The sequence below is a fragment of the Pseudomonas putida genome, from assembly GCF_028682635.1.
GTDB classification, from domain to species: domain Bacteria; phylum Pseudomonadota; class Gammaproteobacteria; order Pseudomonadales; family Pseudomonadaceae; genus Aquipseudomonas; species Aquipseudomonas putida_AE.
The window spans coordinates 1-222776 of record NZ_JANHLK010000012.1; the positions used below are offsets into that span (position 1 = coordinate 1).

General features: G+C 61.0%; 200 protein-coding genes, 4 pseudogenes and 1 riboswitch. Of the genes and pseudogenes, 101 read left to right on the forward strand and 103 right to left on the reverse strand.

Translation table 11 applies throughout. The features are described 5' to 3' along the window. On the forward strand, positions 1-1808 hold a 1808-nt coding region (locus tag NPS56_RS16205), incomplete at its 5' end, for a S9 family peptidase (RefSeq protein WP_274075524.1). Positions 1809-1813: 5 nt separating this feature from the next. Here the strand turns inward: NPS56_RS16205 and NPS56_RS16210 are convergent. Next, complete coding sequence (locus tag NPS56_RS16210) at positions 1814-1972, reverse strand: YqaE/Pmp3 family membrane protein (RefSeq protein WP_003228885.1); 159 nt, start codon at positions 1970-1972, stop codon at positions 1814-1816. Between the two features lie 211 nt (positions 1973-2183). Further along, positions 2184-3467 (reverse strand): aspartate aminotransferase family protein, encoded by a 1284-nt coding sequence (locus NPS56_RS16215; RefSeq protein WP_274075525.1) that lies wholly within the window; start codon positions 3465-3467, stop codon positions 2184-2186. Between the two features lie 169 nt (positions 3468-3636). Here NPS56_RS16215 and NPS56_RS16220 point away from each other — a divergent pair, with 169 nt between their 5' ends. Beyond that, positions 3637-4566: a LysR family transcriptional regulator gene (locus NPS56_RS16220; protein ID WP_274075526.1), complete on the forward strand. Its 930-nt coding sequence runs from the start codon at positions 3637-3639 to the stop codon at positions 4564-4566. A 227-nt stretch (positions 4567-4793) separates the two neighbouring features. On the opposite strand, the gene NPS56_RS16225 is transcribed toward NPS56_RS16220, so the two are convergent. The 10 genes from NPS56_RS16225 to bioB form a co-directional block, all read right to left on the reverse strand. Beyond that, positions 4794-6572, reverse strand: coding sequence for an acyl-CoA dehydrogenase C-terminal domain-containing protein (locus NPS56_RS16225; RefSeq protein ID WP_274075527.1), 1779 nt, complete (start codon positions 6570-6572; stop codon positions 4794-4796). A 191-nt stretch (positions 6573-6763) separates the two neighbouring features. Further along, positions 6764-8560 carry an acyl-CoA dehydrogenase C-terminal domain-containing protein gene (locus tag NPS56_RS16230; protein WP_274075528.1) on the reverse strand — a complete coding sequence of 599 codons (1797 nt, stop codon included), beginning with the start codon at positions 8558-8560 and terminating at the stop codon, positions 6764-6766. 87 nt (positions 8561-8647) lie between these two features. After that, on the reverse strand, positions 8648-9940 hold the full coding sequence (locus tag NPS56_RS16235) for a GGDEF domain-containing protein (protein ID WP_274075529.1): 1293 nt from the start codon (positions 9938-9940) through the stop codon (positions 8648-8650). A gap of 173 nt (positions 9941-10113) precedes the next feature. Continuing rightward, positions 10114-11919, reverse strand: coding sequence for a phenylacyl-CoA dehydrogenase (locus NPS56_RS16240; protein ID WP_274075530.1), 1806 nt, complete (start codon positions 11917-11919; stop codon positions 10114-10116). Positions 11920-12172: 253 nt separating this feature from the next. Beyond that, on the reverse strand, positions 12173-12469 hold the full coding sequence (locus tag NPS56_RS16245) for a pyrroloquinoline quinone biosynthesis protein PqqE (protein ID WP_274075531.1): 297 nt from the start codon (positions 12467-12469) through the stop codon (positions 12173-12175). Positions 12470-12575: 106 nt separating this feature from the next. Beyond that, positions 12576-13256 (reverse strand): dethiobiotin synthase, encoded by a 681-nt coding sequence (gene bioD, locus NPS56_RS16250; RefSeq protein ID WP_274075532.1) that lies wholly within the window; start codon positions 13254-13256, stop codon positions 12576-12578. Continuing rightward, complete coding sequence (gene bioC / locus NPS56_RS16255; RefSeq protein ID WP_274075533.1) at positions 13253-14065, reverse strand: malonyl-ACP O-methyltransferase BioC; 813 nt, start codon at positions 14063-14065, stop codon at positions 13253-13255. The genes bioD and bioC overlap by 4 nt, the downstream gene beginning before the upstream one ends. Further along, on the reverse strand, positions 14058-14789 hold the full coding sequence (locus NPS56_RS16260; protein WP_274075534.1) for an alpha/beta fold hydrolase: 732 nt from the start codon (positions 14787-14789) through the stop codon (positions 14058-14060). The genes bioC and NPS56_RS16260 overlap by 8 nt, the downstream gene beginning before the upstream one ends. Next, positions 14782-15960, reverse strand: a complete 1179-nt coding sequence (bioF, locus tag NPS56_RS16265) for an 8-amino-7-oxononanoate synthase (protein WP_274075535.1) — start codon at positions 15958-15960, stop codon at positions 14782-14784. Before bioF ends, NPS56_RS16260 begins: the two co-directional genes overlap by 8 nt. A 167-nt stretch (positions 15961-16127) precedes the next feature. Next, positions 16128-17183, reverse strand: a complete 1056-nt coding sequence (gene bioB, locus NPS56_RS16270; protein WP_020796035.1) for a biotin synthase BioB — start codon at positions 17181-17183, stop codon at positions 16128-16130. Positions 17184-17277: 94 nt separating this feature from the next. Here bioB and NPS56_RS16275 point away from each other — a divergent pair, with 94 nt between their 5' ends. The 5 genes from NPS56_RS16275 (at position 17278) to rarD (ending at position 23059) form a co-directional block, all read left to right on the forward strand. Further along, positions 17278-18018 carry a ComF family protein gene (locus tag NPS56_RS16275; protein WP_274075536.1) on the forward strand — a complete coding sequence of 247 codons (741 nt, stop codon included), beginning with the start codon at positions 17278-17280 and terminating at the stop codon, positions 18016-18018. 63 nt (positions 18019-18081) lie between these two features. Beyond that, the gene (locus NPS56_RS16280) at positions 18082-18846 is read left to right on the forward strand and encodes a TOBE domain-containing protein (protein ID WP_274075537.1); all 765 of its coding nucleotides are present in this window, start codon (positions 18082-18084) and stop codon (positions 18844-18846) included. A 67-nt stretch (positions 18847-18913) separates the two neighbouring features. After that, complete coding sequence (locus tag NPS56_RS16285) at positions 18914-20815, forward strand: PhoX family protein (protein WP_274075538.1); 1902 nt, start codon at positions 18914-18916, stop codon at positions 20813-20815. A gap of 175 nt (positions 20816-20990) precedes the next feature. Beyond that, on the forward strand, positions 20991-21965 hold the full coding sequence (locus tag NPS56_RS16290) for a serine/threonine protein kinase (protein ID WP_274075539.1): 975 nt from the start codon (positions 20991-20993) through the stop codon (positions 21963-21965). Between the two features lie 206 nt (positions 21966-22171). Next, positions 22172-23059 (forward strand): EamA family transporter RarD, encoded by an 888-nt coding sequence (rarD, locus tag NPS56_RS16295; RefSeq protein ID WP_274075540.1) that lies wholly within the window; start codon positions 22172-22174, stop codon positions 23057-23059. A 215-nt stretch (positions 23060-23274) separates the two neighbouring features. Here the strand turns inward: rarD and NPS56_RS16300 are convergent, their stop codons facing one another. Continuing rightward, positions 23275-23793, reverse strand: coding sequence for a glycine cleavage system protein R (locus tag NPS56_RS16300; protein ID WP_274075541.1), 519 nt, complete (start codon positions 23791-23793; stop codon positions 23275-23277). A gap of 500 nt (positions 23794-24293) precedes the next feature. On the opposite strand from NPS56_RS16300, the gene NPS56_RS16305 reads away from it, so the two are divergent. Further along, positions 24294-26471 carry a malate synthase G gene (locus NPS56_RS16305; RefSeq protein WP_274075542.1) on the forward strand — a complete coding sequence of 726 codons (2178 nt, stop codon included), beginning with the start codon at positions 24294-24296 and terminating at the stop codon, positions 26469-26471. Positions 26472-26533: 62 nt separating this feature from the next. Here NPS56_RS16305 and NPS56_RS16310 read toward each other — a convergent pair whose 3' ends face one another. Both NPS56_RS16310 and NPS56_RS16315 read right to left on the reverse strand, forming a co-directional pair. Then, entirely contained in the window at positions 26534-27442 is a 909-nt protein-coding gene (locus tag NPS56_RS16310; RefSeq protein ID WP_274075543.1) for an EamA family transporter, read from the reverse strand. Between the two features lie 374 nt (positions 27443-27816). Beyond that, positions 27817-28260 (reverse strand): response regulator, encoded by a 444-nt coding sequence (locus tag NPS56_RS16315; protein ID WP_274075544.1) that lies wholly within the window; start codon positions 28258-28260, stop codon positions 27817-27819. Positions 28261-28514: 254 nt separating this feature from the next. On the opposite strand from NPS56_RS16315, the gene NPS56_RS16320 reads away from it, so the two are divergent. From NPS56_RS16320 to NPS56_RS16365, 10 genes and pseudogenes are all read left to right on the forward strand, one after another. Next, complete coding sequence (locus tag NPS56_RS16320; RefSeq protein ID WP_274075545.1) at positions 28515-30455, forward strand: putative nucleotidyltransferase substrate binding domain-containing protein; 1941 nt, start codon at positions 28515-28517, stop codon at positions 30453-30455. Beyond that, on the forward strand, positions 30452-31159 hold the full coding sequence (locus NPS56_RS16325; RefSeq protein WP_274075546.1) for a 3'-5' exonuclease: 708 nt from the start codon (positions 30452-30454) through the stop codon (positions 31157-31159). Before NPS56_RS16320 ends, NPS56_RS16325 begins: the two co-directional genes overlap by 4 nt. 226 nt (positions 31160-31385) lie before the next feature. Next, positions 31386-31904 carry an RNA polymerase sigma factor gene (locus NPS56_RS16330; RefSeq protein ID WP_032831242.1) on the forward strand — a complete coding sequence of 173 codons (519 nt, stop codon included), beginning with the start codon at positions 31386-31388 and terminating at the stop codon, positions 31902-31904. Beyond that, complete coding sequence (locus NPS56_RS16335; RefSeq protein WP_274075547.1) at positions 31901-32863, forward strand: FecR domain-containing protein; 963 nt, start codon at positions 31901-31903, stop codon at positions 32861-32863. The genes NPS56_RS16330 and NPS56_RS16335 overlap by 4 nt, the downstream gene beginning before the upstream one ends. A gap of 121 nt (positions 32864-32984) precedes the next feature. Next, positions 32985-35414, forward strand: coding sequence for a TonB-dependent siderophore receptor (locus NPS56_RS16340; protein ID WP_274075548.1), 2430 nt, complete (start codon positions 32985-32987; stop codon positions 35412-35414). A 72-nt stretch (positions 35415-35486) separates the two neighbouring features. Then, positions 35487-36617, forward strand: a complete 1131-nt coding sequence (locus NPS56_RS16345) for a PepSY-associated TM helix domain-containing protein (RefSeq protein WP_274075549.1) — start codon at positions 35487-35489, stop codon at positions 36615-36617. Next, a complete protein-coding gene (locus tag NPS56_RS16350; protein WP_274075550.1) occupies positions 36614-36793 on the forward strand; it encodes a hypothetical protein in 180 nt (59 codons plus the stop codon). The genes NPS56_RS16345 and NPS56_RS16350 overlap by 4 nt, the downstream gene beginning before the upstream one ends. Before the next feature lie 276 nt (positions 36794-37069). Further along, positions 37070-38371, forward strand: a complete 1302-nt coding sequence (locus NPS56_RS16355; protein WP_274075551.1) for an MFS transporter — start codon at positions 37070-37072, stop codon at positions 38369-38371. A 168-nt stretch (positions 38372-38539) separates the two neighbouring features. Next, on the forward strand, positions 38540-39169 hold the full coding sequence (locus NPS56_RS16360; RefSeq protein WP_274075552.1) for a glutathione S-transferase: 630 nt from the start codon (positions 38540-38542) through the stop codon (positions 39167-39169). Between the two features lie 147 nt (positions 39170-39316). Next, positions 39317-39634 (forward strand): annotated as a pseudogene (locus NPS56_RS16365) (RHS repeat-associated core domain-containing protein); the annotation flags it as partial. Between the two features lie 424 nt (positions 39635-40058). On the opposite strand, the gene NPS56_RS16370 reads toward NPS56_RS16365, so the two are convergent. From NPS56_RS16370 to NPS56_RS16390, 5 genes are all read right to left on the reverse strand, one after another. Continuing rightward, complete coding sequence (locus NPS56_RS16370) at positions 40059-40283, reverse strand: hypothetical protein (RefSeq protein WP_274075553.1); 225 nt, start codon at positions 40281-40283, stop codon at positions 40059-40061. After that, entirely contained in the window at positions 40280-41650 is a 1371-nt protein-coding gene (gene creD, locus NPS56_RS16375) for a cell envelope integrity protein CreD (protein WP_274075554.1), read from the reverse strand. Before creD ends, NPS56_RS16370 begins: the two co-directional genes overlap by 4 nt. Before the next feature lie 72 nt (positions 41651-41722). Next, positions 41723-43165, reverse strand: a complete 1443-nt coding sequence (creC, locus tag NPS56_RS16380; RefSeq protein ID WP_274075555.1) for a two-component system sensor histidine kinase CreC — start codon at positions 43163-43165, stop codon at positions 41723-41725. Further along, positions 43165-43845, reverse strand: coding sequence for a two-component system response regulator CreB (gene creB, locus NPS56_RS16385; protein ID WP_274075556.1), 681 nt, complete (start codon positions 43843-43845; stop codon positions 43165-43167). The genes creC and creB overlap by 1 nt, the downstream gene beginning before the upstream one ends. A gap of 59 nt (positions 43846-43904) precedes the next feature. Beyond that, positions 43905-44408 (reverse strand): ATP-dependent zinc protease family protein, encoded by a 504-nt coding sequence (locus tag NPS56_RS16390; RefSeq protein WP_274075557.1) that lies wholly within the window; start codon positions 44406-44408, stop codon positions 43905-43907. 165 nt (positions 44409-44573) lie between these two features. Here NPS56_RS16390 and NPS56_RS16395 point away from each other — a divergent pair, with 165 nt between their 5' ends. Further along, positions 44574-45461, forward strand: a complete 888-nt coding sequence (locus NPS56_RS16395) for an acyltransferase (protein WP_274075558.1) — start codon at positions 44574-44576, stop codon at positions 45459-45461. Position 45462: 1 nt separating this feature from the next. Here the strand turns inward: NPS56_RS16395 and NPS56_RS16400 are convergent, their stop codons facing one another. Continuing rightward, positions 45463-46035 carry a DUF2780 domain-containing protein gene (locus NPS56_RS16400; RefSeq protein WP_274075559.1) on the reverse strand — a complete coding sequence of 191 codons (573 nt, stop codon included), beginning with the start codon at positions 46033-46035 and terminating at the stop codon, positions 45463-45465. Positions 46036-46286: 251 nt separating this feature from the next. On the opposite strand from NPS56_RS16400, the pseudogene NPS56_RS16405 reads away from it, so the two are divergent. Then, positions 46287-46646 (forward strand): annotated as a pseudogene (locus tag NPS56_RS16405) (RHS repeat-associated core domain-containing protein); the annotation flags it as partial. Positions 46647-47157: 511 nt separating this feature from the next. On the opposite strand, the gene fdhA reads toward NPS56_RS16405, so the two are convergent. From fdhA to NPS56_RS16445, 8 genes are all read right to left on the reverse strand, one after another. Next, positions 47158-48357, reverse strand: a complete 1200-nt coding sequence (gene fdhA / locus NPS56_RS16410) for a formaldehyde dehydrogenase, glutathione-independent (RefSeq protein WP_046818240.1) — start codon at positions 48355-48357, stop codon at positions 47158-47160. A gap of 145 nt (positions 48358-48502) precedes the next feature. Then, on the reverse strand, positions 48503-49360 hold the full coding sequence (gene purU / locus NPS56_RS16415; protein ID WP_046818241.1) for a formyltetrahydrofolate deformylase: 858 nt from the start codon (positions 49358-49360) through the stop codon (positions 48503-48505). A gap of 147 nt (positions 49361-49507) precedes the next feature. After that, a complete protein-coding gene (locus tag NPS56_RS16420) occupies positions 49508-50140 on the reverse strand; it encodes a sarcosine oxidase subunit gamma (RefSeq protein ID WP_274075560.1) in 633 nt (210 codons plus the stop codon). A gap of 136 nt (positions 50141-50276) precedes the next feature. Beyond that, complete coding sequence (locus NPS56_RS16425) at positions 50277-53294, reverse strand: sarcosine oxidase subunit alpha (RefSeq protein WP_274075561.1); 3018 nt, start codon at positions 53292-53294, stop codon at positions 50277-50279. After that, positions 53291-53620: a sarcosine oxidase subunit delta gene (locus NPS56_RS16430; protein WP_274075562.1), complete on the reverse strand. Its 330-nt coding sequence runs from the start codon at positions 53618-53620 to the stop codon at positions 53291-53293. The genes NPS56_RS16425 and NPS56_RS16430 overlap by 4 nt, the downstream gene beginning before the upstream one ends. 14 nt (positions 53621-53634) lie before the next feature. Continuing rightward, on the reverse strand, positions 53635-54885 hold the full coding sequence (locus NPS56_RS16435) for a sarcosine oxidase subunit beta (RefSeq protein ID WP_008057117.1): 1251 nt from the start codon (positions 54883-54885) through the stop codon (positions 53635-53637). A gap of 23 nt (positions 54886-54908) precedes the next feature. Further along, the gene (gene glyA, locus NPS56_RS16440; protein ID WP_274075563.1) at positions 54909-56162 is read right to left on the reverse strand and encodes a serine hydroxymethyltransferase; all 1254 of its coding nucleotides are present in this window, start codon (positions 56160-56162) and stop codon (positions 54909-54911) included. Positions 56163-56447: 285 nt separating this feature from the next. Further along, the gene (locus NPS56_RS16445) at positions 56448-57176 is read right to left on the reverse strand and encodes a TraX family protein (protein ID WP_274075694.1); all 729 of its coding nucleotides are present in this window, start codon (positions 57174-57176) and stop codon (positions 56448-56450) included. 131 nt (positions 57177-57307) lie between these two features. Between NPS56_RS16445 and NPS56_RS16450 the strand changes: the two genes are divergently transcribed. Beyond that, the gene (locus tag NPS56_RS16450) at positions 57308-58348 is read left to right on the forward strand and encodes a low specificity L-threonine aldolase (RefSeq protein ID WP_274075564.1); all 1041 of its coding nucleotides are present in this window, start codon (positions 57308-57310) and stop codon (positions 58346-58348) included. Positions 58349-58547: 199 nt separating this feature from the next. Further along, entirely contained in the window at positions 58548-59372 is an 825-nt protein-coding gene (locus NPS56_RS16455) for an SDR family oxidoreductase (protein ID WP_274075565.1), read from the forward strand. Between the two features lie 118 nt (positions 59373-59490). Here NPS56_RS16455 and gbcB read toward each other — a convergent pair whose 3' ends face one another. Next, entirely contained in the window at positions 59491-60591 is a 1101-nt protein-coding gene (gene gbcB, locus NPS56_RS16460) for a glycine-betaine demethylase subunit GbcB (protein WP_046818719.1), read from the reverse strand. A 283-nt stretch (positions 60592-60874) separates the two neighbouring features. On the opposite strand from gbcB, the gene gbcA reads away from it, so the two are divergent. Further along, positions 60875-62170: a glycine-betaine demethylase subunit GbcA gene (gbcA, locus tag NPS56_RS16465; RefSeq protein WP_274075566.1), complete on the forward strand. Its 1296-nt coding sequence runs from the start codon at positions 60875-60877 to the stop codon at positions 62168-62170. An 807-nt stretch (positions 62171-62977) separates the two neighbouring features. Here gbcA and NPS56_RS16470 read toward each other — a convergent pair. From NPS56_RS16470 to NPS56_RS16500, 7 genes are all read right to left on the reverse strand, one after another. After that, positions 62978-64162, reverse strand: a complete 1185-nt coding sequence (locus tag NPS56_RS16470) for a retropepsin-like aspartic protease (RefSeq protein WP_274075567.1) — start codon at positions 64160-64162, stop codon at positions 62978-62980. A 126-nt stretch (positions 64163-64288) separates the two neighbouring features. Then, positions 64289-65059: an electron transfer flavoprotein subunit beta gene (locus NPS56_RS16475; protein ID WP_274075568.1), complete on the reverse strand. Its 771-nt coding sequence runs from the start codon at positions 65057-65059 to the stop codon at positions 64289-64291. A 15-nt stretch (positions 65060-65074) separates the two neighbouring features. Beyond that, entirely contained in the window at positions 65075-66295 is a 1221-nt protein-coding gene (locus NPS56_RS16480) for an electron transfer flavoprotein subunit alpha/FixB family protein (RefSeq protein WP_274075569.1), read from the reverse strand. Further along, positions 66295-68244, reverse strand: coding sequence for a dimethylglycine demethylation protein DgcB (dgcB, locus tag NPS56_RS16485; RefSeq protein WP_274075570.1), 1950 nt, complete (start codon positions 68242-68244; stop codon positions 66295-66297). Before dgcB ends, NPS56_RS16480 begins: the two co-directional genes overlap by 1 nt. 137 nt (positions 68245-68381) lie before the next feature. Beyond that, positions 68382-70442, reverse strand: coding sequence for a dimethylglycine demethylation protein DgcA (gene dgcA, locus NPS56_RS16490; protein ID WP_274075571.1), 2061 nt, complete (start codon positions 70440-70442; stop codon positions 68382-68384). Positions 70443-70457: 15 nt separating this feature from the next. Beyond that, positions 70458-70988: a DUF5943 domain-containing protein gene (locus NPS56_RS16495; protein WP_075946228.1), complete on the reverse strand. Its 531-nt coding sequence runs from the start codon at positions 70986-70988 to the stop codon at positions 70458-70460. Positions 70989-71066: 78 nt separating this feature from the next. Beyond that, entirely contained in the window at positions 71067-72044 is a 978-nt protein-coding gene (locus tag NPS56_RS16500; RefSeq protein ID WP_008033250.1) for a dipeptidase, read from the reverse strand. 236 nt (positions 72045-72280) lie between these two features. Here NPS56_RS16500 and NPS56_RS16505 point away from each other — a divergent pair, with 236 nt between their 5' ends. From NPS56_RS16505 to NPS56_RS16515, 3 genes and pseudogenes are all read left to right on the forward strand, one after another. Beyond that, positions 72281-72682, forward strand: coding sequence for a lysozyme inhibitor LprI family protein (locus NPS56_RS16505; RefSeq protein ID WP_274075572.1), 402 nt, complete (start codon positions 72281-72283; stop codon positions 72680-72682). A 17-nt stretch (positions 72683-72699) separates the two neighbouring features. Further along, positions 72700-72921, forward strand: a pseudogene (locus tag NPS56_RS16510) (helix-turn-helix domain-containing protein); the annotation flags it as partial. A gap of 33 nt (positions 72922-72954) precedes the next feature. Beyond that, on the forward strand, positions 72955-73371 hold the full coding sequence (locus NPS56_RS16515; RefSeq protein WP_274075573.1) for a DUF3010 family protein: 417 nt from the start codon (positions 72955-72957) through the stop codon (positions 73369-73371). Between the two features lie 119 nt (positions 73372-73490). Here the strand turns inward: NPS56_RS16515 and NPS56_RS16520 are convergent, their stop codons facing one another. After that, on the reverse strand, positions 73491-74450 hold the full coding sequence (locus tag NPS56_RS16520) for a GlxA family transcriptional regulator (protein ID WP_274075574.1): 960 nt from the start codon (positions 74448-74450) through the stop codon (positions 73491-73493). A 209-nt stretch (positions 74451-74659) separates the two neighbouring features. On the opposite strand from NPS56_RS16520, the gene choX reads away from it, so the two are divergent. The 6 genes from choX (at position 74660) to NPS56_RS16550 (ending at position 80053) form a co-directional block, all read left to right on the forward strand. Beyond that, on the forward strand, positions 74660-75604 hold the full coding sequence (choX, locus tag NPS56_RS16525; protein WP_274075575.1) for a choline ABC transporter substrate-binding protein: 945 nt from the start codon (positions 74660-74662) through the stop codon (positions 75602-75604). A gap of 76 nt (positions 75605-75680) precedes the next feature. Then, positions 75681-76568 carry a 3-keto-5-aminohexanoate cleavage protein gene (locus NPS56_RS16530; RefSeq protein ID WP_274075576.1) on the forward strand — a complete coding sequence of 296 codons (888 nt, stop codon included), beginning with the start codon at positions 75681-75683 and terminating at the stop codon, positions 76566-76568. A gap of 142 nt (positions 76569-76710) precedes the next feature. Beyond that, positions 76711-77676 (forward strand): L-carnitine dehydrogenase, encoded by a 966-nt coding sequence (locus NPS56_RS16535; RefSeq protein WP_274075577.1) that lies wholly within the window; start codon positions 76711-76713, stop codon positions 77674-77676. A gap of 124 nt (positions 77677-77800) precedes the next feature. After that, complete coding sequence (locus NPS56_RS16540; protein WP_274075578.1) at positions 77801-78277, forward strand: thioesterase family protein; 477 nt, start codon at positions 77801-77803, stop codon at positions 78275-78277. A gap of 12 nt (positions 78278-78289) precedes the next feature. Next, positions 78290-79453, forward strand: coding sequence for a gamma-butyrobetaine dioxygenase (locus NPS56_RS16545; protein WP_274075579.1), 1164 nt, complete (start codon positions 78290-78292; stop codon positions 79451-79453). A 333-nt stretch (positions 79454-79786) separates the two neighbouring features. After that, complete coding sequence (locus NPS56_RS16550; RefSeq protein ID WP_274075580.1) at positions 79787-80053, forward strand: hypothetical protein; 267 nt, start codon at positions 79787-79789, stop codon at positions 80051-80053. A gap of 103 nt (positions 80054-80156) precedes the next feature. On the opposite strand, the gene NPS56_RS16555 is transcribed toward NPS56_RS16550, so the two are convergent. Then, positions 80157-81260: a GlxA family transcriptional regulator gene (locus NPS56_RS16555; protein ID WP_007975492.1), complete on the reverse strand. Its 1104-nt coding sequence runs from the start codon at positions 81258-81260 to the stop codon at positions 80157-80159. A 522-nt stretch (positions 81261-81782) separates the two neighbouring features. Continuing rightward, positions 81783-83159 (reverse strand): L-serine ammonia-lyase, encoded by a 1377-nt coding sequence (locus NPS56_RS16560; RefSeq protein ID WP_060542351.1) that lies wholly within the window; start codon positions 83157-83159, stop codon positions 81783-81785. Between the two features lie 438 nt (positions 83160-83597). Here NPS56_RS16560 and NPS56_RS16565 point away from each other — a divergent pair, with 438 nt between their 5' ends. The 3 genes from NPS56_RS16565 to choV all read left to right on the forward strand — a co-directional run bounded on the left by NPS56_RS16565 (position 83598) and on the right by choV (position 86632). After that, entirely contained in the window at positions 83598-84545 is a 948-nt protein-coding gene (locus NPS56_RS16565; RefSeq protein ID WP_274075581.1) for a choline ABC transporter substrate-binding protein, read from the forward strand. Between the two features lie 66 nt (positions 84546-84611). Continuing rightward, positions 84612-85457, forward strand: a complete 846-nt coding sequence (gene choW / locus NPS56_RS16570; RefSeq protein ID WP_274075582.1) for a choline ABC transporter permease subunit — start codon at positions 84612-84614, stop codon at positions 85455-85457. Further along, the gene (gene choV / locus NPS56_RS16575; protein WP_274075583.1) at positions 85454-86632 is read left to right on the forward strand and encodes a choline ABC transporter ATP-binding protein; all 1179 of its coding nucleotides are present in this window, start codon (positions 85454-85456) and stop codon (positions 86630-86632) included. Before choW ends, choV begins: the two co-directional genes overlap by 4 nt. Before the next feature lie 212 nt (positions 86633-86844). Here the strand turns inward: choV and NPS56_RS16580 are convergent, their stop codons facing one another. Beyond that, positions 86845-88785, reverse strand: coding sequence for a BCCT family transporter (locus NPS56_RS16580; protein WP_274075695.1), 1941 nt, complete (start codon positions 88783-88785; stop codon positions 86845-86847). A gap of 380 nt (positions 88786-89165) precedes the next feature. On the opposite strand from NPS56_RS16580, the gene betI reads away from it, so the two are divergent. The 11 genes from betI to yccS all read left to right on the forward strand — a co-directional run bounded on the left by betI (position 89166) and on the right by yccS (position 104282). Then, positions 89166-89759, forward strand: a complete 594-nt coding sequence (gene betI, locus NPS56_RS16585; protein WP_274075584.1) for a transcriptional regulator BetI — start codon at positions 89166-89168, stop codon at positions 89757-89759. 62 nt (positions 89760-89821) lie between these two features. Then, positions 89822-91294, forward strand: coding sequence for a betaine-aldehyde dehydrogenase (gene betB, locus NPS56_RS16590; RefSeq protein WP_274075585.1), 1473 nt, complete (start codon positions 89822-89824; stop codon positions 91292-91294). A 151-nt stretch (positions 91295-91445) separates the two neighbouring features. Further along, positions 91446-93146 carry a choline dehydrogenase gene (gene betA / locus NPS56_RS16595; protein ID WP_274075586.1) on the forward strand — a complete coding sequence of 567 codons (1701 nt, stop codon included), beginning with the start codon at positions 91446-91448 and terminating at the stop codon, positions 93144-93146. 295 nt (positions 93147-93441) lie between these two features. Then, positions 93442-94167, forward strand: coding sequence for an AzlC family ABC transporter permease (locus NPS56_RS16600; protein WP_274075587.1), 726 nt, complete (start codon positions 93442-93444; stop codon positions 94165-94167). Then, positions 94164-94508 carry an AzlD domain-containing protein gene (locus NPS56_RS16605; protein WP_274075588.1) on the forward strand — a complete coding sequence of 115 codons (345 nt, stop codon included), beginning with the start codon at positions 94164-94166 and terminating at the stop codon, positions 94506-94508. The genes NPS56_RS16600 and NPS56_RS16605 overlap by 4 nt, the downstream gene beginning before the upstream one ends. A gap of 228 nt (positions 94509-94736) precedes the next feature. Further along, on the forward strand, positions 94737-96179 hold the full coding sequence (locus tag NPS56_RS16610) for a TldD/PmbA family protein (protein WP_274075589.1): 1443 nt from the start codon (positions 94737-94739) through the stop codon (positions 96177-96179). Beyond that, complete coding sequence (locus NPS56_RS16615) at positions 96179-97516, forward strand: TldD/PmbA family protein (protein WP_274075590.1); 1338 nt, start codon at positions 96179-96181, stop codon at positions 97514-97516. Before NPS56_RS16610 ends, NPS56_RS16615 begins: the two co-directional genes overlap by 1 nt. A 135-nt stretch (positions 97517-97651) precedes the next feature. Next, positions 97652-99079 (forward strand): multidrug transporter subunit MdtD, encoded by a 1428-nt coding sequence (gene mdtD / locus NPS56_RS16620; protein ID WP_274075591.1) that lies wholly within the window; start codon positions 97652-97654, stop codon positions 99077-99079. 105 nt (positions 99080-99184) lie between these two features. Next, complete coding sequence (gene dbpA, locus NPS56_RS16625; RefSeq protein WP_425313632.1) at positions 99185-100522, forward strand: ATP-dependent RNA helicase DbpA; 1338 nt, start codon at positions 99185-99187, stop codon at positions 100520-100522. Positions 100523-100676: 154 nt separating this feature from the next. After that, the gene (locus tag NPS56_RS16630) at positions 100677-101855 is read left to right on the forward strand and encodes an NAD(P)/FAD-dependent oxidoreductase (protein ID WP_274075593.1); all 1179 of its coding nucleotides are present in this window, start codon (positions 100677-100679) and stop codon (positions 101853-101855) included. A 243-nt stretch (positions 101856-102098) separates the two neighbouring features. Continuing rightward, positions 102099-104282, forward strand: coding sequence for a YccS family putative transporter (yccS, locus tag NPS56_RS16635; protein WP_274075594.1), 2184 nt, complete (start codon positions 102099-102101; stop codon positions 104280-104282). A 15-nt stretch (positions 104283-104297) separates the two neighbouring features. Here the strand turns inward: yccS and NPS56_RS16640 are convergent, their stop codons facing one another. After that, positions 104298-105035: a substrate-binding periplasmic protein gene (locus NPS56_RS16640; protein WP_274075595.1), complete on the reverse strand. Its 738-nt coding sequence runs from the start codon at positions 105033-105035 to the stop codon at positions 104298-104300. Positions 105036-105290: 255 nt separating this feature from the next. On the opposite strand from NPS56_RS16640, the gene NPS56_RS16645 reads away from it, so the two are divergent. Then, positions 105291-105743, forward strand: coding sequence for a GNAT family N-acetyltransferase (locus tag NPS56_RS16645; RefSeq protein ID WP_274075596.1), 453 nt, complete (start codon positions 105291-105293; stop codon positions 105741-105743). Between the two features lie 98 nt (positions 105744-105841). Here NPS56_RS16645 and NPS56_RS16650 read toward each other — a convergent pair whose 3' ends face one another. From NPS56_RS16650 to NPS56_RS16660, 3 genes are read right to left on the reverse strand one after another with little or no spacing between them, the layout of a single operon-like run. Then, positions 105842-106138 (reverse strand): winged helix-turn-helix domain-containing protein, encoded by a 297-nt coding sequence (locus tag NPS56_RS16650; protein WP_274075597.1) that lies wholly within the window; start codon positions 106136-106138, stop codon positions 105842-105844. 28 nt (positions 106139-106166) lie between these two features. Further along, on the reverse strand, positions 106167-106658 hold the full coding sequence (locus NPS56_RS16655; RefSeq protein WP_274075598.1) for a M48 family metallopeptidase: 492 nt from the start codon (positions 106656-106658) through the stop codon (positions 106167-106169). Between the two features lie 45 nt (positions 106659-106703). After that, the gene (locus NPS56_RS16660; protein WP_274075599.1) at positions 106704-108827 is read right to left on the reverse strand and encodes a putative bifunctional diguanylate cyclase/phosphodiesterase; all 2124 of its coding nucleotides are present in this window, start codon (positions 108825-108827) and stop codon (positions 106704-106706) included. 321 nt (positions 108828-109148) lie between these two features. On the opposite strand from NPS56_RS16660, the gene NPS56_RS16665 reads away from it, so the two are divergent. Continuing rightward, complete coding sequence (locus tag NPS56_RS16665; protein WP_274075600.1) at positions 109149-109817, forward strand: polysaccharide lyase family 7 protein; 669 nt, start codon at positions 109149-109151, stop codon at positions 109815-109817. A gap of 215 nt (positions 109818-110032) precedes the next feature. Then, entirely contained in the window at positions 110033-110416 is a 384-nt protein-coding gene (locus NPS56_RS16670; protein ID WP_274075601.1) for a hypothetical protein, read from the forward strand. 42 nt (positions 110417-110458) lie between these two features. On the opposite strand, the gene fba is transcribed toward NPS56_RS16670, so the two are convergent. The 6 genes from fba to tkt all read right to left on the reverse strand — a co-directional run bounded on the left by fba (position 110459) and on the right by tkt (position 116738). Then, positions 110459-111523 carry a class II fructose-bisphosphate aldolase gene (fba, locus tag NPS56_RS16675; protein ID WP_019694035.1) on the reverse strand — a complete coding sequence of 355 codons (1065 nt, stop codon included), beginning with the start codon at positions 111521-111523 and terminating at the stop codon, positions 110459-110461. Positions 111524-111656: 133 nt separating this feature from the next. Then, positions 111657-111989 (reverse strand): MliC family protein, encoded by a 333-nt coding sequence (locus NPS56_RS16680; RefSeq protein ID WP_274075602.1) that lies wholly within the window; start codon positions 111987-111989, stop codon positions 111657-111659. A 56-nt stretch (positions 111990-112045) separates the two neighbouring features. Next, positions 112046-112267: a hypothetical protein gene (locus NPS56_RS16685; RefSeq protein ID WP_274075603.1), complete on the reverse strand. Its 222-nt coding sequence runs from the start codon at positions 112265-112267 to the stop codon at positions 112046-112048. Between the two features lie 35 nt (positions 112268-112302). Continuing rightward, positions 112303-113466 (reverse strand): phosphoglycerate kinase, encoded by a 1164-nt coding sequence (locus tag NPS56_RS16690; protein ID WP_274075604.1) that lies wholly within the window; start codon positions 113464-113466, stop codon positions 112303-112305. A gap of 26 nt (positions 113467-113492) precedes the next feature. Beyond that, entirely contained in the window at positions 113493-114548 is a 1056-nt protein-coding gene (gene epd / locus NPS56_RS16695; protein WP_274075605.1) for an erythrose-4-phosphate dehydrogenase, read from the reverse strand. 192 nt (positions 114549-114740) lie between these two features. Further along, positions 114741-116738 carry a transketolase gene (gene tkt, locus NPS56_RS16700; protein ID WP_274075606.1) on the reverse strand — a complete coding sequence of 666 codons (1998 nt, stop codon included), beginning with the start codon at positions 116736-116738 and terminating at the stop codon, positions 114741-114743. Between the two features lie 258 nt (positions 116739-116996). Here tkt and NPS56_RS16705 point away from each other — a divergent pair, with 258 nt between their 5' ends. The 4 genes from NPS56_RS16705 (at position 116997) to NPS56_RS16720 (ending at position 121508) form a co-directional block, all read left to right on the forward strand. Next, positions 116997-117992: an ArsR/SmtB family transcription factor gene (locus NPS56_RS16705; protein ID WP_274075607.1), complete on the forward strand. Its 996-nt coding sequence runs from the start codon at positions 116997-116999 to the stop codon at positions 117990-117992. Positions 117993-118010: 18 nt separating this feature from the next. After that, positions 118011-119201, forward strand: coding sequence for a methionine adenosyltransferase (gene metK, locus NPS56_RS16710; protein ID WP_274075608.1), 1191 nt, complete (start codon positions 118011-118013; stop codon positions 119199-119201). 134 nt (positions 119202-119335) lie between these two features. Then, positions 119336-121009, forward strand: coding sequence for an NAD-dependent DNA ligase LigB (ligB, locus tag NPS56_RS16715; RefSeq protein ID WP_274075609.1), 1674 nt, complete (start codon positions 119336-119338; stop codon positions 121007-121009). A 103-nt stretch (positions 121010-121112) separates the two neighbouring features. Next, positions 121113-121508: a DUF1090 domain-containing protein gene (locus tag NPS56_RS16720; RefSeq protein ID WP_274075610.1), complete on the forward strand. Its 396-nt coding sequence runs from the start codon at positions 121113-121115 to the stop codon at positions 121506-121508. A 49-nt stretch (positions 121509-121557) separates the two neighbouring features. Here NPS56_RS16720 and NPS56_RS16725 read toward each other — a convergent pair whose 3' ends face one another. Beyond that, a complete protein-coding gene (locus NPS56_RS16725) occupies positions 121558-122007 on the reverse strand; it encodes a c-type cytochrome (protein WP_274075611.1) in 450 nt (149 codons plus the stop codon). A gap of 128 nt (positions 122008-122135) precedes the next feature. Here NPS56_RS16725 and mltA point away from each other — a divergent pair, with 128 nt between their 5' ends. Further along, positions 122136-123320 carry a murein transglycosylase A gene (mltA, locus tag NPS56_RS16730; RefSeq protein ID WP_274075612.1) on the forward strand — a complete coding sequence of 395 codons (1185 nt, stop codon included), beginning with the start codon at positions 122136-122138 and terminating at the stop codon, positions 123318-123320. 141 nt (positions 123321-123461) lie between these two features. On the opposite strand, the gene NPS56_RS16735 is transcribed toward mltA, so the two are convergent. Together NPS56_RS16735 and NPS56_RS16740 are read right to left on the reverse strand one after the other, a co-directional pair. Further along, positions 123462-123845, reverse strand: coding sequence for an MAPEG family protein (locus tag NPS56_RS16735; protein ID WP_274075613.1), 384 nt, complete (start codon positions 123843-123845; stop codon positions 123462-123464). A gap of 31 nt (positions 123846-123876) precedes the next feature. Then, positions 123877-124710 (reverse strand): EamA family transporter, encoded by an 834-nt coding sequence (locus NPS56_RS16740; protein WP_274075614.1) that lies wholly within the window; start codon positions 124708-124710, stop codon positions 123877-123879. Positions 124711-124978: 268 nt separating this feature from the next. Here NPS56_RS16740 and NPS56_RS16745 point away from each other — a divergent pair, with 268 nt between their 5' ends. Next, complete coding sequence (locus tag NPS56_RS16745) at positions 124979-126148, forward strand: MFS transporter (RefSeq protein WP_274075615.1); 1170 nt, start codon at positions 124979-124981, stop codon at positions 126146-126148. On the opposite strand, the gene NPS56_RS16750 is transcribed toward NPS56_RS16745, so the two are convergent. Beyond that, positions 126149-127036, reverse strand: coding sequence for a formate/nitrite transporter family protein (locus NPS56_RS16750; RefSeq protein WP_274075616.1), 888 nt, complete (start codon positions 127034-127036; stop codon positions 126149-126151). A gap of 71 nt (positions 127037-127107) precedes the next feature. Continuing rightward, on the reverse strand, positions 127108-127512 hold the full coding sequence (locus NPS56_RS16755) for an acyl-CoA thioesterase (RefSeq protein ID WP_008057039.1): 405 nt from the start codon (positions 127510-127512) through the stop codon (positions 127108-127110). Between the two features lie 198 nt (positions 127513-127710). Next, positions 127711-127813, forward strand: a riboswitch (S-adenosyl-L-homocysteine riboswitch). Positions 127814-127836: 23 nt separating this feature from the next. On the opposite strand from NPS56_RS16755, the gene ahcY reads away from it, so the two are divergent. The 4 genes from ahcY to NPS56_RS16775 all read left to right on the forward strand — a co-directional run bounded on the left by ahcY (position 127837) and on the right by NPS56_RS16775 (position 133360). Then, entirely contained in the window at positions 127837-129246 is a 1410-nt protein-coding gene (gene ahcY, locus NPS56_RS16760) for an adenosylhomocysteinase (RefSeq protein ID WP_274075617.1), read from the forward strand. 162 nt (positions 129247-129408) lie between these two features. Next, a complete protein-coding gene (gene metF / locus NPS56_RS16765) occupies positions 129409-130254 on the forward strand; it encodes a methylenetetrahydrofolate reductase [NAD(P)H] (protein ID WP_274075618.1) in 846 nt (281 codons plus the stop codon). 190 nt (positions 130255-130444) lie between these two features. Further along, positions 130445-131260, forward strand: coding sequence for a substrate-binding periplasmic protein (locus NPS56_RS16770; protein ID WP_274075619.1), 816 nt, complete (start codon positions 130445-130447; stop codon positions 131258-131260). 225 nt (positions 131261-131485) lie between these two features. Further along, complete coding sequence (locus NPS56_RS16775) at positions 131486-133360, forward strand: DEAD/DEAH box helicase (protein ID WP_274075620.1); 1875 nt, start codon at positions 131486-131488, stop codon at positions 133358-133360. Between the two features lie 228 nt (positions 133361-133588). Here the strand turns inward: NPS56_RS16775 and NPS56_RS16780 are convergent, their stop codons facing one another. From NPS56_RS16780 to NPS56_RS16790, 3 genes are all read right to left on the reverse strand, one after another. After that, the gene (locus tag NPS56_RS16780) at positions 133589-134176 is read right to left on the reverse strand and encodes a YceI family protein (protein WP_154947410.1); all 588 of its coding nucleotides are present in this window, start codon (positions 134174-134176) and stop codon (positions 133589-133591) included. A gap of 32 nt (positions 134177-134208) precedes the next feature. After that, a complete protein-coding gene (locus tag NPS56_RS16785) occupies positions 134209-134760 on the reverse strand; it encodes a cytochrome b (protein WP_274075621.1) in 552 nt (183 codons plus the stop codon). Positions 134761-135400: 640 nt separating this feature from the next. After that, complete coding sequence (locus NPS56_RS16790) at positions 135401-137134, reverse strand: flavin monoamine oxidase family protein (RefSeq protein WP_274075622.1); 1734 nt, start codon at positions 137132-137134, stop codon at positions 135401-135403. A gap of 221 nt (positions 137135-137355) precedes the next feature. Between NPS56_RS16790 and NPS56_RS16795 the strand changes: the two genes are divergently transcribed. Both NPS56_RS16795 and NPS56_RS16800 read left to right on the forward strand, forming a co-directional pair. After that, entirely contained in the window at positions 137356-138762 is a 1407-nt protein-coding gene (locus tag NPS56_RS16795; RefSeq protein WP_274075623.1) for an adenosylmethionine--8-amino-7-oxononanoate transaminase, read from the forward strand. 179 nt (positions 138763-138941) lie between these two features. Continuing rightward, positions 138942-139661: a 16S rRNA (uracil(1498)-N(3))-methyltransferase gene (locus NPS56_RS16800; RefSeq protein WP_274075624.1), complete on the forward strand. Its 720-nt coding sequence runs from the start codon at positions 138942-138944 to the stop codon at positions 139659-139661. A gap of 112 nt (positions 139662-139773) precedes the next feature. Here the strand turns inward: NPS56_RS16800 and trhA are convergent, their stop codons facing one another. Next, positions 139774-140391 (reverse strand): PAQR family membrane homeostasis protein TrhA, encoded by a 618-nt coding sequence (gene trhA, locus NPS56_RS16805; RefSeq protein WP_274075625.1) that lies wholly within the window; start codon positions 140389-140391, stop codon positions 139774-139776. Positions 140392-140483: 92 nt separating this feature from the next. Here trhA and NPS56_RS16810 point away from each other — a divergent pair, with 92 nt between their 5' ends. Next, positions 140484-141398: a LysR family transcriptional regulator gene (locus tag NPS56_RS16810; protein ID WP_274075626.1), complete on the forward strand. Its 915-nt coding sequence runs from the start codon at positions 140484-140486 to the stop codon at positions 141396-141398. A gap of 119 nt (positions 141399-141517) precedes the next feature. Here NPS56_RS16810 and madM read toward each other — a convergent pair whose 3' ends face one another. The 12 genes and pseudogenes from madM to NPS56_RS16870 form a co-directional block, all read right to left on the reverse strand. Next, positions 141518-142282 (reverse strand): malonate transporter subunit MadM, encoded by a 765-nt coding sequence (gene madM, locus NPS56_RS16815; protein WP_020797401.1) that lies wholly within the window; start codon positions 142280-142282, stop codon positions 141518-141520. Between the two features lies 1 nt (position 142283). After that, positions 142284-142700, reverse strand: a complete 417-nt coding sequence (gene madL / locus NPS56_RS16820; RefSeq protein ID WP_274075627.1) for a malonate transporter subunit MadL — start codon at positions 142698-142700, stop codon at positions 142284-142286. 61 nt (positions 142701-142761) lie between these two features. Next, positions 142762-143673 carry a malonate decarboxylase subunit epsilon gene (gene mdcH, locus NPS56_RS16825; RefSeq protein WP_274075628.1) on the reverse strand — a complete coding sequence of 304 codons (912 nt, stop codon included), beginning with the start codon at positions 143671-143673 and terminating at the stop codon, positions 142762-142764. Further along, positions 143670-144290, reverse strand: coding sequence for a malonate decarboxylase holo-ACP synthase (locus tag NPS56_RS16830; RefSeq protein WP_274075629.1), 621 nt, complete (start codon positions 144288-144290; stop codon positions 143670-143672). Before NPS56_RS16830 ends, mdcH begins: the two co-directional genes overlap by 4 nt. Further along, positions 144284-145087: a biotin-independent malonate decarboxylase subunit gamma gene (gene mdcE / locus NPS56_RS16835; protein ID WP_274075630.1), complete on the reverse strand. Its 804-nt coding sequence runs from the start codon at positions 145085-145087 to the stop codon at positions 144284-144286. The genes NPS56_RS16830 and mdcE overlap by 7 nt, the downstream gene beginning before the upstream one ends. Then, positions 145084-145935: a biotin-independent malonate decarboxylase subunit beta gene (locus tag NPS56_RS16840; protein WP_274075631.1), complete on the reverse strand. Its 852-nt coding sequence runs from the start codon at positions 145933-145935 to the stop codon at positions 145084-145086. Before NPS56_RS16840 ends, mdcE begins: the two co-directional genes overlap by 4 nt. Further along, complete coding sequence (locus NPS56_RS16845; RefSeq protein ID WP_274075632.1) at positions 145928-146227, reverse strand: malonate decarboxylase subunit delta; 300 nt, start codon at positions 146225-146227, stop codon at positions 145928-145930. Before NPS56_RS16845 ends, NPS56_RS16840 begins: the two co-directional genes overlap by 8 nt. Continuing rightward, entirely contained in the window at positions 146227-147102 is an 876-nt protein-coding gene (locus NPS56_RS16850) for a triphosphoribosyl-dephospho-CoA synthase (RefSeq protein ID WP_274075633.1), read from the reverse strand. Before NPS56_RS16850 ends, NPS56_RS16845 begins: the two co-directional genes overlap by 1 nt. Beyond that, a complete protein-coding gene (gene mdcA, locus NPS56_RS16855; protein ID WP_274075634.1) occupies positions 147102-148772 on the reverse strand; it encodes a malonate decarboxylase subunit alpha in 1671 nt (556 codons plus the stop codon). The genes NPS56_RS16850 and mdcA overlap by 1 nt, the downstream gene beginning before the upstream one ends. Before the next feature lie 135 nt (positions 148773-148907). Further along, positions 148908-149990, reverse strand: a complete 1083-nt coding sequence (locus tag NPS56_RS16860) for an RHS repeat-associated core domain-containing protein (protein ID WP_274075635.1) — start codon at positions 149988-149990, stop codon at positions 148908-148910. 363 nt (positions 149991-150353) lie between these two features. Then, a complete protein-coding gene (locus NPS56_RS16865; protein ID WP_274075698.1) occupies positions 150354-150551 on the reverse strand; it encodes a hypothetical protein in 198 nt (65 codons plus the stop codon). Then, a pseudogene (locus NPS56_RS16870) lies at positions 150514-150717 on the reverse strand (transcriptional regulator); the annotation flags it as partial. The pseudogene NPS56_RS16870 and the gene NPS56_RS16865, both read right to left, overlap by 38 nt. Positions 150718-151111: 394 nt before the next feature. On the opposite strand from NPS56_RS16870, the gene NPS56_RS16875 reads away from it, so the two are divergent. Then, positions 151112-151474 (forward strand): DUF6124 family protein, encoded by a 363-nt coding sequence (locus tag NPS56_RS16875; RefSeq protein ID WP_274075636.1) that lies wholly within the window; start codon positions 151112-151114, stop codon positions 151472-151474. 112 nt (positions 151475-151586) lie between these two features. On the opposite strand, the gene NPS56_RS16880 is transcribed toward NPS56_RS16875, so the two are convergent. The 6 genes from NPS56_RS16880 to pilG all read right to left on the reverse strand — a co-directional run bounded on the left by NPS56_RS16880 (position 151587) and on the right by pilG (position 161688). Then, positions 151587-152054 carry a chemotaxis protein CheW gene (locus NPS56_RS16880; protein WP_274075637.1) on the reverse strand — a complete coding sequence of 156 codons (468 nt, stop codon included), beginning with the start codon at positions 152052-152054 and terminating at the stop codon, positions 151587-151589. Continuing rightward, positions 152047-158052, reverse strand: coding sequence for an Hpt domain-containing protein (locus tag NPS56_RS16885; protein WP_274075638.1), 6006 nt, complete (start codon positions 158050-158052; stop codon positions 152047-152049). Before NPS56_RS16885 ends, NPS56_RS16880 begins: the two co-directional genes overlap by 8 nt. Before the next feature lie 49 nt (positions 158053-158101). Then, positions 158102-160162 (reverse strand): methyl-accepting chemotaxis protein, encoded by a 2061-nt coding sequence (locus NPS56_RS16890; RefSeq protein ID WP_406591758.1) that lies wholly within the window; start codon positions 160160-160162, stop codon positions 158102-158104. Between the two features lie 154 nt (positions 160163-160316). Continuing rightward, a complete protein-coding gene (locus NPS56_RS16895; RefSeq protein WP_274075639.1) occupies positions 160317-160850 on the reverse strand; it encodes a chemotaxis protein CheW in 534 nt (177 codons plus the stop codon). A 10-nt stretch (positions 160851-160860) separates the two neighbouring features. Next, complete coding sequence (gene pilH, locus NPS56_RS16900) at positions 160861-161226, reverse strand: twitching motility response regulator PilH (protein WP_085716385.1); 366 nt, start codon at positions 161224-161226, stop codon at positions 160861-160863. A gap of 57 nt (positions 161227-161283) precedes the next feature. Continuing rightward, positions 161284-161688, reverse strand: coding sequence for a twitching motility response regulator PilG (gene pilG / locus NPS56_RS16905; RefSeq protein WP_046818327.1), 405 nt, complete (start codon positions 161686-161688; stop codon positions 161284-161286). Positions 161689-162035: 347 nt separating this feature from the next. Between pilG and gshB the strand changes: the two genes are divergently transcribed. The 7 genes from gshB to NPS56_RS16940 all read left to right on the forward strand — a co-directional run bounded on the left by gshB (position 162036) and on the right by NPS56_RS16940 (position 168048). Next, positions 162036-163007 carry a glutathione synthase gene (gene gshB / locus NPS56_RS16910; protein WP_274075640.1) on the forward strand — a complete coding sequence of 324 codons (972 nt, stop codon included), beginning with the start codon at positions 162036-162038 and terminating at the stop codon, positions 163005-163007. 106 nt (positions 163008-163113) lie between these two features. Then, positions 163114-164013, forward strand: a complete 900-nt coding sequence (locus NPS56_RS16915) for an energy transducer TonB (RefSeq protein ID WP_274075641.1) — start codon at positions 163114-163116, stop codon at positions 164011-164013. 135 nt (positions 164014-164148) lie between these two features. Then, positions 164149-164721: a YqgE/AlgH family protein gene (locus tag NPS56_RS16920; RefSeq protein WP_274075642.1), complete on the forward strand. Its 573-nt coding sequence runs from the start codon at positions 164149-164151 to the stop codon at positions 164719-164721. Beyond that, positions 164721-165158 (forward strand): Holliday junction resolvase RuvX, encoded by a 438-nt coding sequence (gene ruvX / locus NPS56_RS16925; protein ID WP_034147546.1) that lies wholly within the window; start codon positions 164721-164723, stop codon positions 165156-165158. Before NPS56_RS16920 ends, ruvX begins: the two co-directional genes overlap by 1 nt. A gap of 86 nt (positions 165159-165244) precedes the next feature. After that, positions 165245-165748, forward strand: a complete 504-nt coding sequence (gene pyrR, locus NPS56_RS16930) for a bifunctional pyr operon transcriptional regulator/uracil phosphoribosyltransferase PyrR (RefSeq protein ID WP_274075643.1) — start codon at positions 165245-165247, stop codon at positions 165746-165748. Positions 165749-165775: 27 nt separating this feature from the next. Beyond that, complete coding sequence (locus NPS56_RS16935) at positions 165776-166780, forward strand: aspartate carbamoyltransferase catalytic subunit (protein WP_046818333.1); 1005 nt, start codon at positions 165776-165778, stop codon at positions 166778-166780. Next, positions 166777-168048: a dihydroorotase gene (locus NPS56_RS16940; protein WP_274075644.1), complete on the forward strand. Its 1272-nt coding sequence runs from the start codon at positions 166777-166779 to the stop codon at positions 168046-168048. Before NPS56_RS16935 ends, NPS56_RS16940 begins: the two co-directional genes overlap by 4 nt. A gap of 92 nt (positions 168049-168140) precedes the next feature. Here the strand turns inward: NPS56_RS16940 and NPS56_RS16945 are convergent, their stop codons facing one another. Continuing rightward, complete coding sequence (locus NPS56_RS16945) at positions 168141-168572, reverse strand: NINE protein (RefSeq protein ID WP_274075645.1); 432 nt, start codon at positions 168570-168572, stop codon at positions 168141-168143. Between the two features lie 249 nt (positions 168573-168821). Here NPS56_RS16945 and NPS56_RS16950 point away from each other — a divergent pair, with 249 nt between their 5' ends. Continuing rightward, positions 168822-169439, forward strand: a complete 618-nt coding sequence (locus tag NPS56_RS16950; RefSeq protein ID WP_274075646.1) for a C40 family peptidase — start codon at positions 168822-168824, stop codon at positions 169437-169439. Between the two features lie 105 nt (positions 169440-169544). On the opposite strand, the gene NPS56_RS16955 is transcribed toward NPS56_RS16950, so the two are convergent. Continuing rightward, positions 169545-170579 carry a type IV pilus twitching motility protein PilT gene (locus NPS56_RS16955; RefSeq protein ID WP_274075647.1) on the reverse strand — a complete coding sequence of 345 codons (1035 nt, stop codon included), beginning with the start codon at positions 170577-170579 and terminating at the stop codon, positions 169545-169547. A gap of 56 nt (positions 170580-170635) precedes the next feature. Between NPS56_RS16955 and NPS56_RS16960 the strand changes: the two genes are divergently transcribed. The 9 genes from NPS56_RS16960 to NPS56_RS17000 all read left to right on the forward strand — a co-directional run bounded on the left by NPS56_RS16960 (position 170636) and on the right by NPS56_RS17000 (position 177328). Next, positions 170636-171322, forward strand: a complete 687-nt coding sequence (locus tag NPS56_RS16960) for a YggS family pyridoxal phosphate-dependent enzyme (protein WP_274075649.1) — start codon at positions 170636-170638, stop codon at positions 171320-171322. A gap of 22 nt (positions 171323-171344) precedes the next feature. Continuing rightward, positions 171345-172163 (forward strand): pyrroline-5-carboxylate reductase, encoded by an 819-nt coding sequence (gene proC / locus NPS56_RS16965; protein ID WP_274075650.1) that lies wholly within the window; start codon positions 171345-171347, stop codon positions 172161-172163. A 24-nt stretch (positions 172164-172187) separates the two neighbouring features. Further along, the gene (locus NPS56_RS16970) at positions 172188-172775 is read left to right on the forward strand and encodes a YggT family protein (RefSeq protein WP_274075651.1); all 588 of its coding nucleotides are present in this window, start codon (positions 172188-172190) and stop codon (positions 172773-172775) included. A 183-nt stretch (positions 172776-172958) separates the two neighbouring features. Beyond that, positions 172959-174098: a homoserine O-succinyltransferase MetX gene (metX, locus tag NPS56_RS16975; protein WP_274075652.1), complete on the forward strand. Its 1140-nt coding sequence runs from the start codon at positions 172959-172961 to the stop codon at positions 174096-174098. Between the two features lie 7 nt (positions 174099-174105). Further along, a complete protein-coding gene (metW, locus tag NPS56_RS16980; RefSeq protein WP_274075653.1) occupies positions 174106-174726 on the forward strand; it encodes a methionine biosynthesis protein MetW in 621 nt (206 codons plus the stop codon). A 26-nt stretch (positions 174727-174752) separates the two neighbouring features. Continuing rightward, on the forward strand, positions 174753-175187 hold the full coding sequence (locus NPS56_RS16985) for a DUF4426 domain-containing protein (protein ID WP_274075654.1): 435 nt from the start codon (positions 174753-174755) through the stop codon (positions 175185-175187). Beyond that, a complete protein-coding gene (rdgB, locus tag NPS56_RS16990) occupies positions 175184-175780 on the forward strand; it encodes an RdgB/HAM1 family non-canonical purine NTP pyrophosphatase (protein WP_274075655.1) in 597 nt (198 codons plus the stop codon). The genes NPS56_RS16985 and rdgB overlap by 4 nt, the downstream gene beginning before the upstream one ends. Then, the gene (gene hemW, locus NPS56_RS16995) at positions 175777-176982 is read left to right on the forward strand and encodes a radical SAM family heme chaperone HemW (RefSeq protein ID WP_274075656.1); all 1206 of its coding nucleotides are present in this window, start codon (positions 175777-175779) and stop codon (positions 176980-176982) included. The genes rdgB and hemW overlap by 4 nt, the downstream gene beginning before the upstream one ends. A gap of 22 nt (positions 176983-177004) precedes the next feature. Next, complete coding sequence (locus tag NPS56_RS17000) at positions 177005-177328, forward strand: DUF3392 domain-containing protein (RefSeq protein WP_008063519.1); 324 nt, start codon at positions 177005-177007, stop codon at positions 177326-177328. Here the strand turns inward: NPS56_RS17000 and NPS56_RS17005 are convergent. Further along, positions 177325-177777: an Lrp/AsnC family transcriptional regulator gene (locus NPS56_RS17005; RefSeq protein WP_274075657.1), complete on the reverse strand. Its 453-nt coding sequence runs from the start codon at positions 177775-177777 to the stop codon at positions 177325-177327. The genes NPS56_RS17000 and NPS56_RS17005 overlap by 4 nt on opposite strands. A 269-nt stretch (positions 177778-178046) precedes the next feature. Here NPS56_RS17005 and NPS56_RS17010 point away from each other — a divergent pair, with 269 nt between their 5' ends. Both NPS56_RS17010 and NPS56_RS17015 read left to right on the forward strand, forming a co-directional pair. Next, positions 178047-178430 carry a hypothetical protein gene (locus NPS56_RS17010; RefSeq protein ID WP_274075658.1) on the forward strand — a complete coding sequence of 128 codons (384 nt, stop codon included), beginning with the start codon at positions 178047-178049 and terminating at the stop codon, positions 178428-178430. A 22-nt stretch (positions 178431-178452) separates the two neighbouring features. After that, positions 178453-179052, forward strand: a complete 600-nt coding sequence (locus NPS56_RS17015; RefSeq protein ID WP_274075659.1) for a LysE family translocator — start codon at positions 178453-178455, stop codon at positions 179050-179052. 40 nt (positions 179053-179092) lie between these two features. Here the strand turns inward: NPS56_RS17015 and trmB are convergent, their stop codons facing one another. The 4 genes from trmB to NPS56_RS17035 all read right to left on the reverse strand — a co-directional run bounded on the left by trmB (position 179093) and on the right by NPS56_RS17035 (position 181335). After that, the gene (trmB, locus tag NPS56_RS17020; RefSeq protein WP_274075660.1) at positions 179093-179818 is read right to left on the reverse strand and encodes a tRNA (guanosine(46)-N7)-methyltransferase TrmB; all 726 of its coding nucleotides are present in this window, start codon (positions 179816-179818) and stop codon (positions 179093-179095) included. 9 nt (positions 179819-179827) lie between these two features. Next, entirely contained in the window at positions 179828-180622 is a 795-nt protein-coding gene (locus NPS56_RS17025; RefSeq protein WP_274075661.1) for a thiazole synthase, read from the reverse strand. A gap of 60 nt (positions 180623-180682) precedes the next feature. Then, complete coding sequence (thiS, locus tag NPS56_RS17030; protein WP_046818722.1) at positions 180683-180883, reverse strand: sulfur carrier protein ThiS; 201 nt, start codon at positions 180881-180883, stop codon at positions 180683-180685. Between the two features lie 71 nt (positions 180884-180954). Continuing rightward, positions 180955-181335 (reverse strand): DUF423 domain-containing protein, encoded by a 381-nt coding sequence (locus tag NPS56_RS17035; protein WP_274075662.1) that lies wholly within the window; start codon positions 181333-181335, stop codon positions 180955-180957. Between the two features lie 74 nt (positions 181336-181409). Between NPS56_RS17035 and mtgA the strand changes: the two genes are divergently transcribed. Then, positions 181410-182132, forward strand: coding sequence for a monofunctional biosynthetic peptidoglycan transglycosylase (gene mtgA / locus NPS56_RS17040; protein ID WP_274075663.1), 723 nt, complete (start codon positions 181410-181412; stop codon positions 182130-182132). 191 nt (positions 182133-182323) lie between these two features. Here mtgA and rpoH read toward each other — a convergent pair whose 3' ends face one another. From rpoH to ftsY, 4 genes are all read right to left on the reverse strand, one after another. Continuing rightward, the gene (gene rpoH, locus NPS56_RS17045; protein ID WP_008065085.1) at positions 182324-183178 is read right to left on the reverse strand and encodes an RNA polymerase sigma factor RpoH; all 855 of its coding nucleotides are present in this window, start codon (positions 183176-183178) and stop codon (positions 182324-182326) included. A gap of 113 nt (positions 183179-183291) precedes the next feature. Further along, positions 183292-184314: a permease-like cell division protein FtsX gene (gene ftsX, locus NPS56_RS17050; protein ID WP_274075664.1), complete on the reverse strand. Its 1023-nt coding sequence runs from the start codon at positions 184312-184314 to the stop codon at positions 183292-183294. Next, a complete protein-coding gene (ftsE, locus tag NPS56_RS17055) occupies positions 184311-184982 on the reverse strand; it encodes a cell division ATP-binding protein FtsE (RefSeq protein ID WP_008065082.1) in 672 nt (223 codons plus the stop codon). The genes ftsX and ftsE overlap by 4 nt, the downstream gene beginning before the upstream one ends. Continuing rightward, positions 184979-186487, reverse strand: a complete 1509-nt coding sequence (ftsY, locus tag NPS56_RS17060; RefSeq protein ID WP_274075665.1) for a signal recognition particle-docking protein FtsY — start codon at positions 186485-186487, stop codon at positions 184979-184981. The genes ftsE and ftsY overlap by 4 nt, the downstream gene beginning before the upstream one ends. Positions 186488-186830: 343 nt before the next feature. On the opposite strand from ftsY, the gene NPS56_RS17065 reads away from it, so the two are divergent. From NPS56_RS17065 to NPS56_RS17085, 5 genes are all read left to right on the forward strand, one after another. After that, positions 186831-188186 (forward strand): M16 family metallopeptidase, encoded by a 1356-nt coding sequence (locus tag NPS56_RS17065; protein ID WP_274075666.1) that lies wholly within the window; start codon positions 186831-186833, stop codon positions 188184-188186. After that, positions 188179-189669 carry a M16 family metallopeptidase gene (locus NPS56_RS17070; protein ID WP_274075667.1) on the forward strand — a complete coding sequence of 497 codons (1491 nt, stop codon included), beginning with the start codon at positions 188179-188181 and terminating at the stop codon, positions 189667-189669. The genes NPS56_RS17065 and NPS56_RS17070 overlap by 8 nt, the downstream gene beginning before the upstream one ends. Further along, complete coding sequence (rsmD, locus tag NPS56_RS17075; RefSeq protein WP_274075668.1) at positions 189669-190283, forward strand: 16S rRNA (guanine(966)-N(2))-methyltransferase RsmD; 615 nt, start codon at positions 189669-189671, stop codon at positions 190281-190283. The genes NPS56_RS17070 and rsmD overlap by 1 nt, the downstream gene beginning before the upstream one ends. A 63-nt stretch (positions 190284-190346) precedes the next feature. Then, on the forward strand, positions 190347-191345 hold the full coding sequence (locus tag NPS56_RS17080) for a hydrolase (protein WP_274075669.1): 999 nt from the start codon (positions 190347-190349) through the stop codon (positions 191343-191345). Positions 191346-191348: 3 nt separating this feature from the next. After that, positions 191349-192176: an AraC family transcriptional regulator gene (locus NPS56_RS17085; protein WP_274075670.1), complete on the forward strand. Its 828-nt coding sequence runs from the start codon at positions 191349-191351 to the stop codon at positions 192174-192176. A gap of 79 nt (positions 192177-192255) precedes the next feature. Here the strand turns inward: NPS56_RS17085 and NPS56_RS17090 are convergent, their stop codons facing one another. Both NPS56_RS17090 and NPS56_RS17095 read right to left on the reverse strand, forming a co-directional pair. Beyond that, on the reverse strand, positions 192256-193110 hold the full coding sequence (locus NPS56_RS17090) for a sulfurtransferase (protein WP_274075671.1): 855 nt from the start codon (positions 193108-193110) through the stop codon (positions 192256-192258). Between the two features lie 47 nt (positions 193111-193157). Beyond that, positions 193158-193826 (reverse strand): TetR/AcrR family transcriptional regulator, encoded by a 669-nt coding sequence (locus tag NPS56_RS17095; RefSeq protein WP_274075672.1) that lies wholly within the window; start codon positions 193824-193826, stop codon positions 193158-193160. A gap of 147 nt (positions 193827-193973) precedes the next feature. On the opposite strand from NPS56_RS17095, the gene NPS56_RS17100 reads away from it, so the two are divergent. The 5 genes from NPS56_RS17100 to NPS56_RS17120 all read left to right on the forward strand — a co-directional run bounded on the left by NPS56_RS17100 (position 193974) and on the right by NPS56_RS17120 (position 198763). Next, positions 193974-195404 carry a coniferyl aldehyde dehydrogenase gene (locus NPS56_RS17100; RefSeq protein ID WP_274075673.1) on the forward strand — a complete coding sequence of 477 codons (1431 nt, stop codon included), beginning with the start codon at positions 193974-193976 and terminating at the stop codon, positions 195402-195404. A 28-nt stretch (positions 195405-195432) separates the two neighbouring features. After that, positions 195433-195978, forward strand: coding sequence for a twin-arginine translocation pathway signal protein (locus NPS56_RS17105; RefSeq protein WP_274075674.1), 546 nt, complete (start codon positions 195433-195435; stop codon positions 195976-195978). 158 nt (positions 195979-196136) lie between these two features. Continuing rightward, positions 196137-197732: a GMC family oxidoreductase gene (locus NPS56_RS17110; RefSeq protein ID WP_274075675.1), complete on the forward strand. Its 1596-nt coding sequence runs from the start codon at positions 196137-196139 to the stop codon at positions 197730-197732. 115 nt (positions 197733-197847) lie between these two features. After that, complete coding sequence (gene coaD / locus NPS56_RS17115) at positions 197848-198327, forward strand: pantetheine-phosphate adenylyltransferase (protein ID WP_274075676.1); 480 nt, start codon at positions 197848-197850, stop codon at positions 198325-198327. Positions 198328-198511: 184 nt separating this feature from the next. Continuing rightward, on the forward strand, positions 198512-198763 hold the full coding sequence (locus NPS56_RS17120; protein ID WP_003195146.1) for a YfhL family 4Fe-4S dicluster ferredoxin: 252 nt from the start codon (positions 198512-198514) through the stop codon (positions 198761-198763). A gap of 78 nt (positions 198764-198841) precedes the next feature. Here the strand turns inward: NPS56_RS17120 and mutM are convergent, their stop codons facing one another. Next, complete coding sequence (gene mutM, locus NPS56_RS17125) at positions 198842-199654, reverse strand: bifunctional DNA-formamidopyrimidine glycosylase/DNA-(apurinic or apyrimidinic site) lyase (protein WP_274075677.1); 813 nt, start codon at positions 199652-199654, stop codon at positions 198842-198844. 42 nt (positions 199655-199696) lie between these two features. Continuing rightward, positions 199697-200512, reverse strand: a complete 816-nt coding sequence (locus NPS56_RS17130) for an HDOD domain-containing protein (protein WP_274075697.1) — start codon at positions 200510-200512, stop codon at positions 199697-199699. A 207-nt stretch (positions 200513-200719) separates the two neighbouring features. Between NPS56_RS17130 and NPS56_RS17135 the strand changes: the two genes are divergently transcribed. The 4 genes from NPS56_RS17135 to ilvD all read left to right on the forward strand — a co-directional run bounded on the left by NPS56_RS17135 (position 200720) and on the right by ilvD (position 206047). Then, positions 200720-201259, forward strand: a complete 540-nt coding sequence (locus NPS56_RS17135) for a type 1 glutamine amidotransferase domain-containing protein (protein ID WP_274075678.1) — start codon at positions 200720-200722, stop codon at positions 201257-201259. 162 nt (positions 201260-201421) lie between these two features. Further along, the gene (locus NPS56_RS17140; RefSeq protein WP_046818366.1) at positions 201422-202618 is read left to right on the forward strand and encodes a class I SAM-dependent rRNA methyltransferase; all 1197 of its coding nucleotides are present in this window, start codon (positions 201422-201424) and stop codon (positions 202616-202618) included. A 137-nt stretch (positions 202619-202755) separates the two neighbouring features. Then, positions 202756-203964, forward strand: a complete 1209-nt coding sequence (locus tag NPS56_RS17145; protein ID WP_274075679.1) for an MFS transporter — start codon at positions 202756-202758, stop codon at positions 203962-203964. Positions 203965-204205: 241 nt separating this feature from the next. Further along, complete coding sequence (gene ilvD, locus NPS56_RS17150) at positions 204206-206047, forward strand: dihydroxy-acid dehydratase (RefSeq protein WP_046818369.1); 1842 nt, start codon at positions 204206-204208, stop codon at positions 206045-206047. A gap of 57 nt (positions 206048-206104) precedes the next feature. On the opposite strand, the gene NPS56_RS17155 is transcribed toward ilvD, so the two are convergent. Together NPS56_RS17155 and NPS56_RS17160 are read right to left on the reverse strand one after the other, a co-directional pair. Beyond that, complete coding sequence (locus NPS56_RS17155) at positions 206105-206392, reverse strand: DUF6124 family protein (protein WP_274075680.1); 288 nt, start codon at positions 206390-206392, stop codon at positions 206105-206107. Positions 206393-206945: 553 nt separating this feature from the next. Beyond that, complete coding sequence (locus NPS56_RS17160; RefSeq protein WP_274075681.1) at positions 206946-208001, reverse strand: haloacid dehalogenase-like hydrolase; 1056 nt, start codon at positions 207999-208001, stop codon at positions 206946-206948. A gap of 241 nt (positions 208002-208242) precedes the next feature. Here NPS56_RS17160 and NPS56_RS17165 point away from each other — a divergent pair, with 241 nt between their 5' ends. Further along, positions 208243-209634: an L-cystine transporter gene (locus tag NPS56_RS17165; protein WP_274075682.1), complete on the forward strand. Its 1392-nt coding sequence runs from the start codon at positions 208243-208245 to the stop codon at positions 209632-209634. A 104-nt stretch (positions 209635-209738) separates the two neighbouring features. On the opposite strand, the gene NPS56_RS17170 is transcribed toward NPS56_RS17165, so the two are convergent. Beyond that, a complete protein-coding gene (locus NPS56_RS17170) occupies positions 209739-210251 on the reverse strand; it encodes a dihydrofolate reductase (RefSeq protein ID WP_274075683.1) in 513 nt (170 codons plus the stop codon). An 85-nt stretch (positions 210252-210336) separates the two neighbouring features. On the opposite strand from NPS56_RS17170, the gene NPS56_RS17175 reads away from it, so the two are divergent. Next, positions 210337-211707 (forward strand): DUF2868 domain-containing protein, encoded by a 1371-nt coding sequence (locus tag NPS56_RS17175; protein WP_274075684.1) that lies wholly within the window; start codon positions 210337-210339, stop codon positions 211705-211707. Beyond that, positions 211700-213076, forward strand: coding sequence for a GTPase/DUF3482 domain-containing protein (locus NPS56_RS17180; protein ID WP_274075685.1), 1377 nt, complete (start codon positions 211700-211702; stop codon positions 213074-213076). Before NPS56_RS17175 ends, NPS56_RS17180 begins: the two co-directional genes overlap by 8 nt. A gap of 115 nt (positions 213077-213191) precedes the next feature. Here NPS56_RS17180 and NPS56_RS17185 read toward each other — a convergent pair whose 3' ends face one another. From NPS56_RS17185 to NPS56_RS17215, 7 genes are all read right to left on the reverse strand, one after another. Beyond that, on the reverse strand, positions 213192-213749 hold the full coding sequence (locus NPS56_RS17185; protein ID WP_274075686.1) for a phosphonate degradation HD-domain oxygenase: 558 nt from the start codon (positions 213747-213749) through the stop codon (positions 213192-213194). After that, positions 213749-214882: a TIGR03364 family FAD-dependent oxidoreductase gene (locus tag NPS56_RS17190; protein WP_274075687.1), complete on the reverse strand. Its 1134-nt coding sequence runs from the start codon at positions 214880-214882 to the stop codon at positions 213749-213751. The genes NPS56_RS17185 and NPS56_RS17190 overlap by 1 nt, the downstream gene beginning before the upstream one ends. Positions 214883-215000: 118 nt before the next feature. Then, positions 215001-216026 (reverse strand): putative 2-aminoethylphosphonate ABC transporter substrate-binding protein, encoded by a 1026-nt coding sequence (locus NPS56_RS17195; protein WP_274075688.1) that lies wholly within the window; start codon positions 216024-216026, stop codon positions 215001-215003. Between the two features lie 33 nt (positions 216027-216059). Then, a complete protein-coding gene (locus tag NPS56_RS17200; RefSeq protein ID WP_274075689.1) occupies positions 216060-217784 on the reverse strand; it encodes a putative 2-aminoethylphosphonate ABC transporter permease subunit in 1725 nt (574 codons plus the stop codon). Further along, positions 217784-218860, reverse strand: coding sequence for a putative 2-aminoethylphosphonate ABC transporter ATP-binding protein (locus NPS56_RS17205; protein ID WP_274075690.1), 1077 nt, complete (start codon positions 218858-218860; stop codon positions 217784-217786). Before NPS56_RS17205 ends, NPS56_RS17200 begins: the two co-directional genes overlap by 1 nt. A gap of 197 nt (positions 218861-219057) precedes the next feature. Further along, a complete protein-coding gene (locus NPS56_RS17210; RefSeq protein ID WP_274075691.1) occupies positions 219058-219921 on the reverse strand; it encodes a LysR family transcriptional regulator in 864 nt (287 codons plus the stop codon). 16 nt (positions 219922-219937) lie between these two features. Then, positions 219938-222196, reverse strand: a complete 2259-nt coding sequence (locus NPS56_RS17215) for a heavy metal translocating P-type ATPase (RefSeq protein WP_274075692.1) — start codon at positions 222194-222196, stop codon at positions 219938-219940. An 85-nt stretch (positions 222197-222281) separates the two neighbouring features. Between NPS56_RS17215 and cadR the strand changes: the two genes are divergently transcribed. Then, positions 222282-222731, forward strand: coding sequence for a Cd(II)/Pb(II)-responsive transcriptional regulator (gene cadR, locus NPS56_RS17220; RefSeq protein ID WP_274075693.1), 450 nt, complete (start codon positions 222282-222284; stop codon positions 222729-222731). Positions 222732-222776 lie beyond the last annotated feature (45 nt).

A 222776-nucleotide genomic window follows, 5' to 3' on the forward strand; every position in this document is an offset into this window, starting at 1 on the left:
CATCGCCAAAAGCTGAACCCTTCAGCGCCGCCAACGCCGTCGCGGCCGGTATCGACTTTGCCGAACTGCAGGTCGGCGCCCAGGGTTTGTTCTGGAACGAGTACCGCCCGGAGGATGCCGCGTGCCGGATCTGGCACTGGCGCGATGGCGTGGCCCACTGCCTGACGCCAGCGCCGTTCAGCGTGCGCAGTCGGGTGTACGAATATGGCGGGGGCGCGTTTTGCCTGACCGGTGACGGCGTGGTGTTCGTCAATGAGGCCGATCAGCAACTGTATCGCCAATCGTTGCAAGGTGAGACGCCCGAGTTGCTGACGTCTGGCGTGTGTCGATACGGCGATCTGCAGTTCGCCAATGGCCAAGTGCTGGCGGTCGAGGAAAACCGCAATGAACACCGCCTGGTGGCGATCGACCTGGCGGATGGCACGCGGCATTTGCTGGCCGAAGGCGCGGACTTTTACGCCGCACCGACCTTGAGTCCCGACGGGCAACGACTGGCCTGGATCGAGTGGAGTCGCCCGGACCAGCCGTGGACCGCGACCCGCTTGATGGTCGCCCATCGCCAGGCTGATGGCAGCTACGCCAGCCCCTGCTGCGTGGCTGGCGACCAATCCCAGGAGTCGCTGCAACAACCGCGCTTCGACAGTAACGGCCACTTATACTGCCTGACCGATCGCGCTGGATACTGGCAGCCTTGGGTGGAATCGGCCGATGGCCTGAAGCCGTTGCCCAGCGCCGCCGCCGACCACGGCCCGGCGCCCTGGCAACTGGGCGGCTGCACCTGGCTGCCACTGGGCGAAGGCAGCTACCTGGCCAGCTGGACAGAAGGCGGTTTCGGCCGACTGGGGCTTTGCGCTACCGGGTGCGACGACTTTACCGGCGACTACAGTCGCTTCCGCCATCTTGCCCTGGATAAGCAGTTCATCTACTGCATCGCGGCGTCCCCCGTCAGTTCAGCGGCGGTGATCGCCATCGATCGCCAGACCCGCCAGGTGAAGGTCCTCGCAGGCGGCATTACACCGCTACCCGCCGAGCAAATCAGTCGCCCACAAACCCTGCGCTACCCAAGCGGCTCGAGTGAAGCCCACGGCTTTTTCTACCCGGCCATGACCAGCGACGCCAAGCCGCCACTGGTGGTGTTCATCCATGGCGGCCCGACTTCGGCGTGTAATCCGATGCTCGATCCGCGCATCCAGTACTGGGCACAGCGCGGTTTCGCCGTGGCCGATCTCAACTATCGCGGCAGCAGCGGTTACGGCCGTGCCTATCGCCAGGCCTTGCATTTACGCTGGGGTGAAGTGGATGTCGAAGACGCTTGCGCGGTGGTCAGCCATCTCGCTGATCGTGGCATGATCGACGGCGACAAAGCCTTCATTCGCGGCGGTAGCGCCGGAGGCTACACCGCGCTTTGCGCGCTGGCGTTCCACCAGGTGTTTCGTGCCGGCGCCAGTCTTTATGGGGTCAGCGACCCTGTGGCGCTGGGCCGGGCCACGCACAAGTTCGAAGGCGATTACCTGGACTGGCTGATCGGTGATCCGCAACAGGATGCCGAACGTTACGCCGCCCGCACGCCGTTACTGCATGCCAGCAACATTCACGTGCCGGTGATCTTCTTTCAAGGCGAGCTGGATGCCGTGGTGGTGCCGCAGCAGACCCGCGACATGGTCGAGGCCTTGCAGCACAACGGCATTCTGGTCGAAGCCCATTACTACGCGGATGAGCGCCACGGCTTTCGCAAAGCCGCCAACCAGGCCCACGCGCTGGAGCAGGAATGGTTGTTCTATCGACGGGTTATTGCGTCAGCAAATTGAATGGCTCAGCGCTTGGCGATGATGTACACCGCATGCACGATCCCGGGAATGTAGCCGCACAGCGTCAGCAGAATGTTCAGCCAGAACGCTCCGCCGAAGCCCACTTGCAGAAACACGCCCAGGGGTGGCAACAGAATGGCGATGATGATGCGGATAAAGTCCATGCGAGCAGCTCCTGATTGAAGGGGGCTCACGCGAGCCCATAACCAATCGACCTGTACCGTTGGTCAGGGTTCAGCCCGATTTGCCCGGCCAGTGTATCCAGGCCATGTTTCTGAACGACGCAGCTGCCACAAAAAAACGCCCCACGCCAAAAGAATCAGGCGTGGGGCGTGCGTTATACCGCGAGACGGTTCGGGAATTCTTGGGGCCTGCCTAGACGGCGATCCCTTTGCGACATTGCAACTGCGCGGTGCGCACGCGGGAGAAAGCGCGGGCCAGGCGCAGCAGCATTTCATCGATGTTGGCTTTGCTCACCGTCAGCGCCGGGGTGAAACGCAGGCAATCGGCTTGCGGCGCATCGAGCAACAGCCCTTCGTACAGCGCGGCCTTGACCACGGCGTCGGCCGAGTCGTCGGACAGGGTGAGCCCCCAGAGCAGCCCTTGTCCGCGCAGTTCGCCGTGGCCATAACGTTGGGACAAGCGCTGCAGGCCTTCGCGCAGGTGCTGGGCCATTTCCCCGACATGCTCGAGAAAACCCTTGTCCTGCACACTGTCGAGCACCGCCAGGCCGGCCGCGGTCAGCAGCGCATTGCCATGATGGGTGCCACTCATTTCGCCCGCCTCGATGCAGCAGGCGTTGCCCCGCGCCAACAGCGCCGCCACCGGCACACCACCGCCAAGCCCTTTGCCGAGCACGACGATATCTGCGCGCACGCCGTAGGACTGTTCAGCCAGCAGGCTGCCACAGCGACCGACACCGGTTTGCACTTCGTCGAAGATCAGCAGGATGCCCAGCTCGCGACACAGGCGCTCGACCCCTTTGAGGTAATGCGCAGTGGCCGCAATCACCCCGGCTTCGCTCTGGATCGGCTCGAGCATGATCGCCACGGTCCGTTCATCCACCGCCGCGTGAAGCGCCGCGAGATCATTGAAGGGAACGCGGCTGAAGCCCGGAAGCTGCGGCTCGAAACGGTTGATCAGGGTCGAGCTGTCCGACGCCGAAATCGTCCCCAGGCTACGACCATGGCAAGCCTGGTTGGCCACGATGATCCGCGAAGCGCCGCCGCGGTGCCGCTGCCCCCATTTGCGCGCCAGCTTGATCGCCGCTTCGCACGCCTCGCTGCCGCTGTTGAGCAGGTACGCCTGATCGCTTCCAGTGTTGTCACACAGGCGCTGGGCGAGATTGAGCATGCCGCGGTTATGCAGACCGAAACCGGGATTGATCAGCGCTTGCGCCTGCGCGGTAATGGCACTGACCAGTGCCTTGGGGCTGTGGCCGAGGCTGTTGGCGCCGCCGCCCTGGGAGAAATCCAGGTACGCACGGTCCTCGCTGTCCCACAACCAGGAACCCTGGCCACGGACAAAAACCTGTTTGGGCCGATCGACACTGGGCATCAGGTACTCGCTGCAAAGATTGTCGTCCCTGGACGGGGCGCAATGGTCCGCCAGCAAATCATCGAGACTGGGCGATTGCCGACGCAGGCTGAACAGATTCATGAGTTCAACCCTCGCAGAAGGTTTTTTGCGTTACCTATGCAAATGCCATCGAAGCAAAGGATATTCATCGCGTTCCGGGGCCCTGTAAGCCTTGTGAATGCGGTTAGACTAGGCCCAGGCAAGGCGTTGAGCCATTTCGATTTAGCAGCATTTTTGATAAGCATTACTTATGGATTTCAAGCAACTGCGTTATTTCGTCGCTGTGTATGAAGAGGGCCATGTCGGCCGGGCTGCCGAGCGCCTGTCGATTTCACAGCCGGCGCTGTCCCAACAGATCCGCCACCTCGAACAATCCCTGGATGTGAGCCTGTTCGAACGCAGCAGCAAACGCCTGTTGCCGACCCTGGCGGCCCATACGCTGTACAACCATGCCCTGCCCTTGCTCGATGGCTTGCAACGGGCACGGGAAGCACTGGGCAACTTCAAGGGGCATGCGCTGCGCACCCTGGCCATAGGTGTGCTGCAAACCGTCCACACCAGCCTGGTGCCACAAATGCTCGAGCGGGTGCGCAAGGCGCAGCCCCATCTGGTGGTGCAGATCTATGAACTGACCGGGCTGGAAATCGAGCGACGACTGCTCAATGGCTCCCTGGACATCGGCATCGGCTACTTGCCGCCTCGCCAGCCGGGATTGCACGGGGTGATGTTGTACGAAGATGAACTGACGCTGGTCATCCCGGCCGACCATCCTTTGCGCGAATTCAAGAAAGTCTCCATGAGCCAGGCCGCCGAATTGCCGATGCTGCTGCTGGGCGAAGAATTTCAGATACGGCAGATCTGGCAGGCGCAACTGGCCAGCCTGGGACGACGCCCGCAGGTACAGGCCGAGCTGAACAACATGGCCGGCATTCTCGACAGCCTGCCGCACACGCGGTTGGCGACGGTGCTGCCCGGACGCTCGCAGAAAACCCACGGCAACCGGCAATTGTTGTGGAAACCCCTGAGCGAGCCGCGGGTGCCGCTGAAAGTCGGGTTGGTCTGTCGCGATGTGCAACGGCAACAGGCCTCGCTGGCCTTGCTGCGCACGTTACTGGAGGAGGTGATCAATCGGCCGGATGAGCGTTTGAACAGCCCGTCGATACTGGATGACCTGGGCTAAACACTTTTCTCAAGGCCAAAGAAAACCCCGCCGAAGCGGGGCTTTGCAGACTGTTTCCCTGACATCCTTTTCACTCCGCCGTCCTGGCAGAATCCTACGTGTCCGTGTTGTTACTTTGCGCTTCCTGCGCTACGTCCATGAGAAGTAGATTAGCTGTGGATCCAATTTCCGACTATGGGAGAACAGCAGCACGTCATGTAAGAGAATGCTTACATTAGGTTACATCATCAGAATTGCCCGGCATCCAGCAGGAACAACGATTCGCTACCGGCCTTCACCGACGCGCTCAACGAGTGAATACGCGGCAGCAAGCGGGCGAAATAGAAGCGTGCGGTGCCCAGTTTGCTGGCGTAGAAATCGTCCTGGGTTTCTTTGCCCAGGGCGGCCTTGGCCATCAACGCCCACATGTAGGCATAGGCCACGTAACCGAAAGTCTGCAAGTACTCGACCGACGCCGCGCCGATTTCATTCGGGTTGTTCTTCGCCCGATCCAGCAGCCACGAGGTCAGTTCGTCGAGGGTGGTCACCGCATCGTTCAGTGGCTTGGTGAATTCCGCCAGGTCCGCACTGGCGGTGGCGGTGAAGTGACGAATCTCGTCGCCGAACAGGTTGTAGAACGCACCGCCCGTGCCGACGATCTTGCGCCCGACCAGGTCCAGCGCCTGGATGCCGTTGGTGCCTTCGTAGATCTGGGTGATGCGTACATCGCGCACCAGTTGCTCCTGGCCCCACTCGCGGATGTAACCGTGGCCGCCGAACACCTGCTGGCCGTGAACCGTGGTCTCCAGACCGAGATCGGTGAGGAACGCCTTGGCCACCGGGGTCAGCAAGGCCACCAGGTCTTCCGCGCGTTTGCGGGTGGTGGCGTCTTCGCTGAACTTGGCGGTGTCCAGTTGCATGGCCACGTAAGTCGAGAAGGCGCGGCCGCCTTCGTTCGCGGCTTTCATGGTCAGCAGCATGCGACGCACGTCCGGGTGGACGATGATCGGATCAGCCACTTTGTCCTTGTTCTGCGCGCCGGTTGGCGAACGGCTCTGCAGACGATCACGGGCGTACTCGACGGCGTTCTGGTACGAGCGCTCGCCGGTGGCCAGGCCCTGGATGCCGACGCCCAAACGCTCGTAGTTCATCATGGTGAACATCGCCGCCAGGCCCTTGTTCGGCTCGCCGACCAGGTAACCCACGGCTTCGTCGAAGTTCATCACGCAGGTCGCGGAGGCCTGGATGCCCATCTTGTGTTCGATCGAGCCGCAGTTGGCCGGATTGCGCGCGCCCAGGCTGCCGTCGGCATTGACCATGAACTTGGGCACCAGGAACAGCGAAATGCCTTTCGGTCCGGCCGGTGCGTCCGGCAGTTTGGCCAACACCAGGTGGATGATGTTTTCGGTCAGGTCGTGTTCGCCGCCGGTGATGAAGATCTTGGTGCCGCTGACCTTGTAGGAACCGTCGGCCTGAGGCTCGGCCTTGGTGCGGATGATCCCAAGATCAGTGCCGGCATGCGGTTCGGTCAGGCACATGGAACCGGCCCAGACGCCGGCGTACATGTTCGGCAGGTAGGCGGCCTTCAGCTCTTCACTGGCGTGGGCGTTGATCGACAGGCAGGCACCCGCAGTCAGCATCGGGTACAGACCGAACGACAGGCTGGCCGAGTTGACCATTTCTTCGACCTGGGCCGAAACGGCCTTGGGCATGCCCATGCCGCCGTAGGTCGGATCGCCACCGACACCGACCCAACCGCCTTCAGCGTAGGTCTGGTAAGCCTGTGGGAAACCTGCCGGCGTGGTGACGGCACCGTCCGCCCAGTGGCAACCTTCTTCGTCAGCGGCACGGCTCAGGGGTGCGATGCTTTTGCTGGTGACCTTGCCGGCTTCTTCGAGAATGGCTTCGACCGTCTGCGCATCAACGGTCTCGGCCAGCGCTGGCAGCTCGGCCCAGAGTTTGGCGACCTCGAATACTTCATTGAGGACGAAGCGCATATCGCGCAGGGGCGCTTTGTAGTCAGCCATGACAAACCTCGCAAGATCTAAACAGGTGAATCGTAGGAGTTGTGTTTTTCGTTGGTTCCGAGTGTAACCCAACAACTTTTGCGACACATAGGGTCGATCTATGACCGTTTTGTAATGTTTAGTCACCGACTATTCAGTCATAAAAAAGCCCGCAATTCAGCGGGCTTTCCTTTGTGATTCATTTTAAAAGATTAAAGCGCGAATATTTCCGCTGGCAGCTTCATCAGGCAATCACTGCCTGCCTCGATGGCTGCCCGATGAGCGGCAGTACGCGGCAGCAATCGCTTGAAGTAAAACTCGTTGGTGGCGAGCTTGCCCTGGCAATAATCGGCATCACCGCTGCCCGAATCCAGCTGCGCCTGAGCCACCAGCGCCATGCGCAGCCACAAGTAGCCGAGGATGATGTATCCGCTGTACATCAGGTAATCCACCGACGCGGCGCCGACTTCATCCGGGTTTTTCATCGCGGCCATGCCGACCTGGGTGGTCAGTTCGCCCCACTGCTGATTGAGCGCGTTGAGTTGCGCCACATAACCGGCCAACTGCTGATGCCCGGCGTTCGCCGCACAGAACTTGTGGACGATCTTGGTGAAGCCGCGCAGCAGCTTGCCCTGGCTGCCGAGGACTTTACGCCCGAGCAGGTCCAGCGCCTGGATGCCGTTGGTGCCTTCATAGATCGGCGCGATGCGGCAGTCACGAACCAGCTGTTCCATGCCCCATTCACGAATGAAGCCATGACCACCGAACACCTGCATGCCATGGTTGGTCACCTCCAGCCCGGTCTCGGTCATGAAGGCTTTGCAGATCGGTGTCAGGAAGGCCAACAGGTCTTCGGCGTCCTGGCGCGCCGTTGCATCCGCGCTCAGGTGCGCCACGTCGAGCAATTGCGCAGTGAAGTAAGTCAGTGCCCGGTTGCCTTCGTTGAAGGCTTTCATGGTCAGCAACATCCGGCGCACGTCCGGATGCACGATGATCGGGTCAGCGGCTTTTTCCGGAGCCTTGGGGCCCGTCAGCGCGCGCATCTGCAAACGGTCGTTGGCGTATTTGATCGCGCCCTGGAAACTCGCTTCGCCCAGACACAAACCCTGCATGCCAGTGCCCAGCCGCGCGTGGTTCATCATGGTGAACATGCAGTTGAGGCCCTTGTTCGCTTCCCCGATCAAAAAGCCCTTGGCCCCGTCGAAGTTCAGCACGCAGGTGGCCGAGGCCTTGATCCCCATCTTGTGCTCGATGGAGCCGCAGGAAACGCCATTGCGTTCGCCCGCTTCACCCTCGGCATCGGGCAGGAACTTGGGCACGATGAACAGCGAGATGCCTTTGGTCCCGGCCGGCGCATCCGGCAGTTTCGCCAGGACCAGGTGAATGATGTTGGCGCTCATGTCGTGCTCGCCGGCGGAGATGAAGATCTTGCTGCCGGAGATCGCGTAGCTGCCGTCGGCTTGAGGCACGGCGCGGGTCTTGATGATGCCCAGGTCAGTGCCGCAATGGGCCTCGGTCAGGCACATGGTGCCGGTCCATTGGCCGGCGGTGAGTTTGCTCAGGTAGGTGTGTTTCTGCTCTTGCGTGCCATGGGCGTGGATCGCCGACATGGCGCCGTGCGTCAGGCCGGGGTACATGCCCCAGGACGTGTTGCTGGAACCGACCATTTCGCTGATGACCAGCCCCAGTGAACTGGGCAGCCCCTGGCCGCCATACGCCGGATCAGCCGCCAGGCCATGCCAGCCACCCTCGACGTATTGGGCGAAAGCCTGCTTGAAACCTGCGGGCGTGGTGACCACGCCGTTGTCGAAATGGCAGCCCTCTTCGTCGCCGCTACGGTTGAGCGGCGCCAGCACGTTTTCACAGAACCGTGCGCCCTCTTCGAGGATCGCATTGATCATGTCCGGGCTGGCATCGCTGGCGCCGAGGGCGGCGTAGTTGCTGTGAAAATCGAAAACGTGGTCGATCAGAAAGCGCATATCGCGCAAGGGGGCCTTGTAGTCGGGCATGGTCATTTCTCCGGCAGCAGATGAATGCAACCTACTGCCGCCGACCCGCCCTTCACAATCACAGTCCAGACGCTGAATGCGCCGTCATCACTCAACCGTAGCGGCGTCCATGCGCACCGCGCCCCGCCGGCTCTGCCCGAACGCCATCACGCAGTTACGCCCGGCGCCCTTGGCGCTGTAGAGCGCCTCGTCCGCGGACTTGAGCACTTTCTCGGGGGTGCGTTGCTCCACGCGTTCGGCAACGCCGATACTCACCGTCACCGACACGCTCGAGGCACTGGCGCCCGCGCGACGCTGCCGGCCCTGATTGTCATCCTGTGGACGGCTGTCCTGATTGCGCAGATGAATGTTGTAGGTGGCGATGGACTCGCGAATGACCTCCAGGTGCGGCATGCACTCTTCGAGGGTCTTGCCTGCAAACACCAGGGCGAATTCTTCACCGCCATAGCGATAGGCCTTACCGCCCCCGCCGATTTTCGACAACTTGCTGGCGACCAGTCTCAACACCTGGTCCCCCACGTCGTGCCCGTGGGTGTCGTTGAATTTCTTGAAGTGGTCGACGTCACTCATGGCCAGCACATAGTTGCGCCCCAGGCGCTGCATGCGCTCATTCAACGCCCGGCGCCCCGGCAGCCCGGTGAGTTCGTCACGGAAGGCCATCTGATAGGCCTCATGGGCCACGGCGGCGGCGATCATCAGCATCACCTGGCTGCACATGATGTTCAGCGTAAAGGGCAGGATGAAGGTTTTCGGCAACATCCAGAATAGCCCGAGCAACCCCACCAGCTGGGCGGCATGCAGGGGCCTTGGGTGACGCCAGTACTGCCAGGCCAGCAGCAGGAACACGGCGATGAACACAGGATAGGACAGCTGGATCAGGCTCATCCAGGCGCCGTGCAAGACAGGCCAGCGAATCTCCGCCAGCCACGCCAGCAGCGTCTGCGGATAACTTTGCTCAAGGGCCAGGGCCACGCTACCCACGGCCAGCAACACGGCGAAACGGGCGACCATGTCCTGGAACAGATGAGTACGCTCCTGCCACGCGGCGAACACGCCGAACAGCAACGGCAACAGCAGGCAACACAAATGAAAAACCACCGCGGCGTCCTCACGCACCTTGCCGTGGTCGCGGTAGTAATCGGTCTGGGTGTCGAGCAGGAAGTAGGCGATGTACACCGTGACCATCAGGAACAGTTCACGCTGGCGTCGATAGACTGCGCAGTAGGCACCGCCAAGCAACAGCACCAGGGTGGGAAGCACCTGGAACAGCGACGTGAAGAAGACGTTCAGGTCCTTGATATAGGCAGCCGCGAGCCCCGCCAGCAACAGCAGCAATGAAGGCAAAAAGTGACTTACACGCATAGGGGAAGAACGCGGCAAAGGTATGGCTCCGACCCGTCATATCAGTGATGGCAATGTGCCCATAACTGTAACGGCAGGAACCCGGACTTGCTTAGCCCATTACCGAGGTATTTTCATGACAGTGCCTGCGCAGGCACAAAAAAGCCGCTGCTCCGGAAGGAACAGCGGCTTTTCAAGAAGCGCGTTAGGACTTAGTAGCCCAGCGCGAAATCTTCTTCTTTCATGTCCATCAGGTTGTTGGCGCCCGACAGCATGGTTGCAACGTGAGAGCGGGTACGTGGCAGGATGCGCTGGAAGTAGAAGCGCGCGGTCTGCAGCTTGGCGGTGTAGAACGCCTCTTCGGATGTGCCGGCAGCCAGTTTCTCGGCAGCCAGGCGCGCCATGTCAGCCCAGAAGTAGGCCAGGCAGGCGTAACCGGAGTACATCAGGTAGTCCACGGAGGCCGCGCCGACTTCTTCGCGATCTTTCATGGCGGCCATGCCGACCTTCATGGTCAGCTCGCCCCATTCCTTGTTCAGTGCAGCCAGCGGTGCAACGAATTCCTTGACCGCTTCGTTGCCTTCGTTGGTCTGGCAGAACTTGTGGACGATCTTGGTGAAGCCTTTGAGGGCTTCGCCTTGGGTCATCAGCACTTTACGGCCCAGCAGGTCGAGTGCCTGGATACCGGTGGTGCCTTCGTACAGCATCGAAATACGGCTGTCGCGAACGTTCTGTTCCATGCCCCACTCGGCGATGAAGCCGTGGCCGCCGTAGATCTGCACGCCGTGGTTGGCGGATTCGAAACCGACTTCGGTCATGAAGGCCTTGGCAATTGGCGTCATGAACGCCAGCAGTGCGTCGGCTTTTTTCTTCTCTTCCTCGTCCACGCCGTACTTGACGATGTCGACTTGCTTGGCGGTGAAGTAGACCATCGCGCGGTTGCCTTCGGCGAACGCTTTCATGGTCAGCAGCATGCGACGCACATCCGGGTGCACGATGATCGGGTCAGCGGCTTTGTCCGGCGCTTTCGGGCCAGTCAGCGAACGCATTTGCAGGCGATCACGAGCGTATTTCAGGCCGCCCTGGAAGCCGATTTCGGCGTGGGCCAGGCCTTGCAGGGCGGTACCCAGGCGTGCGGTGTTCATGAAGGTGAACATGCAGTTCAGGCCTTTGTTCGCCGGGCCGATCAGGTAACCGGTGGCCGCGTCGAAGTTCATCACGCAGGTGGCGTTGCCGTGGATGCCCATCTTGTGTTCCAGGGAACCACAGGACACGGCGTTACGCGCGCCAACCGAACCATCGGCGTTCGGCATGAACTTCGGCACGATGAACAGCGAGATGCCTTTGGTGCCAGCCGGTGCATCCGGCAGGCGGGCCAGCACGATGTGGACGATGTTGTCGGCCATGTCGTGTTCACCGGCCGAGATGAAGATCTTGGTGCCGGAGACTTTGTAGGAACCGTCGGCCTGAGGCTCGGCCTTGGTGCGCAGCATGCCCAGGTCGGTGCCGCAGTGCGGTTCGGTCAGGCACATGGTGCCGGTCCATTCGCCGGACACCAGCTTGGTCAGGTATGCCTCTTGTTGCTCAGGCGTGCCGTGCTCGGAAATGGTGTTCATCGCGCCATGGGACAGGCCCGGGTACATGCCCCACGACCAGTTGGCTTCGCCGACCATTTCGCTGACCGCCAGACCCAGGGACTCCGGCAGGCCCTGGCCGCCGTGCTCCACGTCGTGGGCCAGGCTTGGCCAGCCGCCTTCGACGAATTGCTTGTAGGCCTCTTTGAAGCCAGTCGGGGTCTTAACACCGGACTCGCTCCAGGTGCAGCCTTCGATGTCGCCCACACGGTTCAGCGGAGCCAGCACCTGCTCACAAAACTTGGCGCCTTCTTCAAGAATGGCGCTAACCATGTCTGGAGTTGCGTCTGCACAAGCCGGAAGGCTCTGATAGTGCGCCTCGTAGCCGAGCAGTTCGTCACGAACGAAGCGAATATCACGCAAGGGGGCCTTGTAGTCAGGCATAGCGATAAACCTCTGCTGATGTAACCGGGAATGAGCGACCGTTGTCGAAACGATCAAACAGTTGTTTGAAACATACGTTTACGCCCAAATCTTGTCAAGCACCGATCTTTTGCCATTCGTCATCCGACGACCAATTAGCGCGCACGCGGGCCTGACGCTGTTGGCCTGAGCAACGCGCAGCGTGAGAAAGATAGTGGATAGCAGGACTCACGCTGAAAGCGTACCCGTCAGACGGTGCGCTTTCAGCGTGAGTTCAGGCGTAGGTGTCGATCAGGGTGCCAAGCATTTCGTCGGAAGCCTTGGCGACTTTGGCGCCCAGCTCCACCTGAAACCTGCCTTCGGCCATGGCGATATTGCTGCTCACGAGGTCAGACTGCTGACTGCGGTCGACTGAACGCAGGCGATCGGCCTGAGCTTCGGAAGATTGGCTGGTCAACGAACGCTCGATCGTTGTATTGGCGATTTGTCCGGCGGCTTGATCGACACGGTTCTGCCCCGCCTGGACAGTGCTCAGGCCAGCATAAAAAGCGGTATTACCCGAAATTTCCATGGAAGAACTCGTCCTTGCAAAGAGTCGTCAATACCCATTGAAGCAGACATACCGGAAAATGGCCCGTCAAAAACACCAATAGCACAGTGCCTCCATCGCCAATACCTTAGTCCAGCAGGTCCAGTTGCAGGTGCTCCGCCACCGCCTCGGCCGTGACCATCTTGAGTTTCGGCACCCGTCCCAGGCACGGCGCCGGGAGGCGTTCGGCGAGGGTTGCGAGGTTTTCTTCCAGGCGTGCGGTCTTCGGATCAATGATGTTCGCCACCCATCCCGCCAGCTGCAGGCCATCCCGGGCAATCGCCTCGGCCGTCAGCAACGCGTGGTTGATGCAGCCTAGGCGTATACCGACCACGAGGATAACCGGCAGGTTGAGCGCCATTGCCAGGTCCGACAGGTTGTCCTGGTCCGCCAATGGCACGCGCCAGCCGCCAGCGCCCTCGATCAGGGTGAAATCGGCCTGCATGTCGAGAATCTCGCGCATCGGCGTCAACAGCGATTGCACGGTCAACGCGATGCCGGCCTCGCGCGCGGCCAGGTGCGGCGCAATCGCCGGCTCCAGCGCCAGCGGATTGACCTGAGCGTAGGTCAGGGGCAGCGAACACTCCGCCAGCAGCGCCAGCGCGTCGGCATTGCGCAGGCCCTTGGGCGTCACCGTGCAGCCAGAGGCCACCGGCTTGCCCGCGGCCGTGCTTAACCCGGCTGATCGCGCGGCATACAGCAGGCCGGCGGCAATCGTGGTCTTGCCGACATCGGTGTCGGTACCGGTGACGAAATACGCGGAGCTCATAAGGGTTTCTCCAAAACGGCATACACCACTTGATAAGTCGCCGGCAGGCCCTGGGCCTGACGAAACTGCTCATAAGCCTCGACCAGGCCGAGAATCCGCGCCCGACCGGTCAAGCCCCCCGGTCGCCCGGGGTTCAGGTTGTGCGCCCCCAAGGCCTTGAGCTCATGGGTCAGGCTGCGCACGTCCGGGTAATGCAGCACATGCGCCTGGTTTTCCAGGCTGATCGCCCGCAAACCGCTGGCCGCGCACAGCTGCTGATAAACGCCAAACTCGCGGAAGCGGTTGACGTGCACCATGCCATCCACCTGACGCCAGCTGTCACGCAGTTCGAACAACGTGCCCACACATAGACTAGCAAATGCGAAAACGCCCCCGGGTTTCAGTACTCGATGGGCCTCGCTGAGTACCGAAGTGAAGTCCGCGCACCACTGCACCGCCAGGCTGGAGAAAATCAGGTCGCACGTTGCATCGCGCAACGGCATGCGCTCGGCGTCGCCGGCGATGAAGTGCGTGGCGCCGCCCAAGGGCCGGGCGTGGTTGAGCATGCCTTCGGCGATGTCCAGCGCCACACCTTGGCTGACGGGAAACCGCTCACCCAGCGCACGACTGAAATGGCCGGTGCCGCACCCAAGGTCGAGCCAGCGCTGCGGCACGAACGCCTGGGGCAAACGGTTGAGCAACTGACTGCCGACATCACGTTGCAACTCAGCCACGCTGTCGTAGCTCGACGCCGCACGGGAAAACGACGCGGCTACCTGGCGCTTGTCGGGCAAAGCGCCGGGCAATTGGGGAAAAGATAAATCAGTCATCGCCGCACTCATGCAAAAAGGTCTGGATCGCCCCCGCCACACCGTGGGGATTTTCCAGGAGGAACGCGTGGCCGGCCTGTTCGATCAGACCGATTTCAACATCCGGCAGCAGCGCCAGTAACGCCTCGGCGGCTTCGGCCGGCACCAGCCCGTCGAGGCCGGCATACAGATGCAATTGCAGACCGCGGAACGTCTGCAGGGCCTGGCGGGTGTCCAGTTGCGCAAGCAACTCCAGGCCACTCATCAGCACCGCCGGCGAGGAGTGTGGCGCGCCCCCGAGCAACAGCCTCGACAAGCCGCGCGGGTCTTCGGCACCTTGGGCACAGAGCAGTGAAAAGCGCTTCAACGTCGTGCGCGGATCGGTAGCGCAACCCGCCAGGAAGGCATCGAAGGTTTCCCCGGGCATTGCGGTTGGCCATTGTTCATGGCTGACAAAACAAGGGTTGCTCGCCAGGGTCAGCAGGCCACAGCAACGGTCGCCACGACGCGCCGCCAACTCGGACGCAAGCATGCCTCCCAGCGACCATCCACCTAGCCAGGCGTCCTGTGGCACGCTGGCGTCGAGTTCATCGAGCCAATGTTCGAGATGGCTCGAGTCGAGCTCTGGCAGCGGCTCGATTTCCACGCGCAGATGTTCGTCCAGCCCCTGCAAGGCAGCGGCCAATGGCTCCAGCGGCGAAATCCCGAGACCCCAGCCGGGCAGCAGAATCAGTCGATCACGCATGGCCAGGCTCCGGTCCCAGTCGTTCATGACAATCGGCCAGTCCCTCTAACAATAGCTGCACTTGCGCCTCGCTATGGGAAGCGGTCAGGGTCACGCGCAGTCGGGCGCTGCCAGCCGGCACGGTTGGCGGGCGGATGGCGCTTACCATCAATCCGCGTTCGCGCAGCATCTGCGACAAACGCACCGCGCGCCCGGCGTCACCGATCATGATCGGCTGGATCGGCGTGAAGCTGTCCATCAGCTCCAGGCCGATCTGCTCGGCGCCTTGGCGGAACTGGCGAATCAGCGCCTGCAAATGCTCGCGACGCCAATGCTCGCTGCGCAGCAGTTCCAGGCTTTTGAGGGTCGCGCAGGCCAGGGCCGGGGGTTGGCTGGTGGTGTAGATGTAGGGGCGGGCGAACTGGATCAGGCTCTCGATCAACTCTTCGCTGCCGGCGACAAAAGCACCCGCCGTTCCGAACGCCTTGCCGAGCGTGCCGACCAATACCGGCACGTCTTCCTGGCTCAGGCCGAAATGCTCGACGCTGCCGCCACCCTGGGCCCCCAGGGGACCGAAACCGTGCGCGTCATCGACCATCAGCCATGCACCCTTGGCCCTGGTTTCCCGGGCCAGCGCTGGCAGATCGGCAATGTCGCCGTCCATGCTGAACACGCCGTCGGTGACGACCAGCGTATTGCCGGTGGCTTTTTCCAGGCGCTTGGCCAGGCTCGTGGAGTCGTTGTGCAGATAGCGATTGAAACGTGCGCCAGACAACAGCCCCGCATCCAGCAACGAAGCGTGATTGAGCCGGTCTTCGAGCACCGTATCGCCCTGCCCCACCAGCGCCGTGACCGCACCGAGGTTGGCCATGTAGCCGGTGGTGAACAGCAGGGCACGCGGGCGACCGGTGAGGTCGGCCAAGGCTTCTTCCAGGGCGTGATGCGGGGTGCTGTGGCCGATGACCAGATGCGAAGCCCCGCCACCCACGCCCCACTTCGCAGCCCCGGCGCGCCAGGCTTCGATCACTTGCGGGTGATTGGCCAGGCCCAGGTAATCGTTGTTACAGAACGCCAGCAACGGCTGGCCGTCGACCACTACTTGCGGGCCCTGCGGGCTTTGCAGCAATGGACGTTGGCGGTAGAGGTTTTCAGCACGACGGGCAGCCAGGCGTGCGGCGAGATCGAAAGACATGCAGGCCTCGGTGTCAGATCGCAGAGTGCAAAAGTTGCACGATCCCCTGTGGGAGCCAGCCTGCTGGCGATGACGGACTGTCACTCAACATTGACGTCGATTGACCTGACACCATCGCCAGCAGGCTGGCTCCCACAGGTTTTGCATTTCTTCAGAAGGATCGGAGGTCAAACAGCCGCGTTATAGAACTGCTCGCTGCTCTTCTGCTCCACCAACGCCTGTTCGATGGCGGCCTGATGCACTTCGTCGGCGTGTTCTTCGCGGGCTTCCGGCAGGATCCCCAAACGCCCGAACAGTTGCATGTCCTTGTCGGCCTGTGGGTTGGCAGTGGTCAACAGTTTTTCGCCGTAGAAAATCGAGTTGGCGCCGGCAAAGAACGCCAGGGCCTGCATCTGCTCGTTCATGGCTTCGCGGCCAGCGGACAGGCGCACGTGGGATTTTGGCATCAGGATCCGCGCGACCGCGAGCATGCGGATGAAGTCGAACGGATCGACGTCGTCGGCATTTTCCAGCGGCGTACCGGCGACTTTCACCAGCATGTTGATCGGCACAGACTCCGGATGCTCCGGCAGGTTGGCCAGCTGGATCAGCAGGTTGGCGCGGTCATCGAGGGACTCGCCCATGCCGAGGATGCCGCCGGAGCAGATCTTCATCCCCGACTCACGTACGTAGGCCAGGGTTTGCAGGCGCTCGCTGTAGGTACGGGTGGTGATGATGCTGCCGTAGAACTCCGGCGAGGTGTCGAGGTTGTGGTTGTAGTAATCGAGGCCGGCCTTGGCCAGCGCTTCGGTCTGGTCCTGATCGAGGCGACCGAGGGTCATGCAGGTTTCCAGACCAAGGGCTTTGACGCCTTCGACCATTTTCAGCACGTAAGGCATGTCTTTGGCCGATGGATGTTTCCACGCCGCGCCCATGCAGAAACGGGTCGAACCGATGGCCTTGGCACGCGCAGCCTCTTCGAGGACCTTCTGCACTTCCATCAGCTTTTCTTTTTCCAGGCCGGTGTTGTAGTGACCGGACTGCGGACAATATTTGCAATCTTCCGGGCAGGCACCGGTCTTGATCGACAGCAGGGTCGATACCTGGACGCGGTTGGCGTCGAAATGCGCGCGGTGCACCGTCTGCGCCTGGAACAACAGGTCATTGAATGGCTGAACGAAGAGTGCTTTGACTTCGGCCAAAGACCAGTCATGACGCAAAGTTGCAGAGGTGCTGGCGCTCATGGGCGATTCCTTTGTTTTATGCTTTGGCAGGCGACCGGGAAAGGGAATTTCCACCGGCGCATCACAGGTGTTTCGGCATATTTAAGGAAGAGCCATGAGCTGTCAACCACGATACGACAAGCAGGTTTACATCTGGTTAAAAAACAAACAGCACTGTTTGCTGTGTGATGAAGCGGCTGATGGCTCCACGCCCATTTGCATGGCTTGCGAAACCGAACTGCCCTGGCTCGGCGAGCACTGCCAAACCTGCGCCCTGCCCTTGCCCGCTGCCGGCCTGACGTGCGGCCAGTGCCTCAAGCAGCCTCCGGCGTTTGAACGAGTGGTTGCGCCCTGGACTTACAACTTCCCGATCGACAGCCTGATCACCCGCTTCAAGCACAGCGCGCAATGGCCGTTGGGCCACCTGCTCGGCGAACTTCTCGCTCAATCCCTGCAACATCGCTTCGACGATGACTTGCCGCGACCCGATGCGCTGGTCCCCGTGCCGATGGCTGCCCGGCGCCTGCGCCAACGAGGCTTCAATCAGGCTGCAATGCTGGCGCGTTGGCTCAGCGAACGCCTCGATGTGCCTTCCGATGAACGGTTGCTATCGAGAACCCAAGACACCAACGCCCAACAAGACCTCAACGCCGCGGCCCGCAAAAAGAACTTGCAACACGCCTTCGCCCTGGCACCCGACGTATCGGTGAAGAGTCGCCATCTGGCGCTGGTGGACGACGTACTGACCACGGGTGCCACCGCGCAAGCACTGGCTTGCCTGCTGATGGACGCAGGCGCCACACGGGTCGACGTCTATTGCCTGGCACGTACACCCAAACCTGGCGAGTCGCCGTGACTTGACTCCCGGGCCCCGAGCCGCCAACGTCCTCTCCATCGTCATTGCCCAAAGCGTCTTGCCATGTCCTTGCCTACGCTGTTGTCCCAGCACATTGTCCGCCGACCGCAACGCATTGCCCTGCTGCAACACATCGCCGAGCAGGGCTCGATCACCCGCGCGGCGAAAAGCGCGGGCCTGAGCTACAAGGCCGCCTGGGATGCCATCGATGAACTCAACAACCTTGCGCAGAAACCGTTGGTGGAGCGCAGTGTCGGCGGCAAAGGCGGTGGCGGCGCGAAACTGTCCACCGAGGGCGAGCGTGTGCTACGCCTCTATCAAAAGCTGCAGGTGTTGCAGGCCCAGGTCCTGGAGGCTGCCGAAGACGCCAGCGACCTCGACTTGCTCGGTCGCCTGATGCTCAGGACCAGCGCACGCAACCAGTTGCACGGCAAGGTGGTGGCCATTGAAACCCAGGGCCACAACGACCGGGTCCGCCTTGAACTGGCCGAAGGCTTGAGCATCGCTGCGCAGATCACCCACGACAGCACCGTGCGCCTGGACCTGCAAACCGGCACCGAAGTGGTCGCCCTGATCAAGGCCGGTTGGCTCGATGTGCTGGGCAGCGGCGACGAGGCAACACCCGGACACAATTGCCTCGAAGGCGTCATCGAGGAAATCCTCGACGCCGAAGACGGCCCCTGCGAAGTGCGTATCGGCCTGCCCAACGGCCAGACGCTCTGCGCCCTGGCCGAGCCCTGGCATTTGCAATCGCGCAAGCTGACCAGCGGCAAACCGGTGCGCGCGCAGTTCTCCCCGTCCAACGTATTGCTCGGCACGCCGCTTTAAATACACCTGCAACAAAAGCGTCATCGTCCGCCATTAAGGTGACTGCAAAAATCGCAGGGAGCCTGATGTGAGCCTATTAGAAGACAACCAACCCACCGACCTCGAACAGATGGTCGGCCTCAGCCGCCGTGGCTTTATCAGCGCAGGCGCCTTGTGCGGTGCCGCCATGTTCCTCGGCGGCAACCTGCTGAGCCGCAGCGCACTGGCCGCCAGTGTCAGCGCCGGCACCAGCCGGTTGCTGGGTTTCGAGAGCATCCCCGCCGCGACCAGCGACGCGATCAGCCTGCCACCCGGCTACAAGTCTTCGGTACTGATCAGCTGGGGTCAGCCCCTGCAGAACAACGGCCCGGCCTTCGACGCGAGTGGCAACGGCAGCGCCGAGCATCAGGAAGTCCAGTTCGGCGACAACAACGACGGCATGAGCCTGTTCGCCTTCCCCGATGACAACAACCGGGCGCTGATGGCGATCAACAACGAATACACCAACTACCGCTACCTCTACCCCCATGGGGGCATGCCGCAGTCGGCGCAGGAAGTGCACAAGGCCCTGGCCTGCGAAGGCGTGTCGGTGATCGAGGTGCAGCGCAAGGGCGGTCATTGGCAGTTCGTCCAGGGCTCGCCCTACAACCGGCGCATCCACGGCAATTCGCCGATCAGCCTGAGCGGCCCGGCTGCCGGTCACGCACTGCTGAAAACCAGTGCCGATGCGCAAGGCAAGACCGTCCTCGGCACGTTCCAGAACTGCGCCAACGGCAAGACGCCGTGGGGCACCTACCTGACCTGTGAAGAGAACTTCACCGATTGCTTTGGCAGTACCAATGCCGAGCTGAAGTTCGACGCCGCGCAGAAACGCTACGGCGTGGTGGCGACCAGCAAAGACATCAACTGGCATCAACACGATCCGCGCTTCGACCTGGCGAACAATCCCAACGAACTCAACCGCCACGGCTGGGTGGTCGAGATCGACCCGTTCGACCCGAAATCGACCCCGGTCAAGCGCACCGCACTGGGCCGTTTCAAACACGAAAACGCCGCCCTGGCTGAAACCAAAGACGGCCACGCCGTGGTGTACATGGGCGACGACGAGCGCGGCGAGTTCATCTACAAGTTCGTCAGCCGCGACAAGATCAACCACAAGAACCCCAAGGCCAACCGCGACCTGCTGGACCACGGCACCCTGTACGTGGCCCGTTTCGATGCAGGCGACGGCAATGCCGATCACCCCAAAGGCCAGGGTGAATGGATCGAACTGACCCACGGCAAAAACGGCATCGACGCCAGCAGCGGTTTTGCCGACCAAGGCGAGGTGTTGATTCATGCCCGTCTGGCGGCCAGCGTGGTGAAAGCCACGCGCATGGACCGTCCGGAATGGATCGTCGTCAGCCCCACGGACGGTCAGGTTTACTGCACCCTGACCAACAACGCCAAACGCGGCGAAGAGGGGCAATCGGTGGGCGGGCCGAACCCGCGCGAAAAGAATGTCTACGGGCAGATCCTGCGCTGGCGCACCGACCGCGATGACCACGCCTCGAACACCTTTGCCTGGGATCTGTTCGTGGTCGCCGGCAACCCGCAAGTGCATGCCGGCACGCCGAAGGGCGGTTCGTCGAACATCACCCCGCAGAACATGTTCAACAGCCCGGATGGGTTGGCGTTCGATAAGGCCGGTCGGCTGTGGATACAAACCGATGGCGATTCGAGCAATGCCGGTGATTTCGCCGGCATGGGCAACAACCAGATGCTCTGCGCCGACCCTGCGACCGGGGAAATTCGTCGGTTCATGGTCGGGCCGATTGGCTGCGAAGTGACTGGCATCAGTTTTTCGCCGGACCAGAAGACGTTGTTTGTCGGGATCCAGCATCCGGGGGAGAACGGTGGTTCAACCTTCCCTGAGCACCTGCCAAACGGCAAGCCGCGGTCTTCGGTGATGGTGATTACCCGGGAGGATGGCGGGATAGTCGGCGCCTGACAGGGCCTCTTCGCTGGCAAGCCAGCTACAAAGTCATGCGCGATTTCAAAAATGGCGCATGACCTGTAGGAGCTGGCTTGCCAGCGAAGGCGTCAGCACAGTCACAACCTATCCATGTCTGTCTGCGCTACCATGCCTGGCCGGACGCAGCAGCCTGCTGCGCGCAGGAGTCAGCATGGCCCACCCGTTTGAAACGCTCACCCCAGACCTCGTGCTCGATGCCGTCGAAAGCATCGGTTTTCTCAGCGATGCTCGCATTCTGGCGCTCAACAGCTACGAAAACCGTGTCTACCAGGTCGGCATCGAAGACGCCGAGCCGCTGATCGCCAAGTTCTACCGCCCGCAGCGCTGGACCAACGAAGCGATCCTTGAAGAACACCAGTTCACCTTTGAACTCGCCGGGGTCGACGTGCCGGTCGTCGCGCCGATGATCCACAACGGTGAAACCCTGCACGAACACAATGGCTTCCGTTTCACCCTGTTCCCCCGCCGCGGCGGCCGCGCGCCGGAACCCGGCAACCTCGATCAGCTGTATCGCCTGGGACAACTGCTCGGCCGCCTGCATGCGGTGGGCTCGACCAAGCCGTTCGAGCACCGTGAGGCGCTGGCGGTGAAAAACTTCGGCCATGACTCGCTGACGACCTTGCTCGAAGGCAATTTCATCCCCCGCAGCCTGCTGCCGGCCTACGAGTCCGTGGCCCGCGATCTGCTCAAGCGTGTGGAAGATGCCTACAGCAATACGCCGCACCAGAACATCCGCATGCACGGCGACTGCCACCCCGGCAACATGATGTGCCGCGACGAGATGTTCCACATCGTCGACCTGGACGACTGCCGCATGGGACCGGCGGTGCAGGACATCTGGATGATGCTGGCCGGCGATCGTCAGGACTGCCTGGGTCAGTTGTCAGAACTGATGGACGGCTACAACGAATTCCACGACTTCAATCCCCGGGAACTGGCGCTGATCGAACCCCTGCGCGCATTGCGCCTCATGCACTACAGCGCCTGGCTCGCACGGCGTTGGGACGACCCGGCGTTTCCGCGCAGTTTTCCGTGGTTTGGCACGGAGCGGTATTGGGGAGATCAGGTGTTGGCGTTACGCGAGCAGCTGGCGGCGCTCAATGAAGAGCCACTGAAACTCTTCTGAGAAACACAAATTCACTGTGGGAGCGGGCTTGCTCGCGAATGCGGTGTGTCAGTCGACATCAAGTTTGCTGACACTGTGCATTCGCGAGCAAGCCCGCTCCCACATTTATTCTGTGTTCACAATTGCCCAACCTATTCAGGCAGGACATTCGTAGACAAATCTCCTTACAATCCCCTCTTTGTTAGCTGCCTAAGCAAGGATTCTGCATGCAAGCCGCCAACCCGCGTCGCGGGTACATCCTGGGCCTGAGTGCCTACATCATCTGGGGACTTTTCCCGCTCTATTTCAAAGCCATCGCCAGCGTGCCCGCCGTGGAAATCATCATCCATCGCGTGCTCTGGTCGGCGCTGTTCGGTGCCTTGCTGCTGATGGTCTGGAAACACCCGGGCTGGTGGCGCGAGCTGCGGGAGAATCCGCGCCGGCTGGCGATCCTGGCCCTGAGCGGCACGCTGATCGCCGCCAACTGGCTCACCTATGTGTGGTCGGTGAACAACGGGCGCATGCTGGAGGCCAGCCTCGGCTACTACATCAACCCCTTGGTGAACGTACTGTTGGGGATGCTGATCCTCGGCGAACGGCTGCGCCGCATGCAATGGATTGCTGTGGGACTGGCGGCGGTTGGCGTGGCGCAACAGGTCTGGCAAGTCGGCAGCCTGCCCTGGGTGTCGCTGGTGCTGGCATTGACCTTCGGTTTCTATGGGCTGATTCGCAAGCAGGCGCCGGTCAAGGCGCTCCCGGGGTTGGTGGTCGAAACCTGGATGCTGGTGCCGATCGCGCTGGCCTGGTTGTTGCTCAATCCAACCGCCAGCAGCGCCCAGGCTGAATTCTGGACCACCTCCGAAGCCTGGTGGCTGGTGGCTGCCGGCCCGGTGACGCTGGTGCCGTTGGTCTGTTTCAACGCCGCCGCGCGGCATCTGCCCTACACGACACTTGGATTCCTCCAATACCTGGCGCCGACCCTGGTGCTGCTGCAAGCCGTCCTGCTGTTTGGCGAGCACTTGTCGTCCAGTACGCTGGTGGCGTTCATCTTCATCTGGACCGGCCTGGCGGTTTACAGCATCGATGCCTGGTTCAGCCTGCGTCGGCGCAGCTGATCAAAAAACGCACAAACCTCTGCAGGCCACGTTCTCCGTGGCCTGCACCGATCCTTCCCAAGGTTATCCACAGCGTGATCCCCGCCGTTTGTGCGCAAGTCACTGAAACTGCTGGTTTTTTGATCAATCTTTGATAAGCCACGTCCGGCGTGGCCTGGCGGGCTGTCTCTACAGGTTATCCACAGGCAGGTGCACGTTTAATCTGGATAACCCGATCAAGGTTCACTGCGCAGGACCAATTCCACCATCAGATCGTCCGCCAGGGTTTCCAGGCGCGATTGCAGCACGTCCAGGGACAGCGTCAACGGCACCGCCAGTATCGCTTCGGCGTGGAATAGCGGCTCGCTGCTCATGGGCGCCGGACGTACTTCGGTCACCAGTCGTTCCAGGTTGACCCCCTGTTCACTGAGCAAGCGCGTGATGTCGCGCACGATCCCCGGCCGGTCATTGCCCACCAGTTCCATGGCGATCGGTTTCCAGGTGCACGACTGTTCGATGCCGCTTTCGGCGATCAATACGCGAATGCCGTGGGCCGACAGCCCTTGCAAGGCATCGACCAGTGAATCGTAGGCTTCCGCAGGCACCCCGACCCGAAGAATCCCGGCGAATTGCCCAGCCATGCGTGACATGCGGCTTTCCAGCCAGTTGCCGCCCTGCTCGGCGATGCATTGGGCAATGCGCTCGACCTGCCCAGGCTTGTCCGGTGCAAAAACAGTGAGTACGAGGTGGTCCATGGCGCAGCCCTCTTTTGTTATTGAAAGAGAAGTATAGGCAAGGGTGGTTGCTGTGCTGAATCGACTGACGCCATCGCCTGCAGGAGCTGGCTTGCCAGCGAAGCGATGCACCACCGATCTGAGCGAACAATAAATCGTGTACAACTTTTTATATTTAACTGGAACAATCTCATGGTTTTTTGAGAACATCCCGATCCGCGACGTGACTGCAATGCGTCATGGGGTCGCAGAACGACGTAATTAGTCTAATTTTCACAACCGCAACTCATCATGTAGTATGCCGCTGCGCGCACTACATAACGTTGGATCGATGTCCGCCACAGGCGCAGTCGCATCCCTGAAAGCCCTGTCAGCAAGGCCCTAAAGCCGTTGATTGGTCCCCACCCAGCCGTCAGAAATGGCATGTACTGGTCGCAGGGTTTGTGGTTTAAATGGTCAGAGGCTTCATTGTTAAATTGAAGAGCTGAAAAGCGAAATAGCTGAGCAGAGTGAGGCAAGCAATGACTGAACACGTTCAAGTCGGTGGCCTGCAGGTCGCCAAAGTCCTGTTCGACTTCGTGAACAACGAAGCCATTCCCGGTACCGGCCTCACCGCCGATAAGTTCTGGGCCGGTGCCGACAAGGTCATTCATGACCTGGCGCCGAAGAACAAAGCCCTACTCGCCAAACGCGATGATTTCCAGGCTCGTATCGATTCCTGGCACCAGGAACGCGCCGGCCAGGCGCACGATGCCGTGGCTTATAAAGCCTTCCTGCAAGACATCGGTTATCTGCTGCCAGAAGCGGCCGATTTCCAGGTAACGACGCAAAACGTCGATGAAGAAATCGCCCGCATGGCCGGTCCACAACTCGTGGTGCCGGTGATGAATGCCCGCTTCGCGCTCAACGCCTCGAACGCCCGCTGGGGTTCGCTGTATGACGCGCTCTACGGCACCGACGCCATCAGCGAAGGTGACGGCGCGGAGAAAGGCAAAGGCTACAACAAGGTTCGCGGCGACAAGGTCATCGCCTTCGCCCGCGCCTTCCTCGACGAAGCGGCGCCCTTGGCAGCCGGCTCCCACGTCGATTCCACGCACTACAACATCGTTGACGGCAAACTGGTGGTCGCCCTCAAAGGCGGCAGCAACAGCGGCCTGCGCAACGATGCCCAGCTGATCGGTTTCCAGGGCGATGCCTCGGCACCCACCGCGATCCTGCTGAAAAACAACGGCCTGCACTTCGAAATCCAGGTTGATGCCAGTACCCCGGTCGGCCAGACCGACGCAGCGGGTGTCAAAGACATCCTGATGGAAGCCGCGCTGACCACCATCATGGACTGCGAAGACTCGGTCGCCGCCGTCGACGCCGATGACAAGGTGGTGATCTACCGCAACTGGCTCGGCCTGATGAAGGGCGACCTGTCGGAAGAAGTCGCCAAGGGCGGCAAGACGTTTACCCGTACCATGAACGCCGACCGCACCTACACCGGTGTCGACGGTAACGCGGTGAACCTGCACGGTCGTTCGTTGTTGTTCGTGCGCAACGTCGGTCACCTGATGACCATCGACGCGATCCTCGATAAAGACGGCAACGAAGTGCCTGAGGGCATCCTCGATGGCCTGGTGACTTGCCTGGCGGCGATGCACAACCTCAACGGAAACACTTCGCGCAAAAACACCCGCACCGGCTCCATCTACATTGTGAAGCCGAAGATGCACGGTCCTGAAGAAGCGGCGTTCACCAACGAGCTGTTCGGGCGCATCGAAGACGTGCTGGGCTTGGCGCGCAACACCCTGAAAGTCGGCATCATGGACGAGGAACGCCGTACCACGGTCAACCTCAAGGCCTGCATCAAGGCCGCCAGCGAGCGCGTGGTATTCATCAATACCGGTTTCCTTGACCGCACGGGCGATGAAATCCACACCTCCATGGAAGCCGGCCCGATGGTGCGCAAGGCTGACATGAAGGCGGAAAAATGGATCGGCGCCTACGAGAACTCCAACGTCGATATCGGCTTGAGCACTGGCCTGCAAGGTCGCGCGCAGATCGGTAAAGGCATGTGGGCCATGCCGGACTTGATGGCAGCGATGCTGGAACAGAAAATCGCTCACCCATTGGCCGGTGCCAACACCGCATGGGTACCTTCGCCGACCGCCGCTGCGCTGCACGCGCTGCACTACCACAAGGTCGACGTGTTCGCCCGTCAGGCCGAACTGGCCAAGCGTGCCCATGCGTCGGTGGACGACATCCTGACCATCCCGCTGGCCGTGAACCCGCAGTGGACCGCCGAACAGATCCAGAACGAACTGGACAACAACAGCCAGGGCATCCTGGGTTATGTGGTGCGCTGGATCGACCAGGGTGTTGGTTGCTCGAAGGTGCCGGACATCAATGACGTCGGCCTGATGGAAGACCGTGCCACGCTGCGTATTTCCAGCCAGCACATCGCCAACTGGCTGCGCCATGGCATCGTCACCGAAGAGCAAGTGATGGAAAGCCTCAAGCGCATGGCGCCGGTGGTGGATCGTCAGAACGCCGGTGATGCGCTGTACCGTCCGCTGGCACCGAACTTCGACAGCAACATCGCCTTCCAGGCGGCGGTCGAACTGGTGGTGGAAGGTACCAAGCAGCCGAACGGCTATACCGAGCCGGTTCTGCACCGTCGTCGTCGCGAGTTCAAGGCCAGGAACGTGCTGTAAAATATAGTTGCTCGACAACAATCCCCCGGCCTGACGACCGGGGGATTATTGTTTTTGCCCCGTTATTTCCTGAGCCGTAAGGCGCTTTCAGCGATGTAGTTCGCAATTCTTGGTGCAAACATGAATATGGCAATACCCAGGACCGTAAGCACGAGGGCAAATAGTTTTACGCCTTCAATGGGTTCATCGAGCACATACCATGAAGTCAGGATACCGGATACCGGAACGATGACAGACAACGGGGCAACCTGGCTCGCCGGATACTTCCTGATCAAGCGGTTCCACGCCCAATAACCGAAAATGGTCGCCACGTACGCCTGGAACAGGATGGACAACAACACCGACGTATTCAAGTCCGTCAACAACGCCTCAAAGGGCTCAGCCCCCTTCACCCAATAAGTCATCAGGTACAGCGGAGCAATTGCATACAGACTCGACCAGACGACGAAGGAAAAGATGTCGACGACCTTGCTTTTCTTGATCAGTACATTGCAAAGACTCCAGCAAAAGGCTGCCAGTAGTATCAGGAACAGACCTTGGCTCTGGTCATGCGATTCGGTCATATGAATGATGAACATCAGCCCGACCAATGCCAGGAGAATACCTGCTACCTGAATGGCCGACATTTTTTCGCCGAATAACATCACTCCCCATATGACCGTAAAAAAGGCACTGAATTGCAGGAGCAAAGAAGTCACACCAGCACTGACCCCGAGAAACATTCCGTAGTTCATCAACCAACACATTCCGACCCCGAACAACAAACCGTATAGCGCGAGGGTTGAAGCACTGATGTTTTTCGGCTTAGGAACGAAAAACACCAACGGAAATGCACAAAAAGTGAAACGCAAGGCAGTCAGCATAAACGGGTCTATTCCATCGAGGCTGATATCAATGACCGAATAGTTGCTACCCCACATGACTGTTACTACGAGAATCAAAAGCAAGTCGCGCCAATCCATTTTTATCATGTTGTTCCCTTATAACCATTCACACGCACACACCTGAAAACTCTAACTTCCAGGTCAAAAATGGAATCACTCAGCAAAATGAGAACACGCTTGTTCAATAGCGCCACTCAATGAGTCGCTTCCGGGCTAAGAAATCGGCATGTAATGATTAATTATTATTTTTCTGAGTTGATTGAAAAACGGATTCAACAAAAGTCATCCGAACTTCAATCTTTGGGAAGATATCTGAAAACTTGGGCAACAACCGCCAGCTATTTATGAGCAGACTTGTCTCAACTCAAGGAGAAAAATTTAATTACACCCAGGAGAACGCAAACTCCACTCAAACACGGTTGAAAGGAGATACGAGGCAACTATCACTTACAAATGTTTGGTTACTGAATTCCTAGTTCTTGCTTGACCAGCGCTAACAATTTTTCGGCATCGATCGGCTTGAGCAGGAAGTCCACTACGCTCAGGTGCATCGCGGCAATCGCGTCTTTTACGTCGGCGTCGCCGGAGACGATGATGATCGGCATCGCCGCCCGCACAGACTCCCGCACCTGGCGAATCAGGTCCAGGCCATCGATATGGCCCATGCGCAGGTCGGTGATCACCAGGCCAATCGAGGGTTTCTCTTCCAACATCTTGAGTGCGGTTTCGCCACTGGCTGCCGTCATGCAACGAATGCCGTCCAATGCCAGGATCTCCGACAACAACTCTCGGGCGTCCTTGTCGTCGTCGACGATCAGCACCCGTTGTGGCGGCAGGTCGGGTTCCAGCATGACGTCACTGAGCGCCTGGCGCTCGGCGTCACTCAAAATATCGTGGTCGGACATGGCATTCTCTACATGTTCAATTCAATTCCCTAGCACAGTGGTGAGACATCGCTAAGCACACCATCAATGTGCACTCCGTCGGAAAAATTTCCAATAGGGCAAAGGTGAGGTTTTTCTCACGTTTGGGTAGGTTCTTTCCGAATCTGCATCACGTTTGCGGCCTACCTAGACTTACGTCCAATGGGCACCCCGACCGTAGGGGTCGACCATGGGTGAGTCATCCGACAACAACAATTCAAAAAAAGACTGCGGTAATGGTTATGAGTAAAGCGGACGCCTTCACACAGGCAGGGAAAACCGCGGTGTTGCAGAACATCCAGGGCACTTTGCAGTTCCTTCAGCGCTTCCCGCCCTTCAACCAGATGGAACACGCGCACCTGGCGTACCTGGTCGAGCAATGTCAGCTGCGTTTTTATGCCCCCGGCGAGAGCATCATCAAGCCCGCGGACGGCCCGGTTGAGCACTTTTACATCGTCAAGCAGGGTCGGGTCGTCGGCGAACGGCCGCACACGGCCAAGGGCGGCACCGAAACCACTTTCGAAATCACCACCGGCGAGTGTTTCCCCCTCGCTGCGTTGCTGGGGGAGCGTGCGACCCGTACCGAACATCTCGCCGCCGAAGACACCTTTTGCCTGCAGCTGAACAAACTTGCATTCATCAAGTTGTTCGCCATTTCCGGCACCTTCCGCGATTTTGCCCTGCGTGGTGTGAGCAGCCTGCTGGACCAGGTCAATCAGCAGGTCCAGCAAAAAGCCGTGGAAACCCTGGGCACCCAATATTCTCTCAACACCCGCCTGGGTGAATTGGCCATGCGCCATCCAGTGATGTGCAGCCCAATCACACCCCTGCGTGAGGCCGTGACCCAGATGCACGAGCAGCAGGTCGGCAGCATTGTGATCGTCAATGAACATAAGGCGCCGCTGGGGATTTTCACCCTGCGTGATCTGCGTCATGTGGTGGCCAACGGCACCGGCGACTTCAGCGAGGCGATCGAGCGGCATATGACCCGGTCGCCGTTTTTCCTGTCTCCGGACCACAGCGCCTTCGATGCCGCGATTGCAATGACCGAGCGGCATATCGCCCACGTCTGCCTGGTCAAGGATCAGCGCCTGTGCGGCGTGGTCTCCGAACGCGATCTGTTTTCCCTGCAACGGGTCGACCTGGTGCACCTGGCGCGCACCATTCGCAGCGCCCAGCGTGTGGAAAACCTGGTGCTGCTGCGGGGCGAGATCGGTCAACTGGTGGAGCGCATGCTGGCCCACGGCGCGTCTTCGACCCAGATCACCCACATCATTACTCTGCTCAACGACCACACCGTATGCCGGGTGATCGAGCTGACCCTGGCCGAGAAAGGCGACCCGGGTATCCCGTTCAGCTGGCTGTGTTTCGGCAGCGAAGGTCGCCGCGAACAGACGCTGCACACCGACCAGGACAACGGCATTCTGTTCGAAGCACAGGACGCCGCCCACGCCGCCGAGATTCGCGGAAAACTGCTGCCCATCGCCCATCAGATCAACCAGAGCCTGGCGCTCTGCGGTTTCACCCTGTGCAAAGGCAACATCATGGCCGGCAATCCCGAGCTGTGCCTGTCCCGGGCCGAATGGGCGCGACGCTTTGCGGCGTTTATCCGAGAGGCCACGCCAGAGAACCTGTTGGGTTCAAGTATTTACTTCGATTTGCGCGTGGTCTGGGGCAGCGAGCAAGGCTGCGAACAGTTGCGTCGGGGGATTCTCGACCAGGTGGCCGACAACCGCCTGTTCCAGCGCATGATGGCGGAAAACGCACTGCGCAATCGTCCTCCCGTAGGACGTTTCCGTGAGTTCGTGCTGGCGCGCAAAAATGGTGAGAAGGCCACTCTGGACCTGAAGATCCAGGGCCTGACCCCCTTCGTCGACGGCGCGCGCTTACTTGCCCTGGCCCACGGCATCGAAGCGAACAATACCCTGGAGCGCTTCCGCCAGCTGGTGGCCAAGGAGGTCATCGAGCCACTGGACGGCGCGGCGTACGAAGAGGCTTATCACTTCATCCAGCAAACCCGCATGCAACAACATCAGCTGCAGACCCGGGAAAATTTGCCCTACTCCAACCGGGTCGATCCCGACAGCCTCAATCATCTGGATCGACGCATCCTGCGTGAATCCCTGCGCCAGGCTCAACGCCTGCAAAGCAGCCTGACCCTGCGGTACCAACTATGAGCCTGTTTTCATGGCTGCGCCCCGCAGGCCCAAGCTTGTCCGTAGAGCTGCAGCAGCGCCTTCAATGCCTGCCAACGGTGGGCGGATTGAATGAATGCAGCCTGCGCGAGCAGCGCTGGGTCGTGCTCGACCTGGAAACCACCGGGCTGAACATGAACAAGGACCGAGTACTGTCCATAGGCGCCGTGGTCATCGAGGATGGCGCAATCGACTTCAGTCGCCAGTTCGAGCGCACGTTGCAATGCGACGAACTCAAACTCGGCCCCAGTGTGCTGATTCACGGCCTGGGACCCAGCGCCATTGCCGCCGGCAGCGATCCGGCCGAAGCGTTACTGGAGTTCATGGAGTTTGTCGGCGACAGCCCGGTGCTGGCCTTTCATGCGCCGTTCGACCAGCACATGCTGGGACGCGCATTGAAAGATCACCTGGGCTACAAGTTGCAGCATGCTTTCCTGGATGTGGCGGATATCGCCCCTTTGCTGTGTCCCCAGGCCAACATCCGCGAAGCCGGTCTGGACGAGTGGATCGACTGGTTCAAGCTGGAAGTCTTCGAGCGTCACAACGCCAGCGCCGACGCCCTGGCGACCGCCGAACTGGCGCTGATCCTGTTCAGCCGCGCGCGTCAGCAGCATATCCATAGCCCGTTGAACTTGCAGCAGCGGTTGAATCAGTGGAAGCGGCGGCAGCAAACCCATTCCTTTTGACACCCCCCCCTGTAGGAGCGAGCTTGCTCGCGAAAAAACATCAGGCGCATCGGTCCTACCGGCAAAACGCGTCATCGTTGACGTTTTTCGCGAGCAAGCTCGCTCCTACAAGGTCTTACGACAAACCCTACCCCTACCCGACCGGTGTCAATTGCTTACCTTCCTCGCCTCTGACAGAATCGCGAACAATTCTCGTTAGTTAACACTTCCCAATCGGTGATGCTGCGTGTCGTCAGTCCCAAGCCCGCAAAGTGAGCTCGTTGGTGCGCTATATCGCGACCACCGCGGTTGGCTATTGGCCTGGCTACGGCGCAATGTCGCCTGCCCGCAACGGGCCGAGGACCTGAGCCAGGACACCTTCGTTCGCCTGCTCGGACGTGAGGAACTCAAAGAGCCGCGCGAGCCGCGGGCGTTCCTGGTGGCGATTGCCAAGGGCCTGCTGTTCGACTACTTCCGCCGCGCCGCGCTGGAACAGGCTTACCTCACCGAGCTGATGCTGATTCCAGAAGCCGAACAACCGTCGGTGGAAGAACAGCAAATGATCCTCGAAGACCTGAAAAACATCGATCGTCTGCTGGGCAAGCTGTCGAGCAAGGCCCGTGCGGCGTTTCTCTACAATCGTCTCGACGGCCTGGGCCACGCGGAAATTGCCGAGCGCCTCGGGGTGTCGGTGCCGCGGGTGCGCCAATACCTGGCCCAGGGCATCCGTCAGTGCTACATCGCCTTGTACGGTGAGCCAACATGAGCCCGGTCAACTCCAAGCCGGTGTCGGCGCAGGTGCTCGATGCCGCTATCGCCTGGCAACTGTCCCTGGACTCCGGCAACCCGGTGGAACGCGAAGAGTTCGCCAAATGGCACGCCGCCCACGAAGAACACGCCCGCGCCTGGCGTCAACTGGGCATGCTCGACCAGCGTTTCAGCGTCGCCAGCGGCCCGGCCCGCACCGCCCTGCTGCAATCGCGCGAAGGCATTCGCCGGCGGGTGCGCAAGCTTGGCAGCGGCCTGGCCAGCGTCGTTGCAGTGCTGGGGTTGGCGCTGTTTGCCGGTGAGCGTTACCTGCCAATCGACTATTGGCTGGCCGACCAGCGCACCGCCACCGGGGAGCAACGCACCATTCGCCTGGATGATGGCACCCTGATCAACCTCAACACCCACAGTGCGGTGGACGTGCGTTTCGATGAGAAGCAGCGACTGGTCGTCCTGCAGGAAGGCGAAATCCTGATCGAAACCGCTCACGGCGATGCCCGGCCGTTTATCGTTGAAACCCGCGAAGGCAGCATGCGCGCCCTGGGAACGCGGTTCCTGGTCAAGCGTGAAGAGCAAGGCACGCGTCTGAGCGTGCTGCAATCGGCGGTGGCCGCCCATCCGCAATCCAGTCCCGAAGAGCAGATTCTGCGCGAAGGCCAGCAAATGCTGATTCGCAACGACGGCCTGGGCCCGATTGCCGCGCTCAACCTCGGCGCCGATGCCTGGACCCGCGGCATGCTGGTGGTGGACAACGCGCGGCTGGAGGATCTGGTGCGTGAAATCGGTCGCTATCGCCCGGGTCACCTGGGTGTGGCGCCGGAAGTGGCTGATCTGCGGATCACCGGTAGCTTCCCACTCAAGGATACCAACCTGGCCCTGAACGCGTTGTTGCCGACCCTGCCGGTGCAGATCGAACAGCACACGCCATGGTGGGTGACGGTGGCGGCCAAGCCCTGACAGGTGGTGCAGGACGCCGTGCAAATGATGAATCGAAATTATTTTCATCCAGCCCTATCACTTTTTGATTTTCGTCCGGCACCTAGGCAATTGAGAAGTATTCACTTTCAGGAGCCGCTGTATGTCCCGTTCGCTAGACACCTTGTTGCGCCCCGGTTTGCTGGCGCTTGCCATTGCCCTTTGCACCCCTTTGGCCAGCAGCCAACTGATCGCCGCTGAACAGGCGTCCAGCGTTCGCGCTTACAACCTGCCGGCCGCCCCCCTGGCCAGCACCCTGAACCATATCGCCAGCCAGGCCGGCCTGGCGCTGTCGTTGAACCCGTCGCTGGCCGCCGGCAAGACGTCGGCCCCGGTCCAGGGCCAGTTCGACGCGGCCGGCGCCCTGCGCGAAGCCCTGCGCGGCACCGGTCTGCAACTGGAACAAAGCGGCGGCACCTACACCCTGGTGGCGGTGCCCGAGGGCGTGATGGCGCTGCCGGCGACCAGCGTCATCGGCGTGGAAGCAGATACTGAAAACGCCTGGGGTCCGGTGCAAGGGTATCTGGCCAAGCGCACGGCCGCCGGGACCAAGACCGACACCGCGCTGGTCGAGGTGCCGCGTTCGATTTCGATTGCAACGCGCGACCAGATGGACGACCGCAACGTGCACAGCCTCGACGACGCCGTGCGCTACATGCCCGGCATCACCGCCAGCAGCTACGGCAGCGATACCCGCGCCGACTGGTTGCGCGTGCGCGGCTTCGAGCCGACCCAGTTCCTCGATGGCCTGCCACTGCCTAAAGGCGTGTACGCCAACCCGAAACAGGAGACCTGGAACCTCGATCGCCTGGCCCTGCTGCGTGGCCCGGCTTCGTCGATCTACGGCCAGACCCCGCCGGGCGGCCTGCTGGACATGGTCAGCCGCCGTCCCAGCGCTGAATCGAGCAACGAGATCCAGGTGCAATACGGTAGCGACAATCATCGCCAGATCAACTTCGCCAGTACTGGCAAGATCGACGATGAAGGACAATTCCTCTACGGCCTGAGCGGTGTGGTCCGCGACAGCGGGACGCAGATCGACCACGTCGACAACAAGCGCTACAACATTGCGCCCAGCCTGACCTGGAACATCGACGAAGACACCACCTTCACTCTGCTCTCGCAGTTCACTCGTGACGATACCGGGATCACCAGCCAGTTCCTGCCGATCCAGGGCACCAGGATCCATTCACCGCTCGGCGATATTTCCCACCACAAAAACCTGGGCGACCCGGACTGGGAATACTACGACCGCACCTACTACGCACTGGGTTACGCCTTTGAACATCGTTTGAACGATGTCTGGCAGTTCCGCCAGAACCTGCGCTACACCAAGTCGGACCTGTCCTTCCAGGCGCTCACCGTCGGCGCCTATCCGTTCACTCAGGTCGATGCCGACGGCAACGTGGGCCGAACCAGTACCTCGACCGACGAGGACATCAGCCAGTTCGCCGTGGATAACAACTTCCAGGCCGACTTCGCCACCGGCGATGTCCAGCACACCTTGTTGCTCGGCCTCGATCACCAGCGCAGCAACACCAACTACACCTCGATCTTCGGCGATGGCCTGACCACCAACGTCAACAACCCGATTTATGGCCAGCCGATTGTGCGTCCACCACGCTCCGACGCGTTTTATGACTACGACCAGAAGACCTATCAGACCGGCCTCTACATCCAGGATCAGCTGGCCCTCGACCAATGGCGCCTGACCCTGGGCGGCCGCGAAGACTGGGTCCACACCGGCACCAAGTTCTTCAACAAGGGCGATGCCACCAACACCGAACGCGATACCAACTTCAGCGGCAACGCGGCGATCAGCTACGTGTTCGACAACGGCATCGTGCCGTACCTGTCGTACGCCGAATCGTTCCAGCCAACCAGCAACGCCACCGCATCGCCGACCGATTCGTTCAAGCCGACTGAAGGCGAACAATGGGAACTGGGCATCAAGTACCAGCCACCGGGCAGCGATACCTTGCTGAGCGCGGCGATCTACGACTTGACCCAGAAAAACGTTTCGGTCACCACGACCAATTCGGCCGGCGTCAATATCACCAGCCAGACCGGTGAAGTGAAGGTCAAGGGCCTGGAGCTGGAAGCCGTTTCCGACGTGACCGAAAACCTCAAGGTGATCGCGGCCTACACCCTGGCCAAGTCCGAAGTGCAGGATGGCACTTTCAAAGGCAACCGCCTGCAGCTGATGCCTAATCAACAGGCTTCGCTGTGGACCGACTACACCTGGCACAACGGCGTGATGGACGGGTTCGGCGTGGGCGGCGGCGTTCGCTACACCGGCAATACCTACGGCGACCAGGCCAACACCGAGCTGGGCAAGGCTGACGCCTACACAGTGTTCGACGCTGCCGTTCATTACGACCTCGGTCGCCTGGACAACAGCCTCAAAGGTGCCTCGCTGGCGCTGAACGCGACCAACCTGTTCGACAAGGACTACATCTCGACTTGCGACAGTTTCTACTGCTACTACGGCGACCAACGCAGTGTCGTCGCCAGTGCCACCTACAAGTGGTAACGGCTTGACCCGACAGGCCCAACGACCCGGCCGTCCTTCGTGGGCGGCTTAGGTTTTTCTGAAGGCTATGAAATGAAAAGTAAAACAATTCGCCGCTGGTCCTTCGTCCACACCTGGACCAGCCTGATCTGCACCGTGTTTCTGCTGATGCTGGCACTGACCGGCCTGCCGTTGATCTTCCACCACGAGATCGACCATCTGCTGGGCGATGCCGCCGAGTTGAAGCAGATGCCGCCGGACACCCCGCAGCTGAATTTGCAGCAGTTGGTGCAGGCGGCTGAAAAACATCGTCCCGGCGAAGTCATGCAGTACTTCGGTTTCGACGAGGACGAACCCAATGGCGCGATCGCGATCATGGCGGCCACCGCCGGCACCGAGCCGAACTCGTCCCACACCTTCATGCTCGACGCCCGCACCGGCGAAGCGCTGGAGATGCCGTCGGCCAATGGCGGCTTCATGATGGTCATGCTGCGCCTGCACGTGGACATGTTCGCCGGGCTGCCGGGCAAGTTGCTGCTGGCGTTCATGGGGTTGCTGTTCGTCGTCGCGATCGTGTCCGGCACCGTGTTGTACCTGCCGTTCATGCGCCGCTTGAAATTCGCCACCGTGCGCCAGGACAAGTCCACCCGCCTGCGCTGGCTTGACCTGCACAACCTGATCGGCGTAGTGACTTTGACCTGGGCGCTGGTGGTGGGTGTAACCGGTGTGATCAGTGCCTGCGCCGACCTGCTCATCGCCGCGTGGCGCAACGACAGCCTGAGCGCGATGGTCGCGCCGTATCGCGATGCGCCGCCATTGACGCAACTGGCGCCGGCCACGCGTTTGCTCGACATCGCCAAGGAAGTCGCACCCGGCATGCAGCCGGATTTCATTGCCTTCCCCGGCACGCGGTTCTCCAGCGAGCACCATTACGCGGTGTTCATGAAAGGCAGCACGCACCTGACCTCGCACTTGCTGACGCCGGTACTGATCGACGCCAGCACCCTGCAAGTCACCGCCGTGGCCGAACGGCCCTGGTACATGGACGCCATGGGCATGTCACAGCCGTTGCACTTCGGTGACTACGGCGGCATGCCGATGCAGATTCTCTGGGCGACCCTGGATGTGCTGACGATCATTGTGCTCGGCAGCGGCGTCTACCTGTGGGTGGTGCGGCGCAAGGCTGCGAAACCCGTGCTGGAAAAAGCGGAGAGCGTGGCATGAGGCCCCGGCAGTCGAATTTCTGGAAGGTGTTCGCCACCCCCACCGTCATCGCCTTGTTCAGCGCGGCGGGGTTGTTCGCCGCGCTGCTGGGCGATGGGATCTGGGATGCCTTGAGCTGGCTTGGCCTGGGTATTCCAGCCGCCCTCGCCCTGCGCGGCCTCCTCCAACGCCGATAATGCGCCCCCCTCTGTAGGAGCGAGCTTGCTCGCGATAAACCTGAGAACGCCTCGGGGAGCCAGGCTTCCAGCGTCATATTGAAGGCCATCGCGAGCAAGCTTGCTCCTACAAGTCATACGACGACAATGCCCTCCCGCCCGTCGCCTCACTCAGCGTAATCCCTGACATATTTGTTGACACATTCACCCTTGCGCTTCTATAAAGGCGCATGTTGTACGACAACCTACAACAAATGCGACACCCACAATAAATCCAAGAAAAATGACGGTGATGTGATGAAAGTCAAAGGCATCCGCTGGTGGATGGTCGGTCTGGTAACTGCCGGTCTGATCGTCAACTACCTCGCTCGCAATACCCTGTCAGTGGCCGCCCCGACCCTGATGAGCGAAATGAACATTACCACCGAGCAGTACTCACACATCGTGGTCGCCTGGCAGGTCTGCTATGCGCTGATGCAACCGGTAGCCGGCTACATCATCGATGCCATCGGCACCAAAATGGGCTTCGCGATCTTTGCCTTCGCCTGGTCGATTGCCTGCGCGCTGGCTGCATTGGCGAGTGGCTGGCAGGGCCTGGCATTCGTTCGTGGCCTGCTCGGGCTGACGGAAGCGGCAGGCTTGCCGGCGGCCGTGAAAGCCACCACCGAATGGTTTCCGGCCAAGGAGCGTTCGGTAGCCATTGGCTGGTTCAACATCGGTTCATCGATCGGCGCACTGCTGGCGCCGCCCTTGGTGGTCTGGGCGATCCTGCACAGTGGCTGGGAACTGGCGTTCCTGATCGTCGGGGGCCTGGGCGTACTCTGGAGCTTGCTGTGGGTGCTCCTCTACAAACATCCCCGGGACCAGAAACGCCTGGGCGATGAAGAGCGCGCCTACATCCTCAGCGGCCAGGAAGACCACTTCAAGGAACCGGCGACGAAAAAGGGCAGTTGGAAGAAAATCATCGGCAGCCGTAACTTCTACGCCATCGCCAGCGCGCGGATCCTTTCCGAGCCGGCCTGGCAGACTTTCAATGCTTGGATTCCGTTGTACCTGATGACCGAACGGCACATGAACATCAAGGAGATCGCGATGTTCGCCTGGCTGCCGTTCCTCGCCGCCGACCTGGGCTGCGTGCTCGGTGGCTACCTGAGCCCGTTCTTCCACAAGCACTGCAAAGTGTCGCTGTTCACCTCGCGCAAAATGGTCCTGCTGTTCGGTGCCTCGTGCATGATCGGCCCGGCGTGCATCGGCCTGGTCGCCAGCCCGTACACGGCGATTGCGCTGCTGTGCATCGGCGGTTTCGCCCACCAGACCTTGTCAGGTGCGTTGTACGCGATCACCTCTGACTCGTTCGGCAAAAACGAAGTGGCCACGGCCACAGGCATGGGCGGCATGTTCGGCTACCTCGGCGCGGCCGCTTTCACTCTGGTGTTCGGCGTGATGGTGACCAAGATCGGCTACAACCCGCTGTTCGTGACTTTGGCGATTTTCGACATCGTCGCGGCGTTCATCGTCTGGACCGTTGCCCGGGAACTCAAGCCTCAGCAGGCAGCTCCGGGCCCTGAAGCCGGTCAGACGCTGCAACCGGCCAGCTAAAACGCAAAACCTGTGGGAGCGGGCTTGCTCGCGAATGCGATATGTCATCTGATTAATTGTTGACTGACACGACGCCTTCGCGAGCAAGCCCGCTCCCACATGGCTCATCTTGAACCCACGCATCAACGCGCTATGCTGCCCGACACCTCCTCTGACCGAGACGTCGCCATGTCCACCCCGAGCATGACCCTCTACTACAACCCCCTCTCCCCCTTCGTGCGCAAAGTCATGGTGCTCCTGCACGAAACCGGTCAACAGGACCGCGTTGCCCTGCAGAACTGCGTACTCACGCCGGTCGACCCGGACCAGACCCTGATCGACGACAACCCCCTGAGCAAGATCCCCGCCCTGCGCCTGGCCGACGGCAGCGTCATCCACGACAGCCGGGTGATCCTCGATTACCTGGACCACCAGCACGTCGGCAACCCGCTGATCCCCCGCGAAGGCTCGGCCCGCTGGCGGCGCCTGACCCTCGCCTCCATGGCCGACGGGATCATGGACGCCGCGGTACTCGTACGCTACGAAGTCGCCCTGCGCGCCCCGGAAAAACACTGGGACCAATGGCTCGACGGCCAGCGCGACAAAATTCGCCGTACTTTAGCTTTGCTGGAGAAGGATGCGATTGCCGAGCTGACCAGCCATTTCGACGTAGCGGCGATCAGCGTGGCGTGTGCGTTGGGTTATGTGGATCTGCGCCATCCCGACCTGGAGTGGCGTGAAGCGAATCCGCAGTTGGCGGCGTGGTATTTCGAGGTGAGTCAGCGGCCTTCGATGCTGGCGACGATGCCCAAGGTTTAGCACTTCGCTGGTTGAAGTGACGTTTGATGCTGCGCAACGACCCTATCAGTTCTGCTAGTAGGCAAAAAATGAAAAAAATCCGATGCTGAAGGTCCGACTTTATGAACCGTACCTGGAGCTCGGTCAATGCCTATACATTCCAGTAAAACAGTCCTGCTCGCGACCGATCAACAGCGCTCGGTCCTAAATGCCCTCGACGCGAATAGGCCTCACCCCATCGCCTACTCACCCTACGGCCATCGGCCGGCAAAAAAAGGCTTGCTCAGTTTGCTCGGGTTCAACGGCGAACGTCCTGACCCGCTGACCGGGCACTATCATTTGGGCAATGGGTATCGGCTGTTCAATACGGTGTTGATGCGGTTTAACAAACCGGACAGTTCGAGTCCATTTGAAGAAGGAGGAGTGAATGCCTACTCGTATTGCGAGGGTAACCCGATAGGCCGGTGCGACCCGACTGGACATTCATTTTTGTCGATGATCAGGAAAATGGTCACGTTTGTGACACCTGCCCATCCGGCTGCAACGCTCAAGCTCACGGCATCAACCGCTGCGGCGGTAGTAGGCGCCGCCGGGTTTATGGTAGAGGCTGACGATGAAACGGCAAACACCGCACTTCTACTTGGGTCAAGTTTTCTTTTAGGCGCTGGATTAGGAGGGATGTACCGATTCCGTCCTTCCAGGACTCCTCGACTGGCATCGACACCTAATACCGTTACCAGGGGAAATGTTGAGATGGGTCCTCTGAGAAGCTCTCCTGCCGATCCCCCCACGATCCAGCAGTTCATTCCTCGCGCTAGAATCCCTGGAATTGGCAGCCCCACCAACGCCGCCAACCTAAATATAAGAACCACCTGAACAAGTAAAAAGGGAAAAAAGGGCACAGATTTATTTAAAAAGGAATGTGCCCTCCAACCGAGACGTCGCCCTGTCCGACGGGATCATGGACGCAGCGGCGTTGATCCGTTACAAAGTCTGGTTTTTGGCCGACCGGACCGGGCTTTCCACGAGCAAGTCGAACGCACCACACCGGATCAACCGGAAACAACCCGAAAATCAGCGTCGCCAGCACCTCCCCTTCCCGCTGATCTTCCCGCAACCCCAGCGACCGACTCATTCCATCGCTCCAATATCGAACGCCAACGGCTTGGCCGCTTTCTGTCCGACCCCATACCAATCCAGTTTGCGGGTCAGCACCATGAACACCCCGAGCAAGCCGAACAGCAACAACGACCCCATCAACAGCGCGTAATCCTCGGCACTCAACAAGCCATAAAGCAGGCCGTACAAAGCCGCCAGCCCCACCGAAAAACTCAAGCCGTGACGCACGCTGCGCAGCACGTGGCAGACATAAAAACCAATCAACAATACACATCCGCTGGCCGACAATAGATACGCCAAGGCAAAGCCAATGTGTTCGGACAGCGACAACAAAAGCAGATAAAAGAACGCTAGCGCCACGCCCACCAAAGCGTATTGCACCGGGTGCACCGCCAGGCTTTTAAGCACTTCAAAAAGGAAGAAACCGGCGAACGTCAGGACGATGAACAACAGTGCGTATTTGATCGCGCGGTCGCTTTTCAGGTATTGGTCCACCGGGTCGACGAAGCTCACGCCAAAGCTGCGACCGGACAACGCCTCGCAAGCACCACGGGGCACGCAGCTGTTGAGGATCTCTTGCAGATTGGTGGAAAAAAACGAAGTCTGCCAATTGGCGGTGAAGCCTTGATCGGTGATTTCGCGCTGGGCTGGCAGGTAGTTGCCGATGAAACTGGGATGCGGCCAGTTGGCGCTCAGCGAGACCTTGCTGGTCTTGCCCACCGGCAGGACCTGAAACTGGCCGGTGCCTTGCAGCTTCAGGTCGAAACCGAAGGCCAGCTCTGTGTTTTGCCTCGCGTCCAACGCCGGCAACATCACATGGACGCCCTCCCCCAGCCAGCCGACCTGACTACCCGGAACGAAGTCCAGACGCTGGCCGTTGAGCTCGAGTTTCAAGGCATTCTCGATGCCGCGAATGTCGCTGATGCCGACCGCCAGGAATGGCCGATCGAACTGGTAATCAGCGAAATCTTCCTGGATACCCAGCTGCGCCGGCAGTGAAAAATGGCCGCTGATGCGGTTGTCGGCATGGAACAGCCGCGCCTGGTAAATGCCTCGGGAACGCAGTTCGGTCTGGACCTGGCCGTCGAGTTCGAAGCGCTCCGGGAGGAAGTACAAACGACCGCGCTCTTCACCAATGTCCTGATAGCGATCGTTGGTTTTTTCGTGGGTCTTCCAGGTGCGCACGACTTTGCGATAGGGCACCACCAACAACGGCCCGCTCAATTGCTGGCTGTAACTGGCGCTGCGGGCGATGTCTTCAAGCACGCCGTCGCGCAGTTGCTGGCGGTCCTGGATGACGCCGTTGATCATCAGCAACGGGATCAGCAATAACACAATCAGCAGGGCAATCGCCCCGAGTTTCAAGGTCAGGCTTCGGTTCATGGGACTCTCCCTGTTTTGATAAGGCAGAGTCTGGACGGGCTGTGTGGGGGCTTTATGGGGGGAATGTGGAGATTATGTGGAGACTGCGACTTGGTCTAAAGGCAGGAGCAAACTGACTTCAACGCCAGCCTCAACGTTGCCGATGCTCATCACCCCACCATGCAACTTCACCACTTCTTCCACGAAATTCAGCCCAAGCCCGGTGCTTTTTCGCCCGGTATCCGGTCGTGGCAGCGAGTAGAAACGCTCGTTCAGGCGCGGCAATGCATAGTCCGGAATCGCTTCGCCCTGGTTGAAGAGCTTGAATTCGATCTGCTCGCCCATTCGCTCGGCGGTGAATCGCATCACGCCCTGAGCAGGGGTGAAATCCAGCGCATTTTCCAGCAGGTTGCCCAGCGCCTGCCGCAACAAAAACGGCTCCCCCCTTAGCATCAGGTCCGCCGCAATCATCTGTGACACGCGCAACTGCCTGCCTTCGATCCGCGCAGACTGGGCATCAATCAGTTCGACCACCAACGCCGCCAGTGGCACCTCGACACGCGCCTCAAGCCCCTGACGCTGTTCAACTTGCGCCAGGTTCAACAGCCGCTCGATCAACTGTTGCATGCGCGTACTTTCACTGTCGATGTTGCCGACAAAACGCTGCCGTTGAGCCAATGGCATCTCGCCCTGCAGCAGTTCCGCCGCGCCGCGAATCGCCGCCAGCGGGCTCTTCAATTCGTGGGTCAATGTGTGCACGTAACGCTCGACGTAGGCCCGGCCCTCGAGCTGCGTGCGCATCTGTTCTACGGCCGTCGCCAATTGCTCCAGCTCGCCACCGCGATAGTGGGGCACCTCGATCCGCCGGCCTTCGCTCACTGCTTGCGCATAAGCGGTCAAGCGCCGCAGCGACCGACTCAACCACCAGGACAACAGCGCACCGAACAGCAGGCCGAGGCCGATCAGGCCGGCGCCATAACCCAGCAATCGTCGCTCGGTGCGATCCACATAAGGCTGCAACGAGCTGTTGGGCTTTGCCACAGTGACCACGCCGATGATCCGGCCGTTATCGCGAATCGGCGCGCCGACGTGCATCACCGACGAGCTCGCATCATTGGGGTCACTGCGGGTCGAGCGGGCGCCATATTCGCCGCGCAGGATCAGGTAAACGTCGTTCCAGCGCGAGTAATCCTGACCGACCGCTGTGCCGCTGGAATCCAGTACCACGATGCCGTTGGCGTCAGTGACGTAGATGCGGTGGTTGACCTGGTTTTTTGGCAAACCCCAGATGTTCGCCGCCGGTTGCCGCTCGCCGTAGGCCTTGAGCAGTTCCGGCCAGCGGCTCTGGTTGAGGGTGCCGGCCTTGAAGTCATCGCGCAGGATTTCCGCCATCAGGTTGGCGGTGTCGACCAGGGTTTCTTCCGTGGACTGGCGCACCCCGGGACGAATTTCTTCCATCACGGTGTTGAGCACGAAGTAGCCGGTCAAGCCGACGAACAGCACATAGACCAGGAAAATCCGTAACCCCAATGGCATCAGCTGTGTCCCGGGCTGTAGCTGTATCCGAGGCCGCGATGGGTCTGAATCGGCTCTGCATCGGCCTTAATCGATCGCAACTTGGCGCGCACGCTCTTGATGTGGCTGTCGATGCTGCGCTCGTAGCCGGCATCGGCGGCCACGCCCAAGGCATCGAGCAATAGCTCGCGGCTGAACACGCGCTCGGGTTGCTCCAGCAGGCATTGCAGCAAACGGAATTCGTGTCGGGTCAGGCTCAGTGGCTGACCGCGATAACTGATCTGTATACGCTCGTAATCGATGCGGAACAGTGTTGGCGCGATTTCAGTCAGGTTTTTGGGTGCCATGCGCTTGAGAATCGCCCGGACCCGCGCCGCCACTTCACGGGGGCTGAACGGCTTGACCACGTAATCGTCGGCACCAATCTCCAGGCCTACGACACGGTCGATTTCGCTGTCGCGGGCGCTGAGAAACATCACCGGTACATCGCTGAAACGTCGCAACGCCTTGCAGGTTTCGAAGCCGCTGATGTCCGGCAGACCGATGTCGAGGATGATCAGGTCCGCCGGGGTCTGCCGCTGATGCTCAAGCGCCGCCGCGCCAAGTGTCAGCCACGTGGTGGTGAACCCCTCGCCCTGCAAGGCGAAAATCAGGGTGTCGGCAATCGCCGCTTCGTCTTCGACAATCAGGATATGGGGCATGGCGTCCGAGCCTGGCGGTTGAGTGGTCGAACGGTGCCCCAAGCCTTACACCCCGTCAATCAGCAATCGGGCTTGTCCGCCGTAAACCGTCGCGCCGGATTCACGGCCGCACCAAACTCTCGCAAGGCCTTGGCACCAATCAACAGCGGGTAATTGAAACTGCTACGGTCGGTGAGGTTAACCTCGACCGTTCGCTTGACGTTGCCCAGGCACAACTCCAAATCCACCACCGGACGCTTGGTCGGCGCGGCCACATCTTCATCCTCGTCCTCTTCTGAACGGGTCTTGATCTTGCTGATGCGCGCGACCTTATGTTCATAGACCTTGTTGCTCGCACCCTTGGTCGCCAGGCGGAATCGCACCCAGTCTTCACCATCACGAGTGAAGGTCTCGATGTCCTTGGCCGAAAGCGATGCGGTCAGTGCGCCGGTGTCCATTTTAGCCTTGAGCACTTCACCACCGATTTCCGGCAGCGAGATGTATTCGTAGCGCCCGTACAGAGTCGGCTCGGCGGCCATGACCGGCAGTGCGAGGAGTGAAAGCAATGCAAGAAGGGATTTCACGTACTGGGAGTCCTTGAGGAGTTGGCAGCGCAATTTTAGACCGTTGTTGAGCTGATCGTTCCCACAAGGGTAACGGTCCGGAGGTGAAACATTCGTCAGCGCCGATTTGGCCTGTCGTCCGAAGCTGCTTATCATGGCGCGCCCTAACGCTTCCAAGAGTCATTTATGCGCCGCCTGCTCACCGGCTGTTTCGTCACATTGCTGCTGTTGCTCAACACGCTGGTCCTGATCGGACCTTTGATGGTGTTCGCCTTGCTCAAACTGGTCCTGCCCGGGCGTTTTCGCGATTACGCGTCCTCGGTGGTGATGTGGATTGCCGAGACCTGGTCGGAAATCGACAAGCTGATCTTTCGCCTGTGCATCCCCACCCAATGGGATATTCGCGGCGGTGACGATCTGCGTCGCGACACTTCCTATCTGGTGATCAGCAATCACCAGTCCTGGGTCGATATCCCGGCGCTGATCCAGACGCTGAATCGACGCACGCCGTTCTTCAAGTTCTTCCTCAAGAAAGAACTGATCTGGGTGCCGTTCCTGGGCCTGGCCTGGTGGGCGCTGGATTACCCGTTCATGAAGCGCTACAGCAAGGCGTTCCTGGCGAAGAACCCGGAGTTGGCCGGCAAGGATCTGGAGATCACCCGACAAGCCTGCGAGCTGTTCAAGCGGCAACCGGTGACCGTGGTCAATTATCTGGAAGGCACGCGTTTTACCGCCGCCAAAAGTGCCCATCAGCAGTCGCCCTTCACCCACCTGCTCAAGCCCAAGGCCGGTGGCGTGGCGTTTGTACTGGCGGCGATGGGTGAACAGCTGGATGCGATTCTCGACGTGACCGTGGTGTATCCGCAGCCGGCCATTCCGGGGTTCTGGGACTTGATCAGCGGCAACGTGCCGCGGGTGATCATCGACATCAAGACCCGCGAGCTCGACCCGGCGTTGTGGCAGGGCGATTACGAAAACGATCCGCTGTTTCGTGAGAAGGTCCAGAACTGGGTCAACCAGCTCTGGATCGAGAAGGACCGGCGTATCGACGAGTTGCGCGCCGAAAGCCGCTGAATCAGCTGCCGATTCCGGTGCCGGTGCCGGTGCCGGCACCCCAAATGCCACCCAGGCTTTGCAGCAGCGAACCGCCGACACCCTGCTGACCGAAGTATTGCAGGATCACCGGCGCAAACACGCCGATCATGCCAGTGTCCATGCCCAGGGCGCTGAAGGCGTTGTTCAGGTCGTTGGTGTCCTTGACGTTGCCCAGGGCGTTATCCAGCCCTGCGGATTTACCGGTCGCCCCCAACAAGCCGGCGAGCGCGCCCAGTTCACCGCCGCCCGACAGTGTGTCGATTCCAGGTACGCTTTTGGCCAGCTCCGAATAGTCGGTCGAACTCAATTGATTCTTCGCCAGCCCGAGCATCGCCCCGGCACCGCCGACTGCTTGTTGTGGCGTCACATTCAGTTGGCTGAGCGCACCCAGCAGGTCCGCAGTCTCCGAAGTCGGCGCGGCCTCTGTGGCCGCGTTGCCGCCCTTCATCCCCGCAATGGCATTGGCCGCATCGCCCAGGCTGAACTGTGCGAAGACCGGGCTGGCCACGAATGTCATCAGGGAAGCCAGTACTAAACCGCGTGAAATCTTCATCCAGACATCCTCTTGTGCCATGAAACGCCCGGCCAACGGGCGCAGAGCTGCCGGTTTGACCAGCTATGAGCGGGCATGTTCCTCAGGCACGCATCCATTTTCAACCCGCTCGTCGCAATACGGGACTGAGGGTTAAGAACCTATCAGATCTGCTAGTGGGCAAAAGCTGCAATCGGAACGATGCTGAAAGAACTGATTTCTTAGTCATGCCCGGAGCCCAGTCGATGCCTACGCAGTTACACAACGTAATCCTAGTGGCAACTGATCTACAGCGCTCGGTGTTGAACATCGTCAACGAACATCTTCCTCATCCCATCGCCTACACATCCTATGGCCACCGTCCACGGGAAAACGGCTTGCTCACTCTGCTGGGATATAACGGCGAACTGTCGGACCCGCTAACCGGGCATTATTTGTTGGGTAATGGCTATCGGGCATTTAACCCGGTGTTGATGCGGTTCAACAGTCCAGACAGTTGGAGTCCGTTTGGGAAAGGTGGATTGAATGGGTACGCGTATTGCTCGGGGGATCCGGTGAATCGTGTAGATCCGACTGGCCATGTAAACTTCTTTAAGGGTATTCAAAACCTGCTAGGGTTGCGCACGCCAAGCAGGGCTCGAGCCGGTCAGACTAACGTAGCTGCTTCACAGGGTTCAATAGTCACGCTGGCTTCATCAGCCGTTCCCACAACGCCTGTCCTGCCAAACTATACGCAAAGGCAAGGGTCGCTAGCTGGCTTCGAACGCCCGCCACCCTATTCCCCAAGGCGCAATGTAACTTCGTTACCTCACTCCCAAAGTGAACCCAGCTTGGGCCCACCACCGCTGTATCCCAGTGACCAGCCCTCAGAAATCAGTGCGCATCATCGAGCTCGCGCGCAACATAAAATTAATAAAGCCTCAGCCCATCTGCAACGAATAGAGGAGAACACTCAAAACGTTAATTTAATTCCACCTGCCATCCTAGATACTATTAACACACTGACTGATGAAATTAATGCCCACCGTAGCACACTCGGAAAACTACCGCTTTATCAGGAAAACCGAAATATAAGAGACGCACAATAAATTGATTACAAACTAAACAGGGCGACATTAAGTCGCCCCTTTTTATCTGAAAAACTTACGCCGCACTAAACAACTTATGCGGATCAATCACAAACTTCTTCGGCACGCCCGCATCGAACTCGCCGTAACCTTCCGGCGCCTGATCCAGGCTGATGACCTGCACGCCGACCACTTCAGCGATGTTGATGCGGTCCCACATGATTGCCTGCATCAGCTGGCGGTTGTACTTCATGACCGGGGTCTGGCCGGTGTGGAAGCTGTGGGACTTGGCCCAGCCGAGACCGAAGCGGATGCTCAGGCTGCCCATTTTTGCGGCGGCATCCACAGCACCTGGATCTTCGGTGACGTAGAGGCCAGGGATGCCGATCTTGCCGGCCACGCGTACCACGCCCATCAGGGAGTTGAGCACGGTGGCCGGGGCTTCGTGTTTGACGCCGTCATGGCCGTGACCGCGGGCTTCGAAGCCTACGGCGTCGATGGCGCAGTCCACTTCCGGTTCGCCCAGCAGCGCAGCGATCTGTTCGTGCAGCGGGGTGTCGGAAGACAGGTCGGCGATTTCGAAACCCTGGGCCTTGGCGTGGGCCAGGCGGATGGTATTGACGTCACCGACGATGACCACCGCCGCGCCCAGCAGGCGAGCGGAAGCGGCGGCGGCTAGACCCACTGGGCCGGCACCGGCGATGTAGACGGTGCTGCCTGGGCCAACGCCGGCGGTCACGGCACCGTGATAGCCGGTCGGCAGGATGTCGGAGAGGCAGGTCAGGTCACGGATTTTCTCCATGGCCCGGTCGCGATCCGGCAGTTTCAGCAGGTTGAAGTCGGCGTACGGCACCATGGCGTATTCGGCCTGGCCACCGGTCCAGTCGCCCATGTCGACGTAACCGTAGGCACCGCCCGGACGGGCCGGGTTGACGCTCAGGCACACGCCGGTGTGCATTTCCTTGCAGGAACGGCAGCGCCCGCAAGCCACGTTGAACGGTACGGACACCAGGTCGCCGATCTGCAGGTTCTCGACGTCGCTGCCCTTCTCGATCACTTCACCGGTGATCTCGTGCCCCAGCACCAGGCCGGTTTGTGCAGTGGTACGGCCGCGCACCATGTGCTGGTCGGAACCACAGATGTTTGTGGAAACCACACGCAGGATGACGGCGTGGTTGATCTTCCTGCCGCGCGGGTCCTGCATTTTCGGATAGTCGATTTTCTGTACTTCGACCTTGCCAGCGCCGAGATACACCACACCACGATTGCCAGACATGCTTTCACCTCGCTGTTGTTTTTATGTAGCGGTCGCGTCGCCTGGGATCGGCGGCGCGTTGATTGCTCGGGTTATTGCCTGTGTGTCTTGCGTTGTTTGTTGCGGCCCCTTCGCTGGCAAGCCAGCTCCTACAGGGGGAGGCGATCTAGAGAACGACTGTTCTGTTCGCGTTCAAAAACACTCTTCTCTCAATGTGATACCCGACGGCCCGGGCCAGGGTCAGCCCTTCGATGTCCCGCCCCTTGGCGATCAGGTCTTCCGGGTAATGGCTGTGATCCACCACCTCCACGCCTTGGGCAATGATCGGCCCTTCGTCGAGGTCGTTGTTGATGTAGTGCGCCGTGGCGCCGACCAGTTTCACACCCTTGTTGTAGGCCTGGTGATAGGGCTTGGCACCCTTGAACCCGGGCAGCAGGGAGTGGTGGATATTGATCGCCTTGCCATCGAGCTTGCGGCACAGCTCCGGCGACAACACCTGCATGTAGCGGGCAAGGATCACCAGTTCGGCACCGCACTCTTCGATCACCTGCAACACCTGACGCTCCTGAGACGGCTTGTCGTTCGGGTCCAGGGGGAAATGGTAGTACGGAATCTGGTGCCAGTCGGCCAGCGGCTTGAGATCGGGATGGTTGGAGACCACGGCGGCCACGTCCATCGACAGCTGGCCGATGCGTTGGCGGTAGAGCAAGTCGTTGAGACAGTGATCGGCCTTGGAGACCATGATCACCACTTTCGGCCGGTAATGCGGCGGGGTCAGTTCGAAGATCATGCCGAAGGATTCACCACGTTCGGCCAAGCCTGCGCGGAAGGACTGCTCGTCGAAGCCATCGGGCTGACGGAATTCCACGCGAATGAAGAAGCGGCCCGAGAGCCGGTCGTCGAAGGAATGGTGCTCGGTGACGTAGCAGCCCTGCTCGAACAGAAAGCGCGTCACCGCGTCCACGGTGCCGAGCACGCTGGGGCAGTCGGCGGTCAGAATCCATGTGTCTGGGGCGCGGCTCATAGTGCGGTGACTCCTGAGAAATCGGTAAACCTGCCTGTAGGAGCGAGCTTGCTCGCGATGGACGTCAACGATAACGCGTGCATCCTGATGCAATGCGTCGCCCTCTGGTCCTTCGCGAGCAAGCTCGCTCCTACAGGTGATCGATGGTCAAGCCTGAACGCTAAGGCCATATTCGGCAGAAGCATCCTGCAACCACAACCACCAGTAATCCGAGAAGCTGCGGCGAATCAGCAGTTCCCAGGTGTCTTCGGCGGTGTGACGGATCACCAGTTGCGACTTGGCGAACACCGTGCCGACCGCCTTGCCCACCGGAAAGTTGTTGGGGTGCACGTCGTAGCTGGTGGACTTCATCAGCACCTGGCGCACGTTCGGGCCGCTCAGTTCGAGGATCTGCTGCCCACCGCTGACGTTGACGATCTGGATATGCAGGTCGCCCAGCGCTTCACGCAGCCTTTGCTCGGCGGCGAATTCTTCGCCGGTCGGCACGATCAGCAGCCATTCATCCGGCCCCATCCATTGCAGGCTGGTTTCACCTTTGACGGTGACGGTCAGCGCACCTGGCAGTTCGATCCCGAGCGCCTTCTGCACACCGGCGGCGAACGCGGCATCGTGGCCGTCGCCACGGATGGTCAGGTGGCCGAGGAGTTTTTTCTCGCGCACGGTCACGCCGGCGCTCTTGCGACCCTTGCCCACCAGGCTGGCGAGGTCGGCATGATGCAGCGACGACTCGGCCTTGGCCCCGGTGGTTGGGCGTTGTTGGTAAACATTGGCTGCGGTCATAAAGCACCTTTCCTGAATTCTGTTGGTTCTTGTGGTGGCTGCACTGCCGTCATCGCCAGCAGGGCTAGCTCCCACATTCAACTGTGGGAGCTAGCCCTGCTGGCGATTGGCAGCCCGCCCACAGATCTCGAGGTCGTTAAACGTTCTGGCGTTCGCCCTTCGGATCGAAGAACACCGAAGAAACGATTTCCGCCTCGATCACGCTGCCGTCCGCCAGTGGCGCGAACACACGCTCACCCATGCGGTTCAGGCCGCCCTTGACCACGCCCATGGCAAACGAATAGCCCAGGGAGTTGTGCGCGTAGCTGGAGGTCACGTGGCCGACCATGGTCATCGGGATCGCCTGCTTGGTGTTGAACACCAATTGCGCGCCTTCCGGCAGCCATTTGTTCGGATCGATCGGCTTCAGGCCCACCAGCTGCTTGCGCTGGTCACGCACGCAGTCTTCGCGATTCATCCCACGCTGGCCGATCCACGAGAACGGTTTGGTGCGACCGACGCACCAGCCCATGTTCAAGTCGTCCGGGGTCATCGAGCCGTCAGTGTCCTGGCCGACGATGATGAAGCCCTTCTCGGCGCGCAGTACGTGCATGGTTTCGGTGCCGTACGGCGTCAGGTTGTACTTCTTGCCGGCGTCGACGATTTTTTCCAGCACGCCCATGGCGTAGTCGGCTTGCACGTTGACTTCGTACGACAGCTCACCGGTAAACGAAATCCGGAACACCCGCGCCGGCACACCGCCCACCAGGCCCTCTTTCCAGGTCATGAACGGGAAGGCTTCGTTGCTCAGGTCGATGTCGGTGACTTCAGCGAGCAGCTTGCGGCTGTTCGGCCCGGACAGGGTCATGGTCGCCCAGTGATCGGTCACGGAAGTGAAGTACACCTTCAGGTCCGGCCATTCGGTCTGGTGGTAGATTTCCAGCCATTGCAGCACGCGTGCAGCGCCGCCGGTGGTGGTGGTCATCACGAAGTGGTTGTCGGCGAGGCACGCGGTCACGCCGTCGTCGAACACCATGCCGTCTTCTTTGCACATCAGGCCGTAACGCGCCTTGCCCACGTCAAGCTTGGTCCAGGCGTTGGTGTAGATGCGGTTGAGGAACTCGCGTGAATCCGGGCCCTGGATGTCGATCTTGCCCAGGGTCGAGGCGTCCAGCAGGCCGACGCTGTCGCGCACGGCTTTGCATTCGCGCTTCACGGCAGCATGCATGTCTTCACCGGATTTCGGGAAGTACCAGGGACGTTTCCACTGACCGACGTCTTCGAACTCGGCGCCGTTTTTCAGGTGCCAGTGATGCAGTGCGGTGAAACGCACCGGCTCGAAAATGTGCCCACAGTGACGACCGGCCACCGCACCGAAAGTCACCGGCGTGTAGTTCGGACGGAACATGGTGGTGCCCATCTGCGGGATGGTCACGTTCAGCGAACGGGCGGCGATGGCCAGGCCGTTGACGTTGCCGAGCTTGCCCTGGTCGGTGCCAAAGCCCAGCGCGGTGTAGCGCTTGACGTGCTCGACCGACTCAAAGCCTTCGCGAGTCGCCAATTCGATACCGGCCGCGGTGACGTCGTTTTGCAGATCGACGAATTGCTTCGGCGCACGAGCAGTGACTTTCTCGTAAGGCACTTGAAACAATGCCAGCGTCGGTTCTTCCTGGCGGACCAGGGCTTTTGGCAACTTGGCTTCGACCGGACCGAAGCCGGCTTCGCTGGCGGCGCGCACGCCCCCTTCAAAACCGTCGGCCAGGGAATCGCCGAGGCCGTAGACACCGTTGATGCCACCGACGCATACGCGTTTCTGCGGCGCCTCACCCGGTACAAAACCGAGGATGTCTTCGCGCCAGATCGGCTTGCCACCCAGGTGCGAAGCCAGGTGGACCACCGGGCTGTAGCCGCCGGAACTGGCGACCAGGTCGCATTCGAGCCATTCGCCCGGGCTGGTGACCTTGTGTCCTTTGACATCGATCGCCGCCACGCGCGCAGCGGTCACGCGCTTGCTGCCACGGGCTTCGATCACAGCGCTACCGGTGAGGATGCGGATGCCTTTGGCGCGCGCCTCTTCCACCAGCGCACCACGCGGGTTGCTGCGGGCGTCGGCGACGGCCACCACTTGCAGACCGGCATCGAGCCAATCCAGCGCAACGCGGTAGGCATGATCGTTGTTGGTCGACAGCACCAGCTTCTTGCCCGGTGCCACGCCGTAGCGGCGAACGTAAGTCGAGACAGCGCCAGCGAGCATGTTGCCCGGCACGTCGTTGTTGCCGTAGACCAGTGGACGCTCGTGAGTGCCGGTCGCCAGCACCACACGCTTGGCACGAACCCGGTGGATGCGCTGACGCACCTGGCCAATCGGTGCGCGGTCGCCGAGGTGATCGGTGAGGCGCTCGTGGATGGTCAGGAAGTTATGGTCGTGGTAACCGTTGACCGTGGCGCGCGGCAACAGCAGCACGTCCGGGGTGTCCTTCAATTCGGCGATGACGCTGGCGACCCACTCGGTCGCAGGCTTGCCGTCGAGGCTTTCGCGGGAGTCGAGCAGGCTGCCGCCGAACTCTTCCTGCTCGTCAGCCAGGATCACACGGGCACCGCTGCGTGCAGCCGCCAGTGCAGCGGCCAGGCCTGCAGGGCCGGCGCCGACGATCAGCACGTCGCAGTGCTGGTTCATGTAGTCGTAGGTGTCCGGATCGTTCTCGGTCGGCGAGCGGCCAAGACCGGCGGCCTTGCGGATGTACTTCTCGTAGGTCATCCAGAACGATTGCGGGTACATGAAGGTTTTGTAGTAGAAGCCCGGTGGCATCAGCTTGCCGCCGACCTTGCCGAGAATCCCCATCATGTCGTTGTTGACGTTCGGCCAGCCGTTGGTGCTGGTGGCGACCAGGCCCTGGTACAGCGCTTGTTGCGTGGCGCGTACGTTGGGGATTTGCGTGGCTTCGGTGGCGCCGATCTGCAGCACCGCGTTCGGCTCTTCGGCACCGGCGGCATAGATGCCGCGCGGGCGGGAATACTTGAAGCTGCGACCGATGATGTCGACGCCGTTGGCCAGCAATGCAGCGGCCAGCGAATCGCCCTCGAAGCCTTTGTAGCTCTGGCCGTTGAAGGTGAAGGTCAGGACTTTGTTGCGGTCGATCCGTCCGCCGTTGGACAGGCGATTGGTCTGGCTCATACCTTCTCTCCCAGAGCCGTGGTGGCCGCTTTCGGGCTATCGGTCTTGTCGGTGAATTGTGGCTTGGCACCGATCTTGTAGGTTTCGAGAATCTCGTAGGTCACGGTGTCACGGGTGGCGTTGAAGTACTGACGGCAACCGGCGACGTGGTCCCACAGCTCGTGATGCAGACCACGAGGGTTGTCGCGGAAGAACATGTAGTCGCCCCACTCCTCGTCGGTGCAGCTGTTCGGGTCCAGTGGGCGCGGGATGTGCGCCTGGCCGGATGCGTGGAATTCCTCTTCGGAGCGCAACTCGCCGCAGTGAGGACAGAAGATATGCAACATGGGGATTTCTCCTGTTAGTGGGCAACCGCAGCAGCGCCGTGTTCGTCGATCAACGCACCGTTGTGGAAACGGTCGATGGAGAAAGGTGCGGCCAGTGGGTGCATTTCACCCTTGGCCAGGCTGGCGGCAAATACGTTGCCCGAGCCAGGTGTCGCCTTGAAGCCGCCGGTGCCCCAACCGCAGTTGAAGAACATGTTCGGTACCGGGGTTTTCGAAATGATCGGGCAGGCATCCGGGGTGGTGTCGACGATGCCGCCCCACTGACGGTTCATGCGCACGCGGGACAACACCGGGAACATCTCGACGATGGCCTGCACGGTGTGCTCGATCACCGGGTACGAACCACGCTGGCCGTAGCCGTTGTAGCCGTCGATACCGGCGCCGATCACCAGGTCGCCCTTGTCGGACTGGCTGATGTAACCGTGCACGGCGTTGGACATGATCACGCTGTCGATGATCGGCTTGATCGGCTCGGACACCAGCGCTTGCAGCGGGTGGGATTCGATCGGCAGGCGGAAACCGGCGAGCTTGGCCATGTGTCCGGAGTTACCGGCAGTCACTACACCGACGCGCTTGGCGCCGATGAAGCCCTTGTTGGTTTCCACGCCGATGCACACGCCGTTTTCCTTGCGGAAGCCGATCACTTCGGTCTGCTGGATCAGGTCCACGCCCAGGGCGTCGGCGGCACGAGCAAAGCCCCAGGCCACGGCATCGTGGCGGGCCACGCCGCCGCGACGCTGGACGGTGGCGCCCATCACCGGGTAACGGGTGTTCTTCGAGCAGTCGAGGTACGGGATCTCATCGGCCACTTGCTTGGCATCGAGCAGTTCGCCGTCGACGCCGTTGAGGCGGTTGGCGCTGACCCGACGCTCGGAATCACGGATGTCTTGCAGGGTGTGGCACAGGTTGTAGACGCCACGCTGGGAGAACATCACGTTGTAGTTCAGGTCCTGGGACAGGCCTTCCCACAGCTTCATCGCGTGTTCGTACAGGTGCGCCGACTCGTCCCACAGGTAGTTGGAGCGCACGATGGTGGTGTTGCGCGCGGTGTTACCGCCGCCCAGCCAGCCTTTCTCGACCACGGCCACGTTGGTGATGCCGTGTTCCTTGGCCAGGTAGTAGGCGGTCGCCAGGCCATGCCCGCCACCGCCGACGATGACCACGTCGTAGACCTTTTTCGGGGTCGGCGTGCGCCACATGCGCTGCCAGTTTTCGTGGTGGCTGAGGGAGTGTTTGAAGAGGCCGAAGCCTGAGTAGCGTTGCATAGTCATTTACTCCAAAACCGCGCTCAGCGATAAACCGGGAAGTCCGCGCACAGTGCCGATACTTGCTGGGCGACATTGGCCTCGACATCGGCATCGCCGAGGTTGTCGAGGATGTCGCAGATCCAGCCGGCCAGTTCGACGCACTGGCTGACCTTGAAGCCGCGAGTGGTCACCGCCGGGGTGCCGATGCGCAGGCCGGAGGTCACGAACGGCGACTGTGGATCGTTCGGGACAGCGTTCTTGTTCACGGTGATGTGGGCGCGACCGAGTGCTGCATCCGCCTCTTTGCCGGTGAGGCCCTGACGGATCAGGCTGACCAGGAACAGGTGGTTGTCGGTGCCGCCGGACACTACATCGTAGCCGCGTTTGATAAAGACGCCGGCCATGGCCTGGGCGTTGTCGATCACTTGCTGCTGGTAAGCCTTGAAGCCTGGCTCCAGCGCCTCCTTGAAGCACACCGCCTTACCGGCGATCACGTGCATCAGCGGGCCGCCCTGGGCACCGGGGAACACTGCAGCGTTGAGCTTTTTCTCGATTTCTTCGTTGGACTTGCACAGGATCAGGCCGCCACGTGGACCGCGCAGGGTCTTGTGGGTGGTGGTGGTGACCACGTCGGCGTACGGCAGCGGATTCGGGTACAGGCCGGCGGCGACCAGACCTGCTACGTGGGCCATGTCGACGAACAGCAGTGCACCGACCTTGTCGGCGATCTGGCGGAAGCGCGGGAAGTCGAGGGTCTTGGAGTAGGCCGAGAAACCCGCAACGATCATCTTCGGCTGGCACTCGACGGCCAGGCGCTCGACTTCGTCGTAATCGATCAGGCCGGTCTTGGTGTCGATGCCGTACTGCACGGCGTTGTACAGCTTGCCCGAGGACGACACCTTGGCGCCGTGGGTCAGGTGACCGCCATGGGCCAGGCTCATGCCCAGGATGGTGTCGCCGGCTTGCAGCAGGGCCAGGTACACGGCGCTGTTGGCCGAGGAACCGGAGTGCGGTTGCACGTTCGCGTAGTCGGCGCCGAACAGCTGCTTGGCGCGTTCGATGGCCAGGGCTTCAACCTTGTCCACGTGCTCGCAGCCACCGTAGTAGCGCTTGCCCGGATAACCTTCGGCGTACTTGTTGGTCAGGCCGCTGCCTTGCGCTTGCATGACGCGTTTGCTGGTGTAGTTCTCTGACGCGATCAGCTCGATGTGATCTTCCTGACGTTGCTCCTCGGCATTCATCGCCGCCAGCAGTGCATCGTCGTAACCCTGGATCTGGTCTTGCTTGCTGAACATCGCGTCTCTCCCAGCGGCGGCGGTGCGCCATTCGTCTCGGTGAGGCACTGGCTTTTCGGCAGTGCCCTTTGATGCCGATGGTATGACCGGCGCAGACAGGTCAAATGCCTACGGACGCCACGCAAAGGTGCGTTTACGACATGGCGGGAAATGCTCTGACAGACACACCCTCCTAATCTGCGCAAATCCCCTGTGGGAGCCAGCCTGCTGGCGATTACGGCGGCACAGGCGACACTGATGGTGGCTGAACCTCCGCAATCGCCAGCAGGCTGGCTCCCACAGGGGTTATGTGAAAACTTGGCGGACTGCGAGCAACAGCAGGAAATGCAGCGGATACAGCGCATAGGCCCAGCGGCGCATGGGTGGTGCTTTTACGTCATGGAAGTGTCGCAACAGGAACAGTCCCAGCCATGGCGCAATCAGACAAGTGACGATGGCGGGAATGGCCGCGCTGTTGCCCAGTCGTGCGGCGTAATACAACACCTGCCATTGATTGGCCGCCAGACAGACCAGCCCCGGCAGCAGCGCGAAATACCAGGGACGACCGATCACCAGCAGCAGCGCCAATGGCAACAGGACTCCAAAGAAACCGAACATCACTTTTTGCGTGAACAGCGCCGCCAACAGCAAGGCGACGGCTGCCAGTAACCGCGATTGCAGCGTCGGCTGCTGCCAGCCACGCGCCACCAACAGACCAAGGACCAGGGTGGGCATTACGTTCAGCGTGTCGTGCCCAGGAATGAACATTCGGTAGGGAATTTCGCTCACGGCGCTAAACAGCAACAACCAGCCCAGATAGCGCCATTGCCCACCCCTCTCCACAGCAGGCTTTCGCGCAAGATTGGCAGCCATTGCCAGACAGAACCACGGAAACGCCAACCGCCCGGGCACATACAGCAGATCGACGGAATAACCGACATATCGCAGGTGATCGAGCACCATGCTCAAAAGCGCCAGCCACTTGAGCAGATCCAGAGCACCGTCGCGCTGCTTTAAGTGTGTAGTCACGTGCATAATTGCCCGGCATCCTTGTAATTTTCTGACAGCGACATCCCGTGTGCTCTCCTGACGATCTTGGGTACAGTGCGCACCATCATTGACCACGAGACGCTTCACCATAGGCGCCTCGACCACGGAAGCAGGCCATGACCGATAAGAGCCAACAATTCGCCAGCGACAACTATTCCGGCATCTGCCCTGAAGCCTGGGCTGCCATGGAACAGGCCAACCATGGCCACCAGCGCGCTTACGGCGACGACGAGTGGACCGCCCGCGCGTCCGACGATTTCCGCAAACTGTTCGAAACCGACTGCGAAGTGTTCTTCGCCTTCAACGGCACCGCCGCCAACTCGTTGGCCCTGTCGTCGCTGTGCCAGAGTTACCACAGCGTGATCTGCTCGGAAACCGCCCACGTCGAAACCGACGAATGCGGCGCACCGGAATTCTTCTCCAACGGCTCCAAGCTGCTGATCGCCCGCACCGAAAACGGCAAGCTGACCCCGGAATCGATCCGCGAAGTGGCGCTCAAGCGCCAGGACATCCACTACCCCAAGCCCCGCGTCGTGACCCTGACCCAGGCCACTGAAGTCGGCAGCGTCTACACCCCGGACGAAATCCGCGCCATCAGCGCCACCTGCAAGGAACTGGGCCTGAACCTGCACATGGACGGCGCGCGCTTCTCCAACGCCTGCGCGTTCCTCGGCTGCACGCCAGCGGACCTGACCTGGAAGGCCGGGGTTGACGTGTTGTGCTTCGGCGGCACTAAAAACGGCATGGCCGTGGGCGAGGCGATCCTGTTCTTCAACCACGCACTGGCTGAAGATTTCGACTATCGCTGCAAACAGGCCGGGCAGCTGGCGTCGAAAATGCGCTTCCTTTCCGCCCCATGGGTCGGAATCCTGGAAAACGGCGCCTGGCTCAAATACGCCCGCCACGCCAACCACTGCGCACAACTGCTGGCCGAACTGGTCAGCGATATTCCAGGCGTGGAACTGATGTTCCCGGTGCAGGCAAACGGCGTATTCCTGCAGCTGTCGGAACCGGCCATCGCCGCCCTGACCGCCAAGGGCTGGCGTTTCTACACCTTCATCGGCAACGGCGGCGCACGCTTCATGTGCTCGTGGGATACCGAGGAAGAGCGGGTGCGGGAATTGGCCCGCGACATCCGCGAAGTCATGTCCCACTAACACCACAAACCCTGTGGGAGCGAGCCTGCTCGCGATAGCGGCGGATCAGCCAACATTGATGTTGGAGCAAAATCCGCCATCGCGAGCAGGCTCACTCCTACAAAGGCATCCGAATCCCCTGACATTCTGCACCTGAAGACTTCGTCTACATTGTCTGTCGAGCCGATCCGCTCACATAACAATAATCAGGAGCGTACGCATGTCACTGCAAGGCAAAACCCTTTTCATCACCGGCGCCAGCCGTGGCATCGGCCGCGAGATTGCGCTTCGCGCCGCGCGTGACGGTGCAAACATCGTGATCGCCGCCAAAAGTGCCGAGCCGCATCCCAAACTGCCAGGTACGATTTTCAGTGTGGCCCGGGAAGTTGAGGCCGCGGGCGGCAAGGCGCTAGCCCTGCAAGTGGATGTGCGAGAAGAAGACGCTGTACGCGCGGCGCTGGCCCAGGCCAACGAACATTTCGGCGCCATCGATGCGCTGGTCAACAACGCAGGCGCAATCAAGTTGACCGGAGTCCAGCACATCGAACTCAAGCGCTTCGACCTGATGCACCAGATCAACACGCGCGCCGTGTTGCTGTGCAGCCAGGCTGCCCTGCCCTACCTGAAGAAATCCGCAGGGCACATCCTCAACCTGTCCCCGCCGCTGAACCTGGACGCCAAGTGGTTCGCCCAATACAGCCCGTACACCGTGACCAAATACGGCATGAGCATGCTCACCCTGGGCATGAGCGAGGAATTCAAGAATTACGGGATCAGTGTCAATTCGTTATGGCCGCAAACCATGATTGCCACGGCGGCAATCGAGTTTCAGTTGGGGTCGAGGGAGTCGTTCAAGCATGCGCGCCTGCCTGCGATCATGGCCGATGCCGCCCATATCATTTTGAGCAGTGCGAATCGCAGCCTGACCGGACGCTTGTTGATCGATGAGGAAGTATTGCGGGAAAACGGTGTAACGGAGTTCGAGCACTATCGGTTTGCACCGGATAGCAGCGACAAACTCATGACTGACCTGTTTATCGACTGAGATATCCTCAACCCCTGTAGGAGCTGTCGAGTGAAACGAGGCTGCGATCTTTTGACTTTAAAGATCAAGATCAAAAGATCGCAGCCTTCGGCAGCTCCTACAGTGGCTTCGGCGTTAGTTAGAACTCGATGCGCACGTCACCCTTCGGCACACTGCAGCACGACAAAATGTACCCTTCGGCTTCGTCTTCCTCGGTGATCCCGCCGTTGTGCTCCATCTCCACTTCGCCACCCAGCTTCAAGACCTTGCAGGTGCCGCAGATGCCCATGCCGCAGGCTTTCGGGATCAGCAAACCCGCCTTCGCCGCCGCTGCGTGAACGGTTTCGCCCGGCGCAATGCGAATGCTTTTCCCCGACGCGACAAACTCCACCTGATGCAGATCCGCCACGTCGAGTTCCGGTGCATCGGCCGCCTGTTCGGCGTGTTCCACGGCGTCGGCACGCGCCTCTGGCGGAGTCGCGCCGAAAGACTCCTCGTGGTAACGCGACATGTCGAAGCCAGCGCCTTCCAGCAAGCGCTTGACCGCATTCATATAGGGTGTCGGGCCGCAGCAGAACACTTCGCGCTCAAGGAAGTCCGGCGCCATCAATTCAAGCATTCGCTGGTTGAGGTAACCGCGATAACCGGCCCAGGGCTCACCCATGCCGTGCTTCTCGCAGATCAGGTGCAGGCTGAAGTTATCGATCCGCGACGCCATGTGTTCCAGCTCGCGGTGGTAGATGATGTCCTTGGGCGAACGGGCGCTGTGGATAAACACCATGTCGACATTGCCGTTGGTATCGTAGAACCAGCGCGCCATGGACATGACCGGCGTGATACCCACACCGCCGCTGAGGTAAAGCACCTTTGGCGCGGTGAAGTCCATGGCGTTGAACAGCCCGACCGGCCCGTGCACCGCCAGTTCCTGGCCTTCGTGCAGGGTGTCGTGCAGCCAGTTGGACACCTTGCCGCCCGGCACGCGCTTGATGGTTACCGAAAAGCTGTACGGCACCGATGGCGAGCTGGAAATGGTGTACGAACGCATGATCGGCTGGCCTTCGATTTCCAGCTCCAGGGTGACAAACTGCCCCGGCTTGAAAAAGAACAGGATCGGCTGGTCGGCCATGAAGCAGAAGGTGCGCACATCCCAGGTTTCCTGGATGACTTTGACGCAACGGACAATGTGCCGACCATTGGCCCAGGTCTGGGTGGTTACCGGGTTCAGGAAGCTGTTGGACATGCTGATCTCCACGGCCGACTGTCGGCCTTCATGTTGGCGATTCTGCGTATAGCGCGAACCACCCATTTACCTATCTGCGACATTCACATGCTTATCGCGACCAGCCCCCAACGACCGGGGCTTGCGCGTCGGGAACAGATTGCACCATGTCGCCCATGGATAAGGTTCTGGCCAGCGCCGGCCCCACACTCGCCACACACCAAGACACATTCTTTACACCTTGCGTAGCAACCCTGATTAGCCACTTTCGCCGGCCACACAGAATGGCCTTGAGGATTAAACGATGGACGTCACTACTACCCTTAGCCTGGGCGATCCGCTGGAACCCGCACGCAAGGCCACCGCGCAGATGCTGCAAGAGCGCGAGCGCACGTTCTCGCTGCCGCAGCCGTTCTACTCTGACGAGCGCCTGTTTGATATCGACATGCAGGAAATCTTTCAGAAAGAGTGGTTGATCGCCGGCATGACCTGCGAAATCCCCACCAAGGGCAACTACCTGACGCTGCAAGTGGGCAAGAATCCGATCATCGTGATTCGTGGCGCAGAAGGTGTAGTGCACGCGTTTCATAACGTCTGCCGCCACCGCGGCTCGCGCCTGTGCACCAGCGAAAAAGGCAAGGTCGCCAAATTGGTCTGCCACTACCACCAGTGGACCTACGAACTCGACGGTCGCCTGCTGTTCGCCGGAACCGAAATGGGCGCCGATTTCGACATGAAGCAATACGGCCTGAAACCGGTGAACGTGAAGACCGCCGGTGGCTACATCTTCATCAGCCTGGCAGAGAACCCGCCGGCCATCGATGACTTCCTGTCGACACTCAACCATTACATGGAACCGTACGACATGGAAAACACCAAGGTGGCGATCACCACCACCTTGATGGAAAAGGCCAACTGGAAGCTGGTGCTGGAAAACAACCGCGAGTGCTACCACTGCAACGCGTCGCACCCGGAACTGCTGAAAACCCTGCTGGAATGGGACGACGTCACCGACCCGCGCGCCGACCAGGCCTTCAAGGACCACGTGGCCGCCTCCGCCGCTGCCTGGGAAGCCGAGAAGATCCCTTACGCCCACGCCAGCTTCGGCCTGCGTAACCGCATCGTGCGCATGCCGCTGCTCAAGGGCACCGTGTCGATGACCCTGGACGGCAAACAGGGCTGCGCCAAGCTCATGGGCCGCATCAAGAACCCGGACCTGGGCTCGATGCGCATCCTGCACCTGCCGCATTCGTGGAACCACTGCATGGGCGACCACATCATCGTGTTCACCGTGTGGCCGATCAGCGCCCAGGAAACCATGGTCACCACCAAGTGGATCGTGCACAAGGATGCCGTTGAAGGCGTGGACTACGACGTGGAGCGCATGCGCCAGGTCTGGGACGCCACCAACGACCAGGATCGTCGCCTGGCCGAAGAAAACCAGCGCGGCATTAACTCCACCGCTTATCAGCCAGGGCCTTACTCCAAGACCTATGAGTTTGGTGTGGTGAATTTTGTGGATTGGTACAGCGAGCGCCTGCTAAACAACCTCGGGGCTGAGCCTGCGCCTTACCTCAAAGGCGTCCCTGTTCAAGGCTAATGTAGGAGCGAGCTTGCTCGCGAAAAATTCAAGGACACCACTGGGTATCTGGATTTACGCGTCATCGTTCACGACCATCGCGAGCAAGCTCGCTCCTACAAGGGGCTTGCTCACAACAGGTTCTCTCCCCGCTAAATATTCCGCATCATTTAGAACTGTACGAAATATGATCTATTCTGTTCAGCGCTATGCTCTACGTGCCTCACAGCCTTCCGCAAACAAGTTATCCACACCTCCACCCACAGCAAATGGGGACAACTGGGGAAATGCGCAAAACTTTTTCCACAAAACCCAAAGAAAAACCGTGACTTATCCGAAACCAAGGTTTTCCGAAACCATTGATCATTTTTTGATCTAACGCTCGAAAGCCTCGCCACACCTGGCCTGCAGAGGATCGCAAACACCTTATCCACAGAAGCGCCAACAGAGATTGGGGGCAACTTCGAGGCCGCTGTGGAAAACCGCTGAAAGCCGCGATATTTCTAGGTGTGCGGGCGGTTTGTAGATTGAAATAGGCAATTTGATCATTTTTCGACCATAACCCTGAAAGCCATGAATCTAAAGGCCTGCAGCGTTGAGCGAACATCTTATCCACAGAAGCGCCAACAGAGATTGGGGGCAACTCAGCTGACTTGTGCACACTCCCTCTCGAAAAAAAGCCATGAAAAACCGCAGCTTAAGGTGGATGTTTTTTGATCTGGTGGCTGCAAGCCGCGGTTTGTGTGGGTTTCAGCGAGGGGCGAACACGTTATCCACAGAAGCGCTAACAGGAATTGTGGGTAAAGAGGTCAACAGCTTCTGAAATGATCAAACCCTGTTGAAACACGACCGACCCGACTCGACATCCAGGTTCAATTCAAAGTCGTTGAAGGCGCGCCACCCGAGCAAAATCGACGGCACATAACGCCCCAGCAGCCAAGACTGCGGAATGGAGAAGCCCGGGTAGTACTTGTAAGTGATTACCTGGGTATCACCAGGCAACTTCAATACGCCGCTGAAGGTTTGGTAGCGCTGGTTATCGGCGGCGCCAAAGGTTGAATTGCCGGACTTGACGACGTTGATCAGTTCACCTGGCGCAGCGGATGTCAGGTAGTCAACGTTTCCGGTATCCACGATGGCCAACGTCGCCCGGTTATCCAGCCGTGCGGTGATCGTCAGCCTTTGGTTGATGTCCATGCGGGTATAGGCGATCGGCGAGTCGCATCGCACAGAAGGCGCAGCATTGAGCACCAGGATTTTGCGGGTGATTTTCAGGCGCCCCAACTTGCTGATCAGATCTAGCCCGAGCAAGTTGTCCCGGTCGCTTACGAAGACCAGCACATTTCTGAACTCGCTGGCTCCTACCCTTATGGCATCAAGAATCCCCAACCTGGCAGGCAGTCCGCTCTCGCCATAAAACGTGCTGTAGGCGTAGTGGGAGTCGGGTAGCAACCTGATCCCCATCAGCCTGGCCGTTTCGGCGTTCACCCGGGTTTGCGGAGCGCCGGTGTCGAGCACGAAACGCGCCGAGTGACCATTGGCCGCGCTGACATCGATGAACGGCAGCAGCTCATCTGCAACGAGCGCGTCACTGGCATACGGATGGATCGGCAACACTTCGCGGCCTTTGCTTCTTGTCACCGAGAAGTCATCGGTCACTCTCAAGGTCGAGAGTGATTCGTTGCCGAACATTGAAAACAGGCGTTTGAGTTCTGGATCGGCGTCAATGGCACGGGCGTGTCTGCGCTTGATGGCCAGAAAGTAATCTGGCAATTGGTTGGCGGCCTTGGCTTCGAACATACGGGCGATGACGGACACAGAACAATTCAGGTTCTTCGTGGCGTCCAGCACTTGGTCGCACCGTTGCCGCACTTGCTCGATGGTTGCTTCTTGACCTTGTTCAGACGCTATCCACCGAGAGAAATCGGCCTCGGCCGTGTTGGCTTGGGTCGCCGCCATCAAATCCGTGGACAATAGTGCAAGGAGCGTCAGGGTCCGACCGAAAGCCTTCATGTTCAACCCGTTCATAAAAACCATGTTTTATGAGTAAGCGCTGAATTTCCATTGCTCCCGGATCCACCAGCTTTTGAACAGCGCACGGAAAACTATAGTTCACGGAGTTCCCGCCGCCGTTCAATGTCACCGCACCACACCCTCTTCAATCAGCAGTTTGAGAATCGCTTCCGCCCCCGCCTGTGCCGTAACGCCCTTGAGCACCTGCCCCCCGCCACCGCTAGCCTTGGCCGTCGCCGCTTTCATGCGATCGGCGCCGCTCTTGGCCTTGATCACCTTCAAGCGTTTCGGCCGTGGCTTGGCCGGTTGCAGGGTGGCGACGGTCAACAGTTCGTCGTCGACGACCTCCACGTCATCAGCCTGCAACACCCCACGCCGGGCCGGGCCGTAGGCGCTCTGACGTGGCTTGGGTGCGGCGTTATCCACAGTCGCCAGGAACGGCAAGCGCACTTTCAAGCGACGGCGCTGGCCGCGCGGCAACGCCTGCAGCACCAGCGCAGAACCGCCATCGATCGACTCGACCTGCGCCAGCCCCACCACCAGCGGCCAGCCAAGGCCTTCGGCCAGCAGGAACGGCAACATGCCCGAGCCCTCGCCGGTTTCCGCCTGGCTGCCGGTCAATACGACCTGAGCGCCAGCGTCGCGCAAATAGGCGGTCAACGCCGGCAGCGCATCGGCGCCTTGCGGTTGTTCCAGCACATGCAATTGCTCAAGTCCCATGCCCAGGTAAGCACGCAAGGCCGGCTCGGCGACATCGCCGGCGTGCAGCACCTGCAAGTTATCCCCAGCCAGTTGCAAACCCAGTTCCACCGCCCGCGCATCCTGATCCGCACGGCGTGGTCGACCGGAGGTCGGGTGGGCGCCGATGGACACCAGGCTGATGATTTTCGTGCTCATAACCCTTTCCTTCCCTTAAGCCGCATCGCGCCTGGCCTCGTTGCGGTAGGCCTCTACCGCCGCGATCAAGGCTTGAAGAATCTCGGCGCTCTCGCCGATCACCGACAGGTCGGCCCGTTTGATCATGTCGCAGCCCGGGTCGAGGTTGATCGCCACCACCTTGTCGCAGGCACCGATGCCTTGCAGGTGCTGGATCGCCCCGGAGATCCCCACCGCCACGTAGACCCGTGCGGTGACCCAGGTACCGGACGCGCCGACCTGACGGTCGCGGGCCATGAAACCATCGTCCACCGCCACCCGGGACGCGCCTTCGGTGGCGCCCAGGGCTTCGGCGGTCCTGTGGAAAAGTCCCCAATCCTTGACCCCGTTGCCGCCGGAGAAGATGAATTCCGCTTCGGCCATTGGAATCGCTGCCGGGTCCACCGCCACCGCCCCCAGATCCTCGATGCGCGAGAGACTGCGGGCGACGGTTGTGGATAACTCTACCGGCAGGGCTTCGTGACGGGTTTCGCTGACCGGTTCGGCGCATTCCACAGCGGCCAGGATCAACCGCGCAAGCGGCCGTGCCAGGTCTTGCAAACCAGCACCGGCGCGGCCGATACATTCCTGATCCTTGACCTGCCAAACCCGCGTGGCCGGGCGTTCGCCAAGCGCGGCAGCAAAGCGTCGACCCAGTTCACCGCCACCAGTACGACTGTCCGGCAGCAACCAATGACGTGGGCTGAACTGGTTATCCACAGCCCGCAGGCCCTGGACCCGTTGTTCCGGTGCATAACCGCTGAACTGCTCGCCTTCAAGCACCAGCAGGCGATCGACGCCAGCCGTGGCGAAGGCGTTCTCCTTGTGCTCGCCGAAGACCACGGCCAGTACCGCGCCGTCCTTGCCGGCCAATTGATGAGCCAGGCCGAGCAAGTCGCGGTCGTGGCTGCTCAAGCGGCCGCCGACCATGTCCGGCACCACGCTGATGTAGAACGCCGGTGCAGGCACCTGATGCAGCGGCAATTGCACTTCAACGGCGGCCGTACGCTTGGTCGCCCCGCCCTGCTGGGCGCCGCTGCGGTCGATGCGCTTGATGCCGTTGGGGCCGATGAAGCCGATGCCATGGGGGTTCTTGCGGATGACGCCGTTCGGCCCCATCCAGCTGTGTTGCGCCGGTTGCATGGCCGCGTGCAGCGGGTGCAGGCGGTTGCGGGCGATCCATTCGGCACGGGGGTCGCGGCGGATAATGTCGCTCATCAATGCACCTCCGCAGGTTCACGTTGGGCCGGTGTGGCCGGCTTGCTCGGTGCCTGGTCTTCCAGCAACGCGTCAGCCACCAGTTCGGCAATGTCCTTGATCAACGGTCGCGGCTCGACCACGCCTTCAAGCATCGCGGTGCACTGCGGGCAGCCCACGGCCACCAGTTCGGCGCCCGTCTCGCGGATGTCGTCCATGCGCATGTCGGGGATACGCTGCTTGCCCGGAATGTCGGTGATCGGCGCGCCGCCGCCACCGCCGCAGCAGCGGGAACGGAAACCGGAGCGTTGCATCTCTTTCACTTCGATGCCGAGGGCACGCAGGACCTGACGCGGCGCCTCGTATTCGCCGTTGTAGCGGCCGAGGTAGCACGGGTCGTGATAGGTCACGCTGTCGCCTTTGTGCTGGCCGAGATTCAGCGCGCCGGCGCCGATGATTTCCGCCATGTAGGTGCTGTGGTGCTGCACCAGGTAGTTGCCATCGAAGGCACCGTATTCGTTTTTCAGCACGTGGAAGCTGTGCGGATCGCAGGTGACGATGCGGTTGAAGCTGTACTTGGCCAGGGTCTGGATGTTGCGTTTGGCCAGCAACTGGAAGGTTGCCTCGTCGCCCAGACGCCGGGCCACGTCACCGCTGTCACGCTCTTCGAGGCCGAGCACGGCGAAGTCGATTTTCGCCGCTTTCAACACTTTGACGAACGCGCGCAGGGTGCGCTGGTTGCGCATGTCGAAGGCGCCGTCGCCAACCCAGAACAGTACGTCGGTGGATTTCTTTTCGCTGAGCAGATTGAGGTTCAAGTCCGCCGCCCAGTTCATCCGTCCGCCCGGGGCGAAGCCGCCCGGGTTGTCGGTGGCGATCAGGTTTTCCAGGACTTCGGCGCCCTTGTTCGGGGTCGCGCCTTTTTCCAGGGTCAGATGGCGACGCATGTCGACGATGGCATCGACGTGCTCGATCATCATCGGGCATTCCTCGACGCAGGCACGGCAGGTGGTGCACGACCACAGGGTTTCGGCGTCCACCAGGCCGTTGACGATCGGCTGATGCGGATTACCCGCATGTTCACCGATCGGCTTGCCTGGATACGGGCTGCCGGCGAATTTCGCATCGGTGCCACCCGCCAGACCGACGACCATGTCCTGAATCAGTTTTTTCGGGTTCAACGGCTGTCCGGCGGCAAACGCCGGGCACGCCGCTTCGCACTTGCCGCACTGTACGCAGGCGTCGAAGCCGAGCAGTTGGTTCCAGGTGAAATCCTTGGGTTTTTCCACGCCCAGCGGAGCGTTCGGGTCGTTCAAGTCCAGAGGCTTGAGACCCGTAGAACGACCGCCACCAAAACGCTCGGCGCGACGGTGCCAGGCCAGGTGCAGGGCACCGGCAAAGGCGTGCTTCATCGGCCCGCCCCAAGTCATGCCGAAGAACAACTCGGACACGCCCCACAGCACACCGATGCCGAGGATCACCGCCAACATCCAGCCACCGAAGTTTTCAGGGAGGATACCGGCCACCGGCAAGGTCACCAGGAAGAACGACGCCGAGAACGCCAGCAGGCTTTTCGGCAGGCGCATCCACGGGCCTTTCGACAGGCGCGCAGGTGGGTTGCGTCGACGCAGGTAGACGAAGATCGCGCCGACGAACATCACCGCTGTCATCAACAGCAGCGCATAGCCGAGGAAGCGGTTATGCAGGCCGAATCCGTGAACCAGTATCGCCAGCACGACGGACGCCACCGCGCCGCCAGCCGTGGCGACGTGGGTGTTGGCGATGTATTTGTCCCGCGCCACCACGTGGTGCAGGTCGACCATATAGCGCTTGGGCATGGCGAACAGGCCGCCGATCAGGTCGACCTTCGAGGCTCGGCCCCGGCGCCACATGGCCACCCGCCGCAACGCGCCCAGAACCGCGAGGCCCAGGGCGGCGAACAACAGGATTGGAAGAAGGGTGTTCAACATGGTGGAGCTCCCACAAACCACGGAGTCATGCATCGGTCTTGTAGGAGCCGGCTTGCTGGCGATTCAGACGACGCGGTGAGTCAGGCAGACCGCGTTATCGTTCATCGCCAGCAAGCCGGCTCCTACAGGTGGTTGGCTTAGAAATCCTTGCACAGCCGCAGTGCGTCGTAGATCGCCGCGTGCACGTTGCGCTGGGCCACGCAGTCACCGATACGGAACAGCAGGTAACCGTCACCGCTCTGTGCAAGGCTTGGTTGCGGCTTGATCGCGAACAGGGCTTCGACGTCGATCTGGCCCTTGTTGCGCGAGCCTTCCTTCATCGCGTAGTAGATTTCCTCGTCCGGACGCACGCCGTTCTCGATCACCACCTGGTCCACCACCCGCTCCTCTTTGGCGCCGGTGTATTCGTTTTCCAGTACTGCGATCAACTTGTCGCCTTCGCGGTAGACCTTCTCCAGCATCATGTCGCCGGTCATGATCACTTCTTTCGGATACATGCTGCGGTAGTAGGTCGGGAACGACGTACCTCCGATGGCCACGCCCGGCTTGATGTCGTCGGTGACGATCTCGACCTGGCTGCCCTTGTCGGCGAGGAAGTCGGCGGTGGACATGCCGGTGAACTCGCAGATGGTGTCGTAGACCAGCACGTTCTTGGCCGGTGCAACCTTGCCGTCGAGGATGTCCCAGCTGCTGACCACAAGGCCTTCGGCCGCGCCCCAGTGCTCGTTCTGCTCGATGAACGGATGACCGCCAACAGCCAGCACCACCACATCAGGACGCAGGTCCATGATGGTCGGCGCATCCGCCGCGGTGCCCAGGCGCAGGTCGACTTTCAACCGTGCCAGCTCCAACTGGTACCAGCGGGTGATACCGGCGATCTGGTCCCGTTGCGGCGCTTTCGAGGCCGTGGTGATCTGCCCGCCAATGAACTCTTTCTTCTCGAACAGCGTGACGTCGTGACCACGTTCGGCGGCCACGCGGGCGGCCTCCATCCCGGCAGGACCGGCGCCGACCACCACCACCTTGCGTTTCACCCCGGTGGTTTTTTCGATGATGTGCGGCAGCCCCATGTATTCACGGGAGGTCGCCGCGTTCTGGATGCACAGCACATCCAGGCCCTGGTACTGACGGTCGATGCAGTAGTTGGCGCCGACGCACTGCTTGATCTGGTCGATCTGGCCCATCTTGATCTTGGCGATCAGGTGCGGGTCGGCAATGTGCGCGCGGGTCATGCCGACCATGTCGACGTAACCGCCCTCCAGAATCCGCGTGGCCTGGTTCGGGTCCTTGATGTTCTGCGCGTGCAGCACCGGAACCTTGACCACTTCCTTGATGCCGGCGGCCAGGTGCAGGAACGGCTCCGGTGGATAACTCATGTTCGGAATCACGTTAGCCAGGGTGTTGTGGGTGTCGCAACCCGAGCCCACGACGCCGAGGAAATCGAGCATGCCGGTGTCGTCGTAATACTTGGCGATCTGTTTCATGTCCTCATGGGACAAACCATCCGGGTGGAACTCGTCACCGCAGATGCGCATGCCCACGCAGAAATCGTCACCGACTTCGGCGCGCACGGCTTTCAACACTTCCAGGCCGAACTTCATGCGGCCCTCGAAGGTGCCGCCCCATTCGTCGGTACGCTTGTTGACCCGCGGGCTCCAGAACTGGTCGATCATGTGCTGGTGCACCGCCGACAGTTCGACACCGTCCAGGCCACCAGCCTTGGCGCGGCGTGCGGCTTGCGCGTAGTTGCCGATCACCCGCCAGATTTCTTCTGGCTCGATGGTCTTGCAGGTGGCACGGTGCACCGGCTCGCGTACACCGGACGGAGACATCAGGGTCGGCCAGTTGAAGCCGTCCCAGCGCGAGCGCCGGCCCATGTGAGTAATCTGGATCATGATCTTGGCGCCGTGCTTGTGCATGGCGTCGGCAAGATTCTGGAAGTGCGGAATGATGCGGTCGGTGGACAGGTTGACCGAGCTCCACCACTCCTGCGGGCTGTCGATGGCCACGACGGACGAACCACCGCAGATCGCCAGGCCGATCCCGCCCTTGGCCTTCTCTTCGTAATACTTGACGTACCGGTCGGTGGTCATGCCGCCGTCGGTGGCATAGACCTCGGCGTGCGCAGTGCTGAGCACGCGGTTGCGGATGGTCAGTTTGCCGATCTGGATCGGCTGGAACATTGCTTCGAAAGCCATGGCGGGTTCCTCGACTTACAACGGCTTGACGATGAACAAGCCGTCTTCGTGGCCCTCTTCGGAGCCACCGTAGACTTGCTCGGCCACGGTGCGAATCTGGCTGCCGCGGGCGGCGAGGATCTGGTCCATGGCCCCTGCAAACCAGCCGGTGAACATGTAGTCGACCTTGCGCCCGACCTTGCCGTACACATAGACGAAGGCGGAGTGTTCGAGCTTGACGCTGGCGGTGCCTTTGTCGAGGTCGATGTCCTGGATCTTGAACAGGCCCCAGCCACGTTGCGACAGGCGCTTCATGTAGTGCTCGAACACCGCGACGCCTTCCAGGCCGTGGCATTCGGCTTCTTTTTCACACCAGTGCCAGGCGGACTTGTAGCCGGCCTTGTAGAGGATTTCGGCATAGGCGTCGGCGCCCAGCACTTCCTCGATGCCCATATGGTTATTGACGAAGAAATGACGCGGCACATACAGCATCGGCAGGGCGTCGGAGGTCCAGACACCGGTTTCGCTGTCGACTTCGATAGGCAATTGCGGGGCGATCTTGGCCATGGAAACTTAACTCCAGAAAAATTTTGGTGTTGCCTGCGGCGCGGATGGCCGCAGGTAAGGATTCAGAAGTGCGGCGGCTTATTCGCCCCAGACGTCTTTGAGCACGTTGACCCAGTTCTCGCCCATGATCTTGCGCACCACGCGCTCGCTATGGCCGCGCTTGAGCAGGGTTTCGGTGAGGTTCGGGAACTCGCCGACGGTGCGGATGCCCAGCGGGTTGATGATCTTGCCGAAGCTGGTCAGGCGGCGGGCGTAGCCCTTGTCGTGGGTCAGGTATTCGAAGAAGTCCTGGCCATGACCCTGGGTGAAGTCGGTGCCGATGCCGATGGCGTCTTCGCCGACGATGTTCATGGTGTATTCGATGGCTTCGGCGTAGTCGTCGATGGTCGAATCGATGCCTTTGGCCAGGAACGGCGCGAACATGGTCACGCCGACAAAACCGCCGTGATCGGCGATGAACTTCAGCTCTTCATCGGACTTGTTGCGCGGGTGGATTTTCAGGCCCGACGGCAGGCAGTGGGAGTAGCAGACCGGCTTCTTCGATTCGAGGATGACTTCTTCGGACGTCTTGGAGCCGACGTGGGACAGGTCGCACATCACGCCAACGCGGTTCATCTCGGCGACGATTTCGCGACCGAAGCCCGACAGGCCGCCGTCACGCTCGTAGCAACCGGTGCCCACCAGGTTCTGGGTGTTGTAGCACATCTGCACGATACCCACGCCGAGCTGCTTGAACACCTCGACATAGCCGATCTGGTCTTCAAAGGCGTGGGCATTCTGGAAGCCGAAGAGGATGCCGGTCTTGCCCTGTTCCTTGGCCTTGCGGATGTCGGCGGTGGTGCGCACCGGAATCACCAGGTCGCTGTTCTCGCGGATCAGTTTCTGGCTGGCGGCGATGTTGTTGACGGTGGCCTGGAAGCCCTCCCACACCGACACGGTGCAGTTGGCTGCGGTCAGACCGCCCTTGCGCATGTCTTCGAACAGCTCACGGTTCCACTTGGCAATAATCAGCCCGTCGATAACGATGCTGTCGGCGTGCAATTCGGCTGGGCTCATCAGGCTGTCCCCTTGTTGTCGATTCATGCGCCGAATCGTCTGCCGGCGCTTTGGGGCCAGCATATGCCTGAGGGACGGGGCAGCCGGGTGCAAAAACGACAGGGGAATTGCCGAAAGCGTCAATCCGCGACAAAGGGTCGTCGCAAGGCACAATTGCCGACCTGTTCAAGGCGGTCCGCTTGGGCCAGAATTCGCCGCATCACTTGATGCTTCACTGGATGGGAGCGGCAACTCACATGAAATTCTTCTTCCTGGCATTGGCACTGATGGCGACCGGCGTACACGCAGCCGAGGAGTCCGAGGACACCCCCTGCGACAAAGTCGAAAACGACATCCAGACCCTGGAATGCTCGGCCTTCAACAAAACCACCGCCGAAGACTTGCTGGGCGAGAACTACAAGAGTCTGGCCGAGCGCATGCAGTCGCTCTACGGCAAGAACCCGTCGCAATTGGCCGACATCACCGCGAAGATCAAAGCCGCGCAACAGCAATGGCTGAAAACCCGCGACGCCGACTGCGCCATCGAAGCCTTCCCGGCCGCCGCTGGCAGCAAGGCCTTCACTATTGCGCAAAATGATTGCGTGGCGCGGATGAGCGATGAGCGGTCGGAGTTTCTGGAGTCGATTGGGCAGGAGTGAACGCAAGGATGGAAAACATGATGATCCCTCACGAAGTCGTTAGCCGCATTGTCGACGGTGCGTTGCCTGTACGCGCCTGGCGCGAACACTTGAACCTTACACAGGATGAAGTGGCCAAACGCATGGGCATCTCCCAACCGGCCTTCGCCCAGCAGGAAACCGTTGCGAAGCCGCGCAAGGCCACCCGCGAAAAGATTGCCGCGGCGTTTGGCATCACCGCCAATCAACTTGAGCTGTAAGCTTCACGCCTTCAGCCAGAAAAGGGATTCAACATGAAAGTCTGCGGCATCGAAATCAAAGGCAGCGAAGCGATCATTGCCGTGGCCACCCTCGAAGGCTCGGCCCTGGGACACCTGGCGCTCGCCACCAAGAAAATCGCCCTCGAGGATGACGACGAAGCCGCCAACGTCAAAGTGTTCGCGGCTCAGGTGGCGTCGTTCGTGCGGGAGAATTCGATTGATCGCATTGCGATCAAGAAGCGCAGCAAGAAAGGCGAGTTTGCCGGTGGGCCGACGACGTTCAAGATCGAAGGGGTTTTCCAGTTGCTGGAGAATTGCGAAGTGACGTTGTTGTCACCACAGACGATCAATGCCCAGGCCAAGAAGCATGGGTTTGAGCCTCCGGCGACGCTGAACAAGTATCAGCATGAGGCTTACAAGGCGGCGTGTTCGGCGTTGATGAAAAAATAAGATCAACCACAGATCAATCTGTGGGAGCTAGCCTGCTGGCGATAGCGGTGTATCAGTCAATCTAGATGTTGACTGACACACCGTTATCGCCAGCAGGCTAGCTCCCACAAGGCGTAATTTCAGATCACTTTTTGTATATCGCTGATCCGCCGCCGGTCTTCCCGCGGACACCTCTCAAACTTCGCCCGATAACTGCGGGTGAAATACGACGGCGATTCAAACCCGCAGGCAATGCTCACTTCCAGCACGCTCATATCGGTCTGCCGCAACAATTGCCGCGCCTTCTCCAGGCGCAAACGCAGATAGAAATTGCTCGGCGTGTCGTTCAAATGCAGGCGAAACAGCCGCTCCAGCTGACGCCGCGTCACCTTGATCGATTCCGCCAATTCCAGCGTACTCAACGGCGGTTCGCTGTGCTGCTCCATCTCACCAATCACCTGCACCAGTTTCTTGTTACTGATGCCATAACGCGTGGCGACTTCCATGCGCTGGTGGTCTTTGCGCGGGCGGATGCGGCCGAGCACGAATTGTTCGCTGACCTGGATCGCCAGTTCCGGGCCGTGGGCCTGGGCGATCAGATCCAGCATTAAATCGATGGACGCGGTACCGCCGGCGGAGGTGATGCGCCGACGGTCGATCTCGAACAGTTCCTGGGTGACGCTGAGCTGCGGATAGGACTCCTTGAAGGCGTCGATGGCTTCCCAGTGCAGGGTCAGGCGGTGGCCGTCGAGCAGGCCGGCTTCGGCGAGGATAAAGCTGCCGGTGTCGATGGCGCCGAGAGTGACGCCTTCAAGGTCCAGCCGGCGCAGCCAGTGCTCCAGCGCTGGAGTGGCGAACTTCAGCGGTTCAAAGCCGGCGACCACCAACAAGGTCGAGCCCTTCTTCAACGGCTCCAGCGCCGCGTCGGCGTTGACCGACATGCCGTTGCTGGCCAGCACTGCCCCGCCATCGGCGCTCAGTACATGCCAGCGATACAACTCGCCACGAAAACGATTGGCGACCCGCAACGGCTCGATGGCCGAGATAAATCCAATGGCCGAGAAACCCGGCATCAACAAGAAGTAGAAATCCTGGGACATGGTGCGCACTCGATGGCCGGTAACGAGAGGGCGGGTAGCGTGAGGACGTTGATACGCCACTTGCAACAGCCATTCAAGAGCACAGGTCGCTGCAGTGCAAGAGCTGGTCGCCGCAGTGCGCTTTCATGGCCGCTTAGCTGCGTAACTTGTCATCACCGGCGCATCAGACGCCGGAACTCACAATAATGAAACTGCCGAGGAACCTGAGAATGAAACGACTGATCAGCAGCTGTGTTCTTGCACTCAGTGGTACCGCTTTGCTGAGCGCCAGCGTCATGGCCGCGGAACCCGCCTCTTGCCAGAATGTACGCATGGGCGTGGTGAACTGGACCGACGTGATCGCCACCAGTGCGATGACCCAGGTATTGCTCGACGGCCTCGGCTACAACACCAAACAAACCAGCGCCTCCCAGCAAATCATCTTCGCCGGGATCCGCGATCAGCGCCTGGACCTGTTCCTGGGTTACTGGAACCCGCTGATGACCCAGACCATCACCCCGTTCGTCGACGCCAATCAGGTCAAGGTGCTTGAAGCACCCAGCCTGAAAGATGCCCGCGCCACCCTCGCCGTTCCGACTTATCTTGCAGACAAGGGCCTGAAAACCTTCGCCGACATCGCCAGGTTCGAAAAAGAACTGGGCGGCAAGATCTACGGCATCGAGCCCGGCTCGGGCGCCAACACCCAGATTAAGGCGATGATCGCCAAGAACCAGTTCGGCCTCGGCAAGTTCCAACTGGTCGAATCCAGCGAAGCCGGCATGCTCGCGGCGGTGGATCGCGCGGTGCGCCGCAAGGAAGCCGTGGTGTTCTTCGGCTGGGCGCCGCACCCGATGAACGTCAACGTGCAGATGACCTACCTCACCGGCAGCGACGACGCCCTCGGCCCTAACGAAGGCATGGCCACGGTCTGGACCGTCACCGCGCCGAAATATGCCGAACAGTGCCCCAACATCGGACGCCTGCTGAGCAACCTGACGTTCACCGCCGAAGACGAGAGCCGGATGATGCAGCCACTACTGGATCACAAGGACGCCTTCGAATCGGCCAAACAGTGGCTGAACGATCACCCGCAAGACAAACAGCGCTGGCTCGAAGGCGTGACCACCTTCGATGGCAAGCCGGCGGCTGAGAACCTCAAGCTGACCAGCAAATAACCCCCTGACTTGAACCACCGATTCGCAGCCCGAACGGGCTGCGAACGGAACCACTACGCCTGTAAGGAACCGAAAAATGAACCACGACGTCATCATCACCTGCGCACTCACCGGTGCTGGCGACACGACCGCCAGGAGCCCACACGTGCCGGTCACCCCGAAACAGATCGCCGCTGCCGCCGTGGAAGCCGCCAAGGCCGGCGCCACCGTGGTTCACTGCCATGTCCGCGATCCTGAAACCGGCAAGTTCAGCCGCGACGTGGCGCTGTACCGCGAAGTGATGGAGCGCATCCGCGAGGCCGATGTCGACATCATCGTCAACCTCACCGCCGGTATGGGTGGTGACCTGGAAATCGGCGCTGGCGAGAAGCCGATGGAGTTCGGCCCGAACACCGACCTGGTCGGCCCGCTGACCCGCCTGGCCCATGTCGAAGAACTGCTGCCGGAAATCTGCACCCTCGATTGCGGCACGCTGAACTTTGGCGATGGCGACACCATTTACGTCTCCACCCCGGCGCAGCTGCGTGCTGGCGCCAAACGCATCCAGGAGCTGGGCGTGAAGGCCGAGCTGGAGATTTTCGACACCGGTCACCTGTGGTTCGCCAAACAGATGATCAAGGAAGGCCTGCTCGACAACCCGCTGTTCCAACTGTGCCTGGGCATCCCGTGGGGCGCACCTGCCGACACCACCACCATGAAAGCCATGGTCGACAACCTGCCTGCAGACGCCGTCTGGGCCGGTTTCGGCATCGGCCGCATGCAAATGCCGATGGCCGCGCAAGCCGTGCTGTTGGGTGGCAACGTGCGCGTCGGGCTGGAAGACAACCTGTGGCTGGACAAGGGCGTGCTGGCGACCAACGGCCAGTTGGTCGAGCGTGCGACAGAAATCCTCAGCCGCCTCGGCGCTCGTGTGCTGACCCCGGCTGAAGGCCGCAAGAAAATGGGCCTGACCCAGCGCGGCTGATTGCACTTACACCCTACCCCTGCAGGAGCCGGCTTGCCGGCGAAGAGGCCGGTAAATCCACCGCATCTTCTGCGGTGCTGAAATCGCCTTCGCCGGCAAGCCGGCTCCTACAGGGGTTCACCGAACTCTTCAGGAAGTTGCCATGACCTTCATTACCGAAATCAAAATCTTCGCAGCGCTGGGCAGCGGTGTCATCGGCAGCGGCTGGGTGTCCCGTGCCCTCGCCCATGGCCTGGACGTGGTGGCTTGGGACCCGGCGCCCGGTGCCGAGGCCGCCCTGCGCAAACGCGTTGCCAATGCCTGGGGCGCCCTGGAAAAACAGGGCCTGGCACCTGGCGCCTCGCAGGATCGCCTGCGCTTTGTCACGACCATTGAAGAATGCGTGCGCGACGCCGATTTCATCCAGGAAAGCGCCCCTGAACGCCTTGAACTGAAACTGGAACTGCACAGCAAGATCAGCGCCGCGGCCAAGCCCGATGCCTTGATCGGTTCCAGCACTTCCGGCCTGCTGCCGAGCGAGTTTTACGAGAGTTCGACTCACCCGGAACGCTGCGTGGTCGGGCACCCGTTCAATCCGGTTTACCTGTTGCCATTGGTGGAGGTGGTCGGCGGCAAGAACACCGCCCCCGAAGCCGTGCAAGCGGCGATGAAAGTCTACGAATCCCTCGGCATGCGCCCGCTGCATGTGCGCAAGGAAGTGCCGGGATTCATCGCCGACCGCCTGCTCGAAGCGCTGTGGCGCGAGGCGTTGCACCTGGTCAACGACGGTGTCGCGACCACCGGCGAAATTGACGATGCGATCCGTTTTGGCGCCGGTTTGCGCTGGTCGTTCATGGGCACGTTCCTGACCTACACGCTCGCCGGTGGCGACGCCGGCATGCGCCACTTCATGGCCCAGTTCGGCCCGGCCTTGCAGTTGCCGTGGACTTACCTGCCGGCGCCGGAGCTGACCGACAAGTTGATCGACGATGTGGTGGACGGCACCAGCGATCAGTTGGGCAAACACAGCATTTCGGCGCTGGAGCGCTATCGTGATGACTGCCTGCTGGCCGTGCTGGAAGCGGTGAAGACCACCAAAGAGAAGCATGGGATGGCATTCAGCGAGTAATCGACTATCAGGACTGGCCCCATCGCCAGCAGGCTGGCTCCCACAGGAGAATGCATTCCAATGTGGGAGCCAGCCTGCTGGCGATGACGGCATTCCAATCACAATCTGTTCTGGATCAGCCATCATGCCCGCCCTCACCACCTACCAAACCAGAATCATCCCCGACTGGGTCGACTACAACGGCCACCTGCGCGACGCGTTCTACCTGCTGATCTTCAGCTACGCCACTGACGCCCTGATGGATCGCCTCGGCATGGACAGCAACAACCGCGAAGCCAGCGGCAACTCGCTGTTCACCCTCGAACTGCACCTCAATTACCTGCACGAAGTGAAGCTCGACGCCGAGGTCGAGGTGCACACACAAATCATCGCCCACGACAGCAAACGCCTGCACCTCTACCACAGCCTGCATCGGGTCGGTGACGACCAAGAGCTCGCGGGTAATGAACAAATGCTGCTGCACGTCGACCTCGCCGGGCCGCGCTCTACACCATTCAGCGAAGATACCCTGGGCAAACTGCAAGCCATCGTCGCCGAACAGACCGACCTGCCCGCCCCCGCCTACGTCGGCCGAGTGATCGCATTACCGCCAAAAAAATAACCAGGAGATCCCATGAACACCGCCGCCGCTTTTGCCGACTTCCGTACTTATCCATTGATCAGCGCGCTGACCGGCGTGCAGGCCATGGCCGATCGTGTCCTGGTGAAGTGGGCCGACAACCGCGTCAGCCCCTTTCACCACCCCTGGCTGCGGGACAATTGCCCGTGCCCGTCATGCGTCTACACGGTGACCCGCGAACAGGTGCTGGAAATCGTCGATGTACCAGAAAACCTGATGCCCGCCCAAACCAGCATCGACGCTGAAGGTTGCCTGAGCGTGCAATGGCAGGATGGCCACCTCAGCCGCTTCGACCCCGGCTGGTTGCGGGCCCACGCCTACGACGACGAATCCCGCGCCGAGCGCCTGGCCGGCAAGCCCAAGGCCAGGCTTTGGCACAGTGATCTGCAGTTGCCGGTGTTCGACTATCAAGCGCTGATGAAGGACAACGACGCCCTGCTGCAATGGCTGCTGGCCGTGCGCGACACCGGCCTGACCCAGGTCCGTGGCGTCCCCACCGAGCCCGGCTCGCTGAAGCTGATCGCCCAGCGCATTTCCTTCATCCGCGAGAGCAATTTCGGCGTGCTGTTCAACGTGCAATCCAAGGCCGATGCCGACAGCAACGCCTATACCGCTTTCAACCTGCCGTTGCACAGCGACCTGCCGACCCGGGAGTTACAACCGGGGCTGCAATTCCTGCATTGCCTGGTCAACGATGCCGAGGGTGGCGAGAGTATTTTCGTCGACGGTTTTGCCATCGCCGACGCCTTGCGCCGCGAAGACCCGGAGGCATTCACCAGCCTTTGCAAGATCCCCGTGGAGTTTCGCAACAAGGACCGCCACAGCGACTACCGTTGCCTCGCGCCGATCATCGCCCTGGATGCTTTGGGGCAGGTGTCGGAGATTCGCATGGCGAACTTTCTGCGGGGGCCGTTCGATGCGTCGGTGGAGCAGATGCCCAGGCTGTATCACGCCTATCGCCGCTTCATTGCGATGACGCGCGAGCCCCGATTCAGGCTGATGCAAAGGCTCAATCCGGGCGAGCTCTGGTGCTTCGACAACCGTCGCACTTTGCATGCGCGCAATGCGTTTGATCCCGCCACCGGGGCGCGGCATTTCCAGGGGTGTTATGTGGATCGAGATGAGTTGTTGTCGCGCATTCTTGTGTTGCAACGCTAGACCGCGTCATCGTTTTTCGCGAGCAAGCCCGCTCCCACAGGGGATCTGTGCACGACATTGATCCAATGTGGGAGATTCACAGGCAAAAAAAAGCCCCGATCAAGCCGTGACAGGATCGAGGCAGAGGGTACTGTTGAGGAGCTGCCGTGGGAAGGTGACCAAACCCTCGTGAAGCGAGCTGGGTCCAGTGTGCCGACTCTCAGCGCAGGGAAATAGCCCGAAAACGACCTGTTCATAGTCAATGCTGCCATAACGACAAATCGCCCTTGCCGCCACTGCGTGCCACTACCAGAATCGAGCCACGACACCGTCCCCAGAAGAAGGATTAGCGTCATGATGTACGCCGATTTGATAGACCAGGAAGACCTGTTGGGCCAGCTCAAGGCATTGGGCTTTCATGTACCGACCGGCGCCACCGCCGAGCAGGCTTGCGAGTGTGCCGTGCGGGGTTTGAACAACGAACGGGCCACCGAGCTGCGCACCATGGTCAAGCAGATGTACACCAGCAGCGCGACGATCCTGCCGGCGGTGCGCCAGGCCATTGACAGGCAATTGCTGCCGGCATTGGCGGAGTACCAGCAGGGCCGCACTGCCCGTTAAGACGCCTTCGCGAGCAAGCCCGCTCCCACATTCAACCGAGTTCCATCATGGGAATGCGGTTGAATGTGGGAGCGGGCTTGCTCGCGAATGAAGGTGCCTCGGTCTAGAGCCTTACACTGGCAAACGTCGACTCATTACGCGCCTGACTCAGCGCCGACAACGGCCCCGACAACGGCGACAGCACCAACGCCTGTGGCAGCGGCATCATCGCCACCTGTTGCGTGGTGTTGGAACCCACACGCTCGTCACGCGGCGGAATGCCGAAGTATTCGCGGTAGCACTTGGAGAAGTGCGGCGTGGACACGAAGCCACAGACCGACGCCACTTCGATGATCGACATCGGCGTTTGCTTGAGCAGTTGCCGCGCGCGGATCAGGCGCAGTTTCAGGTAGTAACGCGACGGCGAGCAATGCAGGTACTTCTGGAACAGCCGCTCGAGCTGACGACGGGACACGGCGACGTACACCGCCAGTTCGTCGAGGTCGATCGGCTCTTCGAGGTTGGCTTCCATCAGCGCGACGATTTCCTGCAACTTCGGCTGATTGGTGCCGAGCATGTGCTTGAGCGGCACGCGCTGGTGGTCCTGTTCGTTGCGGATGCGCTCGTAGACGAACATCTCCGAGATCGCGGCCGACAGCTCGCGACCGTGATCGCGGCTGATCAGGTGCAGCATCATGTCCAGCGGCGCGGTGCCACCGGAGCTGGTGAAGCGGTTACGGTCGAGGGTGAACAGGCGGGTACTCATGGCCACCCGCGGAAACGCTTCCTGCATCGCCGCCAGGCATTCCCAGTGCACACTGCAATCGAAACCGTCCAGCAGGCCGGCGCAGGCCAGGGCCCAGCTACCGGTGCAGACTGCACCCAGGCGACGGGACTGACGGGCCTGGCTCTGCAGCCAGGACACGTGTTCGCGGGTAACAGTGCGTTGAATGCCGATACCACCGCAGACGATCACGGTGTCCATGGGAGGCGCTTTGTGCATGGAAGCGTCAGGCGTGATTTGCAAACCGTCACTGGCCCAGACTTGACCGCCATCGACGGTGAGGGTGGTCCAGCGATACAGCTCACGGCCGGACAACTGGTTGGCCATGCGCAGCGGTTCGACTGCGGAGGCCAGGGAAATCAGCGTGAAATTGTCCAGCAGCAGAAAGCCGATGGATTGAGGCGCACGGTTCTGGGGTTGGGCCCCGGAGTTGAACGTCGTCATCGCGGTATCTCCTCACACAAAGCGGGTGATGGCCTCAGGCGGAGGCTCTTGTTATTGCCATCGTTCTCGCGTGGGAGACGGGCTTTGTAATGACAGAGCAATTGCCATGCCTAAATTTGAATGCGCGTTCAATAACTCCTGAAAACGACGTCGGAATGTGTCTATATATGACGCGGCGGGAGTAGGGTTTATAAGTGCCATCAATGGCGGCAAGCGCTCTGCCCCGTTGCGTGTGAGCAAATCGGTAGCACTTGTGGGAACAGGGCTGCGGCGAGCCCTGCAAGAGTGTCACCGCAGGCACGGGTGACGGGTGGTCAGGGACAGGAGTGGTCCTGATTTTGAAGTCAGGTACTTATCTGTAAGCGACGCGCCAAAAGGTGGCGTGTTTTAAATCGGGTGTTCACTTAACGCGCAGTTTTGACTGGTCTGGCCCCATCGCCAGCAGGCTGGCTCCCACAGGTTTTGTGGCCGATCCAAATCTACTGTGGGAGCCAGCCTGCTGGCGATAGGATCGACACGGTCTCAGCACTCCACCGCGCTTACCGCCAACCCACCCCGCGACGTCTCCTTATATTTGTCATGCATATCGGCACCGGTATCGCGCATCGTGCGGATCACCCGATCCAGCGAGATAAAGTGCTGACCATCGCCGCGCAAAGCCATCTGCGCAGCGTTGATCGCTTTCACCGCGGCAATCGCATTGCGCTCGATACACGGCACCTGCACCAGGCCGCCCACCGGATCGCACGTGAGTCCCAGGTTGTGCTCCAGGCCGATTTCCGCCGCGTTACACAGTTGTTCCGGTGTGGCCCCGAGGATTTCCGCCAAACCCGCCGCCGCCATGGCGCAGGCCGAACCGACTTCGCCCTGGCATCCGACTTCGGCCCCGGAGATCGAGGCGTTCTTCTTGCACAGGATCCCCACCGAAGCCGCGCCGAGCAGGTAGTCGACGACATTGGCGTCGGTCACGTCCTCGCTGAATTTCATGAAGTAGTGCAACACCGCCGGAATGATCCCCGCCGCGCCATTGGTCGGCGCCGTGACCATGCGCCCGCCGGCGGCGTTCTCTTCGTTGACCGCCAGGGCAAACAGGTTGACCCACTCCATCGCGCTCAGCGTCGAGCCGATCACATTGGGCTTGTTCAGCTCCTGCAAGCTGCGGTGCAACTTGGCCGCGCGACGGCGCACGTTGAGGCCACCGGGCAGGATGCCCTCGTGCTTGAGGCCGTGCTCGACGCAATCCTGCATGGCGCGCCACAGGTGCATCAGGCCACTGCGGATTTCCTCTTCGCTGCGCCAGACCTTCTCGTTGGCCATCATCAGTTCGGCCACCCGCAGGTTGTGCGTTTTACACAGCTCCAGCAACTCGGCCGCGCTGGAAAAATCGTACGGCAGCTCGGTGCGATCCATGTCGACCACCCCGCTGCTGGCTTGCGCCTCATCGACGACAAAACCGCCGCCGACCGAATAGTAGGTGTCGCGATGCAACTCGCCGTCATCGCCTTCGACAATCAGGGTCATGGCATTGGGGTGAAACGGCAGGTTTTCATCGATCAGGCGCATGTCCCTGGACCAGATGAACGGGACCGGCAAACGGCCGTCGAGCAACAACGTATCCGTTTCGCGCAGGATGTCGATGCGCAGGCCGATTTGCGACGGATCGATCGCATCCGGCCACTCGCCCATCAGCCCCATGATCACCGCGTTGTCGCTGCCGTGACCGATGCCGGTGGCCGACAGCGACCCGAAGAGCTGAACTTCGACTCGCCGAACCTGCTCGAGCAGCCCCCGCTCACGCAAACCCTGCACGAACAACGCCGCCGCCCGCATAGGCCCCACGGTGTGTGAACTGGACGGGCCGATGCCGATTTTGAACAGGTCGAAAACACTGATAGCCATTGCTGCCGGACTCCTGGATGTGCCAACGCCCAGGCGCAAAAGCGCCCGGTGACGGAGCTGCTACGCTCAAGCTGCAATCCGTCGGGATGGCCGCATCATCAGGCTTTTATCCTGTCGTTCGACGTCTCACACCGACGCACTCATGTCCACGAACGCCGCGTGTCTTTCACGTCGTGTTTGCGCCGTTTTTTTGCGGTTCAGACGGACAAAAGAGGCTGAAAAAAGCTGTAAACGACGTCACCGACACTGGATGCGACCATCCCTGTACTGGTTACGACGCACCCTGTAGGCGTCAGATTTTCACTGGTACATGATCGTATCGACTCGATTGCAAGGCGCCGTGGTAGAGCTGTCTCCAAAACGCCATCCAACCGCAACCTATAAGTGCGGTGGTTCCAGTCGGAAACACTGCCAAAAAAAACACCAAGGAGTCCATCCATGAAAGGTTCCCCGTCGTTGTTGTTGGCCGCCCTGCTTAGTCTGCCGGTTCTGGCGCAAGCCGCCGAACCGGCCCAATGCAACACCGTAAACTTCTCAGACGTCGGCTGGACCGACATTACCGCGACAACCGCGACCACCAGCGTCGTGCTCAACGCCCTCGGCTACAAGACCAAGACCACCATGATTTCCGTGCCCGTGACCTACAAGTCCCTGGCCGACGGCAAGAACATGGACGTGTTCCTGGGCAACTGGATGCCGACCATGGAAAACGACATCAAGCCCTACCGCGATGCCGGCACCGTGGACACCGTGCGCACCAACCTCAAGGGCGCCAAATACACCCTCGCCGTGCCTCAGGCGCTGTATGACAAGGGGCTGCATGATTTCGCCGACATCGCCAAGTTCAAGAAGGAACTGGACGGCAAGATCTACGGCATCGAGCCGGGCAACGACGGCAACCGCCTGATCCAGAGTATGATCGACAAGAACGCCTTCGGCCTCAAGGACGCCGGTTTCAAGGTCGTCGAGTCCAGCGAGGCCGGCATGCTGTCGCAGGTCGACCGCGCGCAGAAACGCGACACCGCCGTGGTGTTCCTGGGCTGGGCCCCGCACCCGATGAACAAGCGCTTCAAGATTCAATACCTGACCGGCGGCGACGACTTCTTCGGCCCCGATTTTGGCGCCGCCACCGTGGCGACCAACACCCGCAAGGGCTACGCCTCGGAATGCAGCAACGTCGGTCAGTTGCTGAAGAACCTGGAGTTCACCGTCGACATGGAAAGTGAACTGATGGGCAACATCCTGGACGACAAAATGAAGCCTGACGCGGCCGCCAAGGCCTGGCTGAAAAAGAATCCCCAGGTGCTCGATACCTGGCTCGCTGGCGTGACCACCATTGACGGTAAACCTGGCCTGGAGGCCGTGAAAGCCAAGCTCGCACAGTAATCGCTTATGCCGGGCGGGTTCGCCCGCCCGGGCTGTTTATCTCCTTGCATGCGGACGTTCACTACCATGCTGATTGATCAGAAAATACCTCTAGGCCAGTACATCGCAGGCTTCGTTGAATGGTTGACGCAACACGGCGCCAACACCTTCGACGCAATTGCCGTGTCACTGGAAACGATGATCCACGGCGTGACGTTTGCGCTGACCTGGTTCAACCCGCTGGTCTTGATCGGCCTAATCGCAATACTTGCCCACTTCATCCAGCGCAAATGGGGCCTCACCGCCTTCGTCATTGCCTCCTTCCTGCTGATCCTCAACCTGGGGTACTGGCAGGAAACCATGGAAACCCTCGCCCAGGTGTTGTTCGCCACCCTGGTCTGCGTATTGATCGGCGTGCCGTTGGGCATCGTCGCCGCGCACAAACCGATGTTCTACACCATGATGCGTCCGGTGCTCGATCTGATGCAGACCGTGCCGACCTTCGTCTACCTCATTCCTACCCTGACTCTCTTCGGTCTGGGTGTGGTCCCGGGCCTGATCTCCACGGTGGTGTTCGCGATTGCCGCGCCCATCCGCCTGACCTACCTGGGCATCCGCGATGTCCCGCAAGAACTGATGGACGCCGGCAAGGCCTTCGGCTGCTCGCGCCGTCAACTGCTCTCACGTATCGAACTGCCCCACGCCATGCCAAGCATCGCGGCCGGCATCACCCAGTGCATCATGCTGTCGCTGTCGATGGTGGTGATCGCGGCACTGGTGGGCGCCGACGGCCTGGGCAAACCCGTGGTCAACGCACTGAATACCGCTGATATCGCCCTGGGCTTCGAAGCAGGCCTGGCGATCGTACTGCTGGCGATCATGCTCGACCGTATCTGCAAACAACCCGACGCTAAAGTAGGGGGTGACGCATGAGCATAATTCGCTTCGAAGACGTCGACGTAATCTTCACCAAGGATCCGCGCGAGGCCCTGAAGCTTCTCGATCAAGGTTTGACCCGCAGCGAGATCCTGAAAAAGACCGGGCAGATCGTTGGCGTGGAAAAGGCCAGCCTGGACATCGAAAAAGGTGAAATCTGCGTGCTGATGGGCCTGTCCGGCTCCGGCAAATCCAGCCTGTTGCGTTGCATCAACGGCCTCAACACCGTCAGCCGTGGCAAGCTGTACGTCGAGCACGAAGGCAAGCAGATCAACATTGCTGCCTGTACCCCGGCCGAACTGAAAATGATGCGCACCAAGCGCATCGCCATGGTGTTCCAGAAGTTCGCCCTGATGCCTTGGCTGACGGTGCGCGAGAACATCAGCTTCGGCCTGGAAATGCAGGGCCGTCCGGAGAAGGAACGCAAGAAACTGGTCGATGAAAAACTCGAACTGGTAGGCCTGACCCAATGGCGCAACAAGAAACCCGATGAACTGTCCGGCGGCATGCAGCAACGTGTGGGCCTGGCCCGCGCGCTGGCGATGGACGCCGACATCCTGCTGATGGACGAACCGTTCTCCGCGCTCGACCCGCTGATCCGCCAGGGCCTGCAGGACGAACTGCTGGAACTGCAACGCAAGCTGAGCAAGACCATCGTCTTCGTGAGCCACGACCTCGATGAAGCCCTGAAGCTCGGCAGCCGTATCGCGATCATGAAGGACGGCCGGATCATCCAGTACAGCAAGCCTGAAGAAATCGTCCTCAACCCCGCGGACGACTACGTGCGCACCTTCGTCGCCCACACCAACCCGCTGAACGTGCTGTGCGGGCGCAGCCTGATGCGCACCCTGGACAACTGCAAGCGCATCAACGGTTCGGTGTGCCTCGATCCGGGTGGCGATTCGTGGCTCGACCTGGCCGAAGGCAACACCATCAAGGGCGCACGCCAGAACGGCTCGAGCCTGGATCTGCAGAACTGGGTACCGGGCCAGGCGGTTGAAGGCCTGGGTCGCCGGCCGACGCTGGTGGATTCGAACATCGGCATGCGCGATGCGCTGCAGATCCGCTACCAGACCGGCAACAAGCTGGTGCTGCACGACAACAACCATGTGGTGGGGATTCTCGGCGACAGCGAGCTGTACCACGCGCTGCTCGGCAAGAACCTGGGGTAAGGCAACAGACACAAAAACGCCGCGAGAGGATCGCGGCGTTTTTGTTTATGCGGATATCGGGAGATGCAGCTTCGTGGCTAATGGCCCCCTCGCGAGCAAGCCCGCTCCCACAGTTGACAGCATTCCTCTGGTAGAACTCGGTCACCTGTGGGAGCGGGCTTGCTCGCGAAGAATGCGACGCGGTGTCACTGAAACACCGCGCCCCTCACAACTTAGCTATAGACGCGGCCAAGGAGCTGCCGATGGCTTTCAAACTGATCGAGCACATCACGGGTGATCTGATCCTGAGTGAAGCCCATCAGGTCGTAGTCCTGGCTGCCGTTGTGCAGGTACACCTCGGCGCGGTAGTAACGCTGGCGTGCCTCATCGGATTGAGCCGATTCGGTGGGCGTAGCCAGGTAACCATCCAGGCTGACTTCGTAGACAAACGGGTTGCCCTCTTCCATCTCCACCCGCACGCCCATGCAACGCTTGGACTTGCCCAGCAACGTCTGCACTTCCAGGCCCTGGGCGCGCATTTGCGTGGTCGCATCCTGCAAGGCAGGGCTCACATGCTTGTCCATGAAGCGCTGCACCACCGACTGGCTCGGCTGCAGGTCCAGCTGGGTCAAGCGCTCGCTGAAACCACGACGACCACGGGCCGCCAGTTCCGCTTGCTCCTGTTCGATCTGCACGTCCTGGCGCATGGCCTTGTGCAAGCCGAACATGAAGCACACCAACACCACCGAGAACGGCAGGCCGGCCAGCACCACCATGGTTTGCATGGCTTCGAAGTTACCGGCGAACAGCAGGCCGATGGTCACCAGGGTGATCACCACAGACCAGAAGATCCGCAGCCAGTGCGGCGCATCTTCATCGACGTTGCCGCCTTTGCACGACAGGTTGGCCATCATCACCGCGCCGGAATCCGCCGGCGTCAGGAACAACACGAATCCCACGAAGATCGACACGCCGATCACCACTTTCGACGCCGGGTAATGCTCGAGCAACTGGTAGATCGCCATGGACGGCTGCTCCAGCGCCGTCTTCCCGAGTTCCACCGCCCCGTGGTTCATCACCAGGTCCAGGGCCGAGTTACCGAAGATCGACAGCCACGCCAGGGTGAAACCCAGCGGAATCAGCAATACGCCAGCCACCAGTTCACGCACCGTGCGACCACGGGAAATACGCGCGATGAACATGCCCACGAATGGCGCCCAGGAAATCCACCAGGCCCAGTAGAACAGGGTCCACAGGCCCAACCAGCGGTCGGACTTCTCGCTGTCGCCTTCGTACACATACAGGTCGAAAGTCTTCAGCACCACGCCGTTGAGGTAGTCACCGACGTTTTGCACGAAGCCGTTGAGCAGGTGCAGGGTCGGGCCGAACAGCAGGACGAAAATCAGCAGGCCGCTGAACAGCACGATGTTGAGGTTGGACAGGCGACGAATGCCGTTTTCCACCCCGGACACGGCAGCGATGGTCGCCACGGTGCTCATCACGATGATCACGATCAGCAGGTTGGTGTTGCTGTGTTCCATGCCGAACAGGTTTTCCAGGCCCGACGACACCTGCAGCGAACCGATCCCCAGGTTGGTCACCAGGCCCAGCAGGGTCACGAACATGCCGAAGCCGTCCACCGCATGCCCGGCCGCGCCCTTGACCCAACGCTCGCCCACCAGCGGATACAGCGCCGAACGCAACGCCAGCGGCTGGTTATGCCGGTAGGCGAAATACGCCACCGCCAGGCCGACCAGGGCGTAGATCGCCCAGCCATGCAGGCCCCAGTGCAGGAACGTCAGTTGCACCGCCTGACGGGCGGCAAGGTTGCTGCCGGCCACGCCTTCCGGCGGGTTGAAGTAGTGGTCCAGTGGCTCGGAAGCACCGAAGTACAGCAGCGAGATGCCGATCCCCGACGAGAACAGCATCCCCGCCCAGGCGCCGTAGCTGAAGTCCGGGGTATCGTCCTTGCTGCCCAGTTTCAATTTGCCGTAGGACGAGAACGCCAGGCCGACCACGAAGATCAGGTAGGCGGCAATCACCACCATGTAGTACCAGCCGAAGCTACGGGACAACCAGGCTTGCGCCATACCGAGCAGTCTGCCGGCCTCTTGCGGGGCGATGATCAGAATGGCGGTCAACAACAGAATCAACGCGGTAGAGGTGTAGAACACCCAACCGTTGACCGTCACCTTCTCGGGTGGGGTCTTTATTAGCGAGGCAGAACTCATGGCACAGATGCTCCGGGCAGTGCGAGAGAAGAACGCAAGACAAACGGGTTACCCGACCAATCGGTTAGTGGGCAGCCGACCAGCGGGTGATATAAAGACAACCCCAAAGGGCCCGAAGCCCCTTGAGCGCCGTGGCGCGTAGGTTTCGAGCATTTACGGAAGTCGTTTTTTTCGCCGCTACGCGTCGGAAAACTCTGTAGGCAGCGACGATTTGTCGCAGATCTTATTCTTTGTTGATTGAACGTTCAATCAAAACAAAATAGACTGGCCCTCAATCCGATAGACGTCCTGCGTCTGCCGGAAGGCCTAAGGAGATGTGCAAGATGCCCAAGGTCGGTATGCAACCCATCCGTCGCCAGCAGTTGATCGAAGCCACATTGCTGGCGGTCGACCAGGTCGGAATGGGGGACGCCAGCATTGCGCTGATCGCCCGTTTGGCCGGTGTCTCGAATGGCATCATCAGTCACTACTTTCAGGACAAGAATGGCCTGATCGCCGCCACCATGGGGTACTTGATGACTGTGCTGAGCGAGAACGTCACCGCGCGCCGACTGGCGCTGACAGATGACAGCCCGCGGGCGCATCTGCAGGTGATCATCGAAGGCAACTTCGACGCCAGCCAGGTCAATGGCCCGGCAATGAAAACCTGGCTGGCCTTTTGGGCCACCAGCATGCACCAGCCGTCTTTGCACAGGTTGCAGCGGATCAACGATCACCGTCTGTATTCCAACCTGTGCTGCCAGTTCCGCCGCGTGTTGCCGCTCGATGAGGCGCGCACCGCCGCCCGGGGCCTGGCAGCGTTGATTGACGGCTTGTGGTTGCGCGGCGCGCTGTCGGGAGATGCTTTCGACACCGGGCAGGCACAACAGATCGCTTACGAATACATGGATATCCAACTGGCCAAGCGGGTGAGTTAGAGCACATATAGAACGCTCGACATCCGCACCGTGCCAACAACCAATGCACTTGCGAGGACTTTATGGCCCGTTTCGAACTGCAAAAACTCTACATCGACGGCGGCTACAGCGACGCTGGCAGCGACGCCACTTTCGAAGCCATCAACCCGGCTAACGGTGAAGTCCTCGCAAAAGTACAACGCGCTACGAAGGAAGACGTCGAGCGCGCTGTGGTCAGCGCCGAAAAGGGCCAGAAAATCTGGGCCGCGATGACCGCCATGGAGCGTTCGCGCATCCTGCGTCGCGCCGTGGACATCCTGCGCGAGCGCAACGATGAACTGGCCGCCCTGGAAACCCTGGACACCGGCAAGTCGTACTCCGAAACCCGCTACGTCGACATCGTTACCGGCGCGGACGTGCTGGAGTACTACGCAGGCCTGGTTCCGGCCATCGAAGGCGAGCAGATTCCGCTGCGCACCACCTCGTTCGTCTACACCCGTCGCGAGCCGCTGGGCGTCGTGGCCGGTATCGGCGCGTGGAACTACCCGATCCAGATCGCCCTGTGGAAATCCGCACCGGCCCTGGCGGCCGGTAACGCGATGATCTTCAAGCCAAGCGAAGTCACCTCGCTGACCACCCTGAAACTGGCCGAGATCTACACCGAAGCCGGCCTGCCAGCAGGCGTGTTCAACGTCCTGACCGGCAGCGGCCGCGAAGTCGGCACCTGGCTGACCGAGCACCCGCGCATCGAGAAAGTCTCGTTCACCGGCGGCACCGACACCGGCAAGAAAGTCATGGCCAGCGCTTCGAGCTCTTCGCTGAAAGACGTGACCATGGAACTGGGTGGCAAATCGCCGCTGATCATCTGCGACGACGCCGACCTCGACCGCGCCGCCGACACCGCAATGATGGCCAACTTCTATAGCTCCGGTCAGGTCTGCACCAACGGCACCCGCGTGTTCGTGCCGGCGCACCTGAAAGCCGCTTTCGAAGCCAAGATCGTTGAGCGCGTTGCGCGCATTCGCGTCGGCAACCCGGAAGACGAAAACACCAACTTCGGCCCGCTGGTCAGCTTCGCCCACATGGAAAGCGTGCTGGGCTACATCGCCAAGGGCAAGGAAGAAGGTGCACGCCTGCTGTGCGGCGGCGAGCGTCTGACCGAAGGCGAATTCGCCAAGGGCGCGTTCGTTGCGCCGACCGTGTTCACCGACTGCAGCGATGACATGACCATCGTGCGTGAAGAAATCTTTGGCCCGGTGATGGCGATCCTCTCCTACGAGACCGAAGAAGAAGTGATCCGCCGTGCCAACGACACCGACTTCGGCCTGGCCGCCGGTATCGTCACCAAGGACCTGAACCGCGCCCACCGCGTGATTCATCAACTGGAAGCCGGTATCTGCTGGATCAACGCCTGGGGCGAGTCCGACGCGAAGATGCCGGTTGGCGGCTACAAGCAGTCGGGTGTTGGCCGTGAGAACGGCATCAGCTCGCTGAACAACTTCACCCGCATCAAATCGGTACAGGTCGAGCTGGGCGATTACGTCTCGGTGTTCTAACCCGGGTTTTGTATTGCCCTTGAGGCCGCTTTCGCTGGCAAGCCAGCTCCTACAGGGACAGCGCAATACCTGTGGGAGCCAGCCTGCTGGCGATCGAGTGCGCAGCACTCGCCGAGGCCCGACCTGACCACTATCAAAGAGGGTGCATTCAATGTCCCAAGAATTCGACTACATCATCATCGGTGCCGGCTCGGCCGGTAACACCCTGGCGACCCGTCTGACCGAAGACGCCGGCGTCACCGTCCTGCTGCTCGAAGCCGGTGGCCCGGACTACCGTTTCGACTTCCGCACGCAGATGCCGGCCGCCCTGGCGTTCCCGCTGCAAGGCCGTCGCTACAACTGGGCCTACGAAACCGATCCAGAGCCACACATGGACAATCGCCGGATGGAATGCGGTCGCGGCAAGGGCCTCGGTGGTTCCTCGCTGATCAACGGCATGTGCTACATCCGCGGCAATGCCATGGACTACGACGGCTGGGCGAAACTGCCAGGCCTGGAAGACTGGTCGTACCTGGACTGCCTGCCGTATTTCCGTAAAGCGGAAACCCGCGACATCGGCCCGAACGACTACCACGGTGGCGACGGTCCGGTCAGCGTGACCACACCGAAAGCCGGCAACAACCCGCTGTTCCACGCCATGGTTGATGCAGGCGTGCAGGCCGGTTACCCGCGCACCGAAGACTTGAACGGCTACCAGCAGGAAGGCTTCGGCCCGATGGACCGCACCGTGACCCCCAAAGGTCGTCGTGCCTCCACCGCCCGCGGTTACCTGGACGTGGCCAAGAAGCGTTCGACCCTGACCATCGTCACCCACGCCCTGACCGACAAGATCCTGTTCGACGGCAAGCGTGCGGTCGGCGTGCGTTACCTGGTCGGCGACGCCGAAGAGCGCGTTGAAGCCAAGGCGCGCAAGGAAGTGCTGTTGTGCTCCGGCGCCATCGCTTCGCCGCAGATCCTGCAACGCTCCGGCGTCGGCCCGGCCGAACTGCTGAACAAGCTCGACATTCCGGTGGTCCACGACCTGCCGGGCGTGGGTGAAAACCTGCAGGACCACCTTGAGCTGTACCTGCAATACGCTTGCACCCAACCGGTCTCGCTGTACCCGTCGCTGCTCTGGTACAACCAGCCGGCCATCGGTGCCGAGTGGCTGTTCAACGGCACCGGCATCGGCGCCAGCAACCAGTTCGAAGCCGGCGGTTTCATCCGTACCCGTCCGGAATTCGAATGGCCGAACATCCAATACCACTTCCTGCCGGTGGCGATTAACTACAACGGCAGCAACGGTGTGAAAGAACACGGCTTCCAGGCGCACATGGGCTCCATGCGTTCGCCAAGCCGCGGGCGCATCCAGGCCAAGTCCAAGGACCCGCGCCAGCACCCGAGCATCCTGTTCAACTACATGGCCACCGAGCAGGACTGGCAGGAATTTCGCGATGGCATCCGCCTGACCCGTGAAATCATGCAGCAACCTGCGCTGGACGCCTTCCGTGGTCGCGAAATCAGCCCGGGCATCGAAGTGCAAACCGATGAGCAGCTGGACAAGTTCATCCGCGAACACGCCGAAACCGCGTTCCACCCGTCCTGCTCGTGCAAGATGGGCACCGATGAAATGGCCGTGGTCGATGGCGAAGGTCGCGTGCATGGCATGCAAGGCCTGCGCGTGGTCGATGCCTCGATCATGCCGATCATCACCACCGGCAACCTGAATGCGCCGACGATCATGATGGCCGAGAAAATCGCCGACAAGATCCGTGGCCGCCAGCCATTGCCGCGCAGCAAGGCCAACTACTACGTAGCGGGCGATGCGCCGGTGAAGGGCAAACCGATGCGTGAAGTGGGCCAGACGGCTTAACCACTAGCGAACTGGCTTCAAACAAAACCGTCAACCTTCCCGGGTTGTCGGTTTTTTTTGGCTAGCACATACTGCTTTAAACAAACAACAATCATCACAACAAGTAACTAAAAACAATTACAAACACTTCCACAAAACTCGCAACACATGTATTCACACTAACATAAAAACCTCCATTACTATCCGCGCCCCAATTCAATCGGACACGAGCAGTTTTAATGGAAATCAAGGACATGCCTGATATCGACTACCCCAAGGTCCTAAGTTATTTCAGAGACAACGGGGTGGTTCATTGATGGGGACTCCGGATGTATCGATTCGCTCTTCGGCCAGCAACGTTTTTATTGAAGGTGCACGGGACGCGATCACGTTTGGCGTTGCGTTCATTTTCCTGTACTTATCCATAGGTGTTTTAAGCGCGACACAATCATTATCACTGAGCCAAGCGCTCGCAACGACCCTGTTGATATTTTCCACCCCGCTGCAGTTTTTGCTGATACAAAGCTATAACGACGGATGGATATTGCTCCCCATCATCGTTGCACTCAATGCTCGTTTCGTGCTGCTCTCCGCGACACTGGCACCTTATATAAGGAGCACTTCAACCACGAAAACCATGGCGTCCCTGATCCTCATCACTCCTTCGATATTCACAGGCTGCCTTACTCGATTCAAGCGGAAAACCGATCGCCCCTTCACTTACATGATAGGCCTTGGCATCCCAATATTTGGTGTATCGGTTATCTGTACCTACATCGGTTTCGTCGCCGGTGCAGGACTTACCTCACCGGTCATCTATGCTGCGATGACACTGCTATTACCCCTCCAATTTACAGCGTTGGCCGGCAAGCACTGGCCTCATTACGCGGAAGTATCAAGTTATTGGCTGGGCTTTGTCGGTGCACCATTGCTGATCTATCTATTCAAGGATTACAGCTTGCTCTGCACGCCTTTTATAATTGGCGGACTGGTCGTACTCATCGAAAACAATTACAAAAAACGAGGCAACGTAGCTTCATGACAATCTGGCTTCTTATTGCATTCTCCGCCGTTACCGCCTTTGCATTTCGTGCCCTGCCCTTTGCCTTCAAAAACAGCACTGCGCTCACCCGAACCCAGGGTTCCTTTTATCGGTTCATCAGCTACAGCGCGCAAGCCATGTTGGGGGTCATCATCTACGACACCGCGTTCAACAAGATGGATGCGCTTACGCTGATAAGGCAGTTTCAGATGATGGATGCAGTGAAGCTGTTCTTGCTGGTGGGCACCTTCATTGCGGTCGTCAAAACAAAAAAAATCCTGCCTTCTTTCTTTGCAAGCCTGTTCATTTATGTGGCAGCGTTCGCCTACCTGAGCGCTTGAAAACAGCGCCTTGACTGACAGAGGGATTGATCGCGAGCAAGCCGCAATGGGGTGTTCGCGAACTTCAATCGTCAGCAAACCTGTCACGCGTCCTCTGCAGTGCGCAATTCCCCCCCCCGCCATCCGCCCTTGATCCTCCCCACGCACAGGCCTACTCTAGTGCCGCGCAATCGCTTCATCCCCTCGCCGCACCGCTGCACCGCCACTCCATACCAAGGAGGTTCCCGAATGTTCGATTTCCACCCCCAGCTCAAGCAGCGCTTTGCTGCCTTGCGCACGGGCGCCGAATTCTTTTCCCTGCGTTATGTGCGCGAGTCCGGCCAGTACCTGTCGGTGCGCAAGAACGTCGCCGAACCGCCGAGCCTGAGCCGCGACGAAGGGGCGATGCTGACCGTGCGGGTCAATGGCGTGGAAGCCTATGCCGCCACCAACGATCTGTCGCAACAGGGCCTGCAAGCTGCCCTTGAGCGCGCCGAACAGCAGGCGCGCCGGCTCAAGCCTCACGCCTTGCTGGATCTGCGCGACCAGGCGGTATCCAGCGACCGTGCCGATTATTTCTCGCCGAACCTCGACCAGCCCTTCCCGGCCCTGAGCGACTGTTACGCCTTGCTCAGCGCCGAATCCGCCGCCGTGCCCAAGGACGAACGCCTGGTGAGCTGGCAGGTCAGCATCGGCATCACCCACGTCGAGCAGATCTACCTCAACAGCGCCGGCGCCGAACTGCGACAGGCCCAGCGCTTCGTCTACCCGGGCCTCGATGTCACCGCCTACGACGGCAACGACAGCCAGACCCGCACACTCGGCCGGGAAAACTTCGGTCAGCAGGGTGGCTTCGATGTCATCAGCCGCTGCGGACTGATCGGCGCAGGGGTGAAAATTGCCGATCAGGCGCTGCAATTGCTGCTGGCACCCAACACGCCGCAAGGTCCGCGCGACCTGCTGCTGATGCCCGACCAGATGATGCTGCAGATCCACGAATCCATCGGCCACCCGCTGGAACTGGACCGCATCCTCGGGGATGAGCGTAATTATGCCGGCACCAGCTTCGTCAAGGCCGGCGACTTCGGCCATCTGCAGTACGGCTCGCCATTGTTGAACGTGACGTTCGATCCCGATATCCCGGAACAGCTCGCCAGCTACGGCCATGACGACGACGGCACGGCCGCCAGCAAGCAGTTCCTGATTCGCCAAGGCCTGCTGCTGCGCCCCTTGGGCGGTGCACTCTCGCAGTTCCGCGCCGGCCTCGACGGGGTCGCCAACAGCCGCGCCTGCGGCTGGAACCGCCCACCGATCGACCGCATGGCCAACCTCAACATCGAGCCTGGCGACCAGCCGCTCGAGCAACTGATCGGCAACATCGAACACGGCATCCTGATGAGCACCAACCGCTCATGGTCCATCGACGATGCGCGCAACAAGTTCCAGTTCGGTTGCGAATGGGGCCAGTTGATCGAAAACGGCGAACTCAAGGGCGTGGTGAAGAACCCGAACTACCGGGCCATTTCCGCGCAGTTCTGGAAGAGCCTCAGCGCGGTCGGCGATGCCAGCACCTTCAAGGTCCTGGGCACACCGAACTGTGGCAAGGGCGAACCGAATCAAGTGATCCGCGTGGGCCATGCCTCGCCAGCCTGCGTGTTCAGCAACGTTGATGTATTTGGGGGAGACAGCTGATGACTACGTCGAAAGCCCAGGCCGAGTCGTTCAAGGCATTGGTCGCCGAATTACGCGAAGCGCTGCACGAATCGGAACAGTTCACCCTCAGCTACGCCGCCGAATCCTCGGCCTTCGTGCGCTTCAACCACGCCAAGGTGCGTCAGGCCGGGCAGGTGCAACAGGCGAGCATCGGTTTGAAACTGATCAACGATGGCCGCCACGCCGACCTGCAGATCACCCTGGCGGGCGACCCTGCAGTCGACTGTCAGCGCCTGGCGGAAGGCCTGCAACAGTTGCGCGAAACCTTGCCGCTGCTGCCCCAGGACCCGTACCTGCTGCTCAACCACAACGGTTGGCAAAGCAAAAACGTGCAGGAGCATCCGCTGCCGGACACCGAGCAAGTGGTCGCAGAAATCACCCAGGCCGCCGAAGGCCTGGACCTGGTCGGATTCTATGCCGCCGGGCCGATCAGCCGTGGTTTCGCCAGCTCCGCCGGGGCGTTCGGCTGGCACCAGGCCAACAGTTTCAACTTCGACTTCAGCCTGTTCCATGAGAACGGCCAGGCGGTGAAGGCCAGCTATGCCGGACACGACTGGAACAGCGCAGGCTTTGCCAAACGCTTCCAGCAGGCACGTGAGCAGCTTGAATACCTCGGACGGCCGCTGCGTACCCTGGCCCCAGGCCAATACCGCGCCTACCTGGCGCCCGCCGCGTTGGAAGAGATCATGGGCATGCTGTGCTGGGGTGGCTTTTCGGCACAGTCGATCGCCAGCAAAAGCAGCCCGCTGCAGAAGCTCTACGGGGGCGACCAGGCGTTCAGCCCGCTGGTTTCGCTGGATGAAAAGGTCAGCGGCTCGCTGAGCCCGGCGTTCTCCGACGAAGGTTATCCGCGCAGCGATCTGGGCTTGATTGTCGAAGGCCGGGCCGGTGCGCAACTGGTGGGTTCACGCAGCGCCGCCGAATACGGCTTGACCGCCAACGGCGCCAGCGGCGGGGAATCGCCGACGGCCCTGAACATGCAGGCCGGGGATTTGCCAGAGGCACAGATCCTCAAGCAACTCGGTACCGGCCTGTACATCAGCAACCTGTGGTACCTGAACTTCTCGGATCAACCGGCAGCACGCCTGACCGGCATGACACGCTTCGCAACCTTCTGGGTCGAGAACGGCGAGATCCAGGCACCGGTCAGCACCATGCGTTTCGACGACAGCGCCTACAGCCTGCTGGGTTCACAGCTGGAAGCGCTGACCGCGGAGCGCGAATTGCTCTTGTCGGCGAGCACCTACAGCCAGCGGGCGACGGCATCGGCGCTATTGCCGGGGGCGATCGTCCGGCGGCTGACGTTGACCCTGTAAACACAATCCCCCTGTGGGAGCGGGCTTGCTCGCGAAAGCGGTGGGTCATTCAGCATTGATGTTGAATGTGATGGCCCCTTCGCGAGCAAGCCCGCTCCCACAGGGTTCGGTTCCCTGACCACCACAAGAGGTCCCATGCCCAACCGCCCGCCTCTCGATCCGGTCACCGCCCGCTGGGTGCCTTGGGTCGTCGCCATTGCCTTCTTCATGCAGTCCCTCGACGGGACGATCCTCAACACCGCCCTGCCGGCCATGGCCAGCGACCTGGCGGAAGACCCGCTGCGCATGCAGGGCGTGATCATTGCCTACATGCTCACGGTCGCCTTGCTGATTCCCGCCTCTGGCTGGATCGCCGACCGTTTCGGTACGAAAAAAATCTTCTTCAGCGCGATCCTGCTGTTCAGTTTCGGCTCGCTGCTCTGCGCCTTGTCCAGCAGCTTGAGCATGCTGATCGGCGCCCGGGTGATCCAGGGCCTGGGTGGCGCGTTGATGCTGCCGGTCGGGCGACTGGTGGTGCTGCGCGCTTACCCGCGCTCGGAACTGGTACGAATCATGGGCTTCATCACCATTCCCGGCCTGCTCGGGCCGTTGATCGGCCCGACCATGGGTGGCTGGATGGTGGAGTACCTGACCTGGCACTGGATCTTTCTGATCAACCTGCCGGTGGGTCTTGTTGGCTGCTACGCCGTGTGGAAATTCATCCCCGACCTGCGTGGTTCCGAACGGACCCGCTTCGATAGCCTGGGGTTCCTGCTGTTCGGCGCGGCGATGATCCTGATCACCGTCGCCATGGAAGGCTTGGGCGAACTGCACCTGCCACACCTGCGGGTGATGCTGCTGCTGTTCGGCGGCATGGCCTGCCTCGCGGCCTACTGGCTGCGTGCGGGTCACATCGACAATCCGCTGTTCGCGCCATCGCTGTTCAAGACCCGGACCTTTGCCGTCGGCATTCTCGGCAACCTCTTCGCCCGGCTCGGCAGCGGCGCGCTGCCGTTCCTCGTACCGCTGTTGCTGCAAGTGGCGCTGGGCTATTCGCCGTCCCAGGCGGGGATGAGCATGCTGCCGCTGGCGGCTGCGGCGATGATCGCCAAGTGGGTGGCGCGACCACTGATCGAACGCCTGGGCTACCGTATCGTACTGACCGGTAACACCCTGGCGCTGGGGATCATGCTGGCCAGCATGGGCCTGGTCAGCGAGCAGACGCCCTACTGGCTGCTGCTGTGCCTGCTGGCAGTGCTGGGGGCGATCAACTCCCTGCAGTTCACCGCGATGAACACCGTGACCCTGATCGACCTTGATGACGCCAGTGCCAGCAGCGGCAACAGTCTGCTGTCGGTGGTCGCGCAATTGTCCCTGAGCCTGGGCGTGGCCTGCGCCGGCGCATTGCTCGGCGGGTTCACCGCTGGGATCGGCAAGGACGGGGTGGACACGGTTTTGGGGGCATTCCAGCTTACGTTCGTGACCGTGGGGATCATGGCGATGCTGGCCGCAACGATCTTCTCGCAACTGTCAAAGAATGACGGACGGCGAGTCAAACGTCCGGAAGAACACATAGAGCCTTAGGGCGAATGGCCATCGGACTGGTACACTGCGCGACATTTTGTTTTGCAGGCCAGTCCCGTGACCACCATCGCCACCGAATTTAATACTTTGCCGCTGTCCGCCGCCATGCTGGCTAACCTCGACTCCCTCGGTTATGCCCAGATGACGCCGATCCAGGCGCAAAGCTTGCCGGTGATCCTCAAGGGGATGGACCTGATCGCCCAGGCCAAGACCGGCAGCGGCAAGACCGCCGCCTTCGGTATCGGCCTGCTGAACCCGATCAATCCGCGCTACTTCGGTTGCCAGGCGCTGATCCTGTGCCCGACCCGCGAGCTGGCTGACCAGGTCGCCAAGGAAATCCGTCGCCTGGCCCGTGCCGAAGACAACATCAAGGTCCTGACCCTGTGTGGCGGCGTGTCCCTCGGCCCGCAGATCGCTTCGCTGGAACACGGCGCGCACATCATCGTCGGCACCCCGGGGCGCATCCAGCAGCACCTGCGCAAGGGCTCGCTGGTCCTGCACGGCCTCAACACCTTGATCCTCGATGAAGCCGACCGCATGCTCGACATGGGTTTCTACGACTCGATCGAAGAAATCATCATGCAGGCCCCGGAGCGTCGCCAGACCCTGCTGTTCTCCGCCACCTACCCGGTAGGCATCAAGCAGCTGGCCTCGAAGTTCATGCGCAACCCGCAGCAAGTGAAGGCCGAGGCGTTCCACGACGACACGCAGATCGAGCAGCGCTTCTACGAAATCTCCCCGGACGATCGCATGAGCGCCGTGACCAAGGTGCTGGGCCACTTCCGCCCGGCGTCCTGCGTGGCGTTCTGCTTCACCAAGCAGCAGGTCCAGGAAACCGTTGATCACCTGACGGCCAAAGGCATCTCCGCCGTCGGCCTGCACGGCGACCTGGAACAGCGTGATCGCGACCAGGTACTGGCGATGTTCGCCAACCGCAGCACCTCCGTGCTGGTGGCCACCGACGTCGCGGCCCGCGGCCTGGACATCGATTCCCTGGACATGGTGATCAACGTCGAACTGGCCCGTGATTCGGAAATCCACATCCACCGCGTCGGCCGTACTGGCCGCGCCGGTGAGAAAGGCCTCGCGATCAGCCTGGTGGCGCCGTCCGAAGCGCAGCGCGCCCAAGCCATCGAACAATTGCAGAAGACACCATTGACCTGGGATCAGGTGGACAACCTCACCTCCAAGGGTGGTGGTCCCCTGCTGCCTCAGATGAGCACCCTGTGCATCGGCGCAGGCCGCAAGGACAAGGTGCGTCCAGGCGACATTCTTGGCGCACTGACCGGTGAAGCGGGCATCCCGGGCGCCCAGGTCGGCAAGATCGCGATTTTCGACTTCCAGGCCTTCGTGGCCGTGGAACGCGGCGTCGCCAAGCAGGCCCTGCAACGCCTCAACGACGGCAAGATCAAGGGCCGTTCGTTGCGCGTGCGCATCCTGTAAGCGATCTTCGACCCAACGAAGATCCCCCTGTGGGAGCGGGCTTGCTCGCGAAAGCGGTTTATCAGTCGACATTGATGTTGAATGTGATGGCCCTTTCGCGAGCAAGCCCGCTCCCACAGTTTGTTTTGTGGTGATATACCGAGAGGACACCGTTTTGCGCTCTACCGAAGTCGTGATCATTGGCGCTGGCGCCGCAGGGTTGATGTGTGCACTGACCGCCGCCGGGCGCGGGCGCCAGGTGCTGTTGCTCGACCACGCCAACAAGGCCGGCAAGAAAATCCTGATGTCCGGCGGTGGCCGCTGCAATTTCACCAACATGTACACGGAACCGAGCAATTTCCTTTCGCAGAACGCCCACTTCTGCAAATCTGCCCTGGCCCGCTATACCCAGTGGGATTTCATCGGCATGGTGGCCAAGCACGGCGTGCCGTACCACGAGAAAAAGCTCGGCCAGCTGTTCTGCGATAACAAATCCAGCGACATTCTCGAAATGCTGCTCAACGAGTGCGATCAGGTCGGCGTCAGCCTGCACCTGGACACCTCGATCCAGACCATCGAGAAACTCGAGAAGGGCTATTTGCTGGACACCACCCTGGGCCAGGTGACGTGCGAATCGCTGGTGATCGCCACCGGCGGCCTGTCGATCCCGACCCTGGGCGCCACCGGTTTCGGCTACCAGGTGGCCAAGCAGTTCGGTCACGACCTGCTACCGACCCGCGCGGGGCTGGTGCCGTTCACCATCACCGATCAACTCAAGGAACTGTGCACCGAGTTGTCCGGTACCTCGGTGGATTGCCTGGTCAGCTGCAATGACCAGAGCTTTCGCGAGAACATCCTGTTCACCCACCGTGGCCTCAGCGGACCGGCGATCCTGCAGATTTCCTCGTTCTGGGAATCCGGCGACACGGTCGAGATCAACCTGATGCCCGACCACGACGTACCGTCCTGGCTGCAACAGCAACAGGCCGAACGCCCAAACAGCGAACTGAAAACCCTGCTCGGTGAAATCTTCACCAAGAAAATGGCCAATCTGCTGGCGGACAACTGGTTCGTTTCCAAACCGATGAAGCAGTACACCCACGGGGAAATTGCCGCCATCGCCGAGAAACTGGCGAGCTGGAAAGTGGTACCGGCCGGCACCGAAGGCTACCGAACCGCCGAAGTGACCCTGGGTGGCGTCGATACCAACGAGGTGTCGTCCAAGACCATGGAATCGCTGAAAAGCCCCGGCCTGTATTTCATCGGTGAAGTGCTGGACGTCACCGGCCATTTGGGCGGCTTCAACTTCCAGTGGGCCTGGGCCTCCGGCTACGCCGCCGCACAATACGTCTGACACCCTGCTCCCTGTAGGAGCTGGCTTGCCAGCGAAGGCGACCTGACAGTCAACAAAGATGTTGGATGTACCGGCCTCATCGCTGGCAAGCCAGCTCCTACAGGTTCTTTGTCTGCCTGAAGAAATGAGGCGGGCGTGTGACATCAAGGAACAGAAATTGCTGTCAGATGTGATCGCCGCCATTGCGTCGGCGTCATTACTGGCTCAATTTAGCGTCATTGCCTCGGAAGGCCTTCGCATTTCATGTCATCGACCTCGTTCCGTCAGTCTCTGCGCCGGCTTTGGGCGCTGGATAAATTCAGCTACAGCGTGCGGGTGTTCATCGCCCTGACCGGTACCATGGCTCTATGCTGGTATCAGGATGAAATGGGGCTGTTGATCCCGTTGTTCCTGGGGATTATCGCCAGCGCCCTGGCCGAGACCGATGACAGTTGGCAGGGCCGCCTCAACGCGCTGGCGGTGACACTGGTGTGTTTCGCCGTCGCCGCGCTGTCGGTCGAACTGCTGTTCCCCTACCCCATACTCTTCATCATCGCCTTCGCCCTCGCCGCCTTCTGCCTGACCATGCTCGGCGCACTTGGCGAACGCTATGGGGCGATTGCCTCGGCGACGCTGATCCTGTCGGTCTACACCATGATCGGCGTCGACCAGCGCGGTGGTGCGGTCACCGATTTCTGGCATGAGCCGGTGCTGCTGGTGGCCGGTGCCGCCTGGTACGGCCTGCTGTCGGTGCTGTGGCAGGCGCTGTTTTCCAACCAGCCGGTGCAGCAAAGCCTGGCGCGGCTGTTCCGTGAGCTGGGCTTTTACCTGAAGCTGAAGTCTTCGCTGTTCGAGCCGATCCGCCAGATGGACGTGGAAGCCCGGCGCCTGGAACTGGCCCAGCAGAACGGCCGGGTGGTTGCCGCGCTGAACGTCGCCAAGGAAATCATCCTGCACCGGGTCGGCAACGGTCGCCCAGGCTCTAAGGTCAGCCGCTACCTGAAGCTGTACTTCCTCGCCCAGGACATCCACGAGCGTGCCAGCTCCTCGCACTACCCTTACAACGCCCTGGCGGACGCGTTCTTCCACAGCGACGTGCTGTTCCGCTGCCAGCGCCTGCTGCGCCAGCAAGGCAAGGCGTGCCGGGCGCTGGCCGAGTCGATCCAGATGCGCCAGCCGTTCACCTATGACGCGAGTTTCGCCGAAGCCCTCGGCGACCTGCACGCCTCCCTCGAACACCTGCGCATCCAGAGCAATCCCGCCTGGCGCGGGCTGCTGCGTTCACTGCGGGCCCTGGCGGCCAACCTGGGCACGCTCGACCGCCTGCTCAGCGATGCCAGCAACCCCGACACCCTGGCCGACGCCACCGACAGCAGCCTGCTCGACCGCTCGCCACGCAACTTCAAGGATGTCTGGGTTCGCTTGCGCACGCAGCTGACGCCCACCTCCTTGTTGTTCCGCCATGCCCTGCGCCTGCCCCTGGCCTTGAGCATCGGCTACGCCATGGTGCATTTGATCCACCCGTCCCAGGGTTACTGGATCATCCTCACGACGCTGTTTGTCTGCCAGCCGAACTACGGTGCCACAAGGCGCAAGCTCGGCCAGCGGATCATCGGCACCGCCATCGGCCTGACCTTGGCCTGGGCGCTGTTCGACCTGTTCCCGAACCCGCTGGTCCAGTCCTGTTTCGCGATTGCCGCCGGGGTGGTGTTCTTTATCAACCGCACCACCCGCTACACCCTGGCGACGGCGGCGATCACCCTGATGGTGCTGTTCTGCTTCAACCAGGTGGGCGACGGTTACGGGCTGTTCCTGCCGCGGCTGTTCGATACGCTGCTCGGCAGCCTGATCGCCGGCCTGGCGGTGTTCCTGTTCCTGCCGGACTGGCAGGGTCGGCGCCTGAACAAAGTGCTGGCCAACACCCTGACCTGCAACAGCATCTACCTGCGCCAGATCATGCAGCAATACGCCGCCGGCAAAAGCGACGACCTGGCGTATCGCCTGGCGCGGCGCAACGCCCACAACGCCGATGCGGCGTTGTCGACCACCCTGGCCAACATGCTGATGGAGCCGGGACATTTCCGTAAGGAAGCGGATGTCGGCTTCCGCTTCCTGGTGCTGTCGCACACCTTGCTCAGTTATTTGTCCGGGCTGGGTGCGCATCGGGAAACCCAACTACCACAGGATGTGCGCGAACAACTGATCGAAGGCGCGGGCGTGAAACTGGCGGCCAGCATCGACGAAATCGCCCAAGGCCTGGCGAGCAAATCCGCGATTGCCATCCAGAGCGATGAGGAGGAAGCGCTGGCCAACGCGCTCGAACAGATGCCCGATGAAATCGATGAGGGTCAGCGCCTGGTGCAGACGCAACTGGGTTTGATCTGCCGGCAGCTGGGGCCGTTGCGCACGCTGGCGGCGCATCTGATCAAGGACACCAGTGAGGATTGAGCCATCAGCCTCGGCTTACATGCCGTGGCGTTTCATCAGCCGTGCATAAGTGCCGTCGGCCTTCATGGCCACGATGGCGCGATCAAAACCGGCGACGATCTGCTCATGCTGAGGATTTTTCAGGCTGACCAGAATGTGCAGGCCATTCTCGCTCAGCGGTTTGGGCAAGAACTCCACGGCATTGCGGACCTTGGGCGACTCACGGGCCAGGTAGTAACGAGCGACGTATTCGTCTTCCAGGGTCAGCTTGACCCTGTCGGCCGCGACCATGCGCACCGCCATGGCGAAGTTGTGCACCGGAATCTTCTGCAATGACACATCCTGATCGAAAGCCGGCGAATAGGCGTAGCCACGCACCACGGCAATCGGATAGGTGTACAGCTGCGGCAAAGTGCTGAATTCGATGGGAGCCTCTTTACGCTTGAGAAAGCGCACGCGATTGATCAGGTACTCGCCCGAAAACTGTCCGAGCTGTGTGCGCTCCTCGTTGAACCAGGCATTGACCAGAACGTCATAGCGACCCTCGCCCAACCCAAGCAACGCCCGTGCCCACGGCACCTGCTCGAAATCACTGGCATAGCCGGCCCGCGCCAGGGCGGTACTGACAATGTCCGTGGCCAACCCGCCGTTGAACAGCGTGGCGTCGGTAAAGGGTGGCCAGGCATCCGCCACCAGCCGCAATTTTTCTGCGGCCACACTTTCAGTCAGCAACAGCAATCCAAGCAAAGCAAAGGCTCGATGCAATCGCGGCATGCCAGAAAATCCTTAGCGGGCGGGCTGCCCGACGTGTTTTCAGCCAAAACGCCAAGACCCGTACCGGCACCCCCAGGCACTCAAATGTCAGCGCGTTGCAGCACTGCACAGCGCTTGATTGAAGATTACACAAAGAAGACAGCGTCGCGCCAAATGAATGATGGCATTTTGGTCTTTGTCATAGATTCCTGCGCCATAAAGACATCCTTCGTCGAGGCGCTTAGTATCAACAGGACGTTTTCAGGGAATCGACACATGACAATCAACTGGGTCTGTAAACACCACAGCGATCTGGGCAAGGAGCAGCTGTATGCCATTTTGCAGCTGCGCGCCGAAGTGTTCGTCATCGAACAGAAATGCATCTACCAGGACATCGATGGCCAGGATCTGGAGGGCGACACCTGCCATTTGATGGCCTGGGACGGAGATCGGCTGGTGGCGTATCTGCGCCTGCTCGATCCCGAGCTACAGGGCGGTGACGTGGTGATCGGGCGGGTGATCATTGCGCCACAGGCGCGAGGTACCGGGCTGGGGCATGAGATGATGGCCCAGGCGATGAAGCAGATTGAAAAGCGCTGGCCAGACATGCCGGTCTACCTCTCGGCCCAGGCGCATCTGCAGGGGTATTACGGGCGGTACGGGTTTGTGGTGGCGGGTGAGGAATACGTTGAGGATGGTATTCCACACATTGGCATGCGGCGTTCGTAAGGGCCCCTTCGCGAGCAAGCCCGCTCCCACATTGGAATGCGTTCCCCCTGTGGGAGCGGGCTTGCTCGCGAAGGCGTCAGATCAATCACCACAAAAACTCAGGGATACTCCAACACCGCCTTGATCTGCCGAAGATTACGCTCGATCCACCCGCGATCGATCGCCCCCCACCCGCGAATCCGATAGCGCCCGGCATGGTTGCGCGCGCCTTCTTCCTGCTCGAACTCGCAAACAATATCCAGGTCCGCCAGGGCGGCGATGGTGTCCTGGGCCGTGCGCCGGGGCATGCCGGTGGCTTCGGTCAATGCCGGAACGCTGCTGGCCAGGCCGCTGTCGATCAGGTACGCCACGTACAAGCGGCGGTAGAAGCTGCTCTTGGTCTTGCTTACGTCCATCCATGCGCTCCTTGTTCATTGGCTCTTTTCATTGCAGGTCGCGCCAGGTCAGGTACACCCGCACATCGAACTCCACCTGGTGATACCCCGGCAACATGTGCTCGCACAGCTTGTAGAAGGCCTTGTTGTGATCGGACTCCTTGAAGTGCGCCAACTCATGCACCACGATCATTTTCAGAAACTCCGAAGGCGCCTCCTTGAACAATGAGGCAATGCGGATTTCTTTCTTGGCCTTGAGCTTGCCGCCTTGCACCCGCGAGATGGTGGTGTGCAGGCCAAGTGCGCGGTGGGTCAGGTCCAGGCGATTGTCGAACAGCACCTTGTCGATGGACGGGGCGTTACGCAGGTATTCCTGCTTGAGGTCCAGCGCATAGGTGTACAGCGCCTTGTCGCTCTGGACCCCATGCTTTTGCGGGTAACGCTGGTTCAGGTAATCGCCCAGCCGACCGTCGGCGATCAACTGACGCACCTGGTCCTGCAAGGTAGCCGGGTAGGCCTGGAGGTATTTCAACGCGGTCATCGCAGCGGCAACACAAATCACGAAAAGGTCGCCAGTGTAGCGAATTCAGCCAGTCAGCGCGCCCCAGTCGAAGGGCTGCACAAAGCTCTCGGTGTCTTCGGCCATCATCGGTCGGGCCACCAGGAAGCCTTGCACATACTCACAGCCATTGGCTTGCAGCCACTGGTATTGCGCCATGGTTTCGACCCCTTCGGCAATCACCAGCATCCCGTACTCCTTGCACAGGTCGACCACATTGCGTACCAGCGCCGCGTCCCTTGAGGACTGCGGAAGCCGGCTGATCAGATGGCGGTCGAGTTTGAGTGTATCCAGTTGCAGATCGCGCAGGTGCGACAGTGAACACGGGCCGGAACCGAAATCGTCAAGCGCCACCCGCACCCCCAGATTGCGCAGCAAACGCAGCTGTTTACGGGTTTCCTCCGGATTATGCATCAAGGCCTCTTCCGTCACCTCGACTTCCATGTGACGTGGCTGCAAACCATGTCGCTCCAGTACCAGGCGCAACTCGGTGACCAGATGGGGCATGGCAAACTGGGTGCTGCTCAAGCTGACGCCCACCACCAGGTCCTCGGCAAACAATGTCTCCCAGGCTTTGCGTTGCCCGGCACTGCGCTGGTAGATCCAGCTGCCCAGGCGACTGATCAAGCGCGCCTCTTCCAGCAGCGGCAAAAACAAGCCTGGCGGAACATCGCCGACACTCGGGTGCTGCCAGCGCAACAACGCCTCGAACCCGCGAATCCGTCCATCGGCAACCGCCACCTGCGGCTGATACACGAGATTGAAATCACGGTTCTCGATGGCCGTTCGCACGCTTTCTTCGAGCATCAGCCGCGAACGTGCCCGGCCGTTCATTTCGTGATCGTAAAACCGATACTGTTGCCGGCCGGCGCGCTTGGCTTCGTACATGGCGATGTCGGACGCGCGCAGCAAGCCGTCGAGATTGGCGCCGCAGTCGGGGAACGTAGCAATGCCGATGCTGGCACCGAGGACGATATCCAGACCATCGATTTGCTGGCAGACCGACACCCGTTCGATGAGCTTTTCCGCAATCTTGGCCGCCTGCTCGGGAAACTCCAGGTCCAGCAACGCGGTGAATTCATCACCACCCATGCGTGCCAGGATATCGAACGGACGCAGGCAGGCCTTCAACTGTTCGGACACCCAACGCAACACCCGATCGCCAGCATCGTGGCCGAGAGAATCGTTTACCCGCTTGAAGCCATCGAGGTCCAGGTACAACAGGACCCAGGCGCTGTCGGCACGTTCGCCGCGCAACAGCAGGTTTTCCACGGTCTGGTAAAAGCCGCGACGGTTGAGCAGCCCGGTCAGCGGGTCGGTGACCGCCTGGAACTCGAGTTGCTGATGCAGGTGGCGCACCACCGACATGTCCAGCACTGTCACCACCATTGCATGTTGTTCCGTGGGCAGCGGCGCGCAAGAAAGTGCCACCGGCACCTGTTGCCCGGGGGCAGTACGCAGCAGGGCGTCGTGCAGGCGCAAGGTCTCGCCGCGCTTGTACCCGGCCAGCAGGTCAGAATCGGCCCAGACCGGTATGTGCGGTTTTTGCAGGAAATCCAGGAACTCCTTGCCCTGCAGCTCCTGCACCGTGGCGTTGAGCAGTCGCGACATCGCCGGGTTGGAAAATTGGATCAGGCCGTCCTCGCCGACCACCAGGATGCCCTCGGCGGCGTTGTCCAGCACCGAGGCGTTGAACGCGCGAGCGACCTCCAGGTCATGGCTCAGGCGCTGCAATGCCCGGCGATTGCGTTGATGCTCGAGCAGCGCCTGGACCTTGGGCTTGAGAATCTGCGGATCAAAGGGTTTGAACAGGTAATCCACCGCGCCACTGGCGTAACCCTTGATCACGGCGTCCTGGGACTGTTCGTTGGCGGTGAGGAAAATGATCGGTGTCAGGCGGGTCCTTTGGCTGCCGCGCATCAGGCGCGCCACTTCAAAACCGTCCATGCCCGGCATCTGCACATCCAGCAACACCAGGTCGACATCGTATTCAAGCAACAGCCCGAGCGCCTCGAAACCGGATGCAGCGGTGATCACCTGCCAATCCTGGCGCTGCAGCAAGGCGCGCATGCTCACCAGATTTTCAGGGTAATCATCGACGATCAACAGGGTTGAATTGCCTTCAGCTGGCATTGGGTGCGCGCATTCCATGCTGCTTCTCTAGGGCTGGATGTCAGGCCGACTTCTTGTGAAAACCGGACAGAAACTGTGCCTTCACTCTAGACCGGGATCTGCGAAAGCAGAAGGTGTCAGTGCGCCATCATTCGACCGAAGCGTCATTTGCCGACTAACGGTCGGCCACGCAGCCCGCTAAAACCGGGCAGGATGGCACTTCGACAGGATGTTGGCACCAATTAACTGCCCGGCGGGCGTTAACAAAATAGTCCTCTACGCTTATAAAGACCGCCCCCAAAGGCACGTGCCAGAGCGTTTGGCACGTGCGTGCAGCATTAATTCGCGGAAGCTTTGATTATGATTGACCTCGCAACCTGGAACCTCAGTGTTCCCGTCGGCAGCCCGCCCTACACGGTTGAAACCTCAAAACTGGTGGACGGCTTCAAGGATCAATACTTCCACTCTGACACCGGCGTTCTGTTTTTCTGGTCACCGGTGACCGGCTCGCGCACTGAAAACGCGATCTACCCTCGTACCGAGCTGCGTGAAACCTACAGCAACGGCACGCTGAAAAACTGGTTCTACCCGGACGCCGACAACTTGCTTCACGCCACCCTGGCGGTGAACCAGGTCCCGAGCTCGGGCAAGATCGTGATCGGGCAGATCCACGCCTATAACAGCCAGAAGCCGATGGTCAAACTCGAATACCAATACAAGACCAAGACCGAGACCGGCAACCTCGTGATCAAGGTGCGCATGCACCCAGACGACGCCGAAAGCCGGGTCATCACCCTCGCCACCGGGATCAAGCTCAATAATGAGTTCAACTACCTCATCCACCTGAGCCCCGGCGGCGCACTGGGCGTCAGTGCGGCGGGCTACCAGTGGGACACCAATATCAGCGCCACCTGGCGCGACAAACCGCTGTACTTCAAGGCTGGGGTGTATGTGCAGGACAACACCGGGTACACCAGTGAGGGCGGGAAAGTGACATTCAGCAAGCTGGATATCGATCACGATAAATAAGCGCTTTTCGAGTTCACAAAAAACCCGTCCCTCACGACGGGTTTTTTCATGCAATTCAACACTGAAAGCTTATTACCTGATATTCGCACCAACATAACAACATCGAATAAATAACTGTCATTTATAACAGGTGAATATTCGCGATCTCGAAATTATTCTTTTTCAGCGCCCCCCAATAGTTCTCCTGGTCTCCAGATCGAATCAAGGAAGGTTCCATGAGTGCTCAGCAAAAGATCAACATGCAGGGATACATCACTGCCGCCTATAGCGCCACTGATGAAGCAGGAACGCCTTACGAATTGAACATCACTTCCAGCACTGACAGAAGCGGCGCCATGACAGGTACATTGCGCGTTGGCATGATTGAGTACGTGTTGGTCGGGGACTATCGGTTCAGAAATTCGACTGGCGCGCAAACTGATATTTACTTTGCCGGGTCAAACGAACGTGACCACTACGCGCGATCCGGATATTTCATTCTCGAAGCCAGCGATCGGCGTTATGAATCACTCAAGGGAAAACGCGTATGTTGCGATCCTCATACTCAGACACTGCGCATACTTGATATAGAATTTGTCAGAATTACCGCTCTTCCATAAAAAACCCGCCGATCGGCGGGTTTTTTATCAAACACCTGAGGCTTAGTTGACCTTGGCGTTCAACTCACCTTTCAGATAACGCTGGAACATCGCTTCCAGGGAGATCGGCTTGATCTTCGAAGCGTTGCCCGCGGTACCGAAGGCTTCGTAACGGGCGATGCACACGTCGCGCATGGCAGTCACCGTGGCGCCGAAGAATTTACGTGGGTCGAACTCGCTCGGGTTGGTGGCCATCAGGCGACGCATGGCGCCGGTGGATGCCAGGCGCAGGTCGGTGTCGATGTTGACCTTGCGCACGCCGTGCTTGATGCCTTCGACGATTTCTTCAACCGGAACGCCGTAGGTTTCTTTAATGTCGCCGCCGTACTGGTTGATGATCGCCAGCCACTCTTGCGGAACCGAAGACGAACCGTGCATCACCAGGTGGGTGTTCGGGATGCGCTTGTGGATCTCTTTGATACGGTCGATCGCCAATACGTCGCCGGTAGGCGGTTTGGTGAACTTGTAGGCGCCGTGGCTGGTACCGATGGCGATGGCCAGGGCATCCACCTGGGTGCGCTTGACGAAGTCAGCGGCTTCTTCCGGGTCGGTCAGCATTTGGCTGTGATCCAGAACGCCCTCGGCGCCGATGCCGTCTTCTTCACCGGCCATGCCGGTTTCCAGCGAACCCAGGCAGCCCAGCTCGCCTTCTACCGATACGCCGCAGGCGTGAGCCATGGCCACGGTTTGTTGGGTGACGCGTACGTTGTAGTCGTAGTCGGTCGGGGTCTTGCCGTCTTCGCCCAGGGAACCGTCCATCATCACCGAGCTGAAGCCCAGTTGAATGGAGCGCTGGCAGACGTCAGGGCTGGTGCCGTGGTCCTGGTGCATGCACACCGGGATGTGCGGGAATTCTTCGATGGCTGCCAGGATCAGGTGACGCAGGAACGGTGCGCCGGCGTATTTGCGAGCACCGGCCGAAGCCTGGACGATCACCGGGGAGTCTGTCTTGTCAGCGGCTTCCATGATGGCGCGCATCTGCTCAAGGTTGTTGACGTTGAAGGCTGGAACGCCATAGCCGAACTCGGCTGCGTGGTCCAACATCTGGCGCATGCTGATAAGTGCCATTGTGTGTGTCTCTCCCGGTTTGGGTCGTTAATCGTGCCAGCCTGCCGTAGCGGCGGCGGCTATTCAAGTTATTGCAGATCGGGGGTTGGTCCGGGCTGCGAATACGGTCAATGCTTTTGCGGTCTGGCCGTTGTTATTGGGCTTTACAGCCTCGGCCAATCAAATCATTGGTGGCGACCCAGTAGACCAGGCCTTCCTCACCTTTTATGTGAAACGCCAGCATGTTGTCGCTGTACAGCGAACCCGACGCGCCCGGCTCCTGCTTCAGGCGATGGACCTGATCGGCCCCGCCCAGGCGCACGTCGACTTCGTTGTGGCTGTCGTCGGTGTAGCGCCAAACCACTTTGGCCTGGCTGTCGCAGGTCCAGGTGGTCCAGTCATCCGCCGCGGTGGTCGACTGGAACGGGTTCCAGTTGGCGCACCCGCCCAGCAATGCCAGCGCCGTAATGGCGATAAAGCCTTTCATCCGTGTCCCTCGACTGACGGCAGACACCGCCAGCCCTGAGTAAAGAGTCAGACCCGTCAAGGACAACCATGTTCCTTGGCGGGGGTCTGTGTCTCGTATTTGTCCAGGCCTTCAGGCCCGGAACGCTTGTTGAGCACCGGGTTGGTCTCCGCCTGCCAGTCGGCCTGGTTGCAACCGTTCCGGGGCGCGGACGGCGCGGGTTCCGGCGTGGCTTTGGGATTACTCCCGCAAGCCGCCAGCGATCCCGCGACGATCAACAGCGCTAAGGTCTTGACCATTTGAACACTCCCTTTCCTGGTCAAACGGGCGACCCTCAGGCCTTGGCCCGGCTTTCCAGGACTTCAACGGCTGGCAACACCTTGCCTTCGACGAACTCCAGGAACGCGCCGCCGCCGGTAGAAATGTAGGAGATTTGCTCGGCGACGCCATATTTATCGATGGCCGCCAGGGTGTCGCCACCGCCAGCAATGGAAAATGCCGCGCTGTCTGCGATGGCCTGGGCCAACACTTTGGTACCGTTACCGAACTGGTCGAATTCAAACACGCCGACCGGGCCGTTCCACAGGATGGTCTTGGACGATTTCAGCAGTTCGGCGAAATTGGCCGCCGTCTGCGGACCAATGTCCAGGATCATGTCGTCGGCGGCCACATCGGCGATCAGCTTCACAGTGGCCGTAGCGCTTTCAGCGAATTCCTTGGCGACCACCACGTCTACCGGCAGCGGCACGCTGACTTTGGCGGCGATGGCGCGAGCGGTGTCCAGCAGGTCCGGCTCGTACAGCGATTTGCCGACAGGGTGACCGGCAGCCGCCAGGAAGGTGTTGGCGATACCGCCGCCGACGATCAGTTGGTCGCAGATCTGGCTCAGGCTGTTGAGCACGTCTAGCTTGGTCGAGACCTTGGAACCTGCCACGATGGCGGCCATTGGCTGAGCCGGGGCGCCGAGCGCCTTGCCCAGTGCGTCCAGTTCGGCCGCCAGCAAAGGACCGGCAGCGGCAATCTTGGCGAACTTGGCCACGCCGTGGGTCGAACCCTCGGCACGGTGCGCGGTGCCAAAGGCGTCCATCACGAACACGTCGCACAGGGCCGCATACTGCTGGGCCAGCTCATCGGCGTTCTTCTTTTCGCCCTTGTTGAAGCGCACGTTTTCAAACAGGACGATGTCGCCGGCTTTCACGTCGACGCCGCCCAGGTAGTCAGCCACCAGCGGCACTTCGCGACCCAAGGCCTTGCTCAGGTAGTCGGCCACTGGCTTGAGGCTGTTCTCGGCCGAGAATTCGCCTTCGGTCGGACGGCCAAGGTGCGAGCAGACCATCACGGCCGCGCCTTTTTCCAGGGCCAGCTTGATGGTCGGCAGCGAAGCCAGGATTCGCGCATCGCTGGTGACGGCACCGTCCTTGACTGGGACGTTGAGGTCTTCGCGAATCAGTACGCGCTTACCTTGCAGATCGAGGTCGGACATCTTCAACACGGTCATGGGTCGCATTTCCTGAGTAGCTGTTCTTAGAGAGCAGGTTTTTTTGAGGCTGTGTGCAGATAGTGTTCCGCAACGTCCAGCATTCGGTTGGCAAAACCCCATTCGTTGTCGAACCAGGCCAGGATGTTCACCAGCCTTGGGCCGGAAACTCGAGTCTGACTGGCATCGACGATCGCCGAATGTGGGTCGTGGTTGAAATCACAACTTGCGTGGGGCAACTCGGTGTAGGCCAGCAGACCTTTGAGCGGGCCGCTGGTGGCAGCCTCGCGCAGGATCCGGTTGACCTCGGCGGCGTCGGTGTCGCTCACGGTCTGCATCGTGATGTCGAGGCAAGACACGTTAACCGTCGGCACACGTACGGCTTTGGCCTGAATTCGCCCGGCAAGTTCCGGCAGCAAACGTTCGATGCCGCGCGCCAGACCAGTGGACACCGGAATCACCGACTGAAACGCCGAACGGGTGCGGCGCAAGTCTTCGTGATGGTAGGCGTCGATCACCGGCTGGTCGTTCATGGCCGAGTGGATCGTGGTGATCGACACGTACTCTAGACCAATGGCCTGGTCCAGCAGGCGCAACAGCGGCACACCACAGTTGGTGGTGCAGGAGGCGTTGGACACCAGCAGCTCGTCGCCGGTCAGGCAATCCTGGTTCACACCGTAGACGATGGTGGCGTCGACATCCGCCTCGCTGGCCATCGGCTGGGAAAACAGCACGCGCGGCGCGCCGGCGTCGAGGAACCGCTGGCCGTCTTCGCGAGTGTGGTAGGCGCCGGAGCATTCCAGCACCAGATCGACGCCCAACGACGCCCAATCGATGCCTTCGGGAGTGGCACTGCGCAGGACCTTCACGCAGTCGCCATTAATATGCAGACAATCGCCGTCGACCTTCACTTCTCCGGGAAAACGCCCGTGGGTGGAGTCGAAGCGTGTCAGGTATTCAATACTGGCCATGTCGGCCAGGTCGTTGATCGCGACAATTTCAAACCCGGCCTTTTCGCCTCGCTCGAACAACGCACGCAAGACGCAGCGACCAATCCGGCCGTAGCCGTTGAGTGCAACTTTGTAGGGACGCGGTTGAGGCATTGGGGTTCTCGATAGACGCAGTCAGACGAAATTCTTATGTGCAACTCGCCCCTTGCAGGAGCGAGCTTGCTCGCGATGGACTTAAGGACAACGCATTTATCCAGATAGCCAGCGTTATCGTTAACGACCATCGCGAGCAAGCTCGCTCCTACAGGGGGGGACGGCGGCGGTCTTGAAACCGCCGCGTTTTGCTTAGTCTTCCAGCAGCTCTTCAGCCTGACCCAGGATGTTTTCCAGGGTGAAGCCGAACTCTTCGAACAAGGCAGGCGCAGGCGCCGACTCGCCGTAGGTGGTCATGCCGATCACGCGACCTTCCAGGCCGACGTACTTGTACCAGTAGTCGGCGATGGACGCCTCGATGGCGATACGGGCGCTGACCTGCAACGGCAGGACCGATTGCTTGTAGCCGGCGTCCTGGGCATCGAACACGCTGGTGCATGGCATGGAAACCACACGCACCTTGCGGCCCTGCTCGGTCAGTTTGTCGAAGGCCTGAACGGCCAGACCCACTTCGGAACCGGTGGCGATCAGGATCAGCTCAGGCTCGCCTGCGCAGTCCTTGAGCACATAGCCACCGCGGCTGATGTCGGCGATCTGGCCGGCATCACGGGTTTGGTGCTGCAGGTTCTGACGCGAAAAGATCAGGGCCGAAGGACCATCTTTACGCTCCAGCGCATACTTCCAGCACACCGCCGATTCAACGGCATCGGCCGGACGCCAGGTGTCGAGGTTCGGCGTGCAGCGCAGGCTGGCCAGTTGCTCGATTGGCTGGTGAGTCGGGCCGTCTTCGCCAAGACCGATGGAGTCGTGGGTGTAGACGTGGATCACGCGCTGCTTCATCAGGGCCGACATGCGTACCGCGTTGCGCGCGTATTCCATGAACATCAGGAAGGTCGCGCCGTAAGGCACCAGGCCGCCGTGCAGGGCCACGCCGTTCATGATTGCGGTCATGCCGAACTCGCGCACGCCGTAGTACATGTAGTTGCCGCTGGCGTCATCGGCGGTGACACCTTTGCAACCTTTCCACAGGGTCAGGTTGGAACCGGCCAGGTCAGCCGAACCGCCGAGGAACTCTGGCAGCAGCGGACCGAACGCGTTCAGGGCGTTCTGGCTGGCTTTACGGCTGGCGATGGTTTCGCCCTTGGCGGCCACTTCGGCGATGTAGGCAGCGGCTTTTTCCGAGAAGTCAGCCGGCAGCTCGCCGCTCAGACGACGGATCAGCTCGTTGGCTTCGGTCGGGAACGCGGCGGAGTAGGCCGCGAAACGCTGGTCCCACTCGGCTTCCACGGCGCGGCCAGCTTCCTTGGCGTCCCACTCGGCATAGATGTCGGCCGGGATTTCGAACGGGCCGTGGTTCCACTTCAGCGCTGCACGGGTCAGGGCGATTTCCGCGTCACCCAGCGGGGCGCCGTGGCAGTCTTCCTTGCCTTGCTTGTTCGGCGAACCGAAGCCGATGGTGGTCTTGCAGCAGATCAGGGTCGGCTGCGAGCTCTTGCGCGCGGTCTCGATCGCCGTCTTGATCTCTTCCGGGTCATGACCGTCGACGTTGCGGATCACTTGCCAGTTGTAGGATTCGAAGCGCTTTGGCGTGTCATCGGTGAACCAGCCTTCGACTTCGCCGTCGATGGAGATGCCGTTGTCATCGTAGAAGGCGATCAGTTTGCCCAGGCCCAGGGTACCGGCCAGGGAGCTGACTTCGTGGGAGATGCCTTCCATCATGCAGCCATCACCCAGGAACACGTAGGTGTGGTGGTCGACGATGTTGTGGCCAGGACGGTTGAACTGCGCCGCCATGACTTTTTCAGCCAGGGCAAAGCCCACGGCATTGGCCAGGCCCTGACCCAGTGGACCGGTGGTGGTCTCGACGCCTGGGGTGTAGCCCAACTCCGGGTGGCCCGGGGTGCGGCTGTGCAGCTGGCGGAACTGTTTCAGGTCATCGATCGACAGGTCGTAGCCGGTCAGGTGCAGCAGCGAGTAGATCAGCATCGAGCCGTGACCGTTGGACAGCACGAAGCGGTCACGGTCGGCGAACGATGGATTGCTCGGGTTGTGCTTGAGGTAGTCGCGCCAAAGCACCTCGGCGATATCCGCCATACCCATGGGGGCACCGGGATGGCCGCTGTTGGCTTTTTGCACGGCATCCATGCTGAGGGCACGAATGGCGTTGGCACGCTCACGACGGCTAGGCATCGCTGATCTCCTGGGGTTTGATATAAACGAATCGGAAAAAGGCGAGCATTTTCCCTCACCGGGACACCTTGGGGCAATGACAGAAAGTCATCTGAAGGCGTTTTTCCCATGCTTGTTGACGGATTAGGCGGGTGAAACCTTTCCGCTGTTGCCTTGTAGAGTTAACCAGTTCGTGAGAAGTGCCATCTATCGATCAATATCAAAACTTTTTGATATTGATCTTGCGGTGCTTCCGGTGCGTGACTAGACTGCCGGCCTATGAATTTACGCGCGCCCTCCATTCGCCAGGACGATTGTGATGAGCTGGCGGCCTTGTGCAAGGCCGGCGGTGATCCCCTGCGCCTGAATGTCTTGCGCGCGCTGACCAACGATTCGTTCGGCGTACTGGAACTGGCGCAGATCTTCGGCATCGGCCAATCGGGCATGAGTCATCACCTCAAGGTGCTGGCCCAGGCTGACCTTGTCGCCACCCGCCGTGAAGGCAATGCGATTTTCTACCGTCGCGCCCTGCCCCACACCGAGTTGCCGGGGGGCAAACTGCACGCGGCCCTGCTTGAAGAAGTGGACAACCTGACCTTGCCTGCCGACGTGCAGATGCGCATCACTCAAGTGCACAAGCAACGCGAGGCGGCCAGCCAGGACTTTTTCTCACGGGTCGCCGAGAAATTTCGCGCCCAGCAAGACCTGATCGCCGGCCTGGCGCAGTACCGCGAAAGCGTGGTGGCCCTGCTCGACAAACTGAGCTTTGGCAGCGCGGCCACGGCGATCGAAGTCGGCCCCGGCGACGGCGCCTTCCTGCCGGAACTGGCACGTCGTTTCACCCAGGTCACGGCACTGGACAATAGCCAGGCCATGCTCGAACTGGCGCGCCAGGTGTGCGAACGCGATTCGCTGACTAACGTTAGCCTGCAACTGGCCGATGCCTTGAACGGCGTCAGCCTCAAGGCCGATTGCGTGGTACTGAACATGGTGCTGCATCACTTTGCCGCGCCGGCCGATGCGCTCAAGCACATGGCCAATTTGCTGCAACCAGGCGGCAGCCTGCTGGTGACAGATTTATGCAGCCACAACCAGAGTTGGGCCAAGGAGGCCTGCGGTGATCTCTGGCTGGGGTTTGAACAGGACGATCTGGCCCGTTGGGCCACCGCTGCGGGACTCGTCCCCGGAGAAAGCCTCTATGTAGGCTTACGTAATGGTTTCCAGATCCAGGTCCGCCATTTTCAGCGGTCGGCTGGCGACACTCACCATCGGTAATTTCAGGAAAACATCGAGATGAGCGAATACTCCCTTTTCACCTCCGAGTCCGTGTCTGAAGGGCATCCGGACAAAATCGCCGACCAGATTTCTGATGCGGTGCTGGACGCCATCATCGCTGAAGACAAGTTCGCCCGCGTGGCGTGCGAGACTCTGGTGAAAACCGGCGTGGCGATCATCGCCGGCGAAGTCACCACCTCGGCCTGGGTTGACCTGGAGCAGATCGTTCGTGACGTCATCACCGACATCGGCTACACCAGCTCCGACGTCGGCTTCGACGGCGCGACCTGCGGCGTGATGAACATCATCGGCAAGCAGTCCCCTGACATCAACCAGGGTGTCGACCGCGCCAAGCCCGAAGATCAGGGCGCTGGCGACCAGGGCCTGATGTTCGGCTACGCCAGCAACGAAACCGACGTGCTGATGCCAGCCCCGATCACGTTCTCGCACCAGCTTGTACAAAGGCAAGCCGAAGCCCGCAAGTCCGGCCTGCTGCCGTGGCTGCGTCCGGACGCCAAGTCCCAGGTCACCTGCCGTTACGAAGGCGGCAAGGTCGTGGGTATCGACGCCGTTGTGCTGTCGACCCAGCACAACCCGGACGTGTCGTACAAAGACCTGCGCGAAGGCGTGATGGAGCTGATCGTCAAGCACGTCCTGCCTGCCGAACTGCTGAGCAAAGACACGCAGTTCCACATCAACCCGACCGGCCAGTTCATCATCGGTGGCCCGGTGGGCGACTGCGGCCTGACCGGCCGCAAGATCATCGTCGACAGCTACGGCGGCATGGCCCGCCACGGCGGTGGCGCGTTCTCCGGCAAGGATCCATCCAAGGTTGACCGCTCGGCCGCCTATGCCGGTCGTTACGTGGCCAAGAACATCGTCGCTGCCGGCCTGGCCGAGCGTTGCGAAATCCAGGTGTCCTACGCCATCGGTGTCGCCCAGCCGACCTCGATCTCGCTGAACACCTTCGGCACTGGCAAGATCAGCGATGACAAGATCGTCAAACTGGTCCGCGAAGTGTTCGACCTGCGTCCTTACGCAATCACCACCATGCTCGACCTGCTGCACCCGATGTACCAGGAAACCGCAGCGTACGGCCACTTCGGTCGCACCCCGGCAACCAAGACGGTTGGCGAAGACACCTTCACCACCTTCACCTGGGAAAAAACCGACCGCGCCGAGCACCTGCGCACCGCAGCCGGCCTGTAAGTCTTCCGGGTGGTACCCGAAACCCCGCACGGTTCGCCGTGCGGGGTTTTTTCATGCCTGGAAACAATCCCGCATTACCACCCGCCCACTGCTGACTAACCTTCAGGCACCTCCATCGAGCAAGGACGCTCACGATGCTGCCCCGCCTGCTGACCGCTTTACTCCTGACTTTCGTTTGCCTGGACACTACTGCTGACGAATGCCCCGCCTGGCCCCCCGCACGTGCCGCGCAGGAAATCGCCGCGCTGCAAAAACAGATCGAGCGTTGGGATGACAGCTATCACCGTGAAGGTCGCTCGCTGATTGCCGACGAACTCTACGATCAGTCCCTGGCACGCCTGGCCGAGTGGCGCCAATGCTTCAGCCTCGGTGTGGCCACCGATCCATTGCGCACCGCGACCGGACCGCTGGTCCACCCGGTGCCTCATACCGGCCTGGAAAAACTGCGTGACGGTCGCGCCGTCGAACACTGGCTGCGTGATCGCGCGGATGTCTGGGCGCAGCCCAAGGTCGACGGCGTGGCGGTGACGCTGGTGTACCGCCAAGGCCTGCTGGCACAGGCGATCAGTCGCGGCGACGGTGTGCAGGGCCAGGACTGGACCGCGTCGGCGCGCCAGATCGCCGACATTCCGCAACGCCTGTCAGAGCCACGGGACCTGGTGGTGCAAGGTGAGCTCTACTGGCGCCTGACGGACCACGTGCAAGCCACCGACGGCAGCCTCAACGCCCGCGGCACAGTAGCCGGCTTGATGGCGCGCAAGACGTTGAGCGTCGGGCAGGCCGAGGGGATCGGCCTGTTTGCCTGGGAATGGCCCCACGGCCCGACGAACTTGCCGGCCCGTATCGCGGAGCTGGAAAAACTGGGTTTCGCCGGTACCGCGCAGTACACCCAGGCCATCACTTCAGTGGACGATGTCGAACGCTGGCGTGATCACTGGTATCGCTCGCCCCTGCCGTTCGCCAGCGACGGGATTGTCCTGCGCCAGGCGCAGCGCCCACCTGCCAATCGCTGGCAGGCAAAGGCGCCGTACTGGATCGCTGCCTGGAAGTATCCCTTCGCCCAGACACTGGCCGAGGTGCGCAAGGTTCACTTCCAGATTGGCCGCACGGGGCGGATCACCCCCGTGCTGGAGTTGACCCCGGTAACCCTCGATGACCAGCAGATCAAGCGCGTCAGCGTCAGCTCCCTGCAACGTTGGCAAACCCTGGATATTCGACCGGGCGACCAGGTGGCCATCAGCCTCGCCGGGCTGACCATTCCCAGGCTCGATGGCGTGGTGCTGCGCAGTACCGAACGCGTGGAAATGAACGTGCCGCTGGCAGCCGACTTCCATCCCTTGAGCTGTTGGCAGCCAACCCCGGGATGCGAAAGCCAGTTCCTCGCGCGCCTGACCTGGCTCAGCGGCAAGCACGGACTGGCCCTGCCCCATGTCGGCCCCGGCACTTGGGAAAAACTTCTTGAAACAGGTCGCCTGAACAGCCTGTTGGATTGGTTGACCCTCGATGCTCAAGAGCTTGCTAACATTGACGGTTTCGGCGAGCGCAGCGCTGCCCGGTTGGCCACCAGTTTCGAGAGTGCCCGGCAACGCCCGTTCGCCCGCTGGCTCAAGGCCCTGGGCATGCCTCCGACCGGCCGGGCGTACCTCGGCGATTCATGGCATGAGCTGGCGCAACGAGACATCGAGCAATGGCAGGCCCAGCCCGACATCGGACCAGGACGCGCGACACAGTTGAGCGCATTTTTCCGCGATCCGCAGGTCCTGGCCCTGAGTGAAACGCTGCGCCGGGCCGGCATGGACGGTTTTTAGTCTTGACCCGGTGACGTCCGTGCGCCCGGGAACCCAATAGTCCCGATGGGCTCAAACATGCCATCGCTGCATCGACACGAATGCCTTTTCACCTGGAGCTTTTATGAAATTTCTTCCACCGCTGGTCCTTTTGACCCTTTGCAGCGTAATGGCCACGCCCCTGATGGCTGTCGAAGACGCCCCGGGCCTGACCGGTTGCGCGGCCAAGAAACAAGGCATCATCAATCAGATCGAATTGGCCAAATCCCGCGGCAATACCGACCAGCAGGCCGGTCTGGAGAAGGCTTTGAGCGAAATCAGCGCCAATTGCACCGATGCCTCGCTGAAGAAAGAACGGGAAAACAAGGTGCTGGACGCCAAGCACGAAGTCAGCAAGCGCCAGGCCGACCTCGACAAAGCCATGAAACAAGGCGACGCCGAGAAGATCAACAAGCGCAAGGACAAACTCGCCGAGTCCCGCAAGGAATTGCAGGAAGCGGTGGACGAACTGGACAGGTAGGAGCTGGCTTGCCAGCGATCCTCTTGGCGGCCTCAAGCCCTCCTAAAGGTCAATGATCCCGAAACTCCTTATGGCACGCACTGCAGGCATCTTCGACCTTCTGTACCGCCGGCCCCAGGTTACTGGCCTTGTAGGGTTGAACCTGACTGGCGATCACCAGTTCGCCGGTGGCAGTTTCCAGGCTGCGAGCCATCTGCTCAAAGCGTGCCTGCTTCTCCCAGACATCACTCTTGGCGCTGGTGTGATCTTCTTCACGCACCTGCGGAAAATGTTTCCACGGCTCATGGGACAGCGCATCGAGTTTCACCGCGCCCTCAGCGAATCTGGGGCCATCGAATGCAATACGGCCACGCAGCATCCCGCCCAGGTCTTCACCGGTCTTGAGCATCTGTTTGAAAATGGCCTTGCGCTGGCCGAGGGGCGAATTGGGGTCGACGCCGCCACAAGCGGACAGCGTGAGGCAGGCCAGCAATACAACAGAAAGTCTTTTAAGAGTCATGGTGGCTTCAGGTCGCGGAAAACGTCGGCCAGTATCCTCGCGTCACCGGTAAACACCAATACCCCTATTATCAATACGGGTTGCATGAGCGCACTCGACACTCAGGCAACCGGCAAAGGAATTATCCAATGAACAGCCGTTTCAAGGCCTGGTGTCACCCCCTGGCCTGGACGCTTCCGATCGTAGCCGTGCTCGCAGGCTGCACCGGCGGTGAAGACAAACAACCGAAGACCCACGCCCTGGCCACCTACTCGAGTGCCACCTGGGAAGCATTGCCGGCAGTCTCCGACAGCGACCTCGTCGCCGGTTTCGGTTCCTGGCGCAGCGCCTGCACCCGACTCAAGGCCGACCCGGTCTGGGGCGGCACCTGCGCAGCGGCGGCCAACGTGCCGCAGAGCGCCAATGACATTCGCGGCTTCCTCAAGCAGAACCTGGATGTCTACGGCCTGCGCGCCGCCAACGACAACCCCAACGGCCTGATCACTGGCTACTACGAACCGGTCTACCCGGGCAGCCTTACCCAGACCACAACGGCGAACATCCCGGTGTACGGCGTGCCCGAAGACATGATCATCGTCTCGCTGGACAGCATCTACCCGGAACTCAAAGGCAAACGCCTGCGCGGTCGACTTGAGGGCCGCGTGCTCAAGCCGTACGACGATGCCGCAACCATCGAGAGCAAAGGAGTCAAGGCGCCAGTGGTGGCCTGGTTGACCGACCCGATGAACCTGCAATTCCTGCAGATCCAGGGTTCAGGCCGTATCCAGCTCGACAGCGGCCGGCAACTGCGCATCGCCTACGCCGACCAGAATGGCCACCCGTACCGGCCCATCGGGCGCTGGCTGGTGGAGCAAGGCGAGCTGAAAAAAGAAGACGTGACCATGGGCGCCATCAGCAACTGGGCCAAGGCCAATCCTTCGCGCATTCCGGAACTGCTCGGCAGCAACCCGAGCTATGTGTTTTTCACTCGTAACCCGGATAGCAACGAAGGGCCGCGCGGTTCGCTGAACGTGCCATTGACGGCCGGTTACAGCGCAGCGGTGGATCGCAAGGTGATTCCGCTGGGCAGCCTGTTGTGGTTGTCCACCACCAAACCGGACGGCACTGCCCTGGTACGCCCGGTGGCGGCCCAGGACACCGGCGGCGCGATTGCCGGCGAGGTTCGTGCGGATCTGTTCTGGGGCACCGGCGAGGCGGCCGGGCAACTGGCGGGAGACATGAAGCAGCAAGGACAGATCTGGATGCTTTGGCCCAAAGGCGCGGCGCTGCCACAAGTGCCGCAGGTGGCGGATGCGGCTAAACCAAATCCCTGAGATTTGCGCTGCCTGGTCAATCGCCTTCGCGAGCAAGCCCGCTCCGACATCGGATCTTCAGTGGACACAGACTTTGTGTTGAAGGTTATCCAGTGTGGGAGCGGGCTTGCTCGCGAAGAGGCCCTTTATGGCGGTGAAAATTCAGACCGACACAACGAAAAACGCAGCAATCAACCCCATCCCCACAAACCACGCCAACGACCGCAAAATCGCCAAGTCGGCCAGATAGAAAATGATGTACAGCAGCCGACTGGTGATGAACAACACCGACAGCACATTGATCGTCACCAGCTCCGCATTGCCCACCAGATGCGCCACGATCACTGCCGCCGCGAACGCCGGGGTCACTTCGAAGCTGTTCAGTTGCGCCGCATGCGCGCGCCTGGCCAAACCATTGAGCGACTCGAGAAAGTCACGGGGATCATGGTTGTCACTCAGACGAAACCCGCCACTGGCCTTGGCGATGCCTGTACAGACATAAGGCAGAAAAATCGCGATCAAAATGCACCACAGAGCAACCGTCATAAAGCAGTCCCTTCTTCACGTTTCAGAACAGTCAGAATTTCATCACCAGCATGCCGACCAACACCAGCCCACAGGCTAAGAGCCTTGGGCCGCCGAAAGGTTCTTTCAGGTAACGCATGCCGAACAGCACCACCAGAATCACACTGATCTCGCGCAAGGCAGCCGCTTCGGCAATCGAGCCCAGCTGCATGGCCCACAGCACCAGAGCGTAGCTGAACAACACGCAGAATCCGACCGCCAGACCCAGGCGCCACTGCTCGCGCCAAAACAACTTGAACGCCGGCCGTTTGCGTACCCAGGCCAGCAATGGAAACGGCCAGGCACTGAGCAACGTCACCCAGACCAGGTAATCCAGAGGATGCGACCAGCGCCGCAGCGCCTGGCCGTCGATGAAGGTGTAGCAACCGATGCACAAGCCGATCAGCGCCACCACCGGCAGCATCGACCACGGCAAGCGTGCACCGCCTCCCCCCTGCCAGAGCAGGCAAAGCATGCCGAGCGGGATCAGCAGGATTCCGAAAATCTGCTGGTTAGTCAGCACCTCCCCGGCAAAAATCAGCGTCAGCGCCAACACCACCAGCGGCGATAAACCGCGCATCAACGGATAGACCAACCCGAGGTCGCCGACCCGATAGGCCTGGATCAGCAAATAGCGGTAGAGCAACTCGAACGCAGCCGAGGCAAGAATCCATGGCCAGATTTCCAGCGGCGGCAGCTGCACGAACGGCAGCATCAGCGCGACGAATAGCAACGCCACGCTGTCCATGCAGGCCACCACCAGCAAACGCTCGGCACTGAATTTGATCAGGGTATTCCACGCCGCATGCAGCAGCGCCGCCACCAACACCAACGCCGTCGCAAGCACGGCCTACTCCTTTTCTTGTGGATCGCCCCCTTGTAGGAGCCGGCTTGCTGGCGATGGCGATTTCAGGGACGCCATCGCCAGCAAGCCGGCTCCTACAAGAACTGATTCGCCATATGTCAGCAGCTGTTTATACTGCAACCGACCACGCCGCACTCAGTTGCGCACACCTAATTCCAATAAAAATGCCTCCGACCGCTCTCATCGAGACCGGTCCTTGGCATGCGTATGCCTGATCAAAGCGTCAAGACTACCGACAGAGACCTTGCGCATGCCACTCGCCTTGCTTGCCCTTGCTGTTGCCGCGTTCGGCATCGGCACCACTGAATTCGTCATCATGGGCTTGTTGCCCGATGTTGCCCGCGACCTCGCGGTGAGCATTCCCGACGCCGGACTGCTGATCACCGGCTACGCCCTGGGCGTGGTGTTCGGCGCACCGATCCTCGCGGTCGGCACCGCCAACATGCCGCGCAAGGCGACACTGCTGGGCATGACGCTGATGTTCATCCTCGGCAACATGCTCTGCGCCATGGCCCCCAATTACGCCACGCTGATGGCCGCGCGGGTGATCACCGCGCTGTGTCATGGCGCGTTCTTCGGTATCGGCTCGGTGGTCGCCGCCGGCCTGGTGGCGCCGAACAAACGGGCCCAGGCCATTGCCATGATGTTCACCGGCCTGACCCTGGCCAACGTGCTTGGGGTGCCACTGGGCACCGCGCTTGGGCAGTACGCCGGCTGGCGTTCGACGTTCTGGGCGGTATCGGTGATCGGTGTGATCGCGGCCATTGCGCAATGGGTCTGGTTGCCAAAGCACATCGCGATGGACAAAGCCAACCTGGCCAGCGAGTTCAAAGTGCTGGGCAAGGCCAACGTGCTGCTGGCGTTGGGCATGAGCGTGCTGGCCTCGACCAGTTTGTTCAGCGTATTCACCTACATCGCGCCGATCCTGCAGGACATCACCGGCGTCAGCCCCCATGGCGTGACCATCATGCTGTTGCTGTTCGGCGTGGGTCTGACGGCGGGCAGCATGCTCGGCGGACGATTGGCCGACAGCCGCCTGCTGCCTTCACTGGTCGGCATGGCGCTGGCCGTGGTGGTGGTATTGGCCGCGTTCAGCCAGACCAGCCACTCGCTGATTCCGGCCGCGATCACCCTGGTGCTGTGGGGCATTTTTGCCTTCGCCCTGTGCCCGATCCTGCAACTGCTGATCATCGACCAGGCCCATGAAGCGCCCAATCTGGGCTCAACGCTCAACCAGAGCGCATTCAACCTCGGCAACGCGGCAGGTGCCTGGATAGGCGGGCTGGTGGTCGCCAGCGGTGCCGACCTCGCGGACCTGCCGTGGACCGGTGCAGCGGTCAGTGGCCTGACCGTGCTGGCCGCGCTGTATTTCATCTACCTGCAACGGCGCGCTGGCGCTGCGGTGAATGTGCCGGGCTGATCATTTCCTGATCTCCTGCGGATCGGGTTTTCCAGCCTGATCCGCTGGTTCTTTTGGCGGCCCACTCTCGCTGCGAATCTGCGCATGGCTGATCAAGGCGAAGATGAAGCTGCCTCCCACGATGTTGCCCACCAGCGTCGGCCCGGCGAACACCAGCCAGAAATCCTTCCACGGCAGCTCGCCGGCAAACACCAGATAACCGACTTCCAGCGAACCGACCACGATGTGGGTGAAATCCCCCAGCGCCATGAGGTAGGTGATGAGGATGATGATCCACATCTTGGCGCTCTCCATGGACGGAATCATCCAGACCATGGTGGCGATCATCCAGCCCGAGATGATGCCCTTGGCGAACATCTGGTCGACGTCGTTTTCCATGACCTTGCGGCCGATGTCGAGGAAGGCCACGTCGGTCTTGCTGTCGAAAATCGGCAGCTCCAGCATGACGTAGGCTACCAGCAAGGTGCCGCAGAGGTTGCCCACCAGCACCACCGACCACAGCCGCAACAACCGGCCGAAGTTGCCGAGCGTGGGTTTGCTCATGATCGGCAGCACGGCGGTCAGGGTGTTTTCGGTGAACAGTTGCTGGCGGGCGAGGATCACCGCGAGGAAACCGGCGCAGTAGCCGAAACTGGCGATGACCTTGAATCCTTCGCCGTCCGGTAGCCGGGAATTGAGCAAGCCCATGCCCATCAGCGACAGGCCCATGGTCAGGCCTGCGGCCAGCGCCGACCACCACAGGGCGGCAACGCTGCGTTCCAGCTCCTGATTGCCCTGGGTGCGGATGATTTCGTGCAGAACCGCCGCGCGTGGCGGCTGGTTTTTTTCGACTTCGTGCTGTTCTTTTGCCGAGAGGTCGGGGGTCTTGCCGTCTTTTCGAGTGTCCATGGAACTCCTGAACCGCTGGCTGCGATGTAGTTACGACCCGCGCGGTTCAGATTCCGTTCGTCATCCTCAAATTATTCGACGGCGCCTTCATCCTTGAACTGGTCTTTGACGTATTTGATCTCGGTGCGGCCGTGTGGCGCCGGCAACCCGTCTTCGCCCAGGTTGACGAAAACGATCTTCTCCACCGTCAGGATGCTTTTGCGGGTGATCTTGTTGCGCACTTCGCACTTGAGGGTGATCGAGGTGCGACCGAACTCGGTAGCGGTGATACCCAGCTCGATGATGTCGCCCTGGCGCGAGGCGCTGACGAAGTTGATTTCGGAAATGTACTTGGTGACCACGCGCTGGTTACCCAGCTGGACGATCGCGTAGATCGCCGCTTCTTCGTCGAGCCAACGCAGCAGGCTGCCGCCGAAAAGCGTGCCGTTGGGGTTGAGGTCTTCGGGTTTAACCCATTTGCGGGTGTGGAAATTCATGTTCACTCCTGAGCGTCTTGCCGAATGATGGGCACTATCTTGGCAGACCCCGGGCCAGAGCTCTATTGAGCATCGACTATGGTCTCGATTACCGTTCGGACATTGACCAACAGAAACCCTTTGGAAGATCAGCATAGCCCGCTATAATCGCCCCCGTTTCAAAACGGTAATCTTCACTTGCTACCGTTTTCCCGCCACCTGTCCGAGGGGCGCTGCAGCAGGTTCAACCTGTCAGGCTCGGATGGGGCGTTGCTTGGCTGTCATCAGCCAGACACTAAACGCACAACGGCGCCCATTCGCATACATTACGAATGGAGGCTCTTCATGAGCGCTGTTATCACGCCTGCAGATTTTAACGATTACAAAGTCGCCGACATGTCCCTGGCTGCCTGGGGCCGTCGCGAAACCATCATCGCCGAATCGGAAATGCCGGCCTTGATGGGTCTGCGTCGCAAGTACTCCGAAGAGCAACCGCTCAAGGGCGCGAAGATCCTCGGCTGCATCCACATGACCATTCAGACCGCCGTGCTGATCGAAACCCTGGTTGCCCTGGGTGCCGAAGTACGCTGGTCGTCCTGCAACATTTTCTCGACTCAGGACCAGGCTGCTGCGTCCATCGCCGCTGCCGGCATCCCGGTTTTCGCCTGGAAAGGTGAAACCGAGCAAGAGTACGAGTGGTGCCTGGAGCAGACCATCCTCAAGGATGGCCAGCCATGGGACGCCAACATGATCCTCGACGACGGCGGCGACCTGACCGAGCTGCTGCACAAGAAGTACCCACAGGTACTGGACCGCGTTCACGGCGTGACCGAAGAAACCACCACCGGCGTGCACCGCCTGCTGGACATGCTGGCCAAGGGCGAGCTGAAGATCCCGGCCATCAACGTCAACGACTCGGTGACCAAGAGCAAGAACGACAACAAGTACGGCTGCCGTCACAGCCTGAACGATGCCATCAAGCGTGGTACCGACCACCTGCTGTCCGGCAAGCAAGCGCTGGTCATCGGCTACGGTGACGTGGGCAAGGGCTCGGCCCAGTCCCTGCGTCAGGAAGGCATGATCGTTAAAGTCTCCGAAGTCGACCCGATCTGCGCCATGCAAGCCTGCATGGACGGTTTCGAACTGGTTTCGCCGTTCATCGACGGTATCAACACTGGCACCGAAGACAGCATCGACAAGGCGCTGTTGGGCAAGATCGACCTGATCGTGACCACCACCGGTAACGTCAATGTTTGCGACGCGAACATGCTCAAAGCCCTGAAGAAGCGTGCTGTTGTCTGCAACATCGGCCACTTCGACAACGAAATCGACACCGCTTTCATGCGCAAGAACTGGGCATGGGAAGAGGTGAAGCCGCAGGTTCACAAGATCCACCGTACCGGCGCTGGCGATTTCGACCCGCAGAACGACGACTACCTGATCCTGCTGGCTGAAGGCCGCCTGGTTAACCTGGGCAACGCCACTGGCCACCCAAGCCGCATCATGGACGGTTCGTTCGCCAACCAGGTACTGGCGCAGATCTTCCTGTTCGGCCAGAAGTACGCCGACCTGTCGCCAGCCCAGAAAGCCGAGCGCCTGACCGTTGAAGTACTGCCGAAGAAACTCGACGAAGAAGTGGCCCTGGAAATGGTCCGCGGTTTCGGCGGCGTCGTGACTCAACTGACCAAGACCCAAGCCGACTACATCGGCGTGACCGTCGAAGGTCCGTTCAAGCCGCACGCTTACCGCTACTGATCGGATCTGCAGCCTGCTCTCCCTTGTGGGAGCGGGCTTGCTCGCGAAGGCGGTTCATCATTCGACATAAATGTTGTCTGACCCACCGCTTTCGCGAGCAAGCCCGCTCCCACATGGGGATGTGCACGTCTTCCAGGCTTACGTGTTTCCAAGGATATGACCATGTCCCAAGATCGTCGCTACAGCTTCGAGTTCTTCCCTACCAAGACCGACGCTGGGCATGAAAAGCTGCTCGCCACTGCCCGCCAGCTGGCCACGTACAACCCCGATTTCTTCTCCTGCACCTACGGCGCCGGCGGTTCGACCCGTGATCGTACGCTCAACACCGTGTTGCAGCTCGAAAGCGAAGTCAAAGTCCCGGCCGCACCGCACCTGTCCTGCGTCGGCGACAGCAAGGCCGACCTGCGCGGCCTGCTGAGCCAGTACAAGGCCGCCGGCATCCAGCGCATCGTCGCGTTGCGCGGTGACCTGCCTTCGGGCATGGGCATGGCCAGCGGCGAAATGCGCCACGCCAACGACCTGGTTGAATTCATTCGTGAAGAAACCGGCGATCATTTCCACATCGAAGTCGCCGCCTACCCGGAAATGCATCCGCAGGCACGCAACTTCGAAGACGATATCGACAACTTCGTGCGCAAGGCCAACGCTGGCGCCGACAGTGCGATCACCCAGTATTTCTTCAACGCCGACAGCTACTTCTACTTTGTCGAGCGTGTGCGGGCCAAGGGTGTGAACATTCCGATCGTGCCGGGGATCATGCCGATCACCAACTACAGCAAGCTGGCCCGCTTCTCCGATGCCTGCGGTGCGGAAATCCCACGCTGGATCCGCAAGCAACTGGAAGCCTACGGCGACGATACCCAGAGCATTCAGCGTTTCGGCGAGCAAGTCATCACCGAAATGTGCGAACGCCTGCTCCAGGGCGGCGCGCCAGGGCTGCACTTCTACACGCTGAACCAGGCTGAAGCGAGCCTTGCGGTGTGGAACAACCTGAAGTTGCCGCGTTAAGCATCAAGGCAAGATCAAAAGATCGCAGCCTTCGACAGCGTCTACAGGGGAAATGTGTAATCCCTGTAGGAGCTGCCGAAGGCTGCGATCTTTTGCTTTCACGCACTTTTATTGTGCGGCAATCCACGGAGTTAGAGCATCTGCTGCCAGTTTCTGGCTCTTTCGCGTTTCTCGTCGTAATCTCAAGCCCATGCCTTTGATCACGCAGTTAATCGCCCTGCTCGTTATCACTTGCCTTAGCTTTGCCGCTAGGGGCGAGAAATTGCGCATTGTCACCGAACCCTGGGCACCTTACGTGTACGAGGAAAACGGCAAGGCCCTGGGGCTGGACTACGAAACCACCGCCATCGTCTTCAAGCGCCTGGGCATCGAAGTGGAATGGCAATTCCTGCCCTGGAAACGCTGCCTGTCGATGCTCGAAACCGGCCAGGCGGACGGTGCACTGGACATATTCCACAGCGAAGAGCGCGATGCGACCCTGCTCTACCCCAGCGAACCGCTCTCGGAAGTCCAGTTCGTGATGTTCTACGCCAATGCCCGGCCCCATCCGTTTCGCACCCTGGACGAACTGCGCGGCCTGACCATCGGCATCTCTCCCGGCTACCTGTACAGCCAGGACTTTCGGGACTCGACCCTGTTCACCCGGGAACCGGCCCCCAGCCATGAAGCGAACTTCGGCAAGCTGGTGCGCGGGCGTATCGACCTGCTGATCACCGACCGCCGGGTCGGCCAGCATCTGCTCGACGAACTGAACATCCGTAACAAGATCACCGAAAACCCCACGATCATCAGTCAGCAGAGCCAGTTTCTGGCAGTGCGCCGCAATGCCGGCATGGACCTGCTGGTGCAGCGCTTCGGCGCCGAACTCAAACGCTTCAAGCGCGAACCGGCCTACGCCGAACTCAGCGCGCGCTATGGCGCCGCCCCGGCCATTATCGTCAACCCCGCACGAACCACGGCCAACACGGAAAAAACCGTTGAGCAGCAGGAAAGCGGCGCGCAGTGATTGCTCTGTTATACTCCGGCCTTCCCGCCAGGCTCACGCCCGGACGCTCGGAACCGTTCAAGGCATCTCGACCCCGCTACAGCGCAGCTTTTCAGCCCGCGCGAGCGCTCCAGACGAGCCTTCGTGACCGAAGCAGGACCGGACGGGATTGCGTTCCCCATAAACGCCATTCGCGCCAGGCAAGACTCCCATTGGGCCAAGCCCTAACTTAGAACAGGATTACTCATGTCCTTTGCTTCCCTCGGTCTCTCCGAGGCTTTAGTCCGCGCCATCGAGGCAGCGGGCTATACCGAGCCTACTCCGGTGCAACAGCGGGCCATTCCCGCCGTGTTGCAAGGTCGCGACCTGATGGTCGCGGCACAGACAGGTACTGGTAAAACCGGCGGTTTCGCCCTTCCGATCCTGGAGCGGTTGTTCCCCAACGGTCACCCGGACAAATCCCAGCGTCACGGCCCGCGCCAACCGCGCGTACTGGTCCTGACCCCTACTCGCGAACTCGCGGCGCAAGTTCACGAAAGCTTCAAGGTCTATGCCCGTGACCTGAAGTTCGTCAGCGCCTGCATCTTCGGTGGCGTCGGCATGAACCCGCAGGTCCAGGCCATGTCCCGTGGCGTCGACGTGCTGGTGGCCTGCCCTGGCCGCCTGCTCGACCTCGCCGGCCAAGGCAGCGTCGACCTGTCCCACGTGGAAATCCTCGTGCTGGACGAAGCTGACCGCATGCTCGACATGGGTTTTGTCCATGACGTGAAGAAAGTCCTGGCCCGTCTGCCAGCCAAACGCCAGAACCTGCTGTTCTCGGCGACCTTCTCCAAGGACATCACCGACCTCGCCGGCAAGTTGCTGCACAACCCGGAACGCATCGAAGTCACGCCGCCGAACACCACGGTCGAGCGCATCGAACAGCGCGTATTCCGCCTGCCGGCCAACCACAAGCGTTCGCTGCTGGCGCACCTGATCACCGCCGGTGCCTGGGAACAGGTCCTGGTGTTCACCCGCACCAAGCACGGCGCCAACCGCCTGGCCGAGTACCTGGACAAACACGGCCTGAGCGCCGTCGCGATCCACGGCAACAAGAGCCAGAACGCGCGCACCAAAGCCCTGGCCGACTTCAAGGCCGGTACCGTGCGCATCCTGGTTGCCACCGATATCGCGGCTCGCGGCCTGGACATCGACCAGTTGCCACACGTGGTCAACTTCGAACTGCCGAACGTCGATGAAGACTACGTGCACCGTATCGGTCGTACCGGCCGTGCCGGTCGTTCGGGCGAGGCGATCTCGCTGGTGGCCCCGGACGAAGAAAAACTGCTGAAAAGCATCGAGCGCATGACCAAGCAGAAAATCGCCGACGGCGACCTGATGGGCTTCGATATCAGCGCTGTGGAAGCCGAGAAGCCTGAAGCACGCGAGCGTCCGGACGTGCGCAACCCGCGCAATCCACGTGGCCCGCGCGGTGATGGTCCGAATGGCGGCGGCGGTGGTGGCGGTCGCAAGGACAAGGGCAAGGACAAGGGCAAGGAAAAACCGGCGGCCGAGCGCGGTGAGCGTCCGGCCCGTCAGCAAAAGCCGCGCGAAGGCACCCCGGCCCGCGAACAGCGCCAGCCAAGCCAGGCGCCGCGTGCCGCGGCTGATCGTGCTCCGGACGAGTTCCTGGACGACGATATCGATAACTTCGGTAACCGCGTCGACTACGTGCCACAGCAGAAACCTGCCCAGGGCCGTGGTCGTCGTCCAGGTGCACCGGCACAAGGCACCGCCGCCGGTTCGGGCGCTCCTCGTGGCGGCAAGCCACAGGGTGGCCGCCAGAACGGTCCGCGCAACAGCGATGGCGCCAGTACCGGCACCCCGCCAGCCAAGCGCAGCGGTCCACGCAGCGGCGCACCACGTGATGGCCAGGCCCGTCGCGAAGACTCGCGCAACCGCCGCCCGGCCCGTGACGATCAACCGCGTTCGGAACCGGCCGTGCAGAACCCGCGCGGTCCTGCGCCGAAGATCATGCACAAGGAGTCGAAGGCCGATCGCTTCCCGACACCTGAGCAGCTGGATCAACTGCCAAGCCGTCCTCGCGGTGAAAAACCGGCATTGCTGACCCGCAATCGCTGATTTGTCGCTGCAATAAAAAAATGCCCCGCGCTGAAAAGCCCGGGGCATTTTTTATGCCTGAACACAAAACCTGTAGGAGCCGGCTTGCCGGCGAAGGCGTCCGAAAGACCGACGCAACGTTCAAAGACGCCTTCGCTGGCAAGCCAGCTCCCACAAGGGGATTGTGTAGCGAAATAAAAAACGCCCGCGCTCAAGAGAGCAGCGGGCGTTTTTTGTCAGGCGCGAAAATTATTTCGCTTTGACACCTTCAAAGGTCACGTACATTTCAACTGCATCGGACGATGGGCCCAGGTCTTTCTGCTTGCCGAAATCGGAACGCTTGAGGCTGAAAGTACCCTCGAAGCCTGCACGGTAGCCGCCCCATGGATCCTTGCCTTCACCCAGGAAAGTGGCCTTGACCACGATTGGCTTGGTCACACCGAGGATAGTCAGGTCGCCAGCCACGTCAGCAGTGTCCTTGCCAGCGGCATTCTTGCCGGTAGGTTTGACGCTGGTGGAAACGAAGGTGGCTTTGCTGCCGTTCAGGAAGTCTTTGCTGGAGATGTGCTTGTCACGTTCTGCGTTGTTGGTGAACACACTGGCGGTGTTCACGTTGAATTCGATCTTGCTGTCTTCAGGCTTGGCAGCGTCAAAGCTGAACTTGCCGTCGATGTCCTTGAAGGTACCGGTGATGAAGCTGTAGCCCAGGTGGCTGATCTTGAAGTCAACGAAGGCGTGCTGGCCTTCCTTGTCGACCACGTAGTCAGCGGCCATTGCGTTACCGGCGGACAACAGGGCGGAACCGATTGCCAGAGCGGCCAGAGTCTTTTTCAACATACTTTGTTTTCCTTTGGAGTCGAGGTTGAACTTCAGGCTTTGCGACCCAGCATGCGCTTGAGGGTCACATCACGGTCGATAAAGTGGTGCTTCAATGCTGCCAACGCATGGAGGCCGGAAAAAATTACCAGCACCCACGCCAGGTACAGGTGGATCACACCGGCGGTATCTGCCTGGTCCGGTAGCCCGGACACCAGCGCAGGCACTTCAAACAAACCAAACACCGGGATACCGACACCTTCTGCGGTGGAAATCAGGTAACCGGCAATCATCACAGCGAACAGACTGAGATACAGAAAGCCATGGCCGAACCTGGCGCCCAGGCGCGTCATGCGGCTGTAGCTGGACAAGGTTGGTGGCGGCGGACTGACGAAGCGCCACAACACCCGCAGCACCATCACGCCCAGCAACACCAGGCCGATGCTTTTGTGCAGGTCCGGCGCGTCTTTGCGCCAGGTGCTGTAGTAGTCGAGCCCGACCATCCACAGCCCTAACGCGAACAATCCGACGACCGCCAGCGCCACACCCCAGTGCATGAAAATGCTGACCCAGCCGTAGCGGGAAGTAGAGTTTCGTAGCTGCATTTGCCTAGATCCCTGTAAGTGCTGGCCCAAGACTATCGATTTATCTATCGAATTAAAGCGGAAAATTTCGCTTTGAAATATCGAAAAATGCGATCAAGAGTCTGTAACACACGGGTTAAGGAAAGATTAAAGTCGAGATTGTGAAAAAAAGTGAATACAAACCTGAGAACACCTGTATCAAAAGGTTTATTCGATTTCGGCTCCCGGTTTTTTTCAGGCGAAAAAAAAACGCAGCCCTGAGCCGCGTTTGTTTTTACACCTGAACGTTACGAAACCTTGGTCTCAGAAGTCTGCGCCCTGCCTAATTGTGGTACACGGGAGGCGGCTGTAAACAGTCAGGATCGTACGGATTCATATCGCATTTATAGGCCAGTTCATGGCCGAATCTCCGGCTGTACTCCTCAGTAAACAGCTCGGCATTTGCACATCCGAAAAGGGCTATCAATAGGATGATTACTATCACTTCTTTCATGTGCTCTCCCGTTTTTGAAGAGCATAGAACTCAAGGTCAAGCGCTACCCATCATTCCCTTCTGATTCGCTTGTGGGAAGTCTCTGATGTATCGCTGAGGCGTGTAGGACTGACCGGAAGGCAAAAAAAAGCGCGACCCTCGGGCCGCGCTTTTTTTTACGCCTGAACGTTACTGCGCCTTGGTGACCGTGGTCGCCGCTGGCTTCTTCGCTTGCTCAGTCTTTTTCACGGGTGCCTTGGCCGAGGTTTTTTTCGTTTCGGTTTTCTTCGCCGGCGCTTTGGCCGGGGCCTTCTTCGCAGGCTCCGCTTTCACCGGTGCCGCAGGCTTCGGCGCTTCGACCGGAGCAGGAGCAGGGGTCGGTGCCGGCGCTGGTGCAGGCGCCGGTGCGACAGGTTCTGGTGCCTTGACCGGTTCCGGCTTCTTCGCGTCATCCGAGCCGCCGAACAGGTTGGTGAAGAAGTTGCCCTTCTTCGCCGCCACCGCGCCGGCTGCAGCTGCAGCGGCTACTGGAGCGGCCTTCGGTTCAAACGATTTGCCCGCCGCCAGGTCTTCAACCTGACTGGCCGCCCGCTGACCGGTGCGCAATGCGCCTTCCAGGGTGCCCGGGTACAAGGTGTCGGTGTGCTCGCCGGCAAAGGCTACGCGCTGGATCGGGCGCTCCCACAGGCGCCAGAACTTGCTGATCTGGCCTGGGCCGAAGGCCAGGTAAGCGCCGCCCATCGAAGGGTCGGTGCTGTAGCGGCGGATTTCATAACCGGTGAACGAACCGCGCGCCTGTGGATAAAACGCGTGCAGGCGGATCAGCACCTGATCGACCATCTGCTTGTCGCCGAACGCCTGCATGACCCGTGCGTTATCGCCGGACAGGTTGATCACCACGTTGGCGCCGCCCTTCAAGGCCGGTTCGATCCACAACATGCCGAGGCCGGTGTTGCTATAGATCTCACCGGACATGCGCGCCTTGGGTTCCCACACCGGCGTCTTGAACTTCAGCATGATCTGGTCGCGCCAGCCGTAGTTGGTGCCCTTGATCGCCGCCAGGTGCTGGGCGTCCAGCGCCGGGGTCATCTGGATCTTGTTCAGCGCGCGCAGAGGCACGGCCAGTACGACGTAGTCAGCCTGATAGCCGACGCTGCCGACCTTGACGGTGACGCCGTCCTTGTCCTGGATGATGGCCGAGACCGGGGAGCTGGTCTTGATGGTTTTCAGCTGCTTGACGAAGGCCTGGGCCAGCACCGGGCTGCCGCCGACCAGGCGCGAAGCGCGCAGGTCACGGTCGGAAACGCCACGGTAAACGCTGCTCTGCTGGGCGAAGTACAGCAGCGAGATACGCGAAGGCTCGTCATAACGGGTACGAATCTGCTGGTTTACCAACTGACGGGCAGTGGCCGGCAGGGTCAGGCGATCGAGCCAGTTGGACACGTTGATCTGGTCCAGGGCGTGCAGCGTGTTGTTCGCCGACGGGTTTTGCGGGTCTTCGATCGAGCGCGCCAGGTCGTCCACGGTCTTTTCGTAGCGCTTGAGCGCTTCAGCCGTGGTTGGATCCTTGGTGGCCAGGTCGGCGGCGGTGTAATACACGCCATCGATCAGGTAGCTCGGGGTGCGCACGAATTCAGGGGCTGGCGTGGTACTCAGCTTGAATTCCGAGACATACTTGTTCAGGACCGGCTGGGTCTTGTTGTTGCCGATCCACTCGCTGGTGGCCATGCCGGAGCGACCGCCCAGGCTCGGCTTGGCTTCCAGCAGCGTGACCTGCCAGCCCTTGTTCTGCAGCTCATAAGCAGCCGTGAGGCCCGAGACCCCACCGCCGATCACGATCGCGGTCTTATCCTTTGCCAGCGCAGACACGCTGAACAGCCCCAACATCACCAGCGCACAGGCGCGCAGCCAACCGACAGACATTCTGCGAACTCCGGAAATTCAGGAAAAAATAGCGGTTTTGCGAGCCAGGCGGCTCTAGAACCGCGAAGGATACGTCAGCCGTCAGACGCCCGCCAGCAACGTCTACCGCCCTATACAAAGTAGCTCAATCGACACAATGGGTTGTTCCCGAGGCACGCATTGCATAGGCTTGCGCGATTGTATGTCCGCGCATGTCACGGAACGCCTCGAGGAGACTGAACATGGGCCTGAATAATCAGTGGATGCAACGCGATCTCGCGGTGTTGTGGCATCCCTGCACCCAGATGAAAGATCACGAACAACTTCCGCTGATCCCGATCAAGCGCGGTGAAGGCGTGTGGCTGGAAGATTTCGAAGGCAAACGCTACCTCGATGCGGTCAGCTCCTGGTGGGTGAACGTGTTCGGTCATGCCAATCCGCGCATCAACCAGCGCATCAAGGATCAGGTCGATCAACTTGAGCACGTGATCCTCGCCGGCTTCAGCCATCAGCCGGTGATCGAGCTGTCCGAGCGCCTGGTGAAGATGACGCCCGAAGGCCTGACCCGGTGTTTCTACGCCGATAACGGTTCGTCGTGCATCGAAGTCGCGCTGAAAATGAGCTTTCACTACTGGCTCAACCGCGGCCAACCGAACAAGAAGCGCTTCGTCACCCTGACCAACAGCTACCACGGCGAAACCATGGCGGCGATGTCGGTGGGCGACGTGCCGCTGTTTACCGAGACCTACAAGGCGCTGCTGCTCGACACCATCAAGGTGCCAAGCCCCGATTGCTACCTGCGCCCGGAAGGCATGAGCTGGGAAGAACACTCGCGCAGCATGTTCGCCGCCATGGAACAGACCCTGGCCGAAAACCATGACACGGTCGCGGCCGTGATCGTCGAGCCGCTGATCCAGGGCGCCGGCGGCATGCGCATGTACCACCCGGTGTACCTCAAGCTGCTGCGCGAAGCCTGCGATCGTTATGGCGTGCACCTGATCCACGACGAAATCGCCGTCGGCTTCGGCCGCACCGGGACGATGTTCGCCTGTGAGCAGGCCGGCATCCGTCCGGACTTCCTCTGCCTGTCCAAGGCCCTGACCGGCGGCTACCTGCCGCTGGCGGCGTGCCTGACCACCGACGACGTCTACAGCGCCTTCTACGACGACTACCCGACCCTGCGCGCCTTCCTCCATTCCCACAGTTACACCGGCAACCCGCTGGCGTGCGCGGCAGCCCTGGCGACGCTGGATATCTTCGAAGAAGACAACGTCATCGCGAACAACAAGGCTTTGGCCCAGCGCATGGCCTCGTCCACCGCGCACCTGGCCGATCACCCGAACGTCAGCGAAGTGCGCCAGACCGGCATGGTGCTGGCCATCGAGATGGTCAAGGACAAGGCCAGTAAAGAGGCTTATCCGTGGCAGGAACGTCGCGGCCTGAAGGTGTTCCAGCATGCGCTGGAGCGCGGTGCGCTGCTGCGGCCGTTGGGCAGCGTGGTGTATTTCCTGCCGCCTTACGTAATCACCCCGGAGCAAATCGACTTTCTTGCCGAAGTGGCCAGTGAAGGGATCGACATCGCCACCCGCGAGAGCGTCAGCGTGGCGGTGCCGAAGGACTTTCATCCGGGGTTCCGTGATCCGGGTTGATTGATTTCACCGGATCTTCTGTGGTGTCTGGTCTGCCGCTTTCGCTGGCAAGCCAGCTCCTACAGGTCGGATGTCGCCCCACATTTTTGCCGCAACCACATATTCTGTAGGAGCTGGCTTGCCAGCGATAAGGTCGGCACGACCTTCAGACGCTACACACCCTTTTTCAGAGATCCCGCATGAGACTGTCCCGCTTCTTCATCGACGCCCCCCTGAGCACCGGCGAGCACGAGCTGCCCGAGGCCCAGGCCCATTACATCGGTCGCGTGCTGCGCATGGCCGAGGGCGATGCGTTGCAACTGTTCGACGGTTCCGGCCATGAATTTCGCGGCACACTGGTGGAGGTCGGGAAAAAACGCGTGGTCGTCCAGATCAACGAGCAGTTCGCCGGGCAGGTGGAATCGCCGTTGCAGATCCACCTCGGCCAGGGTTTGTCCCGTGGCGAGCGCATGGACTGGGCAATCCAGAAAGCCACCGAATTGGGCGTGACTGAAATCACCCCGATCTTCAGTGAACGCTGTGAAGTCCGCCTCAAGGACGAACGCGCCGACAAACGCCTGCTGCACTGGCGCCAGGTGGCGATCAGCGCTTGCGAGCAATGCGGCCGCTCACGGGTACCGGTGATTCATCCGCCGGTGCTGTTGGGTGACTGGATCAAGCAGACTGAGGCCGAGTTGAAATTGGTGCTGCATCCGGTGGCCGAGCCGTTGGTGAGCCACGCCAAGCCCGGGACGCTGGCGTTCTTGATTGGGCCGGAGGGTGGTTTGTCCGATGCCGAGGTCGATCAGGCCAAGGCCAGCGGCTTCCATGCCGCCCGCCTCGGCCCGCGAGTGTTGCGCACCGAAACCGCGCCGGTTGTGGCACTGGCAGTGGCCCAGCAGCTCTGGGGTGACTTCTAGGACGCTATCGCCAGCAGGCTGGCTCCCACATTGAATTTTGGGTGTTCACCGTTTCGAGTTCACTGGAAATCTCCTGTGGGAGCCAGCCTGCTGGCGATGGCCGCGACGCGGTCTAAAGGACGTAAAAGAAAATCGCCACAAAGTGCAGCAGGCTCCCGGCGATGACAAACAGGTGCCAGATCCCGTGGGCGTGGCGCAGTCGACTGTCCAAGGCAAAAAAGACGATGCCCACCGTATAAAAAATTCCCCCCGACGCCAGCCAGGCAAACCCGGTAGTACCGAGTGCCGCCAGCAACGGCTTGACCGCCACCAGTACGATCCAGCCCATTACCGCATAGATCACGATCGACAGGACCCGCGCTTCCGACCTCGGCTTGATTTCCTGCAGGATGCCGATCAGCGCCAGCCCCCAGACAATCCCGAACAAGGTCCAGCCCCAGGGCCCGCGCAGGGTCACCAGGCAGAACGGCGTGTAGCTGCCGGCGATCAACAGGTAGATCGAGAAGTGATCGACCTTCTGCATGATCGCTTTCTTGCGTCCGCGCACGCTGTGGTACACGGTCGATGCGCTGTACAGCACCAGCAAGGTGAAGGCGTAGATCGCCATGCTGACGATCTTCCACGGACTGCCGTCGAGGCTGGCGACCACGATCAGCCACACACCACCGACAAACGCCGCCACTGCCCCGACCAGATGCGTCCAGGCGTTCAATCTTTCCCCGTGATACATCGTTTACCCCACCTCGAAAATCGATAAAGCGCGATTGCGCGATTCAACCCGCATGCGTGCACAATCGGGTTATTCCAAAAAGAGTTCACCCCATGCTGATCGATGAAGAGTTGACCCTGAAAAAACTCGAGGTGTTCCTGGCCTTCATGCGCACAGGCAACCTGGCCCGCGCCGCTGCCGAATTGCAGACCAGTAACGTTAGCGTACATCGGGCCATCCACTCCCTTGAAAGCGCCCTGCGCTGCCCCTTGTTCAAGCACGAGGGGCGTAACCTGACGCCGTTGGAAAGCGCCTACGTGCTCGAAGAACGGGCGCAGAAGCTGATTCAGGATGTGGTGGAAACCGTGCGCCTGACCCGCGAAGCCGCCGGCTTTTCCGCGGAACGTTTCAAGCTGGGCTCGCTGTACTCACTGACGGTGAAGACCGTGCCGCAGCTGATCATGGGCCTGAAGATCCGCCGCAGCGAACTCAACATCGACCTGATCCTGGGCTCCAACTTCGACCTGTTGTACAAGCTCAAGAACATGGAAGTCGACGCGATCCTGGTGTCCCTGGACGAGAGCATCAACGACCCGGATTGCGAGCAGATCCCGCTGTTTTCCGACGACATCTTCCTCGCCACGCCCGCCGACTCCAGGTTCGCCCAGCGCAGCGAAGTCGACCTGGCCGAGGTCCGCGACGAAACCTTCATCACCCTGACCCAGGGCTTCGCCACGCATCAGGACGGGAAGCGGGTATTCGAGCAGGCAGGGTTCGAGCCGAAGGTAGCGATGCAGGTCAACGACATCTTCACCCTGCTGAGCATGGTCAGCTCGGGCGTCGGGTATGCGTTGCTGCCGGGGCGGATTGCGGCGGTGTATGAGAACCGGGTGAAGCTGATTGCGTTGCAGGAGAAGTATCGGTTGCAACAGCACATTGGCGTGGTGTTCCTGAAGGCCAAGGAACGCGATCCGAATTTGCTGGCGTTGCTGGCGGAGTGCCGGATGTATGCCAATCGCCAGGCTTGAAACCGAGTCGCCCCCATCGCCAGCAGGCTGGCTCCCACAGTGGGTGTGCAAACCCTATTCCCCCTGTGGGAGCCAGCCTGCTGGCGATGGCGTCAGCCCAGACAACTCAAAATCTGAAATCAGCCAACAATCCCCCGAACAATGAAGTACAACAACGAAGGCCCCAGCAAGCACCCAAGCCCGGTGTGGAATGTCGCTGTCAACGCACCATAAGGTACCAACCGCCGATCCGTCGCCGCCAGCCCCGCCGTCACACCGCTCACCGTGCCAGCCAGCCCACCAAATACCATCGCCGAACGCGGGTTATCCAGGCCCATCCAGCGCGCCGCCATCGGCGTGCCGACCATCACCAGGATCGCCTTGATCAACCCGGTGGCAATCGACAGCGCCATCACATCCGAGGTCGCGCCAATCGCCGCACCGGTCACCGGCCCGACGATGTAGGTCACCGCCCCCGCGCCAATCGTGGTCATGCTCACCGCATCACGATAACCGAACACCCAGGCCATGCACGCGCCGACAATGAACGGCAGCACCGTGCCCAGCAGCAGCGCGATCACGCCGATCAAGCCGGCCTTTTTCGCTTCGGTGGCCTGCACTTCGAACGCCGTGGCGACAATCGCGAAGTCCCGCAGCATGGCGCCGCCCATCAGGCCGATGCCGGAGAACAGCGTCAGGTCCGCCAGGCCTTTTTGTCCGCCGGTCATGGTACCGCCGACCCAGGCCAGGACCAGGCCGATGACGATCGCAATCGCCGAGCCATGGATGCGCCCGAAGGTCAGGCGTTTGGAGAGGATGACTGACACCCACATGATCACGCCGACGAAGGCGAATGCCGTGACCAGTCCGTTGTGTTCCAGGCCTTTCTCGATGAGATCCCACATATCAGCGACCTCCTACTGGCGTGCCGACGGGGGAAATTTCCGCCGGTTCATCGGGCAAGGGTTCGCCTTTGTGAGTCCGGCTGATCAGGGCAATGGTGCAGCCGCACACCACCACCGAGCCGATCGCCGCCAGCACCGCCACCGGCCCGCCGTGCAAGGCCGTGACCACGTTCTGTTGCGCGGCCATCGCCACCACCACCGGAATGTACATGGCACCCCAGAAGCCAACGCCCATTTCGCAATCCTTGGTCATGCCGCCGCGTTTTTGCATCCACAACCGCGCGCAGATCAACAGGATCATCGCGATCCCGACCCCGCCGACGTTGGATTTGACCCCCAGCAGGACGCCGAGCATGTCACCCATGATCACACCTGCCAGCGTACAGAGCGCCAGCAGCGCCACACCGTAAATAATCATTGTTGTCGTCCTCAAAGTGCATCGTCGAATGTTGTTCTTGTTGTTCGAAGCCTCAGGGTGTCTAGGGGTGGCGCAGTCCCTCCTCACGCAACAGCGCCTGCAGGGTATCGAGCCGGGCACCGTCGAACGCGATCACGGTGCCCTGCTCGAACACCCGGCGCGCCAGCCCGGTCAACACCGCACCGGGCGGCAGTTCGATCTGCAGACGTACGCCGCGCTCGTAAGCGCTTTGCACCGTGCCGCGCCAATCCACCACGCGGCACATGTTGAAGGACAGGTCGTCGCGCAAGGCGTCGACCTTGATCACCGGGCGCGCGCGACTGCCGCTCAGGTAACCGATCTTCGGCGTTTGCAGCTTCACATTGGCGAAGGCTGCGGCGAGGGTTTGCGCCGGCGCATCCAGCAGCGGGCAGTGCGACGGCACACTCACCGCCAGACGCTTGGCCAGCCCTGCCCCACGCGCTTTTGCCAGCTCGGCCAGCGCTTTCATCGCCGCGTCACTGCCGGCAATCACCACCTGGTTGTCGGCGTTGATATTGGCCAGGTACACAGGCGTATCGACGCTGTGAACCTGGGCCAGCAAGCCCTCCACCACCGCCAGGTCCAGGCCGATGATCGCGGTCATTCCGTAGCCCTGTGGATACGCCTGCTGCATCAACTCACCGCGCAGGCTGACCAGATGCAGCGCATCGCTGAACGCCAGGGCACCGGCGACCACCGCGGCCGGGTAGGCACCGATGGAAAGCCCGGCGACGTAATCGGTCGGCAATGACAACTGCCGTGCAGCCGCCACACCGGCGATCAACAGGCAGAGCTGCACCGCCCTTGTCGATTGCAGCGCTTGGGCAGAGTCCAGCAGCCGTACGTCTTCGCCCAACACATCGCTGGCTTCGCTCAGGGTTTCCCGAGGCAAACCCTGGAGCATGCCCGGCCGCTGCGCGCCCTGGCCCGGGAACACCAGCAAGCTGCTCACGCTGCCTGCTCCTGCGGATTCCATGGGTCGATCACCAAGCGGGCTCCCGTTGCATTCTTGAGCAGGACCCGAGTGGAAGAACCCGCCCATTCACGCAAGGCGACCGCGCCAAACGAGGTCTGCAATTGCATGTCCACCACACAGGGCGCCGCATCGAGCAACGCCACCAGCTCCCGAGCTTGATCGCGGGCCATCGGTTGCGGCGTGCGCAGAATCAGATCCAGATCGCTGGCTGCATGCAGCGCTACAATGCCGCTGGCTAACTCGAACCCGGCGCTGCCGCTGACGCCCCAGACCCAACCACAGGCATCGAGTACAGGGCGCAATTGAGCCAAGGCCTCAAGCGCCGGCAGGTCACGGTGGCTATCGACATGACACAGCTCTTCCGGGCTGACACGACGGCTGATCGCCGCCATCGCCATCGACGTCCCATAACGCTGCTCACGCAAACGACCCCGCACGCCAACCGCAATCCGATCCGCCGTCGACAGCGCACGGCGCACCACCACGGGCTGACCGGCGCAGATGGACTCAACCACCCAGGCAGGCGCATCCACCGGCAGCTGCTGCGGGGTCATGCCCCACAGCAGGTCGTGGGCCAGGAACCTGCTCACCACTGCTCCCTCAGCAATTGGCGGACCTTGCTCGAGGCCGCACGATGGGCCGCGCCGAGGCGACCGCTGAGATCCGTGCCATTGCGCGCAACATCATCAATCGCCTGGGCCAGGCACTCGCTCACCCGCGCCAGATCCGCCGCGGTGGGCTGTTCGATCTGCTGCACCGCCAGGGTTTCCCAGAGCAGGCCGAGGCTGGCATAGCTGTCGATGTCGTAGGCCATCGGCGGCACGCTGGCGGCCAGGGTTTCCAGCTCTTCGACACTGCGCAAGGTCACCCGCGCCGCCGAGGCCTTGCCCATGGCGTGCACCATCACGCCCGGATCGCGCAGGGCAATCAGCCGGTTGGCCTGATAGCCATGGGCGAGAAAGGCACCAGACATGGCCTTGCCCACCAGCAGACCGATGACGGCATGCCCGGCCAAACGGGCGCGGGCATAACTGTCCGCCGCACCGGCCAAGGCCTGATGAATGCCGAGTGCCTCTTCACGGCGACCATAGGCCTGGCTCGGCACGTCGACGATGGCGATCAAGGCGCGTTTTTGCGGTTTGTCCTGATCGGCGGCGATGACTTCGTCCACCGCCTTGGCCAGGCCCCAGCCTTCGAGCAAACCGACTTCACCGTTGCGGGCGCGAACGAATCGGTTGTCCGGATCGGCCACCACGGCGATAAACCGCACGGGTTGATCACCTAGAAGTCCATCCGCCACTTTCAGCGAGGCCGGCAAACCAACCACTGGCAGGGCATCGGCAGCCAAGGCGTTGAACCAGCTCAAGCCCCTCAGGGAATACGAACTCATGAGCGCTCTCCTTGATACAGGTCGCGAACCGTGGCCGGCTCGATTTGCGGTTCGGCATCCAGACGCGCCAGCCGTTGCAGAAACAGCTCGGCCTGGGTGCTGCGTTGTTGCGCGGGCAAACCCTGCTTTAGCAGTTCGCCGACCTGCTGGCGAATCTGCGCCACGTCGTCATCGGCGTAGCGATCCACCAGCCCAGTGGCAAAACGTTGCTCGCCGCCGGTGAGGCTCCAGATGAAGGGGCGATCCCGCGAGTCGTATTCCTCGAGCCCCGCCTCCTGTTCGATCACCTGTGGGCCGTTCAGCCCGAGACGCGCTTCCCGGGTCACCAGCAGATAGCTGCACAGCCCGGCGGCAATCGACATGCCGCCGAAGCAACCCACGCTGCCGGCTACTACACCAACCACTGGCTGGTACTGGCGCAAATCGACAATCGCCGCATGAATATCGGCAATCGCAGCCAACCCGAGGTTGGCTTCCTGCAAACGCACGCCACCGGTTTCCAGCAGCAACACGGCGCGGGTCGGGATGCCCTTGCGGTTGTCCTCGGCAGCCAGTTCCAGGGCCCCGGCAATTTTCGCCCCGCCGACTTCGCCGAGGCTGCCGCCCTGGAAGGCCCCTTCGATGGCCGCGATCACTACTGGCAAACCTTCCAGGGTACCTTTGGCGATGACCACGCCGTCATCGGCCTGTGGCACCACGCCCTGGCGCGATAGCCACGGCGACATGACCCGCTGGAACGGGTCGAGCAATTCGCGAAAGGTGCCGGCATCGAGCAAGGCTTTGGCCCGTTGCCGCGCGCCCAGCTCAACAAAACTGTGCTTGTGCAGAAGTGCTGTACTGTCAGTCATGGCCGATCTCCTCGAAGCCCTGTTCCAGGCGCAGGCGGACCACGCCGGGGGTGGCGCCGAAATCGTGGATATCGATGTCCATCGCAGGCAAGGTCTGACCGTCGAACATCCGTGCGAACAGGTGCTGCCAGCGTTGTTCGCTGCCATTGACCGAGGTCTGCACGGTGATGGTCAGCTTGCCGGCCTGACCCGGTTCGATCAGCACTTCCAGATCGCCCGAGCCGACACACCCCACCAGGGTGCGACCGCGTGGCGGCTGCCCGGCGGGAAATTCAAAGGATAAGGTTTCCATCAAAACGCTCCCTGATTGATGTCGTCGCCGGACTCGATACGATCGAGGAACAGGCAGGCTGCGAGCAGGTCGGCAGCACCACCGGGCGAGGCATTCAATGCGATTAATTGTTGGTCCAGCTCATGCAGCCGACGACGTCCGGCGAGGCTGGCGCTGCCACCTGAATCGAGTACGGCCTGGGCGCCAAGCTGCATGGTGTGCAGGCCCTCTTCCCCGGCGCGATACAGCACGCAGGTGTCGGCCAGATTGGTCATGATCGCCAGCAGCGCATCGAGCCGGGCGTTCTGTTCGCCATGGCCGGCAGCGCGGCTGTACTTGAGTTGCGGCAGTGCACGTTGAGTTACCGCCGGGAAACCGAGCTGCGCTTCTTCACGGGCACCACGCGCTCCGTAACGTTGAGCGACTTGGGCACCGTGGCTAAGCGGACGCGGTGCGTAACGATCATCGAGCAGGGCCAGGCGTGCGGCTCGCAAGGCGACAGAGCCGGCGGCAGTGGATTGCGGCTCAAGCGCAACCGCGGCAACCAGCAGGCCCAATGCCCAGATCGCCCCACGATGGGTGTTCACGCCGTTGGTGGTGGCGAGCATCGCCTGTTCGCCTTCCCGCCCGATCAGGCCAATGGCCTCGCGCAGCGGCAATCCAACCTCGCCAATCTCAATGGCGGCTTCAGCCATTTCCTTGAACGCCGGCCACAAGGCCAGCGCCGAGGCGTGCATCAGCCCCAGGTGCAGGTCGGTATGGGCGCCATTGCCGCGACGGTCGACCAGCGCCGGTTTGGGCGACAGGTCCGCCTCGTCGATCAGCGCGTCCACCGCCAGGTCCGCCAAGCGTTCGGCCAGGCTCAGGGTTTTCGCTTGCAGGTTGAGTGCGTGCATTACCAGCTCCTGAACTTGGCGGGTGGGTTGTAGAGGCCACCGGACCACTCCACCAGATCCGCCACGCTTTTCGCGGCAAGCAACTCGCGGGTGGCGTCGGTGCGGCGGATGCCGAGGTCTTCGGGCAAGGCGATCAAGCCTTCGCGGCGCATGCGCGCGGTATCTTTTGGGTTGTGGCGCAGGCCGATGGCGGTCACCCCGGCAACCGCAGCGATCATGGCCCGGCGCTCTTCCAGCGAACGGGCCTTGTACAGGTAGGCGATGCCTTCTTCGGTCAGCAGGTGGGTGACGTCGTCGCCGTAGATCATGATCGGCGCCAGCGGCATGCCGCTTTTCTTCGCCACCCCCACCGCGTCGAGGGTTTCGACGAAGGTCGGTTTGCCGCCCTCCTGGAAGGTCTCGACCATTTGCACCACGAGTTTTTTACCGCGTTCGAGCATCGGCTCGGCCGCGTCGGCGTGGCGCATGTCGAGCCAGGCTGGCGTGCCGTGGCGGCGACCGCGCGGGTCGTGGCCCATGTTCGGCGCCCCGCCGAAACCGGCCAGGCGACCGCGGGTCACGGTGGAAGAATGGCCGTCGCCGTCGACTTGCAGGGTCGCGCCGATGAACAGGTCCACCGCGTATTGCCCGGCCAGTTGGCTGAACATCCGGTTGGAGCGCAGGGAGCCATCGCGCCCGGTGAAGAAAACGTCCGGCCGGGCGGCGATGTAGTTTTCCATGCCCAGTTCGGTGCCGAAGCAATGCACGCTTTCGACCCAGCCACTTTCAATCGCCGGGATCAAAGTCGGGTGCGGATTGAGCGTCCAGTTGCGGCAGATCTTTCCCTTGAGGCCGAGGGATTCGCCGTAGGTTGGCAGGATCAGCTCGATGGCGGCGGTGTTGAAGCCGATGCCGTGGTTGAGCGACTGCACGTTGTGTTTTTCGTAGATCCCGCGAATCGCCATCATCGCCATCAGCACGTGCACCGGCTTGATGTGCCGGGGATCGCGGGTGAACAGCGGTTCGATGTAGAACGGCTTGTCCGCCACCACCACGAAATCAACCCAGGAAGCGGGAATGTCGACCCGCGGCAGGTCGCTGACATCGTCCACCAACTGGTTGACCTGGACGATGACGATGCCATCGCTGAAGGCGGCCGGCTCGATCAGCGCCGGGGTGTCTTCGGTGCTCGGCCCGGTGTAGATGTTGCCGGCGCGGTCGGCCATGAAGCCGGCGCTGAGCACCACGTTGGGAATCAGGTCGACCACCAGTCGCGCATAGAGCTCGATGTAAGTGTGGATCGCGCCGATTTCCAGCAGGCCGTCTTCCAGCAACTGGCTGATGCGCAGGCTCTGGGTGCCGGCGAAGGAGAAATCGAGCTTGCGGGCGATGCCACGTTCGAACAGGTCCAGGTGCTCGGAGCGACCGACGCTGGGCATGATCATGTGCAGTTCATGCAGCTTCGCGGGGTCGGCCTTGGCCAGGGAACGGGAAAGAAAATCCGCCTGTTTCTGGTTATTGCCCTCCAGCACCACACGATCGCCAGGCAGGATCAACGCCTCCAGCGCCGCCACGATCTTGTCGGTGGGCAACACCACACCGTCAGCCAGGTCTCGCACCTGGGCAAGACGCCGCTGCTTCTCGCTGCGCCGCCGCGTCCATCGCGAGTCGGGGGAAATTGTTGTTGTCATGACCACTCCACGGGTTCGCTGTCGTGGGGGTCACAGTAGGAGCGTTGGGTGGGGGGCATCAATCAAGCAGAGTGGGGGATTGTTACGGTTAGGGTAATGAATCGATTGAGGCCTAATTTGGTGATAACTTCTAACCTATTCGTTCCTGATTTTTTCAATGCTTTTTAGAATAGTAGAAGGTGTAGGCTTATATCCATCTTTCCTGGCCTCACTGAAGCCCTCTTTCATGTCGTACATTACAATAGCGTTAGCTCTACGATGATAAATTAGCTGATCGCCCCGCGGCGTACGCATAAAGCTTTGCACATCATCTTTATTGCGAAGCTCGGAATATCGCTTCAACAGATCGCTATTGTAGTGATTACGGTCAACAAGTTTTCTGAGGGGCGCAGGAGCCGGGACCACAGACTGTCCAACAACAGCCTCTGTACTGAGCAACTTAAGTGTTTTAGGTGAAGATTCCATGGAAAATTTTAATTTTTTTGAAGCAGGACCGGGTGAGAAGCGCTTAGAGGATGACTGAACGCCAAATAATTCACTCGACTGCAATGCAGTTTGGCTAAATGGACTCTGTTTCGTACTATGTTTCACTAGCTCAATCTCCCTGGTGCTCCATGCGTACCATGGAGTTCTGGAGATTTCTTTTAGGCGAGTTTTAATAAAAGAACTCGACACTTTTGCGATCCAAGGAGCAGAAAAATTTCCTGTTTGATCAGACCTATTAACTGGATCTCCCAAACAGTAGGCATATGAATTTAGCCCACCTTTGTCAAACGGACTCATACTGTCTGGGTTGATAAACCTCATCAACGCCGGATTAAACGCCCTATAACCATTACCCAACAAATAATACCCGGTGATCGCATCCGGCCGTTCACCATTAAAACCCAGCAAACTGGTTGAATCACGTTCTGCGTGACCATAGGGAGAATAAGCAATCGGTAGCGAGTTCCTATCCACTGTGTGCATCACTGAACGCTGCTGATCAGTGGCCAATAAAGCCGTTTCCAGTGAGCCGCCCAAACGATTCTGTTGTGCCAATAACTGATCACCCTCCTGCACAATCGAATGGCGCGCCACGCCCTGAATCTCCGTGGCCAACCGGCTTTTACAGTAAAAGCGCTGCAGCGTGTCCTGTTGGACCGGATTCGAGCCAATCAGACGGTCCAGTGGATCATAGTGATAAGTGCAGAGAACTTCTTTGTTTGGGGAAGGCATTGGCAGGGCTCCTGTTGCTCCTTGCTGGTGGCATTGAGCTTCGGCCCTTGTGCTGCAGGTGTCTACTAGCAGAACTGATAGGTAAACGCTGGCCTGAGGCCAACCACATTGTCAGCGGACAGAACGAAGTCGAGCTTGCGCACAATGCCGCGGGGGCCAGGTGCTCGGGGCGACCGACGCTGGGTATGATCATGAAAGTTGCGTTGTCAGGGCTGACGCCTTCGCGGGCAAGTCGAATCGTCGCACCGCCGCTCCTACAGTGTCCGTGTATTGCCCATCATCTGCGGCAACCACAATACCTGTGGGAGCGGGCTTGCCCGCGAAGGGGCCAGGAAAGTTTCCAAAGCGTTGAGCCATGGGTCATCACGGTTCGCCCATCTGCTCCTGCACCCGAATCAAAAGCTGCGCAGTACTTTCCAGCGCCAGCAAAGAAGTAGTTTGTGCATCTTTCAGTCGAACGATTGCCGAACGCATCAAGCCTTCGCATTCCTTGCGTTCGGGCGGCTCGACCTTCAACCCACCGCTACGTACCAGATTCTCCAGATTCTCGCTGCTGCCCATCCTTGGACTCCACAGGGTTCTCACCCATCAGATTGATGTTGTCCTGCTGCGCTACCCGCACGACGAAGCTGTTTTCAGCCTTTATTTTTGCGGCCCAGTCTTCGGGGGTGTAGAGCGTCGGATTGAGGGTGCGGCCCAGTTGCTCTTCCAGGGGCAAGAGTCGTTCCCAACTTGTGGACGTCTTCGCCAGCCGATCGGGTTTTGTGTTTAAACGTTTGTCCGCGGATGGGGTGGAAGGCTACAACGCCAGACATCGCTGCCTACAGCAATGCCGGAACCCGCTGACTGGTGCGCTTTTGCGTTGATCTTTATTGTTTGGGTGTCGCTGCAAATTCAGCGGCCGGGTTTGGAACCCCGAGGTGTAGACGACGCAAAAGCGCCTTTCATAACGTATGCTTGCGCACCTTGAATGTGTGCACTCCGTTATGGCGGCTGTGCGCGGGAGACCTTCGGGTCTGCCGGGTTTTGTCCGTTTACCCCGGGTTCCAACCTGCGTACAGCTGCCACCCTTCGATTGGAACCTAAGGGAGCAGCTAAAACTCGTAAGACGGAGATTCACTTTGTTCAAAGTTACTCCCAATCCCCCAGACACAGATCCCCAAGCTTGCGTCGAAGACGAAAAACTCAAAGAAGCCGCCGACCGCGCCCTCTCCCATTACTTCCCGCCCCCTGACGAAAAACCGGCCAAGCGCCGAAAATTCCAGCTCTTCACCGTTTCTCCCGATGTCTGCACCGAAGCGCTTCTGGCCAATGCCTCTGAAGACCTGCTGTCCATCAGTGCCATTGCGGCCGATCTGGCGGACGGGGTGGAAGGTTCGCGGCGTTCGGTAGCCTTGGCGCTCAGCCGAATGGCCGATGGTGTGCATTTGTTGGTGGAGCGGGCGCTGGATCATCATGAGGCGTTGGCTCGGGCCAAGGTTTAGCTGTCAGGCCTTCGGTGAATTGGAGGCCGCCTTCGCGAGCAAGCCCGCTCCCACATTGATTTGCGGCGAACACAAAACCCTGTGGGAGCGGGCTTGCTCGCGAAGAGGCCCTTCAGACGAGCCCGGCACTCACCAACAACTCTTCCAGCGCCAGCAGATCCGGCACCTTGGCCACTTGATCCGCTACCTGTACCGCCGCTTGCTCCAGCGAACACAGCGGCACATCCACGTAGCTCAACTGGCTGTCGAGCTTGTACGAGCGCGGAATTCCCTGCACCAGCAGCGCGATGAATTTCAGTTCGGGACGACCGCCGAGCGCATTGAGAATGACGATTCGCGCGCGTTCGCCGATGACGATTTTCTGCCCGCAGGCCGACTCGAAGCTGAGCAACGGAATCTGCCGGTCGCGCCAGGCTACCCGGCCCAGGTACCAGGGCGGTGAGTCCAGGTTGAAGGCCGCGGGCTGGTAGTCGATCAGCTCCGCCACCGCGACGTTGGGCAGGATCAGGTTGCGGTCGGCCAGGGGCAGCAGCAGGCCGGTGAGCTGGCTTTCGCGCGAGTCGTGGCGACGCTCATGCATGGGTCTTGCTCCACAGGGCGATGCTTTCGAGCAGTACCGATTCCTGGTACGGCTTGCCAAGGTAGTCGTTGACGCCGATGGCCATGGCCCGGTCGCGGTGTTTCTGGCCGGTGCGGGAGGTGATCATAATGATCGGCAGGTGCCGCAGGCGCTCATCGTTGCGCACTTGGGTCGCAACTTCGAAGCCATCCATGCGCGGCATTTCGATGTCCAGCAGCATCAGGTCCGGGCTGTGCTCTTCGAGCAGCAGCATGGCGTCGACCCCGTCCTTGGCGGTCAGCACGTTCATGCCGTGGCGTTCGAGCAACCGGCTGGTGACCTTGCGCACGGTGACCGAGTCATCGACCACCATCACCAGCAACGGCCGCTGCGGCTCGACCTCGACTTCGTGGCTCGCCGGACGCTGCGGCGCACGCGCTTGCATGGCGCGAACCGGCGCCAGCAGGTCCAGGATCAGCACCACCCGGCCGTCCCCCAGAATCGTCGCCCCGGATACCCCTTGCACCGCCGAAAACTGCGGGCCGAGGCTTTTCACCACGATCTCGCGCGTGCCCGCCATGGCATCCACCTGCACCGCAATGTGCCGCTCGTTGCACTGCACCAGCAACACCGGCAGCGGCAGGCTCTGGCCCGACAGCCGTGGGCGTGGGCTGGTTTTCAGCAACTCGCCCAGGTAACACAGTTCATAACGCTGCCCGGCGTATTCATAGGTCGGCGGATCAAGACGAAAATGCCCTTCGAGTTCATTGGGCAACACGCGCACGATGCCATCGATGGTGTTCAGCGGAATCGCGTATTGATCCTCGGCGCATTGCACCATCAGGGCCCGGTTGACCGACACGGTGAACGGCAGACGAATGCGAAAATGCACGCCCTGCCCCGGCACCGAGTCGATGCTCATGGTGCCGCCCAGTTGCCGCACTTCTTCGTGCACCACGTCCATGCCGACCCCACGCCCGGAGATCTGGGTGATTTTCTCCGCCGTGGAAAACCCCGGCTGCAGGATGAATTGCAGCACGTCGTGGTCGCTGATGACGCTGTCCGGGGCGAGCAGGCCGCGCTTGATCGCCTTGCGTCGCACCGCCTCCAGGGGCACGCCGGCGCCGTCGTCGCGAATATCGAAAATGATGTCGCCACCCTCGCGCAACAGATCCAAAGTGATCCGCCCTTGCGCCGGTTTGCCCGCCGCAACCCGCACGTCGGCGGGCTCCAGGCCATGGTCGACGGCGTTGCGCAGCATATGCTCCAGCGGCGCCGCCATGCGTTCGAGCACATTGCGATCCATCTCGCCTTCGGCGTTGCCGACGATGAACTCGACGTCCTTGCCCAGCTCACCGGCCACCTGGCGGACAATGCGCTTGAGGCGCGGCAGCATGCGCTCGAACGGCACCATGCGCGTGCGCATCAGGCCTTCCTGCAATTCGGTGTTGATGCGACCCTGCTGTTGCAACAGGTTTTCCGCGTCCTGGTTGCGCCGGTCGAGGGTTTCCTTGAGGTCGAGCAGGTCGGAGGCGGATTCGAACAGGGCGCGCGACAGTTGCTGCAATTGCGAATGACGGTCCATTTCCAGCGGATCGAACTCTTCGTAACCCAGGCGCTCGGCCTCGACCTGCTGTCGGCTGAGGATCCGGCCCTGGGTTTCGGTATCGAGCCGGCGCAACTGGTCGCGCATGCGCTCGATGGTGGTTTCCATCTCGTTGAGCGCCACCTGCGCGTCGTTTACCTGTTGTTCGATGCGACCACGAAAGATCGAGGTTTCAGCGGCCAGGTTGACCAGGTCATCGAGCAGCTCCGCCGAGACCTTGACCATGTCCGCCCCGGCATCGGGTTGCAGCTGTGGTGGCTCGGCTTTCGCCGCCACGGTGAGCGGCGCCGGGGTTTCAGCCAGAACCGGGTGACTGAAGTTCTGGATCGCGTCGATCAGCCGGTCGGCCGGCGGCAATGGCTCGCCGGCGCGCGCCGCGTCGAGCATCTGGGCCAGGCGGTCATGGCTGCGCTGCAGCAGCTCGAACAACGCCGGCGTGGGTTGCAGCACGCCGGTGGACAGGCCTTCGTAGAGATATTCCAGCTCATGGGCCAGGTCGCCGATCGGGGCGATTTCCACCATGCGCGCACCGCCCTTGAGGGTGTGCAGGTCGCGCAGCAGGGTTTCCATTTCCTGGCGGTTCGACGGCTCGGCCTGCCAGCGCAGCAGCGCCGCGCCGGAGCTTTCGATGATGTCGAAGCCTTCTTCAAGGAAGATGTCCAGCAACTCGCCGTCATGGTGGGTCGAGTCGTTGCCGGTCGCCGCTTCGAGCACCTCGGCGTTGCTCGCGTGACCTTGCCTGAAGGCGCGAATCGCTTCGATCAGGTCCTCGGGATCGCCCAGGGCTTGATGGTCTTGCAGTTGCTCAAGCAACTGGGCCAGGCGGTCATGGCTCTGTTGCAGCAGCTGCGCCAGCGCTTCGCTGTGGCTGTAACGGCGATCCACCAGTCCCTCATAGAGGCTTTCCAGTTCATGGGCCAGGTCGCCGACCGGCTCGACCTCAGCCATACGCGCGCCACCCTTGAGGGTGTGCAGATCGCGCTGCAACGACGACAGGGGCGCGGCGTTATGCGGGTCATTGAGCCAGCGCTGCAGGGAATGGTTGGCGCTTTCGAGGATATCTTCGGCTTCTTCGAGGAAGATCGAAACGATGTCGCTGTCCAGTTCGGCGGCGCGCCCCCCTGTAGGAGCTGGCTTGCCAGCGATGGACGTCAACGATGACGCGTTGTCATTGGATGACCGCGGCGCCTGTGAGTCCATCGCGAGCAGGCTCGTTCCCACAGGGAGGGGTAGCGTGCGCTCAAGTTCAGCGGTGGCGTCGCCCAGCTCGCGGATGCTCAAGGTGCGACTGCCGTCACTGCGAATCAGGCCCATGGCGGACGGATCGAGGCTCTGGTCGAGCAAGCCGTGCAAGGCCCGAACCCGTTCCGGACGCGGGCTGACTTCCTGGCCGGCCGCCAACTCGTCGAGCATGTTGATCAGCGCTTCGTGGGCACTCTGTGCCTCATGGAAAAACGCTTCGCTGACTGCCAGGCTGCTCTCTTCCACCGCGCCGTAGAGATCGAGCAAGGCTTCGCAGAGTTCATCCACCGGGTGCAGGTAGGCCAGGTGCGCACCTTCGCCGAGGGTGGTCAATTCGTCCAGCAGTGCACTGAGTTCCTGGCGCTCGCCCGGGTGCTGCTGCCAACGCCGCAACAGGCTTTCGGCGTCCAGCAGGATGTCCATGCCCTGGGCCAGGAAGTTGTTGATCAGCTGCGGGTCGCGCTTTATCCGCAGGCCACTGCTGGGCGTGTTCGAGAGGGTTTGCAGGCGCTCGGCGAGCAGCGCCCTGGCACGCTCGATCAAGGCCCGCGCACCGGGAATTTCTGCCACCGGATCGCTCTTGAGCTGGCGCAAGCCAAGCCGGAACAAACCTTCGGCCTCCAGCAGCACTTCGACTTCGTCCAGATCGAGCGCGATCAGGTGAGCCTTGTACTCCCGGGCCAGTTGGTCCAGCGGCGTCGCCAGCTCGGCAATCGGCAGGACCCCGGCCACCGACGCACTGCCCTTGAGCGTGTGCAAGGCGCGCTGCAGTTCATCGCTGGCCTGCAGCGGGAGGTGTTCGGCGGCCTGGTCGAGAAAGCGGTTGAGGCTACCCAGATGGGTCTCGGCTTCCTTGCGGAAGATTTCCAGCAACAGCGGGTCGAGGGCCGCGACGTCCTGGGTGTCCTCGTCCACTGCCGTGGCTGCGCCCTTGGCCAGGGCATGGGCACGGGCCGCCAGCTGGTCGACATCGTCACGCTGGCGCTGGGCATCGGCGGCATATTCGGCCATCAGTTGCGGGAGCAGATCGAGCACTTCGCCGAGCAACTGCTGCACGCTGGCGCCAGGCGTCACGCTCTGTTCGAGGATGCGGTTGAGCAGGTTTTCCATGGCCCAGGCCAGTTCGCCCAGTACCAGGGCGCGCACCATCCGGCCGCTGCCCTTGAGGGTATGGAAAGCGCGGCGCAGTTCACTCAGGGCCGAGCGGTTGGCGGGATTGCCCGACCAGCGTGGCAAATACTCACGAAGGATCTCCAGTACTTCCTCGGTTTCTTCGATGAACACTTCGCGCAATTCCTCGTCCACCGGCGCTTCGCCTGACGGCGGCGGCAGCAGGCTGCCCGGCGTGTCGAGGGCGGGCGGGTTCAGGGCCGAGACCGGGTTGGCCAGCACATCGGCCAGGCTCTGGGCGATGGCCGGGGCATCCCGTTCCTGCTGTTGCTGTGCTTCGCCGGAGCTCAAGACATCCGCCAGCACCGGCACCTGTTGTTCGCTGGGGAAAACCCCGAGTGCAGCCAGGCTTCGCTGCGCCACGTCGAGCAATTGTTCACCGGGCGCCAGGGGGTCGTCGCTGAGGCGCTCAAGGTAATACTCGATGCTGGTGATAGCGTCGGCCAGGCTGTCCAGCGCCTGCCAGCCGGGCTGGCCCGGTTCGAGCAGCAGGTGCTCGCGGATAAAATGATTGCAGGTTTCGATCAGGCTCGCCGCCCGGCTCAACGGAATCATCGCCAGGGCACCGCGCACTTGGGTGAGCAAGGCCGGCAGTGCCTGCAGGTGCTGTCGGTCCCAATCGGCATCGATGTAGTCGACGATCATGTCCTTGGCCTGCTGCAGGCAGATGCGCGCTTCCTTGATGACGATCTGGTGGATCTGCGTCAGGTCGGTGGTGGGCAGGCGGCTGTCTTCCTGGCTTTCCGGCTCCACGGTGCCGACCATGCCGGCCAGGGTCGCTTCGACGTAAAGCAAGGCCCCGGCCACGTCCATGAGGATCGCGTCATCGGGTGCGCGCTGTCCCTGGGTCAGGCTCAGCACCACGGCCAGTTGATCGATGATGACCTTGCGTGGCTGGCCAAAACCCAGCACCGCCAGGGTGTCGGCGATCTGCCGCAGGGGCGCCAGCAGGCTGTCGAGGTCCGAGGCGTGTTGGCGGTCGCTGCGCACGAACAGGTCGAGGTGCTCCTTGACCCGCACCAGCTCTTCGCACAAGGCCGCCAATACCGAGCGCATGGCGTCACGGTCGGGCCCGGCCAGCCGTGCGCGTTCTTCGTCGACCATCGCGCTGTCAGGCAATGCATCATCCAGTGCGTAGCGATCTTTCATGGTCAGCATCTGCCCGGTGGGATGTTCGGCCTTGGCAATATAGAACAGCAAACTCTTGAGCAACTCGGTTGGCGGCGGCTGATTGATGCCCTGCATGCCCTGTTCGAGCAGACGCTTGAGCTCCTTGTCAGCCTCCTTGAACAGGCTGCGCAAGGCCGGGCTGTTGCCGATGGCACCGGCGCGCATGCCTTCGACCAGCGCCGAAGCGACCTGCCACAGCGGGCTCAGGGGCGCTGAACCGCACACGTTTTCCAGACGGCTGAAGACCTTGGCCAGGTACTCAAGGTGAGTGTCGTCGTCCTGTTCACGCAGCAAACCGACCAGGGCCATCTGCAACATCTGCCGCAACTTGCGCAGCACATTCGGCAATTCCGCCGGCTCCAGCCGCGCCAGGGACGCTTCGTCCAGGGGCGCCAGGCCGAGCAACTGCGGGCTGAACAGGCTGGTTTCCGACAACAGGCTTTCGCCCCGGGCGCTGCGCAGGTCGTTGATCAGCGGCAAGACCACCAACGGCAAATCGCGGCGGGCGCCTTGCACGCGATCGAGGTAGATCGGCAATTGCCCCAGCGCTTGCAGCATGAGGTGCAACGCTTCGTCGCGATGATGAACGCGATTGTGTTGCAAGGCGGTGACCAGTTGCTCCATTTCTTCGGCAAGCAAGGCCGCGCCGTAGAACTCGACCATCTGCAGGCTGCCGTGAACCTGATGGATGCACGCCAGGCATTCGCTCAGGGCGTGCGTCGCCTGCGGGTCATCAAGCTGGGTTTCGATCGCGTGATGAGCCTGCTTCAGCGTTTCGGCAATTTCGCCTTTGACCCATTCGAGGGCCACATAGTCGTGCCGATCACCCATAACCACTCCAATCCCCACTTCAATCAAGATAGCCATGCCCGGGGGCGGTTCAAGCTTTGTCCGTTACCTGCGCCTTGGTGGCCGGCAAGGTGAACCCGGACACCGACCGCCGCAACTGGCTGGCCATTTTTGCCAGGTTGCCAATGCTCTCGGCGGTGGCGGTAGAGCCGGACGAGGTCTGCGTGGTGATCTGCTGGATCACGTTCATGGTCAGGGAAATCTGACCGGCCGACGACGTCTGTTGTTGCGCGGCGTTGGAAATGCTCTGGATCAGCGCCGCCAGGGTCTTGGACACCCCTTCGATTTCTTCCAGGGCCACACCGGCATCCTGCGCCAGACGCGCGCCGCGCACCACTTCGGTGGTGGTCTGCTCCATGGAGATGACCGCTTCGTTGGTGTCGGCCTGGATCGCCCGCACCAGGGTCTCGATCTGCCGTGTTGCGGCGGACGAACGTTCCGCCAGGCGCTGCACCTCGTCGGCGACCACCGCAAAACCACGTCCGGCATCACCGGCCATGGACGCCTGGATTGCCGCGTTGAGGGCGAGGATGTTGGTCTGGTCGGCAATGTCGTCGATCAGGCTGACAATATCGCCAATTTCCTGGGAAGACTCGCCAAGGCGTTTGATTCGTTTGGCGGTGTCCTGGATCTGTTCGCGGATGTTGTCCATGCCGTGGATGGTGTTGTGCACCACCTCGTTGCCCTTGTTGGCGATTTCCACCGAACGCTCGGCCACCGCCGAGGACTCGGCGGCGTTGGCCGACACCTGGTCGATGGACTCGGCCATGTCGTTGATCGCGGTGGAGGCTTCGGAAATCTGTTGGGCCTGGTGTTCCGAGGCCTGTGCCAGGTGCATCGCGGTGGCCTGGGTTTCCTGCACGGCGGCGGCGACCTGCCCGGCTGTGAGGTTGATCGTGGCCACCAGGTCGCGCAGTTGGTCCACGGAATAGTTGATCGAGTCGGCAATGGTCCCGGTGAAGTCCTCGGTGACCGTGGCGGTCACGGTCAGGTCGCCGTCGGCCAGGTCTTCGATTTCATCGAGCAGACGCAGGATCGCGTTCTGGTTGCGTTCGTTCTTCTCGGCGGTTTCGCGCAGTTGGCGATTGGTTTCACGCACCATCACCAGGCCGATGAGGATGATCGACATCAACGCTGCCAGGCCCAGGACATAACCGCCGATGGTGTCGGTGTCACGTCCCCCGGCGAGGTTTTCGAAACCGCTGGCCAGGTGGGACGCTTCGTCGAGCAGGGTTTGCGAGAGACTGAAGATATTGGTCGCCGATTCACGGACCTTGAACAGCTCCGGTGAGGTTTCGAGGATTTCGTCCACGGAGCCGGAAACGAATTCGAACAGCTCGGAAATCTCGATCAGCCGCGCGCGCGCGTCTCGGTCCTCGACCTGGCTGACCCGCAGCGCTGCGTTGCCCTGGAGCATGCCGTTGAGCACCTGGCCGAAACGCGCCGCATCACGGCCGAACGCATCGGCGGCCTGCTGTGAGTTTTCGTCGCCAGACAAGACGGTATTGACCGCGCCTAAAATACGTTCGGCCAACAGGGATTGACGCTGGGCCATCGCCACCTGGGCCGCCGGGGCGCCCCGTTGCAGCAGGGTTTCGACGACTTTTTCGTATTCGACCTGCAACTGCGGCACGGTTTCGGCGAGGGTCGCGGCGACCTGATGCAGCGACAACACCGTCTGCTCGCTGGACAGGATGGCGTCGGTGTTTTTCAGCAGGCGTTCCCAGTCCAGCTGCACGGCGCGCATTTCCGGGCGCACGCTGGCCGGTGCCGGTGGCAGGCCGGTGGCGGGGTCGCCTTTCTTCAGATAACTCCAGCGCCGGGCAAAATCGTTGCGCGCATCGCTGAGTAACTTGAACGCCGCGGCCTTGCCGGCAGCGGCTTCGGTGGCATTCTTGGCAATCCGTTGGGACAGCACGCGCAGCTCACCGGCGTGGCCGATGTACTGTTTGTCGTAAGTAGCCTGGGTGTTGAGGTACGCGAAGTTGGCGAACAACAACATGATGAAGATGATCAGGGCGATGAACAGCGCGATGATCTGCGATCGACTGCGCGACCCTTCCATTGGCTTGCCTGCTTTTGCTTTTGTCATCGGTCTTCGCCTGTTAACCCACTTCTGGGCCTACCAGAATCCCCTGTGGGAGCGGGCTTGCTCGCGAAAGCGGTGTGTCATCCAAGATTAAATTCGACTGGCATGACGCCTTCGCGAGCAAGCCCGCTCCCACATTAGATCGGTGTCGTTCCTGTTAAACGGCTACGTTCATGAATCCCTGCGACCGCGCCAGCGCAAACAGGCTGAACACTTGCCAGGTCTGTTCACGCTGAAACCGGCCCGTGATGAACGGTGAAATCGGGCTGTTCAACGTGTCTGCCGGCTCCAGGCTGCCCCGGGCAAAGTGCTGCAAGCCAAAGACCTCATCGACCAACAACCCGGCAAACACCTCGTCATGTTCCACCACCAACACGCGCCGCTGCTTGCGCGCTGCCGAGACCTCGTGGCCGAAGAAGCCTGCCAGGTCCATGATCGGCAACAGGCGCCCGCGCAGATTGGCCACGCCCTTCACCCACGGCTTGACCCCCGGCACCAGGGTAAACCGCGGCTCGTGCAACACTTCACCGACCTCGCCCATGGGCGCGACGTACCAGCGTTCGCCCAGGCGAAAACCGATGCCGCTCCAGCTGTCCTGCCGGGTCGGCTGGGACGGCAGGTCCGCCGCCAGCAAGCGACAGCGCCGGTCGATCTGCAGCAGCAGCTCGAAGGCGGTCAATGATTCGTTCATGACCGCAGGATCAACCGGCCAGCACGTTGTTCAGGGTCTTGATCAGGGTGTCTTCGTCGACCGGCTTGGTCAGGTAGTCCCTGGCGCCCTGGCGCGTGCCCCAGACCTTGTCGGTTTCCTGATCCTTGGTGGTGATGATGATCACCGGGATGTGCCCGGTGTCCGGGTCTTTGGTCAACTGGCGGGTCGCCTGGAAACCGTTGAGGCCGGGCATGACGATGTCCATCAGCACCGCGTCGGGTTTTTCCTGGCGGGCCAGGGCCACGCCGTCTGCGCCGTTTTCGGCTTTCAATACTTCATGACCGTGCTTTTCCAGCATGCCGGTCAGTTTGTACATTTCAGTCGGCGAATCATCGACGATCAGGATACGTGCCATGGTCTTCCCCATTCTTGTCGGCGCAGGGCCCAATGGCCGAGCGTCTCTGTAGGTGTCTTACTGCGGCAAAACAGCGGCAAAGCCCGGGACATGGGCCTGGATCGCGTTCAGCAGTTCTTCCTTGCTGAAAGGTTTGGTCAGGAACTGGTCGGAGCCGACGATGCGCCCCTTGGCCTTGTCGAACAGCCCGTCCTTGGACGACAGCATAATCACTGGCGTGGACTTGAAGGCACTGTTGTTCTTGATTAAAGCGCAGGTCTGATAGCCATCCAGGCGCGGCATCATGATGTCGACGAAGATGATCCCGGGGTGGTGATCGGCGATCTTGGCCAGGGCATCGAACCCGTCGATGGCCGTGATGACCTCACAACCCACGTTCTTGAGCAGTGTTTCGGCGGTGCGGCGAATCGTCTTCGAATCGTCGATCACCATGACCTTCAAGGCGCTGGGTTGCTGTTCCATAGTGGCTCCACCGTCGCCTTTACGAATCTATTTGTCCCTATGCGGGCCGTCGAGCCCTCGAAACCCTTGATGTTCAAGGCCCGGCACGACATGGCAGCCTTTTTAGCACAGTCTCCAAATCCAATCTATCGGCCGGCCCTGGCAGTGGTTTTTCCTTGACCGGGAACACACTCAGCGCCACTCTGACGCCACTTTTATACGCTGATCCTCTGTAGGAGCGAGCTCGCTCGCGATGGTCGTCAACGATAATGCGTGCTGTCAGGATGAGCGCGTTGCCCTTGAGTTTTTCGCGAGCAAGCTCGCTCCTACAGAGATCGACATCAGCCCCACATCTTGAGGAAACACCCATGAGCGTTCGTGTCGGGATTGTCATGGATCCTATCGCCAGCATCTCCTATAAAAAGGATAGCTCGCTGGCCATGCTGCTGGCCGCACAGAAGCGCGGCTGGGAACTGTTCTACATGGAGCAGCGCGACCTGTACCAGGCCGAAGGTCAGGCGCGGGCGCGGATGCGTCCGCTGAAAGTGTTCGCCAACCCGGAAAAATGGTTCGAGCTGGAAGCCGAGCAGGACGCCCTGCTGAGCGACCTGGACGTGATCCTGATGCGCAAGGATCCGCCCTTCGACATGGAATTCGTCTATTCCACCTATCTGCTGGAACAGGCCGAAAGCGCTGGCGTGCTGGTGGTCAACAAGCCGCAGAGCCTGCGCGACTGTAACGAAAAGCTGTTCGCCACGCTGTTCCCGCAGTGCACGCCGCCGACCATCGTCAGCCGTCGCCCGGACGTACTGCGCGAATTCGCCGACCATCATGGCGATGTGATCCTCAAGCCGCTGGACGGCATGGGCGGTTCCTCGATCTTCCGTCATACCGCCGGCCACCCGAACCTCTCGGTGATCCTCGAAACCCTGACCCTGCACGGTCAGCAGCAAATCATGATCCAGGGCTACCTGCCGGCCATCGTCGATGGCGACAAACGCATCCTGATGATCGACGGCGAACCGGTGGACTACTGCCTGGCGCGCATCCCCGCTGCCGGTGAGACCCGTGGTAACCTCGCTGCCGGTGGCCGCGGCGAAGCCCGTCCATTGACCGAGAAGGATCGCTGGATCGCGGCGCAAGTCGGCCCGACCCTGCGCGAGAAAGGCCTGTTGTTCGTTGGCCTCGATGTGATTGGCGAGCACCTGACCGAAATCAACGTCACCAGCCCGACGTGCATCCGCGAAATCGACAATGCCTTCGGCACCGATATTGGCGGCATGCTGATGGAGGTCATTGAGAAGAAGCTGCAAGCTGCAAGCCACAAGCCGCAAGTTTGAAGCGCGTGACGTACAGCTTGTCGCTCGATGCTTGAAGCTTGAAGCTAAAATCCAACATTGCGTTATCATGCGCGGCCTGTGAAAACGCGATGTTGGTTTCCTTGTCATGACCCTCCCGTCCGATCTGCCTCCCGAACTCGCCCGTTACGGCGTGCGCCCGGCCGATCGCCTCGGTTTTACCCTGTTCCTGGCGGCGCTGATCCACCTGGCATTGCTGCTGGGTGTCGGCTTCACCATGGTCGAGCCCAAGCAGATCAGCAAAACCCTGGAAATCACCCTCGCCACCTTCAAGAGCGAAAAGAAGCCGGACAAGGCCGATTTCCTCGCCCAGGAAAACCAGCAAGGCAGCGGCACCCTGGACAAGAAGGCGATCCCCAAGACCACCGAGATCGCGCCGTTCCAGGACAACAAGGTACAGAAAGTCACACCGCCACCCGCCGCCAAGCCTGAAGTCCAGGAAGCCGCGCCCAAGGCTGCCGTGACCACCGTCGCGCCGAAGCCGAAAAAAGCTGCCGCGAAAACCGAAGAACCCAAACCCGTCACCAAACCTGCGGTGGCCGCACCGACGTTCGACAGTGAACAGCTGTCCAGCGACATCGCCAGCCTCGAAGCCGAGCTGGCCCAGGAACAGCAGTTGTACGCCAAGCGCCCGCGCATCCACCGCCTGAGCGCCGCGTCGACCATGCGCGACAAGGGCGCCTGGTATAAGGACGAATGGCGCAAGAAGGTCGAGCGCATCGGCAACCTCAATTATCCCGACGAAGCCCGGCGCAAGCAGATCTACGGCAATTTGCGCCTGATGGTCTCGATCAACCGCGATGGCTCGTTGTATGAGGTGCTGGTGCTGGAGTCGTCCGGGCAACCGCTGCTGGATCAGGCGGCCCAGCGCATCGTGCGGCTGGCGGCGCCGTTTGCGCCGTTTACCGGGGACCTGTCGGATATCGACCGCCTGGAAATCATCCGCACCTGGAAATTCGCCCGCGGCGATCGCCTTTCCAGTAATTGATCGAAGATCAAAAGATCGCAGCCTGCGGCAGCTCCTACATTTGGAATGCATTTCCCTGTAGGAGCTGCCGCAGGCTGCGATCTTTTGACGTGCTTCGGCTTGTCAGTTCGCCCCTCCAACGCCACACTAGCGCTCATGAAAAACGTCAGCCCCAGCTACCTCAAGCATCACTTCCTGATCGCCATGCCGCACATGGTCGACCCGAACTTTGCGCACACCTTGACCTACATCGTCGAGCACACGGCCAATGGTGCCATGGGGCTGGTGGTCAACCGTCCGCAGGACCTGAACCTGGCCGATATCCTCGAGCAATTGCGCCCGGACATCGAACCGCCAGCGCTGTGCCAGCACGTGCCGATCTTCATCGGCGGGCCAGTGCAGACCGACCGCGGGTTTGTCCTGCACCCCACGGGCCAGGGTTTTCAAGCGACCGTTGATCTGGAAGGCGAACTGTCGCTGTCGACCTCCCAGGACGTGCTGTTCGCCATCGCCGATGGCGTTGGCCCGGCGAAAAGCGTGATCACCCTGGGTTATGCCGGCTGGGAAGCCGGGCAACTGGAGGCCGAACTGGCGCAGAACGCCTGGCTGACCTGCCCGTACGATGCCGACATCCTGTTCAACACCAGCAGCGAGCAGCGCCTGGAAGCGGCGGCCAAACACCTGGGCGTCAACCTCAGCCTGCTGACCAGCCAGGCGGGGCACGCCTGATGGCCCTGCGGTTGATTCTGGGGTTCGACTACGGCACCAAACAGATCGGCGTTGCGGTTGGCCAGGTGATTACCGGCCAGGCCCGCGAGCTGTGCACCTTGAAGGCACAAAACGGCATTCCCGACTGGGATCAGGTCGAAGCGCTGATCAAGGAGTGGAAACCCGACGCCGTGGTGGTCGGCCTGCCGCTGAACATGGACGGCACGCCCAGCGACATGTGCGCCCGCGCGGAAAAATTCGCCCGGCGCCTGAACGGTCGCTTCAACCTGCCCTTCTACACCCACGATGAACGCCTGACCACCTTCGAGGCCAAGGGCGAACGCCTGGCCCGGGGCGGACAGAAAGGCAGTTACCGTGACAACCCGGTCGACGCCATCGCCGCCGCCCTGCTGCTGCAAGGCTGGCTCGACGAGAACGGCGCATTGTTCGAATCCTAATCCTGAAGAGCCGTCACCCGTCTCTTTTAGCTACACCCCGAGCCACCTCCGGCAACGACCCGGCTCGGGCCCAAGAAGGAGCAACCATGAGCCTGCCCAATCCCGCCGAACTGATCAGCCAGATGGCGACTGATCTCAAGGCACACCTGGAACACCGTGGCATCAGCGAACCGCGCTACATCGGCATTCGTACCGGTGGCGTGTGGGTTGCCCAGGCCCTGCTCAAGGAGCTGGGCAGCGCTGAACCTCTTGGCACACTCGACGTTTCCTTCTACCGCGACGACTTCAGCCAGAACGGCCTGCACCCGCAAGTGCGCCCGTCGGCCCTGCCGTTCGAGATCGAAGGCCAGCACCTGGTGCTGATCGACGACGTGCTGATGAGCGGCCGGACCATCCGCGCCGCCCTGAACGAACTGTTCGACTACGGTCGCCCGGCCAGCGTGACGCTGGTGTGCCTGCTGGACCTGGATGCCGGTGAACTGCCGATCCGCCCGAACGTACTGGGCGCGACCCTGTCCCTGGCAGCCCACGAGCGGGTAAAACTTTCGGGCCCGGAGCTCGAGCTCGAACTGCAAGACCTCGCCCTTTAATTCGCCCTATTGAGAGTCCCCCTCGCGATGACGCCTTTAGATACCAAGCGCCCGCTGCAGCTCAATGATCAGGGCCAGCTGCGCCACTTCCTCTCGCTCGACGGCTTGCGCCGCGAGCTGCTGACGGAAATCCTCGACACCGCCGACTCGTTCCTGGAAGTCGGCGCCCGGGCGGTGAAGAAAGTCCCGTTGCTGCGCGGCAAGACCGTGTGCAACGTGTTCTTCGAGAACTCCACCCGCACCCGCACCACCTTCGAACTGGCGGCCCAGCGCCTGTCGGCGGACGTGATCACCCTGAATGTGTCGACATCGTCGGCGAGCAAGGGGGAAACCCTGCTCGACACCTTGCGCAACCTGGAAGCCATGGCCGCCGACATGTTCGTCGTGCGCCACGGTGATTCCGGCGCCGCCCACTTCATCGCCGAGCATGTTTGCCCGCAAGTGGCGATCATCAATGGCGGCGACGGCCGTCACGCGCACCCGACCCAGGGCATGCTCGACATGCTCACCATCCGCCGGCACAAGGGCGGCTTCGAAAACCTGTCGGTGGCCATCGTCGGCGACATCCTGCACTCGCGGGTCGCGCGCTCGAACATGCTGGCCCTGAAAACCCTGGGCTGCCCAGACATCCGCGTGATCGCGCCGAAGACCCTGCTGCCGATCGGCATCGAGCAATACGGCGTGAAGGTCTACACCGACATGACCGAAGGCCTGAAAGACGTCGACGTGGTGATCATGCTGCGCCTGCAGCGTGAACGCATGACCGGCGGCCTGCTGCCGAGCGAAGGCGAGTTCTACCGCCTGTTCGGCCTGACCACCGCGCGCCTGGCCGGCGCCAAGCCCGATGCCATCGTCATGCACCCGGGGCCGATCAACCGTGGTGTGGAAATCGAGTCGGCGGTGGCCGACGGCCCGCACTCGGTGATCCTCAACCAGGTGACCTACGGCATTGCGATTCGTATGGCGGTGCTGTCCATGGCCATGAGCGGACAGACTGCGCAGCGCCAATTCGAGCAGGAGAACGCCCAGTGAAGCTCAGCATTCTTGGCGCACGCGTTATCGATCCGGCCAGCGGCCTGGATCAAGTGACTGATATCCACATTGAAGCCTGCAAGATCGTCGGCCTCGGCGCCGCTCCAGCGGGTTTCGTTGCAGTAGACACCATCGACGCCAAGGGCCTGGTGGCGGCCCCTGGCCTGGTCGACCTCAACGTCGCCCTGCGCGAGCCGGGTTACAGCCGTAAAGGCTCGATCACCAGCGAAACCCGTGCGGCGGCTGCCGGCGGCGTCACCAGCCTGTGCTGCCCGCCGAAAACCAAACCGGTGCTGGACACCTCGGCCGTCGCCGAACTGATCCTCGACCGCGCCCGCGAGGCCGGCAACACCAAAGTCTTCCCGATCGGCGCCCTGAGCAAAGGCCTGGACGGCGAACAACTGGCCGAACTGGTTGCCTTGCGCGATGCCGGCTGCGTGGCCTTCGGCAACGGCCTGGAGAGCTTTCGCAACACCCGCACCCTGTGTCGGGCGCTGGATTACGCGGCCACCTTCGACCTCACGGTGATCTTCAACTCCCAGGATCACGACCTGGCGGAAGGCGGCCTGGCCCATGAAGGCCCGACCGCGAGCTTCCTCGGCCTGCCGGGCATTCCGGAAACCGCCGAAACCGTGGCCCTGGCCAGGGATCTGCTGCTGGTCGAACAGACCGGCGTGCGTGCGCACTTCAGCCAGCTCACCAGCGCCCGTGGTGTCGCCCTGATCGCCCAGGCCCAGCAGCGCGGCCTGAAGGTCACGGCGGATGTCGCCCTGTACCAGTTGATCCTGACCGACGAAGCGCTGATCGATTTCAGCAGCCTCTATCACGTGCAGCCACCTCTGCGCACCCGCGCCGACCGCGATGGCCTGCGTGCCGCCGTGAAATCAGGCGTGGTCTCGGCCATTTCCAGCCATCACCAACCTCACGAACGAGACGCCAAGCTGGCGCCGTTCGGGGCCACCGAGCCAGGCATCAGCAGCGTTGAACTGCTGCTGCCGCTGGCAATGACTCTGGTGGAAGACGGCTTGCTGGACCTGCCGACGCTGCTGGCGCGCCTCAGCACCGGCCCTGCCGAGGCCCTGCGCCTGCCGGCGGGCAAGCTGGCGGTGGGTGGCGCGGCGGATATCGTGCTGTTCGACCCCGCGGCCTCGACCGTGGCCGGTGAGACCTGGCTGTCCAAGGGCGAGAATTGCCCGTTCATTGGGCACAGTTTGCCGGGTGTGGTGCGTTATACCCTGGTGGATGGGCGGATCAGCCACCAGGCCTAAGACCGCGGCGCCTCAATCGCCAGCAGGGCTAGCTCCCACAGGATATGTGAACGACACAAATCCCCTGTGGGAGCCAGCCTGCTGGCGATGACTTACTTGAAGGCACCTCTGTTTTGCGCGTTACGTACCGACACTTGGTCATTCAGTGTCCAGAAGTCATACAGCACCCCCAGAAAGAACAACCCACCCGTCACCAGGTACAGCAATCCGCTGATCCACTTCCCCTGATACATCCGGTGCACACCAAACACCCCGAGAAACGTCAGCAGGATCCACGCCACGTTGTATTCGATCGGCCCGGCGGTAAACCGCAGGTCCGCTTCACGGTCCATGGCCGGAATCAGGAACAGGTCGATCAACCAGCCGATCCCCAGCAAACCGAAGGTGAAAAACCAGATCGTCCCGGTTACCGGCTTGCCGTAATAAAAGCGATGAGCCCCGGTAAAGCCAAAAATCCACAGCAGGTAACCGATCACTTTACTGTGGGTATCCTGGTGCGGGACGGGCGCTTGATAGGTGTTCATGGATGACCTCGATTCACACGATAGATAAATATTCTTTAAATCTTTGTGACTTTTTTACGAGCAGCCGACGTATGGCACATGTTAGCGTCTCTCTCGCCAAACCCTTATAGCACTTGGCTTCTGTCCGACAATTGCGTCCATTCGCCGCTTATTTGGTTCCGTTGACCCCAAGGTTAATCGACCAACGGCCCCGGAAGGCACAAAAAAGCTGTTATAAAGTTGCGCGCCAACACATACGAGCCCTGCCTAATGCGTCCATTTTTCAAGACATGGCTAACCATTTGCCTATTATTGCCACTGGCCGCCCACGCCACCAATCGTGAGCAACGTCTTCCGAACGTTAATGGTTACACCCAGAAATCCCATGCCGCTGCTCCTTCGAGCAAAAGCAAGAAATCGGTCAAATCAGCTCCGCAGCTGGTCAGCAAAAGCAGCCTGGTGCCGCCAATGGGGACCAAGGAAAGCAGCAACGTGCTGAGCCGCGCCGTCAACGTCCTCGGTACACCGTACCGCTGGGGTGGCAGCAGCCCGAGCAAAGGCTTCGACTGCAGCGGCCTGGTCAAATATGCGTTCAACGACGCCACGTTTGACCTGCCACGGACCTCCAATGCCATGGCCAGCGGTCACGGCGAGAAAGTCGATCGCAACGATTTGAAACCGGGCGACCTGATTTTCTTCAACATCAAGAGCCGTCGAGTCAATCACGTTGCCATCTACCTGGGCAACGACCGCTTCATCCACGCACCACGCCGTGGCAAGTCGGTAAGCATCGACACCTTGAAGAAACCGTATTGGGAAAAGCACTACGTAGTGGCCAAGCGGGTTCTGCCGAAAGAACAGAATGCGATGCGGGTTGTGCAGCGCTGATTTGAAACAAGATCAAAAGATCGCAGCCTGCGGCAGCTCCTACACAGGGATTCGCGTTTCCCTGTAGGAGCTGCCGCAGGCTGCGATCTTTTGCTTTTCCCCCCATCAAAAATTATCCGGCGACCGCGCCTTCTCCCGCGCCTGATCGCGACTGACCAAACCCCTGGTTACCAGATCCTTCAAACTCATATCCAGCGTCTGCATCCCCAGCGACCCGCCCGACTGAATCGACGAATACATCTGCGCCACCTTGTCTTCACGGATCAGGTTACGAATCGCCGACGTTCCCAGCATGATCTCGTGAGCCGCCACCCGACCACCCCCGATCTTCTTGACCAGGGTCTGGGACACCACCGCCAGCAACGATTCGGACAGCATTGAACGCACCATCGCCTTCTCGTCCCCCGGAAACACGTCGATGACCCGGTCGATGGTTTTCGCCGCCGAGGTCGTGTGCAGCGTGCCGAACACCAGGTGACCCGTCTCGGCAGCGGTCAACGCCAGGCGGATAGTCTCCAGGTCCCGCAGCTCCCCCACCAGGATCACGTCCGGGTCTTCGCGAAGGGCCGAACGCAAGGCTGTGGCGAAACTGTGGGTATCGCGGTGGACTTCGCGCTGATTGATCAGGCATTTGCGCGATTCGTGGACGAACTCGATAGGGTCTTCAATCGTCAGGATGTGGTGATGGCGATGGCTGTTCAGGTAATCGATCATCGCTGCCAGAGTGGTGGACTTGCCGGACCCCGTCGGGCCTGTCACCAGCACCAGCCCGCGGGGTGCATCGGTCATCTTGTGAAACACTTCGCCCATGCCCAGCTCTTCCATGCTCCGGACCTTGGACGGGATCGTACGAAACACCGCACCAGCGCCTCGGCTCTGATTGAAGGCATTGACCCGGAAGCGCGCGATGCCGGGCACCTCAAAGGAAAAGTCGGTTTCCAGATGCTGTTCGAACGCCACCCGCTGGGTATCGTTCATGATGTCGTAGATCAGCGCCTGCACCTCCTTGTGCTCCAGGGCCGGCAAGTTGATGCGCCGCACGTCGCCATCGACGCGGATCATCGGCGGCAGGCCGGCCGACAAATGCAGGTCGGACGCGCCTTGTTTGGCGCTGAACGCCAGCAACTCAGTGATATCCATAGCGCCCCTCAATTCCAGTAGAATGCCGCCAACCTCAGACCGCTGGCGCCTCTTGAATGTCCACGATAGCAGACAACATTGAACAGGTTGGTTCACGCATTCGTGCCGCTGCCCTCGCTGCCCACCGCGATGAAAACAGCGTGCAGTTGCTGGCCGTGAGCAAGACCAAACCCGCCCAGGCGCTGCGTGAAGCCCATGCCGCGGGCCTGCGCGACTTTGGTGAAAACTACCTGCAGGAAGCCCTGGGCAAGCAGCTTGAATTGACCGACCTGCCCTTGATCTGGCACTTCATCGGCCCCATTCAATCGAACAAGACTCGTGCAATCGCCGAGCACTTCGCCTGGGTGCATTCCGTGGATCGCCTGAAAATTGCACAACGCTTGTCCGAACAACGTCCCGCCGATCTGCCCCCCTTGAACATCTGCATCCAGGTCAACGTCAGTGGTGAAGCCAGCAAATCCGGCTGCACCCCGGCGGACCTGCCGGCCCTGGCCAACGCCATCAGCGCCTTGCCGCGCCTGAAGTTGCGCGGGCTGATGGCGATTCCCGAGCCGACCGAAGATCGCGCCGCCCAGGATGCCGCTTTCGCTTCCGTGCAAAACCTGCAGGCCAGCCTGAATTTGCCACTCGACACACTTTCCATGGGCATGAGCCACGACCTCGAGTCGGCCATTGCCCAGGGCGCTACCTGGGTCCGTATCGGTACGGCCCTGTTTGGCGCCAGAGATTACGGTCAACCTTGACCCCATTTTATAAGGACCTGACATGAGCAAGACACGTATTGCCTTTATCGGTGCCGGCAACATGGCCGCCAGCCTGATCGGCGGCCTGCGGGCCAAAGGTCTGGAAGCGGCGCAGATCCGCGCCAGCGATCCGGGCGAAGAAACCCGTGCCCGCGTGAGCGCCGAACACGGCATCGAAGTGTTCGCCGACAACGCCGACGCCATCCAGGGCGCGGACGTGATCGTGCTCGCGGTGAAGCCCCAGGCGATGAAGGCTGTCTGCGAAGCCATTCGCCCAAGCCTGAAACCCGAGCAACTGGTAGTGTCGATCGCCGCCGGCATCACCTGCGCCAGCATGAACAACTGGCTCGGCGCCCAGCCGATCGTGCGCTGCATGCCCAACACCCCGGCGCTGTTGCGTCAGGGCGTGAGCGGTCTGTTCGCCACCGCCCAGGTGAGCGCCGAGCAGCGCCAGCAAGCCCAGGAACTGCTGTCGGCCGTTGGCGTTGCCCTGTGGCTGGCCGAGGAACAGCAGCTGGATGCGGTCACTGCCGTGTCGGGCTCGGGCCCTGCGTACTTCTTCCTGCTGATCGAAGCCATGACCGCCGCTGGCGTCAAACTCGGCCTGCCGGCAGACATCGCCGCTCAACTGACGCTGCAGACCGCCCTGGGCGCCGCCCACATGGCAGTGTCCAGCGACGTCGACGCCGCCGAGCTGCGTCGCCGCGTGACTTCGCCTGCGGGCACCACGGAAGCCGCGATCAAATCGTTCCAGGCCAACGGCTTCGAAGCACTGGTGGAAAAAGCCCTGGGCGCCGCCGCGCACCGCTCGGCCGAGATGGCTGAGCAACTCGGTCGCTAATCAGCACTTAATAAGGAATCAACAATGCTCGGACTCAATGACGCTGCCATTTTTGTGATCCAGACCCTGGGCAGCCTGTATCTCTTGATCGTGTTGCTGCGTTTCATCCTGCAATTGGTGCGGGCGAACTTCTACAACCCGCTCTGCCAATTCGCCGTAAAAGCTACTCAACCGCTGCTCAAGCCACTGCGCCGGGTGATCCCGAGCATGTTCGGCCTGGACATGTCCTCGCTGGTGCTGGCCCTGATCGTGCAAATGGCGCTGTTCGCGGTCATCCTGCTGCTCAGTGGCTACTCGGTCGACGTGCTGTTCCTGGCACCCTGGGCGCTGATCGGCATCTTCGCGCTGTTCTTGAAGATCCTGTTCTGGGCGATGATCATCAGCGTGATCCTGTCCTGGGTTGCTCCGGGCAGCCACAACCCGGGCGCCGAACTGGTCCAGCAGATCACCGAGCCGGTACTGGCTCCGTTCCGCCGGATCATCCCGAACCTGGGCGGTCTCGACATCTCGCCGATCTTCGCCTTCATCGCGCTGCAATTGCTGCAGAGCTGGCTGATTCCGCGCCTGGCGTACTACGCGCTGATGCCGAAGGAATTGTTTGGCCTGATCTAATACCGCGTTATCGTTCTTCGCGAGCAAGCCCGCTCCCACATTGGAATGCGTTCCCCTGTGGGAGCGGGCTTGCTCGCGAATGGCGCACCTCGGTCCAATTGAAATAAATCAGGCCCGGCCTTTGCTTGCCGCTAACCCCACCGGTCTTTAGACTTACGCCTCATTTCAACGAGAGCAGGGTCGATGCCAGCTGCCTTTCCCCCCGATTCTGTTGGTCTGGTGACGCCGCAAGTGGCGCACTTCAGCGAAGCCCTGGCCTTGGCCTGCGGCCGCTCGCTCCCGGCCTACGACCTGGTTTACGAGACCTACGGCACCCTGAACGCCACGGCGAGCAACGCCGTGCTGATCTGCCACGCCTTGTCCGGCCACCACCATGCGGCGGGCTATCACAACCCCGACGACCGTAAACCCGGTTGGTGGGACAGCTGCATCGGACCCGGCAAGCCCATCGACACCAGCAAGTTCTTCGTGGTCAGCCTGAACAACCTTGGCGGCTGCAATGGCTCTACCGGCCCGAGCAGCATCAACCCGGAGACCGGCAAGCCGTTCGGCGCGGACTTCCCGGTATTGACCGTGGAAGACTGGGTGCACAGCCAGGCGCGCCTGGCCGATCGCCTCGGCATTGCCCAATTTGCCGCGGTGATCGGCGGCAGCCTCGGCGGCATGCAGGCGATGCAATGGAGCATCACTTACCCCGAGCGCATCCGCCATTGCGTGGCGATCGCCTCGGCCCCCAAGCTGTCGGCGCAGAACATCGCCTTCAACGAAGTGGCACGCCAGGCGATTCTCACCGACCCGGAATTTCACGGCGGTTCTTTCCAGGAACACAGCGTGATCCCCAAGCGCGGGCTGATGCTGGCGCGCATGGTCGGGCACATCACCTACCTGTCCGACGACTCCATGGGCGAGAAATTCGGTCGCGGCCTGAAAAGCGAGAAGCTCAACTACGACTTCCACAGCGTCGAGTTCCAGGTCGAAAGCTACCTGCGTTATCAAGGTGAAGAGTTCTCCGGGCGTTTCGATGCCAACACTTACCTGCTGATGACCAAGGCCCTGGACTACTTCGACCCGGCGGCCAACTTCGACGATGACCTGGCGAAAACCTTCGCCGGCGCCACTGCCAAGTTCTGCGTGATGTCGTTCACCACCGACTGGCGCTTCTCCCCTGCCCGCTCGCGGGAACTGGTGGACGCGCTGATGGCCGCGCGCAAAGACGTCTGCTACCTGGAAATCGACGCGCCGCAGGGCCACGACGCCTTCCTGATTCCGATCCCGCGCTACCTGCAGGCGTTCGGCAATTACATGAACCGCATTACGTTGTGAGATAGCCATGAGAGCTGATCTGGAAATCATCCAGGAATGGATCCCCGCCGGTAGCCGCGTGCTCGACCTCGGTTGCGGCGATGGCGAGCTGCTGACCTGGCTGCGCGACAACAAGCAGGTCACCGGCTACGGCCTGGAAAACGACGCGGACAACATCGCCGAGTGCGTGGCCAAGGGCATCAACGTCATCGAGCAGGACCTGGACAAGGGCCTGGGCAACTTTGCCAGCAACAGCTTCGACATCGTGGTCATGACCCAGGCGCTGCAAGCAGTGCACTACCCGGACAAGATCCTCGAGGAAATGCTGCGGGTCGGCCGCCAGTGCATCATCACCTTCCCCAATTTCGGTCACTGGCGCTGCCGCTGGTACCTGGCGAGCAAGGGCCGGATGCCGGTTTCCGAGTTCCTGCCCTACACCTGGTACAACACGCCGAACATTCACTTCTGCACCTTCGCGGATTTTGAAGCCTTGTGTCGCGAACGTGAGGCCAAGGTCATTGATCGGCTGGCCGTGGATCAACAGCATCGGCACGGGTGGGCCAGTAAGCTATGGCCTAATCTGTTAGGTGAGATCGGTATTTACCGCGTCAGCAGTCCGGGGCTTGCAGACCACAAGGTCGCGGTCTGAATCACCACATTTCGAGGAGAACGAACATGGGTCGTCTAGCGCTGCTTCTACTCACCGCCTGCCTGAGCGTCACGGCCATGGCCGCCGATGCGATCAAAGGTGATCGTCAGGAAAAATTCGGCGACGTGACGGTGCACTACAACACCTTCAACTCCACGTTCCTGACGCCGGACATCGCCAAGGCCGCAGAGCTCACCCGCAGCAAGAACCAGGGCGTGATCAACGTTTCGGTGCTCAAGGACGGCAAGCCGCAGATGGCTCAGGTCAGCGGTACGGTCAAAGACCTGACCAGCCAGAGTGTGAACCTGAACTTCCGCCAGATCACCGAACAAGGCGCGATCTACTACATCGCCCAATTCCCGGTGGAGCAGCAGGAAACCCGCACCTTCGACATAAAGGTGCAGACCGGTGACAAAATCAACACCATCAATTTCAACCAAGAGCTCTTCCCCGGCGAATGATCAACTTCACGCAACTCGTACTGGCCAGCCACAACGCCGGCAAACTCAAGGAACTCCAGGCCATGCTCGGCGAGTCGGTGCAACTGCGCTCGATCGGCGAGTTCAGCAGCGTGGAGCCTGAAGAAACCGGCCTGTCGTTCGTCGAGAACGCCATCCTCAAGGCCCGCAATGCCGCGCGCATTTCCGGCCTGCCGGCCCTGGCCGACGATTCCGGGCTGGCGGTGGATTTCCTCGGCGGTGCGCCGGGCATCTACTCGGCGCGTTATGCCGATGGCAAGGGCGATGCGGCGAACAACGCCAAGCTGCTCGACGTGTTGAAGGACGTGCCTGAAGCCGAACGCGGCGCGCAGTTCGTCTGCGTGCTGGCGCTGGTAAGGCACGCCGACGATCCGCTGCCGATTCTCTGCGAAGGCCTGTGGCACGGGCGCATCCTGACCCAGGCCAGCGGCGAACACGGTTTTGGCTACGACCCGCTGTTCTGGGTGCCGGAGCGTGATTGCTCCAGCGCCGAGTTGAGCCCGGCCGACAAGAACCGGATCAGCCACCGCGCCCGTGCAATGGATCTGCTGCGCCAGCGCCTGGGCTTGAAATGACCCGTGAATCCTCCGCGTCGCCGCTGATCTTCGGCGGCGCCGCACAATCGCCTCGGGCCGCCCTGCCGGTGCTGCCGCCCCTGGCGCTGTACATCCACATCCCGTGGTGCGTACGCAAATGCCCCTATTGCGACTTCAACTCCCACACCGCCAGCCCCGTGCTGCCGGAAGAAGAGTATGTCGACGCATTGCTGGCCGACCTCGACCAGGACCTGCACGCCGTTTATGGCCGAGAGCTGAGCTCGATCTTCTTTGGCGGCGGCACGCCTAGCCTGTTCAGCGCCCAGGCCCTTGGGCGCCTGCTCAAAGGCGTAGAACAGCGCATCCCGTTTGCCCACGACATCGAAATCACCCTGGAAGCCAACCCCGGTACGTTCGAGCAAGAGAAGTTCGTTGCCTACCGCGCGCTGGGCATCAATCGCCTGTCGATCGGCATCCAGAGCTTTCAACAAGAAAAGCTCGAGGCCCTGGGTCGCATCCACAACGGTGACGAAGCGGTGCGCGCCGCCGGCATGGCCCGTCAGGCCGGGTTCGACAACTTCAACCTGGACCTGATGCACGGCTTGCCCGATCAATCCCTGGATGACGCCCTGAGCGACCTGCGCCAGGCCATCGCCCTGAAGCCGACGCACCTGTCCTGGTATCAGCTGACCCTGGAACCCAACACCGTGTTCTGGAACCAGCCACCGACGCTGCCGGAAGACGACACCCTGTGGGATATCCAGGAAGCCGGGCAGGCGCTGCTGGCCGAACACGGTTACGCGCAATACGAAGTCTCCGCCTACGCCCAGCCCGGGCGCCCGGCGCGGCACAATCTCAATTACTGGAGTTTTGGCGACTTCATCGGCATCGGTGCCGGCGCCCACGGCAAGCTGAGCCATCCGGACGGCCGTATCGTGCGCACCTGGAAGACCCGCTTGCCGAAGGATTACCTGAATCCGGCGAAAAGCTTCCAGGCCGGCGAGAAAGCGCTGACCAATGACGAGATGCCGTTCGAGTTCCTGATGAACGCCCTGCGCCTGACGGCCGGGGTCGAGGCGCGGCTGTACCCGGAACGCACCGGAATGTCCCTGGAAAGCCTCGCCAAAAGCCGTCGCGAAGCCGAACAAAGCGGCCTGTTGCAGGTCGAACCGTCACGTCTGGCGGCTACCGAGCGCGGACAACTCTTCCTCAACGACTTGCTGCAGAAATTTCTGAGCTGATTTCAGCCTTAAGGGAAAACGAATGGATTTGGTACTCGACCTGCTCGCCACCGCGTCTCGCTGGAGCCGCAGCAACCTCTCGGAAATCGCCCTCGCCCTGGTAGGTTGCCTGCTGGTGTTGTTCGGTGCGGACTTCAAAGGCTGGGTCGAGCAACGCCTGGGCAGCATCGCCGGCGCCTTGCGCGTACCGCTGATGTCCCTGCTGTGCATGATCGGCAGCGGTGCGGCGCTGATCTATGCCACGCCGTGGATCGTCAAGGGTTTGAGCCAGTTCAACAACTACAGCCTGGCGCCGGTGTTGTTGGTGGTACTGGTGCTGATTGGCGTAGTCGCCGACCGCCGCTAAAGCGGCGGCAACTTGCGCTCCATTGCTTTGATCAACGACGTATGAGTTGCTGCCATTGGCGCAAAACGGCATAGCAGTTCGTCTAGATGGTCGACTGAGCGCAGATACATCACGCAGACAAAGTCGTCTTCCCCCGTCACCTTGTAAAAGGTGACGCACTCCTCCGCCTCCCTGAGTAGCTGCTCCACCGTTTGCATCTGACCGGGATTGGAGCGCATCCGAACAATCATCTGCAGCCGATATCCGACCACCTCGGGATCGACATCGACGCAGTAACCCTTGATTGCAGTCCTCTCCAAGTGCCGAAGTCGCTCCCCGCAACTGGGTGCAGACAGGCCAACCTGCCGGCTCAATGCTTTCACCGACAACCTGGCATTACTATTCAGTGCAGTGATGATCGATTTGTCGAGCGGGTCAAGTACCGCCTCTTTTTTAATAAGTTTTTTCATTCTGATGGCCTTCTGAAAACAGGTCTATGAAGGAGAACTCGTTGATCTTGTCGCATGCCAATGGAATTCATAGCACGTCGTCGGCTGTACTCATACACTCAAAAAACCGCCAAACAGCGTTATAGAAAAATACTACATAAAAATCGGAATGAGATGACGAGGTATCAAAATGAAACTTGAGCCCGATGAAAATCTGTTTGCCTGCTATCTTTCAAACCTGTTCCCAGAACAGCGTATATTTACATTAATACATAGAGCAACGATTGGGCATGGAACTAAAAAAGCGAGGTTTGAATGTTCTATTCCACGAGCGCAATTATACAGCCACCCACCAGATTGTTATTAAATCGACTTATCTGGATAGCGCCGCCCAGGAAGTCAGATTATTAGAGTCTGCCAATATCATATGCAATAAAACACCACTTGGCTGGGGATCATCAAAAGACAGCCCTGCAGATCAAAGCGCGATAAGACTGGGTACTACCGAAATCACAAGACGAGGAATGAAGGAGCACCACATGGCGTGGATAGCTGAAAGAATAGCCGAAGCACTGCACCATTCACGCAGTCCCGAGTTGATTGCCCAAGATGTAATCGAGTTCATGAAAGATTTTAGAACGCTGTACTTCTGCCACGACACCGCTACTCACTGAAGCCCTCTTTCAGGTTTTCCCTATGAGCTTTATTACATCTTCGGAGTTTTCTTTTCTAATAACAGCCTCAGCGCTACTTGCAAGTCCAGGGCCCGCAACAATGGCTCTGGCGGCGAGTGGGGCGGCATACGGGCTCAAGCGATCACTCCTGTTCTTCGCCGGAATCATGGCAGGGCTCGCGATTTCAGTTAGCCTGGTAGCGTCAGGCGTCTTCCTTGTTATTCAACAGGTGCCAATACTTGCTACGGGAGTGGGACTTGTCTCGGCAGCCTACATCCTGTTCCTCGCCTGGTCGATTGCTAGAACTCCGCCTATCAGCAGTGTAACAACGGTGGCAGCACCACGATGGAATGCCGGATTTATTATTGGCGTAACCAATATCAAAGCCTACGCAGTATTTGCAGCGCTGCTGGGAGGATTTCCGCTGGGATTACCACATCCATGGGATTTGGTATTCAAGATTGCTGGTAGCCTGGGGATCTGCGTTACTTTTGATTTTATCTGGCTTTGTTCCGGCAATCATTTGAGACGCTTTTTTATCCGACCACGCTGGAATCGAGCACTCAACATAAGCTTTGCCATGCTGATGATATCCAGCGTTGCCTGGTCGCTATTGATCTGAGATTCAACATGGGCAGGAGCGGGCGAGCCGCTCCTGAACATTAGGACTGTTTTTCGAACTTCAGGTCCCAAACGCCATGCCCAAGACGTTCGCCACGGCGTTCGAACTTGGTGATCGGCCGCTCGGCCGGGCGTGGTACACATTTTCCGTCTTCGGCCAGGTTGCGGTAACCCGGGGCCACGTTCATCACTTCCAGCATGTACTCGGCGTACGGTTCCCAGTCGGTGGCCATGTGCAGGATACCGCCGACCTTCAGCTTGCTGCGCACCAGCTCGGCGAATGACGCCTGGACGATACGACGCTTGTGGTGACGGCTCTTGTGCCATGGGTCCGGGAAAAACAGCATCAGGCGGTCGAGGCTGTTATCGGCCACGCAGCGGTTGAGCACTTCGATGGCATCGCAATCGTAGACCCGCAGGTTGGTCAAACCCTGAGTCAGCACGCCATTGAGCAGCGCGCCGACACCCGGACGGTGAACCTCGACGCCGATGAAATCCTGATCCGGCGAAGCCGCGGCCATTTCCAGCAGCGAATGGCCCATGCCGAAGCCGATTTCCAGCGAGCGCGGTGCCGAGCGACCGAACACCTGGTCGAAGTCCACCGGCGCTTCGGCCAGGGGCAGCACGAACAGTGGCGCGCCCTGCTCCAGGCCGCGTTGCTGGCCTTCGGTCATGCGCCCGGCGCGCATCACGAAACTCTTGATGCGGCGGTGTTGGCGCTCGTCGCCTTCTTCCGTCTGGATTGGCGTGTCGTTTGATTCAGTCATCAATGGCTCTTACTTGATCAGACCATCCAGCGGCGAAGAGGCGCTGGCATAGAGTTTTTTCGGCATGCGGCCGGCGAGGTAGGCCAGGCGGCCTGCGACGATCGCGTGTTGCATGGCTTCGGCCATCATGATCGGCTGCTGGGCGTGGGCGATGGCCGAGTTCATCAGCACCGCATCACAGCCCAGTTCCATGGCGATGGTGGCGTCGGATGCGGTGCCGACACCGGCATCTACCAGCACCGGGATGTTCGCTTCTTCGAGGATGATCTGCAGGTTGTAAGGGTTGCAGATCCCCAGGCCCGAACCGATAAGACCGGCCAGCGGCATCACTGCGATGCAGCCGATTTCCGCCAGTTGACGGGCAATGATCGGGTCATCGCTGGTGTAGACCATCACGTCGAAGCCTTCCTTGACCAGCGATTCAGCGGCCTTGAGGGTTTCGATCACGTTGGGGAACAGGGTTTTCTGGTCCGCCAGCACTTCCAGCTTCACCAGGTTGTGGCCATCGAGCAGCTCACGGGCCAGGCGGCAGGTGCGCACGGCCTCGATCGCGTCGTAGCAGCCGGCGGTGTTCGGCAGGAAGGTGTAGCGATCCGGCGAGAGGAAATCCAGCAGGTTCGGTTCGCCCGCGTTCTGGCCGAGGTTGGTACGGCGCACGGCGAAAGTGACGATCTCGGCACCCGAGGCCTCGATGGCCAGGCGGGTTTCTTCCATGTCACGGTACTTGCCGGTACCGACCAGCAAACGCGACTGGTAAGTACGACCGGCCAGGACGAAAGGCTTGTCGTTACGAACGATGCTCATGGGGAATCCTCTGTAGGGGTGAGGGTCTTGCAGAATTCTGTGGCCAATCGGCCGAGACTACTAGCCGCCGCCGATGGCGTGCACCACTTCGACGTTGTCGCCGTCGTTCAACGTGGTGCCTGCGTGCTGACTGCGCGGGACGATATCCAGATTGAGTTCGACCGCCACACGGCGTCCGGTCAAGTCCAGACGAGTCAGCAGGGCCGCAACGGTTTCACCGTCGGGCAGTTCAAAGGATTCGCCGTTCAACTGAATGCGCATGCGCAATGCCGCCATCATTTTTTGGGGCTGGCATTCTAGCCCGATCGTGACCTAAAGGTCAGCAACAAGCGTCAAGCGGTCAACGGCAAGCGCCAGGCGGCAAGGCCCAGGCAGAGCCAGCCCGCCAGGAACGCCAGGCCGCCGAACGGGGTGACGATGCCGAGCTTGCTGACACCCGTCAGCGTCAGCACGTACAGGCTGCCGGAGAACAGCAGGATGCCGATGACAAAGGAAGCACCGGCCCAGGTGACCAGGCGACCGGGCATCTGCGTCGCCAGTAAAGCCACGCCCAGCAATGCCAGGGTGTGCACCAGCTGATAGGTGACGCCGGTATGGAAAATCGCCAGGTATTCGGCACTCAGGCGGTTTTTCAGGCCATGGGCGGCGAACGCGCCGAGACCGACTCCGGTGAAGCCGAAAAAAGCGGCCAGCATCAAAAAGCCACGCAGCATGAAGAACTCCAGTCAGTCTCGATCAACAGGGTCTGTATAATGGCCCGCTCAACGGGTTCGGCCAAGCCATCTCTATGCTGCGTATCTATTTCCGTCGTTTCATCAAGGCCGTGCTCTGGTTCATGGGCGTCAGCGTCGTGCTGGTGTTGATTTTTCGCGTGGTGCCACCGCCCGGGACCACGCTGATGGTCGAGCGCAAGATCGAATCCTGGATCGATGGCGAGCCCATCGACCTGCAACGCACCTGGAAACCCTGGGATGAAATCTCCGACGACCTGAAAGTCGCGGTGATTGCCGGTGAGGACCAGAAATTTCCCGAGCATTGGGGCTTTGACTTCGGCGCGATCCAGAAAGCACTGGCCCACAACGAGCTCGGCGGCACGATTCGTGGTGCCAGCACCCTAAGCCAGCAGGTGTCGAAGAACCTGTTCCTGTGGTCCGGCCGCAGCTGGCTGCGCAAAGGCCTGGAAGCCTGGTTTACCGGGTTGATCGAGGTGTTCTGGCCCAAACAGCGGATTCTTGAGGTGTACCTCAACAGCGTCGAGTGGGATGACGGGGTGTTTGGGGCAGAGGCGGCGGCCAGGCATCACTTCGGTGTCGGCGCCAAATCGTTGTCCCGGCAGCAGGCCAGCTTGCTGGCAGCGGTACTGCCCAACCCGCGGGTGTGGAGCGCCAGCCATCCGACCAATTACGTGGCGCGGCGCGCTGGCTGGATACGCCGGCAGATGAGCCAGCTCGGCGGGGACAGCTATCTGGTTGGCCTTAACGATTCGCGCAGGGCGCCTTGGTCCCAGTAACACTGCAAATCCCCTGTGGGAGCGGGCTTGCTCGCGAAAGCGGTGTATCAGACAGCATCTATGTCGACTGATACACCGCCTTCGCGAGCAAGCCCGCTCCCACATTGGTTTTGTGTCGTGAAGGAAATTTCGGGCACAAAAAAAACACCCCGATCAATGATCGGGGCGTTTTTTTGTTGCCTTCGTGCAGGTTACGCGGCGATCGACAACTTGAGCTTATTCATCGCGCTCTTCTCGAGCTGACGAATACGCTCGGCCGATACGTTGTACTTCTGCGCCAGGTCGTGCAGCGTGGACTTTTCTTCTGCCAGCCAGCGCTGGTAGAGGATGTCGCGGCTGCGGTCGTCCAGCACTTCCAGCGCTTCGTGCAGGTTGTGGTTGGAGTTGTCGCTCCAGTCGGCATCTTCCAGTTGACGGGCCGGGTCGTACCGGTGGTCTTCCAGATAGTTGGCCGGCGACTGGAAAGCGCTGTCGTCGTCGGCTTCGGCCGCCGGGTCGAAGGCCATGTCGTGACCGGTCAGGCGACTTTCCATCTCGCGCACTTCCCGCGGCTCGACGCCGAGGCTTTCCGCCACACGGTGGACTTCCTCGTTGTTCAGCCAGGCCAGGCGTTTTTTCTGGCTGCGCAGGTTGAAGAACAGCTTGCGCTGGGCCTTGGTGGTCGCGACTTTCACGATGCGCCAGTTACGCAGGATGAATTCGTGGATTTCCGCCTTGATCCAGTGCACGGCAAAGGACACCAGGCGCACGCCCATTTCCGGGTTGAAGCGCTTCACGGCCTTCATCAGGCCGACGTTACCTTCCTGGATCAGGTCAGCCTGGGCCAGGCCGTAGCCGGAATAGCTACGGGCGATATGTACGACAAAACGCAGGTGGGCGAGCACCATCTGCCGAGCCGCCTCAAGATCCTGCTCATAATAGAGACTCTCGGCCAGTTCACGCTCCTGCTCCGGCGTCAGCAATGGAATGCTGTTGACGGTGTGCACATAGGCCTCCAGGTTCGCACCCGGGACCAGAGCATATGCAGGCTGCAAAGAATTGGTCATACGAAAAAACCTCCCACTTACATACTCGTGCCAATGGCACTGCGAAAATTGACCGGAAACCGAAAGACAAGTTCCCCTAAAAACTGCAAGGTCAATCACGCGCAAAAAAGATTCTACTTCGGCGCCAGCTCCCTGAGATGACGTGCGACTGCAATCCATGCACCGATATAACCCAACAGCACCGCGCCAAGCAAGAGAGACAGACCGTCGGCAACCGGTACGCCGGCCAGTGCGAAATCACTGCCATATAAACCGGCCAGCCCGACCACTGCATCGTTCAACCAGTTCAGGCCGAACGCCAATACGCCCCAGGAAAGAATCCCCGCACCGAAACCGTAGAGCGCGCCCATATAAAGAAAGGGCCTGCGCACATAGCTGTCGGTGCCGCCTACGAGTTTAATCACTTCTATCTCTGTGCGGCGGTTTTCAATATGAAGACGAATGGTATTGCCTATCACCAAAAGTAATGCGGAAACCAGGAGCACGGTCAGACCGAAGACAAAACGGTCGCCCAGCTTGAGGATGGCTGCCAGACGCTCGACCCAGACTAGATCAAGCTGCGCCTGTTGTACCCTGGGCAGTTCGGAAAGTTTTTGTCTTAATGCTTCAAGGGTCGGCTTGTCGACCTCGGTCGGCGTCACCAGAACCACGCCAGGCAGCGGGTTTTCCGGCAGTTCCTTGAGCGCTTCACCCAGGCCGGACTGCTGCTGGAACTCTTCCAGCGCCTGATCGCGGCCGACGTATTCGGCATCTGCCACGCCAGGGATGCCCTTGATCTGTTCGCGCAGCGCCTCGCCGTCAGTCGGGCTGGCGTCGAGTTGCAGGTACAGGGAAATCTGCGCCGCGCGCTGCCATGAACCGCCCAGTCGCTCGACGTTACTTAGCAAAAGTGACAGCCCCATGGGCAAACTCAAGGCCACCGCCATCACCATGCAGGTGAAAAAGCTGCCGATGGGCTGCTTGCCCAGGCGGCGCAAGCTGTCCAGCAGGCTGGCGCGATGGCTCTCGATCCAGGCGCGCAACAGCGTGGCGAAGTCCGGGCCGTCATCGTCGTCGTGTTTTTTCTTCTTCGGTTGCGGGTCGGCAGCCTTGGGGGCCACGCGCTCGGAAACCTTTGGACTGCGGGTCGCACTCATTCGCCGGCCTCCCCATCGCCGATCAATCGGCCGCGTTGCAACGTCAGCATGCGGTGGCGCATGCGCGCGATCAGCGCCAGGTCGTGGCTGGCGATCAGCACGCTGGTGCCCAGGCGATTGATGTCTTCGAACACACCCATGATTTCCGCCGCCAGGCGCGGGTCGAGGTTACCGGTCGGTTCGTCCGCCAGCAGCAGGGCCGGGCGGTGCACGATGGCGCGGGCAATGCCGACGCGCTGTTGCTGACCGGTGGACAGGTCGCCGGGATACAGGTCGGTCTTGTCCGACAGCGCCACGCGCTCCAGGGCCGAGTCCACGCGCTTGGCGATTTCAGCCTTGGACAAACCGAGTATCTGCAACGGCAGCGCGACGTTGTTGAACACCGTGCGATCGAACAGCAACTGGTGGTTCTGGAACACCACGCCGATCTGCCGACGCAGGAAGGGAATCTGTGCGTTGCTGATGGTGCTCAGGTCTTGCCCGGCCAGCAGCAGCTTGCCACTGGTCGGGCGCTCCATGGCCAGCAGCAGTCGCAGCAAAGTGCTTTTGCCGGCGCCGGAATGGCCAGTGACGAACAAAAACTCGCCGCGACGGACCCGAAAGCTCAGCTCATGCAAGCCGACGTGACCGTTCGGGTAGCGTTTACCGACCTGTTCGAAACGAATCATGAACGCTCCCGCTCGGCAAACAGTGCCTGGACAAAGGGTTCAGCTTCAAAAGTGCGCAGATCGTCGATGCCTTCACCGACGCCGATGTAGCGGATCGGCAGGCCGAACTGCTTGGCCAGGGCGAAAATCACCCCGCCCTTGGCGGTGCCGTCGAGCTTGGTCAGCGCCAGGCCGGTCAGTTCGACGGTCTGGTTGAATTGCTTGGCCTGGTTGATGGCGTTCTGGCCGGTTCCGGCATCGAGTACCAGCAACACCTCGTGCGGTGCGTCGGCATCGAGCTTGCTGATCACCCGGCGAACCTTCTTCAGTTCTTCCATCAGGTTGTCTTTGGTGTGCAGGCGACCGGCGGTATCGGCGATCAGCACATCGATGCCACGGGCCTTGGCGGCCTGTACGGCGTCGAAGATCACCGAAGCCGAGTCGGCGCCGGTGTGCTGGGCGATGACCGGAATCTTGTTGCGCTCGCCCCAGACCTGCAATTGCTCGACGGCGGCGGCGCGGAAGGTGTCGCCGGCGGCGAGCATGACTTTCTTGCCTTCCAGCTGCAGTTTTTTCGCCAGCTTGCCGATCGTGGTGGTTTTACCGGCGCCGTTGACGCCCACCACCAGGATCACGAACGGCTTGTTCTGCGAGGTGATTTTCAGCGGTTGCTCGACGGGCTTGAGCATGGCTGCCAGCTCGCCCTGCAAGGATTTGTACAACGCGTCGGCATCGGCCAGCTCCTTGCGTGCGACCTTCTGGGTCAGGCGCTGGATGATCACTGAAGTGGCTTCGACGCCAACGTCAGCGGTCAGCAGGCGGGTTTCGAGGTCATCGAGCAGCTCGTCATCGATGGCTTTCCTGCCCAGGAACAAGCTGGCCATGCCTTCGCCGATGCTGGCGCTGGTCTTGGACAGGCCTTGCTTGAGGCGGGCGAAGAAACCGGCTTTGCTTTCCTCGGAGCGTACTGGCTCGGCTGGAACTTCGACTGGCGCTTCGACGGGGGCGGCGGCGACAGGCGTAATAACAGGTACAGGTACAGGTGCAGGCTCTGGCGCCTGGACAATCGGTACAACCGGCGGAACAAATACAGGGGCCGCAGGCGTTGGCGCAGCCTCGACCACGGGCGCAGCGACCGGCTCGATCACTGGAGCCCGAACCGGCTCCGGCGTCCACGCAGCAGGTGCCGGAATCGGCGGCGTCACATGCGGCGCCTGCTCGTCTTCGACCAGCGCCACCGGCTCTTCCGCCACCGGCAAGGTCAGCCAAGGCTCGGCGGCCGGAGTCAGCGGCAGTTCGGCGACGATTTCAGGTGCAGGCTCGACAACCGGTTGCAGCACCGGCTCGGCGATCGGCAACACCACCGGCGCAGGTTCGGCGTCTATCACCGGCGCAGGCGTTGGCTCAGGAAGTGGCTGTGGCTGTTCGACGACGGGTTCCTGCGGCTTTTTGCGCAGCCATCCGAACAGGCTTTTCTTTTCACCAGCCGCAGCTGGGGTCTTCTTGTCGTCGTTGGAACCAAACATGGAGGACGGCTATCTCACGGTAGCGACGCGCCAACGGGCGCCCCGGCAAATAAAAATTCGATGCAGAACAGACTGCGATTGACCCAGCTTGTTCACGCGCAACATTTTGTCGAGGTGCCAACGGCACCTTACAAAAACGATTTCACTAAGGACAGATGCGGAAAAATCGGCGAAAAAGCAGAGTCTAGTTGATAAACCACAGCCTTTTGCCGCAAACCCAAACAACCTGATCAAACGCAAAGGCCTGATAGGCGTGGCCGCCAGTAAAACGGATCAGTATCCTAGCACCCTCTCGCCCGCTGACGCTAAGACCATGCGGGCAGCCCCAAAGGTTTAAAAACGAATGAATGCTCTAGCCCGCCGCGCCGCAGGCCTGCTGCTCAGCACAGTTTGCCTGCCCCTTTCGGCCCTGGCGGCCGACCCGCAACCGACCCACGAATTCACCCTCGACAACGGCTTGAAGGTCGTCGTGCGCGAAGACCATCGCGCACCGGTGGTGGTTTCCCAGGTCTGGTACAAGGTTGGCTCCAGCTACGAGACGCCAGGTCAGACCGGCCTGTCCCATGCCCTGGAACACATGATGTTCAAGGGCAGCGAGAAAGTCGGCCCCGGCGAAGCGTCGCTGATCCTGCGCGACCTCGGTGCCGAAGAGAACGCCTTCACCAGCGACGACTTCACTGCGTACTACCAGGTCCTGGCCCGCGACCGCCTGGGCGTGGCCTTCGAACTTGAAGCCGACCGCATGGCCAGCCTGCGCCTGCCGCCCGACGAGTTCGCCCGGGAAATCGAAGTCATTAAAGAAGAACGGCGCCTGCGCACCGACGACAAGCCCATGTCCAAGGCCTACGAGCGCTTCAAGGCCATGGCCTATCCGGCCAGCGGCTATCACACGCCGACCATTGGCTGGATGGCGGACCTGGACCGGATGAAAGTCGAAGAGCTGCGACACTGGTACCAATCCTGGTACGTGCCGAACAACGCCACGCTGGTGGTGGTCGGCGACGTGACGCCGGACGAGGTCAAGACCCTGGCCCAGCGCTACTTCGGCCCGATCGCCAAACGCGAGGTGCCGGCGGCGAAGATTCCGCTGGAGCTGGCCGAGCCCGGCGAACGCCAGATCACCCTGCACGTGAAGACCCAATTACCCAGCCTGATGCTGGCCTTCAACGTACCGAGCATCGCGACCGCCGAAGACAAACGCCTGGTCAACGCCTTGCGCCTGATCTCGGCGCTGCTCGATGGCGGCTACAGCGGACGCATCCCGACTCAACTGGAGCGCGGTGAAGAACTGCTGTCCGGCGGTTCGTCGAGCTACGACGCCTATACCCGTGGCGACAGCCTGTTCACCCTGTCGGCCACCCCCAACAGCCAGAAGAAAAAGACCATCGCCCAGGCCGAAGCCGGTTTGTGGAAGCTGCTTGAGCAACTGAAGACCACCGCGCCGACCAGCGAAGAACTGGAACGCGTACGGGCCCAGGTCATCGCCGGGCTGGTCTACGAGCGTGATTCCATCACCAGCCAGGCCACGGCCATCGGCCAGCTGGAAACCGTCGGCCTGTCGTGGAAACTGATGGACAGCGAGCTCGCCGACCTGGAAAGCGTGACTCCGCAAGATATCCAGAACGCCGCCAAGCTGTATTTCACCCGCGAACGTCTCAGCGTCGCCCATGTACTGCCAGAGGAGACGACTCATGAGTGAGCGTAAAAAACCGCGCCTGGCCCTGTTCGGCCTGATCGCCGTCGCCCTGATCGGGTCGGCCGCGTTCTATTTTTCCAAGACCGACCAGACCAATGCCAGCGAGGCGCTGGACAAGGCCAAGGCCAGCCAGAAGCTGCAATCGCTGACCGAGCTCAACGGCAAGGCGCCGAGCCACCGCAAGCTCGACGTGCAAACCTGGAACACCGCCGAAGGCGCCAAGGTGCTGTTCGTTGAAGCCCGCGAACTGCCGATGTTCGACATGCGCCTGATCTTTGCCGCCGGCAGCAGCCAGGACGGCGACGCACCAGGCCTGGCGCTGCTGACCAATGCCATGCTCAACGAAGGCGTGGCCGGCAAGGATGTCAGCGTCATCGCCCAGGGTTTTGAAGGGCTGGGGGCCGATTTCGGCAACGGCGCCTACAAGGACATGGCGGTTGCCTCCCTGCGCAGCCTCAGTGCTGCAGACAAGCGTGAACCGGCGCTGAAGCTGTTCGCCGAAGTCGTCGGCAAACCGACCTTCCCCGCCGACTCGTTTACCCGCATCAAGAACCAGATGCTCGCGGGCTTCGAATACCAGAAACAGAACCCCGGCAAACTCGCCAGCCTTGAACTGATGAACCGCTTGTACGGCGATCATCCCTACGCGCACGCCAGCGATGGTACGGCGCAAACCGTTCCGGCCGTCACCCTCGCGCAATTGCGCGCGTTCCACCAGAAAGCCTATGCCGCGGGCAACGTGGTGATCGCGCTGGTCGGCGACCTGTCCCGCGCCGAAGCCGAAGCCATTGCCGCGCAGGTCAGCGCCGCCCTGCCCAAAGGTCCGGCCCTGCCGAAGATCGAGCAACCCGCCGAACCCAAGGCCAGCATCGGCCACATCGAGTTCCCGTCCAAGCAGACCAACCTGATGCTCGCGCAACTGGGCATCGACCGTGACGATCCGGATTTCGCGGCCCTGTCCATGGGCAACCAGATCCTCGGCGGTGGCGGTTTCGGTACCCGATTGATGAGCGAAGTACGCGAAAAACGTGGCCTGGCGTATGGTGTGTACTCGGGTTTCAGCCCGATGCAGGCACGCGGTCCGTTCATGATCAACCTGCAGACTCGCGCCGAAATGAGCGAAGGCACCCTGAAACTGGTGCAGGATGTGCTCGCCGACTACCTCAAGACCGGCCCGACCGAAAAAGAACTCGACGACGCCAAGCGCGAACTGGCCGGCAGCTTCCCGCTGTCCACCGCCAGCAACGCCGATATCGTCGGCCAGCTGGGCGCGATCGGCTTCTACAACTTGCCGCTCAGTCACCTGGAAGACTTCATGCAGCAGTCGCAGAACCTGACCGTCGAGCAGGTCAAGGCGGCCATGAACAAACACCTGAGCACGGATAAACTGGTCATCGTCAGCGCTGGCCCGACCGTGCCGCAAAAGCCGTTACCGGCCCCAACTGATAAACCCGCCGAGCAGCCGCTCGGGGTTCCGGAGCATTAATGGCCACCTCTCGCCCAAAAAAACCTGTCCACAACGTCCATAACGGCGTGAACCAGCTGCGCATCATCGGCGGCGAATGGCGCAGCCGCAAACTGAGCTTCCCTGACGCGCCGGGCCTGCGCCCGACGCCGGACCGGGTGCGTGAAACCCTGTTCAACTGGCTTGCACCCTACGTCCCGGGCGCCAAGGTGCTCGATCCGTTCACCGGCAGCGGCGCGCTGTTTCTCGAAGCCCTGTCCCGCGGCGCCGCCATGGGCCAGGCGCTGGATGCCAGCAGCCTTGCGGTGTCCAGCCTCAAGGAGCATCTGGGTACGCTGCGCTGCACCACCGGCCAGGTCCAGACCGCCGACGCCCTGCGCTATCTGGAAACCCAGCCAGCGGTCGCCTACGACCTGGTCTTCCTCGACCCGCCGTTCAACCAGAACCTGCTGCCCGCCGTCTGCGCGCTGCTCGAAGAGCGCCAGTGGCTGGCCGAAGATGCCTGGGTGTACACCGAAAGCGAAAGCGCGCCGTCGACCCTCGGCCTGCCAGGCAACTGGCGCCTGCACCGGGAGCAAAAATCCGGGCGGGTCTATTATTCGTTATGGCAACGTATGGCAGAGATCGCCGGTTAATCGACCGGCCTGAACAAGGCGCGCGCCTCAATGCAGGCGGGCGCCACTGCATCGAGACGAATCGTGTCCCATCCGCCAGATCGCTTCACCCCGGCCTTCGGCCTCGGCAATCCGCACTTGCAGACCTTGTGGGGTCCGCTGTGGCGCAAAACCACCCACCTCGAACGTGAACGTGAGCGCCTGTGGCTCGAAGATGGCGACTTCCTCGACCTCGACTGGCATGGCCCGCACAGTGTCGATGCGCCTTTGGTGCTGGTGTTGCACGGGCTGACCGGTTCGTCGAATTCGCCTTACGTCGCCGGAATACAAAAAGCCCTGGGTGACCAAGGCTGGGCCAGTGTCGCCCTGAACTGGCGCGGCTGCTCCGGCGAACCCAATCTGTTGCCGCGTAGCTACCATTCCGGCGCCAGTGAAGACCTGGCCGAAACCATCAGGCACCTGCGGGCCAAGCGTCCGCTCGCGCCGCTGTATGCCGTCGGGTATTCCCTGGGTGGCAATGTGCTGCTCAAGCACCTGGGCGAAACCGGCAGTGCCAGCGGCGTACGCGGTGCGGTGGCGGTGTCGGTGCCGTTTCGCCTGGACCAGTGCGCCGACCGCATCGGCCAGGGTTTCTCCAAGGTCTATCAGGCGCACTTCATGCGCGAGATGCTGGCCTACATCAAGAACAAGCAACGCCAGTTCCAGCACGACGGACGCGAGGACGGCCTCGCGGCCCTCGCTGCGCTGGGCTCCCTGGAAAACATGCGCACGTTCTGGGATTTCGATGGCCGGGTAACCGCACCGCTCAATGGTTTCACTGACGCCGAGGATTATTATCGCCGCGCCTCGAGCCGCTACTTCCTCGGCGAGATCTGTACGCCAACCCTGATCATCCAGGCCGCCGATGACCCCTTCGTATTCCCCCATAGCCTGCCGCAAGCCGACGAGTTGTCGGCTTGCACGCAATTCGAATTGCAGGCCCGGGGCGGGCACGTCGGGTTCGTCGATGGCTCGTTCCGCCAACCGGGGTACTACCTGGAACGGCGTATCCCGCAGTGGCTGGCCAGCATGGGTCGCGAGTAGGCCATGGGCATTGCGCAGGGCGAATCCATTCACTTCTGGCAAACGGCGCCGTTGGCCGGGATCGAGCTGTTGTCGGCCCGCTACATCGAGCAGCGCTTCGCCCCCCATGTACATGACGGCTATGTGATCGGCATGATCATGGCCGGCGCCCAGCGTTACCGTTATCGCGGCGCCGAACACCTGGCAGGCAGCGGCACCCTGGTGCTGATCAACCCCGATGAACTGCACACAGGCCACAAGGGCACGGAAGACGGCTGGTTGTACCGGGCGTTTTATCCGGACAGCGGGCAGATGCTGTCGCTGCTGGCCGAACTCGAATTGCCCACCCACCATCTGCCGGCGTTCGGCGCCACCTTGTACCGCGATCTGGACCTGGTGAATGGCTTCTGCCAATTGCATCGCTTGCTGGAAAGCCCGGCCACCGCACTGCAACAACAGACGGCTTGGCGAGAACTGGTGCTGTCACTGCTGCAGCGTCACGCAGCGGTTCCTGATGCTGGCAAACCGGGCAAGGAACACCGGGCGGTGACATTGGCCAAGGACCTGCTGCACGCGCAATTGGCGGCGCCGCCCTCGCTTGAAGAACTGGCAGCGGCGGTGAACCTGTCGCCCTTCCACTTCGCCCGGGTGTTCCGCCGCGCCACCGGCATGCCGCCGCACACCTGGCTGATGCAACAGCGCATCGCTAGGGCGCGGGGGTTATTGCAGGGTGGTTGCTTGCCCCTGGAAGTGGCGACGCAACTGGGGTTCGCCGACCAGAGTCATCTGAGTCGGCAGTTCAAGCAGGTGTATGGGGTGGGGCCTGGGGCGTATCGCAACGCGCGCCTTTAAAAGATCGCAGCCTGCGGCAGCTCCTACAGGTCGACGCAAACCCATGTAGGAGCTGCCGCAGGCTGCGATCTTTTGATCTTCATTCGCCAGTGGCGATCCCGCGAGCAGGATCATTGATCCACTCGCTCCACGACCCGGCATACAGCGCCGCCAACGGATAACCCGCCAGGCACAACGCGAACAGGTTATGGCACGCCGTCACGCCGGACCCGCAGTACGCCACCAGATCGGCCGGCGAGCGATCACCCAGCTTCGCGGCAAAACGCTGCTTGAGCTGGTCGGCTGGCAGGAACCGCCCGTCGCTGCCCAGGTTGTCGGTGAAGGCCGCACATTGCGCACCGGGAATGTGCCCGGCAATCGGATCGATCGGTTCGACTTCGCCCTTGAAGCGCGGCAAGGCGCGGGCATCGAGCAGGGTCAGTTCGGGTCGGGCCAGACGCTTGTGCAACTGCTCGGCGCTGAGGACCAACGCGTTGTCCGGTTTCCCGGTAAAGGTGCCACGGCTGTTCGACGCAGGATCGAGGCTCAGGGGCAGCCCCGCCGCGTGCCAGGCCTTGAGGCCGCCATCGAGGATGAACACCCCGTCACGCTTGCCCAGCCAGGCCAGCAGCCACCAGGCCCGCGCCGCGAAAGCACCCGGGCCATCGTCGTACAAGACCACTTCGCTGTCGGCGTTGATGCCCCAGGCTTGCAGGCGCTCGATCAGGTCCGCCGGCTCGGGCAATGGATGACGCCCGGTCACACCCTTGACCACTTTTCCACTCAGATCACGCTCAAGATCGGCAAAAGCCGACCCGCCGATGTGCCCTTGCGCATAGCTGCGCTGGCCATAATCCAGGTCTTCGAGGGCAAAACGACAATCCAGAATCACCAACCCCGGCTGGTCCTTTTTCAGGTCCAGTGCTTGCGGGCTGATCAGTTGCGCAATGGGCATAACGGGCTCCTGTGATGGGCGATTTCGATCGTGCGGCAGGCTTTATTTCATACTTCTTCCAGCGCCTGGGCCAGCGGCACGTAAAACTCTTCAAACAGCGCAGCGACCGCATCACGCGCCTGGTCCGTGACGAACCCGGCCTCCAGCACCAGCACCTGGTAGACGCCGCGCTTGATGGCCTGCTCGCTGAGGTGGCTGGAGTTTTCCCGCGTGGTGCACAAAAAACGTACCCAGGAGGTGAGGATGATCCAGGCATTGATCGTCAGGGACTCGATCTGTACCCGATCCATCTTGAGGATGCCGGCGGCGACAAAACCTTCGTAGATGGCAGCGCCCTGAATCACGCAGCGCTGGGAAAAACGCCGGTAGCGGGCGGCCAGTTCCGGGTCACTGTCGAGCAGGTGCTCCAGGTCCCTGTGCAGGAACCGGTAGCGCCACATGGCCGACAACAGCTCCTTGAGGTAGAAGCGCTTGTCTTCCACCGTGGCAGCGCGCCCATGTGGTGGACGCAGGAAACTGTCCACCAGGCTCTCATACTCACTGAACAGCACGGCGATGATCGCCTGCTTGTTAGGGAAGTGGTAGTACAGGTTGCCCGGAGAAATTTCCATATGGGCGGCGATGTGGTTGGTGCTGATGCTGCGCTCGCCCTGCTGGTTGAACAGCTCCAGGCTGTTCTGCACGATGCGCTCGCTGGTTTTGATCCGTGGGGCCATGGCTTGAGCTTAAATTCAGAGTGCGGTGAGGGGCATCTTACGGCCTATCCGCCAGCGGATAAAACAAAGCGATGCCGAGGAGAGCATTTGACTTTTTAGAGTATAGACTCTAAAAATGCCCTCATTACAATAAATCCGGAGCCGACCATGACTGCTGACATTTCCTACCTGCAAAATCTCCAGCAGCCTCTGGACGAGCTCCAGGCCCTGTTCGACGCACAGCGCGCGGCCTATGCCGGCAACCCGATGCCACCCGCGGCCCAGCGCCAGCAATGGCTCAAGGCACTACGGGATTTGCTGAACACCGAACGTCAGGCCCTGATCGATGCGATCAGCCAGGATTTCAGCCACCGCAGCGCCGATGAAACCCTGCTCGCCGAACTGATGCCCAGCCTGCACGGCATCCATTACGCCAGCCGCCACCTCAAGGGCTGGATGCGCGAGTCGCGGCGCAAGGTCGGTGTCGCCTTTCAGCCGGCCTCGGCGAAGGTGGTCTACCAGCCACTGGGTGTGGTCGGGGTGATCGTGCCGTGGAACTATCCGCTGTACCTGGCCATCGGGCCCTTGGTCGGTGCGTTGTCGGCGGGTAACCGGGTGATGCTCAAGCTCAGCGAATCGACCCCGGCCACCGGCTTGCTGCTCAAGGCATTGTTCGCGCGGATCTTCCCCGAAGACCTGGTGTGCGTGGTGCTGGGCGAAGCCGATATCGGCGTGGCGTTTTCGCGCCTGCCTTTCGATCACCTGCTGTTCACTGGCGCCACCAGCATCGGCAAGCACGTGATGCGTGCGGCGGCGGAAAACCTGACGCCGGTCACGCTGGAGCTGGGCGGCAAGTCCCCGGCCATCGTTTCCAAGGACGTACCGCTCAAGGATGCCGCCGAACGCATCGCGTTCGGCAAGACCCTCAATGCCGGCCAGACCTGCGTGGCCCCGGATTACGTGCTGGTGCCGGAAGATCGCGTCGACGCTTTCGTGGAGGCCTACCGGCAGGCGGTCCGCGGCTTTTATCCGACCCTCGCCGACAACCCGGACTACACCGCGATCATCAATGACCGACAACTGGCGCGACTCAACGGCTACGTCAGCGACGCCACCGACAAAGGTGCGCAACTGATCCCGTTGTTCGATCAAGGCCAGGGCCGGCGCATGGGGCATAGCCTGCTGCTCAACGTCAGCGACGACATGACGGTGATGCAGGACGAGATCTTCGGCCCGCTGTTGCCGATCGTGCCGTACAAGCATCTGGACCAGGCGTTTGCCTACATCAACCAGCGCCCTCGCCCACTGGCGCTGTACTACTTCGGCTACGACAAGCGCGAACAGAACCGCGTGCTCAACGAGACCCACTCCGGCGGTGTATGCCTCAACGACACCCTGCTGCACGTGGCCCAGGATGACATGCCGTTCGGCGGCATCGGCGCTTCAGGCATGGGCCACTACCACGGCCACGAAGGTTTCCTGACCTTCAGCAAGGCCAAGGGTGTGCTGGTCAAGCAACGCTTCAACGCGGCGAAGCTGATCTACCCGCCCTACGGCAAATCCATTCAGAAACTGATCCAGAAGCTGTTTATCCGCTAACGATGGTCACCCTCGGGTAATAACAAGAATGCACCCAAGCCTGTCCGATACCCCCGCGCTGTCACGGCGCGGCCTGCTCAAATTCAGCCTCGGCGCCAGCGCCTTTCTTGCCACTGCCGGGTTGGGGGCCAGTCTGAGTGGCTGCTCATCGAGTTCGCCTGCCAGTGGTTTCGCGGCACTGCGCAGTGGCGACCTGGCGTTTCTGCGCGCCCTTGTCCCGGTGCTGCTTGAAGGCGCCGTGGCTGCCCAGCAGATGCCCGGCGCCGTCGAGGGCACCCTGAAAAGCCTCGATTACAACCTCGATCACCTATCGCCGGAAATGCTCAAGCTCACCCGACAATTGTTCGACGTGCTGGGCATGGCCGTCACCCGCGGACCGCTGACCGGGATCTGGGGCAGTTGGGAAAACGCCGCTGCCGAGGATATACGGCACTTCCTCGATCGCTGGGAAAACAGCTCGTTGAGCCTGCTGCGCATGGGCCACAGTTCATTGGTGCAACTGGTGATGATGGCCTGGTATGGGCGCAAGGAATCGTGGGCGCATTGCGGGTATCCGGGGCCACCGACGGTTTGAACCGGGTCGCCCCCTTCGCGAGCAAGCCCGCTCCCACAGGTTTTCGATGTGTCTCACCTTTTGTAAACGACTCAACCCCTGTGGGAGCCGGGCTTGCCCGCGATGGCGTCAGCCGCCTCACCACCGCATCCAAACCATAACAATTAGAGAACATTAAGATGCCCGTACCCGACCCGTTCCGCGAAGGCATGGCCCGTGGCTGGAAAACCCACAACGGCGCCCAATTGACCCAGGACCTGACCCTCGAAGCGGATGTGGCGATCATCGGCAGCGGTGCCGGCGGCGGGACCACGGCCGAAATCCTCAGCACCGCCGGTTACAAGGTGCTGCTGATCGAGGAAGGCCCGCTCAAGACCAGCAGCGACTTCAAACTGCTCGAAGACCAGGCCTACGCCAGCCTCTATCAGGAAGGCATCGGCCGCATGAGCAAGGATGGCGCGATCACCATCCTCCAGGGCCGGGCGGTGGGCGGCACTACGCTGATCAACTGGACTTCGAGCTTTCGAACACCAGAACCCACGCTCGAACACTGGGCTAAAGAACACAATGTGAAGGGCCACTCCCCCGCTGAAATGGCGCCCTGGTTCGAAAAAATGGAACAGCGCCTGGGCGTCGCTCCATGGATGGTGCCGCCCAATGCCAACAACGACGTGATCCGCAAGGGCTGCGAGAAGCTCGGATATAGCTGGCATGTCATCCCACGCAATGTGCGCGGCTGCTGGAACCTCGGCTATTGCGGTATGGGCTGCCCGACCAACGCCAAGCAATCGATGATGGTCACGACCATTCCGGCCACCCTGGAAAACGGCGGCGAGCTGCTCTACCTGGCCCGCGCCGAAAAGCTCCTGATCAGCGGTGACAAGGTCACCGGCCTGCAATGCGTGGCAATGGACGAGCGTTGCGTCGAGCCCACCGGTCGCAAGATCATGGTCAAGGCGCGGCATTACGTGCTGGCGGGCGGCGGGATCAACAGCCCGGCATTGCTGCTGCGCTCCGGGGCACCCGACCCGCACCAACGCGTGGGCAAGCGCACCTTCCTGCACCCGGTGAACATGTCCGCCGCGTTGTTCGACGAAGTGGTCAACCCCTTCTATGGCGCGCCGCAGTCGATCTACTCCGACCATTTCCAATGGCAGGACGGCACCACCGGCAAAATGGCCTACAAACTGGAGGTTCCACCGCTGCACCCGGCATTGGCGACCACGCTGCTGGGCGGTTTCGGCCAGGAAAACGCGCAACACATGGCCAATCTGCCGCATACCCACGCCATGCTCGCGCTGCTGCGCGACGGTTTTCACCCCGACAGCCAGGGCGGCACTGTGCAGTTGCGCGGCGACGACACCCCCGTGCTCGATTATCAGGTGTCTGCCTATGCCTGGGACGGATTGCGCCGGGCCTTCCACAGCATGGCCGAAATCCAGTTTGCTGGCGGTGCCAGGGCCGTGATGCCGATGCACGCCGACGCGCGTTATGTGAACACCCTCGCCGAAGCTCGCACCTTGATCGACAGCTTGAGCCTGGAGTTGTACCGCACGCGGCTCGGCAGTGCGCATGTGATGGGCGGCTGCGCGATGGGCGAAGAGCCGAAAAATGCAGTCACCGACAGCCTCGGCCGGCATCATCAACTGGCCAATCTGTCGATTCATGACGGCTCGCTCTTCCCCACCAGTATTGGCGCAAACCCGCAGTTGTCGGTCTATGGGCTGACGGCGCAGCTGGCGACTTCCCTGGCCGAGCGTTTAAAAAACCCATGAAAAATACGATTATTCTGATCGTCTATAGTGCGTTCTTACCCAAAAGGCGACTTGGCCGACCGGTTAGGCTGCGATACCATCCGAGTCCCCAACGCACTCCCGCCAGGACGACGCGATGAACCGAGTGTTGTACCCAGGTACCTTCGACCCTATTACCAAGGGCCATGGCGATCTGGTCGAACGCGCCTCGCGCCTGTTCGATCACGTGATCATTGCTGTCGCCGCCAGCCCGAAGAAAAACCCGTTGTTCCCCATGGAACAGCGTGTGGAACTGGCTCGCGAGGTCACCAAACATCTGCCGAACGTAGAAGTCGTCGGCTTCTCGACGCTGCTGGCGCACTTTGCCAAAGAGCAGAATGCCAACGTGTTCCTGCGTGGATTGCGCGCCGTGTCGGACTTCGAATACGAGTTCCAGTTGGCCAACATGAACCGCCAGCTGGCCCCGGATGTGGAAAGCCTGTTTCTTACCCCGTCCGAGCGTTATTCGTTCATTTCTTCGACCTTGGTCCGTGAAATTGCAGCCCTGGGCGGCGATATCACCAAGTTCGTGCACCCGGTGGTGGCGGACGCCCTGACCCAACGCTTCAAGAAGTAATACCCGGACTGTAGGAGCCGGCTTGCTGGCGATCAATGCAACGCGGTGTACCCTGACACACCGCCATCGCCAGCAAGCCGGCTCCTGCAGAACGTCGCGCCCGCGTGCATAGCGCTCACCAATGCGGCACAATTACGCGCATTGATTTATTGCGCCCGGGCCTGCCGCCCCGGCTGGAGTTAGCATGTCCCTGATCATCACCGACGATTGCATCAACTGCGACGTCTGCGAACCCGAGTGCCCCAACGCCGCCATTTCCCAGGGCGAAGAAATCTACGTGATCGACCCGAACCTGTGCACCCAGTGCGTCGGCCACTACGACGAACCGCAGTGCCAGCAGGTTTGCCCGGTGGATTGCATTCCGCTGGACGAAGCCCATCCGGAGACTGAAGAGCAGTTGATGGAGAAGTACCGCAAGATTACCGGCAAGGCTTGAAAGATCGCAGCCTGCGGCAGCTCCTACAGAGATCGCATTCCCCTGTAGGAGCTGCCGAAGGCTGCGATCTTTTGCTTTTCAGGTCTGACAGCGCGGGCAAAACACGCTGGCGCGCTGTCCGAGTTTCACCTCACGCAACTGCGTACCACAGACCTTGCAGTGCTCGGCACCACGGCCGTACACGAACAGCTCCTGCTGGAAATAGCCCGGCTGCCCATCCCCGCCGATAAAGTCGCGCAGCGTGGTGCCGCCACGCTCGATGGCGGCTGCCAGAATGCGCTTGATCTCGATCGCCAGCTTCAGGTATCGCGCCCGGGAAATGCTCCCGGCTTCGCGACGCGGGTCGATACCGGCGGCGAACAATGCTTCGGTCGCATAGATATTGCCGACGCCGACCACCACCGCGTTGTCCATGATGAACGGCTTGACCGCCATCGAGCGCCCGCGGGACAGCTGGAACAGCCGCTCGCCGTCGAACAGGTCGGTCAGCGGCTCCGGCCCCAGGCGAATCAGCAGCTCATGATTGAGCGGATCGAGGCTCCACAGCATTGCACCGAACCGCCGCGGGTCGGTGTAGCGCAAGGCCAGGCCCGATTCCAGCTCGATATCCACATGCTCATGCTTGGCGGCCGGCAGGCCGGCTTCCACCAGGCGCAAATTCCCCGACATGCCCAAATGGCTGATCAAGGTGCCGACCTCGGCATTGATCAACAGGTACTTGGCGCGCCGCTCCACCAACACGATGCGCTGGCCCGACAGACGCACATCGAGGTCTTCGGGAATCGGCCAGCGCAGGCGCCGATCACGCACGATCACCCGGCTGACGCGCTGGCCTTCCAGGTGCGGCGCAATCCCGCGGCGGGTGGTTTCGACTTCTGGCAGTTCAGGCATGGGGCTCTCGAATCAGGCGCTCGGTGAGAAGAGATTCGCCACTCAGCGGTGAGCGCCGAGGTCGCGAATCGTCTGCTTGAGGGTTTCGAAATCGTAATCCGAGAGGCCGACGTAATCGAGCACCAAATGACCGATGCTGTTCCACTCGTGGTCTTCGGGCTGGTTGCCCAGCACCCGGTAAGACGCACAAATATGCTCGGCCATTTTCAGGATCGCCAACAGGTTTTTCAGGGCGCTGTTGCGCGATGACTCATCGCTGAATATCGCCAGGGCATTGTGATGATTGGCGATCGCGGCAGACACGTGATCCGGCAGGCGCCAGGACTTGGCCGTGTAGTACCCGACCACGGCGTGGTTGGTGTTGAACGCCTGGTTCTCGGTGTCCACCACCCGGCAATCGGGACCGGCGTTGGCATAGGCCTGTTCCAGCACGCTCATGTAGTTGGGGAACCGCTGCAGCATCAGCGGCACGCCGCAGTCGTGGAACAACCCCAGGGCATAGGCTTCATCGCCGGCCTGGGCGCCAATGCGCTTGGCCAGGGTCAGGCAGGTCATCGCCACGTCCTGGGCGGTGTCCCAGAACCGGTTCAGGGTGACGATGGTGTCGTCGTTCATCTCGCCCTTGATCGACTGCGCGTTGATCAGGTTGATGATCGAACGGCTGCCCAGCAGATTCACCGCGCGCTGGATCGAAGCGATCTTGTTGCTCAGGCCGTAATACGGCGAGTTGACGATTTTCAGCAGGGAGCCAGAGAGCCCCGGGTCCTGGGAAATCAGCTTCGCGATCACTTCCAGATCCGGGTCGGGCATGTACTGCTCCATCTGCAGATCCACCATGATCTGCGGTTGGGCCGGCACACTGATGCCTTGCAGGGATTGCTGGATTTGTTCGGGCGTCAGCTCTTGGGACATAAGTACACACTCTGGGACAGGCGCGGATTCTAACCTTTATGACATTGGATCCGACATACCAGCGAGCACATCGCCGGAACTTTCATTCCAGACCTGGCTTCGGACTTTGTAACGCTCACGGGCGAATCATTCTCTCAAGTCAGGAGCTTTTTCATGTCCAATTCCCTGAATGGCAAACGCGTCGCGATACTGGTGACCAATGGGTTCGAGCAGGTCGAACTGACCGGGCCGAAAGAAGCGCTGGAGCAGGCCGGCGCCCAGGTCGACATACTTTCCGCGAAGGAAGGCCAGGTCAAAGGCTGGAACCACGATAAACCGGCGGACGACTTCAAGGTCGACCGGACCTTCCGCTCGGCCAGCATCGAAGAATACGACGCCGTGGTCCTGCCGGGCGGCGTGCAGAATTCCGACACCATCCGCATCGACCAGGATGCCCAGCACCTGGTCAAGATGGGCACCTCTGCCGGCAAGCCGATCGCGGTCATCTGCCATGGCGGCTGGCTGCTGGTTTCGGCCGGGCTGGTCAATGGCAAGACCATGACCAGCTACAAGACGCTCAAGGACGATCTGGTGAATGCCGGCGCCCACTGGGTCGACAAGGAAGTGGTCACCGACGGAACACTGATCAGCAGCCGCCAGCCGGATGACATTCCGGCGTTCAACCGTGAGTTGATTCAGTTGTTGTCGGCGTAGTACCCAAAACCGCTATCGCGAGCAAGCTCGCTCCCACAGGGCAACGTATTCCCCTGTGGGAGCGGGCTTGCTCGCGAAGAGGCCATCAGCGTTTCATCGCCCATAGAACCCGCCACAAGCTTCAACACGCTATACTCCCGCTCTTTTTTCCGGAGCGACGTCATGTCCCTGCCTAGCCTGCGCCTCAAAGCCAACGCCGACCGCCGTCTGCGCAACGGTCATTTGTGGGTCTACAGCAACGAAATCGATGTAGCCGCGACCCCTTTGCACGGTTTCAAGGCCGGCGACCAGGCGATCCTCGAAGCCGCCGGCGGCAAGCCGCTGGGCATCGTCGCCATGAGCCCGAACAACCTGATCTGCGCGCGCCTGCTGTCGCGCGACATCAAGCTGCCGCTCGACAAATCGCTGCTGGTGCATCGCCTCAACGTGGCCCTGTCCCTGCGCGAGCGGCTGTTCGACAAACCGTTCTATCGCCTGGTCTACGGCGACTCCGACCTGCTGCCAGGCCTGGTGGTCGACCGTTTCGGCGACATCCTGGTGGTGCAGATCGCCTCGGCGACCATGGAAGCCCACAAAGACGACGTGATCGCGGCACTGACCCAGGTGCTCAAGCCAAGCGGCATCCTGTTCAAGAACGACTCCGCCGCCCGTGACGCCGAAGGCCTCACCCGCTACGTCGAAACCGTCTTCGGCCTGGTGCCGGAGTGGGTCGCGCTGGAAGAGAACGGCGTGAAATTCGAAGCGCCGGTCATCCAGGGCCAGAAAACCGGCTGGTTCTACGACCACCGCATGAACCGCGCACGCCTGGCACCCTACGCCAAGGGCAAGCGCGTACTCGACCTGTACAGCTACATCGGCGGCTGGGGCGTGCAAGCGGCCGCGTTCGGCGCCAGTGAAGTGTTCTGCGTCGACGCCTCGGCCTTCGCCCTCGACGGCGTCGAGCGCAACGCCGCACTGAACGGTTTCGCCGAGAAAATGACCTGCATCGAAGGCGACGTTTTCGAAGCCCTGAAAGAGCTGAAAGCCAGCGAAGAGCGCTTCGACGTGATCGTGGCCGACCCGCCCGCGTTCATCAAACGCAAGAAAGACATGAAAAACGGCGAAGGCGCCTACCGCCGCCTGAACGAGCAAGCCATGCGCCTGCTCACCAAGGACGGCATCCTGTTCAGTGCATCGTGCTCGATGCACCTGCCCGAAGACGACCTGCAGAACATCCTGCTGACCAGCGCCCGCCACCTGGATCGCAATATCCAGATGCTCGAACGCGGCGGCCAGGGCCCGGATCATCCGGTGCACCCGGCGATTGCCGAGACGCGTTACATCAAGAGCATCACCTGCCGGTTGCTGCCAAACAGCTAAAACCGCAATCCACTGTAGGAGCGTCGACCGGCTGCTCCTACAGTAGATTCAGACTTGTCCTACGCTCTCCCGCATTGACTTCAGCCCTCATCAAATCAATCCTCGCCTCCCCCCTCGCGGATCGAGAGCGAAGTTTGATGAATCGCCCCATTCACGCCAAAGAAAAATCGTCGTTCATCCTGTTGTTGATGGCCATGACGCTCCTCGCCGTATTCCCTCTCGACGTGGTTCTACCCTCGTTTCCCGCGCTGTCCGAGCACTTTCGTACCACCCCCACCGATATCGCCTTGTCGGTCAGCCTCTTTGCCATCGGCCTGGCGTTTTCGCTTTTGTTGATCGGGCCGCTGTCGGATATGTTCGGGCGCAAGAAGCTGTTGCTCGGAGGAATAGCCTTGGCGGCAGTGGGTGCGACGGGCTGTCTGTTCGCCAGTGATTTCACCTGGTTCCTGGTATTTCGCGTGGTGCAGGCGGTGGGCTGCGGGTCGTTTGCCTTGTCTCAGGCGCTGGTTCAGGACTTGTTCGCCGGCCGGGAGCTGGAGCGCCTGCGGATCTGGATGACCACCGCCGGCGGGATTTTCATCTCCAGTTCGCCGCTGATGGGCACCTGGCTGCAGTTGCATCTGGGTTGGCAGGGCAGTTTTTATGTCTTCATCAGCCTGGCGATCATTGTCTGGTTGAGATCCTGGTTCCTGCTTAGGGAAAGCCGCAGCAGTGAACGCGCACCACGGCGATTTTTCGGCGCCTATTGGCTGCTCCTTTCGGACATCCGCTTTACCGGTTACTGGCTGATTTCCGCCCTCGCCTTCGCCTGCCATTTCTCCTTTCTCATCATCTCACCGATCATTTTCATGGAGCACCTGGACCTTTCCGCCTACCAGTTCGCCTGGGCGCTGCTGTTATATGGTGCGGCCTATGTGATCGGCGGGGTTGTTGCCAGCATCCTGCATCGCCATCTGGAAGGCGGCACGCAAATCATCATCGGCCTGGGTCTGATCGCCCTGTCGGGGCTGGTGATGCTGTGGCTGGCCTGGCAGTTCGGCCTGTCGGCGGCCACTGTGCTGATCCCCATGCTGATCTGTACCGCGGGCACCACCGTTTCCCGGCCCATCGCCAACTCCAGGGCGATGAGTCTCTACCCGCAACACGCCGGCACCTCGACCTCGGCCGGCAGCCTGATGATTTTCATGTGTGGCGGCTTGGTCAGTGCGGTGATCAATCTGGCCAGCGAACACCTGACCACCGCGCTGGGCTTGTGCTTTTTGATCCTGAGCGCGGTGGGGCTGGGATTGAACGCTTTGATCAGTCGGCGTGCGTTGAGCAGTAGCAAAATAACCACGACGGTGTAGGCCGCACGTCTCGTGATGGCTGTCTGCACGCTCGCAGCCATTCCCTCCTGCCGCCAGCCGTGTAGAATCGCGAACATTCATCGCCAGTCATCCCCGGCGGGTTTATGAGCTCAAGCTGAAGCGCGCGGCGATCCCGCAAAGTTATCGGCAACTTCCGGACACGCGGCCATTTCTGAGTGTTCCAGACGTCAATAGAAGCTCACTTCCCTTTTGATACCTGATTAGCCGCCCGGAGTGCTTCATGCCTGATTACCGCTCGAAAACATCCACCCATGGCCGCAACATGGCCGGCGCCCGCGCACTGTGGCGCGCAACGGGGATGAAAGATGACGACTTCAAAAAGCCGATCATCGCCATTGCCAACTCCTTCACCCAGTTCGTACCGGGCCACGTGCACCTGAAAGACCTGGGCCAACTGGTCGCCCGCGAAATCGAACGCGCTGGCGGTGTGGCAAAAGAATTCAACACCATCGCCGTCGATGACGGCATCGCCATGGGCCACGACGGCATGCTGTACTCGCTGCCGAGCCGCGAGATCATCGCCGACTCCGTCGAATACATGGTCAACGCCCACTGCGCCGACGCCATCGTTTGCATCTCCAACTGCGACAAGATCACCCCTGGCATGCTGATGGCGTCCCTGCGCCTGAACATCCCAGTGATCTTCGTGTCCGGCGGTCCGATGGAAGCCGGCAAGACCAAACTCGCCAGCCACGGTCTCGACCTGGTCGACGCCATGGTGATCGCCGCCGACTCCAGCGCTTCTGACGAGAAAGTCGCTGAATACGAGCGTAGCGCCTGCCCGACCTGCGGCTCGTGCTCCGGCATGTTCACCGCCAACTCGATGAACTGCCTGGTCGAGGCCCTGGGCCTGGCATTGCCGGGCAACGGTTCGACCCTGGCCACTCACAGCGACCGCGAGCAGCTGTTCCTGCAGGCCGGGCGCACCATCGTCGAGCTGTGCAAGCGTTACTACGGCGAGAACGACGAGTCGGTGTTGCCGCGCAACATCGCCAACTTCCAGGCGTTCGAGAACGCCATGACCCTGGACATCGCCATGGGCGGTTCCACCAACACCATCCTGCACTTGCTGGCCGCTGCCCAGGAAGCCGAGATCGATTTCGACCTGCGCGACATCGACCGCCTGTCCCGTCACGTGCCGCAACTGTGCAAGGTCGCGCCGAACATCCAGAAGTACCACATGGAAGACGTGCACCGCGCCGGCGGGATCTTCAGCATCCTCGGTTCGCTGGCCCGTGGCGGCTTGCTGCACACCCAGCTGCCGACCGTGCACAGCCGCAGCATGGAAGAAGCCATCGCCAAGTGGGACATCACCCAGACCACCGACGAAGCCGTGCACCACTTCTTCAAGGCAGGTCCCGCAGGCATCCCGACGCAAACCGCGTTCAGCCAGTCGACCCGTTGGGACACCCTGGACGACGACCGTGAAAACGGCTGCATCCGCAGCGTCGAACACGCCTACTCGCAAGAAGGCGGCCTGGCCGTTCTCTACGGCAACATCGCTCTGGACGGCTGCGTGGTGAAAACCGCCGGCGTCGACGAGTCGATCCACGTGTTCGAAGGCAACGCGAAGATCTTCGAAAGCCAGGACAGCGCCGTACGCGGCATCCTCGCCGACGAAGTGAAGGAAGGCGACATCGTCATCATTCGCTACGAAGGCCCGAAAGGCGGCCCGGGCATGCAGGAAATGCTCTACCCGACTTCCTACCTGAAATCCAAAGGCCTGGGCAAAGCCTGCGCCCTGCTCACCGACGGCCGTTTCTCCGGCGGCACCTCGGGCCTGTCCATCGGCCACGCTTCGCCTGAAGCGGCTGCCGGTGGCGCGATTGGCCTGGTGCAGGACGGCGACAAGGTACTGATCGACATCCCGAACCGCTCGATCAACCTGTTGGTCAGCGACGAAGAACTGGCCGCACGCCGTGTCGAGCAGGACAAGAAAGGCTGGAAACCGGTGGAAGTGCGTCCACGTAAAGTGACTACTGCACTGAAGGCTTACGCCCTGCTCGCGACCAGTGCCGACAAGGGTGCTGTGCGTAACAAGGCGATGCTTGACGGGCTGTAAGGCTTAGGCGTCGAACAAAAAATGCCCCGCCAAGTGCGGGGTATTTTTTTGCCTGCGTTAATCCTGCGGGTCGAGGTTATCCAGCGCCTGGTTAACCGCCAGCTCGCCCAGCATGATGACCTGGGCAATCCCCAGCATCGTGCTGCGTTGAGAGCCTTCCAGCAGTGCGGCGAAATCGCTGGCCATGACATTGGCCGAGGCGAGGGATTCGCAGGCGTGGGCCAGGAGGGTTTCGGTGTCGAGGCCGGGGGCGATGATGAAGGTTCGGCTGGGTTTGCGTGGGGTGGCGTTGATTTGGGTGGACAGGTTGTCGGTATTTGGGGGATCGGGGGTAATTTTGAGCATTGATAAAACTCCTTACACCATAAGACAAGGAGCCATCACCCTCGCTACCAAACGAAAGGTGGCGGCCATGCGCAGGTTGGTAGACCGGGGTGTAAGGAAACCGGCGCGCCCGAAAGCGCCCTGTGCATGACCACCATAAAAAGCAGAGACGCAAGAACGTCTGCAAATCATGATGCTTTGCACCCTACACAGCCGGGCTACCAAACCCGATCACTGATGTTCAGCGACAGGTAGACGGTAGAGTCCGGGAGGAAGGCGCACAAGTCGGCGGATTCTGAAGTAGTCGTAGTCCGTTACGCAAGAACGCGCAGGCTGCGACAGTAGGAAGAAGTTGAGCAAGCAGAGGCTTTCATTGCCCCGGCTGACCTCATCGCGAGCAGACTCGCTCCCACAATGGGTCTTCAGCGGACAAGCCATGTGTGACCAATAGGGATCAAACTGTAGGAGCGAGCTTGCTCGCGATGAACGCAAGGACACCGCGTAAAACCAGGAAGTACGCGTTATCGTTAACGACCATCGCGAGCAAGCTCGCTCCTACAGTGAATCAAAACCCTTACTGGATTTCTTGCGGTGTAACGATCACCCAATTCTTGTCTGCGGTCACCGGCAAGCCTTCCTTGGCCTGGGCCGCGGCGTTCTTGGCCATCATGCCCTGGATCTGGGTCATGTACTTGTCCTTGCGGTTGACCCACAGGTGGATGCCGCCCTTGGCCACGTCGACGCTGTGGAACAGCATGTAGCCATCGCTGGTGGGGGTATCGCCGCCGACCAGGACCGGTTTTTTCCATTCATCGATGTAGGTCAGGATTGCCGCTTGTTTACCCGCCATCCAGGTCGCCGGGGTCCACAGGTACGGGGTCAGTTCCAGGCCCAGGTTGGCCTTCTCGTCATATTTGCCGGCGGTGATCTGCTTGCGCGCGGTGGTCAACTCACCGGTCTTGGTGTCCTTGAGCAGCAGCGACACGCCGATCACGTTCTGCGGTTTGACGTTGTAGCCGTACTTCGGATCGGCCGCGACCATGCGCACCAGCTCTTCGGAGGCGGCGGTCATGACATAGACCTCGATGCCGTTCTCCATCAGTTTGTTGTAGAGCTCTTGCTGGCCGGTGAAGATTTTCGGCGGATTGACGTCGAGTTTCTTGACCACATCACCTTCGTAATAAGTGGCCGGCACCGGTTTGCCGGACGCCATCATCTCGTCGACATAGCCCTTGAGTTCTTGCAGCGTAAAGCCGGAGAACACTTGCGCGACCCATGGATAACACACCATGTCGTCGACTTCGCAGAGGCGGTAGTAATAGCTGAACAGGCTTTCCTTGTGGTCGGCGGTGTCCTTGAACGGCATCAGTTTCAGGGAGGGGTCGAGCTTGTCGCGGGTGATCAGGCCCTTGTTTTCCATGAACGGCAACAAAGACTCTTCAAGGTCGTAGCGGTAACTGGTGTTGTCCATGTCGAACACCGCGTAGTTACCCTTGTTGGCATTGGCCGCGATCATCGCGTCCAGCGCCTTGGCCTGATCGGCTGGCCAGTGCTTCAGATCCGTGGCGAGTACCTGGCCGGCAAGGCCCAGGCAAAGTGCGGCAACCAGATATTTCGGTGCGAACTTCATCTGCGTTTCTCCCTGAGTGAAAGAGATCGACGCTAACAAATAAGTGTGACAGTCCTCGTCTGTCAGCGACCGCCAACGTGCGTATCGCGTCAGCTGCATCCCCGAGAGCGACACCGGCTTATTCCAAAAACGACAGTCACCAGACGTTTTTGATATTAATTCATTGTAAATCAAGCTGTTAGGCTTGCCGGTTCGCAGCTGCCCCGGAAGGTAGCTGGCACAAGTCACTTTCGGAGTCCTCATGAATCTGCCGCTGATTCTCAATCTGCTGGTGTTCCTCGCCCTGCTCCTGGGCCTGGCACAAACCCGCCACACCACCTGGAGCCTGGCGAAAAAAGTCCTGCTCGCCCTGGTGCTGGGCGTGGCGTTCGGTGTGGCGTTGCACACTGTCTACGGTGCCGGTAACCCGGTGTTGAAAGCCTCGATCGGCTGGTTCGACCTGGTGGGCAACGGTTATGTGCAGCTACTGCAAATGATCGTGATCCCGCTGGTATTCGCCTCGATCCTCAGCGCTGTGGCTCGCCTGCACAACGCCTCGTCGCTAGGCAAGATCAGCTTCCTGACCATTGGCACGCTGCTGTTCACCACCGCCATCGCGGCCTTGATCGGCATCGGCCTGACCAACCTGTTCGGCCTGACCGCCGAGGGCCTGGTGGCCGGCACCCAGGAAATGGCGCGCCTGCAAACCATCCAGACCGACTACGCCGGCAAGGTCGCGGACCTCAATGTGCCGCAGTTGCTGCTGTCGTTCATTCCGCAAAACCCCTTCGCCGACCTGGCGCGGGCCAAGCCGACGTCGATCATCAGCGTAGTGATCTTTGCGGCGTTCCTCGGGGTCGCGGCTTTGCAGCTGCTCAAGGATGACGTGGAAAAAGGTCAGAAAGTGATCAACGCCATCGACACCCTGCAAGCCTGGGTGATGCGCCTGGTGCGCCTGGTGATGAAGCTGACCCCTTACGGCGTGCTGGCGCTGATGACCAAGGTGGTCGCAGGCTCCAACCTGCAGGACATCATCAAGCTCGGCAGTTTCGTCGTGGTGTCCTACATCGGCCTGGGCCTGATGTTTGTGGTGCATGGCGTGCTGGTGTCGGCGGCGGGGATCAACCCGCTGCGGTTCTTCCGCAAGATCTGGCCGGTGCTGACATTTGCGTTTACCAGCCGTTCGAGCGCCGCGACCATCCCGCTGAGCATCGAAGCGCAGACCAGCCGGCTGGGCATCCCGCAATCCATTGCCAGTTTCGCCGCTTCGTTCGGAGCGACCATTGGCCAGAACGGTTGCGCCGGCCTGTATCCGGCGATGTTGGCGGTGATGGTGGCGCCGACGGTGGGCATCAACCCATTGGACCCGTTGTGGATCGCGACGCTGGTGGCGATTGTCACGCTGAGTTCGGCGGGTGTGGCTGGCGTTGGCGGGGGCGCGACCTTTGCCGCGTTGATCGTGTTGCCGGCGATGGGTTTGCCGGTGTCACTGGTGGCGTTGCTGATTTCGGTCGAGCCGTTGATTGATATGGGGCGTACGGCGTTGAACGTCAGTGGTTCGATGACGGCCGGGGCGATTACCAGCCAGGTGATGCAGCAGACGGATAAAGAGCTGCTGGATGCGGATGAGCATTCGGCATTGGCGCACGCTTAAGTCTTTCATTGCCTGAGCGGGCCTCTTCGCGAGCAAGCCCGCTCCCACAGGGGATGTGTGTCGTTCACAGATCCAATGTGGGAGCGGGCTTGCTCGCGAAGCTTTCAGGCTTTTTCCCAGACTTCGAAGTTGTACGCTGGCTTGTCATCCACAGCCGGATTTTCGGTGCTGGACACCAGCTTCCACTGCCCCGGATCAAACTCCGGAAACCACGCATCCCCTTCCGGGCTCAGCGCCACGCGGGTCAGGTACAACCGATCGGCCTGCGCCAACCCCTGCGCATACAACTGCGCCCCGCCAATCAGCATCAGCTCATCGACGCCCTGCTCCTTCGCCCATTCCTCGGCGCGAACCACCGCGGCCTCCAGCGACGGATAAACCTCCGCGCCTTCGAGCACCAGATCCGCCTGACGGCTGACCACGATGTTCAAGCGCCCCGGCAACGGGCGACCGAGGGAATCCCAGGTCTTGCGGCCCATGATGATCGGCTTGCCCAGGGTAGTGGCCTTGAAGTACTTGAAGTCCCCCGGCAGGTGCCAGGGCATGCTGTTGTCGACGCCGATCACACGGTTTTCACCGAGGGCTGCGATCAGGCTGAGGGGGAGTGATTTAGTCATGCCGGCGAGGATACCAGAGCCTCGCTTTCCCCGATAAGCGCCACAGCGGTTATGCTCACAGTTCAATTAAGCGACGGGATGCCGCGTGACTGAACTGAATACTCTCTGGCTGACAGAAACCATCCGCCTGCGCGAAGAACACGCCGGGCCCCTGGAAGATCTGGAAGCCAACCGATTGGCCCGCAGCGCCGGCGGCGATCTGCCGACGCGCATTCAACGCCGCGCCCTGTGGCTGGCCGAGCGCGATGGCCTGGCTGATGCCCTCAAACACTGGCAACAAGGCGCGCGACTGGCGCTGATCGTTATGGCGGTGCTGGCCGTGGTCAGCGGCGCCGGCCTGGCCTTTGCCGCCATGGGCGACGGCCTGCACCCGGTGAATGTGTTCTGGGCGCTGGGCAGCCTGCTCGGGCTCAACCTGATCCTGCTGCTGAGCTGGGCCCTGGGCCTGGTGTTTGCCGGCGAACACGGCGCCAGCCTCGGGCGCCTGTGGTTGTGGCTCAGCGAAAAACTCGCCCGGGACGCCAAGGCCGCGCAACTGGCGCCAGCCCTGCTGCTGTTGCTGCAACGCCGGAAACTCAATCGCTGGGCCATCGGCGTACTGGTCAATGGCCTGTGGTTATTGGCGATGCTCAGTGCCCTGGTGATTCTGTTGACGTTGATGGCCACCCGACGCTACGGCTTCGTCTGGGAAACCACGATCCTCAGTGCCGACACCTTCATTGCCGTGACCCAGGCCCTCGGCGCGCTACCGGCCTTGCTCGGCTTCAGCGTGCCCACCGAGGCGATGATCCGCGCCAGTGGCGACGCCGCACTGAACATCGAAAGTGCCCGCCAAGCCTGGGCGGCGTGGTTGGTGGGTGTGTTACTGGTCTACGGCGTAGTGCCGCGCCTGGTGCTGGCGCTGTTTTGTCTGTGGCGCTGGAAGTCCGCCCGCACAAGCCTGCAGCTTGACCTGAACCTGCCAGGTTATGCCCAACTGCGCGAACGGCTGATGCCCACCAGCGAACGCCTGGGTGTCAGCGATGCCGCGCCAGCACAACTTCATCGAGTGCAAAGCGGCGTCAGCGAACAGCACAGCGATGGCGCACTCTTGGTCGCCATCGAGCTGGACGACGACCGTCCGTGGCCGCCCCAACTGGCGAAGAACGTCAGCAACGCCGGGATCCTCGACAGCCGCGAATCGCGCAACAAACTCCTCGAGCAATTGAGCCGTTTTCCTCCTGCGCGCCTGGCGATCGCGTGCGATCCACGGCGCTCGCCGGACCGCGGCAGCCTGGCGCTGATCGCCGAACTGGCCCGCAGCGCCAGCGCCACCCGCGTGTGGTTGTTGCAGGCGCCGCCCGGGGAAGAGCTGGACGCCGAACGCCTGGGCGACTGGCATGTGGCGCTGCAACAGCTGGAATTGCCGTTCGCCGATTGCGCTCCGATGAACTGGCTGGAGACGGGTCATGACTGACACCAGCAAGCAGCCCCTGAAACTCGCCGTGGTCGGCCACACCAACGTCGGCAAAACCTCGTTGTTGCGCACCCTGACCCGCGATGTCGGTTTCGGCGAAGTGTCCCACCGCCCCAGCACCACGCGGCATGTCGAAGGTGCGCGCTTGTCGGTGGACGGCGAGCCGTTGCTGGATCTTTACGACACGCCCGGCCTGGAAGACGCCATCGCCCTGCTCGACTACCTCGAACGCCTGGAGCGTCCCGGCGAGCGACTGGATGGCCCGGCGCGGCTGGCGCGTTTTCTTGAGGGCAGCGAAGCCCGGCAGCGTTTCGAACAGGAGGCCAAGGTGCTGCGCCAGTTGCTGGCGTCGGACGCCGGGCTCTATGTGATCGACGCCCGGGAACCGGTCCTGGCCAAGTATCGCGATGAGCTGGAAGTGCTGGCCAGCTGCGGCAAACCCCTGCTGCCGGTGCTGAATTTTGTCAGCAGCGCCAACCACCGCGAGCCGGCGTGGCGTGAAGCCCTGGCGCGCCTGGGTTTGCATGCGCTGGTTCGCTTCGACAGCGTCGCACCGCCGGAGGACGGCGAGCGCCGGCTCTATGAAAGCCTGGCGCTGCTGCTGGAAACCGCACGGCCACAACTGGAACGCCTGATCGCCGACCAGCAGGCACAACGCCTGGCCCGTGAGCGCAGTGCGGTACGGTTGATTGCCGAATTGCTGATCGATTGCGCCGCTTGCCGACGCAGCGTGGTCAGCGATGCGCAACAGGAACAACAGGCGATCGATGAACTGCGCAAGGCCGTGCGCCAACGCGAGCAGCGTTGTGTCGAAGCGCTGCTCAAGCTCTACGCGTTTCGCCCGCAGGACGCTGCGGCGAGTGATCTGCCGCTGCTCGATGGCCGTTGGGGCGATGACTTGTTCAACCCCGAAACCCTCAAGCAACTGGGCGTGCGGGTGGGCGGTGGTATCGCTGCCGGTGCCGCCGCGGGGGCCGGCGTCGACTTGCTGGTCGGCGGCCTGACGCTCGGTGCTGCCGCGCTGGCCGGGGCGATCGCCGGTGGCGCCCTGCAAACCGCGCGCAGTTATGGCAGCCGCTTGCTGGGCAAGATCAAGGGCCAGCGCGAACTGACGGTGGATGACAGCGTGTTGCGGCTGCTGGCGTTGCGTCAGCGGCAACTGCTGCAAGCGCTGAACGCCCGTGGGCATGCGGCGATGGACAGCATTCAGGTGGCCACGCCGCAGGACAAGAGTTGGCGGGAAGGTAAATTGCCCGAGGCCCTGAACAGGGCGCGGGCGCATCCGCAGTGGTCTTCGCTTAATGCGCATCCGAAGTTGAATCAGGCGGAGCGGCAGGAGCAGGTTGAGGTACTTGCGCAGCAGCTCTAGTGGCCTGACCGGCCTCTTCGCGAGCAAGCCCGCTCCCACATTGAATTTGCGGCGATCACAAATCCAATGTGGGAGCGGGCTTGCTCGCGAATGCAGCAACTCGGTATCACAGGCTTTACGCCGCCAGCAGGCGCGATGCTTTGCCCTTCAACACCGCCAGATCAATCACCGGCACATGCATCTCCTTGGCCAGCTCATCCCACTGACGCATGCGCAAACTGACCGCGCACAACGGGTCCTGCTCGAATGCATCGGCCTCGGCCTCGGACATCACGCCGCCCTGATATTCCAAGGTGCGACGGCTGGCTTCGCTCAGACGCTCGTAATACCCCGGCTCTCTGAGCGTCAGATAGCGCTTGGCTTGAACGTGATATTCCACCAACCGCGCCATCCGCTCGCTGAAACCTGCACGGCGCAAATAATCAGCGCCCAACCGCTCATGACTCACTATGCCGAAGCCGCCCATGTTCTCGGCACTGTCGGTACAGATATGCCCGATGTCGTGAAAAAACGCTGCCAACACCACTTCGTCATCGAAGCCTTCGGCCATCGCCAGTTGCGCGGCCTGGGACATGTGCTCGATCTGCGACACCGGCTCGCCGATGTAGTCGCTGCCACCGAAGCGCTCGTACAAAGCGAACACTTCGGCGATTACCTGCTCGTTGCGTTGCATCAGATTTCTCCCAACAGGGTGGCGACGTTACGTTCGGCCATGGCCGGCCCGACACTCATGCCGACGCCGGTGTGCATCAATGCCACAGCCAGGCCTTTTGCCGGACGCAGGAACGAAAACGGTCCCGGCCCCTGTGAACCATAGACACCCTGCCAGCGTTCGACCACTTGCACTTTGCAGCCCAACGTCTGCTCGGCCAACTCGATCATCCAGTCGTCGACCTGCTCGGCATTGAAGGGCGACGGATCACTGCCGTAATGGTGGGAGTCGCCAATGATCAACTCGCCATAGGGCGTCGGGCTGATCAGCAGGTGAATGCCATGTTCATGCAAGTGCGGCGCGTGTAGCAGGATCTCGGCCTGCACCGCCGCGGCTTCGGGCAAATCGGCGAAGGCAACGTAATGCACGCAGCTCAAACCGGTGAGCACTGCGTGTTGCAGGTTAAGGTTGATCTGCGGCCGGGCGCGGAGCATTTGCAGGCGGCAGATTTGCGGGTCGAGCTGGGCGATCTGCTCGGCCAGCAACGTCTGATAGTCGTGACCGGAACAGAGGATAATCTGCTCGCCACTGAAACTGCCGGCGGTGCTGTGCAGGCGGCCCGGTTCGATGTCGCGCACCAGGGTGGAGAAGTGAAACTCGACGCCCAGGTCGCGACGCAAAAAGTCGATCAGCGCCGGAATCGCTTCACGCGAATACAGCTGCTGGTCGTCCATGCCGTGCAACGCCGCGCGGTGATGGCGGAACTGGCCGCTGTACAGATCGGCCAATTGGGCGCCACGCAGCAGTTCGACGCGGTAGCCATGTTCCACGGCGCGACCGGCGCAGAAGGCTTCCAGCAACTGTTCTTCGGCTTCGGTGCGGGCGAACAGGTATGAGCCGTTGCGCTTGAGTTGCAGGCCGGCGAGCTGCGCCCAGTCGCCCCAGATGTCGCGACTGGCCCGGGCCAGCTCCAGCATCGGGCCCGGGGGTTGGCCGGTGACCAATGCTTGGCCGAAGTTGCGCACCGATGCGCCTAGAGGCGTTGCGCTGCGTTCGAAAACCCTGACCTTAAGACCGCGCTTGGCGGCGGCATAGGCATGGGACAGGCCCAGGATGCCGGCGCCGATGATCAGCATGTCGTTGTGTTGTGTCATCTAGAGGTGTCCTGAATTCAAAGCCGCCTTCGCTGGCAAGCCAGCTCCTACAAGGGGTATGCGTTTACCTGTAGGAGCTGGCTTGCCAGCGAAGAGGTCCTGTCAGCCGATGAAGATCTTACTTGGCCGCCACTTTCTCGGACTTGCCGTCATAACGCTTGCGCCATTCGGTCAGGATCTCGTCACGGTTTTTCGAAGCCCAGGCGAAGTCGTTCTTGATCAAACGCTGCTCGTAGTCCGCTGGCAGTTCGGTCTGCGGCTTGGCAATGCCTGGCTGCGCAAGAACCGCGAAGTTCTCCTTGTACAGATCCATCGCTTCGGCGCTGGCGGAGAAATCAGCCAGTTTCTTCGCCGCTTCTTCATGTGGAGTGCCCTTGATCACGGCCGTCGCTTCGATCTCCCAACCCAGGCCTTCCTTCGGCAGGATGATGTCCAGCGGTGCGCCTTGGCGTTTCAGCTGAACAGCCGGGTATTCAAAGGAAATGCCGATCGGGAATTCCCCTGCCGCCGCCAGTTTGCAAGGCTTGGAACCAGAGTGAACGTACTGGCCGATGTTCTGGTGCAGGCCGTCCATGTACGCCCAGCCCTGCTTCTCGCCGAAAGTCTGCAGCCAGGCGCTGACGTCGAGGAAACCGGTGCCGGACGATGCCGGGTTAGGCATGACGATCTTGCCTTTGTATTCAGGCTTGGTCAGGTCCTGCCAGCTCACGGGCTTGGTCAGGCCCTGTTTCTCGGCTTCGACGGTGTTGAAGCAAATGGTCGCGGCCCAGACGTCCATGCCGACCCAGGCTGGCGGGTTGGCGGCGTCGCGGTAGTTCGCGCCGATCTTGCCCAGGTCCTTCGGTGCGTAGCTTTGCAGCATGCCTTGCTGGTCGAGGATCGCCAGGCTCGAAGCGGCCAGGCCCCACACGGCGTCAGCCTGCGGACGGGCTTTTTCGGCCAGCAGTTTGGCGGTGATGATGCCGGTGGAATCGCGCACCCATTTGATCTCGACGTCCGGGTTGGCCTTTTCGAAAGCTTCTTTGTAGGTCTTCAGTTGCTCGGCTTCGAGGGCGGTGTACACCGTCAACTCGGTTTTCGCCGCAAAGGCGTTCAGGCTGAAAGCGGTGAGGACAGCAGCGGCCAGGGCCATAGGCTTGAACATGATCTTTTCCTGTATGTGAGTTGAGGGTATGAATCAGTGACCGGGCGCGGTCTGCCGCCAGGCTTGCGAGCGGCGCAGCAAACCGCGCGAAGCCCAGGCCAGCAGCAGGGACACGCCCGCCGAGGTGAACAGAATCAGGGTCGACATCGCCGCCGCACCGCCGACGTTGCCGGCGTCGTCCATGTTCAGCACCGCGACCGCCGCGAGGATGGTGTCGGGGCTGTAGAGGAAGATCGCCGCCGAGACGGTGGTCATGGCCGAGACGAACAGGTAGCGCACGATGTCCAGCAGCGCGGGCAGACAGATCGGCACGGTGACCCGCAGGTAGTGCCGATACAGCGGCGCCTTGAGCGACAGCGAGGCCGCTTCGAACTCGGCATCGAGTTGTCGCAGCGCGGTGGTGGCGGTCATTTGCGCAGTGGTCAAATAGTGAGCAATGGTGCAGACCACCAGCAGGGTCATGGTCCCGTAGAGCACGTGCAGCGGGTTGCCGGTGAGGTTGAAGAAGAAGACGTAACCCAGGCCCAGCACCAGCCCCGGCACCGCCATCGGTACGAAACTGAGCATTCGCAGGGTCAGGTTAAGCCCGCGCTGGCCCCTGGTTTTTTCCATCAGGTAGGCACCGGTGAAAATCAGCACACTGCCGATCAGCGCCGTGCACAACGCCATCTTCACGCTGTTGCCATAGGCCAGCCAGCCACCGCCGGCGGTTTCGTTGAACTGGTAGTGGTTGAGCGACAGCGACAGGTTGTACGGCCAGAACTTCACCAGGGACGAGAACACCGCCATGCCGAACACCAGCAGCAAGGCGCTGCAGATCAGCAGGACCACGACCAGGTAGCAGCCGTCGCGCAGTTTCGAGGGCGCAGGCTTGAACACCTGGGCACGACCGCTCATGGAATCGCCATGACGGCGACGCAACCAGGCATCGACCCCGAAGCTGAACAGCGCCGGCAGCAACAGCACCATGCCGATCAATGCGCCGCGACCGAACTGTTGCTGGCCGACCACCGCCTTATAGGCTTCCAACGCCAGCACCTGATAGTCGCCACCGACCACCACGGGTACGCCGAAGTCAGTGATGGTCAGGGTGAACACCAGGCAGAACGCGGCGAATATCGCCTGGCGGGTCGCTGGCCAGGTGATACTGCGGAAAGCTTTTGCCGGGCTGGCACCCATGCTGGAAGCGGCATCGAACAGGCGCGCATCCGCCAGGGACAGGGCCGACAGCAGGATCATCAAGGCATGCGGAAAGGTGTAGATGACTTCACCGAGCACAATGCCCCAGAAGCCGTAGATGTTGTCCGAGAGCAGGCTACGCAGCATGCCCTGGTTGCCGAACAGGTACACCAGCGCGATGCCGGGCAGCATCGACGGCGCCATCAACGGCAGCAGCGAAATGCCACGCCAGATGCCTTTGCCGGGAATCAGGGTGCGTTGCAGTGCGTAGGCAAACAGGTAGGCCAGCGGTACGACAATGGCCGCCACGCTGAGGGACACCTTCAGGCTGTTGCCGAGCAACCAGTGGAAGTTCTCGCTGGTCACCAGCTCTTTGGCAGCGACCCAACCACCCCCCTGCCCGGCCTCGGCGCTGAAGCCACGCCAGAAGATCGCCAGCAACGGCATCAATACGGCGACGCCCAACAACGTCAGCAGAAGGACTTTGCCGCCGACCACGAACAGCCGGTCACCGATCTCGGCACGGGAAGTCTGCCGCACCTGATTTTGCGGCAGTGGCAGCGCGATATTCGCGCTCATCAGGCAAACACCTGCAGGCTGCGTGGCGGCAAGGCGACCATGATCTGCTGGGCGCCCAGGCGCGGCATGGCTTCCGGTGCCAGCTCCGCCAACAGCGCATGACCCGGCAATTGATCGAGTTCGAAACTCATGCGGCAACGGTTACCGAGGAAGGTGATTTCCCGAACCTTGGCCGGGAACAGGTTTTCCTCGTGCACCAGCGGGTTGACGTTGATCGCTTCCGGACGGCAGAACAGACGGCCCGACGCGGTCTTGGCGCCGCCATCGGCCAGGCGCATGTTCATCCCGCCGACCTGGGCGTGGCTGTCGCTGCTGCGCTGGAACGGCAGCCAGTTGCCCTGGCCGACGAACTCCGCCACGAACGGCGTGGCCGGGCGGTTGTAGATTTCCTGCGGCGTGGCGTACTGCTCGACCTTGCCGTTGTTCATCACGGCAATGCGGTCGGCCATCAGCATGGCCTCGTCCTGATTGTGGGTCACCATCAGGGTTGTGATGCCGAGGCTGCGTTGCAGCTGGCGCAGCTCGGTGCACAGGTGCTCACGCACGCGGGCATCGAGGGCCGACATCGGTTCGTCCAGCAGCAACAGCGAAGGTGCCGGGGCCAGGGCGCGAGCCAGCGCCACTCGCTGCTGCTGGCCGCCGGACAATTGGCCGGGGTACTTTTTCTCGCTGCCGCCAAGGCCGACCAGTTCCAGCATCTGACCAACGCGCTGGCGCACCTGGTCGCGACCACTACCGGCCAGGCCGTAGGCAATGTTCGCTTCGACGGTGAGATTGGGAAACAGCGCGTAGGACTGAAACAGAATGCCGTAGTCTCGCGCCTGGGGCGCCAGATGGGAAACGTCGCGATCGCCCAGGTACAGCTCGCCGCTGTCCTGCTTCTCCAGACCGGCGATGCAACGCAGCAAGGTGGTTTTGCCACAGCCCGAAGGCCCCAACAGGCACACCAGTTCACCGGCCGCCACGTCGAGGGAAACGTTGTCCAGCGCGGTAAAGGCGCCAAAGCGCTTCTGTACACCGCGCACCTTCATGGGGGCGCCGGGGTTGGTCAGGGCGGTTGCGATCGAGTTGTTCATGGACGGACCTCATCTGGCAGATGGGGCCATCCTAGGGTTGTAATGCGTCCGTCATGTGGCAGTAAGGCAAAAACCACCGATAGTGGTATTCGAGGATTTTGGTTCGGTGTCTGTGCTGACCCCTTCGCTACAGTTTATCGCATTCCCCTGTAGGAGCTGGCTTGCCAGCGAAGAGGACCGAACAATCACCGCAGAGCTCAGGCAGGGGACATTTCCTGCGCCAACCCCAGGAACGCCGCTGGCAACCGGGCGTTTTTTCTCTCTTTGAGGCAATACAAATATTCAGGAATCTGCGGCGCATCCTCGATCGTCAGCACCCGCAACTGCGGATCGTGCGGCACTTCCTGGCGGGCAATGATGCTGATGCCGATGTTGCGCAACACCGCCTCGCGGATCGACTCGCGGCTGCCGATTTCCAACAGCGGCCCGAAACACACACCGGCGCTCGCGAGCAATTCTTCGGTCAGACGACGGGTGGTCGAACCCGGTTCGCGCATCAACAAGGTATGCCCCGCCAAGGCACCCAGCGACACGTGATCGTGAACCGCCAGCGGATGATTGCGATGCACCGCCAGCACCAGCGGATCACTGCCGAGCACCCGCCGAATCAGCCGCGCATCCTCCAGCAACTGCGAGGACGCCGCGACATCGACCCGATAGTCCTCGAGCGCTTCCAGCACTTGCTGGGAGTTGCCGATCTCCACCGACACTTCCACCTGCGGCAGGCGCTCGCGGAAGGTCTTCACCAGGTCAAGGATGTAATACGGCGCCGTGGCGGCAATGCGCAACGTGCCTTGGACCTGCCCGCTGTTGCGCAGGAAAAACTCGATGTCGGCTTCCTGCTGCAGCAGCGCCTTGACCATCGGCAACAGCCGCGCCCCCTCATCGCTGACGCTGAGACGGCGGCCGCCTCGGTAGAACAATTCAACCGAGTACTGGCTTTCCAGGTTGCGAATCTGGGTGGTCACCGTGGGTTGGCTCAAGCCGAGCTTTTTCGCTGCCAGGGTGATGCTGCCCAGGCGGGCAACCATGTAAAACGCCTTCAGCTCGGCACTCAGCACAACCGTCCCTCATCGTCTATTTGCGCAACAGGCGCAGTCCATTGAACACCACCAACAGGCTCACGCCCATGTCGGCAAACACCGCCATCCACATGGTAGCGAGCCCGGCGAAGGTTACCCCAAGAAAGATCGCCTTGATCACCAATGCCAGGGCGATGTTCTGCTTGAGGATGCTCGAGGTCTGGCGCGACAGGCGAATGAACGCCGGGATTTTACGCAGATCGTCGTCCATCAGGGCGACATCCGCGGTTTCAATGGCTGTGTCGGTACCCGCGGCGGCCATGGCGAAACCAATTTCGGAACGGGCCAATGCCGGCGCGTCATTGATGCCGTCACCCACCATGCCGACGTTATGCCCTTTGGCATACAGCGCTTCGATCGCCTGCAACTTGTCGCTGGGCAGCAGATCGCCCTTGGCCTCGTCGATACCAACCTGCGCGGCAATCGCCTGGGCGGTGTGCACGTTGTCGCCCGTGAGCATCAGGGTCTTGATGCCCAGGTCATGCAGCTGCTGGATCGCTTCGCGGCTGGATTCCTTCACCGTGTCGGCCACGGCGAACAGCGCTAAAGGACCGGATTGATCTAGCAGCAGTACTACGGATTTACCCTGCTTTTCCAGCGCGAACAGCTTCTCCTCCAGCTCGGGCGAGCACAGGTTCAGCTCTTCCACCAGCCGATGGTTGCCCAGGTGATAGGTCTGACCATTGATATCACCGCGCACCCCGCGCCCGGCCAGTGCCTCGAAGTTATCCACAACCAGCGGCGCCAGTTGTTTATCCACAGCCGCATTGGCGATGGCCAGCGACACCGGGTGATCCGAACGACCGGCCAGCGCGGCGGCAAGCGCCGGAGCAGATTCGTCGGCAGTCGGGTCAAGCGACAGATAATCGGTCTGCACCGGCTTGCCATGGGTGATGGTTCCGGTTTTATCCAGCGCCAGGTAATCGAGCTTGTAGCCGCCTTCCAGATAAACGCCACCCTTCACCAGAATGCCCTTGCGCGCGGCGGCGGCGAGCCCGCTGACAATGGTCACCGGGGTGGAAATCACCAGTGCGCAGGGGCACGCAACCACCAGCAACACCAGAGCGCGATAGATCCAGTCGAACCACAACGCGTCCATGAACAGTGGCGGAATCACTGCCACTGCGAGGGCTAGGATGAACACGGCCGGCGTGTAGATTTTCGAAAACTGGTCAACGAATCGCTGGGTGGGTGCCCGCGCGCCTTGAGCCTGTTCGACGGCGTGGATGATCCGCGCCAGCGTCGAATGGTTCGCTTCAGCAGTCACGGCATATTCAAGGGAACCGGCCTGATTGATGGTGCCAGCGAACACCTTGTCGCCAACTGATTTCTCCACCGGCAGGCTTTCACCGGTGATCGGCGCCTGGTCGATGGTCGAACTGCCGGACACAACTTCACCGTCCAGACCGATGCGCTCGCCAGGTCGCACCCTCACCCGCGCACCGAGCTGGATGGTTTTGACATCTTGCGTGGTCCAGCTGCCATCGGCCTGCAACACCGTGGCCTGTTCCGGGGTCATCTGCATCAGGCCGCTGATGGCGTTGCGCGCCCGGTCCAGGGATTTGGCCTCGATCAACTCGGCCACGGTGAACAGGAACATCACCATCGCCGCTTCCGGCCACTGCCCGATGAGGATCGCGCCGGTCACGGCGATACTCATCAGTGCGTTGATGTTCAGGTTGAGGTTCTTAAGCGCGATCCAGCCTTTTTTATAGGTACCGAGGCCGCCGCTGAGGATCGAGACCAGCGCAATGATCGCTACCACCCAGTTAGGCGCAGCGTTGGTGAAATGGATGACTTCGGCGGCCAGCGCGCCAATGCCCGACAGCGCCAGGGGCCACCAGGGCTTTTTCTCTGGGGCCGGCGCGGGTGATTCAACGCCCTTCTCTATCGGCTCGGCCTGCATGCCGAGGGACTTGATGGCGTCGATGATCGGCGCGGTGCTCGGCAGGTCATGGGTGACGCCCAACACACGGTTGATCAGGTTGAATTCCAGCTGCTGCACACCCGCCAGCTTGCCGAGTTTGTTCTGGATCAGTGTTTGCTCGGTCGGACAATCCATGGCCTCAATGCGGAAACTGCTCAGCCGCGCGCCAGCGGTCGGCGTTTCGCTCAACTTGATCAGCGATGGTGCTGCTTTCGACGAACAGCAGGAATCACCATGACTGCCATGGGTATGTTTCTGCACAGGCTGCAGTTTGTGGCTGTGATCGTGCTCAGCCTCGGGTTTGTGGGTATGAAGGGAATCGCTCATCAGGTCGCGTCCTTGAAGGTGCCTGTTGCCAAGTAAAGACCCTGTAGCCACTATAGGGTCAAGCACCCATTTGGAGATTGCCGTCATGAAGATTGGAGAACTCGCCAAACTCACCGACTGCGCCGTAGAAACCATCCGCTACTACGAACGCGAGAACCTGCTGCCGGAGCCGGCCCGCAGTGACGGCAACTACCGCGTCTATACACAGGCCCACGCCGAACGCCTGACCTTCATCCGCAACTGCCGCACCCTCGACATGACCCTCGAGGAAATCCGCAGCCTGCTGGCCTTTCGCGACAGTCCGCAGGATCAGTGTGAAAGCGTGAATGCGTTGATCGACGAGCACATCCACCACGTCAAGGCGCGGATCGATGGGTTGATGGCGTTGCAGACACAGTTGCTCAACCTGCGCCAACGCTGTGGTGAAGGGCCGGATGTCGATCAGTGCGGGATTTTGCAGCGGTTGGAGGTGAGTGGCGGGGTTGTGGCGACGGAGGTGGAGCATTCCCATGTCGGGAGAAGTCATGGGCATTGAGGACGCCATCGCTGGCAAGCCAGCTCCTACAGGTTCGGTGTGATC

Coding starts and splice junctions, on each gene's coding strand:
- NPS56_RS16210 (WP_003228885.1), bottom strand. CDS start 1,972: ATGGACTTTATCCGCATCATCATCGCCATTCTGTTGCCACCCCTGGGC.
- NPS56_RS16215 (WP_274075525.1), bottom strand. CDS start 3,467: ATGAATCTGTTCAGCCTGCGTCGGCAATCGCCCAGTCTCGATGATTTG.
- NPS56_RS16220 (WP_274075526.1), top strand. CDS start 3,637: ATGGATTTCAAGCAACTGCGTTATTTCGTCGCTGTGTATGAAGAGGGC.
- NPS56_RS16225 (WP_274075527.1), bottom strand. CDS start 6,572: ATGGCTGACTACAAAGCGCCCCTGCGCGATATGCGCTTCGTCCTCAAT.
- NPS56_RS16230 (WP_274075528.1), bottom strand. CDS start 8,560: ATGCCCGACTACAAGGCCCCCTTGCGCGATATGCGCTTTCTGATCGAC.
- NPS56_RS16240 (WP_274075530.1), bottom strand. CDS start 11,919: ATGCCTGACTACAAGGCCCCCTTGCGTGATATTCGCTTCGTTCGTGAC.
- NPS56_RS16245 (WP_274075531.1), bottom strand. CDS start 12,469: ATGGAAATTTCGGGTAATACCGCTTTTTATGCTGGCCTGAGCACTGTC.
- bioD (WP_274075532.1), bottom strand. CDS start 13,256: ATGAGCTCCGCGTATTTCGTCACCGGTACCGACACCGATGTCGGCAAG.
- bioC (WP_274075533.1), bottom strand. CDS start 14,065: ATGACTGATTTATCTTTTCCCCAATTGCCCGGCGCTTTGCCCGACAAG.
- NPS56_RS16260 (WP_274075534.1), bottom strand. CDS start 14,789: ATGCGTGATCGACTGATTCTGCTGCCCGGCTGGGGTCTCGGGATTTCG.
- bioF (WP_274075535.1), bottom strand. CDS start 15,960: ATGTCTTTCGATCTCGCCGCACGCCTGGCTGCCCGTCGTGCTGAAAAC.
- bioB (WP_020796035.1), bottom strand. CDS start 17,183: ATGAGCGCCAGCACCTCTGCAACTTTGCGTCATGACTGGTCTTTGGCC.
- NPS56_RS16275 (WP_274075536.1), top strand. CDS start 17,278: ATGAGCTGTCAACCACGATACGACAAGCAGGTTTACATCTGGTTAAAA.
- NPS56_RS16280 (WP_274075537.1), top strand. CDS start 18,082: ATGTCCTTGCCTACGCTGTTGTCCCAGCACATTGTCCGCCGACCGCAA.
- NPS56_RS16290 (WP_274075539.1), top strand. CDS start 20,991: ATGGCCCACCCGTTTGAAACGCTCACCCCAGACCTCGTGCTCGATGCC.
- rarD (WP_274075540.1), top strand. CDS start 22,172: ATGCAAGCCGCCAACCCGCGTCGCGGGTACATCCTGGGCCTGAGTGCC.
- NPS56_RS16300 (WP_274075541.1), bottom strand. CDS start 23,793: ATGGACCACCTCGTACTCACTGTTTTTGCACCGGACAAGCCTGGGCAG.
- NPS56_RS16305 (WP_274075542.1), top strand. CDS start 24,294: ATGACTGAACACGTTCAAGTCGGTGGCCTGCAGGTCGCCAAAGTCCTG.
- NPS56_RS16310 (WP_274075543.1), bottom strand. CDS start 27,442: ATGATAAAAATGGATTGGCGCGACTTGCTTTTGATTCTCGTAGTAACA.
- NPS56_RS16315 (WP_274075544.1), bottom strand. CDS start 28,260: ATGTCCGACCACGATATTTTGAGTGACGCCGAGCGCCAGGCGCTCAGT.
- NPS56_RS16320 (WP_274075545.1), top strand. CDS start 28,515: ATGGTTATGAGTAAAGCGGACGCCTTCACACAGGCAGGGAAAACCGCG.
- NPS56_RS16325 (WP_274075546.1), top strand. CDS start 30,452: ATGAGCCTGTTTTCATGGCTGCGCCCCGCAGGCCCAAGCTTGTCCGTA.
- NPS56_RS16335 (WP_274075547.1), top strand. CDS start 31,901: ATGAGCCCGGTCAACTCCAAGCCGGTGTCGGCGCAGGTGCTCGATGCC.
- NPS56_RS16340 (WP_274075548.1), top strand. CDS start 32,985: ATGTCCCGTTCGCTAGACACCTTGTTGCGCCCCGGTTTGCTGGCGCTT.
- NPS56_RS16345 (WP_274075549.1), top strand. CDS start 35,487: ATGAAAAGTAAAACAATTCGCCGCTGGTCCTTCGTCCACACCTGGACC.
- NPS56_RS16350 (WP_274075550.1), top strand. CDS start 36,614: ATGAGGCCCCGGCAGTCGAATTTCTGGAAGGTGTTCGCCACCCCCACC.
- NPS56_RS16355 (WP_274075551.1), top strand. CDS start 37,070: ATGAAAGTCAAAGGCATCCGCTGGTGGATGGTCGGTCTGGTAACTGCC.
- NPS56_RS16360 (WP_274075552.1), top strand. CDS start 38,540: ATGTCCACCCCGAGCATGACCCTCTACTACAACCCCCTCTCCCCCTTC.
- NPS56_RS16370 (WP_274075553.1), bottom strand. CDS start 40,283: ATGAGTCGGTCGCTGGGGTTGCGGGAAGATCAGCGGGAAGGGGAGGTG.
- creD (WP_274075554.1), bottom strand. CDS start 41,650: ATGAACCGAAGCCTGACCTTGAAACTCGGGGCGATTGCCCTGCTGATT.
- creC (WP_274075555.1), bottom strand. CDS start 43,165: ATGCCATTGGGGTTACGGATTTTCCTGGTCTATGTGCTGTTCGTCGGC.
- creB (WP_274075556.1), bottom strand. CDS start 43,845: ATGCCCCATATCCTGATTGTCGAAGACGAAGCGGCGATTGCCGACACC.
- NPS56_RS16395 (WP_274075558.1), top strand. CDS start 44,574: ATGCGCCGCCTGCTCACCGGCTGTTTCGTCACATTGCTGCTGTTGCTC.
- NPS56_RS16400 (WP_274075559.1), bottom strand. CDS start 46,035: ATGAAGATTTCACGCGGTTTAGTACTGGCTTCCCTGATGACATTCGTG.
- fdhA (WP_046818240.1), bottom strand. CDS start 48,357: ATGTCTGGCAATCGTGGTGTGGTGTATCTCGGCGCTGGCAAGGTCGAA.
- purU (WP_046818241.1), bottom strand. CDS start 49,360: ATGAGCCGCGCCCCAGACACATGGATTCTGACCGCCGACTGCCCCAGC.
- NPS56_RS16420 (WP_274075560.1), bottom strand. CDS start 50,140: ATGACCGCAGCCAATGTTTACCAACAACGCCCAACCACCGGGGCCAAG.
- NPS56_RS16425 (WP_274075561.1), bottom strand. CDS start 53,294: ATGAGCCAGACCAATCGCCTGTCCAACGGCGGACGGATCGACCGCAAC.
- NPS56_RS16430 (WP_274075562.1), bottom strand. CDS start 53,620: ATGTTGCATATCTTCTGTCCTCACTGCGGCGAGTTGCGCTCCGAAGAG.
- NPS56_RS16435 (WP_008057117.1), bottom strand. CDS start 54,885: ATGCAACGCTACTCAGGCTTCGGCCTCTTCAAACACTCCCTCAGCCAC.
- glyA (WP_274075563.1), bottom strand. CDS start 56,162: ATGTTCAGCAAGCAAGACCAGATCCAGGGTTACGACGATGCACTGCTG.
- NPS56_RS16445 (WP_274075694.1), bottom strand. CDS start 57,176: ATGCACGTGACTACACACTTAAAGCAGCGCGACGGTGCTCTGGATCTG.
- NPS56_RS16450 (WP_274075564.1), top strand. CDS start 57,308: ATGACCGATAAGAGCCAACAATTCGCCAGCGACAACTATTCCGGCATC.
- NPS56_RS16455 (WP_274075565.1), top strand. CDS start 58,548: ATGTCACTGCAAGGCAAAACCCTTTTCATCACCGGCGCCAGCCGTGGC.
- gbcB (WP_046818719.1), bottom strand. CDS start 60,591: ATGTCCAACAGCTTCCTGAACCCGGTAACCACCCAGACCTGGGCCAAT.
- gbcA (WP_274075566.1), top strand. CDS start 60,875: ATGGACGTCACTACTACCCTTAGCCTGGGCGATCCGCTGGAACCCGCA.
- NPS56_RS16470 (WP_274075567.1), bottom strand. CDS start 64,162: ATGAAGGCTTTCGGTCGGACCCTGACGCTCCTTGCACTATTGTCCACG.
- NPS56_RS16475 (WP_274075568.1), bottom strand. CDS start 65,059: ATGAGCACGAAAATCATCAGCCTGGTGTCCATCGGCGCCCACCCGACC.
- NPS56_RS16480 (WP_274075569.1), bottom strand. CDS start 66,295: ATGAGCGACATTATCCGCCGCGACCCCCGTGCCGAATGGATCGCCCGC.
- dgcB (WP_274075570.1), bottom strand. CDS start 68,244: ATGTTGAACACCCTTCTTCCAATCCTGTTGTTCGCCGCCCTGGGCCTC.
- dgcA (WP_274075571.1), bottom strand. CDS start 70,442: ATGGCTTTCGAAGCAATGTTCCAGCCGATCCAGATCGGCAAACTGACC.
- NPS56_RS16495 (WP_075946228.1), bottom strand. CDS start 70,988: ATGGCCAAGATCGCCCCGCAATTGCCTATCGAAGTCGACAGCGAAACC.
- NPS56_RS16500 (WP_008033250.1), bottom strand. CDS start 72,044: ATGAGCCCAGCCGAATTGCACGCCGACAGCATCGTTATCGACGGGCTG.
- NPS56_RS16505 (WP_274075572.1), top strand. CDS start 72,281: ATGAAATTCTTCTTCCTGGCATTGGCACTGATGGCGACCGGCGTACAC.
- NPS56_RS16515 (WP_274075573.1), top strand. CDS start 72,955: ATGAAAGTCTGCGGCATCGAAATCAAAGGCAGCGAAGCGATCATTGCC.
- NPS56_RS16520 (WP_274075574.1), bottom strand. CDS start 74,450: ATGTCCCAGGATTTCTACTTCTTGTTGATGCCGGGTTTCTCGGCCATT.
- choX (WP_274075575.1), top strand. CDS start 74,660: ATGAAACGACTGATCAGCAGCTGTGTTCTTGCACTCAGTGGTACCGCT.
- NPS56_RS16530 (WP_274075576.1), top strand. CDS start 75,681: ATGAACCACGACGTCATCATCACCTGCGCACTCACCGGTGCTGGCGAC.
- NPS56_RS16535 (WP_274075577.1), top strand. CDS start 76,711: ATGACCTTCATTACCGAAATCAAAATCTTCGCAGCGCTGGGCAGCGGT.
- NPS56_RS16540 (WP_274075578.1), top strand. CDS start 77,801: ATGCCCGCCCTCACCACCTACCAAACCAGAATCATCCCCGACTGGGTC.
- NPS56_RS16545 (WP_274075579.1), top strand. CDS start 78,290: ATGAACACCGCCGCCGCTTTTGCCGACTTCCGTACTTATCCATTGATC.
- NPS56_RS16550 (WP_274075580.1), top strand. CDS start 79,787: ATGATGTACGCCGATTTGATAGACCAGGAAGACCTGTTGGGCCAGCTC.
- NPS56_RS16555 (WP_007975492.1), bottom strand. CDS start 81,260: ATGACGACGTTCAACTCCGGGGCCCAACCCCAGAACCGTGCGCCTCAA.
- NPS56_RS16560 (WP_060542351.1), bottom strand. CDS start 83,159: ATGGCTATCAGTGTTTTCGACCTGTTCAAAATCGGCATCGGCCCGTCC.
- NPS56_RS16565 (WP_274075581.1), top strand. CDS start 83,598: ATGAAAGGTTCCCCGTCGTTGTTGTTGGCCGCCCTGCTTAGTCTGCCG.
- choW (WP_274075582.1), top strand. CDS start 84,612: ATGCTGATTGATCAGAAAATACCTCTAGGCCAGTACATCGCAGGCTTC.
- choV (WP_274075583.1), top strand. CDS start 85,454: ATGAGCATAATTCGCTTCGAAGACGTCGACGTAATCTTCACCAAGGAT.
- betI (WP_274075584.1), top strand. CDS start 89,166: ATGCCCAAGGTCGGTATGCAACCCATCCGTCGCCAGCAGTTGATCGAA.
- betB (WP_274075585.1), top strand. CDS start 89,822: ATGGCCCGTTTCGAACTGCAAAAACTCTACATCGACGGCGGCTACAGC.
- betA (WP_274075586.1), top strand. CDS start 91,446: ATGTCCCAAGAATTCGACTACATCATCATCGGTGCCGGCTCGGCCGGT.
- NPS56_RS16600 (WP_274075587.1), top strand. CDS start 93,442: ATGGGGACTCCGGATGTATCGATTCGCTCTTCGGCCAGCAACGTTTTT.
- NPS56_RS16605 (WP_274075588.1), top strand. CDS start 94,164: ATGACAATCTGGCTTCTTATTGCATTCTCCGCCGTTACCGCCTTTGCA.
- NPS56_RS16610 (WP_274075589.1), top strand. CDS start 94,737: ATGTTCGATTTCCACCCCCAGCTCAAGCAGCGCTTTGCTGCCTTGCGC.
- NPS56_RS16615 (WP_274075590.1), top strand. CDS start 96,179: ATGACTACGTCGAAAGCCCAGGCCGAGTCGTTCAAGGCATTGGTCGCC.
- mdtD (WP_274075591.1), top strand. CDS start 97,652: ATGCCCAACCGCCCGCCTCTCGATCCGGTCACCGCCCGCTGGGTGCCT.
- dbpA (WP_425313632.1), top strand. CDS start 99,185: ATGCTGGCTAACCTCGACTCCCTCGGTTATGCCCAGATGACGCCGATC.
- yccS (WP_274075594.1), top strand. CDS start 102,099: ATGTCATCGACCTCGTTCCGTCAGTCTCTGCGCCGGCTTTGGGCGCTG.
- NPS56_RS16640 (WP_274075595.1), bottom strand. CDS start 105,035: ATGCCGCGATTGCATCGAGCCTTTGCTTTGCTTGGATTGCTGTTGCTG.
- NPS56_RS16645 (WP_274075596.1), top strand. CDS start 105,291: ATGACAATCAACTGGGTCTGTAAACACCACAGCGATCTGGGCAAGGAG.
- NPS56_RS16650 (WP_274075597.1), bottom strand. CDS start 106,138: ATGGACGTAAGCAAGACCAAGAGCAGCTTCTACCGCCGCTTGTACGTG.
- NPS56_RS16655 (WP_274075598.1), bottom strand. CDS start 106,658: ATGACCGCGTTGAAATACCTCCAGGCCTACCCGGCTACCTTGCAGGAC.
- NPS56_RS16660 (WP_274075599.1), bottom strand. CDS start 108,827: ATGGAATGCGCGCACCCAATGCCAGCTGAAGGCAATTCAACCCTGTTG.
- NPS56_RS16665 (WP_274075600.1), top strand. CDS start 109,149: ATGATTGACCTCGCAACCTGGAACCTCAGTGTTCCCGTCGGCAGCCCG.
- NPS56_RS16670 (WP_274075601.1), top strand. CDS start 110,033: ATGAGTGCTCAGCAAAAGATCAACATGCAGGGATACATCACTGCCGCC.
- fba (WP_019694035.1), bottom strand. CDS start 111,523: ATGGCACTTATCAGCATGCGCCAGATGTTGGACCACGCAGCCGAGTTC.
- NPS56_RS16680 (WP_274075602.1), bottom strand. CDS start 111,989: ATGAAAGGCTTTATCGCCATTACGGCGCTGGCATTGCTGGGCGGGTGC.
- NPS56_RS16685 (WP_274075603.1), bottom strand. CDS start 112,267: ATGGTCAAGACCTTAGCGCTGTTGATCGTCGCGGGATCGCTGGCGGCT.
- NPS56_RS16690 (WP_274075604.1), bottom strand. CDS start 113,466: ATGACCGTGTTGAAGATGTCCGACCTCGATCTGCAAGGTAAGCGCGTA.
- epd (WP_274075605.1), bottom strand. CDS start 114,548: ATGCCTCAACCGCGTCCCTACAAAGTTGCACTCAACGGCTACGGCCGG.
- tkt (WP_274075606.1), bottom strand. CDS start 116,738: ATGCCTAGCCGTCGTGAGCGTGCCAACGCCATTCGTGCCCTCAGCATG.
- NPS56_RS16705 (WP_274075607.1), top strand. CDS start 116,997: ATGAATTTACGCGCGCCCTCCATTCGCCAGGACGATTGTGATGAGCTG.
- metK (WP_274075608.1), top strand. CDS start 118,011: ATGAGCGAATACTCCCTTTTCACCTCCGAGTCCGTGTCTGAAGGGCAT.
- ligB (WP_274075609.1), top strand. CDS start 119,336: ATGCTGCCCCGCCTGCTGACCGCTTTACTCCTGACTTTCGTTTGCCTG.
- NPS56_RS16720 (WP_274075610.1), top strand. CDS start 121,113: ATGAAATTTCTTCCACCGCTGGTCCTTTTGACCCTTTGCAGCGTAATG.
- NPS56_RS16725 (WP_274075611.1), bottom strand. CDS start 122,007: ATGACTCTTAAAAGACTTTCTGTTGTATTGCTGGCCTGCCTCACGCTG.
- mltA (WP_274075612.1), top strand. CDS start 122,136: ATGAACAGCCGTTTCAAGGCCTGGTGTCACCCCCTGGCCTGGACGCTT.
- NPS56_RS16735 (WP_274075613.1), bottom strand. CDS start 123,845: ATGACGGTTGCTCTGTGGTGCATTTTGATCGCGATTTTTCTGCCTTAT.
- NPS56_RS16745 (WP_274075615.1), top strand. CDS start 124,979: ATGCCACTCGCCTTGCTTGCCCTTGCTGTTGCCGCGTTCGGCATCGGC.
- NPS56_RS16750 (WP_274075616.1), bottom strand. CDS start 127,036: ATGGACACTCGAAAAGACGGCAAGACCCCCGACCTCTCGGCAAAAGAA.
- NPS56_RS16755 (WP_008057039.1), bottom strand. CDS start 127,512: ATGAATTTCCACACCCGCAAATGGGTTAAACCCGAAGACCTCAACCCC.
- ahcY (WP_274075617.1), top strand. CDS start 127,837: ATGAGCGCTGTTATCACGCCTGCAGATTTTAACGATTACAAAGTCGCC.
- metF (WP_274075618.1), top strand. CDS start 129,409: ATGTCCCAAGATCGTCGCTACAGCTTCGAGTTCTTCCCTACCAAGACC.
- NPS56_RS16770 (WP_274075619.1), top strand. CDS start 130,445: ATGCCTTTGATCACGCAGTTAATCGCCCTGCTCGTTATCACTTGCCTT.
- NPS56_RS16775 (WP_274075620.1), top strand. CDS start 131,486: ATGTCCTTTGCTTCCCTCGGTCTCTCCGAGGCTTTAGTCCGCGCCATC.
- NPS56_RS16780 (WP_154947410.1), bottom strand. CDS start 134,176: ATGTTGAAAAAGACTCTGGCCGCTCTGGCAATCGGTTCCGCCCTGTTG.
- NPS56_RS16785 (WP_274075621.1), bottom strand. CDS start 134,760: ATGCAGCTACGAAACTCTACTTCCCGCTACGGCTGGGTCAGCATTTTC.
- NPS56_RS16790 (WP_274075622.1), bottom strand. CDS start 137,134: ATGTCTGTCGGTTGGCTGCGCGCCTGTGCGCTGGTGATGTTGGGGCTG.
- NPS56_RS16795 (WP_274075623.1), top strand. CDS start 137,356: ATGGGCCTGAATAATCAGTGGATGCAACGCGATCTCGCGGTGTTGTGG.
- NPS56_RS16800 (WP_274075624.1), top strand. CDS start 138,942: ATGAGACTGTCCCGCTTCTTCATCGACGCCCCCCTGAGCACCGGCGAG.
- trhA (WP_274075625.1), bottom strand. CDS start 140,391: ATGTATCACGGGGAAAGATTGAACGCCTGGACGCATCTGGTCGGGGCA.
- NPS56_RS16810 (WP_274075626.1), top strand. CDS start 140,484: ATGCTGATCGATGAAGAGTTGACCCTGAAAAAACTCGAGGTGTTCCTG.
- madM (WP_020797401.1), bottom strand. CDS start 142,282: ATGTGGGATCTCATCGAGAAAGGCCTGGAACACAACGGACTGGTCACG.
- madL (WP_274075627.1), bottom strand. CDS start 142,700: ATGATTATTTACGGTGTGGCGCTGCTGGCGCTCTGTACGCTGGCAGGT.
- mdcE (WP_274075630.1), bottom strand. CDS start 145,087: ATGAGTTCGTATTCCCTGAGGGGCTTGAGCTGGTTCAACGCCTTGGCT.
- NPS56_RS16840 (WP_274075631.1), bottom strand. CDS start 145,935: ATGACTGACAGTACAGCACTTCTGCACAAGCACAGTTTTGTTGAGCTG.
- NPS56_RS16845 (WP_274075632.1), bottom strand. CDS start 146,227: ATGGAAACCTTATCCTTTGAATTTCCCGCCGGGCAGCCGCCACGCGGT.
- NPS56_RS16850 (WP_274075633.1), bottom strand. CDS start 147,102: ATGCACGCACTCAACCTGCAAGCGAAAACCCTGAGCCTGGCCGAACGC.
- mdcA (WP_274075634.1), bottom strand. CDS start 148,772: ATGACAACAACAATTTCCCCCGACTCGCGATGGACGCGGCGGCGCAGC.
- NPS56_RS16860 (WP_274075635.1), bottom strand. CDS start 149,990: ATGCCTTCCCCAAACAAAGAAGTTCTCTGCACTTATCACTATGATCCA.
- NPS56_RS16865 (WP_274075698.1), bottom strand. CDS start 150,551: ATGGGCAGCAGCGAGAATCTGGAGAATCTGGTACGTAGCGGTGGGTTG.
- NPS56_RS16880 (WP_274075637.1), bottom strand. CDS start 152,054: ATGCATGAGCGTCGCCACGACTCGCGCGAAAGCCAGCTCACCGGCCTG.
- NPS56_RS16885 (WP_274075638.1), bottom strand. CDS start 158,052: ATGGGTGATCGGCACGACTATGTGGCCCTCGAATGGGTCAAAGGCGAA.
- NPS56_RS16890 (WP_406591758.1), bottom strand. CDS start 160,162: ATGACAAAAGCAAAAGCAGGCAAGCCAATGGAAGGGTCGCGCAGTCGA.
- NPS56_RS16895 (WP_274075639.1), bottom strand. CDS start 160,850: ATGAACGAATCATTGACCGCCTTCGAGCTGCTGCTGCAGATCGACCGG.
- pilH (WP_085716385.1), bottom strand. CDS start 161,226: ATGGCACGTATCCTGATCGTCGATGATTCGCCGACTGAAATGTACAAA.
- pilG (WP_046818327.1), bottom strand. CDS start 161,688: ATGGAACAGCAACCCAGCGCCTTGAAGGTCATGGTGATCGACGATTCG.
- gshB (WP_274075640.1), top strand. CDS start 162,036: ATGAGCGTTCGTGTCGGGATTGTCATGGATCCTATCGCCAGCATCTCC.
- NPS56_RS16915 (WP_274075641.1), top strand. CDS start 163,114: ATGACCCTCCCGTCCGATCTGCCTCCCGAACTCGCCCGTTACGGCGTG.
- NPS56_RS16920 (WP_274075642.1), top strand. CDS start 164,149: ATGAAAAACGTCAGCCCCAGCTACCTCAAGCATCACTTCCTGATCGCC.
- ruvX (WP_034147546.1), top strand. CDS start 164,721: ATGGCCCTGCGGTTGATTCTGGGGTTCGACTACGGCACCAAACAGATC.
- pyrR (WP_274075643.1), top strand. CDS start 165,245: ATGAGCCTGCCCAATCCCGCCGAACTGATCAGCCAGATGGCGACTGAT.
- NPS56_RS16935 (WP_046818333.1), top strand. CDS start 165,776: ATGACGCCTTTAGATACCAAGCGCCCGCTGCAGCTCAATGATCAGGGC.
- NPS56_RS16945 (WP_274075645.1), bottom strand. CDS start 168,572: ATGAACACCTATCAAGCGCCCGTCCCGCACCAGGATACCCACAGTAAA.
- NPS56_RS16950 (WP_274075646.1), top strand. CDS start 168,822: ATGCGTCCATTTTTCAAGACATGGCTAACCATTTGCCTATTATTGCCA.
- NPS56_RS16955 (WP_274075647.1), bottom strand. CDS start 170,579: ATGGATATCACTGAGTTGCTGGCGTTCAGCGCCAAACAAGGCGCGTCC.
- NPS56_RS16960 (WP_274075649.1), top strand. CDS start 170,636: ATGTCCACGATAGCAGACAACATTGAACAGGTTGGTTCACGCATTCGT.
- proC (WP_274075650.1), top strand. CDS start 171,345: ATGAGCAAGACACGTATTGCCTTTATCGGTGCCGGCAACATGGCCGCC.
- NPS56_RS16970 (WP_274075651.1), top strand. CDS start 172,188: ATGCTCGGACTCAATGACGCTGCCATTTTTGTGATCCAGACCCTGGGC.
- metX (WP_274075652.1), top strand. CDS start 172,959: ATGCCAGCTGCCTTTCCCCCCGATTCTGTTGGTCTGGTGACGCCGCAA.
- metW (WP_274075653.1), top strand. CDS start 174,106: ATGAGAGCTGATCTGGAAATCATCCAGGAATGGATCCCCGCCGGTAGC.
- NPS56_RS16985 (WP_274075654.1), top strand. CDS start 174,753: ATGGGTCGTCTAGCGCTGCTTCTACTCACCGCCTGCCTGAGCGTCACG.
- rdgB (WP_274075655.1), top strand. CDS start 175,184: ATGATCAACTTCACGCAACTCGTACTGGCCAGCCACAACGCCGGCAAA.
- hemW (WP_274075656.1), top strand. CDS start 175,777: ATGACCCGTGAATCCTCCGCGTCGCCGCTGATCTTCGGCGGCGCCGCA.
- NPS56_RS17000 (WP_008063519.1), top strand. CDS start 177,005: ATGGATTTGGTACTCGACCTGCTCGCCACCGCGTCTCGCTGGAGCCGC.
- NPS56_RS17005 (WP_274075657.1), bottom strand. CDS start 177,777: ATGAAAAAACTTATTAAAAAAGAGGCGGTACTTGACCCGCTCGACAAA.
- NPS56_RS17010 (WP_274075658.1), top strand. CDS start 178,047: ATGGAACTAAAAAAGCGAGGTTTGAATGTTCTATTCCACGAGCGCAAT.
- NPS56_RS17015 (WP_274075659.1), top strand. CDS start 178,453: ATGAGCTTTATTACATCTTCGGAGTTTTCTTTTCTAATAACAGCCTCA.
- trmB (WP_274075660.1), bottom strand. CDS start 179,818: ATGACTGAATCAAACGACACGCCAATCCAGACGGAAGAAGGCGACGAG.
- NPS56_RS17025 (WP_274075661.1), bottom strand. CDS start 180,622: ATGAGCATCGTTCGTAACGACAAGCCTTTCGTCCTGGCCGGTCGTACT.
- thiS (WP_046818722.1), bottom strand. CDS start 180,883: ATGCGCATTCAGTTGAACGGCGAATCCTTTGAACTGCCCGACGGTGAA.
- NPS56_RS17035 (WP_274075662.1), bottom strand. CDS start 181,335: ATGCTGCGTGGCTTTTTGATGCTGGCCGCTTTTTTCGGCTTCACCGGA.
- mtgA (WP_274075663.1), top strand. CDS start 181,410: ATGCTGCGTATCTATTTCCGTCGTTTCATCAAGGCCGTGCTCTGGTTC.
- rpoH (WP_008065085.1), bottom strand. CDS start 183,178: ATGACCAATTCTTTGCAGCCTGCATATGCTCTGGTCCCGGGTGCGAAC.
- ftsX (WP_274075664.1), bottom strand. CDS start 184,314: ATGAGTGCGACCCGCAGTCCAAAGGTTTCCGAGCGCGTGGCCCCCAAG.
- ftsE (WP_008065082.1), bottom strand. CDS start 184,982: ATGATTCGTTTCGAACAGGTCGGTAAACGCTACCCGAACGGTCACGTC.
- ftsY (WP_274075665.1), bottom strand. CDS start 186,487: ATGTTTGGTTCCAACGACGACAAGAAGACCCCAGCTGCGGCTGGTGAA.
- NPS56_RS17065 (WP_274075666.1), top strand. CDS start 186,831: ATGAATGCTCTAGCCCGCCGCGCCGCAGGCCTGCTGCTCAGCACAGTT.
- NPS56_RS17070 (WP_274075667.1), top strand. CDS start 188,179: ATGAGTGAGCGTAAAAAACCGCGCCTGGCCCTGTTCGGCCTGATCGCC.
- rsmD (WP_274075668.1), top strand. CDS start 189,669: ATGGCCACCTCTCGCCCAAAAAAACCTGTCCACAACGTCCATAACGGC.
- NPS56_RS17085 (WP_274075670.1), top strand. CDS start 191,349: ATGGGCATTGCGCAGGGCGAATCCATTCACTTCTGGCAAACGGCGCCG.
- NPS56_RS17090 (WP_274075671.1), bottom strand. CDS start 193,110: ATGCCCATTGCGCAACTGATCAGCCCGCAAGCACTGGACCTGAAAAAG.
- NPS56_RS17095 (WP_274075672.1), bottom strand. CDS start 193,826: ATGGCCCCACGGATCAAAACCAGCGAGCGCATCGTGCAGAACAGCCTG.
- NPS56_RS17100 (WP_274075673.1), top strand. CDS start 193,974: ATGACTGCTGACATTTCCTACCTGCAAAATCTCCAGCAGCCTCTGGAC.
- NPS56_RS17105 (WP_274075674.1), top strand. CDS start 195,433: ATGCACCCAAGCCTGTCCGATACCCCCGCGCTGTCACGGCGCGGCCTG.
- NPS56_RS17110 (WP_274075675.1), top strand. CDS start 196,137: ATGCCCGTACCCGACCCGTTCCGCGAAGGCATGGCCCGTGGCTGGAAA.
- coaD (WP_274075676.1), top strand. CDS start 197,848: ATGAACCGAGTGTTGTACCCAGGTACCTTCGACCCTATTACCAAGGGC.
- NPS56_RS17120 (WP_003195146.1), top strand. CDS start 198,512: ATGTCCCTGATCATCACCGACGATTGCATCAACTGCGACGTCTGCGAA.
- mutM (WP_274075677.1), bottom strand. CDS start 199,654: ATGCCTGAACTGCCAGAAGTCGAAACCACCCGCCGCGGGATTGCGCCG.
- NPS56_RS17135 (WP_274075678.1), top strand. CDS start 200,720: ATGTCCAATTCCCTGAATGGCAAACGCGTCGCGATACTGGTGACCAAT.
- NPS56_RS17140 (WP_046818366.1), top strand. CDS start 201,422: ATGTCCCTGCCTAGCCTGCGCCTCAAAGCCAACGCCGACCGCCGTCTG.
- NPS56_RS17145 (WP_274075679.1), top strand. CDS start 202,756: ATGAATCGCCCCATTCACGCCAAAGAAAAATCGTCGTTCATCCTGTTG.
- ilvD (WP_046818369.1), top strand. CDS start 204,206: ATGCCTGATTACCGCTCGAAAACATCCACCCATGGCCGCAACATGGCC.
- NPS56_RS17155 (WP_274075680.1), bottom strand. CDS start 206,392: ATGCTCAAAATTACCCCCGATCCCCCAAATACCGACAACCTGTCCACC.
- NPS56_RS17160 (WP_274075681.1), bottom strand. CDS start 208,001: ATGAAGTTCGCACCGAAATATCTGGTTGCCGCACTTTGCCTGGGCCTT.
- NPS56_RS17165 (WP_274075682.1), top strand. CDS start 208,243: ATGAATCTGCCGCTGATTCTCAATCTGCTGGTGTTCCTCGCCCTGCTC.
- NPS56_RS17170 (WP_274075683.1), bottom strand. CDS start 210,251: ATGACTAAATCACTCCCCCTCAGCCTGATCGCAGCCCTCGGTGAAAAC.
- NPS56_RS17180 (WP_274075685.1), top strand. CDS start 211,700: ATGACTGACACCAGCAAGCAGCCCCTGAAACTCGCCGTGGTCGGCCAC.
- NPS56_RS17185 (WP_274075686.1), bottom strand. CDS start 213,749: ATGCAACGCAACGAGCAGGTAATCGCCGAAGTGTTCGCTTTGTACGAG.
- NPS56_RS17190 (WP_274075687.1), bottom strand. CDS start 214,882: ATGACACAACACAACGACATGCTGATCATCGGCGCCGGCATCCTGGGC.
- NPS56_RS17195 (WP_274075688.1), bottom strand. CDS start 216,026: ATGTTCAAGCCTATGGCCCTGGCCGCTGCTGTCCTCACCGCTTTCAGC.
- NPS56_RS17200 (WP_274075689.1), bottom strand. CDS start 217,784: ATGAGCGCGAATATCGCGCTGCCACTGCCGCAAAATCAGGTGCGGCAG.
- NPS56_RS17205 (WP_274075690.1), bottom strand. CDS start 218,860: ATGAACAACTCGATCGCAACCGCCCTGACCAACCCCGGCGCCCCCATG.
- NPS56_RS17215 (WP_274075692.1), bottom strand. CDS start 222,196: ATGAGCGATTCCCTTCATACCCACAAACCCGAGGCTGAGCACGATCAC.
- cadR (WP_274075693.1), top strand. CDS start 222,282: ATGAAGATTGGAGAACTCGCCAAACTCACCGACTGCGCCGTAGAAACC.